General features: G+C 49.3%; 212 protein-coding genes, 1 tRNA gene and 7 pseudogenes (2 of these 220 running past the window's edge). 105 read left to right on the top strand and 115 right to left on the bottom strand.

The annotated features are described in order from the left end of the window. Window positions 1-869, bottom strand: partial view of an oxidoreductase gene (locus BN2373_RS03855; RefSeq protein ID WP_053943501.1) — the beginning only. 1195 nt of this gene lie to the left of the window's left edge; the window shows 869 of its 2064 coding nt (coding positions 1-869); it begins with the start codon at window positions 867-869; the stop codon falls past the left edge of the window. Window positions 870-1070: 201 nt separating this feature from the next. On the opposite strand from BN2373_RS03855, the gene BN2373_RS03850 reads away from it, so the two are divergent. Further along, window positions 1071-3488, top strand: coding sequence for a beta-glucosidase family protein (locus BN2373_RS03850; protein WP_053942831.1), 2418 nt, complete (start codon window positions 1071-1073; stop codon window positions 3486-3488). Between the two features lie 601 nt (window positions 3489-4089). Here BN2373_RS03850 and BN2373_RS03845 read toward each other — a convergent pair. After that, complete coding sequence (locus tag BN2373_RS03845; protein WP_053942830.1) at window positions 4090-4431, bottom strand: hypothetical protein; 342 nt, start codon at window positions 4429-4431, stop codon at window positions 4090-4092. Between the two features lie 217 nt (window positions 4432-4648). Between BN2373_RS03845 and BN2373_RS03840 the strand changes: the two genes are divergently transcribed. After that, window positions 4649-6034 carry a sodium-dependent transporter gene (locus BN2373_RS03840; RefSeq protein ID WP_053942829.1) on the top strand — a complete coding sequence of 462 codons (1386 nt, stop codon included), beginning with the start codon at window positions 4649-4651 and terminating at the stop codon, window positions 6032-6034. A gap of 90 nt (window positions 6035-6124) precedes the next feature. Here the strand turns inward: BN2373_RS03840 and BN2373_RS03835 are convergent, their stop codons facing one another. The 9 genes from BN2373_RS03835 to BN2373_RS03795 all read right to left on the bottom strand — a co-directional run bounded on the left by BN2373_RS03835 (window position 6125) and on the right by BN2373_RS03795 (window position 20486). Next, window positions 6125-8068 (bottom strand): NAD(P)/FAD-dependent oxidoreductase, encoded by a 1944-nt coding sequence (locus BN2373_RS03835; protein ID WP_053942828.1) that lies wholly within the window; start codon window positions 8066-8068, stop codon window positions 6125-6127. A gap of 74 nt (window positions 8069-8142) precedes the next feature. Then, the gene (locus BN2373_RS03830; protein ID WP_053942827.1) at window positions 8143-9000 is read right to left on the bottom strand and encodes an SDR family NAD(P)-dependent oxidoreductase; all 858 of its coding nucleotides are present in this window, start codon (window positions 8998-9000) and stop codon (window positions 8143-8145) included. Between the two features lie 282 nt (window positions 9001-9282). Then, window positions 9283-10410 (bottom strand): aspartate-alanine antiporter-like transporter, encoded by a 1128-nt coding sequence (locus tag BN2373_RS03825; RefSeq protein WP_053942826.1) that lies wholly within the window; start codon window positions 10408-10410, stop codon window positions 9283-9285. A gap of 172 nt (window positions 10411-10582) precedes the next feature. After that, window positions 10583-10996, bottom strand: coding sequence for a DUF2871 domain-containing protein (locus tag BN2373_RS03820; protein WP_053942825.1), 414 nt, complete (start codon window positions 10994-10996; stop codon window positions 10583-10585). An 84-nt stretch (window positions 10997-11080) separates the two neighbouring features. Continuing rightward, the gene (locus tag BN2373_RS03815; RefSeq protein ID WP_238379621.1) at window positions 11081-11659 is read right to left on the bottom strand and encodes a TetR/AcrR family transcriptional regulator; all 579 of its coding nucleotides are present in this window, start codon (window positions 11657-11659) and stop codon (window positions 11081-11083) included. A 401-nt stretch (window positions 11660-12060) separates the two neighbouring features. Beyond that, window positions 12061-12915, bottom strand: a complete 855-nt coding sequence (locus BN2373_RS03810) for an IS3 family transposase (protein ID WP_053942824.1) — start codon at window positions 12913-12915, stop codon at window positions 12061-12063. 11 nt (window positions 12916-12926) lie between these two features. Then, window positions 12927-13253, bottom strand: coding sequence for a transposase (locus tag BN2373_RS03805; protein ID WP_162200046.1), 327 nt, complete (start codon window positions 13251-13253; stop codon window positions 12927-12929). A gap of 527 nt (window positions 13254-13780) precedes the next feature. Further along, window positions 13781-14746 carry a 3-hydroxyacyl-CoA dehydrogenase gene (locus BN2373_RS03800; RefSeq protein WP_053943499.1) on the bottom strand — a complete coding sequence of 322 codons (966 nt, stop codon included), beginning with the start codon at window positions 14744-14746 and terminating at the stop codon, window positions 13781-13783. A gap of 13 nt (window positions 14747-14759) precedes the next feature. Beyond that, window positions 14760-20486 carry a SpaA isopeptide-forming pilin-related protein gene (locus tag BN2373_RS03795; protein WP_053942822.1) on the bottom strand — a complete coding sequence of 1909 codons (5727 nt, stop codon included), beginning with the start codon at window positions 20484-20486 and terminating at the stop codon, window positions 14760-14762. A gap of 342 nt (window positions 20487-20828) precedes the next feature. On the opposite strand from BN2373_RS03795, the gene BN2373_RS03790 reads away from it, so the two are divergent. From BN2373_RS03790 to BN2373_RS03770, 5 genes are all read left to right on the top strand, one after another. Beyond that, window positions 20829-21419 carry a TetR/AcrR family transcriptional regulator gene (locus BN2373_RS03790; RefSeq protein ID WP_053942821.1) on the top strand — a complete coding sequence of 197 codons (591 nt, stop codon included), beginning with the start codon at window positions 20829-20831 and terminating at the stop codon, window positions 21417-21419. After that, window positions 21419-23473 (top strand): efflux RND transporter permease subunit, encoded by a 2055-nt coding sequence (locus tag BN2373_RS03785; RefSeq protein WP_053943498.1) that lies wholly within the window; start codon window positions 21419-21421, stop codon window positions 23471-23473. Before BN2373_RS03790 ends, BN2373_RS03785 begins: the two co-directional genes overlap by 1 nt. A 10-nt stretch (window positions 23474-23483) precedes the next feature. Further along, the gene (locus BN2373_RS03780) at window positions 23484-25907 is read left to right on the top strand and encodes a phage tail tape measure protein (protein WP_053942820.1); all 2424 of its coding nucleotides are present in this window, start codon (window positions 23484-23486) and stop codon (window positions 25905-25907) included. A 94-nt stretch (window positions 25908-26001) separates the two neighbouring features. Continuing rightward, window positions 26002-26268 (top strand): type II toxin-antitoxin system RelB/DinJ family antitoxin, encoded by a 267-nt coding sequence (locus BN2373_RS03775; protein WP_053942819.1) that lies wholly within the window; start codon window positions 26002-26004, stop codon window positions 26266-26268. Next, entirely contained in the window at window positions 26261-26530 is a 270-nt protein-coding gene (locus BN2373_RS03770) for a Txe/YoeB family addiction module toxin (protein WP_053942818.1), read from the top strand. Before BN2373_RS03775 ends, BN2373_RS03770 begins: the two co-directional genes overlap by 8 nt. Before the next feature lie 51 nt (window positions 26531-26581). On the opposite strand, the gene BN2373_RS03765 is transcribed toward BN2373_RS03770, so the two are convergent. Together BN2373_RS03765 and BN2373_RS03760 are read right to left on the bottom strand one after the other, a co-directional pair. Continuing rightward, window positions 26582-26863 carry a type II toxin-antitoxin system YafQ family toxin gene (locus BN2373_RS03765; RefSeq protein WP_053942817.1) on the bottom strand — a complete coding sequence of 94 codons (282 nt, stop codon included), beginning with the start codon at window positions 26861-26863 and terminating at the stop codon, window positions 26582-26584. Further along, window positions 26860-27135 (bottom strand): type II toxin-antitoxin system RelB/DinJ family antitoxin, encoded by a 276-nt coding sequence (locus tag BN2373_RS03760; RefSeq protein WP_053942816.1) that lies wholly within the window; start codon window positions 27133-27135, stop codon window positions 26860-26862. The genes BN2373_RS03765 and BN2373_RS03760 overlap by 4 nt, the downstream gene beginning before the upstream one ends. A gap of 381 nt (window positions 27136-27516) precedes the next feature. Between BN2373_RS03760 and BN2373_RS03755 the strand changes: the two genes are divergently transcribed. Further along, a complete protein-coding gene (locus tag BN2373_RS03755) occupies window positions 27517-28110 on the top strand; it encodes a hypothetical protein (RefSeq protein WP_053942815.1) in 594 nt (197 codons plus the stop codon). On the opposite strand, the gene BN2373_RS03750 is transcribed toward BN2373_RS03755, so the two are convergent. Together BN2373_RS03750 and BN2373_RS03745 are read right to left on the bottom strand one after the other, a co-directional pair. Continuing rightward, a complete protein-coding gene (locus BN2373_RS03750; protein WP_053942814.1) occupies window positions 28082-29254 on the bottom strand; it encodes a HAMP domain-containing sensor histidine kinase in 1173 nt (390 codons plus the stop codon). The two genes, BN2373_RS03755 and BN2373_RS03750, sit on opposite strands and share 29 nt — an antisense overlap. Continuing rightward, on the bottom strand, window positions 29244-29927 hold the full coding sequence (locus BN2373_RS03745; protein ID WP_053942813.1) for a response regulator transcription factor: 684 nt from the start codon (window positions 29925-29927) through the stop codon (window positions 29244-29246). The genes BN2373_RS03750 and BN2373_RS03745 overlap by 11 nt, the downstream gene beginning before the upstream one ends. 224 nt (window positions 29928-30151) lie before the next feature. Between BN2373_RS03745 and BN2373_RS03740 the strand changes: the two genes are divergently transcribed. The 4 genes from BN2373_RS03740 to BN2373_RS03725 all read left to right on the top strand — a co-directional run bounded on the left by BN2373_RS03740 (window position 30152) and on the right by BN2373_RS03725 (window position 32647). Further along, a complete protein-coding gene (locus tag BN2373_RS03740; protein ID WP_053943497.1) occupies window positions 30152-30262 on the top strand; it encodes a CD1871A family CXXC motif-containing protein in 111 nt (36 codons plus the stop codon). Beyond that, window positions 30246-31169: a 4Fe-4S binding protein gene (locus BN2373_RS03735; RefSeq protein ID WP_053942812.1), complete on the top strand. Its 924-nt coding sequence runs from the start codon at window positions 30246-30248 to the stop codon at window positions 31167-31169. The genes BN2373_RS03740 and BN2373_RS03735 overlap by 17 nt, the downstream gene beginning before the upstream one ends. Further along, complete coding sequence (locus tag BN2373_RS03730) at window positions 31166-32128, top strand: TlpA family protein disulfide reductase (protein ID WP_053942811.1); 963 nt, start codon at window positions 31166-31168, stop codon at window positions 32126-32128. Before BN2373_RS03735 ends, BN2373_RS03730 begins: the two co-directional genes overlap by 4 nt. Before the next feature lie 234 nt (window positions 32129-32362). Then, a complete protein-coding gene (locus BN2373_RS03725) occupies window positions 32363-32647 on the top strand; it encodes a hypothetical protein (protein ID WP_053942810.1) in 285 nt (94 codons plus the stop codon). A gap of 34 nt (window positions 32648-32681) precedes the next feature. Here the strand turns inward: BN2373_RS03725 and BN2373_RS03720 are convergent, their stop codons facing one another. Both BN2373_RS03720 and BN2373_RS03715 read right to left on the bottom strand, forming a co-directional pair. Further along, window positions 32682-33143, bottom strand: a complete 462-nt coding sequence (locus tag BN2373_RS03720) for an ASCH domain-containing protein (RefSeq protein ID WP_053942809.1) — start codon at window positions 33141-33143, stop codon at window positions 32682-32684. Between the two features lie 10 nt (window positions 33144-33153). Beyond that, the gene (locus BN2373_RS03715; protein ID WP_053942808.1) at window positions 33154-33981 is read right to left on the bottom strand and encodes an ADP-ribosylglycohydrolase family protein; all 828 of its coding nucleotides are present in this window, start codon (window positions 33979-33981) and stop codon (window positions 33154-33156) included. A 604-nt stretch (window positions 33982-34585) separates the two neighbouring features. Here BN2373_RS03715 and BN2373_RS03710 point away from each other — a divergent pair. Next, window positions 34586-35758 carry a hypothetical protein gene (locus BN2373_RS03710; RefSeq protein WP_053942807.1) on the top strand — a complete coding sequence of 391 codons (1173 nt, stop codon included), beginning with the start codon at window positions 34586-34588 and terminating at the stop codon, window positions 35756-35758. Window positions 35759-35899: 141 nt separating this feature from the next. Here BN2373_RS03710 and BN2373_RS03705 read toward each other — a convergent pair whose 3' ends face one another. Both BN2373_RS03705 and BN2373_RS03700 read right to left on the bottom strand, forming a co-directional pair. Beyond that, window positions 35900-36346: a GNAT family N-acetyltransferase gene (locus tag BN2373_RS03705; RefSeq protein ID WP_053942806.1), complete on the bottom strand. Its 447-nt coding sequence runs from the start codon at window positions 36344-36346 to the stop codon at window positions 35900-35902. Between the two features lie 76 nt (window positions 36347-36422). Then, the gene (locus tag BN2373_RS03700) at window positions 36423-36941 is read right to left on the bottom strand and encodes a ClbS/DfsB family four-helix bundle protein (RefSeq protein ID WP_053942805.1); all 519 of its coding nucleotides are present in this window, start codon (window positions 36939-36941) and stop codon (window positions 36423-36425) included. Window positions 36942-37087: 146 nt separating this feature from the next. On the opposite strand from BN2373_RS03700, the gene BN2373_RS03695 reads away from it, so the two are divergent. After that, window positions 37088-38899, top strand: a complete 1812-nt coding sequence (locus tag BN2373_RS03695) for an InlB B-repeat-containing protein (RefSeq protein ID WP_053942804.1) — start codon at window positions 37088-37090, stop codon at window positions 38897-38899. 144 nt (window positions 38900-39043) lie between these two features. Here BN2373_RS03695 and BN2373_RS03690 read toward each other — a convergent pair. The 20 genes and pseudogenes from BN2373_RS03690 to BN2373_RS03600 all read right to left on the bottom strand — a co-directional run bounded on the left by BN2373_RS03690 (window position 39044) and on the right by BN2373_RS03600 (window position 56896). Next, window positions 39044-39380: pseudogene (locus tag BN2373_RS03690) on the bottom strand (type II toxin-antitoxin system RelE/ParE family toxin). Then, on the bottom strand, window positions 39377-39682 hold the full coding sequence (locus tag BN2373_RS03685) for a type II toxin-antitoxin system RelB/DinJ family antitoxin (RefSeq protein WP_053942803.1): 306 nt from the start codon (window positions 39680-39682) through the stop codon (window positions 39377-39379). Before BN2373_RS03685 ends, BN2373_RS03690 begins: the two are co-directional and overlap by 4 nt. Before the next feature lie 224 nt (window positions 39683-39906). Then, window positions 39907-40113: a DUF3784 domain-containing protein gene (locus BN2373_RS08115; RefSeq protein ID WP_476625120.1), complete on the bottom strand. Its 207-nt coding sequence runs from the start codon at window positions 40111-40113 to the stop codon at window positions 39907-39909. Next, window positions 40043-40225: a hypothetical protein gene (locus BN2373_RS07835; protein ID WP_156296235.1), complete on the bottom strand. Its 183-nt coding sequence runs from the start codon at window positions 40223-40225 to the stop codon at window positions 40043-40045. Before BN2373_RS07835 ends, BN2373_RS08115 begins: the two co-directional genes overlap by 71 nt. 89 nt (window positions 40226-40314) lie before the next feature. After that, on the bottom strand, window positions 40315-40989 hold the full coding sequence (locus BN2373_RS03675) for a DNA alkylation repair protein (RefSeq protein ID WP_053943496.1): 675 nt from the start codon (window positions 40987-40989) through the stop codon (window positions 40315-40317). Window positions 40990-41084: 95 nt separating this feature from the next. After that, the gene (locus tag BN2373_RS03670) at window positions 41085-41477 is read right to left on the bottom strand and encodes a cytidine deaminase family protein (protein WP_053942801.1); all 393 of its coding nucleotides are present in this window, start codon (window positions 41475-41477) and stop codon (window positions 41085-41087) included. 201 nt (window positions 41478-41678) lie between these two features. Further along, the gene (locus tag BN2373_RS03665) at window positions 41679-43805 is read right to left on the bottom strand and encodes a catalase (protein WP_082337991.1); all 2127 of its coding nucleotides are present in this window, start codon (window positions 43803-43805) and stop codon (window positions 41679-41681) included. Window positions 43806-43898: 93 nt separating this feature from the next. Further along, window positions 43899-44435 carry an LOG family protein gene (locus BN2373_RS03660; RefSeq protein WP_053942800.1) on the bottom strand — a complete coding sequence of 179 codons (537 nt, stop codon included), beginning with the start codon at window positions 44433-44435 and terminating at the stop codon, window positions 43899-43901. 448 nt (window positions 44436-44883) lie between these two features. Beyond that, complete coding sequence (locus BN2373_RS03655) at window positions 44884-45633, bottom strand: nucleoside phosphorylase (protein WP_053942799.1); 750 nt, start codon at window positions 45631-45633, stop codon at window positions 44884-44886. A gap of 270 nt (window positions 45634-45903) precedes the next feature. Then, window positions 45904-46188 (bottom strand): annotated as a pseudogene (locus tag BN2373_RS03650) (type II toxin-antitoxin system YafQ family toxin). Continuing rightward, on the bottom strand, window positions 46181-46459 hold the full coding sequence (locus tag BN2373_RS03645) for a type II toxin-antitoxin system RelB/DinJ family antitoxin (protein ID WP_053942798.1): 279 nt from the start codon (window positions 46457-46459) through the stop codon (window positions 46181-46183). Before BN2373_RS03645 ends, BN2373_RS03650 begins: the two are co-directional and overlap by 8 nt. A 298-nt stretch (window positions 46460-46757) precedes the next feature. Beyond that, window positions 46758-48392 (bottom strand): annotated as a pseudogene (locus BN2373_RS03640) (class I SAM-dependent DNA methyltransferase); the annotation flags it as partial. A gap of 262 nt (window positions 48393-48654) precedes the next feature. Next, window positions 48655-49146: a restriction endonuclease subunit S gene (locus BN2373_RS03635; protein ID WP_074017956.1), complete on the bottom strand. Its 492-nt coding sequence runs from the start codon at window positions 49144-49146 to the stop codon at window positions 48655-48657. Further along, a complete protein-coding gene (locus tag BN2373_RS08055; protein WP_074017955.1) occupies window positions 49136-50239 on the bottom strand; it encodes a restriction endonuclease subunit S in 1104 nt (367 codons plus the stop codon). Before BN2373_RS08055 ends, BN2373_RS03635 begins: the two co-directional genes overlap by 11 nt. Beyond that, window positions 50233-52134, bottom strand: a complete 1902-nt coding sequence (locus BN2373_RS03625; protein WP_022866313.1) for an HsdM family class I SAM-dependent methyltransferase — start codon at window positions 52132-52134, stop codon at window positions 50233-50235. Before BN2373_RS03625 ends, BN2373_RS08055 begins: the two co-directional genes overlap by 7 nt. A gap of 27 nt (window positions 52135-52161) precedes the next feature. Then, entirely contained in the window at window positions 52162-53679 is a 1518-nt protein-coding gene (locus BN2373_RS03620) for an RNA-binding domain-containing protein (protein WP_053942795.1), read from the bottom strand. Next, window positions 53676-53891: a helix-turn-helix domain-containing protein gene (locus BN2373_RS03615; protein ID WP_019133501.1), complete on the bottom strand. Its 216-nt coding sequence runs from the start codon at window positions 53889-53891 to the stop codon at window positions 53676-53678. Before BN2373_RS03615 ends, BN2373_RS03620 begins: the two co-directional genes overlap by 4 nt. After that, on the bottom strand, window positions 53888-55537 hold the full coding sequence (locus BN2373_RS03610; RefSeq protein ID WP_019133502.1) for a DUF2326 domain-containing protein: 1650 nt from the start codon (window positions 55535-55537) through the stop codon (window positions 53888-53890). Before BN2373_RS03610 ends, BN2373_RS03615 begins: the two co-directional genes overlap by 4 nt. Then, on the bottom strand, window positions 55522-55698 hold the full coding sequence (locus BN2373_RS08090; protein ID WP_396334976.1) for an ABC-three component system middle component 7: 177 nt from the start codon (window positions 55696-55698) through the stop codon (window positions 55522-55524). Before BN2373_RS08090 ends, BN2373_RS03610 begins: the two co-directional genes overlap by 16 nt. A 34-nt stretch (window positions 55699-55732) precedes the next feature. Next, window positions 55733-56896 carry an ABC-three component system protein gene (locus tag BN2373_RS03600; RefSeq protein WP_053942794.1) on the bottom strand — a complete coding sequence of 388 codons (1164 nt, stop codon included), beginning with the start codon at window positions 56894-56896 and terminating at the stop codon, window positions 55733-55735. 398 nt (window positions 56897-57294) lie between these two features. Between BN2373_RS03600 and BN2373_RS03595 the strand changes: the two genes are divergently transcribed. The 47 genes from BN2373_RS03595 (at window position 57295) to BN2373_RS03370 (ending at window position 95742) form a co-directional block, all read left to right on the top strand. Further along, on the top strand, window positions 57295-57825 hold the full coding sequence (locus tag BN2373_RS03595; RefSeq protein ID WP_019133505.1) for an RNA polymerase sigma factor: 531 nt from the start codon (window positions 57295-57297) through the stop codon (window positions 57823-57825). 87 nt (window positions 57826-57912) lie between these two features. Further along, window positions 57913-58092, top strand: a complete 180-nt coding sequence (locus BN2373_RS07880; RefSeq protein WP_135354787.1) for a hypothetical protein — start codon at window positions 57913-57915, stop codon at window positions 58090-58092. Then, complete coding sequence (locus BN2373_RS03590) at window positions 58040-58354, top strand: hypothetical protein (protein ID WP_019133506.1); 315 nt, start codon at window positions 58040-58042, stop codon at window positions 58352-58354. The genes BN2373_RS07880 and BN2373_RS03590 overlap by 53 nt, the downstream gene beginning before the upstream one ends. Continuing rightward, the gene (locus BN2373_RS03585; protein WP_053942793.1) at window positions 58344-59471 is read left to right on the top strand and encodes a DUF2800 domain-containing protein; all 1128 of its coding nucleotides are present in this window, start codon (window positions 58344-58346) and stop codon (window positions 59469-59471) included. Before BN2373_RS03590 ends, BN2373_RS03585 begins: the two co-directional genes overlap by 11 nt. Further along, the gene (locus BN2373_RS03580; protein ID WP_019133508.1) at window positions 59472-60035 is read left to right on the top strand and encodes a DUF2815 family protein; all 564 of its coding nucleotides are present in this window, start codon (window positions 59472-59474) and stop codon (window positions 60033-60035) included. Window positions 60036-60045: 10 nt separating this feature from the next. Beyond that, entirely contained in the window at window positions 60046-60186 is a 141-nt protein-coding gene (locus BN2373_RS07830; protein ID WP_022866308.1) for a hypothetical protein, read from the top strand. Window positions 60187-60254: 68 nt separating this feature from the next. Then, on the top strand, window positions 60255-62228 hold the full coding sequence (locus BN2373_RS03575; RefSeq protein WP_053942792.1) for a DNA polymerase: 1974 nt from the start codon (window positions 60255-60257) through the stop codon (window positions 62226-62228). Window positions 62229-62446: 218 nt separating this feature from the next. Beyond that, a complete protein-coding gene (locus BN2373_RS03570) occupies window positions 62447-63235 on the top strand; it encodes a phage antirepressor (RefSeq protein ID WP_053942791.1) in 789 nt (262 codons plus the stop codon). Continuing rightward, window positions 63235-63636, top strand: coding sequence for a DUF7768 domain-containing protein (locus tag BN2373_RS03565; protein ID WP_019133512.1), 402 nt, complete (start codon window positions 63235-63237; stop codon window positions 63634-63636). Before BN2373_RS03570 ends, BN2373_RS03565 begins: the two co-directional genes overlap by 1 nt. Next, window positions 63633-65837: a phage/plasmid primase, P4 family gene (locus BN2373_RS03560; protein ID WP_053942790.1), complete on the top strand. Its 2205-nt coding sequence runs from the start codon at window positions 63633-63635 to the stop codon at window positions 65835-65837. The genes BN2373_RS03565 and BN2373_RS03560 overlap by 4 nt, the downstream gene beginning before the upstream one ends. 262 nt (window positions 65838-66099) lie before the next feature. Next, window positions 66100-66387, top strand: coding sequence for a VRR-NUC domain-containing protein (locus BN2373_RS03555; protein WP_053943494.1), 288 nt, complete (start codon window positions 66100-66102; stop codon window positions 66385-66387). Further along, complete coding sequence (locus tag BN2373_RS03550) at window positions 66384-67754, top strand: DEAD/DEAH box helicase (protein WP_053942789.1); 1371 nt, start codon at window positions 66384-66386, stop codon at window positions 67752-67754. The genes BN2373_RS03555 and BN2373_RS03550 overlap by 4 nt, the downstream gene beginning before the upstream one ends. A 71-nt stretch (window positions 67755-67825) precedes the next feature. Beyond that, window positions 67826-68260: a helix-turn-helix domain-containing protein gene (locus BN2373_RS03545; protein WP_019133516.1), complete on the top strand. Its 435-nt coding sequence runs from the start codon at window positions 67826-67828 to the stop codon at window positions 68258-68260. 137 nt (window positions 68261-68397) lie between these two features. Continuing rightward, window positions 68398-68775 carry an HNH endonuclease gene (locus BN2373_RS03540; RefSeq protein WP_053942788.1) on the top strand — a complete coding sequence of 126 codons (378 nt, stop codon included), beginning with the start codon at window positions 68398-68400 and terminating at the stop codon, window positions 68773-68775. Between the two features lie 144 nt (window positions 68776-68919). Then, window positions 68920-69495 carry a hypothetical protein gene (locus BN2373_RS03535; RefSeq protein WP_019133518.1) on the top strand — a complete coding sequence of 192 codons (576 nt, stop codon included), beginning with the start codon at window positions 68920-68922 and terminating at the stop codon, window positions 69493-69495. 9 nt (window positions 69496-69504) lie between these two features. Then, window positions 69505-70287 carry an S-adenosylmethionine synthetase N-terminal domain-containing protein gene (locus BN2373_RS03530; protein WP_019133519.1) on the top strand — a complete coding sequence of 261 codons (783 nt, stop codon included), beginning with the start codon at window positions 69505-69507 and terminating at the stop codon, window positions 70285-70287. Beyond that, a complete protein-coding gene (locus tag BN2373_RS03525; protein ID WP_053942787.1) occupies window positions 70288-71550 on the top strand; it encodes a site-specific DNA-methyltransferase in 1263 nt (420 codons plus the stop codon). It begins immediately after the preceding gene. Next, window positions 71543-73042, top strand: a complete 1500-nt coding sequence (locus tag BN2373_RS03520; RefSeq protein WP_053942786.1) for a DNA cytosine methyltransferase — start codon at window positions 71543-71545, stop codon at window positions 73040-73042. Before BN2373_RS03525 ends, BN2373_RS03520 begins: the two co-directional genes overlap by 8 nt. A 70-nt stretch (window positions 73043-73112) precedes the next feature. Continuing rightward, window positions 73113-73757 carry a hypothetical protein gene (locus tag BN2373_RS03515; RefSeq protein WP_053942785.1) on the top strand — a complete coding sequence of 215 codons (645 nt, stop codon included), beginning with the start codon at window positions 73113-73115 and terminating at the stop codon, window positions 73755-73757. After that, window positions 73754-73990, top strand: coding sequence for a DUF4314 domain-containing protein (locus tag BN2373_RS03510; RefSeq protein ID WP_053942784.1), 237 nt, complete (start codon window positions 73754-73756; stop codon window positions 73988-73990). The genes BN2373_RS03515 and BN2373_RS03510 overlap by 4 nt, the downstream gene beginning before the upstream one ends. Then, window positions 73975-74148, top strand: a complete 174-nt coding sequence (locus tag BN2373_RS03505; protein ID WP_053942783.1) for a DUF5049 domain-containing protein — start codon at window positions 73975-73977, stop codon at window positions 74146-74148. Before BN2373_RS03510 ends, BN2373_RS03505 begins: the two co-directional genes overlap by 16 nt. A 108-nt stretch (window positions 74149-74256) precedes the next feature. Next, a complete protein-coding gene (locus BN2373_RS03500; protein WP_053942782.1) occupies window positions 74257-74619 on the top strand; it encodes a DUF7698 family protein in 363 nt (120 codons plus the stop codon). Continuing rightward, entirely contained in the window at window positions 74616-74819 is a 204-nt protein-coding gene (locus BN2373_RS03495; RefSeq protein WP_053942781.1) for a hypothetical protein, read from the top strand. The genes BN2373_RS03500 and BN2373_RS03495 overlap by 4 nt, the downstream gene beginning before the upstream one ends. 369 nt (window positions 74820-75188) lie before the next feature. Beyond that, on the top strand, window positions 75189-75368 hold the full coding sequence (locus BN2373_RS03485; RefSeq protein WP_053942779.1) for a DUF6900 domain-containing protein: 180 nt from the start codon (window positions 75189-75191) through the stop codon (window positions 75366-75368). Then, complete coding sequence (locus BN2373_RS03480; protein WP_021736284.1) at window positions 75368-75613, top strand: DUF7678 domain-containing protein; 246 nt, start codon at window positions 75368-75370, stop codon at window positions 75611-75613. Before BN2373_RS03485 ends, BN2373_RS03480 begins: the two co-directional genes overlap by 1 nt. 223 nt (window positions 75614-75836) lie before the next feature. Further along, on the top strand, window positions 75837-77438 hold the full coding sequence (locus BN2373_RS03475) for a terminase large subunit (protein ID WP_053943493.1): 1602 nt from the start codon (window positions 75837-75839) through the stop codon (window positions 77436-77438). A gap of 14 nt (window positions 77439-77452) precedes the next feature. Further along, window positions 77453-78763: a phage portal protein gene (locus tag BN2373_RS03470; RefSeq protein ID WP_053942778.1), complete on the top strand. Its 1311-nt coding sequence runs from the start codon at window positions 77453-77455 to the stop codon at window positions 78761-78763. Next, window positions 78699-79526: a head maturation protease, ClpP-related gene (locus tag BN2373_RS03465; protein ID WP_053942777.1), complete on the top strand. Its 828-nt coding sequence runs from the start codon at window positions 78699-78701 to the stop codon at window positions 79524-79526. Before BN2373_RS03470 ends, BN2373_RS03465 begins: the two co-directional genes overlap by 65 nt. A gap of 14 nt (window positions 79527-79540) precedes the next feature. After that, window positions 79541-80731 (top strand): phage major capsid protein, encoded by a 1191-nt coding sequence (locus BN2373_RS03460; protein WP_053942776.1) that lies wholly within the window; start codon window positions 79541-79543, stop codon window positions 80729-80731. Window positions 80732-80806: 75 nt separating this feature from the next. Next, window positions 80807-81070: a head-tail connector protein gene (locus tag BN2373_RS03455; RefSeq protein ID WP_053942775.1), complete on the top strand. Its 264-nt coding sequence runs from the start codon at window positions 80807-80809 to the stop codon at window positions 81068-81070. A 1-nt stretch (window position 81071) separates the two neighbouring features. Next, a complete protein-coding gene (locus BN2373_RS03450; protein WP_053942774.1) occupies window positions 81072-81404 on the top strand; it encodes a phage head closure protein in 333 nt (110 codons plus the stop codon). Next, window positions 81404-81787, top strand: coding sequence for an HK97 gp10 family phage protein (locus tag BN2373_RS03445; RefSeq protein ID WP_053942773.1), 384 nt, complete (start codon window positions 81404-81406; stop codon window positions 81785-81787). Before BN2373_RS03450 ends, BN2373_RS03445 begins: the two co-directional genes overlap by 1 nt. Further along, the gene (locus BN2373_RS03440; RefSeq protein WP_053942772.1) at window positions 81780-82097 is read left to right on the top strand and encodes a hypothetical protein; all 318 of its coding nucleotides are present in this window, start codon (window positions 81780-81782) and stop codon (window positions 82095-82097) included. Before BN2373_RS03445 ends, BN2373_RS03440 begins: the two co-directional genes overlap by 8 nt. Window positions 82098-82103: 6 nt before the next feature. Next, complete coding sequence (locus BN2373_RS03435; protein ID WP_053942771.1) at window positions 82104-82706, top strand: major tail protein; 603 nt, start codon at window positions 82104-82106, stop codon at window positions 82704-82706. Continuing rightward, entirely contained in the window at window positions 82706-83080 is a 375-nt protein-coding gene (locus tag BN2373_RS03430; RefSeq protein ID WP_053942770.1) for a hypothetical protein, read from the top strand. The genes BN2373_RS03435 and BN2373_RS03430 overlap by 1 nt, the downstream gene beginning before the upstream one ends. 213 nt (window positions 83081-83293) lie before the next feature. Beyond that, complete coding sequence (locus BN2373_RS03425; protein ID WP_053942769.1) at window positions 83294-86212, top strand: phage tail tape measure protein; 2919 nt, start codon at window positions 83294-83296, stop codon at window positions 86210-86212. After that, on the top strand, window positions 86209-86949 hold the full coding sequence (locus tag BN2373_RS03420; protein WP_053942768.1) for a hypothetical protein: 741 nt from the start codon (window positions 86209-86211) through the stop codon (window positions 86947-86949). The genes BN2373_RS03425 and BN2373_RS03420 overlap by 4 nt, the downstream gene beginning before the upstream one ends. Next, window positions 86949-88946 (top strand): phage tail spike protein, encoded by a 1998-nt coding sequence (locus BN2373_RS03415; protein WP_053942767.1) that lies wholly within the window; start codon window positions 86949-86951, stop codon window positions 88944-88946. The genes BN2373_RS03420 and BN2373_RS03415 overlap by 1 nt, the downstream gene beginning before the upstream one ends. A 17-nt stretch (window positions 88947-88963) precedes the next feature. After that, entirely contained in the window at window positions 88964-89197 is a 234-nt protein-coding gene (locus BN2373_RS03410) for a hypothetical protein (RefSeq protein WP_053942766.1), read from the top strand. Further along, window positions 89194-89433, top strand: coding sequence for a hypothetical protein (locus BN2373_RS03405; RefSeq protein ID WP_053942765.1), 240 nt, complete (start codon window positions 89194-89196; stop codon window positions 89431-89433). The genes BN2373_RS03410 and BN2373_RS03405 overlap by 4 nt, the downstream gene beginning before the upstream one ends. Next, window positions 89405-90181, top strand: a complete 777-nt coding sequence (locus BN2373_RS03400; protein WP_053942764.1) for a hypothetical protein — start codon at window positions 89405-89407, stop codon at window positions 90179-90181. Before BN2373_RS03405 ends, BN2373_RS03400 begins: the two co-directional genes overlap by 29 nt. Before the next feature lie 84 nt (window positions 90182-90265). Further along, window positions 90266-90679: a phage holin family protein gene (locus BN2373_RS03395; protein ID WP_053942763.1), complete on the top strand. Its 414-nt coding sequence runs from the start codon at window positions 90266-90268 to the stop codon at window positions 90677-90679. A gap of 2 nt (window positions 90680-90681) precedes the next feature. Then, complete coding sequence (locus tag BN2373_RS03390) at window positions 90682-91602, top strand: GH25 family lysozyme (RefSeq protein WP_053942762.1); 921 nt, start codon at window positions 90682-90684, stop codon at window positions 91600-91602. Between the two features lie 200 nt (window positions 91603-91802). Then, window positions 91803-92210, top strand: a complete 408-nt coding sequence (locus BN2373_RS03385) for a hypothetical protein (RefSeq protein ID WP_053942761.1) — start codon at window positions 91803-91805, stop codon at window positions 92208-92210. After that, a complete protein-coding gene (locus BN2373_RS03380; RefSeq protein WP_053942760.1) occupies window positions 92200-92382 on the top strand; it encodes an SHOCT domain-containing protein in 183 nt (60 codons plus the stop codon). The genes BN2373_RS03385 and BN2373_RS03380 overlap by 11 nt, the downstream gene beginning before the upstream one ends. A gap of 28 nt (window positions 92383-92410) precedes the next feature. After that, window positions 92411-94177: a recombinase family protein gene (locus BN2373_RS03375; protein WP_053942759.1), complete on the top strand. Its 1767-nt coding sequence runs from the start codon at window positions 92411-92413 to the stop codon at window positions 94175-94177. Continuing rightward, on the top strand, window positions 94162-95742 hold the full coding sequence (locus tag BN2373_RS03370; protein WP_053942758.1) for a recombinase family protein: 1581 nt from the start codon (window positions 94162-94164) through the stop codon (window positions 95740-95742). The genes BN2373_RS03375 and BN2373_RS03370 overlap by 16 nt, the downstream gene beginning before the upstream one ends. Before the next feature lie 6 nt (window positions 95743-95748). Here BN2373_RS03370 and BN2373_RS03365 read toward each other — a convergent pair whose 3' ends face one another. The 20 genes and pseudogenes from BN2373_RS03365 to BN2373_RS03275 form a co-directional block, all read right to left on the bottom strand. After that, window positions 95749-97197, bottom strand: a complete 1449-nt coding sequence (locus BN2373_RS03365) for an ABC transporter ATP-binding protein (RefSeq protein ID WP_053942757.1) — start codon at window positions 97195-97197, stop codon at window positions 95749-95751. After that, a complete protein-coding gene (locus BN2373_RS03360) occupies window positions 97185-97883 on the bottom strand; it encodes an energy-coupling factor transporter transmembrane component T family protein (RefSeq protein ID WP_053942756.1) in 699 nt (232 codons plus the stop codon). The genes BN2373_RS03365 and BN2373_RS03360 overlap by 13 nt, the downstream gene beginning before the upstream one ends. 1 nt (window position 97884) lies before the next feature. Further along, window positions 97885-98471: pseudogene (locus tag BN2373_RS03355) on the bottom strand (MptD family putative ECF transporter S component). A gap of 87 nt (window positions 98472-98558) precedes the next feature. After that, entirely contained in the window at window positions 98559-100295 is a 1737-nt protein-coding gene (locus BN2373_RS03350; RefSeq protein ID WP_053942755.1) for an ABC transporter ATP-binding protein, read from the bottom strand. Then, complete coding sequence (locus BN2373_RS03345) at window positions 100288-102006, bottom strand: ABC transporter ATP-binding protein (RefSeq protein ID WP_053942754.1); 1719 nt, start codon at window positions 102004-102006, stop codon at window positions 100288-100290. The genes BN2373_RS03350 and BN2373_RS03345 overlap by 8 nt, the downstream gene beginning before the upstream one ends. Before the next feature lie 73 nt (window positions 102007-102079). Continuing rightward, entirely contained in the window at window positions 102080-102673 is a 594-nt protein-coding gene (locus BN2373_RS03340; protein ID WP_082337990.1) for a TetR/AcrR family transcriptional regulator, read from the bottom strand. A 293-nt stretch (window positions 102674-102966) separates the two neighbouring features. Beyond that, window positions 102967-104115, bottom strand: a pseudogene (locus tag BN2373_RS03335) (type IIL restriction-modification enzyme MmeI); the annotation flags it as partial. 479 nt (window positions 104116-104594) lie between these two features. Further along, window positions 104595-104864, bottom strand: coding sequence for a type II toxin-antitoxin system Phd/YefM family antitoxin (locus tag BN2373_RS03330; RefSeq protein WP_053942753.1), 270 nt, complete (start codon window positions 104862-104864; stop codon window positions 104595-104597). A gap of 358 nt (window positions 104865-105222) precedes the next feature. Further along, complete coding sequence (locus BN2373_RS03325; RefSeq protein ID WP_053942752.1) at window positions 105223-106944, bottom strand: ABC transporter ATP-binding protein; 1722 nt, start codon at window positions 106942-106944, stop codon at window positions 105223-105225. Beyond that, window positions 106944-108683, bottom strand: coding sequence for an ABC transporter ATP-binding protein (locus BN2373_RS03320; protein ID WP_053942751.1), 1740 nt, complete (start codon window positions 108681-108683; stop codon window positions 106944-106946). Before BN2373_RS03320 ends, BN2373_RS03325 begins: the two co-directional genes overlap by 1 nt. Before the next feature lie 85 nt (window positions 108684-108768). Then, window positions 108769-109365, bottom strand: a complete 597-nt coding sequence (locus tag BN2373_RS03315; RefSeq protein WP_053942750.1) for a TetR/AcrR family transcriptional regulator — start codon at window positions 109363-109365, stop codon at window positions 108769-108771. A gap of 141 nt (window positions 109366-109506) precedes the next feature. Next, window positions 109507-110001 (bottom strand): hypothetical protein, encoded by a 495-nt coding sequence (locus BN2373_RS03310; RefSeq protein ID WP_053943491.1) that lies wholly within the window; start codon window positions 109999-110001, stop codon window positions 109507-109509. Between the two features lie 174 nt (window positions 110002-110175). Next, window positions 110176-110655 carry a hypothetical protein gene (locus BN2373_RS03305; RefSeq protein ID WP_053942749.1) on the bottom strand — a complete coding sequence of 160 codons (480 nt, stop codon included), beginning with the start codon at window positions 110653-110655 and terminating at the stop codon, window positions 110176-110178. A 25-nt stretch (window positions 110656-110680) separates the two neighbouring features. Beyond that, window positions 110681-111616, bottom strand: a complete 936-nt coding sequence (locus BN2373_RS03300; protein ID WP_053942748.1) for an alpha/beta hydrolase — start codon at window positions 111614-111616, stop codon at window positions 110681-110683. Between the two features lie 485 nt (window positions 111617-112101). After that, window positions 112102-112560: a GNAT family N-acetyltransferase gene (locus BN2373_RS03295; protein WP_053942747.1), complete on the bottom strand. Its 459-nt coding sequence runs from the start codon at window positions 112558-112560 to the stop codon at window positions 112102-112104. A 54-nt stretch (window positions 112561-112614) separates the two neighbouring features. Beyond that, window positions 112615-113319 (bottom strand): nucleotidyltransferase domain-containing protein, encoded by a 705-nt coding sequence (locus BN2373_RS03290; RefSeq protein WP_053942746.1) that lies wholly within the window; start codon window positions 113317-113319, stop codon window positions 112615-112617. A 73-nt stretch (window positions 113320-113392) separates the two neighbouring features. Beyond that, window positions 113393-113845 (bottom strand): annotated as a pseudogene (locus tag BN2373_RS07965) (DUF4143 domain-containing protein); the annotation flags it as partial. A 55-nt stretch (window positions 113846-113900) separates the two neighbouring features. Beyond that, complete coding sequence (locus tag BN2373_RS03285) at window positions 113901-114314, bottom strand: DUF5301 domain-containing protein (RefSeq protein ID WP_053943490.1); 414 nt, start codon at window positions 114312-114314, stop codon at window positions 113901-113903. 581 nt (window positions 114315-114895) lie between these two features. Then, window positions 114896-116350: a 23S rRNA (uracil(1939)-C(5))-methyltransferase RlmD gene (gene rlmD / locus BN2373_RS03280; protein ID WP_053942745.1), complete on the bottom strand. Its 1455-nt coding sequence runs from the start codon at window positions 116348-116350 to the stop codon at window positions 114896-114898. Next, window positions 116350-118728, bottom strand: a complete 2379-nt coding sequence (locus BN2373_RS03275; RefSeq protein WP_053942744.1) for an ATP-dependent DNA helicase — start codon at window positions 118726-118728, stop codon at window positions 116350-116352. The genes rlmD and BN2373_RS03275 overlap by 1 nt, the downstream gene beginning before the upstream one ends. A gap of 222 nt (window positions 118729-118950) precedes the next feature. Here BN2373_RS03275 and BN2373_RS03270 point away from each other — a divergent pair, with 222 nt between their 5' ends. Next, the gene (locus BN2373_RS03270) at window positions 118951-119688 is read left to right on the top strand and encodes a G5 domain-containing protein (RefSeq protein ID WP_053942743.1); all 738 of its coding nucleotides are present in this window, start codon (window positions 118951-118953) and stop codon (window positions 119686-119688) included. A gap of 66 nt (window positions 119689-119754) precedes the next feature. Here the strand turns inward: BN2373_RS03270 and BN2373_RS03265 are convergent. The 6 genes and pseudogenes from BN2373_RS03265 to BN2373_RS03240 form a co-directional block, all read right to left on the bottom strand. Continuing rightward, a pseudogene (locus BN2373_RS03265) lies at window positions 119755-120781 on the bottom strand (virulence RhuM family protein). Between the two features lie 69 nt (window positions 120782-120850). Further along, entirely contained in the window at window positions 120851-121324 is a 474-nt protein-coding gene (locus tag BN2373_RS03260) for a hypothetical protein (RefSeq protein ID WP_053942742.1), read from the bottom strand. A gap of 274 nt (window positions 121325-121598) precedes the next feature. Beyond that, complete coding sequence (trxA, locus tag BN2373_RS03255; protein ID WP_053942741.1) at window positions 121599-121910, bottom strand: thioredoxin; 312 nt, start codon at window positions 121908-121910, stop codon at window positions 121599-121601. 23 nt (window positions 121911-121933) lie between these two features. Continuing rightward, window positions 121934-122338, bottom strand: coding sequence for a DUF1622 domain-containing protein (locus tag BN2373_RS03250; RefSeq protein WP_053942740.1), 405 nt, complete (start codon window positions 122336-122338; stop codon window positions 121934-121936). Continuing rightward, entirely contained in the window at window positions 122335-123012 is a 678-nt protein-coding gene (locus BN2373_RS03245) for an HAD family hydrolase (protein ID WP_053942739.1), read from the bottom strand. Before BN2373_RS03245 ends, BN2373_RS03250 begins: the two co-directional genes overlap by 4 nt. Next, window positions 122990-123739 (bottom strand): TrmH family RNA methyltransferase, encoded by a 750-nt coding sequence (locus BN2373_RS03240; RefSeq protein WP_053942738.1) that lies wholly within the window; start codon window positions 123737-123739, stop codon window positions 122990-122992. The genes BN2373_RS03245 and BN2373_RS03240 overlap by 23 nt, the downstream gene beginning before the upstream one ends. Before the next feature lie 149 nt (window positions 123740-123888). On the opposite strand from BN2373_RS03240, the gene BN2373_RS03235 reads away from it, so the two are divergent. The 4 genes from BN2373_RS03235 (at window position 123889) to BN2373_RS03220 (ending at window position 127541) form a co-directional block, all read left to right on the top strand. Continuing rightward, window positions 123889-125367 (top strand): nicotinate phosphoribosyltransferase, encoded by a 1479-nt coding sequence (locus BN2373_RS03235; RefSeq protein WP_053942737.1) that lies wholly within the window; start codon window positions 123889-123891, stop codon window positions 125365-125367. A gap of 217 nt (window positions 125368-125584) precedes the next feature. Beyond that, the gene (locus BN2373_RS03230; protein WP_053942736.1) at window positions 125585-125989 is read left to right on the top strand and encodes a GntR family transcriptional regulator; all 405 of its coding nucleotides are present in this window, start codon (window positions 125585-125587) and stop codon (window positions 125987-125989) included. An 11-nt stretch (window positions 125990-126000) separates the two neighbouring features. Then, entirely contained in the window at window positions 126001-126693 is a 693-nt protein-coding gene (locus BN2373_RS03225; RefSeq protein WP_053942735.1) for an ABC transporter ATP-binding protein, read from the top strand. Then, window positions 126690-127541, top strand: a complete 852-nt coding sequence (locus BN2373_RS03220) for a hypothetical protein (RefSeq protein ID WP_053942734.1) — start codon at window positions 126690-126692, stop codon at window positions 127539-127541. The genes BN2373_RS03225 and BN2373_RS03220 overlap by 4 nt, the downstream gene beginning before the upstream one ends. A 223-nt stretch (window positions 127542-127764) precedes the next feature. On the opposite strand, the gene BN2373_RS03215 is transcribed toward BN2373_RS03220, so the two are convergent. Next, window positions 127765-129003 (bottom strand): IS256 family transposase, encoded by a 1239-nt coding sequence (locus BN2373_RS03215; protein ID WP_154826124.1) that lies wholly within the window; start codon window positions 129001-129003, stop codon window positions 127765-127767. 265 nt (window positions 129004-129268) lie between these two features. Here BN2373_RS03215 and BN2373_RS07825 point away from each other — a divergent pair, with 265 nt between their 5' ends. Both BN2373_RS07825 and BN2373_RS03210 read left to right on the top strand, forming a co-directional pair. After that, window positions 129269-130054, top strand: a complete 786-nt coding sequence (locus BN2373_RS07825) for a radical SAM protein (RefSeq protein WP_154826123.1) — start codon at window positions 129269-129271, stop codon at window positions 130052-130054. Beyond that, entirely contained in the window at window positions 130029-131501 is a 1473-nt protein-coding gene (locus BN2373_RS03210; protein WP_053942732.1) for an ABC transporter ATP-binding protein/permease, read from the top strand. Before BN2373_RS07825 ends, BN2373_RS03210 begins: the two co-directional genes overlap by 26 nt. Before the next feature lie 241 nt (window positions 131502-131742). Here the strand turns inward: BN2373_RS03210 and pta are convergent, their stop codons facing one another. The 14 genes from pta to rpmH all read right to left on the bottom strand — a co-directional run bounded on the left by pta (window position 131743) and on the right by rpmH (window position 144585). Continuing rightward, window positions 131743-132756: a phosphate acetyltransferase gene (pta, locus tag BN2373_RS03205; protein ID WP_053942731.1), complete on the bottom strand. Its 1014-nt coding sequence runs from the start codon at window positions 132754-132756 to the stop codon at window positions 131743-131745. Window positions 132757-132881: 125 nt separating this feature from the next. After that, a complete protein-coding gene (locus tag BN2373_RS03200; RefSeq protein ID WP_053942730.1) occupies window positions 132882-133952 on the bottom strand; it encodes a DUF4446 family protein in 1071 nt (356 codons plus the stop codon). After that, window positions 133949-134965, bottom strand: a complete 1017-nt coding sequence (locus BN2373_RS03195) for a ParB/RepB/Spo0J family partition protein (protein ID WP_053942729.1) — start codon at window positions 134963-134965, stop codon at window positions 133949-133951. Before BN2373_RS03195 ends, BN2373_RS03200 begins: the two co-directional genes overlap by 4 nt. A 73-nt stretch (window positions 134966-135038) precedes the next feature. After that, window positions 135039-135809 carry a ParA family protein gene (locus BN2373_RS03190; RefSeq protein WP_053942728.1) on the bottom strand — a complete coding sequence of 257 codons (771 nt, stop codon included), beginning with the start codon at window positions 135807-135809 and terminating at the stop codon, window positions 135039-135041. Then, the gene (locus BN2373_RS03185; RefSeq protein ID WP_053942727.1) at window positions 135793-137043 is read right to left on the bottom strand and encodes a nicotinamide-nucleotide amidohydrolase family protein; all 1251 of its coding nucleotides are present in this window, start codon (window positions 137041-137043) and stop codon (window positions 135793-135795) included. Before BN2373_RS03185 ends, BN2373_RS03190 begins: the two co-directional genes overlap by 17 nt. Window positions 137044-137185: 142 nt before the next feature. Continuing rightward, window positions 137186-137980: a beta/alpha barrel domain-containing protein gene (locus BN2373_RS03180; protein WP_238379619.1), complete on the bottom strand. Its 795-nt coding sequence runs from the start codon at window positions 137978-137980 to the stop codon at window positions 137186-137188. A gap of 24 nt (window positions 137981-138004) precedes the next feature. Then, window positions 138005-138715, bottom strand: coding sequence for a 16S rRNA (guanine(527)-N(7))-methyltransferase RsmG (gene rsmG, locus BN2373_RS03175; RefSeq protein WP_053942726.1), 711 nt, complete (start codon window positions 138713-138715; stop codon window positions 138005-138007). After that, window positions 138705-140636 (bottom strand): tRNA uridine-5-carboxymethylaminomethyl(34) synthesis enzyme MnmG, encoded by a 1932-nt coding sequence (gene mnmG, locus BN2373_RS03170; protein WP_053942725.1) that lies wholly within the window; start codon window positions 140634-140636, stop codon window positions 138705-138707. The genes rsmG and mnmG overlap by 11 nt, the downstream gene beginning before the upstream one ends. Before the next feature lie 6 nt (window positions 140637-140642). Then, window positions 140643-142076, bottom strand: a complete 1434-nt coding sequence (gene mnmE, locus BN2373_RS03165) for a tRNA uridine-5-carboxymethylaminomethyl(34) synthesis GTPase MnmE (RefSeq protein WP_238379618.1) — start codon at window positions 142074-142076, stop codon at window positions 140643-140645. 50 nt (window positions 142077-142126) lie between these two features. Continuing rightward, window positions 142127-143023, bottom strand: a complete 897-nt coding sequence (gene jag / locus BN2373_RS03160) for an RNA-binding cell elongation regulator Jag/EloR (protein WP_053942724.1) — start codon at window positions 143021-143023, stop codon at window positions 142127-142129. Between the two features lie 26 nt (window positions 143024-143049). Continuing rightward, window positions 143050-143772: a YidC/Oxa1 family membrane protein insertase gene (locus tag BN2373_RS03155; RefSeq protein WP_053942723.1), complete on the bottom strand. Its 723-nt coding sequence runs from the start codon at window positions 143770-143772 to the stop codon at window positions 143050-143052. A 25-nt stretch (window positions 143773-143797) separates the two neighbouring features. Beyond that, window positions 143798-144013 carry a membrane protein insertion efficiency factor YidD gene (yidD, locus tag BN2373_RS07650; protein ID WP_202904630.1) on the bottom strand — a complete coding sequence of 72 codons (216 nt, stop codon included), beginning with the start codon at window positions 144011-144013 and terminating at the stop codon, window positions 143798-143800. A gap of 45 nt (window positions 144014-144058) precedes the next feature. Beyond that, the gene (gene rnpA / locus BN2373_RS03150; RefSeq protein WP_053942722.1) at window positions 144059-144415 is read right to left on the bottom strand and encodes a ribonuclease P protein component; all 357 of its coding nucleotides are present in this window, start codon (window positions 144413-144415) and stop codon (window positions 144059-144061) included. 35 nt (window positions 144416-144450) lie between these two features. Next, window positions 144451-144585: a 50S ribosomal protein L34 gene (gene rpmH, locus BN2373_RS07645; RefSeq protein ID WP_074017952.1), complete on the bottom strand. Its 135-nt coding sequence runs from the start codon at window positions 144583-144585 to the stop codon at window positions 144451-144453. Window positions 144586-145103: 518 nt separating this feature from the next. Between rpmH and dnaA the strand changes: the two genes are divergently transcribed. The 10 genes from dnaA (at window position 145104) to BN2373_RS07745 (ending at window position 156468) form a co-directional block, all read left to right on the top strand. After that, complete coding sequence (gene dnaA, locus BN2373_RS03145; RefSeq protein ID WP_074018004.1) at window positions 145104-146561, top strand: chromosomal replication initiator protein DnaA; 1458 nt, start codon at window positions 145104-145106, stop codon at window positions 146559-146561. 244 nt (window positions 146562-146805) lie between these two features. Beyond that, window positions 146806-147915 carry a DNA polymerase III subunit beta gene (dnaN, locus tag BN2373_RS03140; protein WP_053942720.1) on the top strand — a complete coding sequence of 370 codons (1110 nt, stop codon included), beginning with the start codon at window positions 146806-146808 and terminating at the stop codon, window positions 147913-147915. Window positions 147916-147924: 9 nt separating this feature from the next. Next, a complete protein-coding gene (locus tag BN2373_RS03135) occupies window positions 147925-148158 on the top strand; it encodes an RNA-binding S4 domain-containing protein (RefSeq protein WP_053942719.1) in 234 nt (77 codons plus the stop codon). Between the two features lie 4 nt (window positions 148159-148162). Beyond that, entirely contained in the window at window positions 148163-149281 is a 1119-nt protein-coding gene (gene recF / locus BN2373_RS03130; protein ID WP_053942718.1) for a DNA replication/repair protein RecF, read from the top strand. 63 nt (window positions 149282-149344) lie between these two features. Then, window positions 149345-151258, top strand: a complete 1914-nt coding sequence (gene gyrB, locus BN2373_RS03125) for a DNA topoisomerase (ATP-hydrolyzing) subunit B (RefSeq protein ID WP_053942717.1) — start codon at window positions 149345-149347, stop codon at window positions 151256-151258. A 35-nt stretch (window positions 151259-151293) separates the two neighbouring features. After that, window positions 151294-153774 (top strand): DNA gyrase subunit A, encoded by a 2481-nt coding sequence (gyrA, locus tag BN2373_RS03120; protein WP_053943487.1) that lies wholly within the window; start codon window positions 151294-151296, stop codon window positions 153772-153774. A gap of 53 nt (window positions 153775-153827) precedes the next feature. After that, window positions 153828-154157, top strand: coding sequence for an STAS domain-containing protein (locus BN2373_RS03115; RefSeq protein WP_053942716.1), 330 nt, complete (start codon window positions 153828-153830; stop codon window positions 154155-154157). After that, entirely contained in the window at window positions 154144-154479 is a 336-nt protein-coding gene (locus BN2373_RS03110) for an ATP-binding protein (protein WP_053942715.1), read from the top strand. The genes BN2373_RS03115 and BN2373_RS03110 overlap by 14 nt, the downstream gene beginning before the upstream one ends. A gap of 10 nt (window positions 154480-154489) precedes the next feature. Then, window positions 154490-155272 carry a SigB/SigF/SigG family RNA polymerase sigma factor gene (locus BN2373_RS03105; protein ID WP_053942714.1) on the top strand — a complete coding sequence of 261 codons (783 nt, stop codon included), beginning with the start codon at window positions 154490-154492 and terminating at the stop codon, window positions 155270-155272. A gap of 11 nt (window positions 155273-155283) precedes the next feature. Then, a complete protein-coding gene (locus BN2373_RS07745; protein ID WP_053942713.1) occupies window positions 155284-156468 on the top strand; it encodes an NUDIX hydrolase N-terminal domain-containing protein in 1185 nt (394 codons plus the stop codon). Between the two features lie 88 nt (window positions 156469-156556). On the opposite strand, the gene BN2373_RS03095 is transcribed toward BN2373_RS07745, so the two are convergent. Next, window positions 156557-157966, bottom strand: coding sequence for a zinc ribbon domain-containing protein (locus BN2373_RS03095; RefSeq protein ID WP_053942712.1), 1410 nt, complete (start codon window positions 157964-157966; stop codon window positions 156557-156559). Between the two features lie 8 nt (window positions 157967-157974). Next, window positions 157975-158286: a hypothetical protein gene (locus tag BN2373_RS03090; RefSeq protein WP_053942711.1), complete on the bottom strand. Its 312-nt coding sequence runs from the start codon at window positions 158284-158286 to the stop codon at window positions 157975-157977. 201 nt (window positions 158287-158487) lie between these two features. On the opposite strand from BN2373_RS03090, the gene BN2373_RS03085 reads away from it, so the two are divergent. Continuing rightward, on the top strand, window positions 158488-160572 hold the full coding sequence (locus BN2373_RS03085; protein WP_053942710.1) for a hypothetical protein: 2085 nt from the start codon (window positions 158488-158490) through the stop codon (window positions 160570-160572). 119 nt (window positions 160573-160691) lie between these two features. Here the strand turns inward: BN2373_RS03085 and BN2373_RS03080 are convergent, their stop codons facing one another. Beyond that, entirely contained in the window at window positions 160692-163430 is a 2739-nt protein-coding gene (locus tag BN2373_RS03080; protein WP_053942709.1) for a cation-translocating P-type ATPase, read from the bottom strand. A gap of 243 nt (window positions 163431-163673) precedes the next feature. Continuing rightward, on the bottom strand, window positions 163674-164099 hold the full coding sequence (locus BN2373_RS03075; RefSeq protein ID WP_053942708.1) for a hypothetical protein: 426 nt from the start codon (window positions 164097-164099) through the stop codon (window positions 163674-163676). 339 nt (window positions 164100-164438) lie between these two features. Between BN2373_RS03075 and BN2373_RS03070 the strand changes: the two genes are divergently transcribed. The 8 genes from BN2373_RS03070 to BN2373_RS03035 all read left to right on the top strand — a co-directional run bounded on the left by BN2373_RS03070 (window position 164439) and on the right by BN2373_RS03035 (window position 173396). Beyond that, window positions 164439-165302: an MBL fold metallo-hydrolase gene (locus BN2373_RS03070; protein ID WP_053942707.1), complete on the top strand. Its 864-nt coding sequence runs from the start codon at window positions 164439-164441 to the stop codon at window positions 165300-165302. Beyond that, on the top strand, window positions 165302-166324 hold the full coding sequence (locus tag BN2373_RS03065; RefSeq protein WP_337999378.1) for a tRNA 2-thiocytidine biosynthesis TtcA family protein: 1023 nt from the start codon (window positions 165302-165304) through the stop codon (window positions 166322-166324). Before BN2373_RS03070 ends, BN2373_RS03065 begins: the two co-directional genes overlap by 1 nt. After that, a complete protein-coding gene (locus BN2373_RS03060) occupies window positions 166309-167208 on the top strand; it encodes an undecaprenyl-diphosphate phosphatase (protein WP_053942706.1) in 900 nt (299 codons plus the stop codon). Before BN2373_RS03065 ends, BN2373_RS03060 begins: the two co-directional genes overlap by 16 nt. Window positions 167209-167684: 476 nt before the next feature. After that, window positions 167685-169226 carry an ATP-binding cassette domain-containing protein gene (locus tag BN2373_RS03055; protein ID WP_053942705.1) on the top strand — a complete coding sequence of 514 codons (1542 nt, stop codon included), beginning with the start codon at window positions 167685-167687 and terminating at the stop codon, window positions 169224-169226. A gap of 216 nt (window positions 169227-169442) precedes the next feature. After that, the gene (locus BN2373_RS03050) at window positions 169443-170816 is read left to right on the top strand and encodes a hemolysin family protein (RefSeq protein WP_053942704.1); all 1374 of its coding nucleotides are present in this window, start codon (window positions 169443-169445) and stop codon (window positions 170814-170816) included. A gap of 56 nt (window positions 170817-170872) precedes the next feature. Then, complete coding sequence (locus BN2373_RS03045) at window positions 170873-172303, top strand: hypothetical protein (protein WP_053942703.1); 1431 nt, start codon at window positions 170873-170875, stop codon at window positions 172301-172303. Window positions 172304-172316: 13 nt separating this feature from the next. After that, complete coding sequence (locus BN2373_RS03040) at window positions 172317-173165, top strand: mechanosensitive ion channel family protein (RefSeq protein ID WP_053942702.1); 849 nt, start codon at window positions 172317-172319, stop codon at window positions 173163-173165. Window positions 173166-173168: 3 nt separating this feature from the next. Continuing rightward, window positions 173169-173396, top strand: a complete 228-nt coding sequence (locus BN2373_RS03035) for a DUF951 domain-containing protein (protein WP_053942701.1) — start codon at window positions 173169-173171, stop codon at window positions 173394-173396. 81 nt (window positions 173397-173477) lie between these two features. Here BN2373_RS03035 and BN2373_RS03030 read toward each other — a convergent pair whose 3' ends face one another. The 4 genes from BN2373_RS03030 to BN2373_RS03015 form a co-directional block, all read right to left on the bottom strand. Continuing rightward, window positions 173478-174410 (bottom strand): PIG-L deacetylase family protein, encoded by a 933-nt coding sequence (locus BN2373_RS03030; protein WP_053942700.1) that lies wholly within the window; start codon window positions 174408-174410, stop codon window positions 173478-173480. Next, entirely contained in the window at window positions 174382-175575 is a 1194-nt protein-coding gene (locus BN2373_RS03025; RefSeq protein ID WP_053942699.1) for a hypothetical protein, read from the bottom strand. Before BN2373_RS03025 ends, BN2373_RS03030 begins: the two co-directional genes overlap by 29 nt. Window positions 175576-175588: 13 nt before the next feature. Continuing rightward, window positions 175589-176509 carry a 1-phosphofructokinase family hexose kinase gene (locus BN2373_RS03020; RefSeq protein ID WP_053942698.1) on the bottom strand — a complete coding sequence of 307 codons (921 nt, stop codon included), beginning with the start codon at window positions 176507-176509 and terminating at the stop codon, window positions 175589-175591. A gap of 63 nt (window positions 176510-176572) precedes the next feature. Beyond that, entirely contained in the window at window positions 176573-177820 is a 1248-nt protein-coding gene (locus BN2373_RS03015) for a DNA polymerase Y family protein (protein WP_053942697.1), read from the bottom strand. 193 nt (window positions 177821-178013) lie between these two features. Here BN2373_RS03015 and BN2373_RS03010 point away from each other — a divergent pair, with 193 nt between their 5' ends. From BN2373_RS03010 to BN2373_RS03000, 3 genes are read left to right on the top strand one after another with little or no spacing between them, the layout of a single operon-like run. Then, window positions 178014-178385, top strand: a complete 372-nt coding sequence (locus tag BN2373_RS03010; RefSeq protein WP_053942696.1) for a helix-turn-helix domain-containing protein — start codon at window positions 178014-178016, stop codon at window positions 178383-178385. 5 nt (window positions 178386-178390) lie between these two features. Continuing rightward, window positions 178391-178903, top strand: a complete 513-nt coding sequence (locus tag BN2373_RS03005; RefSeq protein ID WP_053942695.1) for an ImmA/IrrE family metallo-endopeptidase — start codon at window positions 178391-178393, stop codon at window positions 178901-178903. A 46-nt stretch (window positions 178904-178949) separates the two neighbouring features. Next, window positions 178950-180377: a leucyl aminopeptidase gene (locus tag BN2373_RS03000; protein ID WP_053942694.1), complete on the top strand. Its 1428-nt coding sequence runs from the start codon at window positions 178950-178952 to the stop codon at window positions 180375-180377. An 81-nt stretch (window positions 180378-180458) separates the two neighbouring features. On the opposite strand, the gene BN2373_RS02995 is transcribed toward BN2373_RS03000, so the two are convergent. From BN2373_RS02995 to BN2373_RS02980, 4 genes are all read right to left on the bottom strand, one after another. Next, the gene (locus tag BN2373_RS02995) at window positions 180459-180734 is read right to left on the bottom strand and encodes a hypothetical protein (protein WP_053942693.1); all 276 of its coding nucleotides are present in this window, start codon (window positions 180732-180734) and stop codon (window positions 180459-180461) included. Between the two features lie 6 nt (window positions 180735-180740). Beyond that, window positions 180741-181226 (bottom strand): hypothetical protein, encoded by a 486-nt coding sequence (locus tag BN2373_RS02990; RefSeq protein WP_053942692.1) that lies wholly within the window; start codon window positions 181224-181226, stop codon window positions 180741-180743. 533 nt (window positions 181227-181759) lie between these two features. After that, complete coding sequence (locus BN2373_RS02985; protein WP_053942691.1) at window positions 181760-182566, bottom strand: NYN domain-containing protein; 807 nt, start codon at window positions 182564-182566, stop codon at window positions 181760-181762. After that, a complete protein-coding gene (locus BN2373_RS02980) occupies window positions 182559-183458 on the bottom strand; it encodes a DUF368 domain-containing protein (RefSeq protein ID WP_053942690.1) in 900 nt (299 codons plus the stop codon). Before BN2373_RS02980 ends, BN2373_RS02985 begins: the two co-directional genes overlap by 8 nt. Before the next feature lie 167 nt (window positions 183459-183625). Between BN2373_RS02980 and BN2373_RS02975 the strand changes: the two genes are divergently transcribed. The 5 genes from BN2373_RS02975 to BN2373_RS02955 all read left to right on the top strand — a co-directional run bounded on the left by BN2373_RS02975 (window position 183626) and on the right by BN2373_RS02955 (window position 187378). Then, window positions 183626-184243: a HutD/Ves family protein gene (locus tag BN2373_RS02975; protein ID WP_053942689.1), complete on the top strand. Its 618-nt coding sequence runs from the start codon at window positions 183626-183628 to the stop codon at window positions 184241-184243. 111 nt (window positions 184244-184354) lie between these two features. Next, the gene (locus BN2373_RS02970; RefSeq protein ID WP_074017951.1) at window positions 184355-185410 is read left to right on the top strand and encodes an ATP-binding protein; all 1056 of its coding nucleotides are present in this window, start codon (window positions 184355-184357) and stop codon (window positions 185408-185410) included. Between the two features lie 119 nt (window positions 185411-185529). Next, entirely contained in the window at window positions 185530-186294 is a 765-nt protein-coding gene (locus BN2373_RS02965; RefSeq protein ID WP_053942687.1) for a hypothetical protein, read from the top strand. Between the two features lie 20 nt (window positions 186295-186314). Continuing rightward, on the top strand, window positions 186315-186839 hold the full coding sequence (locus BN2373_RS02960; RefSeq protein ID WP_053942686.1) for a peptidylprolyl isomerase: 525 nt from the start codon (window positions 186315-186317) through the stop codon (window positions 186837-186839). A 236-nt stretch (window positions 186840-187075) separates the two neighbouring features. After that, window positions 187076-187378, top strand: coding sequence for a type II toxin-antitoxin system RelB/DinJ family antitoxin (locus BN2373_RS02955; protein ID WP_053942685.1), 303 nt, complete (start codon window positions 187076-187078; stop codon window positions 187376-187378). A gap of 462 nt (window positions 187379-187840) precedes the next feature. On the opposite strand, the gene BN2373_RS02950 is transcribed toward BN2373_RS02955, so the two are convergent. Next, window positions 187841-188146 carry a hypothetical protein gene (locus BN2373_RS02950; protein WP_053942684.1) on the bottom strand — a complete coding sequence of 102 codons (306 nt, stop codon included), beginning with the start codon at window positions 188144-188146 and terminating at the stop codon, window positions 187841-187843. Window positions 188147-188163: 17 nt separating this feature from the next. Next, on the bottom strand, window positions 188164-189702 hold the full coding sequence (gene hutH, locus BN2373_RS02945; protein ID WP_053942683.1) for a histidine ammonia-lyase: 1539 nt from the start codon (window positions 189700-189702) through the stop codon (window positions 188164-188166). Between the two features lie 317 nt (window positions 189703-190019). On the opposite strand from hutH, the gene BN2373_RS02940 reads away from it, so the two are divergent. The 3 genes from BN2373_RS02940 (at window position 190020) to BN2373_RS02930 (ending at window position 194551) form a co-directional block, all read left to right on the top strand. Continuing rightward, a complete protein-coding gene (locus tag BN2373_RS02940; RefSeq protein WP_053942682.1) occupies window positions 190020-192971 on the top strand; it encodes an ATP-binding protein in 2952 nt (983 codons plus the stop codon). A gap of 195 nt (window positions 192972-193166) precedes the next feature. Next, window positions 193167-193463, top strand: a complete 297-nt coding sequence (locus BN2373_RS02935) for a type II toxin-antitoxin system RelE/ParE family toxin (protein ID WP_053942681.1) — start codon at window positions 193167-193169, stop codon at window positions 193461-193463. 29 nt (window positions 193464-193492) lie between these two features. Further along, complete coding sequence (locus BN2373_RS02930; RefSeq protein ID WP_053943485.1) at window positions 193493-194551, top strand: HigA family addiction module antitoxin; 1059 nt, start codon at window positions 193493-193495, stop codon at window positions 194549-194551. Window positions 194552-194830: 279 nt separating this feature from the next. On the opposite strand, the gene BN2373_RS02925 is transcribed toward BN2373_RS02930, so the two are convergent. The 14 genes from BN2373_RS02925 to hutI all read right to left on the bottom strand — a co-directional run bounded on the left by BN2373_RS02925 (window position 194831) and on the right by hutI (window position 208406). Next, window positions 194831-195460 (bottom strand): cyclodeaminase/cyclohydrolase family protein, encoded by a 630-nt coding sequence (locus BN2373_RS02925; RefSeq protein WP_053942680.1) that lies wholly within the window; start codon window positions 195458-195460, stop codon window positions 194831-194833. Between the two features lie 8 nt (window positions 195461-195468). Continuing rightward, a complete protein-coding gene (gene ftcD, locus BN2373_RS02920) occupies window positions 195469-196362 on the bottom strand; it encodes a glutamate formimidoyltransferase (RefSeq protein WP_053942679.1) in 894 nt (297 codons plus the stop codon). A 178-nt stretch (window positions 196363-196540) separates the two neighbouring features. After that, window positions 196541-197149 (bottom strand): hypothetical protein, encoded by a 609-nt coding sequence (locus tag BN2373_RS02915; RefSeq protein WP_154826121.1) that lies wholly within the window; start codon window positions 197147-197149, stop codon window positions 196541-196543. A gap of 24 nt (window positions 197150-197173) precedes the next feature. Next, complete coding sequence (locus BN2373_RS02910; protein WP_053942677.1) at window positions 197174-198007, bottom strand: hypothetical protein; 834 nt, start codon at window positions 198005-198007, stop codon at window positions 197174-197176. Between the two features lie 211 nt (window positions 198008-198218). Beyond that, window positions 198219-198908 (bottom strand): ABC transporter ATP-binding protein, encoded by a 690-nt coding sequence (locus tag BN2373_RS02905; protein WP_053942676.1) that lies wholly within the window; start codon window positions 198906-198908, stop codon window positions 198219-198221. Window positions 198909-198925: 17 nt separating this feature from the next. Continuing rightward, window positions 198926-199465, bottom strand: coding sequence for a hypothetical protein (locus BN2373_RS02900; protein WP_154826120.1), 540 nt, complete (start codon window positions 199463-199465; stop codon window positions 198926-198928). After that, window positions 199423-200070, bottom strand: a complete 648-nt coding sequence (locus BN2373_RS02895; protein WP_154826119.1) for a hypothetical protein — start codon at window positions 200068-200070, stop codon at window positions 199423-199425. The genes BN2373_RS02900 and BN2373_RS02895 overlap by 43 nt, the downstream gene beginning before the upstream one ends. Continuing rightward, window positions 199997-201046: an ABC transporter permease gene (locus tag BN2373_RS02890; protein ID WP_154826118.1), complete on the bottom strand. Its 1050-nt coding sequence runs from the start codon at window positions 201044-201046 to the stop codon at window positions 199997-199999. The genes BN2373_RS02895 and BN2373_RS02890 overlap by 74 nt, the downstream gene beginning before the upstream one ends. Window positions 201047-201297: 251 nt before the next feature. After that, complete coding sequence (locus tag BN2373_RS02885; protein WP_053942672.1) at window positions 201298-201894, bottom strand: hypothetical protein; 597 nt, start codon at window positions 201892-201894, stop codon at window positions 201298-201300. Window positions 201895-201914: 20 nt separating this feature from the next. Further along, window positions 201915-202604 carry an ABC transporter ATP-binding protein gene (locus BN2373_RS02880; protein ID WP_053942671.1) on the bottom strand — a complete coding sequence of 230 codons (690 nt, stop codon included), beginning with the start codon at window positions 202602-202604 and terminating at the stop codon, window positions 201915-201917. A gap of 17 nt (window positions 202605-202621) precedes the next feature. Next, on the bottom strand, window positions 202622-205186 hold the full coding sequence (locus BN2373_RS02875; RefSeq protein WP_053942670.1) for an ABC transporter permease subunit: 2565 nt from the start codon (window positions 205184-205186) through the stop codon (window positions 202622-202624). A gap of 68 nt (window positions 205187-205254) precedes the next feature. Then, window positions 205255-205575: a hypothetical protein gene (locus BN2373_RS02870; protein ID WP_053942669.1), complete on the bottom strand. Its 321-nt coding sequence runs from the start codon at window positions 205573-205575 to the stop codon at window positions 205255-205257. Window positions 205576-205727: 152 nt separating this feature from the next. Next, complete coding sequence (glmL, locus tag BN2373_RS02865) at window positions 205728-207110, bottom strand: methylaspartate mutase accessory protein GlmL (protein WP_238379617.1); 1383 nt, start codon at window positions 207108-207110, stop codon at window positions 205728-205730. 15 nt (window positions 207111-207125) lie between these two features. Then, window positions 207126-208406, bottom strand: a complete 1281-nt coding sequence (gene hutI / locus BN2373_RS02860; RefSeq protein WP_053942667.1) for an imidazolonepropionase — start codon at window positions 208404-208406, stop codon at window positions 207126-207128. A gap of 238 nt (window positions 208407-208644) precedes the next feature. On the opposite strand from hutI, the gene BN2373_RS02855 reads away from it, so the two are divergent. The 4 genes from BN2373_RS02855 (at window position 208645) to BN2373_RS02840 (ending at window position 213334) form a co-directional block, all read left to right on the top strand. Continuing rightward, complete coding sequence (locus tag BN2373_RS02855) at window positions 208645-210669, top strand: urocanate hydratase (RefSeq protein ID WP_053942666.1); 2025 nt, start codon at window positions 208645-208647, stop codon at window positions 210667-210669. Between the two features lie 82 nt (window positions 210670-210751). After that, window positions 210752-211732, top strand: a complete 981-nt coding sequence (locus tag BN2373_RS02850) for a hydroxyacid dehydrogenase (protein ID WP_053942665.1) — start codon at window positions 210752-210754, stop codon at window positions 211730-211732. An 11-nt stretch (window positions 211733-211743) separates the two neighbouring features. Next, window positions 211744-213015, top strand: coding sequence for a Glu/Leu/Phe/Val family dehydrogenase (locus BN2373_RS02845; RefSeq protein ID WP_053942664.1), 1272 nt, complete (start codon window positions 211744-211746; stop codon window positions 213013-213015). Window positions 213016-213260: 245 nt separating this feature from the next. Further along, window positions 213261-213334 (top strand) — tRNA-Pro (locus BN2373_RS02840). A gap of 57 nt (window positions 213335-213391) precedes the next feature. Here BN2373_RS02840 and BN2373_RS07820 read toward each other — a convergent pair. Next, entirely contained in the window at window positions 213392-213883 is a 492-nt protein-coding gene (locus tag BN2373_RS07820) for a hypothetical protein (protein ID WP_154826117.1), read from the bottom strand. A gap of 39 nt (window positions 213884-213922) precedes the next feature. Between BN2373_RS07820 and BN2373_RS02835 the strand changes: the two genes are divergently transcribed. Both BN2373_RS02835 and BN2373_RS02830 read left to right on the top strand, forming a co-directional pair. Further along, window positions 213923-215266 carry an oxaloacetate decarboxylase subunit alpha gene (locus BN2373_RS02835; RefSeq protein ID WP_053942663.1) on the top strand — a complete coding sequence of 448 codons (1344 nt, stop codon included), beginning with the start codon at window positions 213923-213925 and terminating at the stop codon, window positions 215264-215266. Window positions 215267-215588: 322 nt separating this feature from the next. Then, window positions 215589-222701 carry an InlB B-repeat-containing protein gene (locus BN2373_RS02830; protein WP_053942662.1) on the top strand — a complete coding sequence of 2371 codons (7113 nt, stop codon included), beginning with the start codon at window positions 215589-215591 and terminating at the stop codon, window positions 222699-222701. 62 nt (window positions 222702-222763) lie between these two features. Here the strand turns inward: BN2373_RS02830 and BN2373_RS02825 are convergent, their stop codons facing one another. From BN2373_RS02825 to sdaAB, 5 genes are all read right to left on the bottom strand, one after another. Further along, window positions 222764-225286 carry an ABC transporter permease subunit gene (locus BN2373_RS02825; protein WP_053942661.1) on the bottom strand — a complete coding sequence of 841 codons (2523 nt, stop codon included), beginning with the start codon at window positions 225284-225286 and terminating at the stop codon, window positions 222764-222766. A gap of 276 nt (window positions 225287-225562) precedes the next feature. Further along, on the bottom strand, window positions 225563-226111 hold the full coding sequence (locus BN2373_RS02820; protein ID WP_053942660.1) for a biotin transporter BioY: 549 nt from the start codon (window positions 226109-226111) through the stop codon (window positions 225563-225565). Between the two features lie 31 nt (window positions 226112-226142). Next, window positions 226143-227132 carry a biotin--[acetyl-CoA-carboxylase] ligase gene (locus BN2373_RS02815; RefSeq protein ID WP_053942659.1) on the bottom strand — a complete coding sequence of 330 codons (990 nt, stop codon included), beginning with the start codon at window positions 227130-227132 and terminating at the stop codon, window positions 226143-226145. Between the two features lie 131 nt (window positions 227133-227263). Further along, window positions 227264-228181, bottom strand: a complete 918-nt coding sequence (sdaAA, locus tag BN2373_RS02810; RefSeq protein ID WP_053942658.1) for an L-serine ammonia-lyase, iron-sulfur-dependent, subunit alpha — start codon at window positions 228179-228181, stop codon at window positions 227264-227266. Between the two features lie 9 nt (window positions 228182-228190). Next, the gene (gene sdaAB, locus BN2373_RS02805) at window positions 228191-228859 is read right to left on the bottom strand and encodes an L-serine ammonia-lyase, iron-sulfur-dependent subunit beta (RefSeq protein ID WP_053942657.1); all 669 of its coding nucleotides are present in this window, start codon (window positions 228857-228859) and stop codon (window positions 228191-228193) included. Window positions 228860-229038: 179 nt separating this feature from the next. On the opposite strand from sdaAB, the gene BN2373_RS02800 reads away from it, so the two are divergent. Next, the gene (locus BN2373_RS02800; RefSeq protein ID WP_053942656.1) at window positions 229039-229914 is read left to right on the top strand and encodes a LysR family transcriptional regulator; all 876 of its coding nucleotides are present in this window, start codon (window positions 229039-229041) and stop codon (window positions 229912-229914) included. Between the two features lie 573 nt (window positions 229915-230487). Here BN2373_RS02800 and BN2373_RS02795 read toward each other — a convergent pair. Beyond that, a protein-coding gene (locus BN2373_RS02795) for an SPFH domain-containing protein (protein WP_053942655.1) crosses the window boundary here: on the bottom strand, window positions 230488-230686 show its 3' portion. It continues 1178 nt past the right edge of the window; only the last 199 of its 1377 coding nucleotides appear in the window; the start codon falls outside the window, past its right edge — the gene reads right to left on this strand; its stop codon occupies window positions 230488-230490.

Genomic DNA, 230686 nt, shown 5'->3' with positions numbered 1-230686 from the left:
AGCATGTCGTAGCCCGCCTCCTGGAGATGGCGGGCGGCCCAGCGGGATTCCTCCATGTCCCGGCCGGCTTCCTCCGCCTCTTCCCCGGGAAGGATCCCGGAGCGGAAGCCCTTGGTCTTGGACTGGACGGAATAGCGGAGGGAGACCGGGAAGTCCTCCCCGCAGACCCGCTTGATTTCCCGAACGATGTCCACGGCAAAGCGGTAGCGGTTCTCCCGACTTCCCCCGTATTCATCCGTCCGCTTATTGATGTATTTGAGGGCAAATTGGTCCAGGAGATAGCCCTCATGGACCGCATGGATCTCCACTCCGTCCACTCCGGCTTCCTTGAGGAGGAGGGCCGTCTTCCCGAAGGCCTCCACCATCTCTTGGATCTCCTCCACCCTCATGGCCCGGGAGGGGACCTTGTCCGACCAGCGGTTGGGCGAGGGCGAGGCGGATGCGGTGATCTTGTCCAGGTTCATGACCGGCTTGGACAGGACCCGGAGGATGGGGTTGGTGTAGAGGGTCTCCATCATGGGGGTGATGGTGAATGACCGGCCGAAGCCCGCCGTCAGCTGGACAAAGAGCTTGGCCCCCGTCTTGTGGAAGGCCGGCATCCACTCAGCCAGGTCCCGATACATCTTTTTGTTCTTATAGAGCCACTGGCCGAACATGGGGTTGTAGACAGCCTGGCAGCCCGGGAGGACCAGGCCCGCATTGTTGTCCGCCACCGTCTTGATAAAGCGGGCCCCGGTCTCATCGAAATGGTTCTTCTCCATCCAACCCAAGAGATTGGTTCCTCCCATGGAGGTCAGGACAATCCGGTTCTTGATCTCCAGCTTTCCGATCTTCCACGGGGTAAAAAGAGGGGCGAATTCCTGGTTCATCTGGGGATATTCCGGGGTCTGGTTCATAATCGCTTCCTTTCTATCTTCTGTCGCCCAAGCCCATCCTGCTTCTTTCTTCTATTTTAACCTAGAATTTTCTTTCCATCGAAAAATCGGATAGACTGAAAGGAGAAAATTGACGGGGCTCATGGCCCGCCGGCAGGGGTATGCACCGAAGGGGTTGGACGGAAGGAGTGGACGATGGCCAATCGGAGAATCAGAAGAGAAGACCTGACCCAAGAGGAGAAGATCCGCCTGGTGACCGGGATGGGGATGTGGCGGACCTGGGATGGCCAGGGAAAAATCCCCTCCCTCCTCATGACGGATGGACCCCATGGTGTCCGAAAAGAGATCGAAGGGACTCAATATGACGAAGCGGAGTCGGCCACCTGCTTTCCTACCGCCTCCTGCCTGGCCTCATCCTGGGATGCCGACCTGGTGGGCGACCTGGCCAGGGCCCTGGCGGAGGAGTCCATCCAAAAAGGGGTGGACATCCTCCTGGGCCCGGGCGTGACCATGAAGCGGACCCCCCTCTGTGGGCGGAATTTCGAGTATTTTTCGGAGGACCCCTATCTGACCGGGATCCTGGCCACCGCCTATGTACAGGAGCTCCAGGCCATGGGGGTGGGGGCCTCCCTCAAGCACTTTGCCGTCAACAACCAGGAATCCAACCGCCAAACGGCCAATGCCCAGGTGGATGAACGGGCCCTCCGGGAAATCTACCTCCGGGCCTTTGAAATGGTGGTCAAGGCGGCCCAGCCTGCCACCATCATGTCCTCCTACAACCGGCTCAATGGCCAATATGTCGGCGAATCCGCCTGGCTCCTGACCGACATCCTTCGGAAAGAATGGGGCTTCCGGGGCCTGGTCGTCTCGGACTGGTCAGCCATCATCCACCTGGATGAGGCCATCCGGGCGGGCCTGGACCTGGAGATGCCCGACTCCCTGGGCATCCACCGGGAGGACTTGGAGGAGGGCCTCATGTCGGGCCGGGTCCGGGAGGAGGACCTGGACCGGGCCGTGGACCGGATCCTGGACCTCATCAACTCCTCTCTGGAGAACCGGGACCGGTGGGCCGGTGGGCCCGGCAAGGAAGCCAAGTCCGAGGGAGCCGGCGGGGCCGCCGACCTGGCCGACCGCCACCACGACCTGGCCCGACGCATGGCCGGCCAATCCGCCGTCCTCCTGAAAAATGAGGGGGTCCTCCCCCTGGATCCCGCCCTCTCTCCCGAGATCACCGTCATCGGGGCCATGGCCCGGTCCCCCCGCTTCCAGGGGGGCGGGTCCAGCCAGGTCAATGCCCGCCTCCGGCAGGATATGGTGGAAGCCCTGGAGGAGGCCGGCTTCCGGGTGGACTATGCCCCGGGCTACCGGATGGACTCCCTGGAGGAAGACCGGGCCCTGGTGGATGAGGCCCTGGGCCGGATCCGTTCGGGCCGACCCGTCCTCTTTTTCGGGGGCCTGACCGACCTGGTCGAGGGCGAGGGCTTCGACCGGGCTGACCTCATGCTCCCGGCCAACCAAATCTCCCTCATGGACCGGATCCGGGAAAAGGCTGACCGGGTCATCTACCTCTCCTTTTCCGGGGCCCCCTATGAGGTCCCCTTTGCCGACCGGATGGATGCCATCCTCCAGGTCTACCTGGCTGGCCAGGCCTGCTCGGAGGCCGTGGCCGACCTGGTGACCGGCCGAGTCAATCCCTCGGGACGGCTGGCGGAAACATGGCCCCTCCGCTTGGAGGATGTGGCCTCCAGTCGCTACTTCGACCGGACCTCTAAGGACCTGGAGTACCGGGAAAGCCTCTTTGTCGGCTACCGTTATTTCGCCAGCTATGAGGTCCCCACCCTCTTCCCCTTCGGCCATGGCCTCTCCTACACCGACTTCGCCTACCGGGACTTCCGGGTCCTGGACCAGGGGCGGACGGTCCGGGTCCGGGTGGAAAACACGGGCCAACGGGCCGGCCGGGAGGTCCTCCAGGTCTATGTGGAGAACCCTGATCGGGGCCGGATCCAAGCCCGCCGGGAGCTCCGGGGCTTCTGCAAGGTCCACCTGGATCCCGGCCAATCCTGGGAGGTCGAGATCCCCCTGGATGACCGGGCTTATGCGGTCTATGAGCCGGGCCGGGGCTTTGTCCAAGTTGCCGGGACCTACCGGGTCCAGCTAGGCCGGTCGGTCGAGGATATTCTTATGGAAAAAGAGGTCCAAGTCGACGGCATTAGCCTTCCCGGCCATGACCGGGAGTCCTATCCCGACTTTTTCCAGGAGGGTCCCCTGGAGGTCAGCCAGGACACCTTCCGCCGCCTCTATGGCCGCCCCCTCTCCCACTTCGACCGCCAGGGAAAAGGCGACTACAGCCTGGCCTCCACCCTCAACGACATGGCCAAGACCTCCCGCATGGCCCGCCTAACCCGGGCCCTGGTCACCCGGGCCATCTACCGGATGTTCCCCAACCGCCGGCCGGAAGATCCCCAGGTCCAAATGATGATCCACGGCGCCACCACCGGCCCCATAGATGCCGTCGCCTGCCAAAGCGGGAGCCGGGCCATCTACCGTCTGATCTGCCTAACCGTCAACCTGGCCAACGGCCGCCTTTCCTTCGCCAAGCCCCGGCGGCGATAAGGCCCGGGCAAAGGAAGACTCGCACCTCACTGTTGGGCGAGCCGGGGGCTATGCCGCCCTGGCAAACGACGAATATGAGCCCCAGCCAGAGCGGGACAGGGGCGAGGATGCCCTGGCTTATGGCGAAATCGCGGCCCAGCCAGGGCGGGACAGGACGAGGATGCCCTGGCTCATGGCAAAATCGAGGCCCAGCCAGGGCGGGACAGGGGCGAGGATGCCCTGGCTAGCGGCGGATATGAGGCCTAGCCAGGGCGGGATAGGACGATGCTGCCCTGGCTAGTGGCGAAGTCGAGCCCCAGCCAGGGCGGAATAGGGGCGAGGATGCCCTGGCTCATAGCGAAATCGAGATCCAGCCAGGGCGGAATAGGGGCGAGGATACCCTGGCTCATGGCGAAATCGAAGCCCAGCCAGGGCAGGACAGGACGAGGATGCCCTGACTCATAGCGAAATCGAGGCCCAGCCAGGGCGAGCCAGGGACGATGCCGCCCTGGCTCATGACGGAATCGGGCCCCAGTCAGGGGAGGACAGTGGCAGAGCCGCCCTGGCTCATGACGGAATCGGGCGCCAGCCAGGGAAGGACAGGGCAAGGCCGCCTCATGCCTCAATCCCACCGGTTGTCTGCCATCAAGAGCCACTCCGCCGGCTTGGGCGGTGACTCCACTCCGCCCTTTTTATCGATTTCATCAGTTTGGGCGGTGGCCTCATACCGCCCTTTTCCTCGTTTTTTCCAGTTTGGGCGGTGACTCGCATACGGCCCTTTTCTTCGATTTTGCCATTTGGGGCGGAAATCCCATACCGCCCTTTTCCTTGATTTTTCCTTTTGGGGCGGAAAACCCACACCGCCCTTTTCCTCGATTTTGCCATTTGGGGCGGAAAACCCACACCGCCCTTTTCCTCGATTTTGCCATTTGGGGTGGAAATCCTCCCGGCCCTTGTGGCCCATGAGCCCCCTCATCTGGCGGATTCGGGAAATAAGGGGGCTGCCTCATGCCTCATGGCCTCATCGCCCCCCTCTCACAACACTTTCCCTCAAAAATAATGAAATAAAATAAAAAATACTGGAAATTAATTAGGAGAAGGAGTAGAATACTAGGTATTATCGTTAGGCTCGGGAGAACTTCCGGGCAGAGGAATTGGACTGTGAGAGAAATGAGGGCAAGATGAAAGAGAAGAGTAGTTTTACCGGTCAAGTGGGCTTTGTGTTTGCGGCGGCAGGTTCGGCTATCGGCGTAGGGAATCTATGGCGTTTTCCTTACCTGGCTGCGAAAGATGGCGGGGGAATTTTCCTCCTGATCTACCTCATTCTCGTCCTTACGGTAGGTTTTGTCCTGTTAACCTCGGACCTGGCTATCGGCCGGCGTACCGGAATGAGTGCCATCCATGCCTACCAAAGTATGCATAAAAATTGGAAGTTTTTGGGTGTCCTCACCTTCCTTGTTCCGGTCCTCATCATGACCTACTATGCAGTTATCGGAGGCTGGGTCCTCAAGTACATCCTCCTTTTTCTTCAGGGGGACATGGGCCAGGCCGCCCTTGATGATTGTTTTACCTCCTTTATTACCACCCCCTCCTCCCTGGTCTATGGCCTCATTTTTATGGCCATCACTGCCGCCATCGTCTTTGCCGGGGTGGAGAAGGGGATTGAGGGCGTTTCCAAGATGGTCATGCCCATCCTTTTAATCATGGTGGTGGGGATCGCCATTTTCTCCCTGACCCTGAGCTCCGTAGCGGAGGACGGGAGCGTCCGGACCGGGATGGAGGGGCTCATGGTCTACCTGACCCCGGACTTCACCGGCATGACCCTCTCCCGCTTCCTGCAAATTACCCTGGACGCCATGAGCCAGCTTTTCTTCTCCCTGAGCGTATCCATGGGGATCATGATCACCTACGGCTCCTATGTCAAGCCGGACGTGGACCTGGGCAAGTCCGTCTCCATGATTGAGGGCATGGACACCCTCGTCGCCCTCCTGGCCGGTGTCATGATCATCCCGGCCGTCTATGTCTTCCTGGGCATGGAAGGGATGTCCGCCGGTCCTGGCCTCATGTTCATCTCCCTGCCCAAGGTTTTCGCCCAGATGCAGCTGGCCGGTCGCCTGGTGGGCCTGGTCTTCTTCGTCCTGACCGCCTTCGCCGCCCTGACCTCCTGCATCTCCGTCCTGGAATCCATCGTGGCCAATGCGACGGAAATCCTCCACACCGACCGGAAGAAGACCATCCTGGTCCTCTCCGCTATCTACCTGGTCGCCACCGGGGTCATCGCCCTGGGCTACAGCAAGTTCTACGTCGAAGTTCCCCTGCCCAACGGATCCACGGGCCAGCTCCTGGATATCATGGACTACATCAGCAACAGCTTCATGATGCCCCTGATCGCCCTCCTCTCCTCCATCCTCATCGGCTGGGTGGTCAAGCCCAAGTGGATCCTGGAAGAAATGGAGCGCAGCGGACATCACTACTCCCGCAAGGGCCTTTATGTGATCATGGTCAAGTACTGCCTCCCCATCATCATGTTCATCCTCTTCCTCCAATCTACCGGCCTCATGGCCTAGGGCCCAGGATCCAATCGAAACACACAAGAAAAAACCCCGCTACAGATGGACCTGCAGCGGGGTTTTCTTTTGTCTGAAATTTAGGTATTCCTAGACCAGGGCCATGGCCGACTCATAGGCCTGGCCGGTTGCCTCCAGGATGGACCCGGCCTTGTTGATGTCTCCGCAGGCGAAGACCCGGTTGAAGTGCTTGTTATACTCATCCACCAAATCCGTCTGGCCCTTGACCCCGGTGGCATAGACGACCAGGTCGCAGTCCAGCTTGGTCTTGTCGCCGGTCTCCACGTCCTCGATCTCCGCCTGGCCGGCTTCCATGGCCACCAGCTTCTTGTTGACCAGAATGTCGACCTGGTTCTTGGTCAGGGCTTCCACCAATTTATACTTGACGGAAGGATAGACTGAATCGGCCACCTCCCCCTTCATCTCCACGACCTTGACCTGGTTGCCCAGTCCTTCTTCCGAGAGGAGCTCGGCCACTTCCAATCCGGTGACGCCGCCACCGATGACCAGGATCTTTTTCTTCTCCGGCTTGATTCCTTCCCGGAGGACCCGGTCCCAAACCAGGGTATCCATGGCCTCGGATCCCGGAATGGGGAAGACCATGGGCTGGCCGCCATGAGCCAGGAAGACCGCATAGGGCTCTTGGGCCTGGATCTCTTCCAGGGTCGCCTCATGGTTGAGGACGACCTCGATGTCCCGCTTCTCCACCTGGCGGATCAGGTAGTCCCGGTATTCTTTGATGAGGTCTTTGTGGTTGGCCATGGACGCCATGGTCAGCGCACCGCCCAGGGCCTCTCTCTTTTCATAGAGGGTGACCGCATACTTCCGGTCGGCCAGGGTGATGGCGGCTTCCATGCCGGCCGGGCCACCCCCGATGACCACGACCTTTCTTCCCTCGCCGCAGGGGTTGAGGTCTTGGTAGATGTTCTCCCGACCCAGGCGGGGGTTGATGGCACATTTGAGTCGGTGGAGGGCACCCACTTCCTTGAAGCAGTAGAGGCAGCCGATGCACTTGCGGATGTCCTCATCCCGTCCCTCAAAGGCCTTGTTGCCGAATTCGGCGTCGACCAGCTGGCCACGGGCAGAGGCGATGAAGTCGCAAACCCCCTCTTCCAGCATTTTCCCCGCCACGGCGGGCCGTTTGATGTTGTTGACGGCGATGACCGGAATGGAGACAGCCTGCTTGATGGTCTGGGCTAAATAGCCTTTCCATCCCTCGGGAATGGAGTAGGGTTCGATGATGGTCAGCCCGCTCTCATAGGTCCCGCAGCTGATGTTGAGGGAATCAACACCCAGTTTTTCCAGGGCCTTGGCAATTTCCACGACCTCGGGCAGGTGGTTTCCGTCTTCTACGAACTCATCGGCACTCAGGCGGACGCTGATGGGGAAGCCGGGGCAGACGGACTTGATCCCCAAGATGATTTCCGTGATAAAACGGAGGCGTTTCTCGAAGCTCCCGCCATATTCGTCGGTTCTTTTGTTGGTGTGGGGGCTGAGGAATTGGTTGAGCAGGTAGCCATGAGCCGCATGGAGTTCCACCCCATCCGCTCCGGCCATCTGGGCATACTTGGCAGAGGTGACGAACTTTTTGACCAGGCCCTTGCACTCTTCCGTCGTTAAAGCCCGGGGCATTTCCTGGGTCACCTGGCAGGGGATGGCGCTCGGCGCAACGACGTCCTGGCCATCCATCATGTAGGACTTGGTCTGACGGCCCGGATGGTGGAGCTGGACGAAAACCTTGGACCCATGCTTATGGACCGCTTCCACCAGGTTCTCCAAGGCGTAGACGTGGTGGAGTTTGGTCAGGGCCATCTGGTTGGGCATGCCCACCCCGTGTTCATCATCGACCCGGCAAATTTCCGTGATGATCAGCCCGCAGCCTCCGCGTGCCCGCTCCTCATAGTAGCGGATGATCTTCTCACCGGCATCGCCGTTGGCTTCAGCAAAGCCGGACCCCATGGCCGGAAGGACCAGGCGGTTCTTCAGGTGGGCCTTTCCGATTTTTCCGGGTTGAAAGAGCATTTGATTCTTCATATATCCTCCTCTAGAGTTTTCTTTTTTTGCCTATCTTTGGCTGCCGGCCTCCATGAGCCGATCGCCATGGCCAATTATTGGACGTCGCCGTAGTCGATGGGCCTTTCCATGTCGGCTTCGAATTCCCCTTGCTTGCGGATCAGGCCATCATATTGGTCGTGGGTCAAGATATAGAACTGTTCCTTGCCTAAAGCCTCGAAAACCTGGGGAATGACCTCATCCAAAGTCTTTCCGCCATCCAAAACCTGCTTATTGAAAGCGGAATAGGTCTTGTAGGTTTCGCTGTGGTACCAGGGCTCGTCTTCAATCTTGAAGCGGTCGGGCCGATGCTTGTCCGTCTCATACATCTTGGTCTGGACAAAGCCGGGGCAGAAGACGGCAATATCAATATCCGCCTCAATCTTCTTCAGCCACTTATAGACCGCCTCCGAAAGGGCTACGGCGGCGTGTTTGGTCGAGAAGTAAAGTGGGGCCGACTGGGAGGTGATGATGCCCGCAATTGAGCAAACATTGAGGATCTGGCCATGGGTCTTTTGGTCCAACATCTGGGGAAGGAACCGCTTCATCATATAGACATGGGCAAAGTAGTTGACCGAAGTGACCCAGTGGAGGTCCTTTTCGGTAAACTGGTTGATCTCGCCCAATGCGGATACCCCGGCGTTGTTCACCAGGATGTCGCAGCGCCCGTACTTGTCCATGGCCCCGTCAAAAATCCTGTCGCACTCCTCCGGCAGGCTGACGTCCGCCTGGAGAGCATGAGCCTCTCCGCCCTTTTCTCGGATCTCTTGGGCAACCTGGGCGACGTCCTCCCCTTCAATGTCGACCAAAAAGAGCTTGGCCCCCCTCTCCGCCATCCCCAGAGCCAAGGCTTTCCCAATGCCATTTCCCGCACCGGTAATGACAGCCACTTTCGATTGATAGTCGGTAATCATAGAATAACCTCCTTAAATAAGTCATGCTGAAACACGATAATACTATTGTCAAAATTTTATTGATCACTGTTCATTATAGGTTATAAAAATTATTTCTACTATTCATAAAATAATTTACCGAGTTGCCATCTTGGGCCGGCGGAGGTTTCCTCGCCCGGGGACGCCCCCCATGAGCCCCGCCCGCCCAAGTCCGCCCGGCTCCCCCTCCCCACTAAAAAAAAGCTGTATCCGGCAACCAATCGCTGGATACAGCTTCTCGTTACAAATATTCGCTAGTCGGTCTTAATGAACTCCGAAGAAGATCCAGATGATCTGGGGCATAAAGACCAGGAAGATGGTGGCGATGGGCTGGGTGGCGGCGTAGTAGGAAGATACGCGGTCATCCTGGGTAACTTCCAGAAGGGCACCCAGGGAAGGAGCCGAGGTCATGGACCCGGTGGTGGTTCCCAATGCACCGAAGAGAGGAAGCTTGAAAATATAGTAGGCCATGAGGAAACTCAGGACGGAGCTGAGGAAGGTGATCATGACGCCGGCAAAGAAGAGCTTGATGCCATATTGTCCGACGACTTCAACAAAGCCTGCACCGGCATTTGTCCCGGCACGCATAAGGAAGAAGGCCAGACCCAGGTCACGGATGAGCTGCATATTGGACTTCTTATAGGTGAAGTTGACGGGGCCAATGTGACCGAAGTGGCCCAGGATGATGCCGGCAATGATGGAACCGCCGCCTGCACCAAGAGAAACGACCACCTTGTCACCAACGGGAATCTTGAACCCGCCCAAGATCGTACCAAGGGCAATGGCCACGGCTACACCGAAGAGACCGTGGGGCTCAAAATTCATAAGCTCCCGGCTCAGGGTATCCGCAACATTTTTCGATTCGGGAACGGTCAGCTTCTCATTTTCCACGTCCCGGTCAGCTCCCATAAGCTTGGGAAGGATCTGGACCAAAAGGACCACGCCCAAAACACCGAAGGCATAAGCAATGCCATAGCCCACGCCCGGCAGAGGAGACTCGGTGAGAGAAGTGACGGACCCCAGCATAGCTGTTGAAGTGAGTGCACCGGTTCCCAGTCCCAGAGCCAACTCGATTGGAATATCAAAGAGCTTGTTCGCTAATACAATGCTCACTCCGCCGATAATGCAGGTGATGAGGGCGATGGCCAGGAATTTGACACCGTTTTTCTTAATGTTATTAACAAAGGTCGGGCCGGCCATCAGACCAATCGGGGCAAGGAACAAGACCAGGCCAATGGAGCCGAGGATGGGCGGAATTTCCGTCCCGAAGTGCCCGAAGAAGAGGGAGACAATCAAGATGGCGGAAGCACCGAACTTGACGCCCAGGATGTTCAGATGACCCAGGAAATACCCGATGGCCATAATAAGAAACATCGCAGTAATTGTACTCATAAGTCCTCCTATACTGTTCATAAAGTAAAAACAACCTGCAGCTGAAAGCAAATAAAATAAAAGGAATAATCATGTTTTCCGCTGACTTTTTTGACACTTCATAGTATAGCAAAAGACTCGATGTTCATCAATTGTTCCTGTCACTCTTCCTCACCGATCCCCGCGTTCTTTTTCATTCCTCCGCACACTTTTTCAGACTCATAAGGAGGAGAACCAGGCCAATTCCCACCATTGTATGCCCTATTCCTGCCACACCTGAAAGGGCCAGGTCCATGGACCAGGAAAGGTCCATTCCCAAAACCCGGATGATCCCCCGGACAAAAAGGGTCAGGGCCAGGATGGGAAGGCTCAGGTTGTATATCCTCATAAATATACGAAATTTCTTTTCTTCTTCCAGCCTCATGCTTTGGGAAAATAAGGCAATGAGGAGAAAAATGACCGTTCCCAAAAGGAAGAGGTGGGGGTGGACCTTGCCCAGAGCGGTCCTCCCTGCAAACCCATTCCATTTCGTGAACTCACGGTAGAATACCCCGCCTGCCATAGCGGCGATGGCATAGACAAAGGCTAAATTGAGATACTTTTTCATCGTGAAACCTCCTTTTTCTTGGATACTTTTTTCTCGAACATTGTTCGAATTGATCGAAAAGAAAAACTCCTCATCGATGAAGAGTTATTCCGGGAAATATAAGCTTCTTCGAATCATCTCAACCAAAGCTGAGGGGTCATCCTTCCTCTGAACCAAGAGGGCGATCATGGTGGTCAAGACCATGTCGATGAAGGCCTCCTCCGTGAAGTCCCCTGAAAATGCCCGGGGGCTCACCCCCTTGTCCCTCTCCAGTGCCAGGGCCATCCTCCCCTCAATGGACGCCAAATACTGCCTCATGATGGACGACCCCTTCTCCTGCCCCCTCTCCGAAAAGCTCAGGGAATGGATGGTGAAGAAATGAGGATAGCGGGCAATTCCCTCCGCAAGATGATCAAAAAATTGGGCGATATATGCGGGGAATGAAGGATCTGCAGGTGGGGCAAGGTCCGGACCCTCCCAGGAAAAAATATCATCCCAAACGCTCGCGATGGTGGCAAGAAGGAGATCATCCTTGGAGGGGAAGTAGTAGTAGATGGAGCCCAAGGCAAGATCGCAGGCCTTGCCCACGCTCCTCATATTGACCGCAGCCAGTCCCTTCTCCTCTACCAACTTTCGACTCGCTGCCAATATGCTCCGCCTGGATGTCCCCGGATTTTTCATCATAAGCCCCCCCTTTCATCTGGATTCGAACATTGTTCGAAATTATTCTAGTCGTGGGTGGGTTGTCAAGAAGGCCATCCCCAGGCCCACTTTCGCTTAGGCAAATCCTTCGGATTTGCAATGCGCTCAAGTTGGGCCTGGGGATGGCAACGGGGTGGGGGGCTGCTCTTGGAAAACTAAAAATCCGCCATCTCCCAAGGATGCCCAACCCTGTTAATATAGATAATTCTGATAAAATCAGGGATCAGAGCCCTGACAAATTGTTGGATCTGAAGTGTCCCCCAAATAGTAGAGTCTACATTCGTCTTTTCACCACCTTATTGGTAAAAGAACTCATGGGGTGTTCGGTATGCAAGATGAAGTGTCCCCCAAATAGTAGAGTCTACATTCGTCTTTTCACCACCTTATTGGTAAAAGAACTCATGGGGTGTTCGGTATGCAAGAGAAGCATGTCTTCTTCTCTTCGCATAAAAGTGCCATACATATTCAAAGACCAGCTGCTTGGCTTCAAGAATGGTTTTTGGTGTGTTGTACAACCACTCTGCCTTCATCTTCCCAAAAAAGCTTTCCATCGCCGCATTATCCCAACAATCTCCTTTCTTACTCATACTGCAGCGAACATGATTTTTCTTTAAGAGCTTCTGGTAGGCCTCCGAAGCATAGGTGGATCCCCGGTCGGAGTGAATTAGGCAATTCGGCTTTAGGTGGTGCCTGGCGAGCACATCTTCAAAACAGTCGATGACTAAGTTCTGGTCATTTCTTCTTCCCATGGCAAGTCCTACAGGCATTCTTCCATAGAGGTCTAAAATAACAGCGACATACAAGGTGCCTTGGTGAGTGGAAACATAGGTGGTGTCACTAATGAGCTTCTCTCCAGGTGCTTTTGCGGAAAAGTTTCTTTGTAAGAGATTGTCGGCCGGCTTTTTTGTTTTCGAAGAATCTGTTGTTACAACATATTTCCGCCTTACCCGAGAATGCCATCCCTTCTCTCGCATAATCTTCTCCACACGTTTGTGATTCACCGGCGACTTCCCCTCTTGCTGACGCTGGGCATTCAGTTCCGCCGTCACCTTGCGAATCCCATACACTGCCCGGCTTTCGCTATAGATCTTTTCGATCTCTTCGGTGATTTCAATGTTTTCAATGTCGCGTAGACTCCAGGATGCTTGGCGTCTCAGCCATTTGTAGTAGCCACTTTCAGAGACTTCTAATACCTTGGCCATTCTAACGATTGCATGTTCTTTTCGGAACCGGTACATCAATGCAAACTTTAGTCTCTTTGGATCTTGGTTAGAAAGGCCGCGGCTTTTTTTAAGATCTCTACCTCTTCTTTCAGTTCAGCAATTTCCTTATTTTTCTCTGTCTCTAACTTTTTGTAGGCTCTACTCTCCTTACTCTGAGAAGCATAAATTTGCTGAGCATTGGCACAAAGGGCCGTTTCTCCATACTTTAGGTAGAGGTCCATCCAGCGACAGACGGTTGAAGGCCGGATATTATATTTTTCTGCAACCAAAAATTCCTTCCCCTCCATCTCCGGCCTTAATGCTTCGTCAACAACTTTCTTTCGAAATGATTTCGTATATCTGCGTCTTGCCATGTCATCCTCCTCAGTCTCTTTCTTCATTGTAACTTGTTCTCTTCTGAGACTCTACTTTTAGGGGGACATGTCAATCTCAAAAATATCAGGGGTAAAAATGGCCCTGTTAATTAAACAAATCGCAAGAATATCAGGGTATAAAACCCTGACAATTTGCCGGATCAGATAAATAGCAGGGTCAAAAAAGGCCCTGCTATTTTGTAAAAATATAAAATTATCAGGGTCAGAAACCCTGACAATTTATTGGTTCTCAAATATAGCAGGGTCTAGAGTTCTGATAAATAGCTAAATCCTAGATTATCTGAGTTGGAGGTTTCCCCAGGAGTCGAATTCAGCATCTCCCCCACAAAAAGACCCCCGCTGTCCGCCAGGAGCGGATGCGGGGGTCGCCTTGCATAGTATCTTTTATGCCTCATCATCTTTTTTGCCCGGAAATAGAGTTTTCCAAGACAGGCTACTGAAAGAACAGCTAGGCCGGCATAGAGAACAATGTGCCGGGCTTCCCCCTTGCGGGGCCATGAGCCACTCTATTTCTTGTAGTCGTAGAATCCCTTGCCGGCGTTGACGCCGGTTTCTCCGCGGTCCATCTTCTCCTTGATCATGGTCAGGATCTTGTGGTTGAGGGAGTCCGGATCCTGGGCATCGGGCTTCATGGAGCCGATGTTGTAGACCGTCTCCAAGCCGACGATGTCCATGATCTGGAAGGGACCGGCGGGGGCGCCGGTGGCAATCCGCCAGGTCATATCGATGGTCTCGGGATCGGCAACGCCCTTCCCCCAAAGCTGCTGAGCAGCGTCCAGCAAGGGGACCAGGAGGGAATTCAGGACGTAGGCGGGCTGTTCCTTGTGGAGCTGGATGGGGACCATCTGGATCTCCTGGGCGAAGCGGACCACCGCCTCATAGGTCTCGGGGGACGTGCCCGGATGGCCCATGCACTCGGCGGTGTTGTGGGCCCAGATTTCATTAGCAAAATGCAGGGCCATGAACTTGTCCGGCCGGCCGGTATATTCGGCAAAGGTTGAGGGCAAGAGGGTGGAGGAGTTGGTGCAGAGGATGGTCTTATCCTCCATCTTGTCCTTAATCTTCGTATAGAGGTCAATCTTGGCCTGGGGATTCTCCGCCATGGCCTCGATGACGATGTCCGCATCGGCCAGGGCCTTATCAATGTCCAGTTCCAGGTGGATCTTCTCTTCAAAGTTCTTCTGGGCCATAGCCATGAGGTCATCAATTTCTTCGGCCGTGACCTTGTTCCAGTCCTTGATCAAAGCCCGAGGATAGAGGTAGGCACCCAGGGGGTTCCCGATCAGGGCCTTGGCTCTGGCCAGGGATTCGATCATCTGCTTGCTGTATTTCTCCAGGCGAGGCTTTGTCCGGCCGATGGTCCCCTCACTCCGCATCCAAAGGGTGGTGTCGTGGCCGGTATAGGCACTCATGAGGCCGATTTGTGCACCCAGGACACCGCCTCCCAAGATCACTACTTTCTGAAATTCCATGTTGACTCCTTTCTTAAGCCTTATTCCTACCGTTTTTTCTTCCGGCATGAAAACTCCTTATCGGTGAAGTCTCCTGCAAACTCAGTGCCAAAGCGATGAGCATGGTCCCCACAAAGGTGAAAAGAAGAGTGCCCGGTCCTGCAGTTGATGGCAAAACATAGAACTCCACCTCCGGAATGTTCGCAATGGTATGACCGGAAATTAATGTACCCGCCACTCCCATTGCTTTCACTTTTTCTATCTTACCCGTTTCTGGGGAAACAGAAAAACTGGCAACGGGATTCGTCGGTTCCTTGAAGCCACTGGGCGAAGTGATCTCATTGAGCTGGTATTGGCCCGAATCGAGCTTTTCCAGATGGATCTCCTGGCTTCTGCTTTCGCCTTCCCCCACTTCTCGGCTTGTAAAATCGACATAGCCCTCTACATCGATCCACTCCTCTCCATCCTTTCTCTGCAGGGTAAACCTGGCACCGGCCAGGGGTTTTCCGCTGCCGTTCACCTTATAAAAATTAACCTGGTTGGGTTCATTGGCCACTTTCAATAGTTCATGCTTCTGGTTGATAATGGTGTAGTAATGCGCGGGGCGAATCGAACCATCATTATCTTCCAGCTCCCGGTAGTCATAAAGATAGGACACGTCAAACCCGGGCAATGCCTCTTCTTTCACGCGGTAGACAATTTCACTGGCCTGTCCATCCACGATTTGGCTCGTCGGCAGGTCCTTGAAGGTCCCCTTCCAGCCAGTAGAACCATCAAGGGTAAGCTCACTTGCCTTCCCTTCCAAAAGGGCCTGCAGGTCTTCCGCGGAAAGTGCCGACCGGCTCCCATCCCCATTCACCCGGAAAGCTTCCAGATAAACCTGTACGGGAACCTGATCCTCTACCTTCGTTCCCGGCCCCCACTCCTTCGTCACCTCAATATCCGTCGTCACAATGACCGGGTCCAGTTGGGCACCGATATAGAAGGTTTGCTTCAAAGTGTTTTCATCTTGGATCAGATTGGTCTTGGTGTGGAACAGGGGGTCATGGTATTCCGTCGCCTGGTAATTGATGACTGCCCCATTGTTGTCGTAGTAGGGCAGGAGTTGGGCAAAGGTCATATCCTCATAAGGTGTCTTCATCCGCTGGGCCATGGCGATCCTGGTTTCCGGATCATCAGCATAGGATTGATCCGAATAAATCAAGACCTGGGATTCCTTACGTTGCCCCAGCCCAATCGGTTTCACCGGTTCCATCGGCGGATTCGGCCCTGATTCAGGAAAAGTCTGGAAACGAGCATTATCCTCTGGAGAATTCCCATACCAATGCTTAAATACCTGGGTCTCCCACCCGGGAATACGCAGCTGAGGAATGGGAAGGGGAGACGTCACCGATGTGAGCGTCCCATCGTCAGCCGTCGTATTGACCCGGAGACCGCTGGTCGCCGACTGGTTGATATTCTCAAAAGTGTTGAGCTTGGCTCCTGCAGCCTGGGCATTCGCTTTAACGTAATAGGAGAAGGTCAGGGGCTGGTCGGCGTTCAGACTAAAGTTGGACTTTGTCAGGGATCCGTTGGCGGAATCAAAGGTTACTCCTGCATCGGTCATGGTGGAATCGGATGGATTTCGCCAAAGAACATTGTCCGCCAGCTTGATGCGGAAATCCAGAGTTTCGTTGCCAAGCGACCCCGTCGTCATATTCCTGGCAATATCGGCCATGGCGGTATTGTAAGCTGTCTCCATAGGTTGATGATCCGCTTGATACCAATATTGGTCCTTATCTTTCCAATATTGTTTGGCTTTTTGTAAAAAATGAACACTGGCGGGATCTGGAAGACCGTAACTTGCATACTCGTCGGGCGAAATAAAGTCGCTATCATATTCGGAAGGATCCAACTCGACCAGCCAGTTGACCTGTGCGATCTCCCGGATCCGACCAAAGTTTCTTCGGGCGTCATTGGTCTCTTCGCTATCCCACCAGACAAGATAGGGTTTCGTCAAAATATCGGCCTTAAAGGTTGGCATTCCCTGCAAGTGGAAGAAGACTTTTTTCTGTGCCGGGGAATTTCTCAGGGTATCATAGGACAATTGCATGGCTTCCTTTAATCCTTTTCGGCCCCAGCCGCCGATAAAGTCCCATCTCGGTTCGGGAGCATTCGGATTATAGACCCCGCTGGCATTCAGCTGACCGTTCTTGGCAATGGCCTCATTGATGGGCAGGCTGGTGTAGGGATTGGTCATCCAATAGTTGACGGAGGATTTCGCTCCCCCCGCACCGATCAGCGTCACCTTGGCATCCGGGTAGGTTTTCTGGACTTCCTTGAGAAGGTCGGTAATCCGGCCCTTCTGTGCTCCCTGGCCGCTCCGATTGCCGCCAAAATAATAGTCCAGCCATTGATAGGCTGTGGGGACTGCCTCTAATGCCCCACCGTCCACACCTCCCCATTGGAGGCGGTCGATCTTGTTGCCGGAAAGTTGGCTGAAAGCCGATGAGTTGTCCATCAAAATGACCAGCTCCATAGTCTCCGGCATTTTCTCCACTTTTACATCGACTTTGTATTGCCCGGGGATATTTCCATCCGGCACCATAGTCTGGCTGATCTTGTAGTCCGCCTTCGTATCTCCGTCAACATCCACTTCCTGGACGTTCTCCGGCCAGGTCGTCCCATCGATTTCGAGCGGGTTTTTATATTGATACTTGCCATTCCCGGCGGCACGCAGGACGGGCGATGACCCTTGACGGCCGGGCTCCGCAGGAGCGTTCAAAAGGAGAGCCTTAGTTTCCGGAAGAAGACTCAAGGCCTGACCGGCCTCTTTCTCAAGAGCCCGGTCCCCGGTCGAACTTTCTACCCATCCCCCTTTATTCATCCCTTGTACGGGGGCGGATAGGGGGGATGCATCCTCTGTCACCACGGTGACAATCCGCTTGACCTGGGTTGACGCCAGCGTTTCTTCCTTAACCTCCACCGTCCAGGTCTTTTCCCCCAGGAGATAGCCCCCTGCCGGTTTGGATTCCTTCAATTGGTACTTTCCCATGGCCAGGCCGGCAAAAGTCAGATTTCCCTCGGCATCGGTTGTTTTCTTTATTACCGGCTTGGAAGGATCCGGAATCCATTCCCCATCATTTTCCATTAAGGGAGTAAGGGTAAATTCTACCCCTTCCAGGGGCAGGCGATCCGCTTCCTCGTCCGCATTATCCGTCTTATGGATGGAGAAACGCCCTTCATTTCGGCCGTTCACCAGCTTCCCGTCCTCGGGTTGGGGGTTCTGAATGACGCCATCTTCATCCACTGAAAAAGTGGCGATGGGCATGGGTTTCCCTTCACGGTCTTTGGGCACCTCATAGCCCTCCGGAGCCTTGGTTTCATATAAACGGTAGTCTCCGGGTCCAAGGCCGGAAGCGGACAGGCGGCCGTCTCGAAGGGACCGGAGGTCATTCAAGACAACCACTTCTCCTTCCTCCGTCACCCGGACAAGGGTGAATTCCGCCCCTTCCAAGGGAAGACCGGAGGCATTCACCTTAGTCCACTCGATCCTATTTTTGGCATTGGACACCTTCACCGAAGCGGTAAAAGTCACCCCGGTTGCCGTTCCTTCATGTTCATAGAACTTCATATAGGTTTGAGCGGCGGACCAATCATAATCGTAGTACTGGTAGCCATAGTACCGGCTCCAATAGCCGTTATAATAACCGTATAATTTGGCCACCATGCCCAGGTCATCCTTGGAGGCGGGGTCATATCCCGTTGTGACCTTGACAATGTAGGACTGACTTCCCCCGGCCAGCTTGTCCCCCAGGTCGATGGTGATCTTATTCGCATTGCCATCGATCACGGGGTTGAGATCCCCTACCTTTGTCAGATTATCCGGAATAAGCCCCCAGGAAGGAACCATGGCCTCCGAATTTGGACCACCTTCGTAAACGGTGACATCGGTCAGGGCATTGACCAATACGGACCCCTTTCCCGAAATCTCCAGCTTGGATTTCTTAAGCTGGTTGGTCAGAGGGTTGACATAAATATAGGTCGTCGCCGTTTTTTTGTCCGGATTATAAATGGAATACATGGTCCCGATATTGGAGCCGCCGGTTACCTGGGGATAGTAATAGGGGCGATAGAGAACCCGAAAATCGGATTCCGAGCTTGTCCTTCCCGCCAGGCCATAAGAAATTGTCAGATACGGCGGATCCTTTACCTCCTCGGGGACCTGAACCTTATCGATAAAGAGAACGGTGTGGAGTTTGATTTGGTTGGAGGTAAAGCTCTTGACCAGGTTCGTGAAGGTATAGGTGATGGTTCGGGTATCGGGATCGAACTTCCCTTCCGCAAGTTTCCCCCCATTGGCAAAAATATCCAACCCCTGGTCCTCTGAACGAACCAGGCCATAGGTGTCCACATTTTCGGAAAGCTGAATGGTAAAAAAGTCTCCCGGCACAATGGGTTCACCACTGGTCGGCACCTGAATCACCGCATCAACCGATAGGGATTCCGCCTGGTTTGGGTAAATTGTATTTACCCCCCCCTCAACATGTGGCGCGTTCCAAGCCACCGACTGCAAGCTCAGCCGCGATGTCACATCTTTCCCGCCCACATAGGGAACATCGGAATCCTTGCCCAGCATCACATGGATCACCTGCTTGTTGACGATGTATCCTTCGGGTGCGGAAATCTCCGTCAAGAGATACTCCCCATAAGCCAGCTTTGAAAAAACGGTCTCCCCATCACCATTTGTTGGCAAAGAGGTCCAATGACCGGGCGTATCGCTATCAACGGGACCCTGCAATTGAAAGGTAACGCCGGAAAGCGGATCGCCATTTTCACCGGTTTTTTCCACCGTCAGGTCCGCCTCCCCTTTGGGAAGATCCGCAATGAGAGGAAAGTGTAAAATCTGGCTTCCATCGGGAGAAAAGACCACTTCCTTTTTTCCCTCCCCATCCTCAGTCACTGTGATGGTGGTATAAACTTGGGTGGCATCCATGGAATAAGTGGCCTTGGCATGATCCGTGGAAGACTGCGGAGTCACTTTCAGCGTATAGGTTCCAGGATCCAAATCTTTCGCATCAAAAGGAGCATTATTCGCTGAATAGACTAATTTCCCTTCCTCGTCAGAAAGGAGATATTCCTGAATATTCGTCTCTCCCTCTTTATAGAGTCGGAAGGCAATCCCTTGGGCGGGATGGTCATGATTATCCCGTGCCGTAATCTGGGTCGATGATGTCGGAGAGGGCGGCAAGGTACTTTGGAGAACAAGATTTGTGCTACTTCCCTCATAAAAATAAACCTGTCCATTGTTGAGATAGAATCGAGCAAGAAGTACACCGGCATCCAGCGTATAGTTCTCGGTATCACCCATTTGGTCATAGACTTTAACATCGTGATATTGACCTTCCCGGAAGCCTACTTGTTCAATGGAGGAAATGGAATAGCTGGTTGAATCATAAAAATAAAGGACGCCATCGCTGGCTCTTCCAAAATAGGTTTTACCGGTGGATATGTTCGTGATGACAAAGTATATATTGTTGACCGGTCGCCCGTACTGGTCCTTGACGGAAAATGAGGTCCCGGTGTTTTGCTCGGCCATGACTGAGGTCTGACTTTCCCCCGGGTTTGCCAACATATATTTATTGGAAGGGAAAAAGCGACCGGTGGATTGGGCAAGAGATAAATTGGAGAAAAATGGAGAGAGAAAGGGCAAAACCATACATATGGCTAAAAAGATGGCCCAGCCTCGTTTTCGAATATGGTTTGACTTCCGTTGTTTCATGATGACCCCCTAAAGGATGTCTTATCTTCTCCAATGAGAAGACGGGATAAAAACGCACACTCCGCTTCCTGAAACCATAAAAGAAAAGGAAGGGGGTAGCGTTTTCTTTTCGATAAATTACAGAATAACCCACTATTAAATTCATTCTAAATTTTCTCGCTTTTATTGTCAATAAAAATTAGTTAACGAAAGTAAAATCTGGGTTCTTGAAGGACCTTTTCGAATTTTTCAAAAAAGTGTAAAAAAAGTTGAACATTGTTCATTCGTGTGCTATGATGTTTTCCGTCGGAAAAATGAACGATGTTCATTTTTCAAAATAATGTACAGAAAGGAAGTGACAAAATGATTGAGGAAATCAAAAAAGAGAAAGAGATCCGGATCAAGGAAGAAGCCCTTTCCTTATTCATTGAAAAAGGCTTTGAAAAGACTTCTATCCGCGACATTATGCGGAAGACGGATTATGGCCTGGGGACCTTCTATCTCTATTTCAAGAATAAAGAAGATTTAGTGGAAGATATTGTTCTGGACCGGATGACCGATTTAATCGCCAGGGCGGAGGCCCAATGCCAGGGGGACCGACTCTTCGACCGCTATATCTCTTTTCTTGATTACATCATTAATTATTTAGTTGCAAACCCCGCCGAGTTGGACCTCATCATCAGCCGGGTCAATTGGGCTCTCTATGTCAAAGTGGAGAACAATGACCGGTTCAAGGTTACGGAGTCCACACTCAAGTTCATCTTGAATAAATACGAATCCATGCTTCCTGATGAGTATTCAGAAGATGAACAGCTCTTTGTTTTATCCCTGACGATGAACATCGTCTTATCTACCTGCAAGTCCGCTCTCATGGAAAATGCGGTTTTAGACATTGATGAGATGAAAGCGGTGCTGTATGAGATGGTAGAGAGAATATTTAGGACTGGTGAATGATGAGAAAATATTCGGAATTTATAGCCAACCACGCCAAGCTCGTCCTCTTCTTCATGACGATCTTGCTGGTCTTTTCCTATTTTGGCTACAAACAAACAGGAATTAATTACGACATCCTGACCTACTTGCCCCAAGACCTCAATTCAACGGAGGGGCAGAAGATCCTGGATGAGGAGTTCAACAACGCTTCAACGGGCATGCTCATTGTGGAAGGGGATGACCGGGAGGCCGAGGCCCTCCGCGAAAAAATCCTGGAGATCGAGGGCGTGGAGGATGTCATCTCCAAGTCCTCCCTGGTCGGGCAGACGGTGCCGAAAGATATGCTGCCGGACAAGGTCAGAGATGCCCTCTATGCGGACGGATCCACCCTCATGGTGGTGAAGTTCAAGGACTCCGCCTCCTCCATGACGACCATGTCGGCCATCGACCAGATCCGCAAGTTGGATTCCGCCCCCAAGTACCTGAGCGGGATTTCTTCCCTGGTCAAGGACACCAAGGATGTCATCGACAAAGAAACGCCCATCTATGTCTTGCTGGCGGTGGTTCTGGCCATCATCGTTCTATCCCTGACCAATGAGTCGACCATCATCCCCTTTGTTTTCGTCCTGACCATCGGCTACGCCGTGGCCTACAACTTCGGGACCAACTTCTTCCTGGGCGAGATTTCCTACATCACCAAGGCCATCGCCGCCACCCTCCAGCTGGCGGTCACCATGGACTATTCCATCTTCCTCTACCGGAGATATGTGGAAGAAAAGAAGAAGCGGGAGACCACCCAGGAGGCCATGGCCCGGGCCATTGAAAACACCATCTCCTCCATCTTCGCCTCCTCCTTTACGACCTTTGCGGGCTTTATCGTTCTGGTCCTCATGGAACTGGGTCTGGGTAGAGACATCGGCCTGGTCATGAGCAAGGGAGTCCTGATCGGCCTCCTGACCACGGTCAGCGTCCTTCCGGCCATGCTTCTCGTGACGGACAAGTACGTTAGCAAATACAACCACCGGGTCCTCCTGCCCTCCTTTAATAAGCTGTCCGATTTCAGCGTCAAGCACGAAAAAGCCCTCTTCGTCCTCTTCCTCCTCCTCTTCATTCCGGCCATCTACGGGTCCGCCAACGCCGAGGTCTATTACAATCTGGACCGGTCTCTCCCCCAGAATCTGGACTCTATCGTTGCTCTAAATAAGATGAAGAAAGACTACAACATGGCCACCACCCACTTTATGGTGGTCAAGGAGGACCTGGCGGATTCCGCCCTCACGGCCATGGTGGATGAGGTTGAGGATGTCGACGGGGTCAACTCCGTCATCTCCACCAACTCGGTCCTGGGGGCGACCGTCCCCAATGCCTTTTTACCGCAAAAGCTCAAGGAAAATTTCAGCCAAAACGGCTACCAGATGATCATGGTCAACTCCGCCTACCAAACGGCGTCGGATGAGGTCAGGGACCAGATCCACGCCATCCGTGAGATCATGGACCGCTATGACCCGGAGGCCTACCTGACCGGAGAGGCCGTCCTCACCGATGACCTCACCCTGATCTCCAACTCGGACTTTACCCGGGTTTCCCTGGTCTCGATCGCCATGGTCTTCCTGATCCTGGCCTTGGTTTTCAAATCCATCGCCCTCCCCATCATCCTGATCGGGGCCATCGAGCTGGCCATCCAGATCAACATGGGTATCCCCTTTTACATGGGACAGACCATCCCCTTCGTTACCTCCATCATCATCGGGGTTATCCAGCTGGGATCAACCGTGGACTATTCCATTCTCATGACGGACCGTTTCCTCTATGAGTACAGAAAACAGGGTGATGTCAACCGGGCCTTGAGCCTGGCCACCCGGGAGACCTCCAAGTCCATCGTCACCTCGGCCCTGTCCTTCATGGCGGCCACGGTCGGCATCGGCATCTTCTCCAAGATGGAGATCGTCTCCACCATCTGTATGTTCCTTGCCCGGGGGGCCATCATCAGCATGCTGGTCATCCTCTTCATGCTCCCGGCCCTCCTGTCCACCCTCTTTCCCTTTATCAAAAAGACAACCAAATCATTACAATAAGGAGGTTTGTATGAATAAGAAAATCAAAAGAGTCCTTGCCTTTATGGTGGCTTTTTCCCTGGTGGCCAGCCAACCCATCTTTGCCGCTTCCGGCCTCATCGAGAAAAATGAAACCGTCTACGTCATCAAGGAAGACGGACAGGTCAAAGAACAGGTCGTCTCTGTCTGGCTCCATGGAGATAATAATATAGAAGGAAAGGACCCCACCGACCTCAAGGACATCAAGGACTTGAAGAGTGACCGGGAAATTGAGGTCAAGAACGGGGCCATCCACTGGAAGGAGGATAAGAAGGACCTCTACTACCAGGGAATATCGGATAAGGAAAGACCGGTTGATGTCCGTATTCTCTATGAGCTGGATGGAAAGAAGGTGGAAAACCGGGAATTGGAAGGCAAATCCGGCCACCTCAAGATCACCATCCAGGCGGAGAATAAGAACAAGACCCGGCAAACCATCGACGGAAAGGAGCGGGAGGTTTATGCCCCCTATCTTACCGTCGCTACCCTTTCCTTTAATGAAGAGATGGCCACCAATATCCAGGCAGAGGATTCCAAGGTGATCAAGGATGGGAAGAACCAGCTGGTGACCACGGTCCTGACCCCGGGTCTTTCTGCCAACTTCAAGGGCATCCTGAAAGAGGACCAGCTGGACCGGTTCAAGGACCAAGCGGTAATGGAGATGGAGGTGACGGACTATCAGCCGGTCGAAGCCTATGTGGTCACTTCCAACGAATTCTTCCAGGAGGAGGTCAAGCCGGAAGGGATTGATGAACTAAAGGATGGAATCTCCGCCCTGGAAGACGCCTCCGGTAAGCTGGCCGAGGCCTCCCAAAAGTTTGTCACGGCCCAGGATGAGCTCAACCAGGGGATTGGCGACTTGGGAGAGGGTGTCCACCAGCTCCACGCCGGGGCCCGGGAATTGGATGAGAAGACCGGACTCCTGGAGGAAAAGCTCATGCCCTCTCTGGGCCAGCTGGCTGCCCTGCCTGAACGGGTTGAACAAATGGCCCAGGGGGGGAACCAGCTCCTGGCCGGCCTGAAGCAGTATGCCGGTGGGGTCGATGAGATCTCCTCCCATATGGACGAGTTGGCCCAGGGCGCGGAGGCCCTCCGAGCCGGGGCCTCAACCCTGGATGACGGACTCGGCCAATTGAAGACGATGACTGAAAAATTCAAAGATGGCGGTCTTTCTGTTGCCGGCCTGGTGACCGGCCTCCATGACCTTTCTCAAGGAAGCCTTGCCCTCAGCGACAATCTGGGAAAGGCTGGGAAAGCAGCCGCCTCCTTTGCAAAAAATGAGGAGGTATTCAACGCCAACTTCCAGGCCATGAACACTGCCGTCCAAAATCTCCCCCTGGATGCCCTGTCCAAGATGGGCCAGGTCAATGTCAAAGACGATCTGGAATCCATGGGGCAGGAGGTCACCACCATCGGCGGATCCGCCCAGGACCTGGGGCCATCCATCGCCCGCCTGGTGGCCCTGGCAAACAGTTTGGAAGAAGCAGGAAATAGTCAAGCCGCTCAAGCCCTTTTGGCTGAGGCACAGACCTTAGAAGGGACTGCCGCCACCATCGGCAAGTCCGCTTCCCAACTGGGCCAGTCGGCACAGAATATCGGTTCTTCCCTCCAGTCCATGAAGGACCTTCAGGGCTCCCTCTCTGACTTGGAAAAAGTAGGAGCCATGAAAGACAATATGGGCAAATTGGCCACTGCTTCCCAACAGCTGGCTGACGGCTCCCAAGAACTGTCCTCCGGCCTGGGTGGTCTTGAAGCCGGTGCCCAAAAACTGGCCGGTGGCCTCCAGCAAGCGGAATCCACTCTGGCTGAAGAAATGAAGAAGATGAACCCGGATGTCGATCCCACCCATCCCGGGACCAACCAGTCCGGGGCCATGGCCTCCCCTCTGGTCAGTCTGGATACCGCCATCGGCCAGCTCAAGGATGGGGCCCACCGCCTGGCCGAAGGAAGCCAGGCCAATGTCCAGGGCGTCAACCGCCTGGCCTCCGCCCTCAGCGACCTGTCCTCCCACTCACAGTCCCTCACGGAAGGTGCTGAAAAACTCGTCGGCGGACTCAACGCCTTCGAGGAAAGAACCCACAGCCTAAACGGCCTCTCCCAACTCCAGGGTCAGGGCATATCCCCCCTCCGGGCCGGGATCTCCCGCCTCAATGATGGCCTGGGCCAGCTCGAAGACGGAACCACCCGTCTCCAAGACGGGAGCGGTCTCCTATCCGAGAATATGAAGACCTTCTCCGACAAACTCCTGGAATTCAAGGCCGACGGCATCGACAAACTCAGCCAAAAGATAGAAGACATCCCCGAAATCGCCGACATCCTCCAAGCCATGTCCGATCTCGCCAAGAAGGATGCCTCCTTCACCGGCCAAGGCTCCGGATTCCACGCCAAGTACCGGATCGTGGAGAAGGTAAAGTAGGGGGAGTGTTGGGCTGTGCTTTTGTATTACATTTGATTGCTTTCGTCTTTCTTTGGTGATATTATTTACTCATCAAAGAAAGGAGAGGATCAACATGGCGTTATCTACACTCACAGCCCGCGTCGATAAAGAAGATAAGATCCGTTTTGATGCCTTTTGTTCATCTGTCGGGCTCACCTCATCTTCTGCAATAAATATGTATGTAAAGGCCGTACTACGTGAAAACAGAATCCCCTTTGAAATCAAACAAGAGGACCCCTTCTATAATCCCAATAACCAAGCCTATGTGCTTAAATCTGTCCAGGAGTTAAAGGCAGGTAAGGGCACCGCTCACGAACTTATTGAAGATGACGATGAGTGAAATCATATGGTCCGATGATGCGTGGAAAGATTATCTTTATTGGCAGATGCAGGATAAGAAAACCCTCAAACGCATTAATCGATTAATCAAAGATATTGAACGTAATGGCCCATTAGAAGGAATTGGTCAGCCGGAGGCCTTGATTGGAAAACTTCAAGGTGAATTTAGCCGGAGAATTAATGAGAAAGACCGCCTTGTATATCATATTGAAGATGGTCGACTCTATATTGTCCACTGCCGAGGACACTATGATGATAAATAGCTCTCTAGAAAAAATAGCCCCGAAACTCCATCCTGAGTTTCGGGGCTTTTTTTAAAGAGCAAATAATTCAGCATGACTGCCTGTTCTAGTTAATGTGAGAACAAGATGTTTTTCACTAATTTTATAAATCAAAAGCCAATCCGGGCGAATATGACACTCTCTATGACCATGCCAATTTCCAGCTAATTGATGATCCTCATATTTCTCTGGTAATTTCTTCCCTTTGGAGAGTATGCGAATTACCTGATCCAGTTCTTCAATAGCCTGTCCTCTTTTCATCGCTTGTTTATAGTCTTTCTTAAAGCGTTTTGTCCAGGTTACTTTCAAATTCATTGTTTTAATTCCCTTAGGGCTTCTTCTACATCATCATAACCTGGAGCATTTTCATCTTCAGAGATCACATCCGCTTCAATGAGGGAAAGAAGAGTTTCCCGGTTGGGCCGGTCAACCTTAATTTCAAAGGGGAAACCACCTGTTCGTATTGCTTGTCTCAGAAAAACATTAATCGCTGTTGTTAAATTCATCCCAAGATTCTGAAATAAGATCTCACTTTCCTTTTTTACCTTTTTATCCATACGTACACTAAAATTCTGCGTGTTTGCCATGCTTTCCACCTCCTTTATATAAATAATACATCTTTTGCATTGCATTATCAATTCATTCAAATGTGAATAGTCAAGCCCACGTGCTGACAGTGAGTGAAACTATTCCGTCAGATGATGTTTGGGGGCTTTCAATGACCCTGACATCCTCAACATTCGCCCAAATCATCAGGGTTCTCGGCTCCCCGCTTCGGCCCCCAACTCCCTGCCCCCTTAACAAAAGAAACGCACATGAGATGTTTTTCCTATTTTTCGGGTCATTCATGAGACACATTCTATGGAAAAATAGGGTTGTCATCCGATCATGCCAAGAAGAGCAAAGGAGTGGCCTTGCAATACCTATCACCAGAAAAATAAAAGAAAATAAAAGATCTGAGGATCAAATTGCAGGCCATCCAGGTGGATCCGGTTCCCGGAAGCCTAGCTATTAAACGCAATGGAAATAAGCCGGAATATTACCACCAGGTGATCTTGGAAGGGAAGGCCCATCGCCAATATATTTCAGTAAACAATATAGATTTAGCCAGAAAATTGGCACAACAGGCCTACAATCGGTCTATGGCATGCCTCCTCCCATGGATGGAGAAGGAGCCTATGAATCTTCGGGAGATCGATCGGGCTGTGGATCTTCAGCTCCTCAAGCTTTGCCCGGAGCGGAGGACTCTGATTCATCCTATCCAGCCAAGCCTGGAGGAAAAACTGCATGAGTGGAAGAACATACCCTACCGGGGGCGACCATTCCTGTCGGATGACTCTTGCCTCTATACCAATAACAAGGAGCGGGTGCGATCGAAGACGGAAAAGATTCTTGCAGACCTCTTTCAAAAGGAGGGCATTACCTATAAATATGAATGCCCCCTCCTGCTGGAAGATGGGATCACCATCTATACGGACTTTACTTTTTATGATCCCTCTGCTGAAAAAGAAATCTATTGGGAACATCATGGCCTCATCGGTGAGGCAAATCCACCAGCATGACTGTGCCTGTGCTGTTGCTCTCTTCTACCTCAATCCTCCCTCCATGGAGGCGGCAGATTTCCTTAGCCAGGGCCAGGCCCAGGCCGACCCCCTTTTCCTTCTGACTCTCCGGCGAGGACAGGCGGTAGAAGGCCTGGAAGACATCCTTTTGATTTTCCTTAGGGATTCCATAGCCCCTGTCCTTGACCCGAATGATGGCTCGGCCGGCCGCCTTCTCCACCCCAATCTCCACCGATCCTTCCGGACGGCCATACTTGATGGCATTTTCCGTGAGGTTGTAGAAGAGGCGGAAGAGGAGGGTGTCCGACCCCAGCAATTCCAGGTCCGGACCATGGACCGACAGGCGGATCTCCTTCTTCTCCGCCAGAGGGGCCAGGTCCGTCATAACCTCATCCAGCAGGGGGATGAGGTCGATCTTCTCGTTGGTGGCGACATTCTGAAGGTTGGACATATCGAGAAGGGTCTTGAGGGTCCCCGCCAATCCCTCCACCTGATTCTTGAGAAAGGCCACCAGGTCCCGGGTCTCCGGATCCGGGTCCGGATGGTCCTCTTCAAAAACCTCCAGCCTCATCTGGAGGAGGGACAAGGGGGTCCGGAGCTCATGAGCCGCATTCCCGGTGAACTGCTTTTGGGCGGCAAAGGAGGCATGGAGGCGGTCCAACATATCATTGAAGGAATGGGCCATATCCTGAAATTCTTCCAGGGTGTCCGTTTCCAGGTGCATATCCTCCAGGTTGTTGATCTGGATTTTCTTGACCCGGTTGGAAAAATCCGCCAGGGGCTTGAGGGCCTGGCCACTCACAAAGTAGGCAATGACCCCGCTGACCAGGGTCACCGCTAGCGTAATATAGAGGTTGTTGGCGGTAAACCGGTCCCTGGCCTCATCAATAACGATGGTCACGGGGTCCTCCTTGCCCACTTGGCTGGGGTCAAAGGAAGCCTGGATTTCCGGGAGGGCGGAGACATCCGGGTCCTCCCCAACCGGGACCTGGTCCCTGATCTCTGCCCCCTTGATGGACTCCCCGATTTCATCGATCCGTCGGAGACCCGAATCGCCTAAAAGGACCATCATGACCAGACAGGTCATGGCGATGAGGAAGGAGGTCATGAGGGCGATCCGCCACTGGAGAGATTTAACCTTCATCATCGTCCACCTCGATCAGGTAGCCTTCGCCAATCCGATTTTTGATGGGGTCATAGCCGACCAGGGGCCGGAGCTTTTTCCGGAGGGCAGAGATGTGGACCCGGATGGCATTGCTGAAGCTGTCCACGGATGAGTCCCAGACATGGTCCATGAGCTCCTCCTGGCTGACCGGCCGTCCCTGGTGGATCAAAAGGTATTCCAAGATGCCCGCCTCCTTTTTGGTCAAAGCCACTTCCTTCCCATGGACCAGGGTGGTCCGGGCCTTGGTATCGAAGGCCAGGGGGCCTGCCTGGAGGCAGAGGTCGTTCTGGGTGAAGGGCCGGCGGAGGAGGCTCCTCACCCGGGCTTCCAGCTCCTCCAGGTGGAAGGGCTTGGATAAATAATCATTGGCCCCGGCATCCAGGCCATCCACCTTGTCCGAAATTTCGCTTCGGGCCGATAGGATGAGGACCGGGGTCTTCTGGTCATGAGCCCTCAGGTTTTTCAGGAGGCTCATCCCATCCATCCCGGGCAGGTTGAGGTCCAGGAGGACCAGGTCATAGGGTTCGACGGAGAGTTTTTCCCAGGCCTCTTCCCCGTCATAGCAAAGGTCCACGCTATAGCCATTCTTTCGCAGGCATTTGGCGATGGTGTCGCAAAGAAAGGTTTCATCTTCAACAAGTAGTAGTCTCATCACTTCCTCCTCATCCACAAGAATAGAAAAAGGAAGTGGAGAAAATATTTCCTTTTCCTTAACAGGATCTTTATATCCAAAATTGTATCATCTCTTTGAAAGATCTCCTCCCGATTCTTTCGGGATGGGTAACAAAAGGCGGAAGATCTTGCCGCCAATAGAATGTAGTGCTGAGGAAAGGAGCTGAAGTGGAAGAGAAAAAAATCGGGATCGTCAGAGTGGGCATGATCTTGGCCGCCTGCCTGATGGTCGTCATCGGGGCCATGCGAGGGGAAGTGCAGACCGTTCTCGCCAAGGCCATCAAATTATGCTTGGAGTGTGTGGGCATTGGCTAGCGTATTCAAGGAGCTGGGCCAATGGCTGACCAAATCCCGGTTCAAGGTCCAGGCCGCCGCCACCCTCCTGACCAACATCCACCTGCCCAATTTCTTTACCGGGAAACTCTACCAGGGCAATGGCAAGATGGTCTGCGTTCCGGGCCTCAACTGCTACTCCTGCCCGGCCGCATCGGGTGCCTGCCCGATCGGATCCTTCCAGGCCGTCGTGGGCTCTTCCAAATATAAGTTCTCCTATTACATAACCGGGATCCTCATCCTCTTAGGCGTTCTTTTGGGAAGATTCATCTGCGGCTTCTTATGCCCCTTCGGCTGGTTCCAGGAAATTCTGCACAAAATTCCGACCAAAAAGTTCTCGACCAAGAGGTTCAAACCCCTGACCTACCTCAAGTATGTCATCCTGGTCCTCATGGTCTTCCTCCTCCCCATTCTCGTGGTCAACGAGATCGGCCTTGGAGAACCCTTCTTCTGCAAGTACCTCTGCCCTCAGGGTGTTCTGGAAGGGGCCATCCCCCTTTCCATCGTCAACTCCGGTATCCGAGCAGCCTTGGGCAAGCTCTTCACCTGGAAGTTGGGGATCCTCCTGACCACCGTCGGCCTGTCCATCGTCTTCTTTCGTCCCTTCTGCAAGTGGCTCTGCCCCCTGGGCGCCTTCTACGCCCTCTTCAACCGGGTCTCCCTTCTCCAGATTGGGGTGAATGAAAGCAAGTGCATCTCCTGTGGCAAATGCGCCAAGGCCTGCAAGATGGACGTGGAGGTCCTGAAAACCCCCTGTCACGGGGAATGTATCCGTTGCGGAATGTGCATCAAAGCCTGTCCCACCCAAGCCCTGGCCTTCACCTACGGCCTAAAAGCCAAAGGCGGGGCACAACAAATGGAAATGAAAGAAAAGGAGAATATCATATGAGACTGAAAAAAATCACCATGACCATGGCCCTCATGGGCCTCATCGCCAGCCTGGCTGCCTGCGGGCCAAAAGAAAAGGCTCCCGTAGAATCCAGCAGTCAAGTCGCCGGAGAGAGCGTCGAAGCCGGCCAAGCCGGAATGCCCACCACACCCCCGGCAGAATCCGGAAAGTCCGGTGCTGAAGAGGAGATCAACAAGCTGAGCCAGGAGGAGAACGAGATCTTTGCCAAAAACAAGGATCTTTGGGACAAGGTCTTCCTCTCCGCCAACAAGGACTCCGGCATGATCACCGATGGCACCAACTACGGCGAATTCCTCAAAAAGACCATCGAATCCGCGAAAGACAAGTTTACGGCAGATGAGCTGAAAATCCTGAATGAAGGTGCAGACAAGATTGTAGAGATTGAAAAGAAAATCGAAGAATTGAAGAAGCAGGCACCGGCCCAGGCCAAGCCCCAAGACGGCCAAAGTACGGCTCCGGCTACCGCAGCCACCGGCGACAAGTTCCCCAGCTTCCAGGGCAAGGACCTGGATGGCAACGCCCTCGACAACAGCCTCTTCAGCAAAAACGCCGTCACCGTGATCAACTTCTGGTTCTCCACCTGCAACCCCTGCATCGGCGAGCTGGATGAGCTCGAAGCCCTCAACAAGGACCTCAAGGACAAGGGCGGCGAAGTCATCGGCATCAACTCCTTCACCTTGGATGACCAAAAGGAAGCCATTGAAGAAGCCAAGGAAATTCTGAAAAAGAAGGGCGCATCCTACCGGAACATCACTTTCCCCTCCAATAGCGAAGCGGGCAAGTACGTCCAAAACATCATGTCCTTCCCCACCACCATCGTCGTCGACCGCCAGGGCAACATGGTCGGTGACCCCATCATGGGTGCCGTCGCCGAAGGCAAGCAACACGAAGAGCTCATGAACCGCATCAACCAAATCCTGGAAAAGGATAAGAAATAAAGACGAATCAATCCCTCCTAACAAAGGGGCTGAGTCGGGACGCTGATTGCTTTCCGACCCAGCCCCTTTGTATTTTGTTGTGTGGGGGTGGGGGCCGCAGAGGTCGTGGGGGCTTAGGCTTGTCCGGAGAGTTGGCGGGTGCCTGAATGATGAGCGAGTACGGTCCAAGTCCGAAAAGATTTTAACCGACCTCTTTTTTTTTCAAAAAACATTTTCTATAAATATGAATGCCCCTTGCACCTGGCCAACAACATCGTCTTCTATCCCGACTTCACCTTCTTCCTGCCCCCGCAAAACCAGGAAATCTATTGGGAGCACTTTGGCCTCATGGATTCGCCCGACTACGCAATCAATACAATAAGAAAGATTCGTACCTATGAAGAAAATGGGATCTTCGCCGGGATCCGGCTCATTATGACCTTTGAGGGACTCCCCCTCACTTTGGACACCCAGCGGGCTGAAGCTCTGATCGACCGCTTCCAACTCCATCAATGCTTCAGGGAGGATGGGGCTGATTGATGGCCTAAAACGAACGCTAAGGGAAATAGTCCAGTCAGTTCTCTTCCAGTAAATCCGTATTTTCAATAAACCCGTTCTCCTTCCACCAGGAAAGAAGTTGATATGGCAATTCTTCAGATCTAAGATCGAGGTCGATCGGCTCCAGGTCGTCCAGATCGCAATTGACCTCGAAAAGATGAAGCTTTCCTTTGACTGGAAAAGGTTTAATGGGAATAATGCGACTAAAGACCCAGGAATAGCCCTCGAAAGTCTCATCTTCCTCTAACAAGGCATCCTCATGATCACTTTGAGCATTGTAGGTCCTAACTTCATCAAGTTCTGCAATCGCAATAGCATGACCATTCATTAAAGATGCTCTTTCTTGTTTGTTGATTGCCCTTGAAGCACAAATCAAAATCCATCCACGATAATCCGTTTTCCAACTACGAAGTTCAATCCACTTAAAGCCCAAAGCAATTAGAGTTGCGTAAAGGGGCTGAATGCTCAATGCTTTCATTTTTTCCTCCTTAATTCAAATCCTTCACATCTCCCGCCACAAACGCCCTGAATTCCTCCGGAATCTTTGCCAGGGCCTCTTCCGCCATCCGGCTCATGGCCAGCGCAACCCCGGTCTGTCGAGCATAGAAGGTCCAGGCCACCGACCCGGTGATGGCACCGATGGTGTCCGCATCGCCGCCAAGGGAGATGGCGTTTCGGATGGCATCCTCGAAATCTGCTGAATCAAAGAAGGCGGCCAGAGCCTGAGGAACTGTCCCCTGACAGGATGGATCAAAGGAATAGGTTGGCCGAATCGCCTCCACCGAAGGGATATCCGGATAAAAGTGCTCCTGGATGAATGCCCGGATCGCCTGCCTGGATTGCCCCTCTTTCGCCAGAAAAATTGCAGCTGCCACCGCCTCAGCCCCCTTTATGCCATCAGGATGGTTGTGGCTAACCACCGCACTTTGTTTGGCCCAGAAGATGGCCTCTTCCAGCGACTTTGCCCTCTCCCCACATGCGGAAACCCGCATGGCTGACCCATTTCCCCAGCTGTTATAGGGCTGGGGATGGTCGGCCTTCAACCATGAGGCAAAAGAAAGGCCATATTCACCCGTGGGGTTGGGATAGGCCCGTCCGATGGCCTGCATAGCCCTGGTAAATTGACTTTGCAAAGAATCCGAATCCTCTTCCTTTCCCCGCTCAATCGCCTCATCCAAGGCCATCCCCACAGCGATGGTCATGAGAGAGTCATCCGTATAATCGGAATCCGGGGAGAAAAGCGGAAAGTCCTTGGTTTTTATCGGTTGAAATTCAAAAGGGGAGCCGACAATATCACCAATAATGGCACCGATCATAATCATCTTCCTTTCTTATTTGCTATCGCCGTTTTTCTATTATCCACCGGTGCAATAGTGGTGGTTCGACCGGTTTCGCCAAGCCAACACTATCCGCAGCCGCCTTTCGCCCTCCGCAGGAGTGGTGGTTTGGTGTTTTTTCTCTAACCACCACTATTATAAGCTGCCTTTTTCCTCGCAAAGGAGTGGCGGTTTGGTCGTTTTCGCAGAACCAACACTATTATAAGCTGCCTTTTTCCTCGCAAAGGAGTGGTGGTTTGGTCGTTTTCGCAGAACCAACACTATCCGCAGTCACCTTTCGCTCTCCGCAGGAGTGGTGGTTTGGTCGTTTTCGCCGAATCACCACTATTGTTTCGCTGCCATAGGAGTGTTGGTTTGGCCATTTTCGCCGAATCACCACTATCGTTTCGCCGCCATAAGAGTGGTGGTTTGACGTTTTTTCGCTAACCAACACTATTATAAGCCGCCTTTCTCCCCTCCGCAGGAGTGGCGGTTTGGCCTTTTCGCCGAACCACCACCCCCTCCCCTGTCTAATCCTCCTATTTTCGGGTAAAGAATGAGTCGTACAGACGTCGTCGCATTGTGACCCCAATAGGAGACCGCTATGCCATTTGGACTATCGACTCAGGAATTTGATCACTTGCAATTTCTCCCCGTCCTGGAACGAATGTATCGGACAAATCGCGTCGATGAAATAAAAAACTATGCCAGCTTCTCACAAGTGGACCGCTTTCGCAAGGAGCTGGAGACTCTGGAGGCATTCGGCTTGCACAAGCAGCTGGATATTCGTCTGGATCAATCACAAGAAGAGAAAACTGCAGCAAGAAAGCTGTCCGACGGCAAAGTCGACACCATAATCTGCGTTTCCAAGGCAAAAATTCAAGAAACCTATCGAGATGGCCAAAATAAAAAATGCTACCGGCGAAAGATTCGACATGCCTTTATCGAAAGCACCGTCTTCCGAACCAATCAGGCCCTATCCTATGATGGCCATCATCCACCCCACTGCCTGAACTGCGGAGGACAAATGGAAGCGGAAAGTGAAAATTACTTTTGTCCCTATTGTCAAAGTCGCTATCAGGCAGAAGCCTACGAGTACAAGATGGCCCGTTTTTTCATCGAAGGTGCCTTTCATCATTTCCAATATGCCTTATTATTCTTGCTTCCAATCTTTGTCGTGGCTTTTTTTCAGACAAAAGGAATTATTGGCGAGCGTCAAATTGAAGGCTTTTCCTACGCCGGAGGACTCCTCCTTTCCTTTCTTCTGTGTTTTGCCCTGGTGAAAGGACTCCTTATCCTCTTTCGACATCAAGCCGTACTCCACAAGATAAAAAGCCATGATCCTCATTTTTCCGGGGAAATATTTACCATGCACCTCATTGATTTGCTTACCGTACACCCGGAAATACTGATTTCCACAAATGAAAGTAATAAGGGATCCTGTGGTGTAATTTGCCGCAATGTTCACCGCCTGCAGTTTCGCCGTTATGAGCGGAAAAATGATCAAGAAATCGTTGAATGTATTGGAAAAGTGGATGCCCTATACCTCAATGGAAATCCGGGCCGTGTTCATTTACGAGATAAGGAAACAAAAATAACTATACATTTGGCCAGAAGATACGGAACCCTGACCCCGGTCCACTATCTTCCTGATCAATTTACCTGCCCCAATTGCGGTAGCCACCAGATCAGTGGCCATGACGGTACCCAAGTATGTCAATTTTGCCGGACGGAGCTTCCCATGGATAACATCGACTGGGTTCTCTATCCGCTCTAGGCGAAAACTTCGTATTCAAAATTTATTCCGCCTTAAAGAATTAGGAGATGTACGGAATTCGGATTCTCCAACTAATCCCGATCCTCAAGATCCGGACACGGGAATGTCAAGAATTAAAAGTGCCGGCAAAAGCTATTGAATTTATACGATCCTCTTAAATAGACGGGCACTCCAGAAATCCATGCCCAACTCATCCAGATAAAAATGAAAAATGGCTCTCCAATTTTTTGTTGCTGTACTCAGAACAATGACATTGACGTCTTCTTTCAGCCTTTCTTCAACATAACGAAAGAGTTCTGCACCCAGACCCTGAGAACGTCGGCTAGGAATAACGTAGATTTCTTCCACCTCAAAGTAAGGCGTCCCGTCCTCCATGATGGATTTCATCCCTTTGGATGGATGAATATTTCCCAAAAGGTAACCGCAGACCCGCTTCTCCTCTACCGCCACAAAAATCCTGTTTCCAATAATGTCCTCTTTTTTATTCGGACGATAACCATAACAGCTCTCTTCCTCTGCCCAGTCTCGGGAAAGGTCGATCAAGTCTTGGATAAGCTGGTCTGTTATCTGTCTTTCTTCGATTATCATGAGTGTATATCCCCTACTATTTTCAGGCTTTTGTACCCCCCGAGAACCGCTCTTTCCGGATCGTCATCATTCCACTCTATAAAGCCGCCTTTTTCCATTTTCTAATTCTGGTTCGAAATGTACCAAAAGGGGCTACGGTATTTACATGAATAAACTTATACACTTCCCACACCGCCGTTTTAGTTGCTTCATCCGCCCATGTCCTCATATGGGGTTTGAACAATTCTTCCTCACTTAGGGAATCAATCATGGCATAAATGGCTCTAACATTTTCTTTTAGTTTTGCCTTCAGTTCTTCCAAGGAAAGGTGTGCATAGGTATCAGTAAACCACCGGTATAAGTCACTAAGTTGATTCCACTTAAATTGATCGGAGGGAGAATGCACTTTTCGTCCATTTTGCTCATCTTCTTCCCATTGAAGGAGCAAACTTGTCCATCCAACTTGATAGGCAAGGTTCTCTGCCGGCGTTCGATCAACCTCATCAACACGCCTATCTTTTAATTCCTCAGGGATACCATCAAATTCAGAAATATACTTTTCAAAAGCTTTCTCAATCTCTGCTTTTAACTCTTCCTTATTGCTATAGGTTCTCATATGGTCACCTCTTCGGTTTCATTACACCATGACAAGCTTGAATAAAGATGGATATATTGGGGCTTTCCCAAACTTTCCTGATATCTTCTATTATACAGTCTGTGATATACTATACGGACATAAAACAAGAGAGGAAAGGGATATTTATGAAAAAAAGAGTCATGAGAAATAAAATTGGGCATATTATTCTCTCCTTTTTATTTCTGTTTGCGGTGGTTTTTATGCCCCTCACTGTTCATGCGGAAGCAACCGATAATTGTACTGGTGACTGCCCCCATGAAGCCAAGATCGGCAATATGCACTACGATACGCTGGTGGATGCTGTGGATGCGGCAAAAGATGGGGATACCATCGAGCTACTGAAAAATGTCGTATTAAGCAAGCTCTCCGGCAACCGAACGGGTGACAGCTCTACTTCCGACACTGATGGAATCCTGCGATTCGACCAGGCGGGAACATACACCATTCTGGGAAATGGGCACACTATCTCCCGATCAGATGAGAAAACTTATGCCTTCAAAAACGTGATCTTCGCCAAGGATGGTGCGGTGGTCAATCTGGGAAAGAAAGGCGAACCGGAAAAGAGCCGCCTTATTATCGATGGCAAGGAACAGTACAGCACCAATGCCTTATTAATCGCACATGATAAAGGAACTATCAACATGTACGATGGCGTCACCGTCTGCAATTCGAGAATGCATGGCGGGACAGGTGCAGCCGGGATTGTGGTTTATGGTACCTTCAATATGTATGGTGGAAAGGTAGAAAATAACCAGTCTAAAATGATGGGTGGCGGGATCGGTCTTCCCCCTTGGCAGGCAGAAGCCACAGCCGTTCTTAATGTCTATGGTGGTACTTTCCGAAACAACTATGCGACCGGCGAATGGGGGAACGGCTTTGGTGGTGCCATTGCCAACTTCTATGGGAAAAGCGTCCATCTTGAAAATGCCGTCTTCGAGGAAAATAATGCACAATTTGGTGGTGCGATTTATTCCGGCACATCTCTGGAAATGAAAAACTGCACTTTTAAGAATAACAAAGCGGATAGCGCCGGCGGTGCACTTTATGCGACCGGTTCTATGGCCATAGAAGGAAGCATCTTTACTCAGAACCAGGCTAAAAGAGGAGGTGCTATTGGTCTCCTTGAATGTGACCTGGCAGTCGACGATCAATCGGTTATCTATGATAACCATGCGACCACAGCCGGGGACGATATGACAATTGATAATGATAAAGCCCACACGGTCAAGCTTCCCACCGGCAAAAGCATGACGGCCACCGGAAAGATGAAACCCTTCCGAGCGACGGGCTGGTTTGAGGATGGTCGCCAAGGAACACGCTACGACGCGAAAACTCATGCAGAAGAAGCAACCAAACTCGATTATCAACAGGAGCCCTGGCAGGCCGATCTTAAGGTCGTATATAAGAAAGCCTATACTATAACCTATGTGCTCAATGACGGTTCCTTTGTGGAAGGATATGAGGCTCCATCTTCCTATGAAGCGGGAGATACCACGCAACTTCCTACAGCAGATAAACTCGGTCGAAATGGTTATCGCTTCGAAGGCTGGTACGATAATCCGAACTTCGAAGGCGCTCCCATCACTGAGATTGGACCGGAGGTGAAAGGCGATTTAGTTTTCTATGCCAAATGGAGCAAGAATCCGACCCCAAATCCGGATCCTGATCCGAAACCGAATCCCGATCCGAAGCCGAATCCCGATCCAAAACCGAATCCTGAACCAAAGCCGAATCCCGATCCAAAGCCGGATTCAAAACCAATTCCGGTTCCCAAGCCGGAGAGTAAACCGAGCAAGAAGAAACAGCCGGAGAAAGCTAAGCCACCCAAAGCTCCAAAAACCGGAGATGAAACGACTCTTCTTCTCAGTGGAGCAACCGTATTCGCCTGTGGAGTAGGTGTCATCGTTCTTGAAAAGAAAAAGAAATGGGCTAAGTAATACAAATCCCCCTTTGCTGGATATAAGAGCAAAGGGGGATTTATTTATTGTGGAAATAATAGAGGTCTTCTGTCTATGAAGAACAAGGAATATTATTCATATAGATTGGAACGATTGTCTTTTAATTAAGAACTCCACTACTGATTAAGTATTTGAATTTATGATATTTTCGATATCACGGCCACCGTAGAATATTCGAACTACTGTGACTGACGACTGACCTCTCCTTGTCATCGACAAAATAATATATAATAAAGTTGTCCACTGTAAGCTGATGCATTCCCATCGAATGCCAAGGTTCCCATTCAATTAAGACATAACGAGCCGGCATAAAATCTAATGAACGAATTTCTCTTTTTATACGCCCCACCTGAGCTACAGCAGTTTCCGGTACAAGAAGTTCATTTGCAATGTATAAATAGATTTCACGCAAATCACTGAATGCATCTGCAGAATAGCTGACATCATAGCTATCCGTCATATGCCAAACTCCCTTGCGAATGCTGCTTCGACTTCATCTACAGAATATACTTTCCCCTCTTTAATGGAATCAAGACCTTTCTGGAGTTCCGTATCAAGCTCTTCTCTGGTCATTGCTCCAACAGCTAATGGCTTAGCAGGGGGAAGCCTTAACTCAAATGGCATACCCTTTTTCAATACAATCTGGCTATAAAGCATCTGAATTGCACTGGATGGAGAAATGCCAAGCTGAGAAAGAATGTTCTCTGCGTTATCCTTGAGATCAGTATCTATTCTTGCATAAACAGGAGATGTATTTGCCATAATATCGCCCCCTTTTTCTTTATTTTATTCATTTTTGCTTTCAATTGCAAGCATTTGCATAGAGTATATTATAAGAGAGCCTGAAATGTATACTTTTCCACTTTCTCCAACGTGATATAAGAGATTTTAAGGACGTTCATCTTTCTCGATTTCGCCATCTTCTCCATTACTTTTTCTATTTTATGTATGTTGATTCTCGAAATATCATTTATCATTCATCTATGCTAAGCAAATATGATGAGTATAATTCCAATTATTAAAATAAAAATACCAATTCCAAGATACACCTTCCCCACATGCTTAGCATAGCCCTCATTCTTGCGACCCATTTTGAAATCAGCCTCAAAACCGTTGATGAGATCATACTTTTCTCGAAAATAAATAAAATAGCCAAATAGAATGAATGCCAAGCCCAATAGCACAGATATCATCTTCAATATCAACATCATTTCCCTCCGATAACAAGGCAACATCATAATCTCTGCAAACTTCTACAAAGCCATGATTGAGAAAAAGTGAAACCGCCGGATTGTCGATGGCCATGTTGTCATATAAATTCCCTGGGCCATTCTTTTTGTTCTATCCTTACCAACATCTTAGCCTGCTGTTTTCTCTGTTTCAAATAATAATTATTATCGTTTTAGTGACTTCAGATACTCTTTTTCTTTCGGTGTCAACCGCCGGCTTTCCCGGGCTTTCTGTATCGTCTTATTATGAGTCCATACCTCTAAACGGTGATCTTCAATGGTTTTAATGGCCACATCCCATTGCTTTGCCAAGGCGGTTGCAAAGAACCAGGCAATCATCATTCGTACATAATACTCTTCACAATGAAGAGAAGCGGGGATTTCCAGATACTCAGGCTGAAAGTCTTCATCCAGAAAATGAGACATTAACATCTCAATCCCAAAACGGCAGGTATAGGTCTTTTCCGATGCGGACCATTCTTTGATTTTTTCCAAAAGTGCCACTTTATGCTTCTTGAAAATCTTCGGAGACAGAATATCGCAAACCGCCCAGTTATCGACATAGGGCAGAAAGCGATCGATGGCTTCAATACAGGCATCGTAGTCCTTCATTTCAGAGAGAAGGATTCCATGGAGAATATTTTCATCATAATATTTATGCGGCAAGTCGCTTAAGAAATTAGAGGCTTCCGGTTCCCTGGCAAGCTTTTTGGCTAGTTTTCTGATCTCTGGAAATCGAACCCCGATAAAGAGGTCCCTCGGAATATTCGGAACCAGCTTGGCCTGAAAATCTCCATAGGGGGCATCCTTTAAGGCAAATAATTCTTCTTTAATGTCCATACCGTATACTCCCATTGATCGAAAACTCTTTTCCCCATCAATAACATAGCAATCCTGCTCTATATTTTTTCCCTCAAATTCTTCCGTTTTTCCAATTATATCCACCATTCCGGCGTTAGCTCCCCAAGTTTGACAATTCTCTCGGCTTCGTAGTCAAGCATTACCTCCACTGCCTGATAACGTCCCGGCATCAGCTGCGTCATGAATTCCCGGCAGGCACCGCAGGGTGCACCAGTCTTTCCATCAGGCATGATGGCCAAGACTCTCTTGATTTCATTTTCGCCATTGGTAATCATATGAAACATCGCATTTCGCTCCGCACAAATACCTAAAGTACACGATGTATCCACACATACCCCGGTATAGATGGCTCCACTTGCCGATTCAATCGCTGCTGCCACGCCGCCGGCATATATCCGTTCAGATATTTCTCTTGGTTTTTGCACAGCTTTCGCTGCTTTGTATAAATCATGCCATATTTTTTCCATACGCTTCTCTCCGTTTGTTTTCATGGCTTAACGAAACTTTCATCTCATAGATACAGGTGGGTTACCCGACATATGATCGCCTTAGTGTCCGCCCTAACTGGTCATTATCATTCAGAAACTTAATTCAGTATGTCGATATCACCTCCTCCTATAGTCTAATAATAAAAAAGAGCTCGGAAAACCGAGCTCTTTTTTCTCCATCTATATCGAACCATCCCTATCCCAGAATCTGTGCTGAGCCAAGTTTTTAATAAAATCATCTATTTTTTTCATGTCCTTACTGACAATGACACCCGGAGCGTCTCCTTGCTCCTTGTCTACGATGCCTTCAGAATCCCCGATAATCCAAATCGGTTTGTAGTGCTTAAAACTTTCATCGACAAATTCACCAATGTTTTTATTGAAGTCTTTGGATGGTTTCTCCGGAACAACTACAATAAGAGCATCTTCTAAAACGGGATGAACGGTTTCATACCTATGAGCCACCTTTTGTCCATCCTTCGTATCTTGAAGGTTTCCCTGGATAATTTCAGCCTTGGCCTTAGCATCCTTAATCTTTTCTACTAGAGATTTAAAGTCAAAGTCGTCATCATTATCAGAATAAATTCCAACCTTCAAGGTATCGGTTTTAAAGATCGTATTCGCTTGAGCAAATTCCGGCATTCTTACCTTTTTCGCTTCCTTACTTGGCCTAATTCCAACAGGATCGAAGCCACGATCAGCATCCGGCTTATCAGCACCAACATTTTTAGCGATTTCTTCTGCCATCTTCTGATCAACATTGGCAAACATATCGACGACATTTTGCCTGATTTCTTCTCTTTCCACCTTAGATAATTCAAAAGAGAAGGCATTGATAATGTGCTCTTGTTCAACCTTACTTATGGACTGATAAAAGGCTGTAGCCTGACTAAAGTGATCTCTAAAGCTATCATCCCTCGCCCTGATCACTTCGCCATCGATCTTTTCCTGGTAGTGCTCATAGCCACCGTCCTTCGGACTTGCATAATATGGAGACTGGTCATCAATACTTGATTTATGGTAGGCTACAGGCCCCTTATTGATCATGTGTTGGTGCCAGCCATCTCTCTGATTATTATGAACTTCAGCTATCGGTCTATTGATAGGAATTTGTGCAAAGTTTGGCCCACCTAACCTTAAAAGTTGGGTATCGGTGTAGGAAAAAAGCCTGCCTTGTAAGAGCGGGTCATTCGAAAAGTCGATACCAGGAACAACATTTCCCGGGTTAAAGGCAACTTGCTCAGTCTCCGCAAAATAATTATCGACATTTCGATTAAAGATCATTTCCCCAATTTTAATCTTAGGAATATCTTCTTCAGGCCAAACCTTGGTAGGATCCAGGATGTCAAAGGGGAAGTCATATTCCTTTTCTTCCGGCAGGATTTGAACACAGAAATCCCAGACAGGATATGCGCCTTCATCAATCGCATCATACAAATCTTTTCTCTGGCTATCAGGATCATTTCCTGATACCTTCAAGGTCTCATCCCACACTCTGGAGTGGACACCCAGCTGTGGATTCCATTGGTATCGAACAAAACATGACTTTCCTTTCGCATTGATCCATCTAAAGGTATGGACAGCAAAACCATCCATCATTCGTAGGCTTAAAGGAATGGCCCGATCACTCATTTGCCACATGACCATGTGAGCGGACTCCTGGTTGCGGCTTACAAAGTCCCAAAAAGTATCGTGTGCTGACTGGGCTTGAGGCACTTCAGTATCAGGCTCCGGCTTAACGGCATGGACGAAGTCAGGGAACTTTATCGCATCTTGGATAAGAAATACAGGAATATTATTACCAACGATATCGTAGTTTCCTTCTTCTGTATAAAATTTTATAGCAAAACCACGCACATCACGGGGGGTATCTGTAGAACCTCTAAAGCCTGCTACAGTAGAAATCCTTGAAAATAAAGGAGTTTGCTTATTGTGACCAGAAAATAGGCTAGCTTTCGTATACTCACTCATATCCTTGGTCGATTTAAAAATGCCATGGGCACCGACACCACGAGCATGGACAATTCTTTCCGGAATCCTCTCATGGTCAAAGTGCATGATTTTTTCCCTAAAATGAAAATCTTCAAGAAGGCTTGGTCCTCTCCTGCCAGCCTTAAGGGTAAATTCATCTTCAGCCATCTTAAGGCCCTTGTTCGTCGTAAAAGCCTTATCCTTATTATCAACCCTGTTTTTCTCCAGATCTTTAACCTTGTCGTTATCCTTGACAGGATCAACCTTCTCAGACCCATTTGGAATTAAAGGTGCTTTAATAAAATCATGCTTGGTCTTCTCTTTTTTATCAGCCATCTTTACCTCCTAATATTTTCTTTCTAAGACAGGTAACGTATGTCTATAACTTATACCCAACCGCTTTCTATAAAGTTCGCTGCAAACGGGAATTTATGCCTGTTTCAAAATACGTTTGATCTCATCAAGATTCTTGGCAAAATAAATACCCTCCTGCCGATCTTCAGAGGACAGTCCTTTTTCAATCATATGGTTCAGAAGGGCTTTCAAATCATCATAGTAGCCATTCAGATTGTAGACAATGCATGGCTTATCCAGCTGTTTCAAAGACACCTTCGACATCACCTCTGCCATTTCCTCCAATGTTCCCGTGCCACCGGGGAAGGCAATAAAGGCTTCTCCCAAGGCAATCATGAGGTTTTTACGCTCCGTCATATCCTTGGTCACGATTAATTTCGTTAATCCCTCATGCTGCAATTCACTTTCAATAAAAAAAATCGGCTCAACACCGATCACTTCACCGCCAGCTTGCAAAACGCTGTCTGCGATCGCACCCATCAGTCCGGATTTGGAGCCACCATAGATGAGTGCATTTCCACTACTTCCAATCCATGCCCCCAATTCCTCAACGGCCTTTCGTAGGCCTGGGTCATTTCCTTCGTTTGCCCCAAGATAAACGGTAATGTTCATTCCAATTTTTCTCCTACTTACAGAAAGAGATTACTTCTTTTGTTCTATCACTCGATCAATAAACATTTCTAAAAATTCTCTGGAATTTCCCCTTTCCACAGCCATTGTTCTCATTCGAAAATTCAAATCCGGAAAGTTCCGTTAATGCTTTGCTGCAAGTCCATTCGTACATCCCGGCATCAGGCTTTTGTACATGCTGATAGAAGGAATATGAGGCACATTCCTATTGTGGCAAGAAAAAATAGACGACTTAAAAACTTCATTTGTTTCTCATTACAAATTTAAATGGAATCTCCATTTTATGATAAAGCCTGGTTCTTCTTTATTATCTTTCATACTTCCCAAAGTCGAATGAAATTTAAATTTGGAAAATATGAAAGGGAGGCGAAAATTCGCAGAGCTCGCAACATCAAAGTTAGGGCTATATCCAGTGCATATCTGGGGGGTGCTATATTTCCTTCAAAAATTTTAAAGCCAAATACAACTTTCCAAGATCATGGTTGGCAGTATGGAGTCCCTCTACTTCATAGGAACTCTCGCTTAAAACGTCTCCAGACTTCAGAAAGTGATAAAGTTCAAGCCCATAATAATCGCAGGCGGCTTGGACACCGGCAAGCTCCATTTCTACAGCTATACATCCCTCCGATTTTCTCTTCGCGACAAGCCCACGAGTCTCACGAATCATAACATCTGTCGTCCAGACCTTTCCTTTGACATATGGGGCCTTTTCCCGGATAAAAAAATCTTCAACCTTATCATGATTTTGAATATCCAGGTAATCCGAAGGAGGCGCATAATAATAGGATGCCCCTTCACCCCTATAGGCCTCTGTAGGGATAATGTACTTTCCAAAAGTCTTTTCCTTATCCAGGCTTCCACAAGATCCAAACATGATAAATTGATTGGCACCTGTTATCCAATTCACTTCTACACAATCTGTTGAGGCAAGGGCTGAACCCATCATCGTAAGGTAGAAGGCAAATTCTTGACCCTCAAAGTGACTTTTATAGACTGGCCTTGACCCTCTCACAGATTCTATATGACCAATTTCCTGACACTCAAAGTGGTCAAGCAAATATTCGAGTATCTTTTTCGAAAAAATGATCAAGCATTTTTCCGTCAAGTCTTTCTTTTCTCCGTAAAAGTCTTTTAGACTGATCACCGGGTCTGTGTCTTTATCAAAACTGTCTATGATCATTAGTATCTCCTTCTCATCAATACCAGGACTTCCGCCAATTGTTCAAGGCTTAGACTCATACTTGGAAACTGATCAGTGCATCTTGATTTTCCTCATTGTTTATCAATATGCTAACCCACCACCTTATGGTCTGTCGAGGTAAATGGACATGCCGACTTTAGTACATATGTTCTAGGCATCTTCATATCCATGTCATGAGTGCCATTCGAGGATCACCGCACTTATAGGAGATCATGGACATAACAAAAAGCCACCCCGCAAGGAGTGGCTTTAGAGATTGAAGAGATCGGCATGAGAACCTGTTCGAAAGAGCATAAGTGCAAGAGCCTCCTCTTCCACTTCCACACGATAAATCAGCAACCGGTCCGGCTTAATATGACATTCTCAAAATGCGGCATACTTGCCGGTTAAGGCGTGATCCTTGTTGCGCTCAGGAAGCACTTTTTCTTGAGCCAGCAAATCCACGACATCATTGAGCAGACGAAGATCAAATCCTCTTTTTTGGGCAAGCTTCAAATCTTTCTTGAAGCGGTTGGATAAGACGACTTTAAGCATTGAGTACCTCGTTTAGTGCATCCGAAAAAGAATCGTAACGCTTGTAGTTTTTAGGATTCGCTTTCATATCGTCGTACTCATCAAGTGCCGCAATGGTTTCATCGTTTGGCATATTGCGCTTAATGGCGAACGGAATCGCCTGCTCCCTGACCGATTGTTTTAGAAAAATGGTTACTGCCGTTGTGAGATCCATGCCGAGATCTTTAAATAAAGCTTGAGACTCTTTCTTAAGAACCGGATCAAGGTTGATATTTGTACTTACTTTAGCCATGTGTCAATCACCTGCCTTTCATGAATATGATAATAGAAAAAAGGCAAAAAACAATGGATATGTGCGTAATAGGCATATAACACGCTATTTTATATATCCTCTCCGATTCTCTGACCATCTTTGATTTTTAGTAAAAGTAGTGCTCTATTCTTCTTAGATATGCACTTCTTACATTCTCCAATCAAAACCACTTCGATCTCTTTCTGTAAAAGCCTTTTTTCTGTGAGTTCATGTATGCTAAATTATAGGCGTAATTTTATAGTTAGCCTTTCAGTTTCTTGAATAACATGGCTACTCGTTATTCATTTTCATTAATAGCCTCTTGATACAATTTCATAAGTTCAGCAACACACTCGGATTCCGTCATATTTCTCCAGTCAAACCCATATGCTTCCATTACTGCTTTATCATTTTCTTGATGGGCTTTTCTCAATTCTGGTGGCATGGTCAGTTCATTGTATAAATCTGCATAGGATGATTTTGGATACAAATTTCTTGCTTCAAGTATTTTATTTGCTGTTTTTTCAATCCTCTCCTTTTGTTTTTCATTTGAATTTGGCCAAGGGAAATTATTATATACAATATCTTTTGAATACCTATAATCACTTTTTAATCTGCCAGCTACAGCTCTCATCCATCCATTATGAACATTTGATGTAAGTACACCAAATTCATAAATTGTGGCCTCAGGAATAATCAAAGCTGCATCGCTTGCTACCACATCTCCAGGTAAAAATCCAATCGGTATATATTTTCTTCTTTCAGAGGAAACCCTTGGCAATAATAAATAATCGCCATTAGGCTGTCTTACTTCACCAAAAGAATATGGTATTTCAGCAAGCTTTTGTGTTGCTTTTCTCTTGCTAGATAATCTGTAATCGCGAACGGATTCGATCCTATCTTTAATAGGTTTAATCCTAATTCCTTTCATTGCATCTGTTGAATTCATCCACAAACAATACCTATCAATCTTGTTAATAAATTCTCTAGACCCCATAAATAATTTAATTAAATTTATAGAATTGGGATAATCTTTAATTAATTCATCTCTTTCTGATTTATCTAACAAAAGATTTCCTCCATCATTAGGCATACTACCAAAAACCATTTTAGGAACATTTGATATTGGATTTTTTCTTGATGAAATAAATACATTAGGTCCTTGCAGTAGATATGAATTAATGTTTTCAGATTTTTTTAGCATACTATCTGAAGAATATAAATGTTTTTCTTTTCTCTCAATTTGCGAAAACCCAATAATTACACAATGAACATGAGCCTTCGTAGTTGCTTCACTATCCCACACAAAAGATTGATGAGCAAAGTTAATATATATATTATGCTCTTCTGATAAAGGTTCCCATAAAATGGATACTTGTTCTCCTTGTGCTATGGAATTAGTTGAAACGAATGCACACTCAATATTGGTTTTATCGATAAAATCACAGGATTTCTTATACCATGCAGAAACGTAATCTAGGTTTCCAACTCCTCTCATTTTGCCAAAAATTAGATTCATATCCTTTTTTTGGTCAGCACTCATCAACCTCGCTCCTGAAAACGGAGGATTCCCCATAATATAATCTAGTTCATATTTAGAAATCACACTTTCCCAATCGATCCTTAAAGCATTGGCCTCCAGAATATTAGAGTAGGTTTTCAAAGGTAAAAAGTTCAAATTTACATTGACAATATCTTCTGTTTCTTTCATCATCTGGGATTCAGCAATCCACAAGGCAGTTCTAGCCACTGAAACAGCAAAGTCATTTATTTCTATACCATAAAACTGAGAAATGGATACTTTTATTGGGTTATGGGTTTTTCCCATAACGATTTGACTCCCTAACAATTCTTTTAAGATTTCATTTTCCAATTTTCTTAATGAAATATAAGTTTCAGTCAAAAAATTTCCACTTCCAGCAGCAGGATCTATTCCGACACTGTATTTGATACAATTTAACGCTGGTGCGTAAGTCATGTGTTTATCCTCGAAATCCCTTGATTTACAGGGATTTTCGCCTTTCTGCAGAACTTCCTCTGCTGCTTTTCGTGGCAGTTTTTGTATGATTTTAGAGTTTTTCTGTGCCTCATGTTGGTGTGCCTGTTTCCGATTTTCGTACCCCTGAGCGAGTAATCGTTAAAAGGTTTAGGAAATCGTTAAATTGTTTGAGGAATCGTTAAAAGGTTCAGATTGCTCATCGTTTCAGTGCATTCAAAATCTGCAAAGCCTCCTGTGCCCGCATATACTCTGACATAAATTGCCAGTCTGGATCACCGTCCAAGGAAACCGGGAGAAGTATTTGCTCTCTACGAATTCGTTCGTCATTAATTTCCCGATTAAAGCTGTATTTTTCTTGCAAACGAGAAACTAATGTTGCTAAAAATTGATAGCTATATTCATTCAATTTGCTATTTCCTAATGCTGTCACGTGATCACTTGCTACAAATTCAAATGGCTGATAAAAAGCTGTTCCTACAGATCCACTATTTGCTACTGTTAAGCAGTTCTGATACACACGCACTTTTTCATCGTTGCCGACGAAACCATCAACACCGTTGTTCTGAGCAGTAGAGGAAACGTAAGGCATCTTTCCTATTATATGATCGTCTTTCTTTAATCGCTTTCCGCGACCTATGTTTTTGAATATCTCTTCGTACCCGAAAGCCTTCCAATCTCTATCGGTCAGTACCCCCCCCCTGAATGTTTATGCACGATACCAGTTTTTCATACCGATTTTGCATAATTTCTGTAACATATGACAAGGAATCTGATTCAAGTTTTGCGATGGTCTGCTCCATGTAAGCATGGTTCAGCGCTCCGCTGTCCGTAAGAGGAAGCATGATGCGCTGTTCGGCAAGACGCGTGGAGTTTGCCGTATAGGAGTAGGAATACCTCTCGCGATTCGATTCAAAGCAGCGGGCAATAAATTTTAAAGCTCCGGCGGAAAGTGCTCGCTTCGGCGACAAGATGTTGACCTTTGTTCCCGTATAAAATGGTGTGGTCTGCACAAAGGGTTTTGCCGTCTCATTGCCGATGGTAATGACAGGTACTTTATCCCAAAGATAAGCCTCATCATGTCCTTCGGTAAATCCGTCAACACCGTTGTTCGTCTCTTTGCGCGTGACATAAGGAATGCGACCATTCTCTTTGTCAATTTTGTTGCCGTCCAGCGTCTTCCCAATAGTGATGTTAAAAAGATCGCCCAGTCTAACGCCTCCCCATGTGGTGTCAGGCATGGCGCCTAAAGCAAGCAAGTCATCCAGTAGTCGATCCTTGAAGTAGGGCAGGACTTTCTCCAGCATGCGTTTTTCCTGCTCCTTCATGTAGTCAGACATGAATTGCCAATCGGGTACACCATCGAGAGTGATGGGGAGAAGGATTTTTTGTCTTTTCATTCGTTCAGCATTGAATTTGTATCCGTATGCATATTTTGATTTTTGTTGCAAAATGCACTGCTTAAGAAAAAGAAGTGTATATTTGTCGTTCGAATCAGTTTTTTTGATACCAATACGCTTCACGTCATCAGAAAAAGTGGCTTTATAAGGATGATAAAAAGTTTCTACAACACTGCCGTTATAATTAACGCCAAGGATGTTCTGATCAGTGCTCTCGTTTTCATTAGATACAAACGCCGTAATTCCATTATTGGAATCAGACGCGCCAACAAACGGTATCTTGCCTGGTTTCATATCAGCTTTTGTGAGTCGCTTCCCAGACTTAATTGTAAGCTCATCTTCGATAAAAAAGTTCTTCCATTCTCTATCCTGCAAGCTCAGCATGTGCTCACCTCCTCGAAGAGGTAGCCTCTTCCGTGAGTGATCATGTCGAACTCGAAGGTCAGGTAATCTGCGATGGTTTTCTGAAAATCTTTCTCCGTCGGGATCTCGTCATTAAAGTAGTAGAAAGAGTGCAGCCATTCATCATCCGCTTCAATAGTGGTTTCCACCATGAACTTGGTCGGAGCTTCCCGTTTTCCCCGGAAGCAATCCAGCAGGCGCTGTTTTTTATCCTTGGCGGTCTCTGTCTCCACCAGTCCGACGTGTTTTCGTACCACGAAACCGTCATCTTCAAAATTAAAAAACTTCACCAACCGATCTTTGGGCTGTGGTTTATGAGCCGTAAAGACAGCAATACTGGGATTTACACCGACGCGGTAAAAGGTGTTTTTATTCAAGGTAATCACGGCTTCCAGCGTGTGATTTTTTAAGATGCGCCGCTTCGTCTTTTTATCTTCACCGTTTTTGCCAATCATGGTGGATTGCGGAACGATGACCGCCACCCGTCCGCCTTCGGCCATGCAATCTAAAAGGTGTTCCACAAAGGAGATCTCTCGCAACTTGGATGTGGCATCATTTTTCCCTTGCGAGTACGGCGGATTCATCATGCCGACGCTGGGCGCAATGGTTCGCTGGATTTCTTCTGCGGAGCGATTAAAGAAGTCGTCGCATTCCAAGTTTGATCTGCCGTCTCCACGTAAAATCATGTTAGTTGTAGCGATGGTGAACATGTCTTCACGCAACTCGATGCCGTGGATTTGCTTTTCCTTGATTTCGCTTCGCTGGTGTTCGTCCTTCGCGTTTTTGAGCATCCTGTGCATTCCAGCGATGAGGAAGCTGGACGTTCCCGTACAGGGATCGAATAGAGTGTCGGTCGGTTTCACATCCAGCAAGTCACAAAAGAGTTCGCAAATATGGCTCGGTGTGAGTACAACGCCGAGAGACTGCCCGTCACCGCCGGAGTAACTCATAAACTCAGAATAGAAGCGTCCGAGGATATCTTCTTTTACATTCGCACGCAGCGCTTGCAGGATATTTTTCTGTAGGTAAATGCCAAAGTACTTAAGCGGTGTCATACCCAAGTCATCGCGCTTTTTATTGAGTGACTGTCTGTTCTTGATAATGGTGAATTGATCCAGAATCATCTCACGTTTTACATCGGGTTTTACCCGGATACGTTTTAAGTGGTTTGAGAGAGCTTCCCAGACAATATCTCCATCCGTTTTGACCTCATCGCCGATCAGATCATCCAATTTGAAGCTGGGATCTTGCAATGCCAAAAGAAGCGCCGAGACTACCAGGGGCTTTTCGGTTTCGCCAAGCTGTGCATAGTCGCGCAGATATTCATGCAGCTCGGCAGCGAGTTTGACGATCTCTTCCAGTTCCAGTTCCTCATCGGCACGAATACCTTTCACCTGCTCGTTATAATAAGCGTCGATGTTTTGCTCATTGAAATTGATGAAAGTTTCAACTGGATCGAGAATCGAGATGGTTTTTCCATCACAAAAAACCGGCTGGATCAGGTGGTGAACCTCATCACCGGAAACCCCGACGGCAAAAATCTTCTTAAAAGGTGTATGTTTGGCAACGTGTTCGCCATAGTGAACTGCCCCATTGACAGCGTAATTTACCGTCGCATCCACCGAGCGATCCAAAGTACTCTGATCCTCATTCCATTTGATATGAAAATTGGTATCTCGTTTATCTTCGATAATCAGCACAAAGTCTTTCACTTGCGCAATAAACTCCGGGCTACCGAGTTTTCCCGTGCCACGTTTGGACGCTGTTTTTAACGCTTCATCAATATCTTTAATGCCGCTGATTTCTGCAGTCGCTTTGATCTCTGCTTCACGCAGAAGTTCAGCCACATAAATATCTGTGTTCTTTTCTCTTGGCATGGACTTTTATTTCCTCCTCTCGGGCACTTAGATGGATCTGTTTTCAGACTTTGCAAACAGTAATCCGTTAGCTGTTGTTGCATATCTCTGTTTGCTGCTGGTCGGCTTATCCGGAATGGTCAAGCGCAATAACCCGATATCTACCAGCGGTCGAATGATGTTTTTTCTAAAGTACTCTGCTGTTTTAATACCGCAGAATGTCTGCATTTCTTGCCGGCTGCGTGGCTCTTTGCAATAGTCCAGTAGTTTTTGGATTTCTTCTGTTGATAGTTTCACCTGAGAATAGACTTCCGTACTGACTTGCGTACCAACTTCCGTACTGACTTGCGTAGTTGATTTGTTGGAAGTCGGTCCCACACTTGCCGTCGCTGCCTCAGAAAGCGGAATGGCGATGGTAAAGACATCGCTTTCCGTGAAGGTAGGCTGCCCGCCGGAATAGAGCTTAGTGTATTTATAAGTATTGCGCATACCACTGCCCAATTCGTCGGCAAGCCCGATCTCGCGGAAGACTTTCGCAATCGGCGGGTTTTTAGCAAAAGGCTTAAACGTCTTCAGGTTGAGGTTGCCGTGGCCATGTGCCAGATTGGCGTTTTCCGTCGTGATCTTATCTGCCTCAATCACGAGCTTCGCCACATAGCCGCTGGAAAAATCTCGATGCATGAGGAGGTTGGAGACAATCTCACGTAAAATCTTATCTCTGGCGCTGATACGCTGAATTCCTTCCATGACAAAGAGATCGTTTAAGTGTTTCTGTCCAAAAGCAATGAGCCGGTCATAGCTTTCAATGAGGTTTGTAATCACGACATCGCGGTCATCGTAGCGATCGACATTAAAGACGCGAAAGATAGCGTCGGTCTTGTGCTGGGGGAGCACCGACATAATGCGGTTATCGCTGCCAAAGAGCAAAATTGCAGCAAGCGTCAGACCTTCTTGATTGGTATCCGGATCTTTCAAGATGAGTCCGCAGCTTCGAAGCATCTCTTCATCACTCATATCCAGCCATGCGTGATGCTCAGTATTAACACGAGTCATTCGTCTTGCTCGCTCCAAAAGATCCTTGCGCAAAGCAGTAATAGGAATCGCCGGATACACCTTGTTCACGAAATAAGTGTTTTGCTTTCTCGCATAAAGCTTAAAAACCAAATCAGCGTTGTCGGTGATATCGATATCGGAGTCGTTATTGCGGTCGTAAATACGCCCGGCACTGCGATAAACCGTCTTTCCAGAAGGAACGTAAATATAAAGGATCGTTTTGCCATCCTCTTCATACTCTTCCGGCGTGAGATAAAGCGGCGGAAACATTTTCGACTCATTGTTAATCGTCGTCACAAAATCTTTTTTGATTTGCATAATACGATCCGGCTCAACACCTGCGACTGTTCCATCGTCTTTTACTCCGAGAAAAATATGTCCGCCATCACGGTTGGAAAAAGCGCAGACGGTTTCGTAAACATCTTTTGTAATATCCGTTCTTGAGCGTTTAAACTCAACGCTGATGTTTTCTCCTGCGCGAATGAGTTTTTGTAATGTTTCAGGCAGTCTCACCGTTCATCCTCCTCTCGTATGGTCTCAAACAGGTCTTCCACCTTGCAGTCCAGTGCCTCAGCGATTTTCAGCAGCACATCCATGCGTACATGCTCGTTTTTCCCGAGTTTGGCTACCGAATTACTACTGATATCTGCGGCATCTCTTAACTGGACTTTGTTCATGTTCTTATCGATTAAAAGTTTCCACAGCTTGTTGTATATGATTTTCATCGATTTGCCTTTCTGCTCCATTTGTCTCCGAAGAGAGCCTGCTCATTGTTCTCAAGTTTGATGACCGTCTGTTTTGCAATGATGCTTTGTGCTTCTTCGGAGCAGTTCAACGTCTTATCGATAGCTATAAAGATTTGTTTCTCTTTTTCTTTGTTATAGATTTCAATCATCCGGCTCATGTCAGGACGTGGCATAGGATCAAAGAGGATGGAGTCATGCGCAATCGCCGGCAGCACTGTCGTATCTAAAACGGCGAGGTCATAGATCATCATCCCGCGATAATTTGTACTTGTGCCACTGTCCTTTGGCGTCTCAAAGTCATAGCTGTCAAACTTTGAGATTGTCAGATGTGGAGCATTGTACTGATCATCTGTTATGTAGTCATTGATTTCTTCCATCTTCCGGTTAATTGTGGCTTCAATTTCTTTAAGGACGAATTTCATTTGTTCTTGGTAGCGGTTATTTGCCTGTTTCTTCTCTTCTTGGAGTTTGTTCCGCTGATCAAAGGCATTATTTTCGTCCTGCAGTTTATTGATTCTTTGTTCCAATACACTGTAGGCTGTCAGGAATTCCTGAGTAAAAGTCATGGATGGCCGAATTTCAGACATTGCATTTCGAATGCTTTCTTCCTGTTCCTGCAAAGAGGCAAGTTCGACCGTAATCTTTTGTTTTGCACTTTCCAATTCCTCTTGAAGAATGCCTTGGATCTTGCTATGGAAAGACTCGATATCCATGAGCTTATTAAAATTTGCTTCCGGGAAGAACTCGGCAAGACTTTTCAGATCCGCTTCTGTCGGATAAATACCGCGCTGTAGATTTAGTTCAAGCAAATGCAGATCGTCTTGTTTGCCTTTGACGACGCGCCGGATATCGGTATATGCACGTTCTATTTCGTTGGCACGATTTGCTTCTTCCACTTCCGCCTCGTTGATGGGACGACTCCCTGAATTACAAAGCTCATCTCTTTTTTCTTCCAGTTCACGAATGGCTACGATGTTTTCTTGATACTTTCCCATTCCGTCTACGGCAGAGGGTATGAACTCATATTTTCTGGCTGCTTTGAATGCATCAATCTTATCTTCCACCAGATGAAGCTGTTCTTCAAAAGCCAGAATGGAAGAATACATGTTGTAGAGTGCCACCAAAACATGGATGGCATCTTTTTGTGATTCATTTCCACCGCGCATTTGAAGCGGTCTGAACTCATTGAGGTTGTTCTTGCCATAGATCCTAAAAAAGCGACTTACCGTATTTCTGAAGGAAAGACCGGGTAAATCCATGTCATATTTTTTCGCAAGCCAGTCCGTGAATTCTTTGATTTCCATCGAATCAATGGGGTCGTTATTCTCATCTACCTTGAAAACTCGCTTTGCGTCTGCTGTATTTCTGGCAAAGCGATAATCTTTACCGGCAAATGAAAAGACAAAGTAAATCGTGTGGTTGCCCAGCTCTCTCACCGGCTCGCTTTTAAGATAGGTATTCCCGCCAAAAACAAAGTCAATAATAAGGAGCATGGTGGATTTGCCGATGGATGCGGCTTTTCCGGGAATGCTTCCAAGCACCACGTTCAGTCCTTTATGAAAGATAACAGGTGGTCTTTGTCTTTTATTTTCTTTGAACAGTTCGCAGCTTATTTCTCGGAGCACAGAAAGATCCTCCCTTCGTCATCAAGCTCTACCTTTTGCATGGCATAAAGGCAGTCGAGAGCTTCGATGAGACGCACAGTGTCCTGATGCTTATGCGAAAGCTTTTGATAGATTTCGCGAGGAGATTTCGGATGATCCAGCATCCTCAAAATCTCAGGCATGAGTGGCAATGCACTCTCTTCGTATGAAAATAATTTATTTGGTAAGAGCATCGAATACCTCACAAGACTGTATAAAATACGAAATCAAGATGTAGCAATAGCGAACATCCTGTTTCGTAATGCTTTGCAGGCGTTCTGCCAACAACTGATAAATCAGCTCCGCCGGCAGATTCTTTTTCGCGAGCTTTTGGTAGGACACTTTGATTTGTGCCCTAAGTAGCTCGTCGCTGAAGACTTCCTGCTTGACCAGTTGTTTCATGTTCTTTTCTATGAAAAGGTAGTAACGCGTGACATTTCGCATTACCTCATCTAAAAGAAAATAATCCGCATCCTGATCTATCTTTTTTGTCACCGTAATGGCGTTATAGTTTAAATCCGCAAAATCGGAGACTTTGGCTCGACTAAGGTTTTCCAATACACGCCTGATGCCTTTTTCTATGTCCGTTCCGCGAAGCGTGGTGCGGGCATTATTTGTCTGGACCTGCAGCTGTTTTATCTTTTGCAGCTCTTTTTCGTCGGCTTGAGTATGTTTTAGACTGTAAGACTGAAAGCAGTCATGGCAAAGCGGAATCAGGTTTTCATAGCAGTTTTTATTGCCGGAAATATGAGCAACGCAGTAGTCATCTTTGCTTTGATGATTATCCGCCACTGTTTGAAGATGTTTGGAACAACCAGGCTTTGAGCAAGTGTGCTTGCAGTCTTCCAAGAGCGTGGCACCGTATTTTTTCTTTGCCCGCTCGGATGTCATATTAGCCTTTGCCATCTTGCGGTCATTTTCAAGCTCAGGATTAACGATAAATTCCAAAGACTCCTTGATGAGGTCAAAGATCACCTCTGCCACGTTAGCCCTTGTGACTTTTTTGTCAGTGAATGGCTGGACGTCCTCGGCTAAAGCATTGAGTAAGGACTCGTCCTCATCATATTCGTTGATATACGCCAAAGAGTTTACAAAATTATCTTTTGTCATCCTACCGAGCATGGCTTTGGCAAGTTTCTTTGAAATACCACGCTTATAAAACTTATATAGGGATGCATCTTTATACCGTGAGTCTGAAGATGGATCCTTTTTTGTGCTCCATTCTTCCTCTGGTATATCGCAAAACCTTTGAATTAAATCTCTCATAAAGTCCGGAACCTCAGCATCTTTCATGAGGTGCGGATGAATGGCATGCAAAAGTTCTGTGAACAGCATCTTCATCACCCCTCTTTCCGATTTTGTCCAAACTGTCCAACGTTGTCCAAGAGTGTCCAAATACGAGATGAACCATTTCGTATATTGAGTATGACCACTGAGAGACAAGCAAATTATACCAAAAATCTTCATATTAAACAACAGAATATTGGCATTTGCAAATCTCAATTTGGCAAATCTTGGATGCTTCCTTCTTGGAACATCCGAGTCCTGATGGGTGGCTGCATCGTCTGATCAACGGTGGCGCACGGTTCTCATCCGGCAAGTAAATATTTCTGACTTCGTTATGCGCAAGCGCAGTCACAACCCCGAGCGGAGATTTCCGCGGGGCTTGTGGTCTGTTTACTGCGCCCATTTTGCCTTGCCCTTCTCCGTCTCGGATTCGAGATGAAGGAGGTCTGTAAATGGCAGCTCAAAATGTATCAAAGATTTATATTCGCGGTCTCGGTCTGGTCGAGACAAGCCCTGAACACAAGAAAGACTACGAGAACGAATGCGCCCGTATCCGCATGAAGATGCAGTATCACGGCGAATGCCACGTCACCAAGGCAAACATCAACCGCTGCGATGGCATATGCGTCGGCTGTCCATTTCGTTCTGCCGGGAAGTTTGTCTCCATCCATGACACCGTACAAACAGACAGCGCGCTTACCTACGCCGATGTGCTTCCCGCATCGGAAGCTTATTCACCGGAAGGCGTCCTTGCGCGTAAAACATTGCGCGAAGAACTCAGCCGTATTTTCGCAGGTCTCACGGACGAGGAGCGCCAAATCATCCGTCTTGTTGTCGCCGGTCAATCCGAGCGCGACATGGCAGAAATCCTCGGCATCAAACGCACCACACTGAACTACCGAAAACGTCAGCTTTTTGCTCGGCTGAAAAGCCGGCATCCGGAGCTTCGTGACCTTCTTTTGGATCTCATCTCTTATTCCTAAACCTTAAACCTTCGTCCAACGTCCCTCCCTTTCTTCAGGGAGGGATAGAGGGGCAAAACGGCAGGCCCCGAAGGAAAGGAGGTAGCCATGAGACCACAAAGCAATGTGCCGGGTGTGACAAGAGAAGAACTCATCGAAGTGCTCTCTGCCATATCAATTATCACCAAAGACCTGACAAGAAAACTGATTCAGACAAAGAAAGGAGGCAATCCCTATGGGACAGATGAAAAAGATGAAAGCTGTTATAGACGACCTACATTCCTGTAGCGAACAACTAAGCGATATCGCTGCCGAGCTGGAAGCGATGTTCAGCACGGCACCGGAAGAAGTGGCGGTTCCTGCAGCAACGCCAAAGCCGGAGCTGAAGCTTGAAGACGTGCGGGCCGTCTTAGCGGACATCTCCCGTGCGGGTCACACCGCAGAAGTGCGCGCCCTGATCGAAAAGTACGGCGCGGACAGGCTCTCTAAAGTTGATCCGAAAAATTACGAAGCTCTGCTTCATGACGCGGAGGTGCTCCATGCCAAATAAACATGCGCTGCTTTCCGCATCGAGTGCCTATCGCTGGCTTGCCTGCCCGCCATCAGCTCTGCTTTCGGCAAAGTATGAGGACACGTCAAGCTCTTATGCACAAGAAGGCACCGCGGCGCACGCTCTTGCCGAGTACAAGGTGCTGAAAGCGTTAGGCAGGAAAGCCGATGATCCGACGGAGAATCTTGATTATTTTAACGAGGAAATGGATGAAGCGACCGATGCCTATGCTGGCTACGTGCTGGAGCAAGTCGCCGAAGCTAAAAAGGCAACGACTGATCCAATCGTTCTGGTGGAACAGCGTGTGGACTTTTCCACCTATGTACCGGATGGTTTTGGTACTGCCGATGCCCTCATCATCGCCGACGACAAGCTTTCCATCACAGATCTCAAATATGGACGGGGCGTGCTCGTTGAAGCCGATCATAATCCGCAGCTCATGTGCTATGCCCTCGGGGCCTATGAGATGTTTTCTGCGCTCTATGACATTGAGACCGTATCGATGACGATCTTTCAGCCACGGCGTGACAACGTATCCGTCTTTGAGATGAAAGCATCGGATCTGCTGGACTGGGCGGAGAACACACTCAAACCAAAGGCGGAACTTGCCGCCGAAGGTAAAGGCGACTTTACAGCCGGCGAACATTGCCGCTTCTGCAAGGCAAAGGCCGACTGCCGAGCCAGAGCGGAAGCCAATCTCGCGCTGGCAAGATATGACTTTGCCCTTCCGCCTACCTTAACCGATGCGGACATCGAAGCGATTTTGCCTCTTCTTGATGAACTTACAAGCTGGGCGGAAGACATCAAGGCCTATGCCCTGACACGTGCAGTGGCAGGAAAAGAGTGGCACGGATATAAGCTCGTCGCAGGAAGAAGCAACCGTAAATACGTAAACGAAGATGCCGTCGCAAAGAAGGTATCCGATGCAGGCTTTAGTCCTTATGAGGAAAAGCTCCTCGGCATCACCGCTATGACCAAGCTCTTAGGCAAAAACCGCTTTGAAGAGCTGCTCTCATCTCTTATCGAAAAGCCGCAAGGAAAACCAACCCTCGTGCCGGAGTCCGATAAACGTCCGGCCATGAATTCAGCAAAAGAAGATTTTAAGGAGGAAAATTAAATGTCAAAATTTACAAACCCGATGAAGGTTATCACAGGAAAAGACACTCGCTGGAGCTATGCCAATGTGTGGCAGCCAAAATCCATCAATGGAGGCACACCGAAGTACAGCGTTTCGCTCATTATCCCCAAGTCCGATACCATCACTTTAGGAAAAATCAAAGCTGCCATCGAAGCTGCCTACAAGGAAGGTGAAGCCAAGCTGAAAGGAAACGGCCGCTCGGTACCTGCGCTTGCGGCAATCAAAACGCCGCTTCGTGACGGAGATGCTGAACGTCCGGACGATGAAGCCTATGCAAACAGCTACTTTGTAAATGCGAACTCCACCACCAAGCCGGGCATCGTCGATGCCGACCGAAACGAAATCATCGACAGCTCAGAGGTCTACTCAGGCGTTTACGGCCGAGCATCTATCAATTTTTATGCGTTCAACTCCAACGGAAACCGCGGCATCGCCTGTGGTCTCAACAACCTGCAGAAAATCCGTGACGGCGAGCCGCTCGGCGGTCATGCTTCTGCTGCAGAGGATTTTGCAACCGATGATGACGATGACTTCTTGAGCTAAGAGGTGCGCCATGACAACTGTACTTGATTTCATGTGCCAGCTCATCTTATCGATGGCTGTCGGATTCACCTTCGGTGCCGCCTTTGCCAACGTGCTCATTGCAAGACTGGAAAAGCGCGAGAAGAAAAAAAACGACACCACAACCCGTTAAAAGCAAATGATGCGGAGAGGCAGACTGGAGATGCAGTCTGCCTTTCTGCCTATTTAGGAGGTGAAATTTTGAAAACACTTAGCATTGATATAGAGTCATTTTCGTCCGTTGAACTGGCCAAAGCAGGCGTATATAAGTACGCCGAAGCGCCTGATTTTAACATTCTGCTCTTCGGCTGCTCGATCGATGGCGGTGAAGTTCAGGTCATCGACCTTGCACAAGGCGAACAAATCCCCAACGTCATTCTGGATGCATTGACAGACGACACCGTTATTAAATGGGCATATAACGCGAATTTTGAGAGAGTTTGTTTATCTCGCTATCTATCAGATATGGGCATGAGCCTTGATCCCTTTCATGACCATCATCCGCTTTCAACAGAGATGGCAAGATTTCTTAATCCCGCCTCTTGGCGCTGTTCGATGGTCTGGGCAGCAACTTTGGGTCTTCCTCTATCACTGGAAGGTGTCGGTAGAGTACTCGGCCTTCAAAATCAAAAGATGAAAGAAGGTAAAGACCTCATTCGCTATTTCTGCATGCCGGACAGGCAAACCGGAAAACGACATCTTTCCTCTGATGCACCGGACAAGTGGAAAACCTTCAAGGCCTACAACAAGCGCGATGTCGAGGTGGAACTTTCCATAAAAGAGAGGCTCAAAAATTACCCAGTGCCGGATTTTCTCTGGGGCGAATACGCCATTGATCAGGAGATTAACGACCGCGGCGTGAAAGTCGATCTTACTTTAGCGAATGCAGCCGTTGAGATGGACAGGTGCTCAAAGGATGAGCTCATCACCAAGATGAAAGCCATCACCAACTTGGAGAATCCGAATTCGGTCGTTCAGATGAAAGACTGGCTTGCCCAAAACGGTATGCCCACGGAGTCGCTCGGCAAAAAGCAAGTCGCAGAACTGATTCAAACCGCACCGCCTAAGCTGCGGGATGCTCTTGTGCTTCGCAGTCAGCTTGCCAAATCCTCGGTTAAGAAATATCAGACGATGCAAAATGCCGCCTGTAAAGATGGCAGAGTTCGTGGCATGTTTCAGTTTTACGGGGCTAACCGCACAGGGCGCTGGGCAGGAAGACTCGTGCAAATGCAAAATCTCCCCAGAAACCACCTGCCCGACTTGGATGCGGCGCGTACTTTGGTAAAGTCCGGCGACTTTGAAGCCGTGAAACTCCTCTATGACGATGTGCCGGATACCTTATCCCAGCTGGTGCGCACCGCCTTTATCCCAAGGACAAATCATAAGTTCATCGTTTCTGACTATTCCGCCATTGAAGCGAGAGTCATCGCATGGTATGCCGGGCAAACCGACACGCTTGATGCTTTCCGCGAAGGCAAAGACCTCTACTGTGAGACGGCATCCCGCATGTTCGGAGTACCCGTCGTTAAACACGGTATCAATGGAGAACTCCGCCAAAAAGGGAAAATAGCAACACTGGCCTGTGGCTATGGCGGCTCGGTCGGAGCCTTAAAAGCGATGGGCGCGCTTGAGATGGGACTTTCCGAAGAAGAATTAAAACCCATCGTTGATGCGTGGAGATCTGCCAATCCGAACATCGTCAAATTCTGGTGGGACATGGATCGTGCCGTCCTTGAAGCTGTCCGCCATAAGAAAGTCACCAAGACACACGGTCTTACCTTTCGCTGCCGTTCCGGCATGCTCTTCATCATGCTGCCCTCCGGAAGAGCCTTAGCTTACGTAAAACCAAAGCTCGGTGAGAACCGCTTCGGATCTCCCTGCGTCACCTATGAGGGTGTCATCACCGGAAAGAAATGGGATCGCATTGACTCCTACGGTCCAAAGTTCGTGGAAAACATCGTGCAGGCAACTGCTCGTGACATCTTGGCCTATGCCATGCGGACACTCAGGCACTGCTCCATTGTCATGCACATCCACGACGAAGTGGTGATCGAAGCTGACAGGCGCATGTCGCTTGAGGCAGTCTGTGAACAGATGAGCCGCACGCCGCCGTGGGCTGAAGGCTTGCCGCTCAAAGCCGACGGCTACGAGTGCAAGTTTTACAAGAAAGACTGAGCCGAAGGCTTCGTTTCGGACTGCTCAAAATCGGACAGTCCTGATTTCTCTAAAATTTTTTCAAAGATCTCCGGCTGTTTTGCTTTCTCACGTCCAGAGAGAAGTAGAAGGAGCGGAGAAAAACTTTTCTAAAAGTTCGTCCAAATCGTCTCCGTTTCTTCAGGCAGTAATGAGGGCGGCAATGGTGCTCCCTCAACGAATGAAACGGAGGTTTTTATATGAACGAGTTACAGGTATTTCAAAACAACGAGTTCGGTGAAATCCGAACAACCACCATTGATGGTGTGCCCTATTTTGTCGGCAAAGATGTCGCTGAGATCTTAGATTACAGCAATCCGCAAAAGGCACTGCGTGACCATGTCGATGATGAGGACGCAAGGACTGAACGAATCGTTCACCCCTTAGGCGGGGAGCAAAACACAAAACTCATCAACGAGTCCGGTCTTTACTCTCTTATTCTTTCAAGCCACATGCCCAAGGCAAAAAAGTTCAAACGCTGGGTAACCGCCGAGGTTCTTCCCGCTATCAGAAAGCATGGTGTTTATGCCACCAAGGAACTGCTCAAAGATCCAGACATGCTCATCTCGGCTTTGCTTGAGCTTAAAGCAGAGCGTGAAAAGTCCAAAACACTGGAAGTAACCACAGCGATTCAGAAGCAGCAGATCGCAGAACTTCAGCCAAAGGCAAGCTACTGTGACATCGTCCTTCGGTGCAAGGATGCGGTCAACATATCGGTCATTGCCAAAGACTACGGCATGAGCGCCAAACGGATGAACAAGCTTCTCCACGAGCTGGGCGTGCAGTTTAAGCAGGGAAACATCTGGCTTCTTTACCAAGACTATGCGGACTGTGGTTACACGAAAACACAGACCTATCCCTACCTGGATTCAAAAAATGAGGAGCATACCTCGGTTCATACCAAGTGGACACAAAAAGGTCGTCTGTTCCTCTACGAACTTTTGAAAGATAACGGCATTTATCCGCAGATTGAACAGGAGGTGCGCTGATGGAAAACCTATATCAAAACGCAGAAGGCTACGCGGATCCTACCGCCTATGAAGCAATCTTTAAGACGCATCGCTATCCCTATATGCCCCTTGTCTATATCGCCTCTCCTTATGCTGGAGATGTTGAGAAAAACACCGAAGCCGCCAAGCGCTATGCCCGCTTTGCCGTTGATCAGGGCTTTATCCCGATCGTGCCTCATCTCATGTATCCGCAGTTTATGGATGAGAAAAGCGAACGTGAGCTGGCTCTTTTCTTCGGACAAATCCTGATCGACAAATGCACCGAGCTTTGGGCATTTGGAAAACCCTCTCTCGGCATGACCAAAGAGATCGGATATGCCAAATACCACAGGCGAAACGTTCGCTGTTTCACCGAGGACTTGAAGGAGGTTGAAGAATGAGAATCAGCTATTCGAATGTTCGCGGCAAGAAAACAAATACCAGCTATCCCTTTACTGCAGAGATCAATACGGCAGACGACCTGAAAAAGGTCGCTGCCTTTGATCATGTCTGTGCGATTTACAAGGACGGCTATAACCAGCGCAAGAAGTTTATCAAAGGTTACCGGAGCAATAAAACGTTTCAAGAATCCGACTGCCTGCCGCTGGACTGCGACAATGTTTCATCCGATCCATTAGCTTCAGATATTCCGCCTGCTGAGTGGAAGACTCCGAAAGACGTTCAAACAGCATATCCTGACGTGCGCTTTTTTGTGGTTTATTCCCGAAATAACATGAAGGAAAAGGACGGAAAAGCCGCGCGTCCCAAGTTTCACATCTACTTTCCTCTGAAAACTTCCATAAGCGATGCGAAGCTATATAACCGCCTTAAGAAAAAAGTGCGGGCAAGGTTTCCCGCCTTCGATGATGGTGCTCTCGATGCAGCACGTTTCTTCTTCGGTGTTGAGTATCCACAGGTTGAATATTTCGATGGTGCTTTTGACATTGATGAATTTATGAGCCGTGCCAATGCCAAGATCACAGAAGGCGCGCGAAACACTACCATGTCCCATTTTGCCGGGCTGGTGCTCAAGAAATATGGCACCGATGACAATAAAGCGCATGAAGCCTATCTTGAGGAAGCAAAAAAATGCACACCGCCCCTTTACGAAGAAGAGCTCGCCAGCATCTGGAACAGCGCAGTCGGTTTTTACAACAGCACCATCAAAGCGGATAAAAACTATATCTCGCCTGCCGAATACAACAGCATGGAATTCGAAGAAAGTCTCATCCCGTCTGACTTTACTGATGTCGGACAGGCAAAAGCCTTTCTCGAAGCGGCTACTGACAAGGTCATCTATGTCAAAGGTCTCGGTCTCTATTATTTCACGGGAAAGGTCTGGAAAGACGATGACCTCTTAGTGCAGAAAGCGCTGCAGGGATTTACCCATAAGCAGCTCTACCTTGCGTGGAAAATGGTGAACGAAGCGGAAAGCGAAGAGGCACAGGAAAAAGCGGAAGCCTTCTACAAGTTTGTCTTAAGCCGCAGGAAATCCTCCAACATCAAGGCAACCATCACCGAACTGAAACCGATGGTGCAAGTCGATGTGAAAAGGCTTGATCAAGACGGTTTTCTCTTAAATACACCAGACGGGACAGTGGATCTTCGCACAGGAAAACTGCGGACGCATGATCCGAAGGACTACTGCACCAAAATTTGTGCTGTATCACCAAATGACAAAGGTATGGACGAATGGCTCCGGTTCCTTCGTGACTTCACCTGCAAAGACAAGGCTCTCGAAGATTACCTGCAGCTGGAATCCGGTGTAGAGTGCATCGGAGAAGTCTTAAATGAGAATCTTGTGATCCAGTACGGTGAGGGCGGAAACGGTAAATCCACCTTCAATAACGCCAAGTTCTATGTTTTAGGAGACTACGCCGGTACCATCTCCGCCGAGCTGTTAACCGTAAAGCCGACCAAGAACAAAGGTGCGGAGCTTGCCGAGACACACAACAAGAGGCTTATTCTCGCAGCCGAGCTACCCGAAGGGAAAAGGCTCGACTCAGGCTCTTTGAAAAATCTCTCCAGCACAGATCCCATCCATGCTGAGAAAAAATTTGAAGCACCTTTTAACTTTATCCCGACGCATACGACGGTGCTTTATACCAACCATCTGCCCAAAGTCGGGACCATCGACAAAGGCACCTGGGACCGCCTGATCGTTATTCCTCTAAAGGCAAATTTCAGGGGTGCCAAGGGAGAAATTAAGAACTATGCCAAGGTGCTGTCCGAGCGATGCGGCGGGGCAATCCTCTCGTGGATGATTGCGGGAGCAAAGAAATACATTGATGCCGACTACAAACTTGTCCCACCAAAATGCGTCAAAGATGCCATGAATGCTTACCGTGAAGAAAACGACTGGATCAGCCATTTCTTAAGTGATTGCTGTGAGGAAGAAAAAACAGCTACCCAAAAAGCGGGTGAGCTTTATGAGAAGTACCGTGAGCACTGTGATGAGATCGGTGAATACAAAAGAAGCTCTGCTGATTTTAAGCGAGTTCTGATAGCACAAGGTTTTACTTGGCAAAAAACCGCTGAAGGCAACATATGGATAGGGCTTCATCTGAAACAAAACGGTGTTCTTAATGGAGGACGATTCTAAATTCAAAAACACGAGAAAACCCAGTTATATCAATAAGTTTCGTGGTTTTATGGAAGGCAATGGAAGCCATTTATATCTATCGCACAAATAAAAATCAACTCATCTATATGTAGTGATGATTTTGAAAAATATAGATATGTTACGTGGCCTCCATCGCCCTCCATACCCATCCCTGATGAAGCAGCAGGAAAAATCGCTCCTTGCCTTGAAATATCAGATTTATCGCCTGACGGCTTACGTGTTTAACGAAACGGAGAAAGTGATGGATGAAAAATCAATCGAACAAAAACTTGTCAAAGCCGCTAAATCCAAAGGTGGATTGTGTTTAAAACTTGTTTGTCCCGGCTTTGACGGCATGCCGGATCGGCTCGTGCTTCTACCTAACGGCCATATCGGTTTTGTCGAGGTAAAAGCTCCCGGCCAAAAGCCAAGACCGCTCCAGCTGATACGGCACAGACAACTAAGAGATTTAGGCTTTCTGGTTTTCGTCTTGGGCGACCAAGAGCTGATCGAAGAAATACTCACAAAGATTGGAGGTGATGCCACATGAAGTTCATAGCCCACGACTACCAGAAATACGCCACCCGCTATATCGAAGAGCACGATGTTTCTGCCATCCTTTTGGATATGGGCTTAGGCAAGACGGTCATCAGCCTTAGTGCCATTCTTGACCTTCTCTTTGACCGCTTTGAGGCTCACCGCATTTTAATCGTAGCCCCACTTCGAGTCGCAAGAGAAACGTGGCCATCCGAGATCAAGAAATGGGATCACCTCTCCATGCTGACTTATGCGGTCGCCGTCGGAACGCCAACAGAGAGAAAAGCCGCGCTTCTTCAGGGCGCAGACATCACCATCATCAACCGGGAGAACCTCTCCTGGCTCATTGAAGAATCCGGACTTCCTTTTTCCTTTGACACGGTTGTGGTCGATGAACTCTCTTCTTTCAAGAATCATAAGGCCAAACGCTTCAAGGCTCTCATGAAAGTTCGTCCCAAGATAAAACGCATCGTGGGACTTACAGGTACGCCTGCGGCAAACGGGCTCATGGATCTTTGGGCGGAGTTCAAGCTCCTCGATATGGGAAAACGGCTCGGACGCTTCATCTCTCACTACCGGGAGCGTTACTTTGTCCCGGACGCTCGAAACGGGCAGGTCATCTTTTCCTACAAGCCAAAGCCGGAAGCAGAGGCGGCCATCTATCGAGCAATATCAGATATCACCATTTCCATGAAGGCAAAAGACTTCCTGAAGATGCCCGAGCTTATCAGCGTCACGCACGAAGTCGAAATGACCGACTGTGAATACGCTGACTATGAGAAGCTGAAAAAGGAACTGGTGCTGTCAGTCAAAGAAGATGAAATCACGGCCGCCAATGCCGCCGTTCTCACCGGAAAGCTCACTCAGATGGCAAACGGTGCGATCTATGCCGATGATGGGAAAGTCGTTCATCTCCATGATCATAAGCTCGACGCTTTGGAAGACATGGTTGAAGCGGCAAACGGCAAGCCACTTCTTGTCGCCTATAACTTCAAGCACGACCTAACGCGTATCGAAGATAGGCTCAAGAAGCTCAAGGTGAACTACCGAAAGCTCGATAAGGCAGACTCCATCCAAGCATGGAATGAAGGCAAGGTCGCTGTCGGGCTGATTCACCCCGCATCAGCAGGACACGGGCTTAACCTTCAAGCCGGCGGCTCAACGCTTGTATGGTTTTCGCTTCCTTGGAGCTTGGAACAATACAGTCAAACCAACGCAAGGCTCTGGCGGCAAGGGCAAACATCTGCCACCGTAGTGGTTTCTCATATCGTATGTAAGAACACCATTGATGAACATATCCTCACGGTACTGAAAAACAAAGACAAAACGCAGGCAGCCTTAATTGATGCGGTCAAGGCAACCTTAGGACAACCCAAGTAAATCTAAGACAATCAGAGTCAACCTCCGTCAATCCGAGGGAAACCATCACTTGTTTTCACGGAGGAATAAAAATGCTGACACCAAAAGAATATCTGCGCCAAGCCTACCGCCTTGACCAGAGAATTAATGCAAACATTGAGGAAGTCAAAAATCTGCGGGAGATGTCCGAAAGCGTCTCAGGACTTCGCTACCGGGAGGATCCCATTCAAACCACTCGTTCGATCGAAGCGCCATTTATCCGCGTGCTGGAAAAAGCGTGGGAGATCGAAGAACGCATTGCTGATGAGCTGTCGATACTTTATGACCTTAAAGAACAGATCAAAGATGCGATTGCAACGGTGAAAAATATCGACGAGAGACTCGTGCTTCAGTACCGCTACATGGACGGTATGACATGGGAAGCAATCGGCGAAACACTGCATGCTGACCGCACAACAGTCTGGAGATGGCATGGACGTGCCCTGCAGCACTTTAAGATGCCAAAATGTCCGATTGAGCTGGAATAATGCACGTTTTACAACACTTTGCAACAACATGCCACGTGCCCTGACGTGGTAATATATAGTCAGGAAAAATATAAGACGAAAGCTCCAAAGGGAGAAATCCCCGAGGAGCTTTTTTCATGCCAAAAAGGAGGTGCGGATTGCCAAGAAAACCAAAAAAGCCGTGTTCTTATCCCGGCTGTCCGAATCTCACGGACGGCCGGTTCTGCGAAGAACACGAAAAGAAATATAACCGTGACTACGAAAAATATAACCGCGACAAAAACACCAAGAGAAAATACGGTCATGCTTGGAAAAGAATCCGGGACCGCTACATTGCGACGCATCCTTTATGTGAGGAATGCCTGAAAGAAGGACGTTACACCAAAGCAACAGAGGTGCATCACCGCACTCCACTCTCTTGGGGCGGAACGCACAAGGAAGACAACCTTGAAGCGCTTTGTCATGAGTGCCATTCGAGAATCACGGCACTTATGGGAGATCGCTGGCATAACAAAAAGCCGACGAAATACAAATAAAAAATTCTGTGACCCGGGGGCGGGTCGAATCTCTACAGGGCTTCCGGTCGGGAACGGTGCGGCAGGGTCGTGTAAAGAACTTTTAATTCAAACGCCCTATTAAACCCAAAGATGATTTTTACGAACCGAAAGGAGGAATACCTCGTGGCAAAAGACGGAACCAACCGAGGCGGAAGACGCATCAAAGCAGGTCATAAGCCGGATGCACTTGCCGACAAAATCAGCAAAGGACAAAAAGCGACACACATTGAGTTCCCGCGTGCGGAATATCCGATCGCAGAACTCTACGGCGAAGACATGACAGACGGTGTGGAACTTGAAGGAGCGGATATGCCTGAGCCATCTTCCTACCTTTCTGCTCAACAAAGGGACGGGGAGCCTTTAGGCGCTGACCTAATCTATAAAGAGACGTGGGAGTGGCTTCAGGCACGCGGCTGCGAAAAGCTCATTAACCGCCGTCTTCTTGAAAGTTACTCGACAGCCTTTGCCCGCTTTATCCAGTGCGAGCTTGCTATCAGCAAATACGGACTCTTAGGCAAACATCCAACGACCGGTGCTGCCATTGCCAGTCCGTTCGTGCAGCTCTCGCTCAACTTTCAGAAGCAGGCAAACCTTCTCTGGTATGAAATCTACGACATCGTCAAGCAAAACTGCACGGAAGCCTTCGACGGCGATCCTCAGGATGACCTGATGGAGCGTCTGCTCCGAGAAAAGAAATGAGGTGAAGAAATGTTTGAAAAAGTAAATCCTGCACATCCCGATAAAGTTGCAGACCGCATCGCGGGAGCCATTGTTGACCTTGCTTATGCAAGCGAGACAAACCCCAAGATTGCCGTCGAAGTCCTGATCGGTCACGGCATCTGCCATATCATTGCGGAAACAAGCACGCTGATCTCAAAGGCAGACCTTGAAAAAACTGTGCGTCGTCTTGCCGGAAATGTAGCTGTAGATATTAAGCTCGTCCCACAAGACATACATTTGGCCAAAAACCAATGCTGGAAGCTGCGCTGCGGAGATAACGGCATCTTCTTAGGACTTCCCATCACAGAAGAAGAAAATAAACTCTCCGAGATTGCCAAAAGTATCTATGCCATCTATCAGACGGACGGCAAATATATATTAGACGGCGAAAAACTCGTCATCTGCCAGTCTCATGTTGAAACGAAAAAGCTCCAAGCGGCCTATCCAAACGCCATCGTCAATCCTTTAGGCGACTGGACGGGCGGCACGGACGTGGATACCGGAGCGACCAACCGAAAACTCGGATCCGATATGGGAGCTGCTGTCACCGGCGGTGGTCTTCACGGAAAAGATCTCTCCAAAGCCGATGTGACCATCAATATCTACGCCCATCTTCTGGCACAGAAAAGCGGAAAACCGATTCATCTTTCCTGCGCCATCGGAGACGCGTTTGTTGACGGCAAGCCGTATGCCGAGATGGTAGAAATTGCCCGAGACTACATTCGCGCAGTCGGAGGCTTTGAGAAATTTGCGGAATGGGGGCTGATTTAGATGGATACGACAAAATTTGCTCAAGTTGAAATCGATAAGCTCATTCCCTATGCGAGAAATGCCAGAACACACTCACCGGAGCAGATCGCACAGCTTCGCGCCTCGCTTCGAGAGTTCGGATTTATCTCACCGGCTGTGATTGACAACAAGTTCAACATCTTAGTCGGACACGGACGTATCGCGGCAGCCCGTGAGGAAGGATATAAAACCGTCCCGTGCGTCTTTGCCGAAAACTTAACCGATGCACAAAAGCGCGCCTACATCTTGGCAGACAACCGCTTAGCCTTAAATGCTGGCTGGGATGAGGAAATGCTCTCTGTAGAATTATCTGATCTTGCAGGAGATGCCTTTGACCTCTCCCTTTTAGGTTTTGATGACGAGGAACTCTCTGCTTTGATGGACATTTCCGAAGATGAAATCACCGAAGATGACTTTGATGTAGACGCAGAGCTTCAAAAGCCTGCCATTACAAAACCCGGCGACATCTGGACGATCGGGAGGCACACCGTCATCTGCGGAGACTCAACCGATCCCAAGACATACAAGGCACTGCTCGGCGATACCAAGGTGAATCTCGTCTGCACGGACGCACCGTATTTTGTGAACCTCGAATCCGCGTCCGGAAAGATCAAAAACGATGATCTCACCGATAAAGAAGCTTACGACTTCCTCATGAAGGCTTTTACCTGTTTCAAAGAAGCAATGGCAAAAGACGCCTCGATCTATGAGTTTTATGCCACATCCAAATCTCGTATTTTTTACGATGCTTTTGATGATGCGGGCTTTAAGCTCGGAGCCGGCCTTATCTGGCGAAAAGAGCGGGCCCCTCTCATGCGTACCGATTGGAAGTTTAACTTTGAGCCGATCCTGTACGGCTGGCGAAAAGACGGAAAACACAAATGGTACGGTGACCAGAAGCAGAAAGCCTGCTTTGATTTTGACTCGGTGAAAAACTCCAAAACCGAAGGATTCGGGCATCCCTCTTCCAAGCCGGTGCCGCTGATCGCGCACCTCATCAAGCAGTCCACACAAACCAACGCTCTTGTTTTGGACGGCTTTTTAGGCAGCGCATCGACGCTCATCGCCTGCGAGGAGCTTGGCCGCATCTGCTATGGGATTGAGCTGGAACCGAAATACGTCGATGTGGCCTGTGCTCGTTATGCCGAGCTGAAAGGAACAACGGACGGCATCATCTGTCACAGAGACGGCAAAGACACCCCTTATGCCGACCTTCTGAAAGAACGGGAGGCAACTGATGAGTAACGTCTTAACGCTCGGCTCCCTCTTTTCCGGATCGGGAGGTTTTGAGCTTGCCGGACTTACCGTCGGGATGAAACCGCTCTGGGCATCGGAAGTCGAGCCTTTTGCCATACGGGTGACATCCAAACGACTGCCTTTCGTGGCTCACATGGGAGATGTGCGAAACCTTGACGGAGCAAATTTGCCACCGGTTGACATCATCACCTTCGGCAGTCCCTGTCAGGACTTATCCATCGCAGGAAAACGAAGCGGGATTGAAGGTTCCCGCTCGTCGCTTTTCTATGAGGCGATACGAATCATCAAAGAAATGAGGTGGAAAACCAATGGGAACTATCCAAAATACGCGCTCTGGGAAAATGTCCCGGGCGCTTTCTCCTCCCACAAAGGAGCGGACTTCGAAAAAGTCCTTGAAGCCTTCCTCTCCGTCAAAGGATATACGCTTGATACACCTCGACCTCAAAAGTGGCATGCCGCCGGAGAGATCGTGGCAGATTATTTTTCTCTCAGCTGGCGAGTACTTGATGCTCAGCACTTCGGAGTCCCCCAAAGACGCAAGAGAATCTTTCTTGTCGCAGATTTTGGAGACACATGTGCCGGAAAAATATTATTTGAGTCCGAGAGCGTGCTTGGGGATCTTGAGGCGTGCCAAGACGAAAGGAAAAGACCTGCCGGAAATCCTAAGAGAGGCGCTTATGAAACAGGCAGGCTTGTTCTAAACGATCAGGGAGGATCGCGCATGGACATCTCAGAAGATGTCACGGGAACCCTGCGTGCTCAGTCAAGCCATCCTCCGCTGATCTTTGAAAACCACGGACAGGACGCAAGATACACAGATCCCAATGATACGGCGCAGACCATCGTCTCCCGCTTCGGTACAGGTGGAAACAATCAGCCGCTTGTTGTTGATCTGCCGTGCGCCTATTCGCTTTGCTCCAAGAAGAACAAGGCGATGTTTTCGGACATCAAAGACAACAGCCAGATAACCGAGACCTCCCGCACGCTGGATACGAGAGGCTCCGATCCCGTCTGCAATCAAGGCGGCATGGCGGTTCTTTCCTACGGGCTTGACCGGGCTTCCTTTAATCAGGTGCAAAACGCCGCCTACGACTTTGCCGTGGAAAAAGAATGCCAGCCGACAATGGTTGCCAAAGGTCCGGGTGCCGTTGCCACCGAAAACGAGAGCGGCTATATCGTAAGAAGGCTCACTCCGACCGAGTGTGCCAAGCTTCAGGGCTTTCCGGACGGCTGGTGCGATGGTCTTGCAGAAGAAAATCCGAGCAAGGCTCAGTTTACCTTCTGGCGTGAGATTTTTGACCGCTACACCGATATGATGTCCATCCAGAGAAAAAGCGACAAGCAGATCAAAAAGTGGCTTAAAAATCCCTACTCGGACAGTGCCGCCTACAAGCTCTGGGGAAATGGCATCGCGCTTCCATGCGCCGTCTTCGTACTTGCCGCAATCAAAAAGAATAGTGGTATTTACCTGCAAAAATAACTTGCTATTCCTCCCGGTAAGAGTGATGTATAGACATACCAAGAAAACACCTGCAAAGGAGGATAAAGACATGGATTACCACTTCAATTTAACAGGCTCGGCAAGGCGGCCGCTGGTGAAAGCCTTGGAAGACTTCACAAAAGAGAAAGCCACCTGCACCAAAGCGCCGACCTTCTGCTACCACATTGGCGAGCACATCACACTGGACAATCATGGCGTGCTCAGCATCAATGATACGGAAAAAGAAAACAGCATCCTGCTGACTTTATCGGAACACGGCTTTGTGCCGGAGGAACAGGAAAACATGGCGGTGACGATCTCACTTCCAAGAAACAAATTCACCGATGAGGACCTCGAAAGGCTCTCCGAGCTTCTTTCGTCAAAAGAAAGCATCATCAAGCATGCACTTGGCATTGAAAGCGTCGCCTTTGAGGTGGATGAGGAAAAGATCAGCTTACCATGGTTTTCCGAGATGCCAAGTTCTGCAGAGCTCTCCGCCTATACCGCCTTCATCTCCCTTTTGGGCAAGGCGGCAAAGGAATCCAAGCGCATCACCGGCAAAGACCACGCAGTCGAAAACGAAAAATACTACTTTCGCTGTTTTCTTCTGCGCCTTGGGATGATCGGTGATTCCTACAAGGAAGCAAGGAAAATCTTGCTCAGCCGTCTTCAAGGCTCCTCCGCTTTCAAGTACCAGAAGGAGGCAGAAAAATGAAAATGCCAACGAAAGAAACGCTGGAACTGCTGCGGATTACTTTTCCTAAAGGCTGCCGTGTGGAGCTTCTTCACATGGACGACGTACAGGCACCGCCTGCAGGAACACGCGGTACCGTCACCAGAGTCGATGATACCGGCTCCATCCTTGTGGATTGGGATAACGGCTCCGGTCTAAACGTCATCTTCGGGATTGATGAAGTCAGGAGAATTCAGAAATGGACGAAAAAGTAAAAGAACAGATCCTTGCCATAAGGGACAGCGGTCTTACGAACATGTTTGACGTCAATACTGTGCAGCGGCTTGCCTTTGAGCGGGACTTCTACGAGCTTGTAAACTTCATCGAAGAAGATAAGAAAGCCTACATCCGTTTCATCTTGACGGGCGAATAACTCTTTCAAAAAATGCGCTTTTATATCGATAAATAACTTGCTATTTCTTCCAAACAGAGTGATATATGTACATGCAAGAAGCACAGAAAGCCAAAGGAGGAAAACAAGATGAAGTACGAAGTAAAGGCCATAGAAAACGCCAAAACAGGAATGAAATGGAGCGATGTCGGCTGCCATCCCACACTTGCTCAGGCCTACCTTTACAGCAAGGAAGCTGGAAATGAACTGCCAAACTTTGCCGATGTTATCTGGGAACACGATATTGAAGAAATCATCCGGGACTTAAAAAAGTTTGGAATTAAGGAGTTTACGATTTCCAGCACTTTTTCAAGCCTGATTGAAACCATTGCGAAATTCGAGGAACTCGGCTGCAAACTGGACGGCATTGTAAAAGTAAAAGAACGTTATACGCACTTCGGAAGCGATGAGCACGTCTTGATTCCAGCTTTCAAAATGGAGGTGACAAAATGACAAGCTTTGAAAAAGATAAAGCCGCCATTCAAGAAGATGCAGCAAATGCCTACGACAACCTAAAGGCACGCAAAGCAGAACTTCAGCGCATCGAGCGTGAAGGCAGAGCCTGCAAAAACGGATTCAGAAGACAGTGCTTCGAACAGGAATATGCACGGCGCGCTGCAGAATACCGCAAACTGGATGAGCTTTTAGGCTAAGGAGGCAAGCCATAACAAACAAAGAATCCAAAAGACAGAGCTTTTTAGAAGCCACCGCCAAGTTAAAGGAAAAGAAGCGCCTGCTCTACGAACGGGAGCCGGAACAGAAGCTCTACGACGAAGGAAAGATCGGCTACAGCGAATACCTGAAGCGATACAAAGAGCGAAAGCAAAAGGAACGTGAGCATTTCAAAGGCAACAAAGCCTATGAAGACTACGATAACGGCCTGATCACTTACGATGAATTTCTTCTCAGAAACACGGAAAAATAAGGTCAAATACCTCGATAAATGACTTGCTATTCCCTTCAAACAGAGTGATATATGTACATGCCAAAGGAACACAGGCAGGCAAAAGGAGGAAAAAGCCATGACAAAGAAGATTGAAAAAACACTACTGGAGATCGCAAAGAAAAACAACTGGGAAATCGAAGATCGAGGCGACCTTGAAACCAGGCATAACGACGGCGACGACTTCATCGAAGTTTCGGTCTGGGGACTCAAAGCCATGCTGGAAGAAGCCTACGCGGCAGGAAAGGCGGTATGCTAATGTGGAGCGAAGGAACGATCGGCATTCCCGATGCCAAGGACAAAACGAAATACACCGCCTGCCGCTACTGGGTCAAACACTTTGAGGAGCCAAGCCAATACGGCATCAACGAAGGAAGAATTTCAAAGCTCACAATCAGGATAAACGGGCAAGATGCCGCAAACTACGACAGAGGCTGGGACATCGAGCCGACCTGCAAGGAAGCCGAGACAGTGCTTGCCATTTTGCTTGAAAACTATAACTAAAAACGAACCTACCCGAGAAAAGAGCTGGCAAGGCTCTTTTGCTCGTAGAAATATATTGATGATGAGATCGCGGGAGCGGTCTTTTTTTATGCCGCGGAAAGGAGAACTTCTGAAATGAAAAAGTTTCTGATTGACCGAAATGAACTGCCGTATGACGCAATGGTTGCAGATGAAAGATGCCTTTGCCCCGTCGAGATTGATGAAGAAAGCGAAGCGGAAAATGATGAAGAGACTCAAAAACTACAAACCGACAAAGTTCATGGCAGAGACTTCTCACTATGACAGGAGAAAAGCCGACTATGCCGTCTCCTTTATCGAGTGCCTCTCGCACACCAAAGGGACCTGGGCGGGAAAGCCATTTGAGCTAATCGACTGGCAGGAACGCATCATAAGGGATCTCTTCGGCATCGTGAAGGAAAACGGCTACCGCCAGTTCAACACCGCTTACATCGAAATCCCCAAAAAGATGGGAAAATCCGAGCTTGCTGCAGCTGTAGCACTTCTTTTATGCTGCGGGGACGGTGAACAACGAGCCGAAGTTTACGGATGCGCCTCCGACCGTCAGCAGGCATCGATTGTTTTTAACGTGGCAGAAGATATGGTGAAGATGTCGCCGGCTCTTGCCAAGCGCGTGAAGATTTTAGCCTCACAAAAGCGGCTCATCTATAAGCCGACCAACAGCTTCTATCAGGTACTCTCCTCTGAGGCCTATACCAAGCACGGCTTAAACATTCACGGCGTGGTCTACGACGAGCTTCACGCCGCTCCGGACAGAAGGCTTTTTGATGTCATGACCAAAGGCTCGGGCGATGCCCGCATGCAGCCGCTCTACTTTCTGATTACCACGGCAGGAACCGATACCCACTCCATCTGCTATGAACAGCATCAAAAGGCGCTGGATATCCTGCGCGGCAAAAAGCATGATCCGAGCTTTTATCCGGTGATCTACGGTGCTAAAGAAAGCGATGACTGGTCGGATGTTGAGGTTTGGAAGAAAGCCAATCCCTCTCTTGGCATCACGGTGGGACTGGATAAGGTGAAAGCCGCCTTCCTGCAGGCTAAAGAAAACCCTGCGGAGGAAAACCTCTTCCGCCAGCTTCGCCTGAATCAGTGGGTAAAGCAGTCGATCCGCTGGATGCCGATGGACAAATGGGACGCCTGCGTCTTTGACGTGGATGAAAAGGCACTCGAAGGCAGAATCTGCTACGGAGGCCTTGACCTCTCATCCACCATCGACATCACCGCCTTTGTACTGGTCTTTCCGCCCCGTGATGAAGACGAGAAATACACTATCCTTCCGTACTTTTGGATTCCCGAAGAAAATGCGGAATTAAGAGTGCGCCGTGACCATGTGCCCTATGACATCTGGATTAAAGAAGGGACCATGCAGACTACGGAAGGAAACGTCATCCACTACGGCTTTATCGAAAAATTCATCGAGAATTTAGGCGAGCGCTTCAACATCCGGGAGATTGCTTTTGACCGCTGGGGAGCCGTTCAGATGGTGCAGAACTTAGAGAACATCGGCTTTACGGTCGTTCCTTTCGGTCAGGGCTTTGCTTCGATGTCGCCTCCCACCAAGGAACTGATGAACCTCGTGCTTTCCCATCGCATCGCACACGCTGGACATCCCGTGCTTCGCTGGATGATGGATAACATCTTCATCCGAACCGATCCTGCCGGAAACATCAAAATTGATAAAGCCAAATCCACCGAGAAAGTCGACGGTGCCGTTGCGCTTGTAATGGCACTTGACCGAGCGATCCGCATGGGGTGTGACACGAGCGAGTCGGTCTATGACAGCCGCGGCATTTTATTTTTGTAAAGGAGATTTTGCCTATGGGATTTTTACAGTCACTTTTTCATTCAAGAGATAAGCCGAAAGATCAAACCGCCGGCTCTGCCTTTCGCTTTTACTTTGGGCACACCACATCGGGGAAAGCGGTGACGGAGCGCTCTGCCATGCAGATTACTGCCGTCTATGCCTGTGTAAGAGTTTTAGCTGAGGCGGTCGCCGGTCTTCCGCTCCATCTCTTTCACCTCAGAGGAAATGCCGGCAAAGAGAAAGCAACGGACAGCCCCCTTTACTTTTTGCTGCACGATGAGCCGAATCCGGAGATGACCTCATTTATCTTCCGGGAAACCCTCATGTGCCATCTGCTCTTGTGGGGCAACGCCTATGCACAGATTATCCGAAACGGCAAAGGTGAAGTTGTCGCCTTATACCCGCTCATGGCCAACAAAATGACGGTTGACCGGGATGCAAATGGCACTCTTTACTACGAATATCAGGTCAGTAAAAGCGATGCTCCAACGCTTAAAAACGGACGGGTAAGGCTTTCTCCTTCTGAGGTACTCCATATTCCGGGCCTCGGCTTTGACGGTCTTGTAGGATACAGCCCGATTGCGATGGCGAAAAACGCTCTCGGCATGGCAATGGCCACCGAAGAATACGGTGCGGCATTCTTTAAAAATGGCGCAAACCCATCCGGCATCTTATCCATGCCCGGCGTGGTGAAAGACCCGGAAAAGATCCGCCAGTCTTGGGAGCAGGGCTTTGGCGGATCGCAGAACTCCAACAAGGTCGCCATTTTGGAAGAAGGCATGACCTACACGCCGATTTCCATATCACCGGAAGCCGCGCAGTTTCTTGAGACGCGGAAGTTTCAAATCGATGAGATTGCCCGCATCTTCCGCGTGCCGCCCCATATGATCGGAGATCTCGAACATGCGACCTTTTCCAATATCGAGCACCAATCTTTGGAGTTTATGACCTACACCCTGCGTCCGTGGCTCGTGCGCTTTGAGGAGTCCATGCAGCGTTCGCTTCTTTTGCCCGAACAAAAGAAAGACTATCTCATTCGCTTTAACGTGGACGGGATTTTGCGGGGCGATTATGAGAGCCGCATGCGAGGTTATGCCACCGGCATACAAAACGGCATCTTCTCGGTCAACGATGTGAGGCGCTTAGAAGATATGGATCTGCTCTCAAAAGAAGATGGCGGCGATTTGCATGTCTTAAACGGCAATGTCGTGAAGCTTGCCGATGCGGGATCGGCTTATACGAAAAACAAGGAGGATACCGATGAACCGACAGAAGAAATTTTGGAGATGGACGAAAAACAAAAGTCCCGATCCAAACGAAAATGAAACACGAACTTTATACCTGGACGGCGTGATTGCCGAGGAGAGCTGGTTTGACGATGAAGTCACACCGGCTCTTTTTAAATCCGAACTTGATGACGGCACAGGCAACATCACCGTCTGGATCAACTCACCGGGAGGCGACTGCTTTGCGGCCGCTCAGATCTATAACCTGCTTTTGAACTATCAAGGCAAGGTGACGGTCAATATTGACGGTCTTGCGGCATCCGCCGCATCAGTCATTGCGATGGCGGGAGATGAGATTCTCATGAGTCCTGTTTCCATGCTCATGATCCATAACCCATCCACCGTGGCCATCGGAGATACACAGGATATGCAGCGTGCCATCGGGATGTTATCCGAGGTCAAAGAATCCATCATCGGTGCCTACAAGCAAAAAAGCGGTCTTTCTCATGCAAAGCTCGCTTCACTCATGGATGAAGAGACCTGGATGAACGCGGAAAAGGCAGTAGAGCTGCACTTTGCCGACCGCATCACATCAAGGCAGGATCTCTATCCGCAAGGCGAGAACGAAGATCCTACAAATGGTGAAAGTGCCGTGCTAAACGGAAAAGAATCTGAAAGCCTCACGGAGACACCGATGCTCTTTTCACGCCGCAAGGTCGCAGCCGCCATCAACAAAAAGCTCTGTGACTATGCGGCGGCCTGTGAGGCAAAAACGCCTGCCCAAACGGCAGAACCGATTACCCACAGCTACAAAGTCAAGGACTTGGAAACACGCCTTGATCTTATCAAACACTTTATTTAAGGAGGAAACCTACCATGACGATTACTGAACTTTTGAACAAACGTGCCAAGACCTGGGAGGCCGCAAAGGCTTTTCTGGAATCCCATCGAGACAAAGACGGACTGCTTAGCGCTGAAGACGGAGCGGCTTACGACAAGATGGAAGCCGAGATCGCAGCCTATAGCACAGAAATTGAGCGCATGTGCCGTCAAAAGGACATCGAAGACAAGATGAGCAAGCCACTCGGTACGCCGCTTACGGCAAAACCGGCCATGCTTTCCACAGAGACGGAAGAAAAGCACGGACGTGCCTCCTCTTCCTATGCCAAGGATATGCTCGTTGCCCTGCGAACCGGCTTTAAGCGTATCTCGAACATCTTGGAAGAAGGTAAAGACGAAAATGGCGGCTATCTGGTACCTGAAGAATGGGACAGCCGCCTCATTGACAAGCTGACCGAAGAGAATATCTTCCGAAGCCTCGCCACGACCATCACCACGTCCGGCGAACACAAAATCAATATCGCGGCTACTAAGCCTGCCGCGGCATGGATCGAGGAAGGTCAGGCCTTAAGTTTCGGCGAGGCGACATTTGATCAGGTGGTGCTCGATGCCCATAAGCTTCATGTAGCGATTAAAGTCACTGAAGAGCTGCTCTACGACAATGCCTTCAATTTGGAAAGCTACATCATCGATCAGTTCGGCAAAGCGCTCGGCAATGCGGAAGAAGATGCCTTCTTAAACGGTGACGGCAAAAACAAGCCGCTCGGCATCTTTGCCGCAACCGGCGGAGGAGAGGTCTCCGTCACACTAACAGGCACGGCGCTTAAAACCGACGATATCCTGACGCTCATCTACTCTTTGAAGCGCCCATACCGCAAAAACGCCGCGTTTATCTTAAACGATGCGACACTTGCCGCCCTTCGAAAGCTCAAGGATAACAATCAGGCCTACATCTGGCAGCCAAGCTATCAGGCGGGAGAACCGGACCGTCTTTGCGGCTATCCGGTTAAGACCTCTGCCTTCTGCCCTGTTTTGGAGACGGGAAAAGCAGGCGTGGCTTTCGGAGATTTTTCCTATTACAACATCGGAGACCGCGGAACCAGAAGCTTTCAGGAACTTCGAGAGCTTTTTGCCGGAAACGGCATGGTGGGCTACGTTGCCAAAGAACGTGTGGACGGAAAACTGATCTTGCCCGAGGCCGTGCAGATTCTCAAAGCCGGTGCGTAAAAATAAACGTCTTAGCCATAAGGCGGCTCTCTTTATACGAGGGAGCCGCCTTTCCCTTACAGGAAAGGAGGAAGCATGCTGAGCCTTGAAGACGTGAAAAACTATCTCCGCGTGGATTTTAACGACGATGACGCACTCATCGAGTCGCTCATACCCTCTGCCACCGAGCTGGTCAAAAACGTGGCACGCACCGAAGACCTCTCTTCTTTTGAAAACGGGCGCATTGCCGTGCTTTTTACGGTGGCCTATCTCTACGAACACCGAGAAGAAGCCGATCACCATGCGCTCACCTTGACGCTTCGCGCTCTTCTTTTCGGAGAAAGGCAGGTGAGCTTCTGATATGGATATCGCTTTGCTCAATGTCACCGTCACCTTCCAAAAAAGAACCGTGGAAAGTGATGCCATCGGAAACCAAATCGAAACGTGGAAAGACGACTACACCTGTGCCGCCACCATCTCAGGAGAAGGCGGACGTGAGATCTTTATCGCAGCTTCTGAAGTGGATAAGGCGGACATGGCGGTGACGGTCAGGTGGTGTACGAAAGCGGCAGCGATGAACACGACAGACTTTCGCATCGTCTTTCAGGGCTGCGCCTACGACATCGAAAAAATTGACCACCTATCTTTCAGGAAGCGGGCGATCAAGTTTTTCTGCGTAAAGGAGAGAACCTGATGAGCCGAAAAATCAAAATCTCCGGCCTTGCCGATGCCGTGATGGAGGAACTCAACGCCTATGCCAAAACAACAACGGAAGGCATGAAGCAAGCCGTCACCAAAGCGGCAACGACCACCAAAAATGAAATCAAGGCGCATGCGCCAAAGAAGCACGGCGACTATCAAAAAAGCTGGACGCAAAAGAAAACCTCCGAGTCCTCCCATGCCCTGCAGGTGACGGTCTACTCTCGTAACCGCTACCAGCTGGCACACCTCTTGGAACACGGCCACGCCAAACGGAACGGCGGCAGGACGAGGGCAATTCCTCATATCGCGCCAGCCGAGACAATCGGTGAAGAGCAGCTTATGAAAGAGATTGAAAGGATGATCAAAGATGGATGAAATCATAGAAATATTGAAAGAGGTCGCGCTTCCCTTTGCTTACGACCATTTTGAAGAAGGCCAGGCACCTGATCCGCCCTTTATCTGCTACGTAACAGCGGAGTCGCATAACTTTGCGGCAGACGGTCAGGTGTATTTTCCCGTGAACCGATTTTATCTGGAGCTTTACACCGACAAAAAAGACCGTGCGCTCGAAAAAAGAATCGAAGACCTTCTTATCCGCCACGATCAGTTTTTCGACAAGGCCGAAGTCTATATCAACGCAGAAGACCTCTACGAGGTTTCCTATTCATTTGAGCTGAAAGGATGATGAAACATGGCAAATAAAAACAACAAAGTCAAATACAACATTAAAAACGTCTATGCCGCCAAGATGGAAGAAACCATCAAAGACGGTGTTTCGACCTTTACCTACGAAACCCCGAAGGCAATCCCCGGAGCGGTGTCTCTGTCACTCGATGCAGAAGGTGAATCCTCACCGTTCTATGCAGACGGCATCGTCTACTTCCGTACCGTCACGAACAACGGTTACTCCGGTGACCTTGAGATCGCGCTCATCCCGGAGTGGTTTCGCACCGAGATCCTGCAGGAGACGCTCGATTTCAAAGGCGTGCTGGTCGAAAACTCCAATACCGCAGAGTCAGTAAAGTTCGCTTTGCTTTTCGAGTTTGACGGCGACGTCAAGGCAATTCGACATGCCTTATATAACTGCACGGCATCTCGCCCTTCGATTGAGTCGGAAACGAAGGAAGACACGATAGAGCCTGGTACTGAGACGCTTTCCATGACGGCAGATCCGAGAGCCGACGGTCTTGTGAAAGCCAAGACCGGAGATGCGACCGACTCTGCCACCTATACCAACTGGTACAAGGCGGTCTACGTGCCGACTATGAGTGCTGAGAGCACGGGAGGCAAGTAATGATCGAGAAAACCATCACTGTTTCCGGAAAGCTTGTAAAGTTCAGATCGTCTGCCGCGATCCCGAGACTTTATCGCGCCAAGTTCGGTCGGGATATCTTCAAGGACTTAGCCAAGCTCGAGAAAAGCTATCAAGGCAAAAAGGACGAGGACGGCGGCTTTCCCATTGAAGACCTCGAGATCTTCGAAAACGTCGCCTATATCATGGCCCTTCACGCAGACAGCACGGTTCCGTCTTCCATTGAGGAGTGGCTGGACGGCTTTGAGATGTTTTCCATCTATCAGGTGCTGCCGGAAATTCTCGCTCTCTGGGGAGAAAACATCAAAACCGAGGTCACGCCAAAAAAAGGCAAGCGCGAAGCGAACGGGAAATGACCACGCCGCTTCTTTTGCTTCGCGCCTGCGAGATCGGCGTGCCCATACGGGACATGGATCTTATCTCCATAGGGCTGCTATTGGACATGTGGACGGAGAAAGCAAACGACTCGGCGACTTACAAGAGAGTCGCTACGCAGGAAGACTACGACAGGTTCTAAGGCATCTGATGCGTCAGGTGCCTTTCTTCATTTTTAGGAAAGGAGGACAGCTATGGCATCTCGCATTAAAGGCATCACCGTGGAAATCGGCGGAGATACCACAGGTCTCGACAAGGCCTTAAAGAACGTTCAATCGACAATTCGCACCACACAGTCCTCCCTTCGGGATGTGAATCGGCTCTTAAAGCTTGATCCGAAAAATACCGAGCTTCTCGCGCAAAAGCAGAAGATGCTAAAGGACGCGATTGTCGCAACCAAAGAGAAGCTCGACACCTTAAAGACTGCCTCGGAGCAGGCTAAGGCGCAGCTTGAGTCCGGCGACCTCGGGCAGGATAAATACGACGCGCTCCAGCGTGAGATCGCAGAAACCGAAGAAAAGCTCAAAGGACTCCAGCAGGAAGCGGTCAACACCAACGCAGTCTTTTCCAAGATGGATGCGGCAGGAGCCGCTTTCACCAAAGCGGGTGACGCTATCACGGGCGCGGGGCAAAAGATCATGCCGGTTTCTCTTGCCGTGGGAGGACTTGGCGCACTGGCGGTCAAGACCGCAGGTGATTTCGATGAAGCAATGTCGAAGGTCTCTGCAATATCCGGAGCTACCGGAGAGGACTTTCAGGCCCTGCGCGATAAAGCGCGTGAGATGGGCGAAAAGACGAAGTTCTCCGCCACCGACGCGGCTAACGCCATGAACTACATGGCGATGGCCGGCTGGAAATCGAAAGACATGATTTCCGGTATTGACGGCATCATGAACCTTGCCGCCGCATCCGGAGAAGATTTAGCCCTCACTTCCGATATCGTGACCGATGCCTTAACCGCCTTTGGGCTTTCCGCGAAAGACTCCGGACACTTTGCCGATATCCTCGCCGCGGCGTCGTCCAATGCGAACACCAACGTCTCCATGATGGGCGAAACCTTTAAATACTGCGCCCCGATTGCAGGAGCCTTGGGCTTTAGCGCTGAAGATACCGCAGAGGCCATCGGCCTTATGGCAAATTCCGGGATTAAATCCACACAGGCAGGCACCGCCCTTCGTACCGTCATGACCAACCTCAGCAAGGACTTCACCATTTCAGGAAAATCCATCGGTGAGGTCACAGTGGCCACGACCAATGCGGACGGTTCCATGCGCTCTCTTTCCGACATCTTGGGCGACTGCCGGGAGGCCTTCTCGGGACTTTCTGAGTCCGAAAAGGCACAGGCGGCAGAGTCATTAGTCGGAAAGCACGCCATGAGCGGCTTTCTCGCCCTCATGAACGCGGCCCCTGCCGATATCGAAAAGCTCTCGTCTGCTATTGATAACTGTGACGGCTCGGCAGAAAAGATGGCAGAAACCATGCAGGATAACCTGCCCGGACAGCTCACCATCTTAAAAAGTCAGCTGCAGGAACTTGCCATCTCCATCGGCGATGCCTTAATGCCTACGATCAGAAAACTCGTCACCTGGCTTCAAAATTTCGTCGACAAGTTAAACGGCATGGACGAAGGAACGCGTAACACCATCATCAAAATCGGCCTCTTTATCGCCGCCTTGGGACCTGCGCTTATTGTGATCGGCAAGCTGACCTCTTCGATCGGATCGCTTATCACGACCTTTTCAAGTGTAGGAAAAGCGGTCACCGGCTTTATGGTCAAGATGGGCGGCATGTCCGGTCTCATGAGCAAAATAGGAGCTGCCATCGGCGGCATCTCCGCTCCCGTGGTGGCAGTCGTTGCCATTATCGGCACACTGGTTGCCGCTTTTGTGCATCTTTGGAACACCTCAGAAGGTTTTAGGGATTCCATTATCGGCACGTGGAACACCATCAAGGAGGCTTTTTCAAACTTCGCATCCGGCATCACCGAACGCATCAACGCCTTAGGTTTTGACTTTCAGTCCTTCGGCGAGCTGGTATCTGCCATCTGGAACGGCTTCACCGAGCTTTTGGCGCCGGTGTTTGAGAACGCCTTTTCGGCGATTGCCGCGATTTTACAAGGAGCCCTCGACATCCTGACGGGCATCTTTGACATCTTCGCAGGGCTTTTCACAGGCAACTGGAGTCAGCTGTGGAACGGCATCAAGGAAGTCTTCTCCGGTATCTGGACAGCAATTTCGGGCATCTTTACGGCCGCGTGGGAGACGCTGGTCGGTGTCACCAACACCGTTTTAGGCTGGTTTGGCACGAACTGGAGCGAGGTTTGGACGGCGATCAAGACCTTCTTTGAGAACACCTGGAACGGGATCGTCTCCTTTTTCACCGGCATCTGGGAAGGAATCAAGTCTGTTGTCACGGGAGCCGTAAGTGCTGTGTCCAACACGGTCTCCTCGGTTTTCACGGCCATCAGCACCACGGCATCCAGTATCTGGAACGGCATCAAAAACATGATTTCCGGTGTGGTAGGTGGGATTAAGTCAACCGTCTCAAATGTGTTTAACGGCTTGAAGTCCACCGTGACAAACATCTTTAACGGAATCAAGAGCACGGCCACCTCCGTGTGGAACGGCATCAAGTCCGCTATCACCGCACCGATCGAAGCGGCCAAAAACACCATCAAAGGCATTATCGATAAGATCAAAGGCTTCTTCTCCAGCCTTCACATCGAGCTTCCGCATATCAAGCTGCCGCATTTTTCGATCTCCGGCGGCTTTTCCATCGTGCCGCCCAGAGTGCCGCACCTTTCCATTGACTGGTACAAGGAAGGCGGCATCATGACGAGACCGACGCTTTTCGGCATGAACGGAAGTGCCCTTATGGCGGGAGGCGAAGCGGGATCGGAGGCGATTTTGCCGCTCAAGTCTTTCTACGACAAGCTCGAAGGCATGCTTGCCGCCCGGGACACAACACTCATGGAAAAGTACCTCGCCATCATTGCCGGAAATTCGGAAAAAGACATCGTACTGGACTCCGGTACGCTGGTCGGAGCACTCACACCAAAACTGGATGGAGCCTTGGGAAGACGCGCCGCTTACGTAGGAAGGAGGATGAAATGAACCAAAACATAAGCTTTGGAGCCACTCTAAACGGCAAACACACATGGAAGAATTACGGGCTTGTCGTATCCAACACCGACGTGGTCGGTATGCCAAAGCCTAAAACACTCATCGTTGAGATTCCCGGATCATCCAAGCACCTCGATCTCACAGAGGCTCTGACGGGACGATGCGAATACGAAGGACGCACGCTCTCCTTTACGCTTGGCGGCATCGGAAAGATCGAAAGCTGGGCAGGAAGGCTCCGATCCTTCCTCAACGAAATACATGGAAAGCATGTCAAGGTCATCTTGGACTCCGAGCCGGAATACTATTTTGAAGGCCGAGCCGAAGTAAAAAACTTTGAGCGCACCCGCGCTTTGGGACAAATTGAACTGGAGATCGAATGCGATCCGTATAAATGGGATCTTGCCGCAAGCGATGAGGATTGGCTTTGGGATACGTTCAATTTTGAAAGCGGCATCATCCGGGACTATCGGGATGTGAGCGTAAGCTCTTATATCGACCTTCTTGTTCCCGGATCGCATGTTCCGATGGTGCCGACGTTTCATGTCAGAAACTACCAAGAAACCGAAGGCAGGAAAAACTACGTCTACTCCATCAAGCTGAGAAAGTCATGGACGCTTCATGCCGGCACAAATCGTTTCGCCGACCTTGTCATTCCTGAATCCGGCGACACGCTGCGCTTTTTTGGAACCTACACCGTCACCGTATCTGTGAGAGGAGGAAACCTTTAATGTACCAAGTGTTTTTAGATGAGCACGTGCTCTATATACCGGGCGATGATGAGGCTGTTCTTATTGATCCGGTGCTGGAGCTGGCGCTTGGAAAATCCGGCACATTTTCTGCCCGCGTACCGAAGATCAATCCGCTCTACGAAAAGCTCAAAGCGCTGGATTCCACCGTCCGTGTGGAGCGTGACGGTGTGGCACTCTTTTACGGCCGCATTTTATCGGTTGAGCGGGACTTTTACGGCACCAAGAGCATCACCTGCGAAGGAGAACTGGCCTATCTTTTGGACTCCGTGCAGGAGCCTTCTGAGTTTCATGACATCTCGCTCCGCGCTTTTCTTGAGACGCTTATTGCCAAGCACAACAATCAGATGGCAAAAGACGGCGCGCACAATAAGCGCTTCACGGTCGGACAGGTCACCGTTACCGACCCCAACGACTCGCTTTACCGCTACACCAACTGGGAGACTACCCTTGATGCCATCACCGACAAACTCGTCAAACGCTTGGGCGGCTTTCTTCGTGTGCGCCATGTGGGAGAGGTTCGCTATCTGGACTATCTTGCAGAATCCGATAACACCAACACACAGGTGATTGAGTTCGGAGAAAACCTCCTTGACTACACCGACACGCTTTTGGCAGAAGACATCGCTACCCGTGTGATTCCGCTTGGCAAAAGGCTTGAGACATCAAGCATTGCCGCGCTTGAGGAATATACCACCATTAAGAGCGTCAACGGTGGCAAGACTTATGTGGAGTCGGCTTCCGCCATTCAAAACTTCGGTATCGTCACCAAAACCGTGAGCTTCGAAAATATCTCTGTACCTGCCAACTTAAAGAAGAAGGCGGAAAAATATATTAAAGACAGCCAGTTTGCCGATGTCACCCTGGCGCTCACCGCTGTCGATCTGCATCTTGTGCATGCCGATATGGAAGCGATGAAGATCGGAGATCGTATTCGTGTCATCTCGCCTCCTCATGGCATGGACAGGTTCTTTCCGCTGACGGAGCTTACGATCGCTTTGGATCACCCTGAATCCTCTACGGTGGTACTTGGAACCGAAGTGAAGGCAGGTCTTTCTGAGCGAAGCATCAGCGAGAAAAAAGAACTGGTCGAGCGCATCGAGCGGCTTCCCACGCAGTCCGACACGCTTCGCCTTGCCAAGGATAACGCCACCGCGCTTATCACAGCAGCTACGACCGGACACGTCGTGACCCGCAAAAACGAGATTCTCATCATGGACACGGCGGACAAGAATACAGCCAAAAAGGTGTGGCGCTGGAACGTGAACGGTCTGGGCTATTCCAAGACCGGCTACAACGGCTATTACGGCACCGCCATCACAATGAACGGTGCGATTGTGGCCGATTACATCACGACCGGCACGCTAAATGCCGATCTGATTCGTGCCGGAACCTTAAAGGACAGAGCCGGGAACATCAGCTGGAACATGAGCACAGGTGCTTTAAGTGCCAAAAGGCTCTCGGTGGATTCTCCGAACTTTAAGCTCACGACTTATGGGCACCTCACCGCCAAAGGAGCCGATATTGACGGCAGTATCGTTGCTTCTTCCGGGGATACCAAAGTCCGTTTGGGCTATGGCAAGCTCTCCATCTACTACCAGAACAAAGAACTCGGTCTTGTCGGCGGAAACGGCTTTGCCGGCTCCAACACCATTGCAGGCCTCAACTTTGACCTCGAGCGAACCGGAGATTATATGACATGGGCGGCGCAACCTATGGGTGGTGGCAGTTATGAGATGGTCTGGACCTATGCCAGATCATCTTTCGGAAACTTCTCCGGCGGGATGTTAAATGCCGGATGTGACATCGACATGCACTATAACCGACTGAGAAATGTCAGCTGGCCTGACGGAGCCATCAACGGAGCCTTTCATTTTGTAAAGATCAATGCCATGAGCAGCGACGGTACGGTCGCCAGCTGGTCAAACGGATGTCGCATGCGGTTTAAAAATGGAATTTTGATTGAAGCAACATTTTAAACATGGAGGATACAGCAATGGACGAACATGAACTGATCGAACAAAAGTCAAACGAAAAAGAAGCAACAAAGCCGGATGATACGGTCTTTCCAATCAAAGACGATGAGTGGCAAAAAGCCATCGAGATCATCTTAGGCACCGACAAGCACGAAGAAATCTCAGATAAGGATGCCTCTGAGCTCATTGCGGCTGCCCGCAATTTCAGAAAGATCATCGACTTCTTCGTGAAGCTCTTCGGAGGCGCGCTATGAAAGAAAACGAACTGCCCCTCATCCTGCGCCTTGAAAAAGCGAGAAACGAACTGAGATACGCACTCAACCAAACTGCCGGAAAGTATGAGCTTCCCGGCTTTTTACTTGACCTCCTCATAGAAGCCTTGCTCTCAGAAGAAAAAGGTCAGCGCATAGCCCTTATGAGCGAGCAGATCAGCGCAGCGGACGGGAAGGAGGAAAAAGAACATGGCCAACGTGAAGACCTATCTCAGTAAAATTTTATCGGCCGTCTACGGCAAAGACGTGCGCGGAGCCATCCACGACTCGATTGCCGCCATCAACACGCAGGTGGAAACCACCACGGCGGCGGAAAGCGCGCGGATAGCTGCAGAAAAGACGCGCATCTCACAGGAAAACGCAAGAAAATCTGCAGAAATAACAAGAGCCGCGCAGGAAGAAACCCGCAAGCATAACGAGACAACGCGCACCGCTCAGGAAAGCACCCGTCAGACGACGTTTACGAAACTCAGGACGGACATCGACACCAAGCTTAAACAGCTGGATCAGGCTATCGCCGGCGCCGGAGCGGTCTTGATTGACCCTACGCTTACCAAGCAAGGTCAGGTCGCCGATGCCAAAGCGGTCAGTGACCAATTATCCAAGGTGAACCATCGCTTAACATCTGTAATTCCGGAGTTTCAGGCCTTTACGCTTACTGCACCTTCCGACAAAGTTGTGGTAAGCGATATGAGCAAAATTAAAAAATATGGCAAAATCTGTGTCTTATCTTTCAGCGTCACCGTAAAGGAAAATACCTCAACGGACGGATTGCAGCCGCTTTGCGTTTCACCTATCGCAGAAGATGAGTCCTCCATCGGCTTTGCTACGGCAATAGCTTATGGAGATGGCGCAGCAAACTATCCGGCTTTTATAATCGATAGCGTGGTTGGTGCTCTTATACCGGGACCTGTGGCCTATCCGCTGAACTTGCTCGGATCGATAACCTTTATCTCCAAAGCATAGATTCTATTTTTCTATCTGTTTGTTAGCCGCTTTCCAAGCGGCATTTTTTATGCCTCATAAAGGCAAGAAAGGAAGTGTGAACTCATGAAAGAATTCTGGAACACCTTGCAGCTTATCTTTGCTGCCATCGGAGGCTGGCTCGGCTATTACTTAGGAGGCTTTGACGGACTTCTCTATGCGCTGATCGCCTTTGTCATCTGCGATTACGTGACAGGCATGATGTGCGCCGTCTCCGACAAAAAGCTCTCAAGCGAAGTCGGCTTTAAAGGCATCGCCAAAAAGGTCGTGATCTTCATTCTGGTCGCCGTTGCCAACATCATTGACACCAACGTCATCACACAGGGCGCGATTCTTCGCACGGCCGTCATCTTCTTCTATCTCTCAAACGAAGGGCTGTCGCTTGTGGAAAACGCGACTCATCTGGGACTTCCTGTCCCGGACAAACTCAAGGCGGTCTTGGCACAGCTTCATGACCGCGCAGAAAAGGAGGAAAAATAACTATGACTATAAAAGGAATTGATGTATCAACCTGGCAGGGATCGATTGATTTTAACCGTGTAAAACAAAGCGGGATTAACTTTGTCATTATTCGTGCAGGCTACGGATCGGCACTATCTCAAAAGGACAAGTGGTTTGAGACGAACTACGCCCGCGCCAAAGCGGCAGGTCTTCACGTGGGAGCCTATTGGTACTCCTATGCGGGAAGCGCCGGAGAGGCACGCGAAGAAGCACGTGTCTGCAAACAGGTGCTCTCCGGCAAGCAGTTTGACTATCCCATCTACTTTGATTTGGAAGAAAAGTCACAGCTTGCCCGCGGACGGGCTTTTTGCGACTCGCTCATTCGAGCCTTTTGCAATGAGATGGAAGCTGGCGGCTATTTTGCCGGATTCTACACATCGCTCTCAGCAGCAGTGAACAACGTTTCCGCTGATGTGAGAAACCGCTACGCCTTCTGGGTGGCGCAGTGGAACAGTCGCTGCACCTATCAGGGACAGTACGGTCTTTGGCAGTATTCCTCGAGCGGCTCGGTGCCGGGCATTGCAGGAAGATGCGATATGGATCTTGCCTATGTGGACTATCCCTCCATCATCAGGAAAGGCGGCTTTAACGGCTATGGCAAAGGCACAAGCTCCGCCCCCGCAAGAAAGTCTGTCGATACGCTGGCCCATGAAGTCATCTCCGGTGCTTGGGGAAACGGAGATGACAGAGTAAATCGTCTTACCAAAACAGGATACGACTACGACGCGGTGCAGGCACGGGTAAACGAGCTTTTAGGCATAAAGCCGAAAAAGTCCATCGATGCGCTTGCCCGAGAGGTCATCCGCGGCGACTGGGGAAACGGTAAGGACCGTGTAAACCGCCTGACGAAGGCAGGATATGACTACAACGCCGTGCAAAAGAGAGTAAACGAACTGCTGTAAGCTGAATACATTGATATGCCCGCAAGGCAGTGAGGAGAGATCTTCACTCCCTTGCGGACTTTTTTATTTTGTCCGCCAACTTCTTCAAAAACCTCCAGTGGAACAGTAGAAGGCAAAAAAAAGATTCGTCCATAACGTCCTCGTCTCTTCAGGGAGTGTTAGAGGGACAGCAAGACCTGCCCTCTGTCTGGAGGGATGATATGACAAATGATGAAAAACAAAGCCTTTACAACATGAGACGAAACGGTGCAAGTTATGCCGTAATTGCTGCCACCTTAAATCTATCGAAAAGCACCGTGGCTTCCTTTTGCCAAAAAGAAGGTCTGAGAACAGGTTTCTCAAAAGCTTTAACAACACTACGTTACTGCAAGTATTGCGGAAAGCCACTGCCCGTCAAGGAAAAAGGAAAAGAGCAAAAATTCTGCTCAGAGCACTGCCGGATGAGCTGGTGGAAAGAGCATCCGGAAGAGCTGAATAAAAAGGCAATCTATATATTCACCTGCCCATGCTGCGGAAAAACTTTCACTTCCTATGGCAATGTGCACAGAAAGTATTGCAGTCATGCTTGCTATATCCAAGACCGATTCGGAGGCTCTCATGAAGACTGAAGCCTTCGCATCCGAGCTTGCCTATGAAGTATCCCGCTCCATCCTCTTTTCTTTGCTCAAGCAAAACATCATCGATAAAGAGGAATTCATTCGTCTCGACCACGCACTCCTAAAGCGATACCATCCCGGCTTAGGTGCGTTATTTACTTGCTATTTCAGCTCTTTAGAGTGATGTATAGACACGGAAAGGAGACGATTCTATGGCTAAAATCATAAAAATCGAAGCAAAGAAATCACCGCTGCCAAACCGCAAAAAAGTCGCCGCCTATGCCCGTGTCTCTATGGAAACACAAAGGCCGCACCACTCATTGGCGGCACAGATCAGTTTTTATTCTGATTTAATACAGAAGAACCCCGAGTGGGATTATGCCGGTGTCTATGCCGATGAAGGCATCAGCGGCACATCAGTGGAAAAACGTCCCGAGTTTATGCGCATGATGAAAGACTGTAAGGCCGGAAAAATAGACCTCATCTTAACGAAATCCATCTCCCGATTCGCGCGTAACACGGTCGACCTCCTAAAAGTCGTAAGACAGTTAAAAGACCTCAACATCGAGGTCCGATTTGAAAAGGAAAAAATCAACTCACTTTCGGATGACGGTGAGCTGATGCTCACGCTCCTTGCCTCTTTCGCACAGGAAGAAACCATCAGCATCTCTAACAACGTCAAATGGGCCATCCGAAAACGCATGTCTGAAGGAAACCCGAATATGCGAAATAACGTCTATGGCTACCGCTGGAAGGATGACACCCTGATTGTTGTTCCCGAAGAAGCAAGGATCGTGCGGCGCATCTTTCAAAACTTCCTTGATGGAAAATCCCGCCTTGAAACCGAGCGTGAATTTGCAGAGGAAGGCATTACAACCAGAAAGGGCAACCGCTGGACGGACTCCAATATTAAGGTTGTTCTGACCAATGTCACTTATACGGGAAATTTGCTCTGTCAAAAAGAGTTTGTCGAAGATCCCATTACCAAAAAGCGCAAGAAAAACCGCGGTGAGCTTCCTCAGTATTTCATCGCAAACACCCATGAAGCGATTATCGACAGGGAAACTTTCGACTATGTGCAAGAAGAGATGGCAAGAAGACGTGCTCTGGGACCTCGGGCAAACAAGAGCCTGAACATCTACTGCTTTACCGGAAAAATCAAATGTGAGCTGTGCGGGAAAAGCTATATGCGAAACGTCCGAAACAACCGTGCCAAGCACTCCAATCTTGGGGATAAAGTCTTCAGCTGGGTATGCGGCTCCAGCAAGAAAAAGTACAGTACATGCTCGGCAAAAGCCATCCCGGATCGAATCCTTAAAACTTGCTGTGCCAAAGTGCTCGGCCTTGAAGACTTTGATGATGCTGTTTTTAATGAGCAAATCGATAAAATTACAGTACCTAAGCAAGGTGTTCTCATCTTTCATTTCAAAGATGGCCATACGATCAGAGAAACTTGGAAAAATAATGCCCGAAAAGAATCGTGGGATGATGCGGCGCGCAAACGCGCCTCAGACTACCGGCGCACTCACGCCATGAAACGCTCAGACGTTACCTGCTTTTCCACTAAAATCCGATGCGAACATTGCGGATGCAATTTCCGCGCGCAAACACAAAACTGTTCAACATCTCCCAGCGGAAAACGCAGATACTGGCGATGTGCCGAACATAACGGCTGTGACACCAGAGGATTCAGAGACGACCTTTTGCGCTCACTTACCGCAGAGGTCTTAGGTCTTGATGCATTCGATGACGCTTTTTTTCTTTCGAAGATCGACCATATCAGCGTCCTTAGCCGAGAAGACCTTATCTTTCATTTTTATGATGGAAAGGAAATTGCTCGCAAGCTGATCCAACCTACGCACGAAGGACACAAGTGGACAGAGGAACAGCATGCGAAATTTAAAGCATCCATCAAAGAATGCTACGCGTCAGAGCGGCACAAACCGATACGAAAGGAGAAGCTATGGCCAAACAAGTAACCACGATACCCGCCAGCATCAAACCCTTCTCCAAAACACCGCTCACCACTTCACGCAAACGCCGCGTGGCAGCCTATGCCCGCGTCTCAACGGACTCCGATGAGCAGTTTACCAGCTACGAGGCACAGGTAGACTACTACACAAATTACATTAAAGCCAGAAATGACTGGCAATTTGCGGGTGTCTACACCGACGAAGGGATCACCGGTACCAATACCAAAAAGCGAGAGGGCTTCAAACGCATGGTCAAAGATGCCCTTGACGGAAAAATAGATCTTATCGTCACCAAATCGGTCTCGCGTTTTGCCAGAAATACCGTGGACAGCTTAACCACCATCCGAAAGCTTAAAGAGCACGGCACCGAGTGCTTCTTTGAAAAAGAGAATATATGGACCTTTGACTCCAAAGGCGAGCTTTTGATTACCATCATGTCAAGCCTTGCTCAGGAAGAATCCCGCTCGATATCCGAAAACTGCACGTGGGGTCAAAGAAAGCGCTTTGCCGATGGCAAAGTCACCGTCCCTTTCAAACGCTTCTTAGGCTATGACCGCGGAAAGGATGGAAACCTCGTCGTCAACCTCGAACAAGCAAAAATCGTCAAACGTATCTATGCGATGTATCTTCAAGGAAAAACCTGCCATCTCATCGCAAAAGCACTGAGTGAAGATGGCATCCCATCTCCCGCGGGAAAACCTCGCTGGAACCCAAGCAACATAAAATCCATCCTTACCAATGAAAAATATAAAGGCGACGCACTCTTGCAAAAGTCGTTCACCACAAACTTTCTCACCAAAGAGCACAAGATAAATGAAGGCGAAATCCCGCAGTACTATGTGACGGGAAACCATGAAGCCATCATTGAACCGGAGGTCTGGGAACTCGTACAACGCGAGATGGAAAGGCGCAAAAGTGAAAAAGGAAGGCACAGCGGTGTGAGACTATTCTCCGGCAAAATCTACTGCGGAGAATGCGGTACAAGGCTTGGTTCAAAAGTCTGGCATTCCACAGACAAATACAAGCAGGTCATTTGGCAATGCAACAAGCACTGCAAGAAAAACTCTCCCTGCAAAAACGGAATGCATCTCAGCGATGAAGAGCTAAAAGCTGCCGTCCTTTCTGCGACCAACAAGCTCATAGAGAATAAAGATGAGATTCTTAATAGCTTTCAAGAGATTTTCGGAGGCGTGTATGATACTCATACCTTGGAAGGCGAAAAAGCAAAGCTGGAAAGTGAGATGGATGTCTGTGCCAAGATGATCGAAGACCTTATCCGCCAAAATGCTGCCATCCCGCAAGACCAGAGCGAGTACCAAGCAAAGTACGAAGATCTGGAAGGCTTCTACAATGAAAAAAAGGTGGCCTTAGCGAAGGTCGAAGGAAAGCTCAAAAAGATGCAGGCGACCAAAGCCGATATCAAGTTCTGCCTGAAGCAGCTACAAAAACAAGACAGGCTTCTGCAAACATTCGACGAACAGAGCTTCTGTGCTCTTGTAGATCATATCACGGTATTCAGCAAAGAAGATATCCGCATAACCTTCAGAAATGGCAGCGAGATTTGCTCTTAGCCGCCGTTATTTCATCATCTGCTCAAAATAAGAAATGAGCTTATGATATTCTGCCGTCTGTAAATCAAGTTTCTCATATCCATCTTGTTTGATCAGAAGGACCGTCCGGCAGACTTTCAGTAATAGTTCGATGTCATGCGTAATAATAAGTGTCGGGCGACCTTTGGCAAGTTCAAAGATAAGCTCGGCGATTTTATCCATGTGCATGTAATCCAAACCGCTGGTCGGCTCATCCAAAATAAGAATTTGCTTTTCACTCAAAAAAGCATTGGCGAGAGCCAGCCTTTGCTTTTGCCCGCCGGATAAGTTTTGCGGATGCTCGCTACGTTTATTCCAAAGATCAATATGCTTAATGATCCAAGAAACCTCCGCCAAATAAGCATCGCTTATTTTTTTGCCGTTTGCGAGCGCGTCGTTTTCTACGGTATCAAAAAACAGCTGGTAGTCTACATCCTGCATCATGTAGTAGGCATTTTTCAGTCGTTCTCGCTGAGTTTTTCCCCATGAAATATCTTGCTTCTTGCCGGCAAGTCCGCAGAGAACACGACCTAAACTGCTTTTTCCGATACCATTTGTGCCGACAATCCCCATGATTTCATCGGAATGTAAGTCGAAGGATAAATTCGAGATGAGTTCTTTTTTGCCTACAGAGACATGAACATCCTTCGCAGAAAAAACACGCTCACCTGTCTTTGTCGTGTTGTGCGGAACAAGTGCGGAAAAATCTATCGCTCGAAGTCCCAAGTCTTTACAATCGGATGATTTTAGTTCGCCCGCATCAAATTCTTTGATAAAAGTTCCGTCTTTCATGACATAGAGCTTATCGTAGAGATCCTCCAAAAAATATAGTCGGTGTTCGGCGATGATGATGGTTCTACCCGACGCTTTGAGTAATTTCAGGATGCCTTGCAAATCTCGGATACCTTCTTGATCAAGGGAAGCTGAAGGCTCATCAAAGAAAATAATCTTTGTGTCATAAACTAAGGTAGAGGCAATAGCTACCCGCTGTTTTTCTCCGCCGGAAAGTTCATTCAAATTTTTATCCATTAAGTGAGCAATGCTCATGTACTCAAAAGCTTTCTTCACCCGTTTTCTCAGTTCCGCCTGCGGCATGCCGAGGTTCTCTCCGACAAGGGCGACCTCATCTTCTGCCTTGCGGGTAAAGAATTGATCGGATGGATTTTGAAATACGTTGCCGATGACCTTAGCCAAGGTACCCGTCTTAAAATCATGCAGATTTTGATCCAATAATGTGACTTTGCCATCCAGTGTGCCTTCATACTGATCCGGTATGAGTCCGTTCATCACTCTGGTAAGCGTTGTTTTTCCGCAGCCGGAATTACCGGTGAGTACGACCAGTTTTCCCGGTGCGATCGCAAAATGAATAGCATGCAAAGATGACTTTTCTGCTCCTTGATAGGTGAAGCGCTCAATATTGACTTTCATGATGTCCATAGTGCAACTCCCAAAAGCGCCACGCCGGCAAACAGGCTGATGCCATCTGCGAATTTAAAGCGCATATCATAATAACTGGTTTTTTCTCCTTCATACTCGATACCTTTGGCAATAATTGAAGAGACGAGAGTTTCGCTGACATGCAAACATTTATAGACCAAGGGAACAAAGTACAGCTCAAAAGTACGGACGGGATGCAAAAGTGAAGCATGAAAACCGCGGATTTTCATTCCGGCTTTAATTTCCTTAAGTCTAAGCAGTATTTCGTCAAGAAAGCGCAGCGCGGTAACAAGACCGACCGATAGACTTATGGGTAAATGCAACTGGTGCATAGCCGTAAAAATTTTAGTCGAACTTGTCATGACCAGTGCACGACCAATATTCATGATCGGAAACAACTGAAGAATTAAAATAGCAAGTCCTAAAAAAGCTCCTGTTGTAAAACCTGACGAGATATGAGCCAGAAGCACTGCCACACCAAATATACCTGCATAAAAAACGAGATTTTTTATGCAAGTTCGAGTGGAACGAGACAGCAAGATTAAAAAGCTTGCCGCACAGGTGATTCCATATAACCATGGATTGCGAGTAAAGACCAAGAAGGTAAACAGGATCGTTAAGGCAAATAGCGTAAGCGGATGAAGATATCCCTCTTGGTCTTTTCTGCGGGAAAATGATCGGCTCATCTTATTTGAGCTTGCTCTGCTGAGTGCTTTTCTCAAAGAACTTATTGTTGATGAATGCTCCGAAAAATCCGGCTAACAAGCACAGCACAACATTAACGGCAGCAGCTATCAAAATCACTTCATTTGTATAGGCGGCAACCATTTGTGCTGCTTGTTCTGGAGAAAAGGTAGATGACATGTATTTTACTAAACCTTCGACGCCTAAAATTTTTGTTAAAAGAATGCTGTGCATCGAATCGATAAACATGGCAACACTAAAAGCAATGGCGATGCGTTTGCTATTATCGTACTTTCCGATAATCAGCTCGCAGACAATCCCTGCAATCAGAGTAATCGGAATCATGATCCCATAACCTAAAATTGCATATACCAACACCCAAGCACAGCCCAAAAGAGAAGCGCTGTGCCACGCTTTTGTACTTTTCGAGCCGCAATCACAAAGGTCGGTCCGATCACAAAAGCGGCAAACCCGGCTGAAATGTAGAGAGCAGCCATGCCTAAAAGTCCCGTCAGCATACTGATTCCAAAGGCGACAACACAACCAATTACTGCCAATACGGCGATCTGTACAACATTTTTTAGTTTCATCATAAAATTCCTTTCTGAATATTTAATTTTCGACAACATCAGGCACAATCATTTTTTTGTCGAAGATGTTGTTGTTAGCTCCAAACTTTAATTTGCGAATCTCCAGCTTTCCGCCTTGCTTCTCGATTCGATAAGATCTCGATAAAGACCTCCTTGCAGCATCAATTCATCATGTGTACCGCACTGCTCAATCCCTGCTTTGTTCAGTACCAAAATCCGGTTTGCATTACGGATCGTCTTCAAGCGGTGCGCGATCATGATGACGGTTTTGTTTTGAGTAAGGGCTTCAATGGCTGCTTTCAGCTTGTCTTCGTTTTCCGGATCAACATTTGCAGTAGCTTCATCAAAGATGATAATCGGTGCATCTTTCAGCATTGCCCTGGCAATGGAAATGCGCTGTTTTTCTCCGCCGGAAAGACTTGTTCCACCTTCTCCGATCATGCTCTGATAGCCATCGGGCAAGGCGGAAATAAAGTCATGGCACTGAGCCTTTTTTGCCGCCGCAATCACATCATCGCGGGTGGCATTTGGGCATCCGAATTTAATGTTGTTTTCAATCGTATCGGCAAAAAGATAGACATCTTGGAAGACCATCGAAATATGATTCATGAGATTTTCGAGGGAGTAATCTTTTATGTTCTTTCCTCCAAGGCGAATCTCTCCTGAATTGACATCCCAAAAGCGAGAGATCAAATTGCAAAAAGTTGTTTTCCCTGAACCAGACGGCCCTACGATAGCCGTCATTGATCTTTCGGGGATATAGCAAGACACATTATTTAAGATTGGCTTTTCGCCATAGGCAAAGGAAACATTTTTAAATTCAATATCGTGTTGCTGAAGTGCATCATTGATATGACCTTCCGGCATATCTTGCATTTGATTGACGTAATCATAAGAATCCATCGCGTTGTCAATGGTTCTAAGCATGGCCATAGCACTACCAGAAGCCAATAAACTGTTAAAAATCACAAAACTGGCAACCAGCGTCATGATAGTATAGTCCAAAGCAAGCTCTCCCGAAAAGTAGCATGAAAGTGCTGTGGCAATCATAACCGAAATCGTGATCGCAATGATGATTTTCAGCAGTACCGTGTAAGGCGTAACGGCCTTTTCAAGGCTCAACGTCGATTTTTTTGTTTCTTCAAAACTTTGATCCAGCTTGTTGTTATTTTGTCCGCCCAAGTTATAGGACTTGATGATCTGCATACCTTGCAAGGTTGCCAGCACTTCTTTCGTGAGATCGTTTTGTACAACAGAAACTCGATCCGAACTCTTTTTAGATCTTTGCTGCATTAAAGCGGCCGCTGCCAAGAAAATCAAAGACCCAGCGATAGCAATGAGTGCAATTTTCCAATGCAGCATAAAAAGGGACAGGATAAATACCACGGTTACAAGCAGACCGCCGAATACCATAATAAAAAGTGTGGGCACCCAAGTTTCGAGACTGTCCAACTTTGTCGTCGCAATGGCCGTTAAATTTCCTAAGCTAAAATCATTGAAAAAGCCCATTGGCACTTTTTTGATTTTTTCTCCCATAGCGATACGTTTATTTGCGGCTGTAAAATAGCCGGCATGCGTTTGCTTAAGCATGGAATTTTTCTTAGAAATAATGATGCCCAGTAAGGAAAGCAATAAGAATGCGCTGCACATACCAATCGTCTGCCACGTAATTTCCTGCTTTATAATCGCCGCAATGACCAAATAGATGGCCATAAATTGAAAAACGTTAAAAATCGCGCCCAAAAAACTCCAGATCACCGAGGAGCGAATCATTCCTTGCTCACGCTCTGCAAATTTCCATAACTTCTTAAATGTATTAATCATTTTCTTCACCTCGCATGGCCGCACTCCACAATTCTTGGTAAACCGGAGAATCTTTTAATAGTTCATCGTGTGTTCCGTGATTTTCAACATATCCATCATGGACTACAAATATTTGATCCACATCTGCAATGGTTTTCAATCGATGGGCGATAATAATGAGCGTTTTGCCTTTTACCAATGTGGCGATGGCATCTTGCAAAATAGCTTCATTTTCTGGATCGATATAGGAAGTGGCTTCATCCAAAATGACAATCGGTGCATCTTTGAGCATGGCGCGTGCAATAGAGATGCGTTGGCGCTCACCGCCGGAGAGATGCCCGCCACCTTCTCCGGCAACCGTTTCATAGCCTTGTGAGAGCTTCATAATGAAATCGTGGCAGCCCGATTTTTTAGCGATTTCTATAATTTCCTCATCCGTTGCATTTTTTTTGCCGATGCGAATATTATCTTTGATGGAAATATCAAACAAATAATTGTCTTGAGATACATAAGAAATAGCATCCGAAAGCTGTTCTAAAGGCATATCCTTGAGAGCTATGCCACCAATTGTTATGGTGCCACTATCGGTATCCCAAAATCCGGCGAGGAGCTTTGCAACGGTCGATTTCCCTGAGCCAGAATACCCGACGAGTGCATTGACACTACCTTCATTGATGTGCAGATTGACATCCTTGATAACCTGTTTGTTGTCATCGTAAGAGAAATTCACGTGATCGAAAGTGATGTCATAGCGTGAAATGTTTTGTGTACCGGTTGCGTGGGATAACTCTTTTGAGTTGAGAACTTTTTCAATCTCACCGGCAATGGTTTTGATGCGACCCATATCGTCCTCATAAGACATCACCTGCATGATATTTGAGATTGTGCCAAACGATAAAATAATCAACATCAAAAGATGAGCGCCGCTTAGGCTACCTTGCATACAGAAGAAAAGGCCAAACGGAATGATGGTTAAAATACCCATCGGTGCAAGCGACATGCTCACCGCATAATCGTTGTTGTTCAAGCCCATCCACTTGCAGTAATAATCTGCTTTGGCATAAACATTATCGCTGTATTTTTTATAGGATGTATCGCCTTGATTAAAAGACTTAATGACCTCGATGCCGTTGATATATTCCACAATCGAGTTGTTCATGTCTTGACCAATTTTGACTGCTTTGGGAAACATTTTAGGCATGCGCTTCATCGGGCCGGCCATAAAAAACATGCCGATCACAAGAGGAACCAGTGCCAAGAGCGAAACGCGCCAATCGAGTACAAACATGTAAACAAGAAGTAAAACCGGGCCAACAATATTAGCGGTCATTTCAGGAATCAGGTGAGCCAGGGTTGTCTCCATGCTGTCAACTTGATTCACGATGACATCTTTTAGCTTTCCTGTGCTTAAATTCAAAATGTTTCCTAACGGCATTTTGAAAAGTTTGTCCATGATATCTCGCCTGATTTCACACAAAGCACCATAGGTCGCCGTATGAGAAATCGTGGTGGAAATACCCATAAAAACTTCTTTTGCGCACAGCAGCGCGAGAATACTGAGGACTCCTTTAGTATAAAAAGCAAAATCTGTATTCCCTGCAATGAGGGCAATGATCATTTTGCTCAAGAGCACATAGGTAAAAAGTCCTGCCAGTACACCCAAAACGGCAAAAAGAATCGAGAAAAAGTAGCCGGTCTTATTTTTGGCGATGTACTTTTTCAATAAGTTCATATCAAAAAACCTCCTTAGTAAATGAATGAAATGCTGAAATTGATGGAAGATTTTAGAGTCCGGAAACTTCCGCTTACTGAGAAGTCGAACGAGTAAAATAACCTTCAAGCATGGATACCAAGTGCTGTCTGTTCTTTAGAAAATTTTCACGCGTATCTAAAATTTCACAGGATAACAAGCTTGCATTGATGAGATTCGTTACAAATTCATAGTCATCATCAGTAAGCAATCCGCAGTCGTACCCATTCATAAAATGCTTAAAGTAAGTAATCGAATCCCTCTTGAGTTTTTCATATAATGCGTTAAGCTGTTCATTTTTCTTAATCTCACCAAGAAACATGACATAGATAGGCGTAAAAGGATTATTCGCCAACATTTTATCGACGACAACTTCAGCCAAGACATGTGGTGTGAGCCTGTTCCCCATATGTTGAACCGTGTTTGTTACCGTCGCTTCACGCATCCTGCTTCCTCTGTCCATAATGTCGTAGAGGATTTCTGCCGTATTTTTGTAGTAGTAGTATAATCCACCGGCTGATAAACCGGATTTTTCACGAACATCATCCATCGTCGTATTATTAAAGCCCTTAGAAGAAAAGAGTGCCATAGCAGCCTTTTGAATGTCTTCCTTACGCATTTCCGGATCTAATCGTTCTCTGACCATCATTTCCCTCTCCTTACCGAGATTATTCTCGGTAAGGAGCAAGTTATCATAGACTAACTTATTTGTCAAGAATTTTATGCGGTAATGGCAATTCGCCTAATGTTGCATAAAAAAGAACCCTGCCAGATAGAACAAGATTCTTGTAACGCGTAATGCTTCTTAGTTTAATTTTAGGATGAACATCGCTGTGAGCTTATTGATTTTCGTACCACATACTAAATTTTCGTACCCCTTAGTATTAGGTTCGTACCCTAAGCGGCTGTGCCGTTAAAATGTATCAAATATGTTGTTTTGTTCTCCAGGAACTTCAAAGAAGCCATCTTATTCTGCAAGTCTTCTAGTTTTCTGGTTTTTAAATTTAATGTTTTTATAGAAATAGCTTCCTTAAATTCCTCCCTCAAAGCATCCATAAATAAAGGATCGATAACCTTGTGTATGTTTTCGATAGAAGTATAGTGCATTCCACCAGAGCGTCTGGTTTCAGGATTTAAGGTTGATTCAAATAGACCACCAAATATAGTTGGACTAATCTTTGACCAATCAAAATTGGCAGCAGCTTTATTCAAAATAATATCAATGATTTTTTCATTAAACCTAGGAATTACATGATTTTCATTTTTAAATAGTTCTCCATTAACATATGGGAATGCCAATATTTCATCGGATAAATAGGGATCTCTTTCATATTCTTTCTGATCCAAAATCTCAAATAGCCTTATCAAGGCATCTCTAAAACCCTCAGGATTATCGCTATATTTATCTAGGTAATCATGGAACATATTATGTCTTCCAAATAATCCTGCATCCTCTGCATAGAGACAGAAAACTAAACGAACACATAAAACGTTTAAGTCCTTTAAAGTTTTTTCATCTTCAGGATCTTGATATTGTTTTAATAAAGCTTCATATAAGGATCCTACAAGTGCTCCAGCTTGAATAGATACTTCAACAGATTTTTTTATGTAATCATCTTTTTGATCAACTAAAAAATTAAGTCTATAGTAATCTTCTTCTAAATTTTTTAGATATACTATCTCAGGTTCTGACTGTGGTTTATTCATGTCAAAAATATGAAATTCCTTGAAATTACTTAAAACTATCCATCTTGGTCTATCATCATATGGTAATTCTATAGAATATCTTTTAGCTTGCTGGAAGGGAGACAATAAAGATCCATCAGACTGTTTTATCGGTTTTCCTAAGTCTTTATTTATTGATTTTTGTTCAATTAAAACATGGGTTGAAGGTATAATGCCATCGATAAAACTCGTATTATCTAGCATTACTTTATCCTCAAATCTGATATATTCAGCAGGTCTATCTACTCCATAAACTTCATTAAGTAGTGACATCCAAAATCTAGCGGAATCACCTTTTTCATAGCCTACTCCTTCCCACCTTTTTGCAAACTCTTTTGCCAGCTTTCTTTGTTCTCTATGTGTTATCACACTACACCCCTCTCATATACTTATATAAGTTAAGATTTTATTGTTTTTTACTAATTCCATATAAACCTACTTACGAATAACTCTATTGCTATCCGTACTGTTAACATGACCTACTTAATATCTACGAGTCTTTATTTAAGGGTATTTTACCGCAAATTTCTCAAATTCTAGCCTTATATAATCAAGTGCGAAAAATAAACATCTCTTTTTCAAGGTGTTTTTTGTTCTTTTAGTTCTTCTCTTTCAATATCAACACCACGCCGTCTCCGTCGGCGGCTTGCCAATTAGCCTGCGCGCCGTTTGACTTCGCGGGCCGCTTTGGAATGAGACTTACTATTGATGCTACTTACTATTGGTTTATCTATAAATGTTTTTTCCAGTCCTGCCGACCATAAAGAATGCGTCGCACTTCCATAGTTGTCCCCTGAACCACATATTGATTCAAATCTTCCTCAAAGAGCGGTAAGAAAGTAAGATTATAGTTCTTCATGATTTTGAATCCGCTGTTTGACTCTCGAAAACACTTCTTCCGCTGTAAACCTCTCAGAATGCTCCTTTGCATAGTCGTCGGCGTCATCCAGTTTAGCTTCAATATCTTCTGTTAGAGCGGTATATTGTTCCAAACTCATAACCACCATCGTGCCATAGCCATTTTTCGTGAGATAAATAGGTGTGCCATTCTGGACCGTCTTTTCAATTTCCTTGAAATTATTTCTTAAATCTGAAACGGGTCGAATCGTAATCATCACGTACCTCCTTTTGGCTTAATTTTATCATTATTTCGCCACTTTATCCATGTTTTCACCCGACAAAATGCAGGACGTGGGCGAATCACCACTACACTTTTCCCCGCCTCATTAGTGTTGACTTGGCTTTTACGTCGAACCACCACTACTTTAGGGAGCAAAAAAATAGTGTTGATTTACTGATTACTCAAAACCAACACTATTCTAAGCCCAAAAACCATAGTGGTGGTTTAACCTTTTTTCCAAACCAACACTATGTTGAGCCACCTAGCCTGCAGTCCGCAGCTCTCGCACTATCAAAGTTAGGGGTTCAACGTGGATTGAGAGTCCCGGATGGGTGTCTACAGATTGTTTCTTTCTAATAAACATACGCTTCCGTCAAACTCGACTTCTCAACCAAGTTCCGATAAAGCGCTGAGCTGGTCATCAGTTCCTCATGACGACCTATGCCATTCACCCGGCCTTCTTCAAAGACGACAATTTGATCCACATTTTCAATCGACTTCATCCGGTGGGAGATGATGACCACGGTCTTGTCTTTCATCAGGGCATTCAAGCTCTTTTGAATGGCCATCTCATTTTCCACATCAAGGGAAGCTGAAATTTCGTCCAGGAGGAGGATGGGGGCATCCTTTAAGAAGGCCCGGGCAATGGATAGTCTTTGCCTTTCCCCTCCTGAAAGCTTGCTGCCGTTCTCCCCGATCAGGGTTTGGTAGCCCTTGGGAAGTTTTAAGATAAAGTCTTCACAGTTGGCCTTCCTGGCCGCTTCCATGACTTCTTCATCACTGGCGCTTTTGCAGCCAATGCGGATATTTTCCATGACCGTTCCATTAAAGAGGGTTACATCTTGAAAAACCATGGAAATCTGTCGATAGAGACAGTCCGGAGCGATGTCTTTTAGGGAATGACCGCCAATGGTAATTTCGCCTTGGTCAACATCGTAAAGGCGGGAGAGGAGACGGATCATGGTGGTTTTGCCCGACCCTGAAGGTCCAATCAAGGCTGTGACTTCCCCCTGCTTGGCCGAGAAATTTACGCCATTTAAAACCGGATTTTTTCCATAAGCAAAGGAGAGGTCCTTCACTTCGATATCAAAGTTTTTCAGTTCCACTTCCCGTCCCCTTTGAACCGGTGTGTTTTTGAGTTCCTTGATACGATCGACCCGGACATCAATATGAAAGAGTTCAGCGATGTTCATGCTGACGCCGTCCATGGCGGAGGTCAAACGGGTTGCGGCGATCATATAGCCAATAGCATAAAGGGCCGTCATCTGGCCCTTGACCATAAAATAGGCCACGGTCAAGATTGTGCTGGCCAGGGCTAATTTGGCAATGGTCATAGCCGACATAACCGGAATGCCCTGACCCACTTCGGCTTGCATGTGCATTTTTTCGGCTGCCCGTATGGCCTGGTGAATTTGCCGTCTTTTTTCGCCCACCAGGTTGTAGGAGCGAATTTCTTGCTGCATTTCGATGGCATCCTGGATGATTTCCACATTTTTCCGGCTTTGATTATAGAACTTTTTCTCAAAGTTTTTTTGATAGCGTTTGGAAAGAAGGATGATGGCAAGGCTGACTGCCGTGGGGATAAGAATGGCCAGGCCAATCCAAAAATTGCTGATTAAAATCATGATGACCATGATGACCAAAAAGATCCCCGCTCCGATGGCTTGGGGTACAGCATGGGAAAAAGCATGCTCCATATCCAAGACATCCTGCATCATGGTCTGGGCCAGATCGGACAAGTCATGTTTGGCAAAATAGCTCAGGGGGAGTTCTTTCATGGTATCGGCAATGGCAATGCGCAGGTCCCGGGACTCAGCGTAGGTCGTATTGTAGGTGGCCCGATACTCAAAATCCAAGGCCAGATACATGAGGACCACAATGACGACCACGGCCAGGAGATATAAGGGCAGGTGGCTTAGCTTTCCATCGGTCAAAAGGTCCTGGGCAAAGGCAAAAAAGGCCATCATGGCTGTCATATAGGTGATGTTCACGCAAAAGGAAGCGAATGATGCCCGCATCATGCCCCTAGCCCCTTTTTCGGTTAGAGCAAAAGTTTCTTGTAATTTTCTTTTCATTAGGCTACCCTCCAGTCATTGGCTTGGGCATAGAGGCCCTGCAGATAGGCATAACGGCCATTTCTTTCCATTAAAGCCTGGTGGCTGCCCCGCTCGATAATCTTACCTTCATCTACGACCAGAATTTCATCCGCCTGGCGGATGGAAGAGAGCCGGTGGGCAATCATGATAACAGTTTTTCCCTTCATGAGGTTGCTGAAGGCCTGCTGGATTTCATATTCATTTTCCGGGTCGGCTGCTGCCGAAGCTTCATCTAGAATAATGATGGGGGCATTTTTCAGGATGGCCCGGGCGATGGCAATGCGCTGGATCTCACCGCCGGACAGGTGGACACCCTTGGAGCCGATCAGGGTCTTTTCGCGGTCAGGGAACTTGTCCAAAATCTCTTCGCAGCGAGCCAGCTTCAAGGCTTCCATGACTTCATCTCGAGAAGCTGCCGGATTGCCGATTTTGACATTGTCGTAGATCGTGGTCTTAAAGAGCTTGGCATTTTGAAAGACCATGGCCAACATCTGGGTTCGGGCCAATTCAGAATAATCTGACAGAGCTTTGCCACCAATGAGGATTTCCCCCTCCTGGACCGGATAGAAGCCGGAAATGAGCTTGGCCAAGGTGGACTTGCCCCCGCCGGAAGAGCCGACCAAGGCGTAGGTCTTTCCCCCATCCAGATGAAAGCTCAAGTCCCCTAAAACCTTGTCTTTTTCATAGGCAAAAGAGACGTGCTTGAAGTCGATGGCACAGTCCTTGGCTTGGTCAACGGAGCCAGAGGCCAGCTTGCCGGTCTGCATTTCCTTGATCAGGCTTTCGATCTTGTCGATGGAGGATGAGGCCAGGTAGGAATGCATGCCCACATACATAATCTTCATGAAGGCCACGAAGATGATGTTACAAAAGAGGACATAAAAGATGGCCTTGGTCAGGTAGAGTTCGGGATCTTCCCCCCGGGCCAGGAAAAAGAAGGCCAAGGGAATGAGCAAGAGGTAGACGGAGTTGAAAAAGGTTTGGAAGGTCACGTAGGGAAGCCGGCAGGACATACTGTAGGCCAGCACCTTGTCCGCATAGCTGGCGATGGAATCATAAAAGTTCTTCATGGACTTGACGTTGGCATTAAAAATCTTGACCACGCCCATATTGCGAACATATTCCACGGCATGAGCCCCCATAGCCTCCTGAGCCTGCATATATTCGCCCATAAAGGTGGATTCCCCCATCATCTTGCTGCCAATAAAGCCACCAACAACGATGGTCAAAACCATAAAGACGCAGAGCCGCCAGTCGATCATTCCGGCCAAAATGAGGCCAAAGCAGGGGACAAGGAAGGCGGCAGCCATATCCGGCAAGAGATGGGCCACGCTGGTGTGGGTTAAGGCTGTATTATCATCCAGCATCTTCCGGATTTTCCCGGATGGATACTTGTCAAAAAAGGCCGAGGGTGCCTCCAAAAGGGCATCCATGCCGGCTTTTTTCAAGTTAGCCTCCAGGCGGAAAGCGATCAGATGGGTGGCCATGCAACCGAAAAAGTAGATTAAGGCGTAGGCCATGGCACAAAGGCAAAGGATGGTGACCAAATGGACTAGCCCCTCCAGGCCGGATTCGACCAAAATCTTCTCTAAAAATAAGTAAATTGCCCGGTACTCGGCAATAAGGGCAAGAGAAGATCCGATAATAAGTAAGAAGGCTAGAGTGAGAATGCCTCCCATGCCGGGCACGTAGGGTTTCATTTTTTTGTAAACGGACATAGAAAACTCCTTTCTGGTTAAGCTCAAAGAAACAATCAAAAAACGGTTCGGTAGTTAACATTGACTAACATCGTGGCAAAAATTTTTAGGTCATCATCTTGCCCTCCCGCACATAATCAAAGGCAAGCTTCATCATAGCCACAAAAAGCGATCGATTTTTACGGAAAACTTCCCGAGCACCTAGTATTTCTGATCCCAACATAATAGAGTTCATGAAATGGAGAAAAAGATCGGAGTAGAAATATTCCATACTTTTTTGCGATTCCCTGCCAAAACTTTCTTCATACATGGCACGGTTATCCTGCTTCAGTTCCTGAAAAAGATCTCTCAGAGCCTGATTTCTCTGGGAGGCCTGAAGGAAGATCACATAAAGGCTCATAAGGTCGCTTTCATCCAAAACCTTATCTACCATCATATTGATCAAACTTTCGTTGTCCCATGCAGAGGCTTGACCGACCGCCTGCTTTATGATGTTAATGCGGTAGGCGATGCCTTCAATCATGAGGTCGTGGAGGATATCGGTGGTGGAAGTATAGTAGTGGTAGAAACCACCCTTGGAAAGGGAGGTTCCTGCAATGATATCTTCCATGGTGGTTTTTTCAAAACCTTTTTCTAGGAAGACAGACTTCGCCGCTTCCATAATTTCCTTTTTACGCTCCCTTTTTGATTTGACCACTCGCATCATTTCCTCCATCGACGGTTTCGTCGGTTACGTTAGCTAATACTAACTCTTTGTTTTTCTCTTGTCAACACTATTGAGACTCGAATGCTAAGCATAGGACAAGGGAGTGAGGAAGAGCGTCGCCAAGCTATAAATTTCTCGTTAAACCAGAACGGTAAGTAAATAAGCCAAAAGGAGACTCACGAAAAAGAAGATGATAACTCTTGCAATCTGACTTTTCGCATTAAACCCAAAATTATCATATCCCTTGGCACCAGCCGTCTCTGGGTACACTTTAGTGGGTAATTTTAACTTGGTAAGCATGAGGTAATCAAAAAAAATAATATCAAAAAGCTTATAGCCTTCAAATAGGATTAAAAATCTAAGAAAGGCTTGCTGAAAAGTTAGATGCAATTTTACTGTATCAACAATTGCCCAAACCAGAACGCCTGCAATAACTAGCAATCCAAGTATCATGATAAGTCCGCCGATGATATTGACCCAAATCGGTTTTTCTGGCAACATACTCATCATCACTTTGATGTCATCAGGTGCGCCGAAATGCTTCGAGCCAAATTTCGGTATAATAAGTATAAAATTCATCATCATAATTGATGCCAATAAGCAGACAATGAGTAACATAGCAAGTGTTTTTATCAATTTCGTTTACCTCCTCTCTCAAGGTATAAATCATTGCGGAAATGGAAGCAATTTTCTCTTTCATTATGTCAACTACGTTGGTGTGAATTTTCCTAATCTCGTTCTACTTGACAAGCAAGACTCGATGCAAATTCTTTCAGTAGCCCAAAAACACATTCCTAGGGTTATTTTTCAAAACAGAGCCAATAGATATCCATCAACCACCGCAACAAGGAAATACAAAACCAAGGCTCTAGAAAAAGCTTCAATGTGCTTTTTGGGATTTTGGTAGAGCTCCTTTTGGGGTATTTTTGATAACCTAATTCTCTTTGTATTTCTCCACCATAGTAAGTCAATAACGAAGAGGTCAAAAACATTTAACGTTTCACCTAAAATTAGCAAATGAATAAAGTTATGCATAAAGTTTGTCTGACGGGTGGTGATACCCAACAATAAAAATAAGATGGCAAATAGTAAAAAATTTGCAATCCACGCGGTAAATCTGCTTGTTTCCTTGTATTTTCCCTGATACTCTGCAATCTCTTTGATTTGCTTTTGAACCTCATCAGGATAGGACATGTAATTTCTTAAATTTTTCTCATCCGTGCCGGTAGCCAAGAAACAGAGGGCGAAAAATGCAGAGCATAAAATGACGATTTCAATGAAAAGCATGGATTTTCAAATCCCTTCTTCGTCTTTAGGTTAAGATTTCAATAATTTGATCTTGCGCCTCTCTTCCTTCTCTAAAAAACCTCGCCAAAGGATAGCAGTGGCACATTCCTTTACCTACAATGATTTCATAGGGGACATGGTATTTTTCCATTGCCTTTCTAAACTCTCCCGCAAAGGCATAAAGGCATTCATTTTCTCCAAAATAAAAGTAAATTTTCGGAAAGTTGGTAAAATCTCCCACCGTTCCGTCTAACATATATTCAGGTAAATCTTCGTCTCCCTTTGCTATTTCTCTTGCTGTTTTAATATATGTAGGGTCAATCATGATGTCTTTATGGTTGAGTTCATTTACTCTCTCCCATATTTCTTTATTCTCATCAAGATTGACATCGGGAATTCCTCCCGGTGAAATGGAAATGATTTTACCTGGCATTGTAAGGGGTCTACCTAAAGCATTATTGTGTAAAAAAATCCCGATGGATAGACAAGCGCCTGATGAAAATCCAAGTACGCTAATATTTTCCGCCTTATACGTTTCTGTCATTAACCTATAGGTTTCAAAAGATACTTCATAGGTTTTATCCACCTTAACATCTTCTGAGCAAAGTGGATAAAATAAAAACCAAACATCTTTCCCCGTCTTTTCCATGATTCTTTCCGCCAAGGGAAAATCCAATGGATTCGGCTGAGTGATCATTCCTCCGCCGAAGAGATAGAGGACTGCCCCCTTGGCCGGGGTTAGATTATTTTGATAAGAAAGAAGCCGATATCCCATCACGTCTCGATCAAAAAGATGATACTTCCTTCTCTTTGCCCTTCTCATTGCCTTGCCTAGGTCAAATACAACTTTGGCATTTTCTCCTTTTGCGTACTCCAGCATCTCCTCTTTATTCTTTAAAAATATCTTTTTGAAACCAAGCAGTCTTACTATTCCTGATGCAATTGTATAATTTAAACTCATTTTATTTTACTCCATTATGTAATCCGTTAATCCCAATTCGCCAAATCACTGTCTAGAAATGATCCTTATCACTTCGCTTCATTCCCTATCACCTGAAATGGCTTACGCCCCGCTCCTCCCTTAGGAATTATCGCATACGCATCCGCTTCTTTCGTTAGCTTATGCTAACATTATATTTCTGTTGATGTTCATTTTCAATAGTTAGAATTATTGCCACCTTTAGTACATATGTTTAAGGCCTCTTCATATCCATGTCGTGAGTGCCATTCGAGAATTACAACACTTATGGGCGAACATGGGTATAACAAAAAAGCCACCCCGCAAGGAGTGACTTTAGAGATTGAAGAGACGAAGATCAAGTCCCCTTTTTTGGGCAAGCCTCAAATCTTTCTCGAAGCGGTTGGATAGGATGACTTTAAGCATTGAGCACCTCGTTTAGTGCATCCTCAAAAAGCTAGATCTCTTATCGGATACACCTAAATCTTCTAATGTAAATGTTGTATAAAAAATGGAAGATCACAGAGCTTGGCAGATTGAAAACTATCGTAAAAGTCGTTTGCGTTTTTATTAGTAGCTCTTATTAAGCGAATTTCATCAATATTATGGCTAACGCAATCTTTAGTCATTTGATTAAACAACTCTTTTGCTATCCCTTTATTTCTATTCTCCGGTAATACATACACCCAATCGACATAGCATATTCTATAACCATCCTGAAAACATGAATAAAAATGATATTCTATTCTTCCGACCACTTTATCGTCATACATAGCTAATATTGAAGTGCTTCTTTTTACTAATTCATCATCCAACCTTTCATAAAGGTCTTCTTTATTTATATCAGAGGAACACATCAGTTCCGGTTCTAATGTACTAGCCAATAATAAATAATCAAAATACTTGCTAAAATTATCTTTGTTTAGTCTCTCAAAAGTATATTTCATCATTCATCTCCAAAAACTATCCCGTTAAGGCCTAACTATACTCCTTTATATTCTTTACCAATAGATAGTATATTCTCTTTGAATCTGATCAATAGATTTAATAATTCTAAAATAAAATTTTTCAAAATTACCTAACCTATTATCAACCGATTTAGAATAATATATTTCTCTTACAAGATCCCATACTTCAGGTGATTTAACTTTCAGATCTTCAAGAATATATTTTTTTGGCTTAATAAACCATTTCCGGTTATTATAAAGAAGTTCTAACCCTAAATATATGTAATCATTAATAAACATTTCTATTTCAATGTGTTTTCCCTGCTCATCTAAACCTTTTATAGCGTCTAAACTTGAGGCAAAATCAGTAGACATTAATAGCTTTTCTCTTTCAGTCAATGGAAGTGGCTCTTTCCAAGTATTTTGAACAATATCAGATTTCAAAAATTCTTTTATCCAAGATTCTTTATCAATTAAAACCTTGTAGCTTTTAGATGCAGGAGTAAATCTCGTTCTTTTCGATGTTTTAAATCGAAAATCCTCTTTACTTCTCCATATGGTTTGGACAGCTATATCCCCATAAAGCTTATTTGTAGTCTTATCTTCAGTCTCTTCACTTATTGCAATCAAATCAATATCACTTCTAGAGTGTTCCGTTCCTTTAGCTAATGATCCAAATAAGAGCAATCCTAGTATGTTTTCATTTGATTCATATTCTGAAATAACTTGATTTAAAACTTTTTTGAATTTATCTCGCATAGCTTCCCCCACAATAGCTCTTTATTTGCATAAGGCTATTAAGAAATTCTTCAAACAACGACTTTACAGCATCTATGGATGGGTCTGAAAAGTATCTAGTATCCGTTGTTCGTATGGATGTTTCCGACCTTAAATTTGGATTCCATGCCGGAGAATCTTCTATCACGAAAAATTTTTTTAAGCATCAAGGTAAGAATAAAGGGTTACCTGATCAAATGTATCTGATTGATTAGCTAACATATCTTTCCTAATCGTTTCAAGCGAACTCTGTGTACCTACATGTCTTGCATAGGATTTAAGTAATCTCTTAGCCTTTTCTCCATAAATTAGGTGCGATTCGCCACTCATCAATGAGTCTTGGAGTTTCTCCTTCAAGTAAAGTACTAGGAGAAAGTTCTGCCATTTGCTGATACTGTCTCGTCATATCAGGTTGGTCCATGGATATAAAACTTTTCGCCTTTTCTTTTGCTGTTGTGCTCTTACCACACCATTTAGGTCCTTCAATTAAGACTGCTCCGTTTTTAATTCAAGTATTTATCCAAATTTAATTCAAGTGATTAACTGGTTTTGGTTGAATATCATTATTTAATCAAGTTGCCACTGATTTTATCAAAGATATCTTCTCTTAATTTCCAAATACCTGAATATGGCTGTTCAACATAGCTAATATTTTTTTCTTTATATAAATACGCTATGCTTGGACTATCTTCTGCATTTTTGTGATGGAATTTAATGATGAGATAATCCTTAATATTTGTAGGTTGATCGTTAACACTTTCCCTCCCGGTATCATTGGTGTTTTCCTCAATATCTGCAATAATGCTCGATATTTCATCTTGACTCTCAATTTTCAAACGATCTTCTAAAGTGTTTTTCATCATTTCAATTTCTTTTACTTCTTCGGCTTTTGGTAGATTTATTTTTTTATTACTACCACATGCAGTTAATGACAAAATAGTTATTAAAAACAATGCTATTCCAAGATATTTTTTCACCGTTTTCATCTCCACTTTCGATTTATTCTAATACTCCCTCAGTACAATTCTACACTTTATTAATCTGTGCAATTATGTTGGAGCCTTTAAAATCGAGTTTTTCTAAAATATTCTCCTTGTTTTATGCATAAATCGCTTTGCTTTCGACACCGATCAAGCCAAGCTCATCCATCTCAATTTCCACATTTGATTTTTATCATAACAAGTTTGAATAAAAGTGCCACCGCCTCCGCCGTCGACAGCTTGCCGCCTAACCGACCCTCCATAGCTCTTGTCCCATCAAAATTGGGGCCTTGTCCGGCGCATATCGTGTTGGTTTGGCGTTTTTTGGCGAATCAACACTATGCTTTTCCCACCTCAATAGTGTTGGTTTAGTGTTTTTTGACGAATCACCACTACCTTTGGGAGTAGTTTAGAGCAAAAAATAGTGTTGGTTTGCTGATTTCTCAAAACCAACACTACCCTAGGCTCGAAAACAATAGTGGTGGTTTGGCCGTTTTCCCCAAACCAACACTACTTCTCGCCCAAAACAAGAGTGGTGGTTTGCTCCTTTTCCCCAAACCACCACTACATCGGGCCCCTCAGCCTGCGCTCCGCGGATCTCGCACCATCAAACATACCGTCTCCGCGTGCTTGGTCCTCGGAAACTGGTCAAAAGCCTGGCCCTTGACCAGGCGGTAACCTCCCTGAATGAAGAGCTGAAGGTCCCGGACCTGGGTCCGGGGGTTGCAGGAGATGTAAACGATCTTGTCTGGTCCGGCGGCGACCATCTTTTCCAGGGCCTTGGGGTGGATTCCCTCCCGAGGCGGGTCGATCATAATCAGGTCCGGTCGGTCTTCGGACTGGGCCAGGCGGTCCAGTTCGTCCAAGACGTCCCCGGCCAGGAACTTGGCGTTGGCCAGGCCATTGGCTTGGGCGGTCTCCCGGGCCTTATCCACGGCCTCTTCCACGATCTCCACCCCGATGGCCCGCTGGGCCCGCTTGGCCATGAGCTGGGTCAGGGTCCCGGTCCCGGAGTAGAGGTCATAGACGGTCTTGCCCGTCAAGTCGCCGGCGAATTCCATGGCCTTGGCATAGAGGTTCTCCGCCGAAAAGACATTGGGCTGGAAGAAGGAGAAGGGGCCGATGTGGAAGGTCAGGCCCATGAGGCTTTCCTGGAGTTCCTCCTGGCCATAGAGGAGGGTGACCTTCTCCGGGATGACGGCATCCGCCACGGCGTCATTTTGGGTGTGGAAGACGGAAACCAGGTCAAAGGTCAGAGGGAGGCGGGTCAGGCGGTCTACATAGTCCCGGAGGAGGTCGGGACTGATGGAGGGGTCGGACGTGGTGACCAGGTTGACCATGATCTGGCCGGTGTGCATAGCGGTCCGGAGGACCAGGTGGCGGAGGGCTCCCTGGCGGGCGGATTTGTGGTAATAGGAAATCCCCTTTTCCCGGAAGAAGGCCTGGCTGGCCCGGCGGATGGTGTTCATATCCTCCGGAACGATTTTGCAGAAGGGGGTGGGGACAATCTCATAAAAATGGCCCGGCCGGTGGAGACCCAGGGTCAGGGGGCCCTCCTTGACCTCATCCCCAAAGCTGTATTCCATTTTGTTCCGGTACCCCTCATAGAGGGGGGACCGGTAGATGGGGATGTCCAGGTCCAGGCCGGCCTCCTGGAAGAGGCGGCGGATCTGGCCCCCCTTGAGCATGAGCTCCGTCTCATAGGACAGGGTCTGGTAGACACAACCCCCGCATCGGTCGAAGTGGGGGCAGCGGGCAGGGGTCTCCAGGGGGGACCGGCGGAGGAGGTCCAGGAGGAGGACTTCCTTGGCCTCCCCCCGGGCCCGCTTGCCCTTAGCCCGGTAGACCTGGCCCGGGATCCCGCCCTTGGCCACGATGGGTCGGCCCTGGGGCCTCTTGTCATAATAGGAGTCCATCTCCAGGAGGCGGTCCGCCTCATTTTCTTCGATGGACTCCAGCTTAAAGCCCCGGGCCCGGTTGGGGTAGTCCACTCGGTCGATCACTACATCCATGTCGTCTTTTTTGCGCGCCATTATTGATCCTTCCTCTCCTCATTCATATAGTCTTCCACCCTCGAGAAATACCGCATTCCCTTCCAGTGCCTGGGGTAGAGGGCCCGGTAGCGGGCCTGGGCAAAGCGGTCGTCCACCAGGAGAACCCGGCCCCGGTCGGTTTCCGTCCGGATGAGGCGTCCGGCCGCCTGGAGGACCCGGTTCATCCCGGGAAAGGTATAGGCGTAGTCGAAGCCGGAAAGGCCATCCCCGTTAAAGTAGTCCATGATCACATCCTGTTCAAAAGAAAGGCCGGGGAGACCCACCGATACCACAGCCACCCGGGTTAGGGCCAGGCCTGGCAGGTCGATCCCCTCGGCAAAAAGCCCGCCCAGGACAAAGAAGCCCGCCAGGCCCTCTTCCTCCATATAGCGGGCCAGAACCCCCTCCTGGTCCTTGTGACCGGCTTCAGGGTCCTGGACCAGGACCTCCTCACCAAAGCGGTCCCGGTAGACCCGAGCCACCTGGTTCAAGTAGGCATAGGAGGGAAAGAAGACCATGGCATTGCCCCCGGCCTCTTCCCCCTCCAAGAAGTGGTGGAGGAGGACGGTCAGGTCCTCCATGGTCCGGTCCCGGTCCTTGTAGCGGGTGGACAGAGAGACCTGGGCCAGGTCCAGGTGGTCGGGCGGGAAGGGGGAGTCCAGGTGAAGGACCCGGGGGGACTCTCCCCCGCCCAAAAGCCGGGCATAGAAGGCCATGGGAGACAAGGTGGCCGAGAAGAAGATGGCGGCCTTGACCCTCCGGATCGTAGCCTGGAGGAGGTCGGTCGGGTCGATGCAGCGGATCTTCCAATAAAGGTCCCCCTGGCGGAGGGTCAGGAGGTTGAGGAAGCCCTCCATCCGGCAGTCGTCAATCTTGGTGTAGGCAGTGATGTCAAAGTAGGCCTGGCGGACCTCCTCATAGTCCGGATCATCCCCCTCTTTGGCCAAATAGGGGTCCATGGCCTGGGCCAGGCCCTTGAGGGCCAGGTAGAAGTCCTCCGGGTTCTCCTCCGTGGCCACCTGGTCCGGCTGGCCCAAGGCCTGGTGGAAGTCCTCCATGACTCGGCCGGCCCGGTCGGCCTTGCGGGCGATGGCCCGGTCGACTGCCTTGCTTTTCTTGTCCTCGCTTTCCTTGGCCTTGTCCCGGAAGAGGGCAGCCAGGCGGTGGAGGGCCTCCCGGGAGATTTCCGCCGAATACATATCCCGCCCCCGGTCGACCAGATTGTGGGCCTCATCCACCAGAACCACCGTGGTGGGGTCCTCGCTGTCGAAGGCCCGGCGGAGGTAGACCCGGGGGTCAAAGAAATAGTTGTAGTCGCAGAGGACCAGGTCCGCGAAGTCCGTCATGTCCAGCTGGAATTCGTGGGGACAGACCCGGTGCTTCTCTGCATATTCCGTAATGGTGGCCCGGTCCATCCCATCCTCCGCTTGAAAGAGGTCCAGGATGGCCGCATTGACCCGGTCGAAGTGGCCCTTGGCATAGGGGCAGTGGTTGGGGTCGCAGACCAGCTTGTCGTTGAGGCAGATCTTGGACTTGGCCGTCAGGGTCACCTGCTTAATACAGAGGCCCTGGTCCCGCATCCTATCCATGGCCCGGGCGGGCTCCCTTTGGGTGGTGGTCCGGGCGGTCAGGTAAAAAATCTTCTTGACCCCCAGGCGAGGCATGGCCAGGAGGGCCGGATAGAGGGCGGAGATGGTCTTCCCGATCCCCGTGGGGGCCTCCACAAAAAGAGCCCCGCCCTCTTCGATGGTCTGGTAGACCCCCACCGCCATGGTCCGCTGGCCGGGACGGAAGTCCTCATAGGGGAAGGGAAAACCGGCCAGGGACCCGTCCCTCTTTTTCTTCCAGGCCACCAGGAGGCGGGAGAATTCCAGGTAGCGGCCCAGGAGGTCCAGGTAGAAGGCCTCCAGTTCCTCCCTCTGGAAGGTCTTGGTGAAGGTCCGGTAGAGGAGGTCCTCATCCAAATTGACATAGGTCAGCCGGACTTCGATGGAGGCCCGGTCCCGCTGCTTGCAGTAGAAGTGGGCATAGCACTTGGCCTGGGCCCAGTGTAGGGGGTTGGCCTCCCCGTCCAGGCTGTCCAGGGGCCGGGTCGTCGACTTGATCTCATCGATGAGGACCTGATCTTTTCCCTCCTCATCTTTCCCCTCGAAGACCCCGTCCGCCCGGCCGTCGACATCGAATTCGATCCCCTCCAGGGTCGTCCGGTCCCGGAAGATGACTTCCTTAGAATAGCCCTTCCCATATTGGTCCTGGATCCTCCGGTGGGCCCGGATCCCTTCCTGCATCCTCTGGTTGGACCGGTAGCGGCCATCAATATCTCCCGACCGCATGACATATTCAATTAAGGTCCGTACGCCCATGCGGATCCGGTCCATGGCCCGCCCCCTTTCCCTGCTTTATCAATGCTTTTATTATACCGAATGCAGGGGGAATTATTTTGGGGGAAAACCTCTTCTTCCTCCGGTCTCAAAATTTCTTGACATCCTTTGGGTTATAATGAAACAAAAGAAGATAAAAAGACACGAGATGATACCCTTTGAAAGCCTTTTATGCCCATCGATCCTTTATTACCTTTGCTATAGATTTCGGAGTCCCCAATGAAACGACGTACTTCCTTTGTAATTCTCTGCCTGGGTGGCCTCCTTCTTACTTCCTGCAGCCCGGGAAAAAAATACGACTTAGTTGAACCTCCTCAAGACCTTCTCCAAACCCTTCGCAAGGAGGTCCGTGAGGAAAAAATAATCGAGGATGAAGAATACCCCATCCATGCGGTCGCCGATGCTCATCTTGAACCCGGTGAAATGAAAATTATTCAAATGGGCCAACGCGGCCAGTCGGAAGTCCTCTTCCGGATCACCAGCCAGGACGGAAAGGACCTCTTCCGGGAGGCCTTGTCCGAGAAGGTGATCCGCCGGGCCCAGCCCGCCATTGTCCACTTTGGCCCACGGGACCTGGAAAAATATCCCGATGGTTCCACCCGGACCATCGGCTATTCCCAACCCAAAAGCGAAGTGGAATTGGAGCTCGTCCTGACGAAAGCCGGCCTGTTCGAGCCCGGTGAAGAAACCGCCGCCAACACGCCTCCACCGGCCCCGGCCCGGCCCGCCAGCCCCAGCCCCAAGCCCGCCAAGCCGCCCCAAGAAAGCAGCCAGCCGACCCCATCGGCATCTTCCTCCCATCCGGAGGAAAGTGGGGAGACTCCCTCATCCGGCCCGGGTAAGCCGACCACCAAGCCGGAAAAGCCGCCCGAGGAATCCCAGCCCAAAGAATCGAGCGAGGAAGAATCCACCCCACTTATGGAAATTGAAGAAGAAAGCGATATAGAAGTAGAGTGAAAAAAAGAGCTCGGAATTTGGAGAACTATCCAAGCTCGGGCTCTTTTTCTAAGAATTGAGGTATTGCTACTTCTTTGTATGCTCTTCCAATTCCAGTATGTATTTATCAAAATCTGACATAAATAATCGATCCTGAATAATTCGGTACTTTTCAAATTCAGTTTCGGCTTTTGCCTTGGAAATCTTCGCTGTGATTTTACCTGCATTCTGAAGGACATCTCTGTCATCGGCCATTAGAAATAAATCCAGTCTCTTCGACCAATCTTCCATCGTCATTGGAATATGGCGTTCAGCACGATCCTCCGCCAAATCCAGATAAGCAGATACAATTCGCTCCAGTGAATGCATCTCTTGCTCACTTAGGTAATTTTTTGCCACGCTAACATCACTTTTTACAATCTTTCCTTTCGGCCCTGCCGCCCATGTGGTTAATCCCATATGAGGCTTATCTGCATTTGCACGCTCGTAAATCAACTCTGCTGCTGTATGGCCGTGCACTGCATAATGCATTTTATTCTGTACCTTAGCAAAGAATAGCTTCGTTGTTTTCGCGGACCGATCATAGTCAAGGGATGTAGCATCAAATATCAGTTATCTTCTGATAAAACCTACGCTCAGATAGGCGGATTTCGCGAATCTGCTCAAGCAAGCGGTCGAAATACTCTACAGTAAGCACAGACCCACCGTTTTTCAAACGTTCATCGTCCATAACCCAGCCCTTAATGGTGTAATCTTTTACAATACCATTGGCCCACTTGCGAAACTGTACTGCACGTTCATTATTCACTTTAAATCCAACGGCAATAATCATTTGAAGATTATAGTGTTTTATATCACGAGCCACCTGACGAGATCCTTCCGTTTGAACTATCCGGAAATCCCGGATAGTTGAATTCTCATCAAGTTCAGAATCAAAATAGATCTTTTTAATATGCTCATTAATAGTACGAACATCCACATCATACAAAGCGGCCATCATCCTCTGTGTTAGCCAAATATTTTCATCCTCATAACGCATCTCAATGCTGTCCCGTTGATCCCCAACAGAGGCAATATAAGTTAAATATTCCGCTGTACTGGAACGAATGGTAATTTCATCTTTTTTTTTGTTTCAACGTAACCTCCTCCTTTTTAGTGTTTTTTCGAACTTAGATTTTTTCTGTCATTTTGTCCTCCTCTTACTCAAGTAAACCAATATTATTCCCAACATGATGACAACGCATGAAATATAAGGATGATCACATAGTGAGCCTTCAAAAAACGAAATCCCGCCAGTCGTTAAATCGACCTCATAGCAATAGATGTGGAAGGGGGATTCCACCACACTCATAAACTCACCCCACTTTTTATTCGTTACGTTACGATCAGAGATCGAATACATTTTTGTGATAGGATTTTGTGACAGCTCATAGATGATGGCTTTTTGTTCATCATTTCCTGAACAATAGACGATAGCTAGGTCATCCTTCTCCGCCACGCTGGAGACTTTCCGCCCATCTACCCTTTCGATTTCTTCAAGTATTCCGGGCAGGCTTTTCCTGGAAATCCTGAATCCGCCCTCAATGAGGAGGACGAATCCGAGAAGAATGACACCGATCCCGACCATAAAAAGAAGTTTTCTGCCGTTTTTACTCATTTTCCCTCCTTATATGTAAACGTTTTCTTAAACCCAAATCAACCCTAGCTTGAAAGCAGATCATGTCGATTTCCCAAATTTCCCCAAACCAACACTATCCTACACCCAAAATAATACCCAAACCAACACTATTCTACGCTCAAAATAATAGTGGTGGTTTCCCGATTTCCGCCAAACCAACACGATTTTTTCGGCAAACAGAGGCCCTTGTCGGCTGAAAGGCCCCCCCGTCCGCAGAAAGACGCCCCTGCCGGCAGAAAGGGCCTCTTCCCGGCTAATTATCCAGGTAGTCCAGCTTTTCCTTGATGGTGGATTTGGGCGTCAAGCCAACGAACTCATCCACCTTTTCCCCGTCCTTGAAGAGGATCATGGTGGGGATGGAGAAAACGCCATATTCCATGGCTAATTCCTTCTCCTGGTCCACATCGACCGAGAAGATTTGGTATCCTTCCTCCGACAGCTCTTCCAGGCTGGGGGCCATCATCTTGCAAGGCCCGCACCATGTGGCAAAAAAGTCGACCAGGACGACACCGGATCCGGCCTTAATTTGATTCTTGAAGTCTTGGGCAGTTAATGGTTGAGTCATTCCTTCCTCCTATCATTCTTCTTCTATTTTACGGTGATATTGACCGATTCTTCCGTATTTTCTTTGTTCTCCCCCGGTTTCTTCCCCTTTTTCTCCCGACGCTTATCCACGGATTTTTCCAGGTGGTGGGTGAGGAAGGTCCGGACCAGGACCAGGATGACCAGGGTGATGAGGTCGTAGATTTGGGCATCCCGGGTGACGAGGACGGTCTTGAGAATCTCCGCCACCATCAGGGTCTCCAAGGTGGTGATCATGCCAGCCGGGAGGGTCTCGGACTCATTGAAGCGGGTGAAGTCCATCTTGAAAACCACCAGGAGCTCATAGAGGGCGTGGAGGATGGTGAAGATGGCGATGGCCAGGGCAATCAACTCGATGATGAGGGCCGTCCAATCCCCCGCCAGATAAAAGAATTCGTGAACAGCCTTCATGAGAGGGCCCCCTTTCCTGTTTTCAGGTATTCGGTCAAGGCCGACACGCTGTCCACCTTGGGGAAATCAAAGGCGGCCAAGTCCTCTCTCTCCCGGTAGCCGTAGGTCACCAGGACGGTATCCAGGCCGGCATTTTCCCCCAATATCCCGTCCACCTCACTATCCCCGATATAAAGGGTGTCCTCCCGCTTGAAGCCCGCCTCTTCAATCATTTGAAGGAGGCCGGTCGGGTCCGGTTTCCGGGGAAGGTCCTCACGGAAGCCGGAGACGGCATCGAAGAGGCCCCTGGGGAAGAAGTGGTCCATGACCCGGCGGACGATGGGGTCCGGCTTGTTGCTGTAGACGCCCAGCTTCCGGCCCTTGTCCTTGAGCCAAATAGCCAGGTCCATGATCCCCGGATAGGGGGCAGACCCTTCGATGGGGTGGTCATAATAATTTTGATTGTACTCATCCAAAATTCGCTTCCGGTCCTCCTTGCCCAGGTCCTTCCCCCCGGCCAGGTTGAGCCCGTGGTCGATGAGGTAAGCCGAAGAGTTGCCAACAAGATCTTGAACCGTTTCCACGGAGAGGCTATCCAAACCATTGGCTTGGAAGGTCCGATTAACTTCGTGGGTGATGGATGCGATGGTATCCATCAGGGTCCCATCCAAATCAAAGACGATAAAGGGGTGCATATTTCCTCCTTTGTTGACATTCATAAAGACCGATGGCACAGGCCGTCGTCAGGTTGAGGGAATCCACCTGGTCGGACTGGGGGATGAAGACGGTCTGCCCCAGGGCAAGGTCCTTGGGGTCCAGGCCCGACCCCTCGTTGCCGAAGACCAGGGACCATGGCCCACGGATGTCCAAATCCGGCAGGGCCTGGGCGGTGGGGTCCAGGTAAAAAAGATAGAGGGTTCGGCTTCCTCCGCTAAAAGCCCGGGCATAGTCTTCCAGAGAGTCGTAGTGGCTGTGGCGGATCTTGAAGAGGGCCCCCATGGAGGCCCGGACCGCCTTGGGCTGGTAGATGTCGCAGGTCTCCCCGATGGTAACCAGGTCTTCCAAACCCATCCCCACCATGGTCCGGGTGATGTTGCCCAGGTTGCCCAAGTCGGAGACCCGGTCTAGGACCAGGTGGTTAGCCATCCGCCCCTCCTCGCCCAAGCCGGGCAGGTCGGTCCGGAAGATACCCACGACAAAGGTATTGCCTTTGGTGGCCAACCGGCGGATGGCCTTGTCTCCGATCCGGTAGGCCAGTCCCTTCGCCTCCAGGGTCCGGACCAACTTATCCAGGTCCCTAAAGGAAGGGGAAATGAGGACCTCTTCCACCAGGTCAGGCCGGCTTTCCACCAGCTCCAGGGTGGGGAAGGGTCCCAGGGTATAGGAATAACCCTCATTTTTCTTATATCGCTTCCACTGCATAGTTCCCCTCCCCCGGCCCCAGCCGGATTCTTTCTCTTTTGACGCATTCATTCCTTATTTTACCATAGAGGAATTCCCCATTTTCCACAATTTCTCGCCCAATCCGCTATAATGAAGAGAAGACTTTTTTCTGAACCAAGGAGGTTCAAATGTTTACGCGTTCCGATGAAAACTTGACCATGCTTTTTGACTTCTATGAGATGACCATGTCCCACGGCTACTTTGAACACGGGATGAAGGACCTCATCGGCTACTTCGATATGTACTACCGGTCCAACCCGGATAACGGCGGCTTTGCCATTGCCTGCGGCCTGGACTCGGTGATTGACTACCTCAATGACCTCCACTTCGACCCGGAAGACATCGACTTCCTCCGGTCCAAGGGGATCTTCAAGGAAGACTTTTTAACCTGGCTCAAGGATTTCCGCTTCCACGGCGATGTCTGGGCCGTTCCGGAAGGCTCCGTGGTCTTCCCCAACGAGCCATTAATCACCGTCCGGGCCCCCATCATCGAGGCCTCCCTGGTCGAAACCATGCTCCTCCTCTCCATGAACCACCAGTCCTGCATCGCTTCCAAGGCCTCCCGGATCGTCCGGGCTGCCCGTGGCCGGGCCATCATGGAATTCGGCTCCCGCCGGGCCCAGGGACCGGATGCCGCTAACCTAGGAGCCCGGGCCGCCTACATCGCCGGCTGCGTGGGGACGGCTGATACCTTATCCGACCAGCGTTGGGGAGTCCCCGCCCTCGGGACCATGGCCCACTCCTGGGTCATGATGTTCCCCAGCGAGCTGGATGCCTTCAAGGCCTATGCCGAAAGCTATCCCGACAACTGCCTCCTTCTGGTTGATACCTATGACACCCTGGCTTCGGGCGTCCCCAATGCCATCCGGACCTTTGATGAAGTTCTTACCCCCATGGGCAAGCGGCCGGCCGGCATCCGCCTGGACAGCGGAGACATCGCCTACCTCTCCAAGCAGGCTCGCCGGATGTTGGATGAGGCCGGCTACCCCGACGCCAAAATCGTCGCCTCCAACGCCCTGGATGAGTACCGAATTTCCGACATCCTCCAACAGGAAGCCCGCCTGGACTCCTTCGGTGTCGGCGAAAACCTCATCACCGCCAAATCCGACCCCGTCTTCGGCGGCGTTTACAAGTTAGTCGCTGTGGAAAAAGATGGGGAGATTTTCCCCAAGATCAAGATCTCCGAAAACGTGGAGAAGATCACCATCCCCGGATTCAAGCACTTCTGCCGCTTTTACAATAAGGACCACAAGGCCCTGGCCGACCTCATCCTCCTCAAGGATGAGCCCCTGCCCGACGGTTCCCCCTATGAGATCTTCCATCCCACCTACACCTGGAAGCGGATGGTCCTAAAAGAGTACGAGGTCCGGCCCATGCACAAGGAAATCTTCCGCAAGGGCAAGCTGGTCTATGACCGGCCCAGCCTCCCGGAAATCCGGGACTACTGCCAAAAGGAACTCGATTCCCTTTGGGATGAATACCTCCGCTTTGATAACCCCCATATCTACAAGGTCGACCTCTCCCGGGAAATCTGGGACATGAAACACCAACTCCTGACGGAAGTCAAAGCCAATGCCATTTCCGTGATGAGTAATCAAATGGAATAGGCGCCTGAATTCTGTTTTACTCCTCAATAAAGACCGGGAAATAGACCGAAACGGAAAAAAGTCTTGACCCCGGTCTTTTCTTATCTTATACTTCTTGTATCATCTATGTAATACATTGTTAGATAAGGCAGGGACGGGGAAATATAGCCAATCCATCCTCTGTCATCATCTTCGGCCGTTTTTCCGGCGGCCATGCCCGTGCAAGAAAGGAGTGTCTATGGCTGATCGCTTATCCTCCTCGGGCCCGATCTATATCCAGCTCCTGGACCACTTTCTCATTGCCATCGTTCAGGGAACCTGGCCACCCGGCGAAAAGATCCCCTCTGTTCGCCAATTGGCCCTGCAATTTGAGGTGAACCCCAATACTGTTCAAAAATCCCTCAGTCAACTGGAAGACTTGGGGCTTGCTCAATCCCAGCGTACCGCCGGTCGTTTTGTCACCACCGATGAAGAACGGATTGAAGAAGTCCGAAAGAAATTGGCCCTGAGGGAAGTCAAGACCTTTGCCCAAACCATGGTTCAACTTGGGGTCAGCCCTGACCGAGCCTGTCAGCTAACCCGTGACAATTGGCCCGGCGAAGACCAAGTCGATCCCCGCCTTCGCCTGCAAGAGAAAGAATAAGGAGATTCACCATGGCCATTATCGAAATTAACCACGTCGTCAAGTCCTACGGCTCTTGTCAAGTGCTTAAAGGCCTTGACCTGAGCCTGGAAAAGGGAAAAATTATTGGTCTCATGGGACCCAACGGTTCCGGCAAAACCAGCCTCCTGAAAATTTTAGGAGGCTATGACTCCTACTATGAAGGAGATGTCCGCATTGACGGACAAACGCCCGGCCCTCATTCTCGCTCTCTGGTCTCCTACCTCCCCGATCGCCCATCCATCCCCCTCCATTGGACACCCTCCCAAGCCATCTCCACCTATAAAGCCTTCTTCAAAGACTTCAACGAGGAAAAAGCCTACGGGATGCTGGAAGGTCTGGACATGGATCCGAGCCAAAAACTGGGCAAAATGTCCAAGGGCATGCAGGAGAAGATCGCCATTGTCATGGCTATGGCCCGGGATGCTCAAATCTATCTTTTGGATGAGCCCATATCCGGGGTCGACCCGGCCGCTCGTAAGGTCATCCTCCGGGTCATGATCGAAAACTATTCCCCCGACGCCCTCATGATCCTTTCCACCCACCAGATCACCGACATCGAACCCCTGATCGATGACGTCATCTTCCTCAAGCGGGGAGAAATCGTCCTCCATGGACCGGCGGATATGATCCGGGCCCAGGAAAATAAGTCCATCAAGCAAATTTTTGAGGAGGTTTTCCAATGATCGGCAAACTTTATCAACAAATGTGCAAGGAAACCCTCAAGCCCATCGGGATTGCCCTGGGACTGGCCTGGGCCTTCCTTGCCCTCTTCCTGATTTCCAGCTTTTTCAGCAGCCAGGGCGAGTGGATCTCTGTTACCTTCATCATCCAATTCTTTGTCCTTTTTGCCGCCCACCTGGCCATCTACTTCATCACCATTGTCCAGGACTATAAAAACATGGAGGGGACCCGGTCCTACTTCTACCGGTCCATCCCGGCAAGCGGGCGGGAATTCACTGCTGCCCGGACCTTCTACTACCTGACCTTCTCCCTCCTCACCATGGTCTCCGCCGGACTCCAGCTTCTCCTTTCCGTCTTTCGATCCCTCCAGCTTTTTACAGCAGAGCCGGTAAGACCCTCCATGGATGAAATGCTGGACTTCATCGGCCAGATGGTCAAACCTATCTTCTTCTCCCCGGCCACCCCTATCTTCATCCTTTCCCTGATCACCGGCCTCCTCTGCTCCGCCGCCGTCCTCTCCTTCTCCGTCACCGTGGGGTCGGCATGGGTCTTCCGGAAGCTGGGCGCAGGCGGCCCCGTTGTGGTCATGATCATCACGCAATTTGCCCAAACCCTGGCCAGCTTCGCCTTCGGCTTTATCCTCCATATTCCAACAGGTGATTCTTTCGAAGCGAGATTGGATAGCCTACCGGCCACAGCCAGCTCGGAAGAAGTCCTTCAGATCATCAATGACGAGTTCTACCAAATGCTCTCTTCCCAGATCCCCCTTATCCTACTCAGCCTGGCCTTCACCTTCCTCTTCTGGGCCCTGACGGTCTACACTACGGACCGAAAAATTGATATTCACTAATCTTTAAAGGTCCTGAAGAAACGGTCCAACCATCTGAAGGGACCAAGATTGCCGGACAGGCAATTTATACCTTTCTATTACATGGGATGCCTTTTTATATTTTGCAGAAGGCATCCCTTTTCTTAGCAATTATGCTTTTGATAAATAACTCTTCTATCCATTTTCACTGATTATCGGTAGTGTCAAATATCTTGTGTAAACTCTCAAACTTGTAAAATACTCTCTATAGCTTAAGAGACAAGTTCAAGAGATTCTTCATCCCCATAGGGGATGAAATTTTCTGCTTGAGTTCCTTGTCTCCAGTTTCTGATCCGTAAATTTCTTCAAAAAGTTCAGTTATCTGAAATTGGGCGAGCTTGAAGCCCTTGTGAATCCTTTGTCCGAATTTTGCGTTATATTCGCCAACATAGCAATAGCTTGCCTTTTCCAAAGCATCCTCGCTGGGGAATTGCTCTTTTACTTTTGTTCTCCGCTTTAACTGCTTGTTAAAGTTCTCAGACACATTATTGGTGTAGAGGCTTGGACGTATGGTTTCCGGGAAATCGAGGAAGCTAAAGATATTATCTTTCGCCTGATAGCCGGCTGTCACCTTAGGGTATTTGCTTTGCCATTTTTCCGCAAAATCGGAAAGCTTTGCCTCGGCTTCTAATTTGTCCTTGGCCTTGTAAACAAGCTTGAGATCCCTTAGCACTTCATCCTTATCTCTCGGCTTTATTTTGTTTGAGGTATTTCTGAGAAGGTGAGTCCAGCAACTCTGGTGGCGTGCTTTCAGAAAACTATCGATTAAAGCCGAACTTAAGCCGGTTAGCTCATCAGACACAAAGAGTAGGACTTCTTCCAGACCTCTTTGCTTTAGATTTTCTAACATTTCTCGGTAGTTGACAGCGGCTTCTGTTGGGTAAACTTCAAACGATAATACTTCCTTGTAGCCTAATTCGTCTATCCCTATAATGACGTGCAGGGCTTCTTTGGCCACCGTATCTCGTCTAACGTTAATAAAAGTGGCATCACGGAAGAGAGCCGTGTATCTGCGTTTTACCGGCCTTTGCTTGTATAAGGCGATCTCCTCTTCAACGATCTGTGACATGTTGGAAATAGTTTGGGCTGAGTAATAGTGACCATACATTTTCTCAATGAGATCGCTAATCTTTCGTGTGCTAATTCCCTTTCTGTAAAGGAGGATAATGCTTTGCTCAAGGTTATCCTGACTTTCCAGGTACGTATTAATTGTTCTCTGCTCAAATAACCCCAACCGATCTCGCGGGATTTGTAGCTTCAATTCGCCGATTTCAGTTTTCAAAGTGCGTTCGCAAAATCCGTTTCTTCTATTACCCTTATGGTAACCTGCAGGATCCCAAGGCTCGTAGCCCAAGAAGGCGGTTCGCTCTGTCTGCATGAGCATATTTAGTGCTATTTCAACTTGTGATCTAAATAATTCCTTGAGGCTGTCTCCATTTGCCATCTTAATATACAAGTAACTTATTATTTAATCGGATGAAATATCTGGATAACTAAGAATTAGTATTACTTTCTAGACGATTGACAAAACTAAAGAAAAAGATAGAATTTAAATCGTAGTAGAGTTTAGTATTAATAAGAATGATTTAGGACGGTGAATATCATGGATAAGAAACCAATAAAAGTGAAAGTAATAGTCACTGAAGCTGTCCCTACAATTAAGGACAAGTGTCCAAAGAGAGCTTAATAGATGCTAAGCTAACACTTGAATGAGACATCTTTTCTTATTTTTACGTTTTAATTTTAATGTACAATTATCGATTGATGGTTTTTCTCAAATACACAATCAAATCCGAATTGGAAAAAAAAGGGTAGAAACATATGCCATAATTCTAAAAAATTTGAAAAAACTTATTTATAAAAAGATAAAGGTGAGCTTACGTGTTAATCTTATGAATCAAAATATTGGTTATTTGAATCAGTTTATTGATGAGATAAGTAGCATAATAGAGAGGAAAAGTAGATGTAAACTTCTTATTTATTGCGATGTTGTCGATGTTGAAACTGATCATCCATCTTTTCTGGGGGAACCGATATCGACAATGTCACTTTTATATTTATATTATCGTTTGTCACAACTCGGATTTAATATTCCTAGCCACTATTCAATAGGAGGTGATTGTATAATAAGGGATATCGGTTCTGTTGTTGTTAATCCAAATGGAGATTTAATAAAATGCTATTCTTTTTCCGGAAAAGAAATGACAAAGATTGGTAATCTAAACTCTAAATATTACCCATATGCTTATTTGGCACCAATTTGCAGAAAAAAAACATGCGAATTTTACACATATTGTAAAGGTGGGTGCTGTTATGTATCATATATCGAAACAGGCATCTTGAATGTTTCTTGCAAAAAAGAAAGGCTATCTTTGCTCAATAAATGTCTTTTTCTACTTTCTCTATACAGGTCAAACAGTTTAGAGAATTCTAGTAAAGAATGGATCGATTTTTTTAAGGAGTTGACTCATGTTTCAATTGTTTCGCTACAGTGATAAAAAGGAGAACTCCTTTTATATTATTGTTTATCTGTGTCATATTGCTATTTGGTCCATCGCTCCCCTTATCTCATCAGAAATAATAATGCGAGTAGAACAAAGGGATGTTAAAAATTTTTTCTCCTTCCTTGGCATCGATTTCATATTGTTTATTTTGACTCAACTGGTTAATTATTTCGAAGATATTTCATCCGGTAGAGCTATGCTTGCGACAAAAAAAAATGTGTTTTTTTTGTTAGATCAAAAGTTGAAGAATATGGACCCCAAGAGAGCGAAATTGAAAGAGGCAACTCTCAACCAATTTTTAGGAGAAAGTTTCGAGACAGCGAGTCCCTTCTTTTTTGAATATCCCATTAAAATCATTTTAAATATTTTGCAAATTTTAGTGATTGTAGCTATTTCTTACTCGATTTCACCATATATGATTTGTATTTTTCTTTTCATCATTCCATTTTGTGTTTTCTTGTCGATTCGTTATGGTGAACCTTTGTCAAATTATTCGCAACTTGTATTAGAGAATGGTAAAGACATTAAAGATTATTTTATAGATGATTTACACCTAAATTCTGTTGAGAGGTTCTCAACACAAAAACAGCTTCCACCTTTTATAAATATTTTCGACTCCTTTGCTGTAAATACAAACAAAAAGATACACTATGAAAGCAAGGTACTCAATTTCATGATGTATGCGCCGCTGAATGCCGTGATCACGCTTTCGTTTGCTCTTTCAACCTTTCTTGTCATCAAAGGTAAAATGAAGATAGGTGATGTATTCGCCATCAACCTCTTCGTCAGCCGTTTTTGGACGCCGGTGGAATCTCTCTTCCAAATTCGAAGCGATTTGCTAGCTGCAAAAGCAAGTATCAACCAGATTAATGAGATACTAAATCTTCCTACCATGTCCATTTCTGAAGAAAAAATCAAGTCACTTGATCTAATGGATATGCAAGCTCTAGATACAAATAATAAACCTTTACACACTCCTTTACATGCATCTCTACGCCGTGGGAATATCTATTTATTGATGGGAGAAAATGGCGTCGGCAAAACGACGTTGATGGAATGTATCCTTAATCTCTGCTCAAGATATCATGGTACCATTCGGATCAACGGAAAAGATCTTTCAGAAAATCCAGAACATTTCTTTCAAGATATGTGCTATGTTCCGGCTACGGCATATATCAGCACATTGGGAAAACTGAACAAGTTTTCTTATGGATCCATGGGACAGAAAAAAAAAGCGCAGTTAACTTTTCTCCTACAAGAAAAAAAATCCCTATACCTTATTGATGAACCGACCAATTATTTGGATGAGGCAAGCCAATGTGAGGTACGTGCTTGGTTAAAGTCCTTGAGAAGCAATAACAAAATTATACTAATTGCTACACACGATCGTGCTTTTTTAAAGGAGGATTATCAAGTACTTGCCTTAAAAAAACAGTAAATATTCTCAATAGAAGCTATTCATTTTATAGGTGGATTGGTCAATGATAGGCGTTCGTTTTTAGATTTTTACTTGTGGATAGATTATTTCATAAACATGATATTTTTTCAAAAAATACCCCCTAAAGTAGGAATTACGGTCCAACTTTAGGGGATCATTTTTGAATCTGGATGAGGGTATTTTCTACTTGATCAAATCGCCTGATTTTTTATGGATTCGTTTTGAATCCGAGATAGGATAATTAAGCCTCTCTGGCTTTATAGGCCTGGAAGGCGGTAATGATGCCCATCTGGTAGGCATCGTCAACATTGCAACCACGGGAAAGGTCGTTGACCGGCTTGGCCATCCCTTGGAGGATGGGGCCCAGGGCCGTGTAGCCGCCCAGACGCTCAGCGATCTTGTAGGAGATGTTCCCGGCCTGGAGGTCAGGGAAGATGAAAACTGTAGCATGTCCGGCCACCGGAGAACCGGGGGCCTTCCGCTTGCCGACTACTTCATCAATCGCCGCATCAAACTGAAGTTCACCATCGACGTCCAGCTCAGGATAGCGTTCTTTGGCGATCTTCGTGGCCTCTTCCATCTTCTCCTGCTCCGGAGAAGATGCCGATCCCTTGGTGGAGAAGGAAAGGAGGGCAACCTTGGGGTCGATGCCGAATTGGGTGGCCGTCCGGGCCGTCTCATTGGCAATATCCGCAATCTCGCTGGCACTGGGGTTGAAGTTGACGGCGGAGTCCGCAAAGAGGTAGCGGTGGGTATCTTCAGGGGAGATCATGACGAAGCAGCCGGAGACCATCTTGGACTGGGGGCCCATCTTGATGATCTGGAGGCCGGGCAGGATGGTCGCAGCGGTCGTGCCCACAGCACCAGAAACCAGTCCATCAGCCAGACCCATATAGACCAGCATGGTTCCGAAGTAGTTCCGGTCCTTGAGTTTCTCCCGGGCACCGGCCTCATCCACCTTCCCCTTCCGACGTTCGATGAATTTCTGGATCATCTCTTCTTTCTTCTCAAAGGTCTCGGGGTCGATGATTTCAATCCCTTCAATATCCAAGGCTTCCGACTTGGCTAAGGCCTTGATCTCTTCCGGATTCCCGATCAGAATCGGAACGATAATTCCGTCCCTCTTGTGACGGCGGGCTGCACGCAGGATTCGCTCATCATTCCCCTCCGGGTAAACGATCCGGATGTCTGACCCCTTGATTTCTTCAACAAACTCTTCGATCAGTCCCAAGCTTCTGTTTTCAACGATTCCCATGTTTCCTCCTTATGGTTTTTTATGACTTCACCCTTGGCTCACTTATCCGAGCCCAAGGGACTCGTTGACTCTGTATTTTTACCCAGGTCCCCCATCAACAATCTTTTTCTCCTATTTCAGAAGATTTACCGGGCCAGGGCCTGGGCCAGGGCTTCCTCTTCTTCCGGAGAGAGGCTTTGTAGGCATTCCCCGTTCTTAATGACCTTGGCAAAACTGTTGGAAGCCTGACGGGCGTAGATGGAGGTCAGAACAAAGCCGTTCCGGTGTTCATCCAACATGACCAGGGAAAAAGAATGTTCCCCAACCAAGTCGTCAAAGGCATTGTAGCGGACCAAACCCATCTTCTGGTAGGCCGTATAAAGCTGGTCCTTGAGGAGGCCGATTTCCCGCCTCAGGTTTTCCTTGCCTTCCTCTTCCATAGTATCAAGTCGCTTGGTTGTCTTTTCTTCCATATCCCTCCATCGTTGGTCATTTTTTTCCTCCATTTGGGCCATGGATTGCGAGAGACGTTGGTCCAGACCCTGCATGGACTCGGAGGTTTGGGTGTGGTAGGTTTTAATTTGCTGGTTGGTAAAAAGAGAGAGTTCATCCACCTGGTGCTTCCGGTCTTCTTCCTCGGCCTGGAGAAGAGCCTGAAAACGGCTATCCGCCTCCTGGAAGGTCTTCACCATGGTGTCGTGGTTAACATAAATATCTTCTTCATTCTTTTTGATCTGGCTTCCAAAGGTAGCCGACATGGCCTGAACCTGGTTGACCAGGTCCTGGTAGCGGGTTTCCACATCCGCCTTTGCTTCCTTTTCCACCTTATCCATCTGGGCAAAGACCACTTCATCCAGCCGTTTCATGTTGGATAACATCTGTGAAGTAGTGGTATCCATCTGGCTGGTCAACTGACGAGCCAATCCCTGGTACTTTTCATTGATGACTGCCGACTGGTCGGTATCCGTCTTCTGCACCCAGGATTCCATCCGCCCTAACCTCCCCATGGTGGCGGTATTATTGGTCTTGAATTCATCCAATTCTGTTCCGAACTGGGTGATGAGCTCTTCTAAATTGAGATCTCCCCGCCCTCGAAGGAGGTAGTCATAGCGGCGGCGGAGGCGGTTGAGCTTCTTGTTGGTATTGGAGGCGGTAAAATAGGAAAAAATAGCCGCCAGGACGGAAATAACCGTCAATATAATGAGAATGGTATTCATTGATCCCCCCCTTGGAGGATGGACATGGTCAGCTGGTCAAGATCTTCATCCGAATAGCAGGATACTTGAAGGTCCCATCCCTTCCTACGCTTGATAATTTGTACCTGCCTGCCCAGGGTCTGGCTGAGCCGGTCTTCCAGGTCAATCAAATAAATATTCTTATTTTTCTTCTGCTGCTTCCGCTTTTCTTCCTTATTGACATTGGTCTTCCCTTCCATAAAGAGATGGCGGAGGCGTTCCCGTTTTTTCAGGTCCTTCTCCCCCAGGAGGGTTCTCGCCTGAGATGATGTGAGTCGACCTTCCTGCAAAGCCGCAAGGGAGGCATCATCCAGCTGGAGGAGGCGGGTGGTGTTGGCCACATAAGCTCGGGATTTTCCCAGAGCATCTGCCAGCTTCTGCTGGGTCAAGGTATACGTTTCCATTAAAGTCCGATAGGCTTGGGCTTCCTCCAAGGGGTTGAGGTCTTCTCGCTGGACATTTTCCACAACCGACAGGAGGGCCGCTTCTTCCACATTTTCCTCCCGAATAAGGACGGGGACCTCTTTGAGGCCGGCCAACTTGGCTGCCCGGAAGCGGCGCTCACCGGCTACAATTTCATAGGGTGCCCGGCCGGGGGCTGTATGTTTAGCCACCAGAAGAGGTTGAAGAATTCCATACTTCTTTATTGAATCAGCCAATTCCTCCAAGGCCTCCTGATCAAAAGCCTTCCGGGGCTGATCAGGATTAGCCTCAATTTCCTCCAGAGGGAGGAGGTGTCCGAAAGTCTTTATGCCGGCCGGACTTGTCCTATCCCCTTTTTCCTCTCTTTTGGACCCGGTTTTCGACATCGAGGGCTTCTCTTCTTTTTCCCCCTTTTTGGTCTTGTCCTTGACCGCCTTCGTTTGGGCCGACTTCCTCTCCTGAACTTTCTTTTTCTCTGCAGGAGGTTTCGGATCATTCTGCTTATCTTCTTCTAAAGAAAGGCCCGGTATCAGGGCTCCTAATCCCCTGCCCAGTCCACCTTTTTTTACCATGGTTCCTCCTATCTTTATCCATTTCATGTCATTATTATTCTATTTCTTCACTAACTTTATCATTGCCTTTAGGCTAATTTCTTTTCTTCACTTCCTTTGCCAGGGCAATATAGGCTCTCGCCCCCTTGGAGGCTTTATCATAGGTGATGACCGATTCCCCGTAAGAAGGTGCTTCCGCTACCCGGATATTCCGGGGAATATGAGTCTTGTAAACCTTGTCTCCGAAGAACTTCTCCACCTCATCGATCACATCCTGAGATAAATTGGTTCGGGTATCCACCATTTGAAGCACAACACCTTCAATGGTTAAGTCTGGATTAACCTGATTCTTGACCATATCAATCGTAGAGACCAACTGACTTACGCCTTCCAAGGCATAGTATTCGGACTGGATAGGAATGAGGACGGAATCAGAAGCCGACAAGGCATTCATCGAAAGCATGCCCAGGGAGGGGGGACAATCGATAAGAATAAAATCATACTTATCTCTGACTTTATCCAGAGCTTCTTTAAGGCGATCGTGAGGATGGTCGATGGATATGGCCTCGATCTCAAATCCTGTCAAAGCCGGGGTAGAAGGAAGGATATCCAGACGTTTATCTTTGATTGTCCGTATCGCTTCCTCCAGGTCCGCCTGACCGGTGAGGACCTTATAAATATCCAATTCGACCTGACTCTTATCAATCCCCAAACCTGAGCTGGCATTGCCCTGGGGGTCCAAATCGACGACCAAGACTTTCTTCTTAAAAAGGCCCGTATAGGCCAGAGCGGCAGCCAGGTTAATCACCGTGGTGGTTTTTCCCACTCCACCTTTTTGGTTGTAGACACTAATGACCTTCCCCATGAATTCCCTCTTTCACCATCAGCAAAGCATGGTCGATCACGCAGTTCGTTGCTCGTTGTCTAATCCGATTGCGAGGGCTGTCCCAGTGATATTCATAGATATGAGTCCGCCCTTTGTAGGCCAGGCCAAGGTAGATCTGACCGGCACGGTCACCGCCGGGGCCGGCAAATCCGGTCGTTGCTATGGCTAAATCGCAGGATGTTCTTGCTTGAAGCCCGATCAGCATCGCCCGACAGACCTCCTCCGAGACCGCCGTCTTTTCTTTGATCAGCTGAGGATTAACCCCCAAAATCTCGGTTTTCGCTTCATCACTATAAACGACAAAGGCTTCCTTTATCACGGAAGATGCACCCGGTGCATTGATGATTCGGGAAGCCACCATTCCACCGGTAAAAGACTCCGCAGTGGATACGGTAATCCTCTCCTGAATGAGAAAATCAACCAAGCTTTCTTCTCGACTTTTCTCTAACGGACCCAAAACAAGATGACCTAATCGCTCTTGCAATTGTTTTTCACCCTGGTTTAATATTGCCTCAGCCTTTTCCCGATCAGGTTCCTTGGTCGTTAAACGCACCAATACGCCGTCCTCCTTAACATAGGTGGCAAAGGTCGGTTCAATAGAATGATCTGTTAAATCCTTAATGGACTGAAAAACCTTCCACTCACCCAGAAGTGCAATCTTTACCTCTCGAGATCTTGTTGTCGCATGCGAAAAAGCTTGAAGAAGACCAATCAAGTCTTTCTCCATCACGCCTTTGAGTTCTTTAGGCGGACCGGGCAAAACAACCAGGTACTTCTCTTGGCCTTGATCATCAAAAGGCATCCAGGCTCCCGGAGAAAGACCTACGGGATTGCGAAGAACCTGAGCATTTTCCGGGAAGGTATAAATATCCCTGGCCGCAGCAAAAAAAATGGGATCATTGGCATAATGCTGAGCATGTCTTTCCCTGGTTATAGGATCTTCTACCCTGGGACCGCCAACATAATCCATGGCTACTCGTTTGGTAATATCGTCGGATGTCGATCCTAAACCACCGGATAAAATGATAATATCGGATCGTGAAGCGGCTTGTTCGATTTCTGTCAGCAATCGACCCTCATTGTCTCCGACAACCGAAGTGTGGTAAATATCAAAACCGAGTTCGGCACAAACCTGCGATAGATATTGAACATCTGTATTCAAAATATCGCCAAGAAGCAACTCTGTTCCTACTGAAATCAATTCAACAATCATATTATTCTCCTTAATGTTTCATATGAAACATTATAAACCAATTATATCAGATCAAGTGGTTCAGAAACTTTCAAATTGTTTCATATGAAACAAAAATCCCGTGTTCGCAAAAGAGCGAGCACGGGAAATCAAATCGTGATGATTATTTATTTTCTTCAGCTTTCTTCTGGCGGTACTCCTGCATAATCACCGCGAAAATGTCGGCAGAAGAGGGCGGTGTATAGGAGATGGCATTGGCACCGGCATCAATGGTGGAAAGAATATGCTCCTCGCTATGACCACCGGTCGCAATGATAGGAAAGTTCTCTCCAATATCTTTTCGTATCTGCTTGACCAGGTTAGCGGTATCTTTACCTGCGGATACGTTGAGAATTTTCGCACCGGCTTGCACTTTTTCTTTATAGGGGTCATTCGGTGAGATGACCGTAGCGACGACCGGAATGTCCACATATTTGGAGATCTCATGAATGTCCTGACTGGTCATGGGTGCGTTCACAACGACACCATAAGCCCCCATCAATTCTGCTTGAAAGCCCAAGAGTAAGGACCGTTTTCCATTTGTTGTCCCTCCACCGATGCCCAGGAAAACCGGAACCGAAGCCGCTTGGAGAACAGCCTGCATTATGGTGATCTCCGGTGTAAAAGGATAAACCGCCAAAATCGCACCCGCATCATTATTTCGGATAATAGCGATGTCGGTAGAGAAGATCAGAGACTTAATCCTCTTTTTCATGACCATAATCCCGGATGCCCGGTAGATCACTTCAGGTACCATGACATAGCGGTGACGTAGACGACTGGAGACGGCAGGGATACATTTCTTATTCTTCACATTCTGTTGGTACTGTTCATCAAAGAGATTGTCTCTTTCCTTCTCGTAATTCTCAACAATCCCTTCCAGATTGTTTTCCATATCGACAAAATGATGCTGGTCCATCGCTGCTCCTTTCTATATTTCCACTTATAGTGGATTTTTTCTGGGCTTTCCCTGACCTCGGGGATACTTTTCAGGAGTTTCCTTCACTTTTTGGATAAGGACAAGGGTTCTTTGGTAATTGTCTTCTGTCCAAAGAAAGCGGTCCACTCTTTCCAGATGGCCGCCAAGGGTCTTGATTGCCCGGTCAGACTGAATCACTTCCTCCTGACCGCCGGGGCCCTTCATGGCAATGAATTGACCGTTTATTTTTACCCCCGGGAGACAGTATTCAAGCAAGGTGGGCAGAGGAGCTACTGCCCGGGAAACGACCAGGTCATAAGATTCTCTTTCTTTAGGGTCCCGGAGCAAATCTTCCGCACGGGCATGGATACAACGGATACCCTCCAGACCCAGACGGTCGATGACTTCCCGGAGAAAGTCAACCCGCTTTTTCAGGGAATCGACCAGGGTCATTTCCAGACCGGGTTCGTAGATCTTCATGGGAATGCCGGGAAATCCTCCTCCGCTTCCCATATCCATGACCCGGGCTTGAGAAGGGGTCTTGATTTGGCGAAAGATAGACAAGGAGTCAATGAAATGCTTATTATCAATCTCTCGGTCTTCTGTAATGGCAGTAATGTCAATTTTCGCATTCCACTCTTTAATAAGTGCTCGATAAACCTCAAAGAGGTCCATCTGGTGGGGAGAAAGGGTCAAGCCTGCTTTTTCCAGGCGGTCAGCAAAACTAGCATCCACGGTCCTCCCTCCTTTCCGACTCCTTCTTTCTTTCCCGTCTCTCCTGTTCCAGGTAGACCAGGAGGACATTGATGTCTGCCGGGGAAACCCCGGAAATACGCGAGGCCTGTCCTACCGATTCAGGTTGGACCCGGTTGAGCTTCTGGGCGGCTTCCTTCTTCAACCCATGGATCTTCCCGTAATCTTCAATGGATAGGCGGCGAGACTCCATTTTCTTGAACTTTTCAATCTGAATATTTTGCTTTTGAATATAGCCCTCATATTTGATCCGATTCTCCACCTCCATACGAACTTCCTTGGGAAGATCAGGACGGTTAGAATCCAATAGTGCTAATTTTTCATAGCTTAATTCTGGCCGACGGAGGAGGTCAGCCAGGCTAGCTCCGGTTTTCAGGGGAGAGGAATCCACTCCTTCAAGGAAGGCATTAACTTCTTCCTTTGGGGTCACCATGACCGCGGAGAGACGGGCGACCTCTTCATCAATGGCCCTAGCTTTTTTCTCTGCCAGGAGGTATCTTTCCCGAGAAGCCAGGCCAATCTCATAGCCCAGCTTGGTCAAGCGGAGGTCGGCATTGTCCTGACGGAGGGAGAGGCGGTATTCACAGCGGGAGGTCATCATCCGGTAGGGGTCATTCGTTCCCTTGGTGACCAGGGCGTCGATGAGGACCCCGATATAGGCCTGGGACCGGTCCAAGACGAAGGGGGAGAGCCCATCGATTTTCCGGGCAGCATTAATTCCGGCCATCAGTCCCTGGCAGGCGGCCTCTTCATAGCCGGAGGACCCGTTGATCTGTCCGGCAAAAAAGAGGCCGGAGATGGTTCGAAGCTCCAAAGACCGGGTCAGGATCCGGGCATCGATGCAATCGTATTCAATCCCATAAGCCGACCGCATGACCTCGGCCTTTTCCAGGCCGGGAAGGGTTCGGAGGGCTTCCATTTGTACCTCCTCCGGCATGGTGGAAGACATCCCGTCTACATAGATCTCCAGAGTGGAGGCGGATTCGGGCTCCAAGAAAATCTGGTGGGCCTCATGGTCGGGGAAGCGGACCATCTTGTCTTCGATGGAGGGGCAGTAGCGAGGACCTACCCCTCTTTTTCCCCCCGAATACATGGTGGACCGGGTGATATTGGCTTCAATCAGGGCCTTGGTCTCCGCCGTGGTCCGGGTAAGATAGCAGGGCCACTGGTTGGCAGCATCATAGGTCTTATCCTGGTTGAGGAAGGAGAAAGGGACAATCTCCTGGTCCCCCTCCTGAATGATCATCTGAGAAAAGTCCACTGTCCGCCGGTTGATCCGGGGTGGTGTCCCTGTCTTGAAGCGACGGAGTTCAATCCCGTGGGACCGAAGGTCCTCCGAAAGGTGGAGGGCCGGTTTGGTATTGTGGGGGCCTGAAGAATAGGTCAGGGGGCCCATGAGGATGGTCCCGTTGAGAAAGGTCCCCGTGCAGAGGATGACGGTGGGGGCGGTGAAGATGGCCCCCTGGACCGTAGTCAGGCCGTGAACTTTTCCTTCTTCCACCAGGATCCGGTCGACTTCGGCCTCCACCAGCTGGATATTCTCCTCTTCCTCCAGTCTTCTTTTCATGACCTCTTGGTAGCGCTTTTTATCCGCCTGAACCCGGAGAGAATGGATGGCCGGGCCTTTCGAGGTATTGAGCATCCGGGATTGGAGGAAGGTTTCATCAATAACCAGGGCCATTTCCCCGCCTAAAGCGTCAATTTCCCGGACCAGGTGGCCCTTGCCGGTTCCCCCGATATTGGGGTTACAGGGCATATCCGCCACGCTATCCAGGGATATGGAAAAGAGTGCCACTTTTTTGCCCAAGCGGGCGGCAGCAAAGGCCGCTTCGATGCCGGCATGGCCGGCACCCACCACAGCCACATCCACATCGGAACGGTGGTAGCCTTGAATATTTTCCATCTTGACCTACTTTCCCACGCAAAAATCTTGAAAGATTTTGTTAAGAACATCTTCTTCAATGGACTCCCCGGTGATGGCGGCCAAATCCTGGTAGGCATCCTGGAGGTCCACATCCAGGGCATCCAGGCTGACCCCGATTTCGAGTCCCCTTAGGGCGGAGGATAGAGAATCCCTGGATTTTTCCAGAAGGTCGATCTGGCGAATGTTGGAAAGGAAGTCCGCACCCTCCCGGCCGTCCTCTCCTTCAAAAAAGAGGTCGGATAAGGCAGTCTCCAATTCCGCTACTCCCTGACCGGTCATGGCGGAAATAGCCAGGACCGGGCCGGAAGATCCTTCCCCTTTGATCAGGTCCTGGGCGTCCGAGGAAAGAGCCAGATCCACCTTATTGACCAGGATGAGGTGGAGGCGGGATCCTATCTTCTCCAGGATCTCCCTATCTTCTTTTTGAAGGGCTTGAGATCCATCGACAATCACCAGGACTAAATCCGCTTCTTCCATAAGAGCCAGGGACCGGTCCACGCCCATGGATTCGACCAGGTCATCCGTTTCCCTGATCCCGGCCGTATCAATCAGGCGGAGTCGGAGGCCCTCTACCTGGAAAGATTCCTCGATAGCATCCCGGGTCGTTCCCGGAATATCCGTGACGATGGCCCGGTCATCCTCCAAAAGAGCATTTAAGAGGGAGGACTTGCCCACATTGGGCCGACCCACGATGACCGTCTTAATTCCTTCCCGGATTAGCCGTCCTGTTTCGGCCCCGGAAAGGGCCTGATTCATCCGGTTGATAAGAGCCCGGGCTTCTTCTTCCATGGGCTCCCTGGGGAGGTCTTCCATGGCATCTTCCATAAAGTTGATGGCATACTCCACATGGGCAAGGAGGTGGAGAAGGTCCTCTTTCAGACCGTTGATCTTCTTAGAGACTCCTCCGGTTAACTGGTGGACAGCGGATTCCTGGGCAAGCCCGGTCTTCGCTCGGATGATGTCCTCCACAGCTTCGGCCTGGGCTAAATCAATCCGCCCATTGAGGAAGGCTCGACGGGTAAATTCTCCGGGCTCAGCCATTCTTGCCCCCATTCGGAGGAAAAGAGAGAGAACCTTCTGGACGGAAACCCTGCCTCCATGACAGTTAACTTCAACAATATCTTCCGCCGTATAGGTATGGGGAGCTTTCATGTAGACGCAGAGAACCTCGTCAAGGACACTTCCCCCGTCCACAATGTGGCCATAGCGGAGTTTCCTTTGGTCCGAGGGTGAAAATGCCCTGCCGGAATAGGCCTGAAAGGCCCGGTCCGCTAACGAAAAAGCCTCAGGGCCGGATAGGCGAACAATCCCGATGCCGGCAGGAGCCTGAGCTGTAGAGATGGCAACAATAGTGTCGGCATCCACGGTGCCCATGGGCCGGTTGTCTCCGCTCTTTTCATATCCGGATGGGTTGATCATGGTCTTTCCTTTCCATAAAAAAAAGGCACTCCGGAAGGAGTGCCTTGTCCTTACTCATCGATTCGGATGACGACCTTCCGGTAGGGATCTCGGCCTTCGGAAGCTGTGGTCACTCCTTCTACATCCTGAAGGGCAGTGTGAACCAACCGACGTTCATAGGCATTCATGGCTTCCATCCGGTAAGGGCGTCCGGTCTTGAGGACCTTATCCGCATTCCTCTGGGCCATCTTTTGAATAGAGGTCTTACGGCGTGACCGGTAGCCACCCACATCCACATAAACCTGGTGGTGGATCTTGCTTAAGCGGTTGACAGCGATGGACTGAATGTACTGGATCGCATTTAAGGTCTCCGCCCGGCGTCCGATGACAATCCCCGTATCCGTCTCTGAAATATTCACAATCTCCAAAAGGATAGCATCGCCCTCCTTACTCACCTTGACTTCACCGTCAATGTGCATGAGGGAGAGAAGGGTTTCCATCCATTCCTTGCAGTAGGCTAAGGGATCTTCTACCTCATCGGGGAAAAGATGGCTAAAATCCGCCCCTTCCCGGTTAACATAGGCATCCCAATCCCCATAGAGCTCTTCCTTGGAGTATTCTTCCCAAGGCTCTTCCGGCTCATCTTGATCCTCTTCCTCAGGGGAATCAAGGATTTCTTGAGCGTCCTCCTCATCAAACGAGGAAAAATCTTCTTCCTCATTTTCAAGGGACGAAGGGCTTGTGGTGGGGTCTTCTTCCCGGATTTTTTCTTCTTTAAGAAGGTCATCGAAGTGGTCTTCTTTGAGGGAAACCCGAACAACGGCATCCTGAGCCCCGAAACCTAAGAACCCTGCCTTAGCTTCTTTTAAGACATCGATGGTCACTTCTTCGCGACCAACCTGTAAGGAATCAAGAGCCTGCTGAACCGCTTTTTCTACCGAATCTGCTGTCTTAATTACTGTGGTCATTGCTTTCCTTTCCTATCTATTGCCCATTACTCTTGTGCCTTGGAAGATCTTGCGGAGAGAACCGCTCCTGAGATCAGGCGGAAAATCACTTCCAAAATATTTCCGAAAGCCCAATAAAGAATCAGACCGGCTGACCAGGAAATGGACATGAAGTAAAAGATCAGAGGCATGAATTTCAACATGGCCGCAGAACCGCCCGCCGGGCTATCCTTCTGCATCTTCATGGCAGGGTTGAGGAAGGTGGAAGCGTAGGTCGTGATCATATTGATCAGAGGCAGACCAAACCACTGGAGGGGGTCTGCTTGGGAGAGGTCCTGAATCCAGAAGAAGTTTTTCTGGATATGGTTGAACTGGTCAGGATTATCAAAGATATACTTGCCCGGTTCGCGGAGTACAGCGAAGAGGGCCACGATGAGGACCAGTTGGATGACCATGGGCAGACAAGATGAACAGCCTGCGGCAGAAAGATTATTCTCTTTATAAAACTCCATGGTCTTCTGCTGGAGGATCCGCTCGTCATAGCCGTACTTTTCCTTGAGCTTCTCCAGCTGGGGTTGGAAGTCCTTCATTTTAGCTGAATTTTTGGTGGACTGGTAGGTCAGGGGGATGGTAATCAACTTACTCACCACAGCCATTAGAAGGATGGATATGGCGAAGAAAGAAATCATCTCCGGCTCGGCCCCTTTACCTTGCAGCGTTTCATAGAAGAAACGCATGATCGAGCCGAAAATATTCGAAATTGAACTCAATCTATTGCCCTCTCTTTTCGCATTCCTAGGGTCTTAAGGGGTCATATCCTCCCTTAGACCAGGGATTACATCGTAAAATCCGCCACAGGCTAAGAACCAGGGCGGTGGAGAAACGGTAGTGTTGGAAAGCCTGTAAACTGTAGGTTGAACAAGTAGGGTGATAGCGACATTTTCCTCTCCCCAAGAGGGGGGAAAGATAAGACTGATAAAGAAGAATCAGTCCTTCTGCAAGCTTGTTCACGAAAAAGGTCCTTCCTTGCTTCTGATGGTTTTCTTCCATGGAAAACTATTGCTTTTTGGGAGACCAGAAAGAAAGGCAGTGGAAGAGGGATTTTTCCAACCACTGATAGTTCTGCTCCTTGGCCTTAAGGCGGGGGAGGATGACAAAATCAAAGCCTCGGGGAAAGGATTCCCTATTTTGCCGGATAATTTCCTTAATCTGGCGTTTCATCCGATTACGGTCGTGGGCTTTGCCGAACTTTTTCGACAGGCTGATTCCAAAGCGAGTTGATCCCCCGGAATTCTTACAACCGACAATTTGAAAATCCCGATTGAATGCCGATTTCCCCTTCCGATAAACACGGTTGAAATCTTCATTCTTCCGAAGTCTTACCTCTTGCGGCCATGTTTGTTTTCCATCCATCAAACCGCCTCCATCCTTTCAATAGTGAGAGGAACTTAGGCGGATAGGCGTGCCCGACCTCTGCGTCTTCTGCTCCTCAATACGCGACGTCCGGCTTTAGAAGCCATTCTCTTGCGGAATCCGTGGTCTTTTTTTCTCTTCATTTTGTTTGGCTGGTAAGTACGTTTCATATCTTTCTCCCTTCTCGTGTCTTGAAAATAGTATGAATTAGCCCTCAACAGTCAGCCCTGGTGTGAATTAGAGTAGAAACAGGCATCATAGAGAGCATCTTAAATATTATATGGAGGAGAGAAAAGACTGTCAAGGAGAAATTGGACTTATCCACCGACCTTTTATCCACAAATGATCGCGTAAATTAGGGATTTATGGTAAAATATGGAGGTATGGGTTATGAAAATCCACCGACTTTATTCACATATTGTCCACAGAATGTGGATAATTATTTTCCTTGTCCACATTAATATGGGATAATCTTCTTAATAACCAAGGAGAAAGACTGTAATTGTCGACTTTATTCAGTGGAAAAGAGGATTGTGGACAGTGGGAATGAATAAATGTGGAAAAGTGGAAAAAGAATGTGAATTGCTTTTTTATGCCCTTTTCAGCGTGGAAAAGTCCAAAATTGACCCAAATTTACGAAAATAAAAAAGACAGAAACGAAGTAAGTGGACAGAAACAAAGGATCGCCATGACCGACTTAGCTATGATCTGGGATGAAGTGATCAACATGCTTGACCTCCAGCTCAACACCATACAACTTAAAAATTGGATTAAACCCCTTCGGCCTATCCAACTCAAAGATGATGTCCTCCTTTTGGATACGGCAAGCTCTTTTATTGGGACTATGGTAAAGAAAAACTACCAATCCTCTATTGAGCATTGTTTATCTTATATTTGTGAGCGGCCCATCTCCATCCAACTGATCGACCCTTCTTCTAATGATTATGACCAGTGGAGGACCCTTCCTCCTTCCGATGAGGAGAACTTCATCTTCCCAAAAAAAGATGACGATCTCGATGAAGACTTCCGACAAGAGCTTTCTCCTCACCGACAAGAAAGAGTTCTACCAAAAAAGAAAGAAAAAAAGGAGAATAACGGCTACTCCTCCCTCAATCCCAAATATACCATGGAGGCCTTTGTCCGGGGAAATTCCAACGATTTTGCCTATGCGACCGCTAAGGCGGTCATTGCCAATCCCGGAACCACTTATAATCCCCTATTCATTTACGGCCTATCCGGTTTGGGAAAAACCCACCTCATGCAGGCAATCGCCCATGAAATCCTTCGGCAGGATCCCAATAAGAAGGTTCTCTATATCACCAGTGAAAATTTCATGAATGAAATGATCGCTGTTATCGAAAATGGAACCAATGCCGAAAAAGAAAATTTTCGGCGGAAATATCGGTCCATTGACGTCCTTCTCATCGATGATATCCAGTTCATTGCCGGGAAAAAAGCCACTATGGAAGAAGTCTTTCATACTTTCAATGACCTCAAGGAAGCCAACAAGCAAATTGTTCTTTCAGCGGATAAGCCCCCAAAACAGTTGAAAAATCTGGAGGAGCGTTTGGTCACCCGTTTCGAGGGAGGCATGACTGCTGACATCCAACAGCCCGATTTTGAGACACGGGTGGCCATTTTAAATAATAAAATGAAAGGGGAGTCCATCCACCTCCCCCAATACGTGGTTGAATTCATTGCCCAAAATGTGACTGCGAATATTCGAGAACTGGAAGGGGCCCTCCTCCGGGTAATTGCCTACTTTCATTTCCGTAACAAGACTATTGATGAAAATGACCGCGATAATAACATGGCTACTGCCCGGGAAGCCCTTAAGTTAGAACGGGAAAGGGATATTGAAATCACCTTGGAAGATATTATCAAAGCTGTGACTGAATATTACAATTTAGAAGCCAATGATCTGACTTCCAAATCCCGGATTCAAACAATCGCCCAACCCCGTCAGGTAGCAATGTATCTCGGTCGAACCTTGACCAACCTTTCCCTGGTGGCGATCGGTCGCTCCTTTCTTAGGGACCACACCACGGTCATGCATGCCGTTGATAAGATTGCCGACCTGGTGAAAAAGGATCCGGAAATTCGGGAGGACGTAGAAAATTTAGAGGATCAATTGAAACACCGCTAGGACCTTATGAAAGTTTTAGCACTTCCTGTGGACACTTTAGGATTCTTTGGGAAAAGAAGGAAGAGATATACACATTTTCATCCCAAGGGAAAATCCGGGAAATTGAAGACTTTTCTTCCCTTATCCCCTCTATCCACAGGCCCTACTGCTATTACTACTAACTTATTACTAGAATAACTAAGCGAGCCACCCCTCACCGTATCGAGTTTGTACTGATTACGCCGAGGATTTGAAAGGAGAAACCATGAAAATTCAAGTTATGCCTCAAGATATGGTCCAGGAAATCGGAACCTGCCAACGTGCGATCTCCAATCGGACCACCATGCATATATTGGAATGCATCCGTTTCCAAGCTAAGGGGTCCGGAGTTATTTTAACGGCAACGGATTTGGAACTTTCCATTGAAACGAGAATTTCCTGCCAGGTTATGGAAGAAGGAACAGTGGTCATTCCGGCCAATATGATTGGAAACATCTTCCGCAAGCTCCCTAATGATCCGGCCATTGTCGAAGAAAAAGGAGGAATAGTCACCATCGACTGCGGTCAGGTCCACTTCGAGATTCAGGTTCCCAATGCCAGTGAATTCCCGGCCTTGCCGGATGTGGAAGAAGAGAGTAAGACCATTGTCGATAACGATGCTCTTATTCAGGCTGTTCGAGAAACAGAATTTGCCACCTCTCTCGATGAGTCCAAAATTGCCCTGACAGGAATCTTCTTTGAACGAAAAAATGACCGTATCCGTCTGGTTACATTAGATGGCTACCGGATGGCCGTTCGGGAAATTCTCCTTCCTCCGGAGGCAGAAGCCTTTGAAAAATCAGCTATCGTTCCTAAAAGAGCCTTTAATGAACTCGCCCGGATCATCCGGGAGGGAGGAACAACAACCATGGCCCTGTCCACAGGATACATTTATTTTTCATCGGGTTCCATTAAAATGTACTCCCGTCTCATTGATAAAAACTACATCCAGTATGAGGAAATTATTTCCAGGGAATTCAAATCCAAGGTTATCCTTTCTCGTCATGCCTTCCAGGGGGCTTTGGAGAGGGCAACCATACTAGCCAAGGAAGAGCGGGCCAACCTCATAAAGCTTCTTTTTGAAGAGGGAAATCTCAATATCCAGTCCAATTCGGAAATTGGATCCGTGCACGAAAAAGTGGCCTGCCAACTTGAAGGAGGAGAAATCACCATCGCCTTTAATGCCAAATACCTTCTGGACGGAATCAAAGCCTTAAACTGTGAGGAGGTCAGCCTCTATTTGAATGGTCCCCTCAATCCCATGGTCATCCATCCTGCCCAGGATGAGGATTCTTACCTTTACCTTGTCCTTCCGGTCCGGATTGCTTCAGAGTAAGGGGATTTTATGGAAGATCTTTGGATCCACCAGGCCCCTATCCGTTTGGACCAGGTTTTGAAATTGGCCAATTGGGTCATGTCGGGAGCGGAAGCGAAAATGGTTATTCAAGAGGGATTGGTTTTGGTGAATGGGGAAACCTGTATTCAGCGTGGAAAAAAAATTCATGTTGGAGACCGAATTGATTTTGACAACCAGAGCCTTCTTGTCAGAAAGTCTCCTGCAGATAAGGGTGAGAATTAGGACGATGATTCTTAAAAATATCCGACTGATTAATTATCGAAACATCGCCTTCCAGGATATTCATCTCCACCCCCATTGGAATCTCTTTTATGGGGCCAATGCTCAGGGAAAGACGAATATTTTGGAGTCCATCTTTTTAACAGCCCGAGGCCGATCTTTTCGAAATGCACCTGATCGGGATTTGGTTCGTTTTGGAGAGCGGTCTGCCTATGTTCTTTCGGATGTGGAAAGAAAAGGAAGGGATAAAAGGGTCGAAGTTAAAATTTCCCGGGTGGAGAGGAAGCGGATCCGGGTCAATGAAGTGGAAATGGAAAATACCAAAGAGTTGGCCGCACAGTTTGAAGTGGTTCTTTTTGCTCCGGAAAACCTGATTATCGTTAAAGGAAGTCCGGGAGAAAGAAGAGCCTTCCTGGATGACCTCTTGCGGGCGGTTGATCCAACATATGGGGTCTTAGTCCGAACTTATGATAAAGTTTTATCCCAGCGAAATTCTCTTTTGAAAAGTCACGGGGATTCCTGGTTTGACCGACAGCTTTCCACTTATGATGACCAGCTTGCCCAGGCCGGAAGTCAAATCCTCTGGAAGCGGAAGAAAATGGTGGAAGAAATCAGGACTCTGGCACCGGATTTTCAAGCGGCCTTATCCAGCCGGCGGGAAAATTTGGAGCTAACCTACCAGTCTGAACTTTTAGATGGGGAGGATCCGAACAAAGTGCCAACCGGCCCTGAGGAAATCCGAAATAAGATGAAAGACCTTCTTTTTGAGCGAAGGGAAGAGGACCGGTCTTTGGGCCACACCAGTTTGGGCCCTCATAAGGATGACTTGGTTCTTACGCTTAACGGCTTATATTCCCGGAGCTTTGCCTCCCAGGGACAGGCTCGGACGATTACCCTTACCCTCAAGTTGAGTGAATTAAAGATTATTGAAAAATATAAGGACCTCCACCCCCTCCTTCTTCTGGACGATGTTTTTTCGGAATTGGACGGGAAGCGGTCGGCCTTTCTCCTGGAGACTATCGGACCCTATCAAACTATTCTGACTTCTAACCATTTGGTAGAAGGTGGACGAGAGGGGATGGCTTTTCAGGTAGAAAAAGGCCGGGTCCATGCGAATAATAAATAAGCGTTATAATCAGTGTTGGTGGATTTTTACCCAATAGGGATTCTAGTGAGGAAATGAGGAAGTATGGTAAATAAGAAAAACGAGTATGGTGAATCCAATATCCGGGTTCTGGAAGGTTTGGAGGCGGTCCGTGTTCGGCCGGGAATGTATATCGGGTCGACGGATGAAAGAGGTCTCCACCACCTGGTTTATGAGGTAGTAGACAACTCGGTTGATGAAGCCTTGGCGGGACGCTGCGATCATATCACGATCCGTTTAGAAAAAGACGGAGCTTGTACCGTTACCGATAATGGATCCGGTATTCCTGTGGAAATCCACCACCAAACCAAGAAATCGACCCTGGAAACCGTCATGACCGTTCTCCATGCCGGAGGAAAATTTGATTCTTCAGCCTATAAGTTTTCGGGAGGTCTTCATGGCGTGGGCGTTTCTGTAGTTAATGCCCTTTCCAAGCGACTGGATGCCTGGGTCTACCGGGATGGGAAGGAATACCACCAAGCCTATGAATATGGAAAAGCCGTCACTAAGTTGGAGACGGTGGGCAAGTCCAAGAAGACCGGAACAAAAATCACTTTTTATCCGGACGGATCCATCTTTGAAAGTTTGGATTTCCATCGGGAAACGCTGGAAAAACGGTTCAGGGAGATGGCCTTTCTTAATGCCGATGTGACTTTCCACCTGATTGATGACCGGGATGATACGGACGAGACCTTCCGCTACAAGGGAGGGATTGCTGAATTTGTTTCCTTCCTCAACCGGAATAAAGACCCACTTCACAAGGAAATTCTCCACTTCACCGGTGACCAGGATGACATTTTTGTTGATATTGCCCTTCAATACACGGACGGCTATTCAGAAAATGTTCTTCCTTTTGCCAATAATATCCTGACTCCCGAGGGGGGAACCCACCTGACCGGTTTCCGGTCTGCCCTGACAAAAACCTTGAATGATTACGGTCGGGAAAAGGGTCTGATTAAAGAAAAAGATGATAACCTCTCCGGTGACGATGCTCGCGAGGGATTGACGGCCGTTTGTTGTGTTAAGCTATCCAACCCCCAGTTCGAGGGACAGACCAAGTCCAAGTTGGGTAATTCGGAAGTCCGGGGGGCTGTCGATGCCTTTTTGACCAGTCAACTTTCCGCCTTCCTGGAGGAAAATCCTACTCCGGCCCGGGCCATCATCAAAAAGGCTCTGGACTCCCAAAAAGCCAGAAATGCCGCCCGAAAGGCCAGGGATCTGACCCGAAAGCGGTCCATCTTAGACAACACCACCCTTCCGGGGAAATTGGCCGATTGCCAGTCCACTGACATCAGTGAAAATGAAATCTTCCTGGTCGAGGGAGATTCGGCGGGCGGTTCTGCCAAGACCGGTCGAGACAACACCATTCAAGCCATCCTTCCTTTGCGGGGGAAAATTTTGAATGTGGAAAAAGCTTCCTTAAACCACATCCTCTCCTACCAGGAGATTCAGTCCATGATTACGGCCTTTGGGACGGGCATCGGGGATCAATTTGATATTTCCAAGCTTCGTTACGGAAAAATCATCATCATGACCGATGCGGACGTGGACGGGGCTCATATCAGGACCTTACTATTAACTTTCTTCTACCGCTATCTCCGTCCCCTTATTGATGAGGGACATGTATTCGTTGCCCAACCTCCTCTTTTCCGAATCACTCAAGGGAAGAAGGAAAGGTACGTTTATGATGAGAAAGAGTTGGAAAAAGTCTTGGATAATATCGGGGATGGCAACTACAAGATCAACCGGTATAAGGGTCTCGGTGAAATGAATGATGACCAGCTTTGGGATACCACCATGAATCCCGAAAGCCGGGTCCTTCTCCAGGTCAAGGCGGATCAGGAATCCACGTCCGTGGACGATACCTTCTCTCTCTTAATGGGGAATAAGGTGGAACCCCGCCGGGAATTCATTATGGAAAATGCCAAGCTGGCAGAAAACATCGATACGATAGGTTAGGTGGGTGAACGATGACAGATGATAAAAATCAAGAAATGAATAAACGTCTGGAAACGGACCAAAGGGTTAAGGATGCCTTTGCAGCAGACGAGAATATCTATCCGACTGACCTGGAAGAGGAGATGAAGTCTTCTTATTTGGATTATTCCATGTCGGTCATTGTCGGTCGAGCTTTACCGGATGTCCGGGATGGACTGAAACCGGTCCACCGGCGGATCCTCTATGGAATGAACCTTCTGGGTCTGACCCCGGATAAGCCCTACCGGAAATCCGCCCGTCTGGTCGGAGATGTGATGGGACGTTTCCATCCCCATGGCGACTCGGCTATCTATGATGCTGTGGTTCGCCTGGCTCAGGATTTCAGCATCCGCTACCCCTTGGCCGATGGTCAGGGAAACTACGGGTCGGTTGATGGCGATGGGGCCGCTGCCATGCGGTATACCGAAGTGAGGATGACTAAACTCGCACAGGAAATGCTCCGTGACATCAATAAAAATACGGTGGATTTTCAGCCTAACTTCGACGAAGAAGAAGAGGAGCCGGTAGTCCTTCCCTCCCGTTTCCCCAACCTCCTGGTCAACGGATCAGCCGGAATTGCCGTCGGTATGGCTACCAACATGGCCCCCCACAATCTGGGGGAGACCATTGACGCCTGCATTGCTTACATGAATAACCCTGACATCGAGCTCAAGGAACTCATGAAGTATTTGCCTGGTCCCGACTTTCCCACCGGTGCATCCATCATGGGAAAAAAAGCCATTCGCCGGGCTTATTCCACCGGTCGGGGTAAATTGACCCTCCGGGCTGTTGCCAAGATAGAATCCATAAAGAATAAAAACCGGATTTTAGTAACGGAAATTCCCTACCAGGTCAATAAAGCAAAGCTAATTGCAAAAATTGCCGAATTGGTCCGGGAAAAACGAATCGAGGGCATTTCCGACATTCGGGATGATACCAACCGGACAGGAATGAGGATTGTCATCGACCTCAAACGGGATGCTATCCCCAAGGTGGTTCTCAACAACCTCTACAAATACACCCAGATGGAGGTCACTTTCGGGATTATCAACCTGGCTTTGGTGGATGGCCAGCCCAGAGTGTTGAACCTCAAGGAACTCATCGACTATTACATCCTCCACCAGAAGGATGTGGTCACTCGGCGGACCCAATTCGATTTGGATAAGGCGGAGAAAAGGGCCCATATCATCGAAGGGCTACGGATTGCCATCGATAACATCGATGAAATTATCAAGATTATCCGGTCCTCCTACGATAACCAGGAGATCAAGGCCATCTTCCTGAAACGTTTCGGTTTGGATGATGTCCAATCTCAAGCCATCCTGGATATGCAGCTCAAGCGTCTATCCGGCTTGGAGCGGGAAAAGCTGGATGAGGAATACCAGGACCTCCTCAAGCAAATTGCCCGCTTTAAGGAAATTCTGGGTTCGGAAAGAGTTCTTTATTCCGTCATCGAAGAAGAACTTAAAGATATTAAAGAGCGTTTTGGAGATAAAAGGCGAACCCAAATTCTTCCGGAAGCGGATGAAATCAATATTGAAGACCTGATCAAGGAAGAGGATATGGTCATTTCCATGACCGACCGGGGCTATATTAAGCGGACGCCGGCGGACCGGTATAAAGTTCAAAACCGAGGGGGCAAGGGCATCCGCGGAATGACAACCAGGGAGGGGGACTATGTGAAAAATCTCTACGTGGTTTCCACCCACGATGTTCTCCTTTTCTTCACCAACTTGGGCAAGGTCTATTCCTTAAATGCCTATGAAGTGCCGGAAGGTTCCCGAATCGCCCAGGGTTCCGCTATCGTCAACCTCCTCCAGTTGGAGCCGGGGGAGTTTGTGGAATCCCTCTTCCCCATTAGCGATGAGCCTTGCGAAGATACCCACTTCCTCTTTGTAACTGCCAAGGGGACGATAAAAAAATGCGATGTGGAGAACTTCCGCAGCGTCCGGTCGTCCGGCCTCCGGGCCATCACCCTGGCGGAAGGGGATGAACTTAGAGTCGTCCGAATCGGTAAGGGAGATGATGAGGCGATGATGGTGACGAAGAAGGGGATGGCAATCAGGTTCAGCCTCAAGAGCATTCGTCCCATCGGTCGGACAGGTATGGGCGTTAAGGGAATCAACCTCAATTCCGGCGATGAAGTGATCGATATGGACCTTGTGGGAGAGAATGACTACCTCCTGACCGCAACCCGCGGAGGGTATGGAAAGAAGACCCTGATTGACCACTACACCCTGCAAAATCGGGGTGGGAAAGGGCTGAAGACCTATAAAATTACTAAAAAAACCGGAGACCTCGTTTGCGGTATCTTGGTTCAAAAGGACGATGAGATGCTCCTGATGAGTCAGTCTTCCGATCTGATTCGCTTGAACGTGGCGGATGTGACGACCCAGACCCGGGCCACTCAGGGAGTTAAGCTCAAGACGGTCAGGAATGAGGAAGATGAGATTGCTGCTGTCGCTAAATACATTGAATCCATGGAGGAAGAGGACTAAGTCTTCCATGGGTAACATACCAGGGACAGCCTGGAATATTGAAAGGAGTTACCATGGCTTTTTCCATTCATATCGATAAGGGCCCTCAGGATGAACACCGGGTTGCCTTAAAGGGAGATTTGGATATCAATGCTTCCCCTCGCCTGAAAAGCGAGCTATCTCTAGCCTATGAGGATAGGCCTGCTGATGTGTTCGTGGACCTGGAAGCCTTGGATTATCTGGATTCCACCGGTCTTGGGGCCTTGATTTCCATTCTGAAAAGGGCACGGATGGATGACCATAAAGTGGCTATTCTCAACGCCAAACCTTCCATTGAAAAGCTCTTTTATATTACGGAGTTGGATCAAGAATTTGTGATGGGGGGTCAAGATGGAGACTGTTAGTCTGGTCATCCCTTCTGACCCTAAGTACGTCACGACTCTTCGCTTGGTGACAGCCTCCATTGCCCGAAAGATGGGTTTTGATATTGAAGCTGTGGACGACCTTCGGGTTTGCGTAAGCGAAGCGGTCAACTACCTTTTCCCTTTTAATGACCAAATTCAGGTCAAGTTTTCAGAAGAAGAGGACCGAATTGTCATCACCATCATCGCCAAGGCACCTTTTGATGATTCCAAGGAGGGCCGCCTCCACCGGATGATTATGGAGAGCCTCTTGGATGGGGTGGAGGACAGGGAGGATGGCCTTGTCCTGAGCAAAGGACTTTAAAGGAGTCCCTATGGCCAAGAAGAAAAAAGAAAAAGAAATGAAAAAAAATAAGGTCAGGGAGGAATTTGAAGAGCTGGCACGGACGGGAGATATTGACCTTCGCAATAAGCTCATCACCGACCACCTTTATATTGCGGAAATTTTGGCCAAGAAGTATGTCAACCGGGGGATCGAATATGACGACCTCTACCAGGTGGCCTGTATGGGTCTTGTTTTTGCGATTGACCGCTATGATGTGTCCAAGGGGTATGAATTTTCTTCCTTTGCCACGCCGACCATTGTGGGTGAGATTAAACGTTATTTTCGGGACAAGGGCTGGGTCATCCGGGTTCCCCGACGGATCCAGGAGCTGTCCAAAAAGGTCAACCTGGTTCGGTCTTCTTTAGCCCAGGAGCTCCAGCGTCAACCGACTGTTGACGATATTGCCGACCGGTTGGGGGTTTCAGTGGAAGATGTTTTGGAGACCATGGAAGCCTCTAAGGTTTACACCCCCCAATCCTTGGATATGACCTTTGATAATTCCGGAGATGACCGGGAAATCAACCTGGGCGATATGATCGGGGTGGAAGATGAAGCCTACGATGATGTGGATTTTAATGATGTTGTGGACCGGCTGACGGAATCGCTCAATGACCTGGAAAAGAAGATCTTCTATTATCGCTATTATGACAAGCGGACCCAAATTTCCATCGCAGAGGAACTCAATGTTTCTCAAATGACCATATCCCGTTTAGAAAAGAAAATCATCAGCAAATTCCGGACCACCCTTAATGTGAAACCGGAAGAAAAATAAAGGAGCCGATCATGGCGGACCAATATATAGAAAGGGAGTGGATTGATCTTTTTGATGCGGACGAGCAATACGTGGGACGTTTTCAACGGGGGGACCGGTATCCGGAGGGAAGTCACAACTACATCGTCTGCGTTTTTACCCTAAATTCCAAGGGGGAGATCCTCCTGACCCGTCGGGCCATGAACAAATCCTGGCCGGGCTTTTGGGAAAATACGGCGGGGGCATGTCTTTCGGGGGAGGATCCCAGGGAGAGTGCCCGAAGGGAATTGGAAGAGGAAACCGGCATCCTTGTTGACCCGGATGACCTGGTCTTTTTAGGAAAGCTTCCCTCCATTAATGGCCAACACCTTCTCCATGCTTTCTTCCTCCACCGGGACCTCCCGATTGAAGAGGTTCGTTTGCAGAGGGGGGAGACCATGGATGCCAAGTGGGTACCCATGGATCTTTCACTCGTCTATGATGAGAGTCTGGCGGAGCCGGTTCGCTACCGCCTTCTCTACTACTGGCACCAGCTCATTTCCTATGCCCATCCTCAAGAAGGGGTTGAGCCCTGGTTGACCTGGGCCAAGACCCTCCAGTTTTATGCCCAGCAGGGTCTGGAATATACGAGAGATCCTTTTGACAAGGAGCGATTCGAAGGGATCCGTCAGATTGCTTCCCAAATGATGGCGGAGAAGACGGGGCTGACGACAGAAAAAGTTTTGGGCCTTTTTGCCGGCGACAAGGGTTACCAAACGCCTAAGGTGGAAGTCCGGGCGGCTGTTTTTCGGGAGGACCGGGTTCTGCTGGTTTTGGAGGGTCGGAACGAAGAGTGGTCCCTTCCCGGGGGGTGGTGCGATGCGGGTATCAGCCTGGGTAAAAATGCCGAGAAGGAGTGCATGGAAGAGGCGGGCATTGCCGTCACCGCCCAACGCCTGGTCACTGTCCAGAACCGGTCGGAGAATGACTACAAGGAAGTCATCCCCTATGAGGTCTACAAGTGCTATGTCAACTGCCAAACCGATTGGGTAGGGGAGGTTAATGACGAGGGGATTGAGGTCGTCACCGATTTCAAGGCCAATCCGGAAACCAAGGCAGCCGCCTTCTTTCCCATTGACCGTCTTCCTCTTCTTTCTTCCGGTCGGGTCAACGAGAAGTCAATCCGTCTCTGCTATGAGGCCTATCGGTCTTCGCAGTGGGAAACTTATTTCGACTGATTTCATTAAAAAAGCGGTCTCTACCGGTTTTTTGCCGGTGGAGACCGCTTTTTTGTTTGGCGTTTTCTGCTTTTTCTGTTGCTATGGCCTAGTCCCAGGGAAGGGCAGCGTTAAATTGGGATTGGACCCATTTTCCGTCCACAAAACGAAAGGCCATCTTCATGGTGTATTCATCCGAGGAGAAGGCCCCGGTCAGCTTTTCCCATAGGCTGGTCCGATCCAGGGTCCTGGTGCAGGATGCTTTAAGGAGGACTTCATAGGACTTTGGGAAGGCGGTAACGCGGACCTTGTTCACGTTAAAGTTTGAATACCGCTTGAGGTCATTCTTCAGGGCCTCATATTTCCTTTCCGCCTCTTGTTGGACCGAATCATTGCGGAGGAAGAGGGGAGAAATGGCGGAAAAGTCTTTGTTCCGAGCGGCGGAAAGAAGGATGGTCTTGAAATTATCCATAGCCTGGCGGTTCATGGCCCGGATGGCTTCCTGAGTGAGGGGGAGGTCCGTCATGGAGAGGGTCTTGTGGAGGTCATCAATGGGAATGATTTTTTTTGTCAGGAGAACTCCCTTGCCGGTGATTTCCAGGAGGTGGTCTCCACGAAGGATGCCGGGAATGCGGTAACTATCCCAGCCGTCAGGGTCAGGTTCCTTATCCAGAAAATTTTGGCTGACAATTTTCCCATCGATCGTAAGTTGGGCGGAAGGGGGAAGTTTGACCACAAATTCATCCAGAGCATAGGTCTCGGGACGGACCTTCCAATTATCGAAGAAGAGGAAGGACCTGGTATTCTTTTTCTCCAAGGTCAGGGGGAACTTATAGACTTCTTTAGACCCCTCCAACATGTATTCGATGGTGAGGTCCTTTTTTAAGTTTCCCTTGTTGCCTTTAAGGGTGTCCATGATGAAGCCTTCATCAATGACGGAATAGGAGGAGACTTTGTCCAGCTGGTAGTATTTTTGGAGGATGGCCAGGGACTGTTCATTGATTTGGAGGGATTCCTCTTCCCGGTCAAGGAGGCGGAGGGCTTCTTTTGGAGAGTTGTTGGCCAGGGCGACAAAAAAGTGTTCGCTGGTGGCCTGGGGAGTGAAGCGGGGGCTGAGGATTCGTCGACCGAAAAATAAGATGATGAGAAAGGCGACCAAAGCGACAAGCAGGATGGTCTGGTAGGCCGAAAACTCTCTTTTTCGGCGGGCGGTCTTTTCGGATTGGAAAAACTCCTTGTAGTAGTCCGCCTCCCCATAGGAGCGGGCTTTTTCCATGTACTGGTCCGGATCCAGGTCTGTCTTCCTCTCCTGCTTAACCGGAGGGCTAGGCTTTTTATTCTTCTCTTCTTTCGGGATCCGGGCGGTTTTTTGGAACTCTTTCTTAGGCACCAAGGGAGTGAGGGGTTGGGTAAAGTCCGGATCCTGGTCAGGAGTTTCCTTTTTTTGCATGGGTGCACCGCAGGTCCGACAGATTTTTTCCTCTTCAGGATTCCAGGATCCGCATTTTGGACAGAACATGGCTCCTCCTATTCTTGCCCGGCTTCTTGGCCAGCCGTTTTGCCATCAATAATGACCGAAAACCCGGGCCCATCCATGTCAAGATTTTCTGCTTGAGAAGACTCTTCCTTGCCGGCCATGTCTCCTGTCGAGGTCACTTCCTCAGGAAGGGATGCCGGTTGTGAGTTAAGGGCAGGGATTTGTGTGACCCGGTGGATAATCCCTATGGAAATCAGAAGGATAACCAGGCCCAGGGCAATCAGAGCCAGGGTAATTTTTTTCGTCTTATCTAAAATTCGTTCGTACATGGTTTCCCTTTCCGGGACCATCAGTCCGCTCATTATATTGAGCCTCTTGGGCTCTTTCCGGTTTCTGCTAGCTTTTCAGGGTAAATAAAAAAGTGTTTGATCTTTCTTTCTTTTAGTATAGTGGATTCAGAGGGAAGTTTCTTCTTTTCATCCTCAAAATCCCTTGATAAAATTTGGATATAAATGAAGAAAGTATTGTGCGATTTACCTGTTTAGGTCGTTGAAGGAGTAGATATGGCAAGAGATACCCTACCGGGCAAAGGGAAAAACAACCCCAGAATCTCCGATTTGGCCGGAGCCGATTTGACATCAAATTCGGATCCGGACCGGGATTATACGCTTGAGCTGGATTGGAAGCTGGATGAGGATGGGGTGAAAATTTATCAACCGGGCAAGAGAAAGCGGGAATGGGAGGAAACTTCTATTGATGAGGAGGTTTTACCCCAGGAGGAATATGGAGTTGATCCTGATGAAGGGGATTTCGTCCGGGAAGAGTATGGTGATTATACCTATGAAGAGGATTTTGACCAGGCCTACCCCCAAGTGGATGAGGATGAATACGAGGAAGACCTTTCAGATGTCGAGGATTTTTCTCGGGAAGGGGCAAATAAAAAGAAGATCGGGGCTATGGTCGGCTTAGCCGCTCTCGTCATCTTGCTCTTCTTCTTTTTCAAATGGAAGGGGGGAAAGCCCAAGACCTTAGTCAGGGAGAAGACCTCCTCGGAAGAGCAAGCCATGGAGGATTCCCGGGAGGAGGAGAAGGAGGACCAGCCACAGGTGGTTTGGGTATCTGAAGAGGAAGGAGAAACGTCCAAGGAGGCTTCCTATGAAGCCGGAAGTCTCAGGGAACCCAACCCGCCCAAGACGGTTATGGGGACTCGTGAATTGGCCATTCATTACCCGGACCAGTCGATTGAAAATGGTCAGGGAGACCCGGGTCCTTCGGACGAAGGAGGAAATACCGGTGGGCAGGCACAGGCCGATCCTAACACAAAGATGACCAAGGGGAACCGCCTTTTGGCCGGGACTTCTCAGGAGAGTCGTGTCAGCTCCAACCTTCCCTTGGATCCTGTCCGGTCGGCAGAACTTCCCTTTTCACTGGACTTTTCTGCGGATCCCGCACTTTCCCGACAGGTCTTTGTCCGGACCGGTAAAGACGGTTATGACCTCTACAGCCGTCACGAGGCAAGTTTTCAGGGATTGGATCCGGTGGACTTATTGGCTCAGGTTCAGGCGGAAGGTGACGATGAGAGCCTTTCTTATCCATCGAAATTAACGGTTCGATTGGTCAGTCAGGAAGAAGCCCAGGCGATTGCCTCTGATCCGGATTTGGAATCCCTGGTGGAGACCTTCAATGAGGCGAATTCGGACCGCCGTCTGGTCCTCTACCGGAAGGCCAGGGAAGGGAAAGCCATGGATAAGCTCTTCTCCGCCATGGATATGCCACCCCTATCCTTAGACCGGGTGGAAAAGCTCATCACGAAGGGTACAGAGCCGAAAAAAACGGAAGGGCCTTTGGAGGCCATGAGTCCGGAAGAAGAGTGGGAGAAGCTGACGGATAAGCTTCTCGCCGATGCTTTCCGGGTGGAATGGGAATACAATCTTCCTTTATTTGCTGCAGGTCCCTTTGATCGTCTGGGTTTAGCGGATTGGCGGGCAGATAAGCCGACGACCGAACCGGACTATGAGGCCGGTCTGGTTGATTTGGACAGGGATGGCCACCCGGAGTATCTTATCCACGCCTCTATGCGGGGGGAGGTTCGGGAGAATATCCAGGGCTATTGGGCAATTCTCACGCCGTCCAAAGCCGGTCTCCTGGTTCAGGCGGCCTATCCCTATGGGAATGGGGATATGATCTACAAGAAGGATGGTCTGGTCCTGACCTCCCAGTCTCGGGGAGCGGATACCCTTACCTTCTCCCTTTTCCGGACGGCCTATCCCAAGTCATCCGGAAAAGTTCAAACGATGACCTTTTATCAACCGGATGGTTTAGGAAAGACCCTGACCTATGAGGATCTGAAAACAGACTATAACGGGGCTTACCTTGTTCCCTATCAGGGGCAGATCTATCTGGCCAACCAAAAGGACTATGATGACATGATGAACCTGGCGGAAAATGCGATTCAGGGCGGGGTTCAGCTGGCTCTTTCAGGTGGTCCGAGTGAGGATGCCACCATTATCGATGTCAATAAGTATCTTCAGAGGAATTTTCAGGAACTTCCTCTGTCTTCGACGGCTTGGTCGAAGGCGGTTCCTCTTTCAAGCTTTGAAGGGCGGAATGAGCCTATTCGCTATGAAGATTTGGCTTCAGAAGGATAAGATACTGAAAATTTAATCCAGACAAAAAAAGACGGCAGCGGAAGGAAAATCTTCCGCTGCCGTCTTTTTTTTGTTTTTTGTATCCTCCGTTCTCTCTGCCGGAATTAGCGGATTCCGCTTTATTTCCGGCTAATGCCCTCGTAGACTTCGGTGGCGGCGAAGGGGATGATGGAGAGAACCAGGGTGGGGACCCATTCCTTGAGGGTCATGAAGGAAACGTCGAAGAGGGTTCGGAGCTGGGGGATGTAGAGGACGATGAGGAGGAGGCCGACACCGACGAGAATGGCGTAGATCATGGACTTGTTGGAGAACCATCCGATTTTGGACATGGTGTAGGTGTCGGACCGGGCGGCCATGGCCCGGAAGAGCTCAGCCAGGATCAAGGTGGAGAAGCACATGGTCCGGCCTTCCGCCAGCTTTTCAGCCCCGGTCAGGCCCTGTCCAAAGTAGTAGTAGCCGATAGCGAAGGAGGCCAGAGTAGCAACGGCAATGGCGACGGCCTGGACGATGATGGACCGCTTCATCTTGCTGTCGATGATGGCTTCCTTGGGGTCTCTCGGTGGGATATTCATGATGTCGGGTTCACCGGGTTCCATTCCCAGGGCAAGGGCCGGGAGGGAGTCAGTGACCAGGTTGAGCCAGAGGAGCATGATGGGTGAGAGGGGGGTGGGGAATTGGTGGCCGCTATTGGAGAAGATGAGGGCGATGTCGATAATCATGGCCACGGCGATGACGATGACTTCACCGACGTTGCAGGAGAGGAGGAAGGAGATGAACTTCTTGATATTAGAGTAGATAGTCCGGCCTTCCTCAACGGCATTGACGATGGTGGCGAAGTTGTCGTCGGTCAGGATGACGTTGGCTGTGTTCTTGGCTACATCGGTTCCCGTGATCCCCATGGCGATCCCGATGTCGGCCCGCTTGATGGCGGGGGCGTCGTTGACTCCGTCCCCGGTCATGGCGGTGATTTCGCCGTTGGCCTTAAGGGCTTCGACAATCTGTACCTTATTTTCCGGGGAGACCCGGGCGAAGATCCGGGTGGTCTTGACGATCTCCTGGACTTCTTTGGGGGTCTTATCGTTGAGCTCCCGGCCCATCATGGCCTGGGATCGGTCTTGGCAGATGCCCAGGTCCTTGCCAATGGCGTAGGCGGTTTCCAGGTAGTCCCCGGTGATCATGATGGTGGTGATGCCGGCCGACTTGGTCTGGGCGATAGCCGCCTTGACTTCGGGCCGCGGGGGGTCGATCATCCCGGTTAAGCCCACGAAGACCATGTCTTTTTCGACTTTATCCGAGGTCTGGTCTTCCTTGGCGGGCAGGCCATCCCAAGTCCGGTAGGCGTAGCCCAGGCAGCGGAGGGCCTGGGAAGCGAAATCGGTATTCATGGCCAGGGCCTTCTCTTTCAGGTCGGGCGTAAATTCCCGGACCTCGCCATTGAGGAGGACCCGGTTGGATTTTTCGATGATGATGTCGGGGGCGCCTTTGGTGAAGGAGGCGACCTTCCCCTCGAAGAAGCCTTCGTTGAAGGTGGTCATCATCTTCCGGTCGGAGTCGAAGGGGATTTCTGCGACCCGGGGGATCCGGTCCGCCAGGCCCTTGACGTCCACATGGGCCTTGGCGGCCATGGTCAGGAGGGCTCCCTCCGTCGGGTCGCCCAGGCAGTCGTAGTTGCCCTCATGTTCGGTGATCTCTGCGTCGTTAGCGGATGCGGCGATGGTGACCATGGTACGGAGAACGTCGTGTTCTTTGGCATCCAGGCTCCGGCCCTCTCTGGTGATCTCCCCTTCGGGGGCGTAGCCGGTTCCGGACACTTCCAGGATCTCATCGTCGGTGAAGATCTTGGTGACGGTCATTTCGTTTTGGGTCAAGGTTCCGGTCTTATCCGAGCAGATGACGGTGGTGGTGCCCAAAGTTTCCACGGAGAGGAGTTTCTTGACGATGGCATTGCGTTCGGCCATCCGATTCATTCCGATGGAGAGGACGATGGTGACGACGGCGGTCATCCCTTCAGGGATAGCCGCAACCGCCAGGGAGATGGCGGTCATGATGATGTCGGTGATTTCATTGCCGGCGATGAAGCCCAGGATGCCGACAAAGATGGCCACGCCGATGATGAGCTTGCCCAGCTGGCCGGAGAGGACGTTGAGCTTGCGTTGGAGGGGGGTGGCCTCTTCTTCGAAGGATTCGATGGTCGAGGCGATCTTCCCGATCTCCGTCTCATGGCCCGTATCGGTGACGATGCCCTTGCCATGGCCATAGGTCACGATGGTGGAGGAGTAGGCGTAGTTAGCCCGGTCCCCAATGCCCACCTCATCGGTATAAGACGTAGTAGCGTCCTTCTCCGCGGCGACGGATTCTCCGGTGAATGAGGACTCATCGATCTGGAGGTTGGAGGATTCAAAGAGGCGGAGGTCAGCCGGAACGATGTCCCCGGTTTCCAGGAGGACCACATCGCCCGGGACCAGGTCCTCGGACTTGACCTCCATGGACCGGCCCTCTCTCACCACCTTGGCATTGGGGGAGGACATCTCCTGGAGGGCGGCCACCGAATCCTCCGCCTTGCCTTCCTGGTAGATGGAAAGGGCGGCGTTGAGGATGACGATGGCAATGATCATGATGGCTTCGACCATATCCCCGGTGAACATGGAGAAGACGGAAGCCACGATCAGGATGATGACCAAAGGATCCTTAAATTGGTCGATCAGCTTTTCAATAAAGGGCTTCTTCTTGGACTCCGACAGCTTGTTGGGGCCATATTTCTCCAGGCGGGCCTGGGCCTCTGTTGCAGAGAGACCCTGGGCGGCCTGTGTCGACAAGGCCTTCTCCACCTCCTGGACGGATTGTTGATACCAGTTCATAAAACCTCCTTCGAATAAGGGCAAGGCGATCGATCAGGATAAGCTATCCTCGATCGCAAAATGAGGGCAGAAAAATTGCATAGCTAGATTATAACACGGCCTCTTTTATACCCCAAAGGGGACGGTTCTATTATCAATAGGGAAAGAGAAAACCCCCTTTACCATCATTTCCGGTAAAGGGGCATTGATTACGTTTGTGAATGAGATTTTTCTTGGCGATCAAGATAAGAGGTGTTTTACTCACTACTCCAGTGGGGTTAAATAAACGGTCTCATACCCTTCCCCCTCATATTTTTGAATCAGATCCGGTAAATATTTTTTTTGGATATCACTGGCTGTGGCAAAAGGTAATAGATCCTTTTCTGTCTCTTTTCCTAAGAGAGGAGGGTCTTGTGTGGGATCTTCCACCCTGACGAGGCCATTTGGGCCAAGAAAAACAGAGAGATAGACTTCTGTGAGGTATTGATCGGATTCTTTTTTTACCAGAATAAGGGAGAATCCTTCTTTTTCTTGTTTAACGAGGTAAGCTTGAGAGCCGGAGGCTTTTTCCTTGATCGCCTCTTGAACCTTTGGATTCTCTAAGTTGCCATCTAATTTGTTTTCTCCGGGGTTACGACAAGATGTAATGGCCAACAAAAGAACAAGTAGGAGTAAAGTTGTTTTTTTCATCATCAACTCCTTTTCTTAATACGCACATTTCATTACTTGCAACAAACCTTTTCCTAAATAGATCATATCCTATTAATTCTAAATTGTAAATATTAAGTGGGGCTGTATTTCTCCCTAGTCTCGAAAAATTAGTCAAATAGAGAGGATCAGCACTTGTGGATCCTCCTCATTTGGCGAGACCGGAGGAAAGGGGGCTCGCCTTGGCCCCCCGGAATGCAGCTTTTGGCGAAAAAGGGGGCTCACCTTGCTCCCCAGCACTCCACGTCCACCCCACCCCTCATCTTGTCATCTCCCCCTTTCTTTAGTATTCTAATTAATTGTGATAGAAAGGAAGCGCTTATGAAAGTCCAGTCCATTTCATCGGGTTCCTCCGGCAACTGCGTCTATGTGGAGAGCGACCAGGCCTGCTTTTTGGTCGATGCGGGGAAGTCGGGACGACAAATCCAGGAGATCCTCATGGCAGCAGGCATCGACCCCAGGCGGTTGGATGGGATCTTTGTGACCCATGAGCATGCGGACCACATCCAGGGGGTGGGGGTCTTGAGCCGGCGCTTCCGGATCCCGGTCTTTGCCAATGAGAATACCTGGGGGGCCATGGCCAAGCGCCTGGGCCGGATTGCCCCCAACCACCGGATCGTCTTCAGGAACGACCAGGCCTTCGAGTGGAAGGGGCTGGAGGTCCGGGCTATCCCCATCCACCATGATGCGGTGGACCCGGTGGGCTACACCTTCACCAGCCAGGAAGAGAAGGCCACGATCCTGACGGACACGGGCTTCCTGGATGACCGGATCATGGACCGGATTGCGGACTCCAATATCTTCTACCTGGAGGCCAACCATGATGTGGCCATGCTTTTGAATGGCCCCTATCCCGAGCCCCTGAAGGAAAGGGTCCTGTCCAACCGGGGCCACCTCTCCAACCGCCAGGCAGGCCAGGCCTTGGCCAGCCTCCTTCGGGGGGAGGATGAGGTGGTCCTCTTGGCCCACTTATCCGAAGAAAATAATACGCCGGAGATTTCTCTGGCGACGGTCCGGGCTGTCCTCATGGAGGAGGGCATCGACCCCGACCGGGGGATGACCATCAAGGTGGCTCCCCGGCATGCGGCATCGAGGATCTACACCTGCCGCTATGATCAAGAAAGTTGTCCGGATGCCGGCAATATGAGCCCGGGTCCATTGGTAGAGAAAGAAAGGAGGGGGTGATGGAAGAGAGTCGCAGGGAAACCGGCCAGGACATCCTCCGCCGGAATTTCAGACCGGAGGACCTGGCCCAAGCCAACACCATCCCTGTGGGGGATGCCAAGACCATTGGGGTCCAGGTCCGGGAGGGGGAGAGCCATGAGGAAGCCGTCGCCCGGGCCTACCCCCGGGCCTATGAGTACTTCGGCCGGGACCTCCTCCCCATGAAAGAGATCGAACACAAGATCCAGACCACCTACCGGATCGACACCGTGGCCAAGTTCACCAAGGCCCTCAAGGAATATGACATGCTGGTGCCGGGGGATAAGGTGGGGGTGGCCATCTCGGGAGGCAAGGATTCCCTCCTCCTGGCCAAGCTTTTTCAAATCCTCTCCCGCTATTCCCGGATTCCCTTTGAAGTGGAATTTTTAGCCATGGACCCGGGCTATGCCCCCATCAACCGGGAGCTTTTGGAATTCAACCTGGCCTGGCTGGGGATCCCGGCTACCATCTACCGGTCGGACGTCTTCGCCGTCACGGACAGCGAGGAGCCCAAGGCCCCTTGCTATCTTTGCGCTAGGATGCGGCGGGGCTTCCTTTACGCCAAGGCCCAGGAGATGGGCTGTAACAAGCTGGCCCTAGGCCACCACTACAATGACGTCATCGAAACCACCCTCCTCAACGTCCTCTTCTCCGGCAACTTCAAGGTTATGATGCCCAAGATCGTTGCCCGGAACTTCGAGAACATGGACCTCCTCCGGCCCATGACCCTGATCAAAGAGGAGGCCATCATCCGCTGGCGGGATGCAGTGGGACTCAAGGCCCTGGACTGTGCCTGTACCGTAACCCAGAAATCCGAAGGCTCCCGGCGGAAATTCGTCAAGGGCCTGATCCAAGAACTCAAGAAGGAGAACCCCATGGTGGAAGAGTCCATCTTTCGCTCCGGTCAGAACGTGGCGGTTGACGCCATCCTGGGCTATGTCAACCATGGGGTCCACCACAGCTTTTTAGACCATTATGGAGATCAAACATGGGAACCCTTTTAGACATTCTTAAAGTAGCCATCTTGTCCCTGGTGGAGGGGGTCACGGAATTCCTCCCCATCTCATCGACCGGCCACCTCATCCTCGTCAACGACTTTGTCAAGCTCTCCCCGGAGGCCTTCGCTAATGCCTTCACCGTCATCATCCAGCTGGGGGCCATCCTCTCGGTGGTCGTCCTCTACTTCGACCGTCTCAACCCCTGGTCCAAAAACAAGCCCCACCCCCAAAAGCCCCGCCGCTATGAGGACTTCAACGTCCAGACCAAGGTCCACTACCAGCTGACTCAAGCCGCCGACCCCAAGACCCTCCGCCTTTGGGGCAAGGTCCTGGTCGCCTGCATTCCTGCCGGTGTTCTGGGTTTCCTCTTTGATGACATGATCGATGCCAAGCTCATGAACATGCCCGTCGTGACCGCCACCCTCTTCCTCTATGGGGTCCTCATCCTGGCCATCGAAAGATGGAACGCCGGCCGTGGCCCCTCCGCCTACGAAGAGGTCAGCGACCTCCCCCTCCGGACCGCCTTCCTCATCGGCTGCTTCCAATGCCTGGCCATGGTCCCCGGCACTTCCCGGTCCGCCGCCACCATCCTGGGGGCCATGATCCTGGGCTCATCTCGGGTCGCCGCCGCCGAATTTTCCTTCTTCCTGGCCATCCCCACCATGCTGGGGGCCACCTTCCTCAAGGTCGTCAAAAACCTGGGCGGCTTCACCCTTTACCAGTGGATCCTCATCCTCCTGGGCCTGGTCCTCTCCTTTGTCGTAGCCTATGTTGTGATCAAGAAATTTATGGACTACATCAAACGCAAGGATTTCGCCATCTTCGGCTACTACCGGATCGGCCTGGCCGCCCTATTGATGGTCTATATGGTGGTGAAGAGCCTCTTATAAGGCAGGCTCATTTATAGTAATCCCCTCAGTTTGGCACTAGGGGGATTTTTACCGGAAAATCCGGAGAATTGTTGATTGCCTCCGGCTCATAAAAAAACGAGAGCTAGCCGGAGCAAAAACCCTGATAATCCAGAAAATCAGGAGAATGGCAGGGATCCAGAGCCCTGACAATTCGTAGATTCTAAAAAATATCAGGGTCAACAAAACCCTGATTTATGAGCAGGTCGCAAGAATATCAGGGGTAAAAGCCCTGTCAAATTAGAGAATCTTAAAAATAGCAGGGCAAAAAAACACCCTGATAATATTGTAGATTCAGAAAATATCAGGGATCTGGAGCCCTGATAATCCGCTAAATCAATAGAAAGTCAGGGTCAAAAAGCCCTTAGGAATCATACAAGTCATGAGTTCTGGTCCCTACCCGGGGCGATGCTTAGAATTCCGCCATCACCCATGCAAATATTATAGAGGGAAATAAAATGATTTTTAAGAGATTTTTCAGGCTAAATATACTAATAATTATAAAAATTTTATTTTTTACATTTGTTAGTATATCTTTCATATCCTTAATACCAGTATTTACAAAAATGATAATCGATAATTATAATGAATTATCAAAAAATAAGATAATCATATACTCTCTTGGTTATGCGTTATCTATTATTTTATATTTATTTTTCGAACTATTAAAGAAAATAAACATGAATAGACTTCAAAAAGAATATGGTCTTTATGTTAAACATAATATATTTAAATCCTTAACTTTGATGGATCATAGTAATATCAATTCGAAAAAAAAGGGGGATTACATAACAAGTTTAACAAAAGATATTGATGCTGTGTATGAAAATTATATTTTATGTAGCGTTCAATTACTAATTAGCTTAGTTACAGCAGTTATCTATTTAATATTTATGATAAATATGAATTTATTTTTATCTGGAGTTATTATCTTTGCTTCTTTTGTTGGATTTTTTATTCCTAGGATTACTGGTGATAAAATATCTATAAAAAGGAGAAATTTCAGTGATAAAACTGGAGAGTTTATTGAATCGGCTTCAGATTTGTTAGGAGCTAGCGAATTATTTAATGATGAAACAAGTAAAACATTCTTGGAAATATTTGATAAGTATAATAAAGATTTTGAGAATGTACAATTGGACTTGGCCAACTATATATCATATACAAATATATTGTCTGGATTATCGCTTTACTTTATTAATATAGTGACGTTTGTATCTGGGATTATTTTTATTTCACTAGGTTATATATCTATGTCTTCATTTGTTGCTATCATAGCATACATAGAACTAATAGTTATTCCCATAAGAGATTTAATATATCAAGTTATAACTATAAAATCTTCTAGGAAATTAATTGAAAAATTTGAATTTTATTTTAATGACAATGTTAATAGTCGTAACCTTATAAATCAGTTTGAGTCATTGAGAATTAAGAATTTGAATTATACTAAAGATAAGTTTAGCTTGACAAATATTAATATGACATTTAACAAGTCAAACAAATATGCTATCATCGGCGATAATGGATCAGGAAAATCAACTCTAGCAAAGTTAATGGCTATGGAAATAAAACCAAAAGAGCAAGAGGTTTTCATTAATGGCGTTGATATATTGAATTTGGATATAAGAAATCTAATATTTTATTCATCTTCTGCAATTGTATTTAAAGGTAGCGTTTTCGATAATATAGCTATTTCTAACAAGAAAAATGTGGTCAATAAAGACTGCAATGAGATAATAGATGATTTTAGTGATAGACATATAGATTATTTTGGTAGTAATTTAAGTTATGGACAAAAGGCTAAAATTACATTAGCTAGAGCTTTAAATTCTGATAGAGAGATACTTATATTGGATGAAATTTTCGCAAATGTAGATGAAAAGAGTGAATTAGAATTGACAAAAAAACTTATTGAGAGTGAAAAAACAATAATTCTAATAACTCATAACAGGGATAATGAGTATTTGAAACTGTTCGATGAAGTTATCCAAATGTAAATTCTTAAGCTAAGTATAAGAAGCATTGCTTTAATTGTATCTCTAAAGCACCGCTCGCCCCCAAGGGAAATTTTTCTCCTCACCGGTCCAATATGATAAAATGAATGTAACTGTTCTGCTCTAGCGAGTGCGCCCGGGGACGACGACCAAAAAGCTGGATAGGTCGCATTCGAACCGGTTGAAGCCTCCCTAGACAGAAGAACTCAAGGAGAACATATGGACCCTGCGCAAACAGACCCTGGAGCCCGAAGTATTATTAGTCAATTGGTGATCATGCTCATCCTTATCGTTATTAATGCCTTTTTCGCGGCGTCGGAAATGGCCCTGGTCAGTGTGGATGACCATCGGATGGGTGAGCGTGCAGAAAATGGAGACCGGAAAGCCAAGCGGATTCTCAAACTCATGGAAGATCCCTCCCGTTTTCTGTCGACCATCCAAATCTGCATCACCTTAGCGGGCTTCTTTAACTCGGCGGCAGCTGCAACGGGGCTTGCCCAATATCTGGGAATCTGGTTCGCCAGGTTAAATCTTCCCTCGCCTTATCAAGTAGCGACGGTCCTTTTGACCATATTTCTCTCCTTCCTGACCATTGTCTTTGGAGAACTCATCCCCAAGCGACTGGCCCTTCAGAGCCCGGACGCTTTTTCCTTATCCGCTGTCAATATCCTTTGGTGGGCTGCAAAAATCCTCCGCCCCTTTGTCTCCCTCCTCTCCAATATCACCAATGGCATTCTTCGCCTCATGGGGATTGAGATTTCGGCCTCGGAAGAGCAGGTTACCATGTCGGACATCAAGTCCATCATCAATGTCGGCCAATCCCAGGGCATTATCAACCACATCGAAGAGGAGATGATCAACTCCATCATCACCTTTGATGACAAGATGGCGGAAGAGATCATGACCCCCCGGACAGAGGTCTTCTGCATTGACATCAACGACCCCATCTCCGAGTTTCTGGATGAGCTCCTTTCTGTACGCTATTCCCGGATTCCCGTTTATGACGATGAGATTGACAACATCATCGGTGTCCTTTACATCAAGGACTTCCTTCAAGCCGCCTACAAGTCCGGCTTCGATGGCATTGACCTCCGGACCATCATCCGTCCGGCCTACTTTGTTCCTGAGCGAAAGAACATCAACGAGCTCTTCGGTGAGATGCGGGAGGACAACTTCCATTTTGCCGTTCTCATTGATGAGTACGGGGGCTTCTCCGGCATCGTGACTATGGAGGACCTCCTGGAAGAAATTGTCGGCGACATCGACGATGAGTACGATGCCGATGAGCCGGAGATTGAGAGGGTCTCGGATAATATTTGGTATGCCAAAGGGACGCTCTCCATCAAAGAACTCAACACCAACCTGGGTAGCCAGGTCGACGAGACGAATGAGGACTATGATACCCTTGGTGGACTCCTCTACTTCCTCATGGGACGGATCCCGGAAGATACAGAGCAGCCCTATGTCTACTACCAGGGAATCCACTTTATGATTGAACGAATCGAAAACAAACGCTTTGCCCGAGTCCGGATTGAGTATGACCCCGAAGAGCAGGAAGAGGATTCGGAGAAGGAAGAGAAGGAGCGTTTTTAACCCAAAGACCTGCCACCTGATCGGGGCAGGTTTTTTCTATGAAAGAGGGAGGGGCCATGGACCCTTTGGACAAAACATTCCCGGATGACCGGGGACCGGATCCGGAGAAGAAAGAGCAGGATCCGGGCCGGAAGGTTCTTGCTGAAGACAGCCGGGACATTGCCGGTCCGGTTGATAATACCTCAGACGAAGAGGAGACTGCTGGTTCGGTCGACATTACCCCAGACGAAGAGGAGATAACCAATTTAGCCGATACCCCACGGGAGGAAGTCGAAGAAGAAATCTTCCCCTGGCGGGCCTACGAAGACGAAGGCACGGCGATCCGGATGGAGGTGCCAACAAAAAGTCCGGAAGAAGAGGCAGGGAAGAAGACGGATCTTTTTTTCCAAATTAAAGTATTTTTCCGAGATAAGGGGAAGTGGATTTTGGGAGCCATGGCCCTCCTTCTCCTTGTCTTTGTGCTTAGCTTTCTCTATCGAAGTCGGCAGGTATTGACCCAGCCAATTCATGTGGAGGAATCCTGGAAAAGAAAGATGCTGAAAGGGGAAACCCTTTATTACCTGGACGGGACGGACCTGGTTGCCCGCGAAGGTGGCCGGGAGCGTTTCCGGGTAGGCCTGGGAAAGAAAGTGACCGACCTGGACTATGGCCACATGATCTATGCCCTTGCAGATGGAAAGATTAAGGTCTTCGACATGGGTTCCGGTGACCTGGTTGGTGAAAAAGAGGAGGAAAAAGCCCTCTGGCTCCAACCTCTAATGGACGGAGGGTTGGCCCTTGCCCTGCCCGACAGGATCCTCCTTCTTGACCGGAATCTGGAAGTCCGGGAGGTCCAGGAGGCCCGGGCCATCCCCTATGCTTTTTATCACACATCCATGGGAACAGCCCGATTGGATGGTGGGCCCATCCAAAAAGACCTGGTTGTCCAGGGACAAGTCGAGTGGGATGTGGGGATTGCTCCCTATCCACCCGAAGACCGGAGTCTGTCTTTCCTGGCCATTCACGAGGAGGGGCGGTCCGACATCCTCTTGCCCTCGCGTCGCCCCCTTCTCGACATCAAAGAAGGGCCCAAGGGATGCTGGCTGGTTCTCTCCGATGACCGCCTCCTGGTCATCCGGGAAGGGGCCATGGTCCGCTCCATTCCCTTCACCCAAGTCCGTGACTGGGCCATGGGCGACCGACTGGCTGTTCTGGATGGAGCAAAGATTCGTCTTCTGGATCTTGAGACCTGGGAGGTTAAAGACCTCCCCCTTGATTTCATTCCTCGACATCTGGCCAGTTACCAAGGAGAAATCTATATTTTTGGAGAAGGAAAGCTAGCTCGTCTGGGCACAGATTTGAGTGAAGGCAAGTTGGCCTTGAAAAAGGGAATTTCCCAACCCATCATTCAAAACCTGGACGGATCACCGGCCGCTGTGACGGATAAAGGCCTGGTTCATGTGAACCGGGTTGACTTGACCCAAGAAGAAAAGACGCCGAAGAAGTAAGAGAGGAGAACCCATGAAACTTGAAAACCTGATTCTCTGGATGGAGGAAAGTCTTCACCTCCCCCGTATTTTGGGCACCCTCCTTGTCTCCGGAGTCCTCATCCTTCTGGCCAGGATGATCCGCGAGATCCTTTGGCGACTTCTTTCCCAGGTTTTTTCCAAGAAATCAACATGGAGGGGGACGAATGAGCGGGATCGGACCATCCTATCCATTGCACGGTCTGCCCTGACCTTCCTCCTTTACTTTTTTACCGCCATGATCATCCTGGACCTTTTCGGCATCAATACCGCTTCAGTCTTGACTGCAGCCGGAATTGGAGGTATCGCCTTAGCCTTCGGTGCCCAGCGGATCATCGCTGACCTCTTTTCCGGCCTTTTCATCCTGGTCGATGGCGACCTCAATGTCGGTGACTGGGTGGAATTTGCCGGAAAGGAAGGTGAGGTGGTGGAGATCGGCCTCCGACGGACCAAGATCGTCCAATATACCGGGGTCCTCATCATCGTCCCGAATTCCGAAATTAAGACGGTCATCAACTACAGAACAACCCGGAACCGGGTCCGCTGTGACGTCACCATCGCCATTCCTATCGGGCTTTCTCCGGATAATGCCCGGGCCATCCTCCAATCGGCCGTCCTGGACCTCCACCGTGACCAGGGAGAATTCTTCCTGGAAGAACCGACCTATATGGGGATCGACCAGGTCGATGCCTTTGCCTATCTTTACCGGATAGGCCTGGTCTCCGATTATGATCATCGCTTTGCTGCCCAAAGAAAAGTCCGCGAAGTCTGCCTCAAGGCTCTCCAGGACAACTATCCTGACCTTCTTTCCCGGCCATCCATTCCCTTGAAGGAAGGAGAGTGAGCCATGATCAACTACCAAGTGGGTAATGTTGTCGCCCTGAAAAAAGGCCATCCCTGCGGAACAAATGCCTGGATCATCCATCGGATAGGAACCGAAATCAAGCTGGAGTGTGCCGGGTGCGGCCGGGAAGTTTGGATGGACCGACCCACCTTCCACAAGAGCTTGCGGAAGATTCAAAATAAGGAGGGAAAATTCGTCTCCATCCTCCACTACACAGGGGAGGATGAATAAAAAAGGATAATCTTACTCAAGAGATGCTTCTTTTGATGCAAGGCGTTTTGTCAAACTCACTGCATTAGAGAAGCTCTTTTTTTATTCTTCCAAACTTTGGAGAATTCCCGTATATTTCTCCTGCCTTTCTCTTTCACCATCCACCATCTTGTGGAAGGAGTGGTGGGCAGAGAAACGGAAGGGATAGTCTCGGATAATTTGGTCAAAGTCCAAGGCTTGGGCCAGGTGGAGGAAGTCCTCTCTGGTCATGATCCGGTAGAATTCTCCGGCTTCCTCGGTGTGGAGGTAGGTCCTTGCTAACTCCTGGGCCAGGCATTCATAGAAATCGAATTCGATGAAGATTTGGGAAGAAAAAACGGAAGAGAGTTTTCGAAGTTTTTTCTTATCTTCTTCGTCAATCAGAAGATAGCGGTTGATCCAGGCATAGGGGAGGAAGTTAGACCCCTGGTAGAGGAGAATATGGGGTGGGGCTCCTTCTCTATCTCCCAAGTCTTTAAGGGCCTGGGCAAGGCCGAAGCAGGTAGCCTCATGGTCGACATGGGCATCCAAAAAATTCACCGAGCAAACCAGGTCATAATCCCTGGCGACGAGGACCTCCTTGATCCGGTCAAGGAAGTAGTCCCAGTTGGCTCTGAGGTGGGAAGTCTTTTGGGCATTAGGGATGTCGATCGCCTTGATCACATGAAGGTTTAATTCTTCCGCAATGACCTTGAGTTCTTCAAAGCGAACCTCATCTCCCTGTCCATTCCGGTTGTCTGTCGTGTAGAGGAGGTCAATCTCCGCCTTTCCCTTGAGGTCAAGGAAAAATTGGCCCAGACCAAGAATTTCATCGTCGATATGGGGAACGAGGACCAGAATTTTTTTTCCAAAAAGGGAGGGCGGATCCAAGGCTTGTGCCTGGAAGGGGCGTCCCTGGTGGATTTGGCGGATTTTTCTTTTATTGTAGCTACGAATGGGACCCTTGAGAAGGCGGGCGAGAAGGCCCTTAACCCCGGCGGAAAAGCTTTTTGACAATGTAGTTCACCTTCTCCCTGTTGATATATTTTCTGGGTTCCGGATCGTCAGCATCTTTTACTGCATAGACCACGTTTCCCTGAAGTGTCTTTTTGTATTGACGATAGCTAAGTGCATAGTCCGGATGTCTTTTTTTATTGGAATACAGTGCACGAATCATGTCGTCATGGTCCTTGATCCAGAGGACCTCTCTTTGGATTTTCTTCGGAATGAAGTCGATGGATTCCCCCATGAAGTCCAGGTAGGCGGCCTGGAGGACATTGACCCCTGTTGCCTCCAGGGCGGAAATATCCAGATAAGTTCTGGGATTGGAGTCCAGGAAGTAGTATTTTCCGTCCCGGGGGTCATACTTAAATTCCATTCCATGGAGCCCATCAAAAGCTAAAGCTCGGTCAATTTTCTGTCCTACCGGGTAAACGCCGGGAATATCTTCATATAGGCCGGCTGTTGTGGTTCCTGCATTGGGGGGATATTGGCGGATTTTCCGGGAAGCCACTTCTCGAATGGTTTCTCCATTCTTGATATAGGCAAAGTAGTAGATGAGGTTTTGTTCGCTGCCCGGAATAAATTCCTGAGCGACCAGGGTCCTCCGGTCCAGTCCGGCTTCTTCCAGCCGGTTGACGTAGTTTTTCACCTCTGTTTCCTTGTAGAGGATGGTAGCCTTATCAAAACGGTCAGAGAAATGGATGGAAACCACCGGCTTAACCAGAAGAGGGAATTTCAGGTCATGGATGTCCAGTAAATCCTTTCCTCCTTTAACCCGGCGTGACCTGGGGTAGTCCACCCCGATTTTATCGAAAAGGGGATAGAGTCCGGTCTTATCCAGGCAGGCTTGGATGATTTCCGCATTGTTATTGACGATGTGGAAGTTGGGCAAGGAGCCCAGCTGAGCGACCCGGAGAGCGTAGTCGTCCGAGGTAGCCAAGAGGTAGCCTTTCTTGCCGATCGAGGCCAGGTAGGCCCCGGCCTTTTCCAGACCCTCCACCAGGTCATCCTGAATGAAGGTTTTGACCGCATATTTGGAGTGGCAGGCCATACCGTCTTCTTCCGCTACGATAATTCCGCCGAGACCCAGAGACCGAAAGGCGCGGATTGTCCCCAGGGAGTTCATATTGGACCCCAGGATGACCGGTATATATTCATAAGGGCAATGAGCGAGCTTCATGAGCGTATCCTTTTTAGTTTAGGGGTAGAACATTCACCCGACCCATCTCTTCCCGGATGTCATCCAAGCTGGGGAGAGACCGGAAATAGTAGGTGGCATTGCAGACAGCCTGGGCAGCTTTGAAGGCCTCCTTGGGGTCATTAATTCGCATATAGTCTCCAATAAAGCCCGCCGCCAGGGCCATATCCGTGTGCGTGGAGGAAAGTACTTTTTTACTGGGTCCATTCGCTTCATAGGTTTTTCGCTCAGAGGTAATGAGGAAGGAGCCCGAGAGTTTTTGATTGATAATGACGTTTTGGGCACCCATGTCAATGCAGGTTAGTCCGGCCCGGAGAATATCCTGCTTGGTCCGGAGGTCTTCTTCCAGCATCTCGGAGAGTTCTTTGACGGTTGGAGTGATCAAGAGGGGTTTCTTCGATAGGACTTCAGGGAGGTATTCGGAGTCAATGATGGGGAGGAAGTTTGCCCCATTGACCACAGCGATGTCAATCATCCGGTCATAGAGGTCGGCAGAAACATTTTTGGGTAAGGATCCGGCCAGGACGATGTAGTCCCCTTCCCGAATCCGGGAGAGGTAGAACATGAGGTCGTTAATTTCCCGGACGGTTACAATGGTTGACCGACCTAATACCCGGGTTTCCACATCGTTGTCAAAGATGGACACATCAATCCGGGTATTATCAGCAATATGGACAAACTGGTTGGCAATTCCTGCATTGTCGAGTTCTTCTTCGATAAATTCACCCGTGTGGCCACCGACAAAACCGGTAGCGGTAGAGGGAATATCCAAAATATTCAAAATCTGAGAAACGGTAATGGCCCGTCCGCCCGCTCGGAAGCTGTCATTTTTTGCCAAATGGGTTCGACCCGGCTTCAGCTCATCTAAGATAGAAATTAAATCCAAAGAGGGGTTGAGGGTAATGGTATAAATCACGGTTCCTCCTCCTTCCAATAGGTGTCAAAAGATAAAAAAGTATACACCCTATCCTACCACGATTTACCGGGTGCAAGCGACAAACTTGTTGGTGGGCATGTCCGCCCGGTCCCGGTCCAGGTCAGCGTAGTCATAGCCATAGAGGGCGGCGAAGTCGATGGACTTGGGGCCGAAGCGGGATCGGATAGCAAAGAGGGCCTGACTCAGGTCCTCCTTTTTTTCATGGGGGGGATAGTCCGGGAAAAAAGCTCTTTGGGTGGCCTTGGGTCGTGGGAGGAGGCGGGAGGCTCGGAGGGTCATGGCTCGGACCCGGTGCTTCCAGAACCAGAAGCCGTCGAAGATGTCTATGGCCCGGTCGGCCAGGTCCTGGGCATTTTGGGTGGGATAGGGGAGGGGGAGGTCGTCGCTCATTTGGAAGAGGTTATTGTCCCGGACGGAGAGGGTGAGGCGGGTGGCGGAGAGGCCGGCGGAAAGGAGCTTGCCCTCCACTTCCTTGGCCAGGCGGCGGAGGGAGAGGGCCACCTCATCGCGGTTGACCAGGTCCCTTCGGAAGGTGGTTCCGCAGCCCAGAGACTTGATGGGAGGGCGAAAATCATAGGGAGCTACGGGGCTCCTGTCCCGGCCATTGGCTGCCAGCCAGAGCCGGTAGCCGTTGATGCCCAGGAGCTTACGGATGAACGCAGGATCCGATAGGGCCAGGTTGCCGATGGTGTGGATACCGAAGCGGGCCAGCTTTCTTGTCGTTTGGGGGCCGCAGAAGAGGAGGTCGGAGACCGGCAAGGGCCAGGCGATTTCCTTATAATTGGTCCGGTCAATCCGGGTTTGAGCATCCGGCTTTTTATAGTCGGAGCCCAGCTTGGCGAAGAATTTGTTGTCGGAGATTCCTACGGAGATGGTCACGCCCAGGTCGGTCCGGAACCGCTGGCGGAGGGTCCGGGCGATGGTTTCCCCATCTCCGAAGATGCGGTCGGTCCCGGTCACATCCAGCCAGCACTCGTCCATCCCGTAGGCTTCTACCCGGTTGGTGTAGTCCAGGTAGATGTGGTGGGCCATCTTAGAATAAGCGAGATAGAGGGTGAAGTCGGCAGGGACCAGGAGGAGGCCCGGACACTTTTGTTGGGCTTCCCAGATGGCCTCTCCGGTTTTAACCCCTTGGACCTTGGCTTCCTGGGACTTGGCCAGAATGATCCCGTTTCGGGCTTCTACTGATCCGCATACAGCCATGGCCTTGCCTCGTAGGGCAGGATTGCGGGCTTGTTCAATAGAAGCGTAGCAAGCGTTCATGTCGGCGTGGAGGATGGTGGGTCGCAAGATTGGGCCTCCTTTCTCACAAATAAGAAGATTAACTTCCTATTTGTGAGAAAGTATAGGAAGAAAAAGCTCGTTTGTCAAGAGAAAACAGAAGATATTTTTCATAAATTATTGAAAAAAGAAAAGTTTTTCTTCCGTTTTCGTGTATAATGGAAGGAGCAATAAAGGGTGACTGAGAAATGTAGGGGGAGATATGAAGTTTGCAGATAAGGTAAGGGACTTGCGGAAGAAGGCGGGCTGGACCCAGAAGGACCTGGCCGACCGACTGGGGGTGACGGTTCGGACGGTGGGCTCCTATGAGACGGGCCAGTCCTACCCCAAGAGTCGACAGATTTATGATAAGATGGCCAAGATTTTCTCGGTGGATCGGAACTATCTTCTTATGGAGGAGGTTGAAGAAGACGGGGGAGGAAGTGCGGCTCCGGACTTGGGGATGGCGGAAGCTCAGGACCTGGTCCGGCGGGCCTCAGCTATGTTTGCCGGTGGAAGTTTGACGGAAGAGGATAAGGATGCGGTCATGCGAGCCCTCCAGGATGCCTATTGGGAGGGACGAAAAGAGGGATAGGATAGATGGAGATTGAAAGACGGGTTTGTGCCCTGAAAGAGGAATTTCAAACGGATAATCCGGAGGACCTGGCCCGGGGGTTAGGGATCTCCATCTACGACCGGTCTGACTTCAGCCAGCTTTTGGGGATGTTTGCCGTGGTCGATAGGAGACCCTGCATCTTCCTCAATGCCAATATGGGGGAGAGAGACCGGCGGATTGTCCTGGCCCACGAGCTGGGCCACGCCGTCCTCCACCAATCGGAGGAGGGGATCCTTGACATGGTCCAATTCACCCTCTTTTCCACAACTTCCCGGTCGGAATATGAGGCCAATGTCTTTGCCGCCCATCTCCTTATGGATGATGGGGAGGTCCGGGACCACCTGAAGGAGGGGGTCGATGTCGTCAGCCTGGCCCAAACCCTCCAGGTGGACATTAATCTTCTTCTTATTAAGTTGCATGAAATGGACAAAAAGGGGATGGGAATGGACCTGCCGGACCTTCCCCCTTCGGACTTTTTGAAATATGGTCACCAATAGGGCTGGACATGGTCCGGTCCTGTAGGAGAAAAGAAAAGAGGAAACTATGATCGATATTCAATTATATGGAGAGGGTGGAGCTAAGGTGTCTTTCCTCCGCCCGGGAGACAAGGCGGAAGGAGGCCTTGGTGCCTACCTGGATAAGCTGGGTTTTGAGGGGAAGAAGGGGGAGATGGTCTACCTCCCCTCTCCGGAGGGGGCCGGCCAGGTTGCCCTGGGGTTAGGGGAGAAGGACCTGACCCTGGAAGACCTTCGGGAGATCTTCTTTGACCTGGGCAAGTTGGTCCGGGAGAAGAAGGAGGAGGTGGTGGAACTGGCTATGCCTGACCTGGGCCTCTGTCACCGGAAGACCCTGATGGCGGTCTATGAGGGCCTTCGTCAAGGGGACTACCGCTTCTCCAAGAAAACGGACAGGAAGGACGATGAGGTCCAATTGGTCATCAACTACATCCCTGCCGGGGGAAAGGAAGAGAAGCTTAGGGACGGTTTGGCCCGGATTAGGGATATGATGGATGGAGTTTTCTTTGCCCGGGACCTGGTCAATGAGCGGGCCAATGTCATTTATCCCGAAAGCCTGGCCAACCTGGCCAGGGAAAAGCTGGAGTCGGTGGGGGTCAAGGTGACGGTCTATGAGGAAGAGGCCATCCGGGATCTGGGGATGGAGGCCTACCTGGCAGTTGCCCGCGGGGCAGCCAACCGCCCCCGCCTCATCGTCATGGAGCTGGCCAATAGCGATGGCCCCAAGACAGCCCTGGTGGGCAAGGGCCTGACTTATGACAGTGGGGGCTATTGCGTGAAGACGCCCGGTGGCATGGCCACCATGCACTCGGATATGGGTGGGGCCGGCTCGGTCATCGGGACCATGTACGCCCTGGGCAAGTCCAAGGCCAAGTGCAATGTGGTGGGCCTGGTCGCGGCCTGCGAGAATATGATCTCCGGGACCGCATACAAGACAGGGGACATCATCGGCTCCATGAAGGGCTTGACCATTGAGGTGGTCAATACGGATGCCGAGGGTCGGCTGACCCTGGCGGACGCGGTCCACTACGCCTCGACCAACCTGGGTGCAGACCGGGTCATCGACCTGGCCACCCTGACCGGGGCCGTCCTCAGCGCCCTTGGCGAGGAGTACACCGGGGCCGTGACCAATGCACCGGACTTTTATGAGGAATTCCAGGAGGCCGCTGATCTGGCCGGGGAGAAGGTCTGGACCTTCCCCTATGACGACCTCTTCAAGAAGCTCAATGACTCCGACGTCGCTGACATCAAGAATTCGGCAGGTCGGGAAGCCGGGTCCGTCACCGCCGGCCTCTTTGTCGGAGCCTTTGTCAAGGAAGACCTCCCCTGGATCCACCTGGACATCGCCGGTACCGCCTACCGGTCCAAGGCCCGGAGCTACCTGCCCGCCATGGCTACCGGCATCCACGTCAAGACCCTCTACCATCTTCTGAACCCCCTGGTTTCCTGCGAATAAAGGGATCATCAAGAAGACCCCCTCAGCCTTCGCTTCATAGCGGGACTTGAGGGGGTCTTTTATAGAAAGGGATATCGATTTTTATATTTTTTTCCGGAGAAGATAGCTGACGATAATAAAAAGGAGACAAAGGGTGGCCATTGAAGAATCAGAATATGCCGAATTCACCGCTATTTGTTTGAAGAGGACCATATTTCCTTGCCATCGGGCAACAGCTTGGATGACTCCCTCAATCAGGTTAGTTAAAAAGAGAACTAGGGCAAAGCATCCACCTATCTTAAAGAGATGGTAAGAAAGATTGAGTTTGGTGTAGGGGCGCTTGATTTCTTCATATATTGAAAGAAGTTCTTTTTTCATGATGCCCTACCTTTGCCGTACAGAGCCTGTTTTATCGAGAAGAACACTGCCGTCTTCTCCAATATATAGGGTACGGTAGATGAGCCACCGATTCACCACGTGAGACTTTCCGGTAATGCCGGAGGTGGCAATCTGCTTCTTTTCGCCTTTCCAGACTTTTAGTGTTCCTGCTTGCTTATGAGTAGGGTTCATGGAATTATATAGTTTAACACCTAAGGATAATGGAAAGGTATATTTATTACTTGCAAATATCGTTTCTATCACTTCAGCAAAGTAATCCCTGTCATAAGCTTGCTTTTGGGTAAAATGCTTTACTCTTAATAAAACTAGAGGAGTTGTTTCATAATGATAAGTAAAAGGATTATTTCTAAACGGAACGGCACTTGATACTGGGGTAGAAGTCGATGAAATGATCTCTGAGCGAGAGGAAGCTGCGACACCTGGCATTGTGATAATGAGCAAAAGGGCCAATAGAATAGAAATTTTTTTCATACTTAACCTCCAATTATTTTGCACAGAATCATATTCTCCAAGGCGATTTGGCAAAATAAAATGCCTGTTACCTCCTTTCTATTCATTCACCTCTTATAATTAATTGTAATACTAATTATCAAAAAAACAAGATAAGGTTTTTCAATGAATAAAACAATCTATGATTATTTTGGTAATAACTAATACCTGAAAAACACAGATAGAAAGGTAAGTATAATTATACCGGCCCAACCGGCGAAATTGGTAGTAAGAGGGGTACTGCCATACCGTCCCAAATAGCGAATTCATCAGGAAGAGGGGTATTGTCATACCGTTCCAAATAGCGAAATCATCAGGAAGAGGGGTATCCTCGTACCGTTCCAAATGGCGAAATTCATCAGAAAGAGGGGTATTGTCGTACCGCTCCAATCGGAAAAATCACCAGGAAGAGGGGTGTTGCCGTACCGCCCCAAATGGCAAAATCACCAGGAAGAGGGGTATTTTCCGCCCTGGGCGGACCGGCCTCATGACCCTACCGTCGCCTCATGAGCCACCTACTTCAACTTGACGAAGAGTTGGTTGGCGCCGTCCTTGGAGTTTTTTCGGGTTTCCAATTTGACGTTTTTCACCGTGGGGATGAAGGAGGCGAGTTTGGTGTAGCCGTAGTTTCGGACGTCGAAGTCGGGATGGCGTTTGACCAACTGGTTGCCCAGGTTGGCCAGGGAGATCATGCCTTCTTCATCGGAGTTTTCCTGGATGATGTTGTTGATGGACCGCTTGATGATGGAGATGGAGGTCCCGGCCTTGGACTTGGAGGACTTGCTGTGGGGCCGGTTGTTGGATGAGGGGGACTTCCGGCTGCTGGAGGGTTTGGCGGTGGCCGGCTCTTCTTCTCGCTCCTCTTCCTCCTTGCCCTCACGGCTGGAGTCATAGAGGACGTCCAGGTATTTGAAAGAGTTGCAGGCGGCGATGAAGGCGGAGGGGGTTTTGGATTCTCCCATGCCGATGACGTGCATGCCGGATTCCCGGAGGCGGGAGGCCAGGCGGGTGAAGTCGGAGTCCGAGGAGACCAGGACAAAGCCGTCCACCGACATGGTGTAGAGGATGTCCATAGCGTCGATAATGAGGGCTGAATCCGAGGCGTTCTTGCCGGAGGTGTAGGTGTATTGCTGGATGGGGGTGATGGAGGCATCCAGAAGGGTGGACTTCCAACCGGAGTTTTCATTGGAGGTCCAGTCCCCATAGATCCGTCGGTAGGTGGTTAGCCCGTAATTGGAGACCTCATCAAAGATAATCTGGATGTACTTGGGGGAGACATTTTCTGCGTCGATCAGGACAGCATAGCGAGCTTCATCATTCATACGACACTTCCTCTTCTAGTTTGGAGAAACGGTAGGAGATGAGGATCCCGGCCGCCAACATAACCGCTCCGAAAGCCAGGGCCGGGAGAAAGGTCAGGCTGGCCTGGGCCAGGCCTTCTGCCGTGTACGCGGGGAGGATGATGGCGGGGAAGATCCCCAGGGTGGATCCGACGACCATGCCGAGGACGGAATGGAAAATCTTGGAGTAGTTATGGTCAAAGAGGTAGGTGGCGACCTTGGACAGGGCGAGGATACAGAGGATGATACCCAGGGAGAAGGGGAGGATCATGGACCAGTCCAGGCCGACCAGGGATCCGGCCATTTTGTCATAGAGGCCGAAGTAGATCAGGAAGTTGGAGGGGGACATGCCGGGGACAATAAAGCCCAAGGCAACCACGGCACCCGAGAAAAACCAGACCAGGGGAGAGGGTTGGATCTTGGGGAAATTCCGTCCCAGGAACATGAGGGCAAAGATAATCATGGCCCAGATCACTATGAGGACCAGGTCGGTTGAGTCCCGTCCCTCCTTGCCGGCTTGCTTATATAAGGAAGGGAAGGTCCCGATGACGAAGCCGATGAAGAGGCAGACGAATTGGGCCGCATATTGGCCGAAGGCCTTCTCCACGAAGATGGAGAAGAGGAAGATGCCGGCCAGGCCGCCGATGCCGATAGGGATGAAGAAGCGGACATTGGCCAGGAAGTGGTTCCGGATATTGGAAAGGAAGCGGATGGCGGGTTGGTAGACCCCGAAGATAACGGAGAGGACCCCGCCGGATAGGCCGGGGAGGATGCCCCCGATGCCGATTAAAATGCCCTTGACCAGGCGGATGACCCAGTTCTGCAGCCCGGGACCCGCATTGGGGGCTTGAATGAGATTCTTTGAAGATTCCATATGTAGATATACCTCCTATGGTAAGCGGTTTTATTTTACCATAACCGTCGAGCTTGGGGATATTATGGGATTTTCGAGAAAGATCCTTGGGCTCATCGGACCTAACTTGGTAAAATAAGTCGTAAGAAAGATCTGCCTATCGAAAGCAAATGACATGAGGAGGAACCATGAGGATCATTCCACCGGACGCATTCCGTCGATCGACCTGGTCGGGCGGCGAGACCACTGAGCTGACCATCTTCCCGGAAGGGGAGAACTTCAAGGACCGGACCTTCCTTTTCCGGATCTCATCTGCCAGCTTCACCGGGACGGAGTCCGTCTTCTCGGACTTTACCGGCTACCAGCGCTACATCCTTCCCCTGGCCGGCAGCCTCTGGCTGGCCCACGCTGACCCCCAGGGCCAGCCCCTCTACCGGCGGGACCTTGTTCCCTATGAGGTAGACTACTTTTCCGGCGCATGGACCACCCAATCCGGCAACAGCCTGGACTGCCGGGACTTCAACCTCATCGTCCGGGAAGACCTCCCCACCCAGCTGGCTGTCCTCCGTCCGGGGGAGGCCTATGTTCCCAAACGCCGGGGCCTCCTCTTTGCCTACTCTCCGGCTGACGCTCGCATCCGCCTGGGCAGCGGGGATCCCCAGGACCTCCCCGCCGGCCATCTGGCCCTGGTGGAGGAAGAGGATGCCCTCTTTCTATTGGAAGTAGTGTCCGCCGAAAGCCCCCTTGTGGTGGGGGAGGTGGGGGTTGGTGAAAAAGCTCAGAAAATCCTGCTGGTTGAAAAGTAGAAATTCTGCTGGATGAAGATTGAAAATCCTGCTGGTTGAAAAGTAGAAATTCTGCTGGATGAAGATTGAAAATCCTGCTGGTTGAAAAATAGAAATTCTGCTGGGTGAAGCTTGAAAATCCTGCTGGATGAATGGCAGGAGGTGCCAAGCCTATGGGATGCTGTCCGCTATGAGGTGGATCGGAGGGGTGAGTTGGGGCAATTTATCCTGACAGGATCATCTACGCCCACCCAGAAGGGAATTCTCCATAGTGGGGCGGGGAGAATTGGGTCCATTCGTATGCGACCCATGTCACTCTATGAATCCGGAGAGTCCAGCGGAGTCGTTTCACTCCAGGCGATCTGCCGGAAGGATTTCACAAACCATCTTGTTGAAGAAAGTAAAATAGAGGACCTCGCCCATTTTATTATTCGAGGAGGGTGGCCGGGTTCTTTGTCAGTAACAAGGGAGGACGCCTATCAGGTCCCAAGAGAATATCTTCATCAGGTCATTAACCATGATATTTACCGTTTGGAAGGGGTTAACCGTGATACAAACAAAATGGAAGCCCTTCTGCGATCTTTGGCGAGAAATGAATCGACCACAGCTAGCATTCAAACATTGATTCGGGATATTAGCTTCCATGATGGAAATCCTATTAATAGAGAGACGGTGAGCAATTATTTAGCCCTTTTTGACCGTCTTTTCTTGATCGAAGACCAGAAAGCTTTCTCATCCAATATTCGCTCCTCTGTTCCTATTAAGCAACAAGCCAAGCGACATTTCGTTGATCCTTCTCTTCCGGCGGCCTTACTAGGTGTCACCGAAGAAGCGTTGATTCAGGACCTTAACACCTTCGGTTTCCTTTTCGAATCCTTATGTGAACGGGACCTCCTCATTTATGCGGAATCTTTTGGAGGGAAGCTATCACACTACCAGGATTATAAGGGGAATGAGATAGATGCGGTTATTTCCTTTGATGATGGTGACTGGGCTGCTTTTGAAATCAAGTTGGGTGCCGGACAGATTGACAAGGCGGCAAAGCATCTTTTGGCGATCAAGAAACAATTTGCCGAGGATGGGTTAAAAGGACCGGAAGTCCTTTGCGTCCTATGTGGCTTAAGCCATGCTGTTTATCAGAGGGAAGATGGGGTGTATGTGGTTCCCATCACTGCCCTGAGAGAATAAGGGATGGCTTTTTCTTTATCTCGGCCTAATGATATAATTTTTATGGAAAGAAAACGCATTCACCATCATCCATTGTCCGAATCGATGTACTCAGCCCATTAGGGAGAAAGGAAGATCTCATGAAGCGCATCCTCTCATTTTTCCTCGTTTGCGTCTTGGCTTTGACGGCCTGCTCCGGCACGACCCAGGCACAGACCCAGGACCAGGTAGTAGCGGAGGTGGTCTCCACCATCAAGCAGGCAGATAGCCAGCCCGTCGGAATGAAGATGAAGGGCGAGATGGATCTGGGCCTAGCTCAATCGACCATGGACCTGACCGCCGATAAGGAGGCCAACACCCACATGAAGATGTCGGTGACCATGGCCATGCTGGGAATGACGAATGCCCAGGATGTGGAGTTCTATGTTTCCGGTGGTCATGGCTATGTCAAGCAGGAAGGAGGCGGCTGGCAGGAAACAGAGGGCCTATCCAAAGAAACCCTGATGAAAAATACCATGCTGCCGGGAAAGGACCAGGTCAAGGAGCTGGAAGGCCAGCTGAAGAAGGCGAAAATGACGGAAAAGGACGGAGCCTATGTTTTTGATATGGAATTGGACTTCAACGAATTTGCTAAGTCCACCGGGGCTCAGGGCCAAGAGGTTCTTCCGGAGGTCGAAAATACCACACTTCCTGTCAAAATGACCATGAAGTTTGACCAGAAGACCTACCGCCTCATCGGCCTTTCTTTTGATGGAACGGAAGCCATGAAAGAACAGATCACGGACTCCATGGAAGGGATGGGCATGAGCCCGGATGATTACAAGATGGTCGGAAACTTCGACATCGAATACCAGGATGATAACTTTCAATTGGCGGCGCCGGACGGAGTCCCGGCAGCCCGGTAAATTGAAGAAAAGGAGACAATATGACAAAGAAAAATCCCATTGTGACGATTGAAATGGAATCAGGGCGGACCATCCGGGCCGAGCTTTATCCGGACCTGGCCCCCAATACGGTCCGGAACTTCCTGGCCCTGGTGGCGGACGGCTTCTACGACGGAACTATCTTCCACCGGGTCATCCCCGGATTCATGATCCAGGGAGGCGACCCTGAGGGCACCGGCATGGGCGGCCCGGGCTACTCCATCCAAGGCGAATTTGCTTCCAACGGCATCCCCAACGACCTTAAACATGACCGGGGCGTCTTGTCCATGGCCCGGTCCATGATGCCCGACTCGGCCGGCTCTCAGTTTTTCATTATGCACGCTCCGGCACCCCATCTCGATGGCGACTATGCCGCATTCGGCAAGGTCATCGAGGGCCTGGATGTCGTTGATGAAATTGCCCAGACCCCGACCGGCTTCCAGGATCGCCCCCTCGAGGACCAGGTCATGAAGAAGGTGACCGCAGAAACCTTTGGGGAAAGCTACGATCCTCCGGAAAAGATGTAAAAACAAAGCAGCCCCCAGGCCTCTCGCCCCCAGGCCCACTTTCGCTTAGGCAAATCCTTCGGATTTGCAATGCGCTCAAGCTGGACCTGGGGGCTTTTATGGTGGGGGTGGTCGGAATTGCGAGGGGAGGAACTTGAAGAAAACAGGCGAACAGTTGGATAAAAGCTATCAAATCATAGGTTTATAGCTAGCAAATATCGCTCTATCGTGGTAAAGTTTTTACAGGAGGTGGTAATATGGCAAAAACAGCAAGCGTTTTTTCTCGTGTCGAGCCAGAGGTAAAAGATGAGGCGGAGAGGGTTTTGAACAAGCTTGGAATTCCTATGTCCAATGCGATTGATATGTTCTTACGACAGGTAGCTTTTCAGAAGAAGATGCCATTTGAGCTTTCATTACCAAAAGAGGATGACCTCCTTTTTGATCACTTAACTAGGGATGAGCTTAATCAAGAGATTCAAAAGGGAATTGAGGATCTTAATCAGGGTCGCATAAACACTTCAAAAGAGGTAAGAAAAAAATGGTTAAGAAGCTTGGGATGAATCGATGACTTTAGAGGTCCCAGAGCATTCGATTCTTTCCATGTGCCAATTACCTCATTTTTTATCGCCTTAACAAGGACAGAGTTGAAGTAATACGAGTGATTTATAAAAAACGCGATATGAGCCAGCAAATGGAATAATCATAGGATTAGGAAACTACAAAAGCAGCCCCCAGGCCCACTTTCGCTTAGGCAAATCCTTCGGATTTGCAATGCGCTCAAGCTGGACCTGGGGGCTTTTGGGTTTTTGGGGTGGTGGGCCAAAGGGAGCTGGGGAGCCGGCCCCCTCATTTGGCGAATTCCGGGAACAAGGGGGCCAAGTGGAGCCTCCTCATTTGGTGAAATCGGAGGAAAGGGGGGCCATGGTGAGCCTCCTCATTTGGTGAAATCGGAGGAAAGGGGGGCCATGGTGAGCCTCCTCATTTGGTGAAATCGGGAGAAAGGGAGGCCAAGCGGAGCCTCCTTATCCGGCGGAATGCGGGAACAAGGGGGCCAAGCGGAGCCTCCTCATTCGGCGAAATCCGGGAACAAGGGGGCCAAGCGGAGCCTCCTCATTCGGCAAAATTTGGGGAAAGGGGGCCAAGTGGAGCCTCCTCATTTGGCGAAATTTAGGGAAAAGGAGGGCCGCCATGGGCTCCCGCTGGCAACCATGAGCCCCGGCCACATGAGCCCCCGCAAAAAAGCCCCCGGTCGCCAAGAGGCGGTCAGGGGCTTTTGTTTTCTTCAATTCTTGCGTGGCATCAGCACCGGCGGTGCATCCGCCTCGCATGAGCGAGCTTCCTTCAATTACATCTCAATTTCAACGACTTTTTCCACAGCCTCGAGGAGGTCGTCATTGACCAGGAGGTCAGTCATCTTTTCCAGCTCGTCATACATCTGGATGTCTTTGTCGTGGGCGATGAAGTCGAGTTTGGACCGGACGAGGTCATAGGCGGCTTGGGTGCCCTTGCCCAGCTTTCCATCGGTCATTTCCTTGCGGAAGTCGATGGCCTGGACGGCAGCCATGATCTCGGTGGCGACGACACGGCGGGAGTTTTTGATGATCTCGCGGGCCTTGCGGGCAGCGATGGTTCCCATGGAGACGAAGTCTTCCTGGTTCTCGCAGGAGGTGATGGAGTCAACAGAGGCGGGGGGAGCCAGGACCTTGTTCTCGGAAACGAGAGCGGCACAGGCGTATTGGGTAATCATGAAGCCGGAGTTGAGACCGGGGTGTTTGACCAGGAAGGAGGGGAAGTCGGAGAGCTGGGCGTTGACCAGACGCTCAACCCGGCGTTCGGAGACGTTGCCGAGCTCAGCAGCACCGATGCCCAGGAAGTCGAAGGGCTGGGCCATGGGTTCGCCGTGGAAGTTTCCACCGGAGATGACTTCATCCTCGGAGATGATGATGGGGTTGTCAGTGGCCGCATTGACTTCGATGGCGACCTTGTCAGCAACATAGTTGATGGTATCCTTGGAAGCACCATGGATCTGGGGCATGCAGCGAAGGGTGTAGGCATCCTGGACACGAATCTCGGCCGTGTGGGTCATGAAGGTAGAGCCCTCGGTCAGGGTCCGGATGTTCTTGGCCGTGGTCAGGTTGCCGGCATGGGGGCGGATGGTGTGGAGCTTTTCATAGAAGGCATCGATAATGCCGCGGTGAGCTTCCAGGGAAAGGGCACCGGCAATATCAGCCAATTTAGCCAGCTTGATGGCGTCATAGGTAGCAAGAGCACCGATGGCGGTGAGGACGGTGGTTCCGTTGATGAGAGCCAGTCCCTCCTTGGCTTCCAGGTGGATAACCTTAACGCCGGCCTTGTCCATAGCCTCCTGGCCGGACATGAGTTCGCCCTTATAGAAAGCACGACCCAGGCCAAGCATGGGCAGGACCATGTGGGAGAGGGGGGCCAGGTCGCCGGATGCACCGATGGATCCTTTTTCAGGAACATGGGGGATGACACCCTTGTTCAGCATATCGAGGAGGGTCTGAACGGTTTCCAGACGGATACCTGAAACGCCCTTGACCAGGGAATTGATCCGGATCAGCATAAGAGCACGAACTTCTTCTTCACTCAGAGGATCGCCGTAGCCGGAGGAATGGGTCCGGATGAGGTTTTCCTGAAGCTGGGAGCAATCATCCTTGTCAATATGAACTTTGGCCAGGGAGCCGAAGCCGGTGGTAACACCGTAGACAACCCGTTCTTCTTCAACGATTTTGTCCACGATTTTCCGGGATTCTTTCACCTTTTCAATGTTTTCCGGGGCGATTTCTACCGGTGCCTTTTCACGAGCAACCGCAACCACCTCTTCCAGAGTCAGGTCTTCTCCATTCAAAATCACTTTTTCCATAAATATCCTCCTTATTGAGTCCTGCGACTCCAATTATCGCTTAGGTAGACAGCTTTCACTTCATCTATTCTAAAACGTTTTCGTCCAAAAACGGTCTATAGACCGGAAATTCCTGTAGAAAATCAGGAAGAAGTCTCAACAAATGGCCAAATTAGGCCAAAACAGTCGATCGTCAAAAATCTTTTCTTTTTTTGACGAAAATCTCCTCCTGTGACAAAATAGGGGAAAGAAGTCTTTAGCCTCATCTCCCCCTGTCCCGTGCCTTTGACCGGGCCAAGGTAGTGGAGAAGAGGTAAGCCCTTGAAAGGAGAAGGTCCATGGCCCGACTGGAAATCACCCTTTTCGGCATGCCCAAGGTTCAACTGGATGGGAAAGAAGTCTACTTTCCCTACGCGAAAATCAATGCAATGCTCTACTATTTAGCCGTCAAGCCGGTGGTGGGACGGGATGAAATCGCCGGACTTCTTTGGCCGGAGGAAGACGAACGCATCGCCAAAAAGAACCTTCGTAATGCCATCTACCAGGCGAAAAAAAGCCTGGGGGCGGAATTCATTGATTCACCCAAAAAATCCCTCCTTTGCCTGGATTGGAACCAGGACATTTTCTGTGATGCCCTCAAATTTGCGGACAACCCCGTGGACAACCTGACCCTCTATGGGGGCGATTTTTTAGATGGCTTCTACATTAAAGATAGCGAAGAATATGAGTTTTGGACCATGAAAATGCGGGCTTTCTATCAGGAAAAATATATCGCCAACGCCTATCGGGTCCTGTCCGAAGCCATTGACAAGGGCCATTTTGACCGGGTGGAAAAGCCTCTCCATACCCTGGTGGAGATGGATGAATTTGATGAACGCAATGTTCGTCTTCTGATGACCTTTTATGCGAAAACGGGACGGAGGGGGAAGGTTATCGAAGCTTATTATAACGTTAAGAAACTCCTCCGGGATGAATTGGGCATCAGCCCGGACAATGATACCCGAGCCCTCTATGAGGAGGCTGTTGCCCAGGTTCACCTGCCCCAAGAAGAAAAGGAGGAATTCTTCTATGGACGCTTCCCGGAGCTTGCTCAAGTTGGCGGGGCCATCCAAGCCCTGGCCAAGGGGCGGGGGAAGGGGCGATCTATCCTCTTGGAAGGGGAGGCAGGCGTCGGCAAGACGGCCCTCATCCGCCGGGCCATGGAGGACCTCCCCCAAGGGGTTCAGACGATGGAAGTCGTTGCCTACCAGGCAGAAACGCATTTTTCCCTACGCCCCATGGAGGTTTTTTTAGGACGTCTCGAAGATCTTCTTTCCAGCCAGGGGGAGGAAAAGACCACGGCCTGGAAGAATTTAATCCAGGATGCCCGATTGGAAAACTCGTCAGGCGACCTTTCCCGAACCATCCTCCTTGCCCTGGATCAAATCACCCAGAAGTCTCCTCTCCTGGTTGTCTTCGATGATCTTCACTGGATGGACGACCTCTCCGTCCAGGTCCTGACAGCCACCATCCTCCGGGCCAATCCACGAGTCCTCTTTCTCCTTCTTTCCCGGCCCGCCTTTCGTCAGGACCTGCTGGATATGACTTCCAGCCTGGTTAATGCGGGAAAGTTGACCCCCATCACGCTCAAACGATTTAACCGGAAAGAGTCCGAGGAATTCGTTCGACAAGCGATGGGGAAGAAGGTGGACAACAAGGTCATGGACCGGATTTATTGGGAAACGGAAGGGTCACCTTTCTTTTTAACGGAGTATCTCCAGGTCATGAACTCTCCGGATAAAGACCCTTTCATGACGCCCAAGATCAAGGACGCCATTCGTGCCCGTTTTGCCTTTCTTTCCCCTCAAGAAAGAAAGCTTATCGACCTGGTTTCTTATTTTTATGACGAAGCCCCCCTGTCCATCCTTTCCCAGCTGACGGGTTTATCCGACCTGGATTTGATTGGGATGTTGGAAGGATTAAAAAGAACCAACCTTTTGGTGGAAAAGGTCCACCAGGAAGATGTCGGTATTGCCTTCACCCATATCAAGCTTCGGGAGTACATCTACCAGGACCAATCTCCATCTAAACGCCAGGCCATCCATCAGCGAATCGGACAGATCCTGGAGGAAGGGATTGAAAAAGGGGGAACGGGCTACACCTATTCCAAGTTGGTGTACCACTTCCGCGGGGCAAAAGATCCTTTCAAGAGTTTAGAGTATGAGTTGGAGACTCTGAACTACTATCTGAATTTTTCTCATGAACTTTTTCCGGTTCTCACTAACCAGAGAGAGGATGACCGAGAGGGAGTCTATATTCCCAGGGATCGGGCCAAGTCCTCCTTTGACCACCTGGAAACCCAGTTCTCCAACCTCCATGGCCCGGATGAAAAAGAAGTCCACCGCCTTCTCATGATTTTCTACTATATTAAAGGACGTTATCTCATCCACGATGGCCTCTATGAGGAGGGAATCAAAGACATTCGGCGGGTCATTGACCTGGCTAAGGAGTTGGGGGACCAAGTCTCTGTTCTGGAATCCTACAAACAGGTCATTTTCTACCACATCCAGACCAATCAAGCCCAAGGAATGGACAAATATATTAAGGAAGGCTTGGATTTGGCTCGATCCCTCAAAGATAAGGAGGAAGAGGGAATCCTCCTCCGCCTCCAGGGACTTTATTTTATGATGGTCGGAGATAATGCCCAAGCCCGATCCTATCTGGAGGACTCCATTCATCTTTTCCAAGACCGAGATTTCCTGGAAAGCCGTTATGCGGTTAACATTGCCGCCGCCCACAACTACCTGGGCGAAATCCTCTTTCAGGAGGGCAAATATCAGGAGGCCTTGGTCGAATACGACCGGGCCATCAGCTTGTCTGAAGAGAAGAAGGCCTCATCCGCCATGTCCGTCTTCTACATCAACAAGGGCAAGGCCCTCTATGCCTTAGGTCAGGTGGACCTGGCCGGTGAGGAATTTGCCATGGCCTACCAGCTCTATGGTCTCTTTGACTCCTTCTGGAAGCGGCCGGTCCTTGAAGCCTACCTGGGCCTCTGTTATTTCGATACCGGGGATATGGAGGCTGCCGCCAAATTCCTCAGCCGGGCCGGCGAAAACCGGGCCTCCCTTAAGGACCCCCGGGCGGACGGGACTGTGGCCTTTGCCTGGGTACACATCCTGGAAACCACCGGCTCCTCCCCCCTCGACCCCGCCCTGGCCGCCATCCAAAGCCAGGACCTCCCCACCTACCGAGCCCGGGCCATGGCCGGCTTGGACCCTAACCGAGATGCTTTCGAGAGAGGAAGGTTGTAGGGGTGGGGTGGCATACTCGTGTCATGCGGCAGTCCTGTGTCATTGCACAGCAAGCGAAATCGTTGTTTTATGAGGAAAGTTGGGACAATAAAAGACAAAAATTTACCTCATGGGTAAATTATGAAATTGACGAAATCACCTCTTCATGTTATATTAAATTTACCTTATAGGTAAACTTTGAAAAGGGGTGACGGTTTGGTAATCACGTATAAATACAAAAAGATTGAAAAGATTTGTACGGATGCCAAATTAGCGGAAAAAACTTATGGTACAAACATGGCCCGAAAGATCCATCAGCGTATCGATGAAATCACAGCAGCTGATTCCGTTGAGATGATGATAGAGTATCGAATTGGACGATGCCATCCTTTAACACAAAATAGGAAGGGTCAGTATGCAGTAGATTTGGTACATCCCTATCGATTAGTTTTTGAAAAGATTAATGAAAAAATTCAAATTGCCCATATCTTGGAGATTGTTGATTACCACTGAATGAAGAGTCCGGAAAAGGAGGTGGCATGATGGTGAGAAGTCATACTTATATTGCAACGCCTCCCGGGGCGACAATAAAGGAACAATTGAATGATAGAGGAATGAGCCAGAAAGAGTTTGCCGCCAGGATGGACATGTCGGAGAAACATATCAGCAGGTTGATTAATGGCGAAGTGCAGTTAACACCGGAAACTGCGGTGAGATTGGAAATGGTGCTGGGCATTCCGGCTCGGTTTTGGAATAATCTGGAAGCTATTTTCAGGGAGAAGGTGATAAAAGCGGAAGCTGAAAATAGCATGGATGAGGATGCTGAACTAGCGAAGAAATTCCCTTACAAAGAAATGGCAGATAAGGGATGGGTCCCGGCGACAAAAAATATTTATGAAAAAGTATTTTATCTCAGAAAGTTCTTTGAGGTTATCAGACTTTCGCTCATTGGCAAAGATCAGATTACAAGAATAGCCTGTAGAAGGCTGAAGATCACCCAGAAAAGCGATCTAGCACTGATGGCATGGACTCAAGAGGTAAAGATCAAAGCGCGCCAGATCCCAACAGATCCAATTACCATCAAAGGTTTGAAGACTGCAGTGCCAGAGATTCGGAAGATGAGCTTGCTTGCACCGGAGGACTTTTGCCCACAATTGAAAGAATGTCTTGCAGACTGCGGAATTGCACTCGTTTTTCTTCCTCATTTGAAAGGATCCTTTTTGCAAGGAGCTTCCTTTATTGATGGAAATAAAATTGTTGTAGGCCTGACGGCGAGAGGGAAGGATGCTGATCGTTTCTGGTTCAGCCTTTTCCATGAGCTTGGACATATCATTCTTGGACATACTGGCCTGGCTAACGGTACATCGGAAGAGGATGAAAAAGCAGCAGATCAATGGGCTAGTAATGTCCTAATTAATGAAGAAGCTTTCGAAGCTTTCAAGAGTCAAGGGGATTATTCTGCCCAAAGCGTTAAGCATTTTGCCGAGGACCAGGGAATCGCTCCTGGGATTGTAGTTGGAAGAATGCAGCAGGAGCGGATGATAAAGCATAGCATGTTGAACTCATTAAAAGATAAGTACCTCATCGCCTATACATCTTGAAGCTAAAGCGTGGCGGAGCCATATGGAGCCCCCTCATTTAGGTGAATCGAGTGAAATGGGGATTCGCCAGTCCCCCTAGTTCACCAAAATCTCGATTCTAGGGGGACCATGCGGAAGCCCCGCCGTCCCACCTCGATGAGCTCCGCCAAAAAAGCCCTGCCCCTATCGGCACATTTCCGATAGAGGCAGGGCTCTTGTTTTTCCCGGCTTTCCCGGCTTTCTGAGATCCCTCGGGCTTCCCCGGGCTCCCGGGCCACCCGGCTCCGGGCTTCCCATCGCCTAGGCGATGGCTTCTTCTACCGCCTGGATGATGGGGCGGGTATCTTCCTCGACCTTGGCCAGGATGGTGGCCATGGAGGATTTTTTCTCTTCAACGTAAGCCTGATCTTTGATGGAACCCAGGTTGATCTTGACGTTATAGAAGGCGCCGACCACGGCCATGCGGAGGTTGTGGACGCCGAGGCCCAGGTCGGTGATGGCGTTGGTATTCCCCTTTTCCAGGAGGATGGGGGCATATTTGGTAAGTTCGGCGGCCTTGGTCCCTACGCCATAGGGGACGTTGGCGGCGTTTTTGTATTCAGACTGGATTTTTTCCCGGCGGGCCTGTTTCTCTTTGTCGGTGCCCTTGGGCATGCGGAAGGCGGCCATGACGCCGTTGAAGGAGTTGGCATCATTGTCCACTTCTTCCAGGAAGTGGTCCTGGAGGGCGTGGAGTTCGCGGGCCATGGTCTCCATCTCCTCTTTGACGTCGGTGTATTTGGGGGACTGGGCGGTGAGCTCAGCCACCATGGCGAAGAGGGCGGCGGATTGGGCAGCGGCCAGGGCGGCCACGGACCCGCCACCGGGGGCGGGGGAATTGGAGCCCAGTTCCTGGACGAAATCGGTCAGGGTCAGTTGACGCAGTTCCATGGTCCCTCCTATTCTTCGATCAGGAGGGTTTCGATGACCTGGTCGGCACGGAGGTCATGGCATTGGAGGTAGTAGGAAGCGGTGTCGACCAGGGCCTGGAGGGGGACCATGCCGATGAGTTCGGTTTCGCCCACGGTCACGCCATAGCGCTTGGCTTCATACTTGATCATCTCCAGGGCCTGGTAGATGGCGGACTTCCGGTAGTCAACCAGGTTCATGGAGACCTGGACCATCCCCTTATCTTCCAAGGAGAGGCCGATTCCCTTGACCTTGGCCAAGCCGCCGCCGATGTGGCGAACCTTGCGGGCGATAGCATCGGCAATCTCGAACTTATCCGTATTGAGGTTGACGTTAAAGGCGACCAGGTGGAAGCGGGCACCTACAGCGGTGCAGCCGGATTTGGCATTCATCTCATGGGGGCCATAGTCCGGCTCCCAGCCGTCTTCCTTGATCTTTTCAAAGAAGCCCTCATATTGTCCCTTCCGGACCTTGGCCAGGTTCTTGCGGGACTTGGATGTCGCTGCATCCTCATAGAGGTAGACCGGGATGCCCAGGTCGCCGATAGCCTTGCCCACCTTGTTGGCGTAGTCCACGCATTCTTCGGTGGTGGTTTCGGTGATGGGGATAAAGGGAACGACGTCGACCGCACCCATCCGGGGATGGCCCCCCTCATGCTTGGTCATGTCGATGACCTCCTGGGCCACCTTGACCGATTCGATCACGCAGTCGATGACCGCATCCGGGTCCCCGATGACCTCGACGACCGTCCGGTTGTGGTCCTTGTCGGGCTGGTAGTCCACCAGTTTGACATTTTCCTTGGCCCGGAAGCACTCGACAATCTTGTCCACTTTTTCCAGATCCCGACCCTCGGAATAGTTCGGGATGCACATGACACGCTTCATGGTTCCTCCTTATAAGGTATAGTTTGGGCCCTGGGCCCATTTCTCATTCTCATTCATCCTCACTCTAGCAGGGGGCAATCTACCCACCGTCTAAAAGCGGGTTGGTCAGCCATTTTTTGCAAAAAAATGCCCCCGAAACCGGAAGGCCGAGGGCATTTTGGTCCGTTTATCGACGGGTTTACTTCTTATCCGACGTCAAGGACAAATTGATAAACCAAGGGGCTTGGTCCTCGCCGGTTCCACTGAGAGCGAGCCTGCTGCCGTCCTTGAGCGTGTAGACGACCACATAAAGTCCGGATCCTCCCTTCTCATGGGGAAGGTGGTCAAAGTCCGACCAGGTGACATGGTCCCCGCCGACCTGGCCTAGATAGCGAATGACATCCTCCTTGGTTTGGATGGACTTGGGCTCGATTTTTCCCTCCTTTTCCTGTGGCTGGATGGAGGCCTTTTCCAGGTTGAGGGAAATATCCCGGGGAGGCTGGTCCATGGAATCTCCACTGAAATGCAGTGTACAACCGTCTTTTAACTGGTAGGTGATCAAGGGATGATTATTATAGCCCTCGGCGTTTTCCTTTTCATGGGGAAGGTGGTCAAAGTTCGACCAATTGATATTTTTTCCGCTCTTATGATCATAATATTGGAGGAATTGGGCGGCCGTGGTCACATCCTGACCCTTGATGGGGTCCTGCCGGAAAAAGTGAAAGTAGGCGACAACGGCAATGAGGATCAGGATACCCACAAGAGTACGACGTCTATTCTTGTTGTTCATGGTAATCACAGCTTTCATTGTTCATAAGGAGAGAAGGGTCTATTATCGTTTAATTAAGTAAAATCCGTAGAAATTATCGTAATTGTCTGATCCATAATTTTGATTTGCTTTCCTAGGGTTGATAATTGTTTTGCCAGACGCATCAACTCTTGTTATGGCAGTAGATCCTCTTTTATGGCTCCAATATCCATCAGAGTCCTGACGATACCAATGATAATCATGTTTCCCAATTACTAACGCAACCTTATATTCATTTTTTCCTGGTTTCTGATTCTCTGAAGCAGGACGAATCCCATTTACACTTGATAAATAGGGGACATCACGTTTTGCGGCTTCTATTATTGCATTTCCAGTTAATGATGTATATTTTTTTCCAGAAGCGTATCCTGGTTGTTGAGTGGCAAGATTTTGGCCTGATATATAGTTTAGAGCGTAAGTGTAGCAATTTGCCCGATTATTGTATTTATTCCAGTATCCAGGATTATATTTCAATTCATAACCTGAGAGGGGTAATATTTTATTTCCCGGATCTTGTGGATTAACGCCGAATACACGGAAAGGGGAGTTAATTAAGTTATCTGTTTCATCGGGCAAAAATAAGCTGGGGTAAAGTGAATCAAGGTTTGTACTATTTTTTTCATAAGAATAGCCATTTAACTCAAGTGGTCTATAGTTAATGTATTTTTGCTCCTCAGCGGATAATGAATCAAACCAACGAAGCCAATCTTTAGTTTCAGCACTGATCTGGTTAGAGTTTAGAATAAGAGGAATATCATTATGCGTAATCTGATTATCCTTGGCTAATACGTTAGGACCGATAAATACTAATATCATAGTTAAAACGAAGGTGAAAACGATATGTATTATTTTTTTCATAATAGTCCTTCTTTCAGATTTTGCTTTGATAATTGGAATAGGTTATCCTTCTGATAATTAATCAAGTAGGTCTTGGCGATTAAATGCTGATGAAATAGATTAATTCCTCCTTTCCAAAGATAAAAGCCACTTAAGAAGAAAGTAAAAAACGTTTTCTTTATTAAATATTATACCACAATATTATTAGTATCATTATTATTTTACCTTTTTCTTAGGCCATGGCTTCGGGGAACATTTCCATATACCGGGATTCAGACCCGCTTCCATCGATGATCTCTTCAATAATTTTTCCGTCCTTTAGCCAGAGGATGTCCTGGGTCATCTTATCCACTTCACTCAGGGTGTGGCTGGAGATGAGGATGGTGGTTCCCGCTTCAACCAGGTCTTTGAGGAGGCGGCGGACTTTGACAATGGCTGCCGGATCCAGACCGTTAAGGGGCTCATCCAGGATCATGAGTTTGGGCTTATTGAGCATAGCCAGGGCTAAGAGGAGGTGCTGTTTCATACCCAGGGAATAGTCGCCGACCTTTTTATTCATATAGCTTTCAATATCCAGAGCATCTACTACTTCTTTCACCCGATCCGGATCCAGTTTTTGAGCCTTTTGAATAAAAAAGAGGTGGTCGTAGCCGGTCAGGTAGTCGTAGAGGACACGGTTGTCCTTGAGAAAGGAGCAGGAATAGAAGATCTTGGGGTCCGTGTTCTTTAACCCGACCACCTCAATCGTTCCTGAGCTTGGGGAGATAATGTTGGAGATGCAATTAAAGAGGGTGGACTTCCCGGCTCCGTTGGGTCCAACCAAGGCATAGATGCCGGGTTGATCCAGGGTCAGGGTAATGCCTTTGAGGACCTCATGTTTTCCATAGGACTTCTTTAGATCCTTAATTTGTAAAATGGCCATGATTAACTCCGATCTTTTCATTCATTATCTTTATGTTGAACCAATACGTGTCCAACCAGGCCAAAGACCAACCCCCAAACCAAAAGGACGACCATCACCAGGGGAGGACTGGCCAGGGGGAGATCCCGCAGGACAGAAAGACTATTGTCAGCCACCAGGGAAACTTCCAGGTAGGGGAAGGGGGTCAGGGCCCGAAGGCTTGCTGGAAGGAAGCGGCACAGGACATAACCGGCCAATAGGAGAGCCGTGGTGGCGAAGATGAGGTTGTTTTTTTTCCGGATAAAGAGGGAGAGGAAGGTGGCCAGGGCAGAGATGAAGAAACTGACCAAAAAGAGGGTGACCATAGTTCGCCCTACAAAACCGGCAACGCTAATAAAGCGGTAGCCCCCATTTTCATAGAAGGCTACGGGATAGTTATAACTTCCAAAGCCTTCACAGACCCCGCCCAGAAGGATCTGAAAACCGAAGAAGACGGTGATGACAAAAACGGAGATCAGGACATGGGCAAGGATTTTCATCCAGTGGATGGTTTTTCGCCGGTAACCGGACGTGTACATGAGTTCGATTTGCCGCCCCCCCCCTCCCGGTCTGTCGTATAACCGGTCATGACCATAAGGAGGAGTAAAGTCAGACAAAGAAGGCCGGAATGCTCGCTGATTAACAACTCATAGGGGAAGAAAAATCCATCCGCCTCGTTCTTTGAGGTTTGAAGGACATATTCATCCCGAACTTTTGGACTCTCGAAGTGGTCGTAGGGGGAAATTGAGATGACATATTCGCCAACAAGAGGTTTTGCCCCTCTTTTCCCGGCTTCACGGTAGATGTCCTGGGTAAAGGCAAGGCTGGTGCCGGGGTAGTTCATCTTTCGAAACATGTGACGATACCAATCCACCTCTTTCTGGGCCTGCCGGCTAAGAGCGTCATAATAGGCTGCACTATCATTATTTTTATAGCTATCACTAAGGGATTGATATAGCTTCAATTTCTCCGCATGCTCTCGGTAGATGGTCTCATAGCTTTCCAAGAGGTCTTGGTAATAAGTTTTTATTTCCTCCGTCCAATCTTTGACCGGAATATAGCCCTCTTTTTCATTGCCATAGAGGTGGTTCATGGTGTCCGGGTCTTGTATGTAGTCCAGCTCCTTTTTTTGCGTCCTCAGCATCCTCCCGATATATACGAAGAAAGCCCTCGTCTCCCAATTGGTTTTGGCGAACATCACGAGCTAGCTTTAAGCGGGGAATGAATGCAATGACCAAGACCACAAGGCTTCCGATGAAAAAGGTTCGGAATCCCTGGCTATCGACAATCTTCAGGGTCTCCATCTTCAAAAGGGACATAGACCGTTTCCGCCCGGTCTTCCTTCCCTCAACAACTTCTACCTTGGGCAGGCAGGAGAGGGCAAAAAGCAGGAGGGAGTAGCCGATGAAGACCAAAGAAAAGAGGGGAGAGGAGGGAGGAAAGAGCTCCAGGTGAACCATTCCCCCGGGGGAGGTCCACATCCATTCCTCCCCCAACAAACGCAGGACGACCTTTCCGGCAAAGAGGGGGTTGGCACTGTTTTGGAAAAGCGGAAGATTTTGGGTCAAGACAAAGAGTCCGGCAAATAAGGTCAGGGAAAGAGCCAGGGCCTTTTGGCTGTGAAAACGGGTGGAGAAGAAAAGGGAGAGCATGGACCAAAACAGGGCAATGGAGAGAAAACTGACCAGGGAAAGAACGAGGACCTCCCAGCCGTAGTAAAAAAGGGGAGAGGAGGAAAGATCGGATAAGTTGCCCGGGTCCATGATCCGGTAGAGGGCTTGTCCACCTGCTAGGGGCAGACCAAGGAAGGAGAGGATGAGGAAGGAAAAAAGGCCCAGAAAAAGGAGGTAGAGGACCAGGTCGAAGACAATAACCAGGGCTTTTGCCAGGATGACCTTAGCCTTTGCCAGAGGCTGGGTGTAGAGAAAATGAATCGTCTCGTTCTCTCTTTCCTCGGCATAGAAATTGGCGTAGAGAAGGACAAAAAAGAGAAAGACGGGAAGACCCAGCAAGACCGGTGAGCGATGGATAAAGGCTTCGACCATATTCTCGCCTAGGGGATGAACGTTGGTGTAGGGGTCATCTTCATCGAGGCGGAGGAGTTCCTGATTCTTGAACACTTGCCACTTTAAGTTTTGCCTTTGCTCGCCGAAATGATCTGTAGCAAATTCCCGCAAGATGTCGGGATGCACATGACACGCTTCACGGTTCCTCCTTATACGCTATGGTTTGGGCCCTGGGCCCATTTCTCATTCTCATTCATCCTCACTCTAGCAGGGGGCAATCTACCCACCGTCTAAAAGGGACGTGGACCGCAATTTTTGTAAAAAAAAGCCCCCGAAGCCGAAAGGCTGGGGGCACTTTGCTACTTTTATTGGTTTTCCACCGGGCTCAGGTGTAAATCAATATATTGTGGAGGATCCTCCGGGCCAAATCCACCCAGGATGACACCGGTCCCATCCTTCAAGGAGTAGTAAAGAATATACAATCCGGACCCAATCTCCTCATGAGGTAAGTGGTCGAAGTCTGCCCAAGTCACCTTGTCCACCCCCACCTGGCTCACATAGCGGAGGACATCCTCCTTGGTTTGTATCTCCTTTGCCTGGATTTTGGTCTCATTTTTATCAGGCAGATCGGGGGTCTTCACAAGGCTGAGTTTCACCGTATCCGGCGCCTGATCCATGGATGGCCCATCCAAATAAATGCCATTTCCATCCTTTAGCCGGTATTCAACGCTCCAGCCATTCGGGTCGCCTTCGACAGGCTTGGTGGTCTCATGGGGTAAGTGGTCAAAGTCCGACCAGTTGATATTTTTCCCGCCTTTTTGATTGAAATACTGGAGGAACTGGGCGGCAGTGGTCACATCCTGGCTCTGGATCGGGGCCTGCCGGAAAAAGTGAAAGTAGGCGACAATGGCGATGAGGATCAGGATGCCTACAAGAGTACGACGTCTATTTTTGTCTTTCATAGCAATTACTCCTTTTTTTCTTAGGCCATGGCCTCGGGGAACATCTCCATGTACCGGGATTCAGACCCGCTTCCATCGATGATCTCTTCGATAATTTTTCCGTCCTTTAGCCAGAGGATGTCCTGGGTCATCTTATCCACTTCACTCAGGGTGTGGCTGGAGATGAGGATGGTGGTTCCCGCTTCAACCAGGTCTTTGAGGAGGCGGCGGACTTTGACAATGGCTGCCGGATCCAGACCGTTAAGGGGCTCATCCAGGATCATGAGTTTGGGCTTATTGAGCATAGCCAGGGCTAAGAGGAGGTGCTGTTTCATACCCAGGGAATAGTCGCCGACCTTTTTATTCATATAGCTTTCAATATCCAGAGCATCTACTACTTCTTTCACCCGATCCGGATCCAGTTTTTGGGCCTTTTGAATAAAAAAGAGGTGGTCGTAGCCGGTCAGGTAGTCGTAAAGGACACGGTTGTCTTTGAGAAAGGAGCAGGAATAGAAGATCTTGAGGTCTGTATTCTTTAACCCGACGACTTCGATGGTTCCTGGGCTTGGAGAGATAATGTTGGAGATACAATTAAAGAGGGTGGATTTTCCGGCTCCGTTGGGTCCAACCAAGGCATAGATGCCGGGTTGATCCAGGGTCATGGTAATGCCTTTGAGGACCTCTTGTTTTCCATAGGACTTCTTTAGATCCTTAATTTGTAAAATGGCCATGATTAACTCCGATCTTTTCATTCATTATCTTTGTGTTGAACAAATACGTGTCCAACCAAGCCAAAGACCAACCCCCAAACTAAAAAAACGACCATCACCAGAGGAGGACTGGCCAGGGGGAGATCCCGCAGGACAGAAAGACTATTGTCAGCCACCAGGGAAACTTCCAGGTAGGGGAAGGGGGTCAGGGCCCGAAGGCTTGCTGGAAGGAAGCGGCACAGGACATAACCGGCCAATAGGAGAGCCGTGGTGGCGAAGATGAGGTTGTTTTTTTTCCGGATAAAGAGGGAGAGGAAGGTGGCCAGGGCAGAGATGAAGAAACTGACCAAAAAGAGGGTGACCATAGTTCGCCCTACAAAACCGGCAACGCTAATAAAGCGGTAGCCCCCATTTTCATAGAAGGCTACGGGATAGTTATAACTTCCAAAGCCTTCACAGACCCCGCCCAGAAGGATCTGAAAACCGAAGAAGACGGTGATGACAAAAACGGAGATCAGGACATGGGCAAGGATTTTCATCCAGTGGATGGTTTTTCGCCGGTAACCGGACGTGTACATGAGTTCGATTTGCCGCCCCCCCTCCCGGTCTGTCGTATAGCCGGTCATAACCATAAGGAGGACTAAAGCCAGACAAAGAAGGCCGGAATGCTCGTTGATTAACAACTCATAGGGGAAGAAAAACCCGTCCGCCTCGTTCTTTGAGGTTCGCAGGACATATTCATCCCGAACTTTTGGACTCTCGAAGTGGTCGTAGGGGGAAATTGAGATGACATATTCGCCAACAAGCGGTTTTGCCCCTCTTTTCCCGGCTTCACGGTAGATGTCCTGGGTAAAGCTAAGGCTGGTGCCGGGGTAGTTCATCTTTCGAAACATGTGATCATACCAATCCACCTCTTTCTGAGCCCGCCGGCTAAGAGCGTCATAATAGGCTGCACTGTCATTATTTTTATAGCTATCACTAAGGGATTGATATAGCTTCAATTTCTCTTCCTGCTCCCGGTAGGTGGTCTCATAGCTTTCTAAGAGGGTTTGGTAATAGGTTTTTATTTCCTCGGTCCAATCCTTGACCGGGATATAGCCCTCTTTTTCATTGCCATAGAGGTGGTTCATGGTGTCCGGATCTTGTATGTAGTCCAGCTCTTTTTTTGCGTCCTCAGCCTCCTCTTGGTACACACGAAGAAAGCCCTCGTCCCCCAATTGGTTTTGGCGAACGTCACGAGCCAGCTTTAAGCGGGGAATAAATAAAATGACCAAGACCACAAGGCTGCCGATGAAAAAAGTTCGGAATCCCTGGCTATCGACAATCTTCAGGGTCTCCATCTTTATAAGAGACATGGACCGTTTCCGCCCCGCCTTCCTTCCCTCAACAACCTCCACCTTGGGCAGGCAGGAGAGGGCAAAAAGCAGGAGGGAATAGCCGATGAAAACCAAAGAAAAGAGGGGAGAGGAAGGAGGAAAGAGTTCTACCTGAACCATTCCTCCGGGGGATGTCCACACCCATTCCTCCCCCAGTAAACGCAGGACGACATTTCCGGCAAAGAGGGGGTTGGCACTGTTTTGGAAAAGCGGAAGGTGTTGGGTCAAGACAAAGAGCCCGGCAAATAAGGTCAGGGAAAGAGCCAAAGCCTTTTGGCTGTGAAAACGGGTGGAGAAGAAAAGGGAGAGCATGGACCAAAACAGGGCGATGGAGAGAAAACTGAGCAAGGAAAGAAGGAGGACCTCCCAGCCGTAATAGAAAAGGGGAGGAGAAGAAAGATCAGATAAGCTGGCCGGGTCCATGATCCGGTAGAGGGCCTGTCCACCTGCCGGGGGCAGACCCAGGAAGGAGAGGATGAGGAAGGAGAAAAACCCCAGAAAAAGGAGGTAGAGGGCCAGGTCGAAGAGAATGACCAGGGCCTTTGCCAGGATGACCCTGGCCTTTGCCAGAGGCTGGGTGTAGAGAAAATGAATGGTCTGGTTTTCTCTTTCCTCGGCATAGAAATTGGCGTAGAGAAGGACAAAAAAGAGAAAGACGGGAAGACCCAACAAGACCGGAGAGCGGTGGATAAAGGCTTCGACCATATTCTCGCCTAGGGGATGAACGTTGGTGTAGGGGTCATCTTCATCGAGGCGGAGGAGTTCCTGATTCTTGAACACTTGCCACTTTAAGTTTTGCCTTTGCTCGCCGAAATGATCGGATGCAAATTCCCGGAAGATGTCGGAGTGGGTCCGGATAAATTCCTGGTTAAATTCTGCAGAATGAAGGTCATACTTCAAATTTTTCCGCCGACCTTCTCGATATTCGGGAGAATTGGGCGACAATTTTTCCAGCTTGTCGATATTCACATAGGGAGTGTTCGATTGGATGGAATCAATTGCTTTCTTTTCATTATATTCTGTGATGATGTCTTGAATTTTCTTATTGCTGGAATCAGGAAAATAACTATAAATAGAGGACTCATCGGCCTCAAAGCGATGTTCAACAAGCCCTGTAAGGTAGTTGGGTTGGAGAAGATAGGCATAAATACAGAGGAGGAGGGAAAAAAGGAGAATGATCCAGGGCTTTTTTTGCCGAAAATGCTTCTTAATTTCGAAAGTAAACATGATTTCTCCTTAATAGTGAAAGAGGCTTCCATGATGGGAAGCCTCGCAGTGATTCTTGATTTCCTGAATTATATCTGTCCGGGAGATAGAGGAATCAGACCATGATAGGTGACAGTAACTCTATTGCTGGAGGTTGGAACGACTTTTACTTTTGGAATATATCCCTCATAGGTGAATCCATAATTCCCCGACCGATGAACAAAAATTGTTTCATCAATTCTTTGATTTCTTAAATAATTTCTATCTTCAGAAACAGACATCCAAGGATCGACAACGATGCAGGGTTTCACATCTTCCTCATGTACAGGTTTCGCTTGTGCTGGTGGAATAAACACACAGGCAAGGAAGAGGACAACAAAAACAGAAATAATCCAATACCGTTTTTTCATAGCTTGCTCCTTTCAAGCACATAAAAGAAAACGTTTATCTAATTGTCATTTTATTACGATGTCACCAAGATGTCAATGTATATTTGTTAATAATATTTGAGGTTACTCTAAAGGTCTGCACCATCACCATCCTTTCCATCAACAGCAAAGCCTCACCTTACCCCCAAATCCTCCTTCATCAGCCGGAGGGCCAGGTCGGAGTCCTCTTGGGCCAGGAGACCCATGGCGTAGAGGGAGTAGGTCCGGTCGATGTAGACCCGGGGGGAGGCAGGGTAGAGGAGGGGACGTTGTTCGGGGTCGGGGTCCATGCCCAGGACCCGGTCGGGTTGGGGGGAGTGGACCAGGACCCCGCCGGTCCCGATGATGGTGGAGAAGTGGGTCAGGTCCTTGCCGCTCAGGTAATAGATGGACCGGCCGGTGAACTCCCGGCGGAGGGTTCCCACATGCCGGCTCAGGGCCTTGAGGTAGGCCGCCCGGGCCATGGCCTGGTCGATGGCCACCTCCTCGGGGCTATCCGGGATGAGCCGGGTGTTGGCAGTCCGCCTTTGGCAGGCGGAGGCGTAGTCGGCGGGATAGAGGGCTTCCAGGGCCTCGTGGCCGACGTTCTCCAGGAGGCTTTGGGCCGAATACCGCATGCCCAGGTCGCCTTCGACCGTCCGCTTGTCCAGGGGTTCCTGGAGACCTTCCTCCCGGAGCTCATAGGTCTTGTCCCCAATCCGGAGGCGGGGCTCCCGGGGATGGCCCAAGCCCACGGAGTGGATGTCCGTGGTGGCGCCCCCGATGTCAACCAGGAGGAGGTCGCCCAGGCCGGCCTGGCTCCCGGTTCCCAGAGAAAGGAGGCGGGCCGCCTGGAGAACAGCATCCGGGGTGGGCATGATGACCTTGCCCAGGCGGTCTTCCAGGACATCCAGGCCCTTGGACCGGGTGATCCGGCTCATGAAGATGGACCGGATGACTCGGCGGGCGGGGTCAGCGTTCAAGACATTGACCTGGGGCATGAGGTTTTCTGTGGGAAAGACCTCGAAGCCGGTCCCTTCCAAGATGTCCACCACCTGGTCACGGACGGCCCGGTTGCCGGCCACGACGACCGGAGGCCGCCGGGTCAGTCCGGTCAGCTTTTGGGCATGGTCCAGGATGGTCAGTCGGTTGCCCTGGTCGGTTCCTCCGGCAAGGAGGAGGATGTCGGGGGACAGCCGGTCCATCTCCGCGATGTCTGCCTCATCCAAGCGGAGGGCGTAGGTTTTGAGGATCCTGGCTCCGGCCCCCAGAGCAGCCCGGGTGGCGGCTTCGGCGGTCAGCTTCCGACCCAGGCCGATGGCCACCATCTTGAGCCCGCCGGCGGCGGAGGAGCAGAGGAGGGCCTTGTTCCATGAGGGCTTAGTCCCGGAGGCCTCTTCCAAGCCCTCCAGGACCCGGTCCACCCCTAGAGTCACGGACCGGTCCACGGTTGTGGTGGACTGGGCCCGGGCCAGGATCCGGCCGACCCGGCCATCCACCAGGGTCCCCTTGGTGAAGGTGGACCCGATGTCAATCAAAAGGTAGTTCATGGTTTAGCGAGCGGCGGCAGGATCGACCATCTGCCGGTCCTTAACCACGAGCTTTCCTTCTTTATAGACTTCGGAAACGTGGTTGGTCCCGAAGTGGTAGAGGGCGAAGTCCAGGTTGGGGACCTTCATGACGGTAAGGTCGGCCTTCTTGCCGGTGTGGAGGGAGCCGACCGTCTCTGCCCGGCGGACCGAGTAGGCGGCGTTGATGGTGACGGCATTATAGACTTCCACCGGGGTCATCCGGAGGTAGAGGCAGCCCAGCTGCATGGCGAATTGGAGGTTGGCCATGGGGCAGGAGCCGGGGTTGCAGTCGGTGGTCACGGTGATGGCCATGCCGGCATCCAGCATCTTCCGGGCCGGGGCGTAGGTGTCCTGGATCAGGGAGAAGGTGGTTCCGGGGAGGAGGTTGCCGATGACGCCGGCCTCCGCCATCTTATGGATGTCCTCATCTGTCACCATCATGAGGTGTTCGGCGGAGGTGGCCCCCACCTCAGCAGCGACGGCGGACCCGCCGATGGACTCGATCTCATCTGCATGGATCCGGGTGGCGAAGCCCAGGTCCTTGGCAGCCAGGAGGAGGCGTTTGGACTGGGCGGCTGTGTAGACCCCCTTCTCGCAGAAGACGTCCACGAACTCCGCCAGCTTCTCCGCCTTGACATCGGGGAGCATGGCGATGATATTATCGATGAGTTCATCTTCCCTTCCCTTATATTCAGGGGGGATGACATGGGCGGCCATGAAGGTGGAGACCAGGTCGGCGGGCAGGGTCTCATTGAGCTTCCTGACCACCTCCATCTGCCGCTTTTCCGTCTCCCAATTCAGGCCATAGCCCGACTTGGCCTCGATGGTGGTCACCCCGTGGATCATCATGGTTTCCACCAGGTCCCGGGTCTTGTCATAGAGCTGGTCGAAGGAGGATTCCCGGGTGGCCTTCAGGGTGGACAGGATCCCCCCGCCTTCCTCCAGGATTTCCAGGTAGGACATCCCGTTGAGCTTTTTGGAGAATTCATGTTCCCGGGAGCCGCCGTAGACCAGGTGGGTGTGGCAGTCGATCAGGCCGGGGAGGGCGATGTGGCCGGACCGGTCCAGGACCTCGGTTTCCGGACCAACCAGGTCGGCGGGGACTTGTCCGCAACCGGTGGCCAGGATCTTCCCGTCCTTGAAGGCAATATAGGCATCGTCTAGGATGTCAGCTTGGTTCATCTCCTGACCACGAAGGGGGTGGCCGGGATCATGGGGGGCAAATACTTGGTTGAAGTGGGTGAGAATGCGGTCAGCGTACATGGATCCTCCTTTGTGCCGGCTCATGGGCCGGCAGGGGTTCAAAAGAAGCGAAAGGGTCGACCTCCGCTTGAGAGAAGATTTTTATCGTCTACCTATTATATTCCCTCACGATCCAATTACAGTCAAAAAAACCCTTTCCAAATTGACCATAAAAAGACGGAAGCCGACTATTCTTAACTTGTTAAGGAAAAGATTCTGCCTTTTTGTCGGTTTTTGTTGCAAAAGTAAGGAGGAAAAGATGTTAGATAACAAGGAAATCGCCGGGGCCATGCGGATCCAGCTGGACTTCGACGAACTGCCGGAGATGCCGGCCTTCAAGGAAGGCATCCGCCGGGCACCGGACCGGGGCTTCCGGCTCAACCAGGCCCAAACGGAAGTTGCCTTGAAGAATGCCCTTCGCTACATTCCGGAAAGGTTCCATGAGGAACTTATCCCTGAATTTTTGGAAGAGCTGAAAACCCGTGGCCGGATTTATGGCTACCGCTTCCGTCCGGAAGGGCGGATCTATGGCAAGCCCATCGATGAATACAAGGGGAAATGCACCGAAGGCAAGGCCATCCAGGTTATGATCGACAACAACCTGGACTTCGATGTCGCTCTTTATCCCTATGAACTGGTCACCTACGGAGAGACCGGGTCTGTTTGCCACGACTGGATGCAGTACCGTTTGATTAAAAAGTACCTGGAGAACCTGACCGATGAGACCACCCTGGTCATGGCTTCGGGCCATCCCGTGGGTCTCTTCAAGTCACGGAAGAATTCTCCTCGTGTGGTCATCTCCAACGGCATCCTCATCGGTGAATACGACAACCATGAGGACTGGGAGATTGCTGAAGAGATGGGCGTGACCAACTACGGACAGATGACCGCCGGCGGCTGGATGTACATCGGGCCCCAGGGCATTGTCCACGGAACCTTCAACACCATCCTCAACGCTGGCCGCCTGAAGCTGGGCCTGGGCCATGAGGATGACCTGTCCGGCAAACTCTTTGTCACCTCCGGCTTGGGCGGGATGTCCGGTGCCCAGGGAAAGGCAGCGGAGATTGCCCATGCGGTAGCCATTGTTGCTGAAGTCGACATCTCCCGGATTGAGACACGTCTGGAGCAGGGCTGGATTTCCAAGCTGGCCGAGACCCCCGAAGAGGCTTGCAAAATGGCCAAGGAGTCCCTGGATAAGAAGGAAGCCATGTCCATTGCCTACCATGGCAACATTGTCGACCTCCTCGAATACATCTATGACCATGACATCCACATTGACCTCCTCTCCGACCAGACCTCCTGCCACAATGCCCATGACGGCGGCTACTGCCCGGTGGGCCTGACCTTTGAAGAGCGGACCAAGATGCTGGCTGAAGATCCCAAGACCTTCCGTGAGTTGGTGGACAAGACCCTCCACAGACACTTCAACATCATCAAAAAGCTGACCGAGCGTGGAACCTACTTCTTTGACTACGGGAACTCCTTCATGAAGGCGGTTTACGATGCCGGTGTCAAGGAAATCTCCCGGAACGGTGTCGACGACAAAGACGGCTTTATCTGGCCCTCCTATGTCGAAGACATCATGGGACCCCTCCTCTTCGACTATGGCTATGGCCCCTTCCGTTGGGTCTGCCTGTCCGGCAAGCATGAGGACCTGATTGCCACGGACCATGCGGCGATGGAGGCCATTGATCCTACTCGCCGCTACCAGGACCGGGACAACTACAACTGGATCCGGGATGCGGAAGCAAACCAGCTGGTCGTCGGAACCCAGGCTCGTATCCTTTATCAGGATGAAGTGGGCCGTGTCAACATCGCCCTGGCCTTCAACAAGCTGGTCCGGGAAGGGAAGATCGGCCCTGTCATGATCGGCCGTGACCACCATGACGTCTCCGGTACGGATTCTCCCTTCCGCGAGACCTCCAATATCCGTGACGGTTCCAACGTCTGTGCCGATATGGCCATCCAGTGCTACGCCGGGAATGCGGCTCGCGGAATGACCTATGTGGCCCTCCACAACGGTGGCGGAGTGGGAATCGGCAAGTCCCTCAACGGTGGCTTCGGCCTGGTCCTCGATGGATCGGAAAAAGTGGACGAGATCATCCGCCTCTCCCTCTCTTGGGACGTTATGGGCGGGGTGGCCCGTCGGTCCTGGGCTCGGAATGAGCACGCTTTGGAAGTGGCGGCCGAGTGGAATAAAAACCATGAGGATGGCCATATTACCCTTCCATTTATCGCCAATGATGATAAAGTAAAAGAGGCGGTCAAGAAACTTTTTGACTAAGGAATAAGCAGGTGGAGAAGGCCGGTCCCGGCCTTCTTCGGCTTGTTATCGATGGCAAAGGAAAAAGGACAGGAGGACATTCGTGTCAAAAAAGAAAGTGCTATTTACGGTCGAGTTGGACCAATCCGGAAGAGACTTGCTGGATCAGAATGATATTGAAATCATCGTCTCGCCCGACCAGAAGGAAGAAACCTTCATCAAGATTCTCAAGGAAGAGAAGATTGATGCCATCATCACCCGGGTGGATCCCATCACCCCGGCTATGATGGATGCTTCCCCCAACCTCAAGGTTGTCGCCAAGCACGGCGTCGGCCTGGACAACATCGATGTGGACTATGCGACCAAAAAGGGCATCCAGGTTACCTGGGCTCCGGGCGGCAATGCCAACTCTGTAGCCGAACACACCCTCATGCTCCTCTTCATGGTGGCTCGCCGGGTCCGCCACGTTGACCAGGAACTCCGCAGCGGAAACTACAACGTCCGCTACACCCTCAAGAACACCTACGAGCTGGGCGGACATACCCTGGGCCTCATCGGCTGTGGCCGGATCGGCCAGATGCTGGCGGAAAAAGCCGCTTGCCTGGGCATGAAGGTCATCGGCTATGACCCCTACCAGAAGCAGGAAAATATGAAGGCCCCCATCACCCTGGAGGATAGCAAGGAAGAGGTCCTGAAAGAGGCGGACTTCATTTCCCTCCACCTTCCCGGAACGCCGGAGACCCATCGTTCCTTCGGCATGGCGGATTTCAAGGCCATGAAGAAGACCGCTTCCCTGGTTAACTGTGCCAGAGGCGAAGTCGTCAACACCGAAGACCTCATCGAAGCCATCAAGGCCGGCGAAATCGTCGGTGCTGCCCTGGATGTCTTTGAGCAGGAACCCTTGCCCATGGATTCCCCGCTCTATGATATGGAAGAAGTCATCCTGACCCCCCATACGGCAGCGACCACCCGTGAGGCGGTCTACAACTGCTGCACCATGGCCGCCACCGGCGTCATTGAAGTATTAAAGGGAGAGCCTGTCTCCTATCCCGTAAACCATTTGGATAATTTGGAATATCGTTAAGGAGGATATCCATGGCCAAAGAAAACCTGAACCCTTTTGAATCTGCCCAAGCCAAGATCAAGAAAGCCTGCGAAACCCTGGGCTACAGCGACGACGTCTACCAGATCCTGTCCCAGCCCCAGCAAGTCATTGAAGTCAACATCCCTGTCCAGATGGACGACGGGACCACCAAGGTCTTCAAGGGCTACCGGTCCCAGCACAACAATGCCATCGGCCCCTACAAGGGTGGAATCCGCTTCCACCAGAACGTCAATATTGACGAAGTCAAGGCCCTCTCCATTTGGATGACCTTCAAGTGTGGCGTCATGAACGTCCCCTTCGGCGGCGGCAAGGGCGGTGTCATCGTTGACCCCAAGACCCTGTCCGACAATGAGCTCGAGCAGCTCTGCCGTGGCTATGTGGACAAACTCTACCGGAACCTGGGCGAATACTATGACATCCCCGCTCCCGACGTCGGCACTAACACCAAAGTCATGTCCTGGATGCAGGATGAGTACTGCAAGATCAACCAGGGCAATGCCAACTTCGGCGTATTCACCGGCAAGGACCCCAAATGGGGCGGCTCCCTGGGACGTGGTGCAGCCACCGGCTACGGCATCTACCTGATCGCCAAATTTGCTGCTGAGAAGATCGGCATCGAGATGAAGGGCGCCAAGGTTTCCGTCCAAGGCTTCGGCAATGCCGGAAAATTCACCGTCAAGAATATGTGCAAGGGCGGTGCCAAGGTCGTGGCCATCTCCGAATGGACCCGTGAAAAAGGCACCTATGCCATCTACAATGAAAACGGCTTCGACTTCGACGAACTGGAAGCCTACATGGAAAAGAATGGCAACCTCATCAACTTCCCCGGCTCCAAGGAGCTCAATGAAGAGGAATTCTTCACCCTGGATGTGGACATCTTCGCTCCCTGTGCTCTGGAAAATGCCATCACCGAAGAAGTGGCCCACAAGCTCCAGTGCAAGCTGGTCGCCGAAGCCGCCAACGGCCCCACCACCCCCGCCGGTGAGAAAGTCCTCATGGACCGTGGTATCGTCATTACTCCGGATATCCTGACCAACGCCGGTGGCGTCACCGTCTCCTACTTCGAGTGGGTACAGAACCTGGCCGGCCGCTACTGGACCGAAGAAGAAGTTGTTCAGCGTCAGGACGCGGCTACCGAAGTTGCCTTTAATGACATCTGGGATCTCGCTCAAGAGCACAAGTGCTCCATGCGTGATGCCGCTTACCTCGTTTCCATTAAGCGGATCTACGAAGCCATGAAATTCCGCGGCTGGGTAAAATAGCCTGAAGAGCAGTCACAGATAAGCGGTCATAGAGAAGCCCCTTGGCCCTGTGCCGGGGGAAATAAGAAAGAAAGCCCCTCGGCCTGATGCCGAGGGGCTTTTTTGTGGGGGGCGAGGGTTGGCAGAGCCGGGCTGGGTGGTGTATCTTGCCTGGAAAGTATCAAGCACTTCGTTTCTTATAAGGTAACAAATTCCGGTGAAAGCCTTGAAAGATCTAGGATTTTTTGTTAGAATAATTGAGATACCGGGGTGTGGCGCAGTTCGGTAGCGCACTTGTCTGGGGGACAAGGGGCCGGAGGTTCAAATCCTCTCACTCCGATCAATAAAGAAACGGCTTGAAAGCAATGGTTTCAGGCCGTTTTTCTTTTGCTTTAGGTTATCCACATTTTGGATTTTGCCCCCAATTTTGCCCCCAATTTTTTTCTAGATTATTTTGGCCATCTGGACTTTTTTTTCTATCATAGTGTTGGTTTGAAGAAATCGCCACAACCACCACTACTAAGGAGACAAAAATGTAGTGTTGATTTGCAAAAAATCGCCCAACCACCACTACTGAGGCGGAGAAACTATAGTGTTGATTTGCGGAAATCGCCACAACCACCACTACTGAGGCGGAGAAATCGTAGTGTTGATTTGTAAAAATCGCTACAACCACCACTACTGAGGCGGAGAAACTATAGTGTTGATTGACAGAAAATCGCCAAACCACCACTACTGAGGTGGAGAAATCATAGTGTTGATTGGCAGAAAACCACCAAACCACCACTAGGCGAGAGCGGGCAGAGGACAATATTCCCTCATCGGATAGAAAGAAAGCGTTTTTTAGGATAGAATAGGAGAAGAAAGAAAAGGGGTTGAACAGGGACAAGGGCGGATTTCCTGCCCGGGACCTAGAAAGGATAATCACTTGAGTAAATCAATTAAAGTGGTGGACACGATCCTGCGGGATGCATCGCAGAGTTTGATTGCGACAAGACTGACCACCAAGGAAATGGAAGGGGCTCTGGATTTAATTGACTCGGCCGGATATTATGCCGTGGAGTGCTGGGGTGGAGCGACCTTCGACACCTGCATGCGTTATCTGAATGAGGATCCTTGGGAAAGGCTTCGGACTTTCCGCAAGGGGCTGAAGAATACCAAGACCCAGATGCTCCTCCGCGGACAGAACGTCTTGGGCTACAAGAACTATCCGGACGATTTCGTGGAGCTCTTTGTCGCCAAGTCAATTGAAAACGGGATTGACATTATCCGGATCTTCGATGCCCTGAATGATCCGAGAAATCTGGAGACCGCCATGAAGGCGACCAAGAAGTACGGGGGCCATGCCCAGGCGGCGATTTGCTATACGACGGGTCCGGTCTTCACCCTGGATTATTTCACCAAACTCACCAAAGAGATGGAAGAGCTGGGTGCGGACTCCATATGCATTAAGGATATGGCGGGCCTGTTGACCCCGGACCGGTCCTTCAAGTTGATTCAGGCCATGAAGAAGGTTACCGACCTTCCCATTGAGGTCCATAGCCATACTACCGCCGGAACAGCTTCGATGAGTCTTCTCAAGGGAGTGGAAGCCGGGGTTGACATCATTGACACTGCCCTGTCTCCCTTAGGCGGCGGGACATCCCACCCGGCCACCGAGACCATGCACATCACCTTGAGTGAGATGGGCTACGATACCGGCCTTGATCTGGAAGTTCTTCAAAAACTGGCGGAGTACTTCGGACCCATCCGGGACAAGTATGTCAAAGACGGCGTTCTCAACATTAAAATGTTGGAAGTGGAGCCCAAGGCCCTGGTCTATCAGGTTCCCGGCGGCATGCTCTCCAACCTGCTTTCCCAGCTCATCCAACAGGGACGGCCGGAACTCTATGAGCCGGTCTTGAAAGAAGTCCCCAACGTCCGGGCAGACCTCGGTTATCCACCCCTGGTGACCCCCATGTCCCAGATGGTCGGGACCCAGGCCACCATGAATGTCCTCATGGGCGAGCGTTACAAGCTGGTCCCTAAAGAAGTCAAGGACTATGTCAAAGGGCTCTATGGCCAGCCTCCCGCACCTATCTCCGATGAGATCCGGACCAAGATGATCGGCAATGCCGCGGTCATGACTGACCGGCCGGCCGACCACTTGGATCCCATTCTTCCCAAGCTGCGTGAAGAGACTGCAGGCTTGGCGAGAACGGAAGAAGATGTTCTCTCCTATGGATCCTTCCCCGAAGTGGCCAAGGATTTCCTCCAGAAAAAGTACGCCTAACTTCTGAAACAATCAGCAGACAAGAAGAGGGCGGAGTCCAACACCGGGATTCCGCCCTCTATTTTTCTCTATACTTTCTTTTCTTAAACCAACCTTCCTTTAATCAATAATACATGGGTCTAATTAGAGAAGGATAGTTGCTCAATAGAGATTGAAAATAAGCGATATGCCCATTATAATAATGAATATGAATACACTAGGATATGATTTTTTTAGTGAGGAATCGATTGAAATAAAAAATGGTCAATCCTGGAAGAATAGACGATTTCATAAAAATTATGGTCGTGAATAACCAGATCAATGGAAGTAGAGGAGGAAGAGGATGAAACGTTTTTTCATGCGAAGTCTTAGCTTCTTGTTAGGCATAGCCATGCTTCTTACGGCGATGCCGATCCAGTCTTCGGCATCACCGGCATATCCCGAGGAAATGCAAAATAGCTTACTTCGCCAGGCGAATGGGAATAGCTTCGATTATGATGCGATCCCGGAGGAGAAAATCAAATTTATTAACCAGAAGTCGGTCTCTGATCCGGCAGACCTGGGCGATGATCCGGCAACAAAGGAAGAGGCAAATGAACAGATAAAAAATGCCCAGATGCCGAATACCTACCACATCAAAGTTCAATATATGGCGGTTAAAGATGGGGAAGAAGTGCCCATCTTTCAACCCTATGAAGCAACCGTGGGGGATGAGGAATATCGGTATACCGACAACCGGGGAACTGAACAACCGGTAATGTCTGATGCGGAGAAAAGTCAGATTAATAAGACGGTGAATCTTCCGGATATTGATGGTTACACCCGTCCCACCCCCAAAGTCCAATTGAATTACGATTACATTAAACAGAAGGCAATTGAGGGGACAAAGAGCGGAACGGAGTATATGGCCCTCCACCCGTATCGCTATCAGGCAAAGGAAGGGCAAATACGTGTTAAGCATGTTTTCCAGGGGCTATACGATAAAAATCAATATGGACCAAAAGATGGAGAAGATCAGCTGATCTATACGACAGTTAATGGTCTTGTTGGATCAGACGTGATTGTCCAGCCTCTTCGCGAGGAGGAGAGAATTGGTTACACTCCGGAGAAAACAGTGATCCATACGAGAATTCCGGAGAATAAAGAAGATGCGGTTATTGAATATCGTTACAACCGTGACGCCTTCAATATCCGATTTGATATGGACGGCGGATCGGCGGTTCCTTCGCAGAGACTCTACTATGGACAGACCATCCCCAATCTGGATCTGAAACCTGAAAAAATTGGGGCAACTTTCGATGGTTGGAAGGCGAACGTCGACTTGTACTACAAGACGGATGACGGCGTAAAAACGCTGGCCAAAGGGACAACATTCCATATGGATCAATTTCCTGATGGGATTAAAGAAGCCATGCCAGCCCAGAATATTACCTTTACTGCACTCTGGAAACAGAATCCAAAAGCCAATTATACGATTCAATTCTGGACACAGAAGGCTGAATCGGATGCTTATGATTTCATTGCAGCCAAAGTGGTCACCGATGCGGAAACCGGGTCAAGACCTGATCTTTCCACCATGATGCCCGATGGCATTAAATTCCCTGAAATCGAGAAGTCCCTGACCGACCAAGGGAAAGAAAAGGAACTCAACAAGTATTACGTTCGCAACACGGAGAAGATCCTGGAAGCCAATAGCGAAAAGATCCAAAACGAGGACGGCACATCCGCAAATTTGGTCAAGAAAGTTCAGCCTGACGGTAGTACCACATATAATATTTATTATAATCGTCAGACATACACGATGCTATTTGAAAAATTCGGTATAGACCATCCGGAATATGGCTATCCGGCTAAAGAAGCAAAGATGGTGCTTCCTGATGGAACAAAATATGATTCTACTAAGGAAGTGAACAAGCCATACAATTTCAAAGCGAAGTTCGGCGAGAGAATGACAAAATGGCCTAACGATATGTGGCTCATAGGGGAAGGTGGAATCGACTTTGACCCAAATCGTAGTTTTATAGGCTGGCAGTTAAATTCAGAAAACAATAATAATGAAGACCAAAGTCTATATCTTGATACACCGCCGTATTGGCTAACATCAAAGGATTTTATAGATAGAGATTATGGTGCACTAGATCCAGATGTAACGCGTGCAACTCACTCAACTTCAACTGGAGAATTGCTACCTGAGAGAACTATTTCTCTTGGACCTTCTTCAAGTGAACAATATCAATTCGCTATCTATTATATGGAATATTTGTTTGAGGGCATCGATGGTGCACTCCACTATAATCCTGATATGTCATATACCAAGATTGATACATCAGGTTCATACGAATATCCTGCTCCGGGCATTGTAGGTTTTAAGCCTAGGTATGTTGGGATTAATCCTTTTAACGACGCTAAGGAGCGTCCTGCTAAGAAAAAAGGTCATACGGAAGACCTATCAAAGCTTACTTTTGATGAGCTTGGCAAGGAATTAGATAAAACTGAAGAAAATAGAAAAAATAATGAGAAGTCATTCTTTGAACCTATAGCTGAGAAGGGAATTAACGGAGTCCCTTTCAAAGATATTCCTAGATACCGCTTTGCATTTACCTATGAACGTGAGAAATACAAGCTGTTTCTTGACACGAATCCGTCAGATATAAATGAACATTCTGATTTTGCTGGCAAGAAGCTTGCAAGTGGTAAGGATGCGACTGTAACTGATGTATATTATGATATGCCTCTCAGAAAACTAAATCTTGACGAGGAATATAAGCTTACTGAGGCGGATAGACCTGCCAATGTGCCGGATGACTTCGTTTTCAAGGGATGGGCGATGGACCCTCAGGGTAGCAAGCTGATTAAAGATACAGTGAAGAAATCTGAAGAGCTTGAGGCTAAAATCGGTGATAAGTATGAAGAATTAGCTAAGAATTCTAAGGACAAGGATAAGAAATTCAAGATACAGAATGAAATAAAAGAATTAAAGGCTAAGCTTGCCGATGCTGATGCTAATATGCCTAATTATGATATAGTTCTTTATGCGAAATGGGGCGAACCTGATGTCGATTGGAACCTCACTTTTGATGCCAATGGAGGAAGGTTCTCAAATCTTCTTCCCCAAGATATTGCGACCCATAAAGAGGGAGAAAAAATCCAAACCTCGAGCGGAACCGTTCCTTATGTTTTGCCGGTAAAAGAATCCGGAGATGAGAAGGAGCAGAAATTCCACGTCCGAAATGGTATGACGGTTCAGGCACCGACTCCTCCGATAAGAAAGGGTTACGATTTTCTGGGCTGGGAGATCGTTCGTTACAAGGCCGATGGATCGATCGACACCTCCTATAAGGATAAGTACGGCGTGGAGGAATTGTACGCCTTTGGCAATGGCGTGGTCAGCGATGTCTATTTGAAGGCAATTTGGGTCAAAAATGACATGGTTGACATCCTCGCGGAACACTACTTCCTGGATGAGGACTTTCATCCCGTGAAGGAACCAATCAGGGTGACCATCCCAAACAATCGCGTAGGGGAATATACAACCACAACCGGGAAATATCAGGGGAATGAATATCTCCTGATCCCGAGAAGTGAATGGGACAAGCTGGAAGAAGAATCCGGCGAATATAAACAATATGTAGAAGAAACGGAACGAAAGAACACCTATTTCCAAAGTTTGCGTGTGGCAGCAGATAAGATTGATAACCACGGCAAGCTCGAGGATAACCCTGAGGCCAAGAAGAATTATTTCCGCTTCTTCTATAGAGAGTTTACCAAGAGACACTATACGGTCAACTATCTCAGCACAAAGAATACAGCGGTAGAGTCTTTGCCGGCAATAGGGGGAAAACCGGATGACAGTTACACGATTATTCCTTCAGAAGAGGTAACAAAGGGAAATAACGATTATGATGCGGTAAACTTCCGTGAGATCCCGGGATGGAAGCTCATCAGCACACCCCAGAGACAGCTCTTTTTCGATGTTGACAGTGAAGGGAAAATGACCGGCATTAACGGGGTGGCTTCCAGTGAAGTGAATTTCTACTATCAGGATGTTCGTGTTATTAAAAGGAAGACACCGGATTCTGCTGTGCCGGATGGTTACCATCGTGTCATATTCAAAGCGGGCCGGGATGGTTCCTTCGGCAAGGATGCCGAGGGTAATCCAATCAAAGAAGTCTTCTACGACGTGATTGATGGATTGGAATTCCGGAACATTCCCGTTCCTCAAGAGCAGGATGCCCAGGGAAGTCTTCTGCCTCCGGTGATCACACCGGATCCGAATTGCGAATTTGTCGGTTGGCAGGAGAGTCCCTTGCTCGATGCCAACACCGTTATCCGGAAGGACTATACCTTTACGGCTAAGTTCAAACCCTTGAAGGACGTCATCGAAATTACTACGGGAGATGAAGACCTTCCCGACTACTTTGTTGATGTCTATCTTGATACAACGGATAAGGCGGATGCGTCCATTACGGATAATCAGTTTACCGGTGAGAGCAAAAAGCACTTTAAGGTCAATCCCGAGAAAATTGTGGAAATTCCTGCTGCTGATCCGCGAGGTGGCGGGGTAAAGGACAAAGACGGAAATCCGCTAAAGGATTCAAAGGGCAAGGAGGCAAAGTGGCAATTTAAGTCCTGGCAGGTAAAGGAAGATGCTACCAAGGCTTGGAATAAGGGGGAAACGATCAAGGATCAATTCACCAAGAAAGTGACGACGATTGTTGCCCAATATAACCTGAAGTGGTCGGACATGGAGCCTGTTCCGGAAACTGAGATAGAGGGAATGTGGGTATTTGAATCTCTGAAGAAGGATGACGGGACCTGGGTGAATAACTTCATGCCCCAAAAAGCTCAGTTTGACCGGGCTTTGGAAAAAGTAACCGGTCTTCCGGATTATCAGAGTTATCGAATCATTACCAGCGAAGAGGACGTTTATGACCTGGTTAAGGAAGAAGGCGGACCGGTGGGCGACAGCCGGCCAAGAACCGTTGAAATCCAAGCAGAGGTCACCTTTAAGAACGGAACAAAGAAAGTCGTCAACATTCCGGTCAAGGTATTTAAGAATATCTATCGTGCCTTGAATGATGAGGATAAGCCGAACGTTGTGAAAAATAATCCGGAGCTTTCCGATTACGTCAAGGTGACTGTGAATCCTACGGATAAGGCGGTGGATAAGCAGCGGAGAGTTTACTATGTCAATCCGCTTGCCCAGGTCCTTATCCCGGAAAAGGATCCAAAGCCAATCGGAAATTACACTTTTGAGGGTTGGTATTATAAGGATCCGGCTCAAGCCAGTGAAAAAAATCCCCAAGGAAGAGTGGAGGTGGATCTGGCAGAACGCATGACCATTCCTCAGGAAAGAGAGATCATCGCCGCTTATTCAACACCGACACAGCCCATCCTGCCCTTGGAGCCGACGGCAAGGAAAATCATCAAGAATATTGGGGATAGCTTGACTGTGGATGACTATGAAGAAGTGATCACACCGCCCAAGGATGAAAATGGCAAGGATTTGCGGAAAATCCTGACCATTAAAATTGTCAAGCCCAAGGCAGAGAGAGTGACGACGGAAAAAGAGGGCGATTTCAAAGAAGCCATTGAAGTCTTCTATGAAGATGGGTCAAGTACCATTATTGATGTTGACGTGAAGGTGGTTCCTGATTATGTTCCGCAAACAGGAGATGATAAACCGGAAGTGCCGGAGAACTTTGTGAAAGTCACCTGTGATCCGACGGATAAGGCGGTGGATTCGACACCTCATATCTATTGGGTCAATCCGGAGAAAAAAGTTACTTTACCGGAAGGGGATCCAAAGGGGAAAGATGTCCTAAAAGCAGATGGCACAAAAGATTTTACCTGGCTATTTACGAAGTGGGACAAATCGCTGACCGGTATCTTCAAAGAAGACACGACGATTACAGCGGAATATCAGAAGGATTATGGCGGCCTGACTCCCATTGTTCCGATTTCTGAACCGCCGGTGGTGGATCTTGTCCCCTATGGCGAAGACAAGATCACCGGAAATGGCATTCCCGGTTCCAAGATCACGGTGACCGATGAAGATGGCAATCCCCTGAAGGGAAATGATGGAAATCCCATTGAAGTTCCTGTCGATGAGACCGGGAAATTTACCATCCCGACAAACCGGTTGCCGGAAGGGAAAACGCCGAAAGATGTCTATCTGACCCAAACAGAGAAGGAAAAAATACCTTCTTATCCGGTACCGGTAGTGGAACAAGGTCCGAAGTACATTGTTTCAGAGGATCCGGACCATCCGGGTGAAGTGCCGGAAGGCTATGTCCGCCTCATCTTTGATGCGACGGAAGACGGTACAGTGGAAGGACATCGGAAGAAAGTGATCGATGTTCGGAAGGATGTTTCTTATAAAGACGCTGATTTGCGGAAGGAATTCCCTCAAACGGCGATATATGAAGATGGAACGATGAAGTTTGATCGTTGGAGTCCGCTTGTTCCTGAGACAGGCATGGTGGAGCCGGAGATATTCATTGCTCAATATACGGAAAATCCCAAGGTGATCACACAAGATCCTGAGAATCCGGACCCTGTTCCGGAGGGTTATGTCCGTCTTATCTTTGATGCAACCATGGACGGCACAGTGGATGGTTATACCAGGAAGATTTTGGATGTGAGACAGGATGTCACCTATGCAGATCCGGATCTCCAGGAACTCCTGCCCACGATGGCGGTATATAAAGATGCGACAAAACGCTTTGACGCCTGGGATTCCCCTGTACCGACGGAAGGACCGGTAACGGAGAAAACTTATACGGCCCTCTATGTGGATAATCCTAAAGTGATTATTTCAGAGGATCCGGACCATCCGGGTGAAGTGCCGGAAGGCTATGTCCGCCTCATCTTTGATGCGACGGAAGACGGTACAGTGGAAGGACATCGGAAGAAGATCATTGATGTCCGTAATGATGTCACCTATGAGGACCCGGATTTGCGGGCAGTATTGCCGGAGACGGCAAGGTATAAAGATGGCACCAAGCTCTTTGATAAGTGGTCGCCAATGGTGCCGAAAACCGGTCTTGTGAAGGATCAAACTTTCGAAGCACAATATAAAGCTAAGCCGGTGGTTCCGAAACCGGATCCTGAACCCGGAACTGATCCGGACAAGCCAAACCCGGACAAGCCAAACCCGGACAAACCGAACCCGGGAACCAATCCGGACAAACCGAACCCGGATCCAAAACCGGGGACGGACACAAAGCCGGGTACGGACCCCGGAAGTAAGCCCGGAACCAAACCTGAGCAAGGGAAGAAAGATCCTGCGACTTCGAATTCCCCTGCCAACAAAGGCGGAAAAACGAATCAAAGCAAGGCACCACATACCGGTGATCTTTTCATCCTACCCTATGCACTAGTGGGACTTGCTTCGTTAGCTCTCTTTGGAACCCTCTTTATTAAGGGCAAGAAAAAGAGATCACAAGAGAAGTAGCCGGTAGAAGAAAAAGCGACTTGGTTTATAAACCAAGTCGCTTTTTTGTGGTTTGATGTTCTTTACCATTGTTCTTTTATTGAAGCCATCTTTCCACCACAGAAAGTGAGGAGGCAGGCCCAGAAGATGAGGACAGTAAGACTAAGGGGATAGCTGGCTCCGGGTATCCTATTTTTTATCATGACGGCATTATTGGCAACTTGACCGGCGAAGAAATAGGTGAAAGGATTCAGTAGGCGGAAGAAGGGATAGGAGAAGAATGTTGAGCTTAAAATCCCCCCTAATGTGATTGCCCCTGTCCAAGCGACAAGAGCAATTTTACTTTTTGTAAAGAGAGAAAGAAGGGAAGATAGAGCAGAGAGGAAGAAGCCTTGGCACACAATAGCCAGGAGGGTCAAAGCAAGATAGGTAGTGATAGAAATCGTTGTTATTGAATTCATCGCATTGCCTTGATCCCTGGAAGCCGTTGCTATATTTTCGTAGAGGCTTTGATAGTAGATAATTGGCTGGTTTGGATCCCCTAAGCCTTCCGTGATGGTACCAAGCAAGAGGATAAAGATGGATAGGAGCAGATAAACGGCGATAATGATGGTCTCCTGAGCCAATACTTTGATGAGATGGTAGTGAAAGCGACTGAAAGGTTGGGTGTAAATGAGGCAGAGTTGTTGCCCATTTTCTTTTTCTAAGACATATCCCCCTAGGACCATAAAGATAATTAAGCCCAAAAAGAGAATGTCCAAGCGTTGGTATTGGATCATACGAAGGAATGTATAAAGACCGGAATTGGATAAGTACTGTCCTTTTTCTTCCATCTCTCGAGCAATGAGAGGTGAAGTATATGATTCATAGGCAGAGGAATAGAAGCTTGGACGAAAGAAGGGGGTAATCTGATTTTTGACGGATTCCTGGTCAAGTTTTTGACTTTCCAAGCGGTCAAAGATAGTGGGGAGGTCTCTCTTATAAATCCAGGGATTTTGTCCGGTTCGGTCAAAGGTCTCTAGAGAGATCTCAGATTGGGTCTTGTAAAAGAGAAAGCTATCTTTTTCTTTGTAGCTATGGACTAGATTTTCCTGCCTTTCCAATTGAATCAGGGCTTCTTTCAGCATTTCTTCTGCAGTTTCTCGGTCTCCTCCGGACTCATGAAACTGTTTTTTATATAAATCTACTTCCTCTCTTCGCTGTTTTAGGAGGCCATCTTCCCGAGTATAAAAACGGATTTTTTCTTCGATACCACCGACCTGTGAAAAATGGAGGAAGAGAACGAAGATGAGAGCACCCAGAAAATAAATCAGAGTACTCCGATTTTGCGTGATTTTTCGGATTTCAAAACGAAAAATACTATATGATCGAAAATGCTTTCTTTTTTCGTAGGAGTGGAATTGGACGTTAAAATAATAGAGAATGATCGTAGAAGTAAAGATAAACAAAGCCGCAAGAAGAAATAATAATAGATAGGTTGGCGAAGTGTAGGAGATGTTATTTAATTTCAATTCGCTGGTTATGGAGATAGCAGTGCGAGCTTTTCCGGTAAGGGTGCGTACATGGTCCATGGCATAGATGGGGTTCCAGGAGCCTTGGAGAAAGGACTGGTTTTCGGTGAAAACATAACCAAGACCGAAGAAAACAAGAAGGCTTGCTAAAGAAGATTCTTTGTCTTGTGAAATCGTGCTGATAAGAAGGATGATTGTGGAAAAAAGTAAGCTTAAGGTGAAAAAAGAGAGGAGAATCAGAGGAAGAAGAACAGAAGCTTTCATATAGCGAATACCAGGCCCGGCATGGTAGATGCGGAAAATTTCCCGAAATCCATCGATGTGGATGCCTTGGACTAAGCAAATTAAGAGGAAAAAAAAGAAAAAAGCGACCACATAGATTCCGCAGATCAATAACATGAGGAGCAGCTTGGTACCAAGAATTCTTCTTCGGCTTTTGGGCTGTAATTGAAGAAGATAAAGTGTTCCTTTATCTCGCTCTTGACAAACCGTTCCGCAAAAAGCCAGAATCAGAAAGCCAAAAAAAATGGGGCCGAAGATGATTTGACTATTATAAATAATCCGTCGAATGTAGTTGGTGGAGAGGATTTCTTCTTCTCCATGTGTAAATAAAATTCCATGATTATGATAATACTCGGATTCAGCAATCCCGTAATCAAATGTTTTCTGTTCGGCCTGACTGTAAAAATGGAAGCCATATTTTTTTACTAAATTCTTATAATCCTGATTCCTTTTATAGTCCAGTTCTTGTAAAAGTGGAGCTACTTCATACTTTTCCGGAAAAGTCTTATTTTCAACATGAGCAAGAAAGCTTTGCAGTTTTGACTTATTATGACGAGCTGTTTTTTCATCCGATGCGTGAAGATCCTCATAGAAATTTGCACGGATTTCATCATCGAGCCGGTAGGCTTGGTTGAAGATCATTTCGTTAAAAATAACGCCTGGACTTGCTAAGTCATAAGAAGGATAGGTCTCATCTAAAGCGAAGCTATTATTAGACCGGAAATTAACATAAAGAGCCATAACTAAAGCAAGGAGAACCGTGGCCAATACAACTCGAGCTTTCATCAATTTCTTAAGCTCAAATTGAAGCATGGATAGGGTCCTCCTTATAGGGCAACGATTTCCTACCATTCATTATATTTTGTTTCTGTAAAAAATGCAAATTGAGGCTTTGTTATCCAGTGCCGGCATCGTCCACACTATCCGGCTTGACGAAAGAAGATGTGGAAGAAAAAGTGAAGGAATATGAAGAAGAGGGATTTGCCGTGTTCAAGTGATTAGGTAAAAGAAAAAGAGGGAAGACCGGGTGATTTCGGTCTTCCCTCTTTTTTGTTAATTGGATAGGGTGAAAATAATGGCTCAGGGGTCCTAATGGCGAGATTTCTGGACGGCAGGAAGGAGGGCCATGGACAGAAGGTAGGCCAGGACAACTTTGGCCATGTCTCCCGGAATGAAAAGGAGGAAGCCGGCTTTCATTAGGTCCATAAAGGACTTGCTCAGGCCATTAACCCCGTTCAGGATATAGGCCATGTAGGGGAGGCCGACCAGGTAAGGGAGGATGGCCGAGATAAAGAGAGCAACCAGGAGGCTCTTTTTATCCGAGAGGCGGCCGCCCTTTAGGGTGTTGAAGTAGTAGGAGCCGGCAAAAGCGGCGAAGATAAATCCGATGACGAAGCCGAAGGAGGGGCTGATTAGGAGGGACCCGCCCTGGGTGATGAACTTGAGGAGGAGGTGGACAAGCATGGCCAGGCCGGCAGTCTTGGGAAGAAGGAGGATAGCGGCAACTTCGACAAAGAGAGTCTGGAGGGTGATGGGGACGGGCCCGATCGGAATGACCAGGAGGGAGCCCAGGTAGGTCAGGGCACCGAACATGGCCGCCAGGGCGATCTCCCGGGCTCCCAAAGATGATGGTTTCATGAAAAGCTCCTTTCTTGAGCGAATGAAAAAATTATTTGAGGATTTGGACTTCTCCGAAGCGGAGGGTCTTTTCTTGCCCATGGGAAGTGGTCACCACCAGGCCGCCCAGGTCATCGATGGCAAGTGCCTTTCCCTTCATGACGGTGGGGGAGGAAGTTCCCATTTCTTCAAAGGCGATGGTTTTGCCCAAGGTCGAGCAGGCTTTACGGTAGAGATCCAGGCCTAGGTCGGGATGGATCTGGAAGTCCAGATAATTGTGGAGGATTCGGGCAAGAAGGAGGTTGTAGTCGAAATCCCCAGGAGGGGAATCGAAGAGGGCACCTGCCCGGTCCCGGATGTCCTCGGGGAAGCCGCCTTTCGGGGTGAAGAGGTTGGTTCCGATCCCGCAGACGATGGTGTCGATCCGGCCGCTTTCCAGGCCGGCCCGGCCTTCGGTCAGAATGCCGGAGATTTTCTTCCCCCTTTTCTCCACATCGTTGACCCATTTGATGGTGGTTGGGATTTGGTAGAGGTCCTGAACTGCTTTGTGGAGGGCAACGGCAGCGAAGATGGTGATGAGGCCGAAATTCTTCTGGTTCTCATGGTTCCGCCAGGCGAAAGAGAAGTAGAGTCCGCCGGGCGGGGAGAAGAAGGATCGGCCCAGGCGACCCCGGCCATTGGATTGGGCCTTAGAGGCGACGATCACGCATTCAGCCCGGGTCTCATCCAGGAGGTTTTTGGCATCCAGGTTGGTGGAGGCGGTGTCCTCCAGGATCCGGATGCCCCCCTCATCGTAGGGTGGGGGGAGGAGGAGTCGGAGGGCCTCCGGGTGGAGGGCCTTGGGCAGGGCTTCCAGGGAGTAGCCTCCGGAGGATGAGGGGATAGCGAAGCCCTCTTCCTCCATGCCTTTGACCATCTTCCAGACCGCCTGTCGGGAGATGTCCATGGCCCGGCCCAGGTCAGACCCGGAGAGGAGCCGCTCATCCTCTTTGGCTTCCTGTAGAAGGGTTAGGAGTTGGAATTTTTTTGTCGGATCAGTCATAAGTCCTCCTTGGTAGAAACTGGGATTATTGTAAAGTATGGGAGGGAGGTGTGTCAACTAAATAATAAAAATGGTTGACAACAAAAAAGACCACGCCGGAATTCCGGCGTGGTCATTATTATGGGGAGAGTTTAGTCGAGCGATTCTTCGGCTTCCTCATGTTTAATCTTGCCGAAGACCTTGTCGCGGAGGGCCCGTCCGGTCGCGGTTTGGGCCAGTCCGCCGCCGGCGGTTTCCTTGAGGGAGGCGGGGAGGGTATCGCCGATCTTTTTCATGGCGGCGATGACTTCATCGACAGGAATATAGAGGTCAACGCCCGCCATAGCCATGGTAGCGGCGGATAGGGCGATGGCGATGGAGCCGGCATTCCGTTTGACGCAGGGGATTTCGACCAGGCCGGCTACGGGGTCGCAGACCAGGCCCAGCTGGTTGATCAGGGCCATCCCACAGGCATCTGCCGATTGAGCGGGGGTTCCGCCCAGGACTTCCACCATGGCAGCGGCGGCCATGCCGGAAGCGGATCCGCACTCGGCCTGGCAGCCGCCCTCAGCACCGGCAATGGAGGCGGTTCGGGCAATGACGATGCCGAAGCCTGCAGCGACAAAGAGGGCACGGACCAGTTTGTCCCGGTCAACGCCGTCATCTTCCAACATGGTGACCAGGCAGCCGGGGAGGATGCCACAGGATCCGGCCGTTGGCGTAGCGACGATTTGTCCCATGGCGGCATTGCAGTTGGAGACGGAGACTCCTCTTGCGAGTGCTTTGGTGAAGAAGGAGCCGGCGAAGCCGCCGTCATGTTCGCGGGCATAGGCCATGATCTTTTCCGATTCGCCCCCGGTCAGGCCGGAGGTGGAGGGGAGGTTGTCCTCTTCGTGGAAGTGGGTGCCATCAATCATGACCTGGAAGTAGTCATCCATGATTTGGAGAAGGTCCTCCTGGCTCTTGCCCATTTCCTGGGCCTGGTATTCGAGGATAAGGTCGGAGAGCTTGATCTTTCTTTCCTGGGCTTCATCTACCATTTCTTGAATGGAATAAAATTCTTTTACCATATTTACCTCCTATATCGCCGGGAAAACAACCGTGTTGACCACTTCATCCACTTGCTCAATATCTTCTTTGAGACTATCGGGGCAGGGATTATCAAATTCCATGGTCATGAGGGCTAATCCGCCTTTTTCCTGGCGGCCCAGGGTGAAGTTGCAGATGTTGAGCTGGCTGTATTTTTCCGAAATCATGGAGGTGACGTCGGCGATAACGCCGGGAACGTCATTGTGGAGGACCATGACGGTAGTCCGCTCGCCGGTCAGGTTGACCTGCATGCCGTTAACGGCTTCGACGCGGATGTTTCCGCCGCCGATGGAAGCCCCCATCAGGGAGCCCTTTTCTCCATTTTCCAACTCATAGGTGATCCGGGCAGTGTTGGGATGGGAGTCCGGGATATGGGTAGGAACGAAGGTGAAGTCAATTCCCCGATCGCGAGCAATGTGGAGGGCATCGCGGATTTCGATGGAATCCGTTTGATAACCCATGAGCCCGGCGATGATGGCCTTGTCGGTGCCATGCCCCTGGTAGGTGTGGGCGAAGGATCCGGACAGTTCGATGGTGACCTTTTTCAAGGGGGTGCCATGGGTCATAAGGTAGACGATCCTTCCAATCCGGCAAGCTCCTGCCGTATGGGAAGAAGAGGGCCCGATCATGACGGGGCCGATAATTGAAAATACGTTCATAGGACCTCTATTCCTTTCTTTTTTGACGACCTTCTTTATTAAATCATCCTCTTTTATCTATAAGTATAGGAAAACGTAACCTATTTGTAAATTGCAAGCTTTTTATGGAACTGATAAAATAGTTTTATCATCTATACTTTTTGGTCTTTCAATGAGCAAAGTGATCAAGGGGGGATATTATGAAACTGGCATACTTAAAAACGTTTATCAGAGTGGCGGACCGAGGATCTTTTTCTCAAGCGGCTCGAGAGCTGCGTTACACCCAATCAGCCATTACCATCCAGATCCAGCAGTTGGAGGAGGAGTTCCATACCCAGCTTTTCGACCGGATCGGTAAAGGCGTCCGGCTGACGGCTCATGGCCAGCTATTGTATAACCATGCCCAATCCATCATGGCGGCCTGCCGTCAGGCGGAGTATGACATGGAACACGCACCTATCCGGGATCCCATCCACCTGGGAACCATCCACTCCCTCTGCAATTCTTTTGTCCAGGATGTTCTCATGACCTTTTATCGGGCCCATCCTGACCAGTCGGTTCGGATTACCACCGGATCTCCCTGGCAGATTGAGCGGATGCTCAATAGCAATGAATTGGATCTGGCTTATCTTTTTGATCGGCCACTGTATGATGTCAATTGGATCAAACCGGTGGATGAGGAAGAGGATCTATGCTTTATCGCTCATCGGGATAATCCTCTTGCGGAAAAAGATCGGATCAAACTAGAAGATCTTATGGAAGAAAATTTCCTTTTGACGGAGAAAAATGACAATTACCGCTTTGCCTTTGAGCAGGAATTGGCTAAACGAGGATTGGAGATCCAAGCCCGTTTAGAGGTGCCTAACACGGACATCATCCTCCGGCTGATTGAGGAAAATTGCGGGATTTCTTTCCTGCCCAAGTACTCCCTCCGCCACCACAAGGCCGATGGCACCCTGAAGATTCTCCCCGTGGAGGACTTCCACCTGTCCATGAACCGCCAGCTGATCTACCACAAGAAAAAATGGCTGAGCCAGCCTATGAAGGACATGATCCGCTTCTTCCAAGAACATTAAAATTAGAGAGCGGGGAGGTGGGTGGAGGCCCTGGGTGGGCCGGGAGGGGTTACCCTGGCCCATGGCGGAAACGGGGAGCCGCCAGGGCAGGGCTTACCGCCGGCTAGCGGCGGGATCGGGCCCGGCCAGGGCGGTCCCTGATAATTGGGCAAAACTCACGACTATCAGGGTCTGGAGCCCTGATGATTTGTAGAAATACTAGAATATCAGGGTTGTGAACCCTGATATTTCGAAAAATCTGGAAAAAAGCAGGGTAGAAAATTGCCCTGTTAGATGAGCGAATTGCAAAATTATCAGGGTCTGGAACCCTGATAATCTTACGAATCATAAAAATAGCAGGGCGAAAAGAGGCCCTGTTAATTTGTCAGATAGCAAATTTGTCAGGGCCTGAAACCCTGACAAATTATTTAATCCAAAGGCTATCAGGGTCTGACCGGGAACAAGGATCTGTCAAGTCTCCTCATAGCTATCTCCCGAAAGATGTGTGCCCCAAAAAAGAGGCTGTGTCAGAAGATTGGCTCATTCTGACACAGCCCCATCCTTATTTCCTGGGTAGAGGGATTCACTTTGCTATTATTTCTCTTCCTGAGAGGTTTCTTCCGAGGGGGTAGTCAGCTTGTGGCCGCAATTGGAGCAGAACTTGGCAGTGGGATCCTCCAAAACCTGTCCGCAGTTGGGGCAGTGGGCGGCGACCGCTTCCGGCTTCTTTCTTCCACAATTTGAACAGAATTTTCCGCTATTCTCATGGTTACATTCCGGGCAAATCCAGCGA

The sequence above is a fragment of the Kallipyga gabonensis genome (genome assembly GCF_001286805.1).
Lineage (GTDB): Bacteria > Bacillota > Clostridia > Tissierellales > Peptoniphilaceae > Kallipyga > Kallipyga gabonensis.
The sequence above is the reverse complement of the archived record's forward strand: the minus strand, read 5'-3'. Positions and strand labels throughout refer to the sequence as shown.

Coding starts and splice junctions, on each gene's coding strand:
- mnmG (WP_053942725.1), bottom strand. CDS start 140,636: ATGGAAAATATTCAAGGCTACCACCGTTCCGATGTGGATGTGGCTGTG.
- BN2373_RS03025 (WP_053942699.1), bottom strand. CDS start 175,575: ATGAAGCTCGCTCATTGCCCTTATGAATATATACCGGTCATCCTGGGG.
- BN2373_RS03230 (WP_053942736.1), top strand. CDS start 125,585: ATGGCTGATCGCTTATCCTCCTCGGGCCCGATCTATATCCAGCTCCTG.
- BN2373_RS03240 (WP_053942738.1), bottom strand. CDS start 123,739: ATGCAGTGGAAGCGATATAAGAAAAATGAGGGTTATTCCTATACCCTG.
- BN2373_RS03655 (WP_053942799.1), bottom strand. CDS start 45,633: ATGATCATAGACAGTTTTGATAAAGACACAGACCCGGTGATCAGTCTA.
- BN2373_RS02800 (WP_053942656.1), top strand. CDS start 229,039: ATGAAACTGGCATACTTAAAAACGTTTATCAGAGTGGCGGACCGAGGA.
- BN2373_RS03760 (WP_053942816.1), bottom strand. CDS start 27,135: ATGGCAAACACGCAGAATTTTAGTGTACGTATGGATAAAAAGGTAAAA.
- BN2373_RS03245 (WP_053942739.1), bottom strand. CDS start 123,012: ATGCACCCCTTTATCGTCTTTGATTTGGATGGGACCCTGATGGATACC.
- BN2373_RS03080 (WP_053942709.1), bottom strand. CDS start 163,430: ATGAACTGGTATCAACAATCCGTCCAGGAGGTGGAGAAGGCCTTGTCG.
- BN2373_RS03595 (WP_019133505.1), top strand. CDS start 57,295: ATGGCAGCTCAAAATGTATCAAAGATTTATATTCGCGGTCTCGGTCTG.
- BN2373_RS03695 (WP_053942804.1), top strand. CDS start 37,088: ATGAAAAAAAGAGTCATGAGAAATAAAATTGGGCATATTATTCTCTCC.
- ftcD (WP_053942679.1), bottom strand. CDS start 196,362: ATGAAGCGTGTCATGTGCATCCCGAACTATTCCGAGGGTCGGGATCTG.
- BN2373_RS03590 (WP_019133506.1), top strand. CDS start 58,040: ATGGGACAGATGAAAAAGATGAAAGCTGTTATAGACGACCTACATTCC.
- BN2373_RS07745 (WP_053942713.1), top strand. CDS start 155,284: ATGGCGGACCAATATATAGAAAGGGAGTGGATTGATCTTTTTGATGCG.
- BN2373_RS03065 (WP_337999378.1), top strand. CDS start 165,302: ATGGAAGAGAGTCGCAGGGAAACCGGCCAGGACATCCTCCGCCGGAAT.
- BN2373_RS03815 (WP_238379621.1), bottom strand. CDS start 11,659: ATGATGAAAAATCCGGGGACATCCAGGCGGAGCATATTGGCAGCGAGT.
- BN2373_RS03180 (WP_238379619.1), bottom strand. CDS start 137,980: ATGGACCAGCATCATTTTGTCGATATGGAAAACAATCTGGAAGGGATT.
- BN2373_RS03820 (WP_053942825.1), bottom strand. CDS start 10,996: ATGAAAAAGTATCTCAATTTAGCCTTTGTCTATGCCATCGCCGCTATG.
- BN2373_RS03625 (WP_022866313.1), bottom strand. CDS start 52,134: ATGCCAAGAGAAAAGAACACAGATATTTATGTGGCTGAACTTCTGCGT.
- BN2373_RS03455 (WP_053942775.1), top strand. CDS start 80,807: ATGCTGAGCCTTGAAGACGTGAAAAACTATCTCCGCGTGGATTTTAAC.
- BN2373_RS03085 (WP_053942710.1), top strand. CDS start 158,488: ATGGCAAGAGATACCCTACCGGGCAAAGGGAAAAACAACCCCAGAATC.
- BN2373_RS03295 (WP_053942747.1), bottom strand. CDS start 112,560: ATGAAATATACTTTTGAGAGACTAAACAAAGATAATTTTAGCAAGTAT.
- BN2373_RS03665 (WP_082337991.1), bottom strand. CDS start 43,805: ATGGCTGATAAAAAAGAGAAGACCAAGCATGATTTTATTAAAGCACCT.
- BN2373_RS03350 (WP_053942755.1), bottom strand. CDS start 100,295: ATGATTAATACATTTAAGAAGTTATGGAAATTTGCAGAGCGTGAGCAA.
- BN2373_RS03410 (WP_053942766.1), top strand. CDS start 88,964: ATGGACGAACATGAACTGATCGAACAAAAGTCAAACGAAAAAGAAGCA.
- BN2373_RS03835 (WP_053942828.1), bottom strand. CDS start 8,068: ATGAAGAATCAAATGCTCTTTCAACCCGGAAAAATCGGAAAGGCCCAC.
- BN2373_RS03810 (WP_053942824.1), bottom strand. CDS start 12,915: ATGTACCGGTTCCGAAAAGAACATGCAATCGTTAGAATGGCCAAGGTA.
- BN2373_RS03700 (WP_053942805.1), bottom strand. CDS start 36,941: ATGAGAACCTATAGCAATAAGGAAGAGTTAAAAGCAGAGATTGAGAAA.
- BN2373_RS02870 (WP_053942669.1), bottom strand. CDS start 205,575: ATGAAAAAACGGTATTGGATTATTTCTGTTTTTGTTGTCCTCTTCCTT.
- BN2373_RS03460 (WP_053942776.1), top strand. CDS start 79,541: ATGACGATTACTGAACTTTTGAACAAACGTGCCAAGACCTGGGAGGCC.
- BN2373_RS03510 (WP_053942784.1), top strand. CDS start 73,754: ATGAAAATGCCAACGAAAGAAACGCTGGAACTGCTGCGGATTACTTTT.
- BN2373_RS03570 (WP_053942791.1), top strand. CDS start 62,447: ATGAACGAGTTACAGGTATTTCAAAACAACGAGTTCGGTGAAATCCGA.
- BN2373_RS03195 (WP_053942729.1), bottom strand. CDS start 134,965: ATGGTAAAAAAAGGTGGACTGGGCAGGGGATTAGGAGCCCTGATACCG.
- BN2373_RS07825 (WP_154826123.1), top strand. CDS start 129,269: ATGAGACATCTTTTCTTATTTTTACGTTTTAATTTTAATGTACAATTA.
- BN2373_RS03090 (WP_053942711.1), bottom strand. CDS start 158,286: ATGAGCGGACTGATGGTCCCGGAAAGGGAAACCATGTACGAACGAATT.
- BN2373_RS03790 (WP_053942821.1), top strand. CDS start 20,829: ATGATTGAGGAAATCAAAAAAGAGAAAGAGATCCGGATCAAGGAAGAA.
- BN2373_RS03040 (WP_053942702.1), top strand. CDS start 172,317: ATGAAACTTGAAAACCTGATTCTCTGGATGGAGGAAAGTCTTCACCTC.
- BN2373_RS02975 (WP_053942689.1), top strand. CDS start 183,626: ATGAGGATCATTCCACCGGACGCATTCCGTCGATCGACCTGGTCGGGC.
- hutH (WP_053942683.1), bottom strand. CDS start 189,702: ATGGAAAAAGTGATTTTGAATGGAGAAGACCTGACTCTGGAAGAGGTG.
- BN2373_RS03480 (WP_021736284.1), top strand. CDS start 75,368: ATGTGGAGCGAAGGAACGATCGGCATTCCCGATGCCAAGGACAAAACG.
- BN2373_RS03795 (WP_053942822.1), bottom strand. CDS start 20,486: ATGAAACAACGGAAGTCAAACCATATTCGAAAACGAGGCTGGGCCATC.
- BN2373_RS02980 (WP_053942690.1), bottom strand. CDS start 183,458: ATGGAATCTTCAAAGAATCTCATTCAAGCCCCCAATGCGGGTCCCGGG.
- BN2373_RS02960 (WP_053942686.1), top strand. CDS start 186,315: ATGACAAAGAAAAATCCCATTGTGACGATTGAAATGGAATCAGGGCGG.
- BN2373_RS03785 (WP_053943498.1), top strand. CDS start 21,419: ATGAGAAAATATTCGGAATTTATAGCCAACCACGCCAAGCTCGTCCTC.
- BN2373_RS02815 (WP_053942659.1), bottom strand. CDS start 227,132: ATGACTGATCCGACAAAAAAATTCCAACTCCTAACCCTTCTACAGGAA.
- BN2373_RS08115 (WP_476625120.1), bottom strand. CDS start 40,113: ATGATATCTGTGCTATTGGGCTTGGCATTCATTCTATTTGGCTATTTT.
- BN2373_RS03765 (WP_053942817.1), bottom strand. CDS start 26,863: ATGAATTTGAAAGTAACCTGGACAAAACGCTTTAAGAAAGACTATAAA.
- BN2373_RS02820 (WP_053942660.1), bottom strand. CDS start 226,111: ATGAAACCATCATCTTTGGGAGCCCGGGAGATCGCCCTGGCGGCCATG.
- BN2373_RS03780 (WP_053942820.1), top strand. CDS start 23,484: ATGAATAAGAAAATCAAAAGAGTCCTTGCCTTTATGGTGGCTTTTTCC.
- BN2373_RS03500 (WP_053942782.1), top strand. CDS start 74,257: ATGAAGTACGAAGTAAAGGCCATAGAAAACGCCAAAACAGGAATGAAA.
- BN2373_RS03580 (WP_019133508.1), top strand. CDS start 59,472: ATGTCAAAATTTACAAACCCGATGAAGGTTATCACAGGAAAAGACACT.
- BN2373_RS03400 (WP_053942764.1), top strand. CDS start 89,405: ATGGCCAACGTGAAGACCTATCTCAGTAAAATTTTATCGGCCGTCTAC.
- BN2373_RS03095 (WP_053942712.1), bottom strand. CDS start 157,966: ATGTTCTGTCCAAAATGCGGATCCTGGAATCCTGAAGAGGAAAAAATC.
- BN2373_RS02900 (WP_154826120.1), bottom strand. CDS start 199,465: ATGTACACGTCCGGTTACCGGCGAAAAACCATCCACTGGATGAAAATC.
- BN2373_RS03290 (WP_053942746.1), bottom strand. CDS start 113,319: ATGCGAGATAAATTCAAAAAAGTTTTAAATCAAGTTATTTCAGAATAT.
- trxA (WP_053942741.1), bottom strand. CDS start 121,910: ATGACTCAACCATTAACTGCCCAAGACTTCAAGAATCAAATTAAGGCC.
- BN2373_RS03395 (WP_053942763.1), top strand. CDS start 90,266: ATGAAAGAATTCTGGAACACCTTGCAGCTTATCTTTGCTGCCATCGGA.
- BN2373_RS03430 (WP_053942770.1), top strand. CDS start 82,706: ATGATCGAGAAAACCATCACTGTTTCCGGAAAGCTTGTAAAGTTCAGA.
- BN2373_RS03405 (WP_053942765.1), top strand. CDS start 89,194: ATGAAAGAAAACGAACTGCCCCTCATCCTGCGCCTTGAAAAAGCGAGA.
- BN2373_RS02930 (WP_053943485.1), top strand. CDS start 193,493: ATGGTGAGAAGTCATACTTATATTGCAACGCCTCCCGGGGCGACAATA.
- BN2373_RS03325 (WP_053942752.1), bottom strand. CDS start 106,944: ATGAAAAGAAAATTACAAGAAACTTTTGCTCTAACCGAAAAAGGGGCT.
- BN2373_RS02955 (WP_053942685.1), top strand. CDS start 187,076: ATGGCAAAAACAGCAAGCGTTTTTTCTCGTGTCGAGCCAGAGGTAAAA.
- BN2373_RS03385 (WP_053942761.1), top strand. CDS start 91,803: ATGACAAATGATGAAAAACAAAGCCTTTACAACATGAGACGAAACGGT.
- BN2373_RS03365 (WP_053942757.1), bottom strand. CDS start 97,197: ATGGACATCATGAAAGTCAATATTGAGCGCTTCACCTATCAAGGAGCA.
- BN2373_RS03340 (WP_082337990.1), bottom strand. CDS start 102,673: ATGATGGTCAGAGAACGATTAGATCCGGAAATGCGTAAGGAAGACATT.
- BN2373_RS03545 (WP_019133516.1), top strand. CDS start 67,826: ATGCTGACACCAAAAGAATATCTGCGCCAAGCCTACCGCCTTGACCAG.
- BN2373_RS02915 (WP_154826121.1), bottom strand. CDS start 197,149: ATGAAAGCTGTGATTACCATGAACAACAAGAATAGACGTCGTACTCTT.
- BN2373_RS07830 (WP_022866308.1), top strand. CDS start 60,046: ATGACAACTGTACTTGATTTCATGTGCCAGCTCATCTTATCGATGGCT.
- hutI (WP_053942667.1), bottom strand. CDS start 208,406: ATGTACGCTGACCGCATTCTCACCCACTTCAACCAAGTATTTGCCCCC.
- BN2373_RS03720 (WP_053942809.1), bottom strand. CDS start 33,143: ATGAAAGCATTGAGCATTCAGCCCCTTTACGCAACTCTAATTGCTTTG.
- BN2373_RS03600 (WP_053942794.1), bottom strand. CDS start 56,896: ATGAAGATGCTGTTCACAGAACTTTTGCATGCCATTCATCCGCACCTC.
- BN2373_RS07880 (WP_135354787.1), top strand. CDS start 57,913: ATGAGACCACAAAGCAATGTGCCGGGTGTGACAAGAGAAGAACTCATC.
- BN2373_RS02845 (WP_053942664.1), top strand. CDS start 211,744: ATGGCCAAAGAAAACCTGAACCCTTTTGAATCTGCCCAAGCCAAGATC.
- BN2373_RS03485 (WP_053942779.1), top strand. CDS start 75,189: ATGACAAAGAAGATTGAAAAAACACTACTGGAGATCGCAAAGAAAAAC.
- BN2373_RS03770 (WP_053942818.1), top strand. CDS start 26,261: ATGAGTGAAATCATATGGTCCGATGATGCGTGGAAAGATTATCTTTAT.
- BN2373_RS08055 (WP_074017955.1), bottom strand. CDS start 50,239: ATGCTGAGCTTGCAGGATAGAGAATGGAAGAACTTTTTTATCGAAGAT.
- BN2373_RS03675 (WP_053943496.1), bottom strand. CDS start 40,989: ATGGACATTAAAGAAGAATTATTTGCCTTAAAGGATGCCCCCTATGGA.
- BN2373_RS03475 (WP_053943493.1), top strand. CDS start 75,837: ATGAAGAGACTCAAAAACTACAAACCGACAAAGTTCATGGCAGAGACT.
- BN2373_RS03825 (WP_053942826.1), bottom strand. CDS start 10,410: ATGAGTACAATTACTGCGATGTTTCTTATTATGGCCATCGGGTATTTC.
- BN2373_RS03190 (WP_053942728.1), bottom strand. CDS start 135,809: ATGGGGAAGGTCATTAGTGTCTACAACCAAAAAGGTGGAGTGGGAAAA.
- BN2373_RS03840 (WP_053942829.1), top strand. CDS start 4,649: ATGAAAGAGAAGAGTAGTTTTACCGGTCAAGTGGGCTTTGTGTTTGCG.
- BN2373_RS03370 (WP_053942758.1), top strand. CDS start 94,162: ATGGCCAAACAAGTAACCACGATACCCGCCAGCATCAAACCCTTCTCC.
- BN2373_RS03615 (WP_019133501.1), bottom strand. CDS start 53,891: ATGAAAATCATATACAACAAGCTGTGGAAACTTTTAATCGATAAGAAC.
- BN2373_RS03105 (WP_053942714.1), top strand. CDS start 154,490: ATGGCCAAGAAGAAAAAAGAAAAAGAAATGAAAAAAAATAAGGTCAGG.
- BN2373_RS03845 (WP_053942830.1), bottom strand. CDS start 4,431: ATGGGCCACAAGGGCCGGGAGGATTTCCACCCCAAATGGCAAAATCGA.
- BN2373_RS03305 (WP_053942749.1), bottom strand. CDS start 110,655: ATGCTTTTCATTGAAATCGTCATTTTATGCTCTGCATTTTTCGCCCTC.
- BN2373_RS03200 (WP_053942730.1), bottom strand. CDS start 133,952: ATGAATACCATTCTCATTATATTGACGGTTATTTCCGTCCTGGCGGCT.
- BN2373_RS03110 (WP_053942715.1), top strand. CDS start 154,144: ATGGAGACTGTTAGTCTGGTCATCCCTTCTGACCCTAAGTACGTCACG.
- BN2373_RS03710 (WP_053942807.1), top strand. CDS start 34,586: ATGCCATTTGGACTATCGACTCAGGAATTTGATCACTTGCAATTTCTC.
- BN2373_RS03435 (WP_053942771.1), top strand. CDS start 82,104: ATGGCAAATAAAAACAACAAAGTCAAATACAACATTAAAAACGTCTAT.
- BN2373_RS02825 (WP_053942661.1), bottom strand. CDS start 225,286: ATGCTTCAATTTGAGCTTAAGAAATTGATGAAAGCTCGAGTTGTATTG.
- BN2373_RS03525 (WP_053942787.1), top strand. CDS start 70,288: ATGGATACGACAAAATTTGCTCAAGTTGAAATCGATAAGCTCATTCCC.
- BN2373_RS03670 (WP_053942801.1), bottom strand. CDS start 41,477: ATGGAAAAAATATGGCATGATTTATACAAAGCAGCGAAAGCTGTGCAA.
- BN2373_RS03360 (WP_053942756.1), bottom strand. CDS start 97,883: ATGAGCCGATCATTTTCCCGCAGAAAAGACCAAGAGGGATATCTTCAT.
- BN2373_RS03380 (WP_053942760.1), top strand. CDS start 92,200: ATGAAGACTGAAGCCTTCGCATCCGAGCTTGCCTATGAAGTATCCCGC.
- sdaAA (WP_053942658.1), bottom strand. CDS start 228,181: ATGGTAAAAGAATTTTATTCCATTCAAGAAATGGTAGATGAAGCCCAG.
- BN2373_RS03560 (WP_053942790.1), top strand. CDS start 63,633: ATGAGAATCAGCTATTCGAATGTTCGCGGCAAGAAAACAAATACCAGC.
- BN2373_RS03055 (WP_053942705.1), top strand. CDS start 167,685: ATGATTTTTAAGAGATTTTTCAGGCTAAATATACTAATAATTATAAAA.
- BN2373_RS02905 (WP_053942676.1), bottom strand. CDS start 198,908: ATGGCCATTTTACAAATTAAGGATCTAAAGAAGTCCTATGGAAAACAT.
- BN2373_RS03740 (WP_053943497.1), top strand. CDS start 30,152: ATGATCTTGGCCGCCTGCCTGATGGTCGTCATCGGGGCCATGCGAGGG.
- BN2373_RS02965 (WP_053942687.1), top strand. CDS start 185,530: ATGAAGCGCATCCTCTCATTTTTCCTCGTTTGCGTCTTGGCTTTGACG.
- mnmE (WP_238379618.1), bottom strand. CDS start 142,076: ATGATCAACCCATCCGGATATGAAAAGAGCGGAGACAACCGGCCCATG.
- BN2373_RS02880 (WP_053942671.1), bottom strand. CDS start 202,604: ATGGCCATTTTACAAATTAAGGATCTAAAGAAGTCCTATGGAAAACAA.
- BN2373_RS03115 (WP_053942716.1), top strand. CDS start 153,828: ATGGCTTTTTCCATTCATATCGATAAGGGCCCTCAGGATGAACACCGG.
- BN2373_RS03070 (WP_053942707.1), top strand. CDS start 164,439: ATGAAAGTCCAGTCCATTTCATCGGGTTCCTCCGGCAACTGCGTCTAT.
- BN2373_RS03440 (WP_053942772.1), top strand. CDS start 81,780: ATGGATGAAATCATAGAAATATTGAAAGAGGTCGCGCTTCCCTTTGCT.
- BN2373_RS03715 (WP_053942808.1), bottom strand. CDS start 33,981: ATGATCGGTGCCATTATTGGTGATATTGTCGGCTCCCCTTTTGAATTT.
- BN2373_RS03235 (WP_053942737.1), top strand. CDS start 123,889: ATGTTTACGCGTTCCGATGAAAACTTGACCATGCTTTTTGACTTCTAT.
- BN2373_RS02985 (WP_053942691.1), bottom strand. CDS start 182,566: ATGAATGATGAAGCTCGCTATGCTGTCCTGATCGACGCAGAAAATGTC.
- BN2373_RS03465 (WP_053942777.1), top strand. CDS start 78,699: ATGAACCGACAGAAGAAATTTTGGAGATGGACGAAAAACAAAAGTCCC.
- BN2373_RS03260 (WP_053942742.1), bottom strand. CDS start 121,324: ATGAGTAAAAACGGCAGAAAACTTCTTTTTATGGTCGGGATCGGTGTC.
- BN2373_RS03000 (WP_053942694.1), top strand. CDS start 178,950: ATGATCGATATTCAATTATATGGAGAGGGTGGAGCTAAGGTGTCTTTC.
- BN2373_RS03375 (WP_053942759.1), top strand. CDS start 92,411: ATGGCTAAAATCATAAAAATCGAAGCAAAGAAATCACCGCTGCCAAAC.
- BN2373_RS02855 (WP_053942666.1), top strand. CDS start 208,645: ATGTTAGATAACAAGGAAATCGCCGGGGCCATGCGGATCCAGCTGGAC.
- BN2373_RS03515 (WP_053942785.1), top strand. CDS start 73,113: ATGGATTACCACTTCAATTTAACAGGCTCGGCAAGGCGGCCGCTGGTG.
- BN2373_RS07835 (WP_156296235.1), bottom strand. CDS start 40,225: ATGGCCATCGACAATCCGGCGGTTTCACTTTTTCTCAATCATGGCTTT.
- BN2373_RS03555 (WP_053943494.1), top strand. CDS start 66,100: ATGGATGAAAAATCAATCGAACAAAAACTTGTCAAAGCCGCTAAATCC.
- rpmH (WP_074017952.1), bottom strand. CDS start 144,585: ATGAAACGTACTTACCAGCCAAACAAAATGAAGAGAAAAAAAGACCAC.
- BN2373_RS03215 (WP_154826124.1), bottom strand. CDS start 129,003: ATGGCAAATGGAGACAGCCTCAAGGAATTATTTAGATCACAAGTTGAA.
- BN2373_RS03210 (WP_053942732.1), top strand. CDS start 130,029: ATGTTTCAATTGTTTCGCTACAGTGATAAAAAGGAGAACTCCTTTTAT.
- BN2373_RS03320 (WP_053942751.1), bottom strand. CDS start 108,683: ATGTCCGTTTACAAAAAAATGAAACCCTACGTGCCCGGCATGGGAGGC.
- BN2373_RS03250 (WP_053942740.1), bottom strand. CDS start 122,338: ATGAAGGCTGTTCACGAATTCTTTTATCTGGCGGGGGATTGGACGGCC.
- BN2373_RS03045 (WP_053942703.1), top strand. CDS start 170,873: ATGGACCCTTTGGACAAAACATTCCCGGATGACCGGGGACCGGATCCG.
- BN2373_RS03800 (WP_053943499.1), bottom strand. CDS start 14,746: ATGGAATTTCAGAAAGTAGTGATCTTGGGAGGCGGTGTCCTGGGTGCA.
- BN2373_RS03685 (WP_053942803.1), bottom strand. CDS start 39,682: ATGGCAAATACATCTCCTGTTTATGCAAGAATAGATACTGATCTCAAG.
- pta (WP_053942731.1), bottom strand. CDS start 132,756: ATGGGAATCGTTGAAAACAGAAGCTTGGGACTGATCGAAGAGTTTGTT.
- BN2373_RS03315 (WP_053942750.1), bottom strand. CDS start 109,365: ATGCGAGTGGTCAAATCAAAAAGGGAGCGTAAAAAGGAAATTATGGAA.
- BN2373_RS08090 (WP_396334976.1), bottom strand. CDS start 55,698: ATGCCTGAGATTTTGAGGATGCTGGATCATCCGAAATCTCCTCGCGAA.
- BN2373_RS02910 (WP_053942677.1), bottom strand. CDS start 198,007: ATGAAAAAAATAATACATATCGTTTTCACCTTCGTTTTAACTATGATA.
- BN2373_RS03220 (WP_053942734.1), top strand. CDS start 126,690: ATGATCGGCAAACTTTATCAACAAATGTGCAAGGAAACCCTCAAGCCC.
- jag (WP_053942724.1), bottom strand. CDS start 143,023: ATGACCACAGTAATTAAGACAGCAGATTCGGTAGAAAAAGCGGTTCAG.
- BN2373_RS03730 (WP_053942811.1), top strand. CDS start 31,166: ATGAGACTGAAAAAAATCACCATGACCATGGCCCTCATGGGCCTCATC.
- BN2373_RS03390 (WP_053942762.1), top strand. CDS start 90,682: ATGACTATAAAAGGAATTGATGTATCAACCTGGCAGGGATCGATTGAT.
- dnaA (WP_074018004.1), top strand. CDS start 145,104: ATGACCGACTTAGCTATGATCTGGGATGAAGTGATCAACATGCTTGAC.
- dnaN (WP_053942720.1), top strand. CDS start 146,806: ATGAAAATTCAAGTTATGCCTCAAGATATGGTCCAGGAAATCGGAACC.
- BN2373_RS03830 (WP_053942827.1), bottom strand. CDS start 9,000: ATGATTACCGACTATCAATCGAAAGTGGCTGTCATTACCGGTGCGGGA.
- BN2373_RS03420 (WP_053942768.1), top strand. CDS start 86,209: ATGAACCAAAACATAAGCTTTGGAGCCACTCTAAACGGCAAACACACA.
- BN2373_RS03035 (WP_053942701.1), top strand. CDS start 173,169: ATGATCAACTACCAAGTGGGTAATGTTGTCGCCCTGAAAAAAGGCCAT.
- BN2373_RS03750 (WP_053942814.1), bottom strand. CDS start 29,254: ATGAAGGTTAAATCTCTCCAGTGGCGGATCGCCCTCATGACCTCCTTC.
- BN2373_RS03775 (WP_053942819.1), top strand. CDS start 26,002: ATGGCGTTATCTACACTCACAGCCCGCGTCGATAAAGAAGATAAGATC.
- recF (WP_053942718.1), top strand. CDS start 148,163: ATGATTCTTAAAAATATCCGACTGATTAATTATCGAAACATCGCCTTC.
- BN2373_RS02925 (WP_053942680.1), bottom strand. CDS start 195,460: ATGGAACTGCGTCAACTGACCCTGACCGATTTCGTCCAGGAACTGGGC.
- BN2373_RS03050 (WP_053942704.1), top strand. CDS start 169,443: ATGGACCCTGCGCAAACAGACCCTGGAGCCCGAAGTATTATTAGTCAA.
- sdaAB (WP_053942657.1), bottom strand. CDS start 228,859: ATGAACGTATTTTCAATTATCGGCCCCGTCATGATCGGGCCCTCTTCT.
- BN2373_RS03705 (WP_053942806.1), bottom strand. CDS start 36,346: ATGATAATCGAAGAAAGACAGATAACAGACCAGCTTATCCAAGACTTG.
- BN2373_RS02875 (WP_053942670.1), bottom strand. CDS start 205,186: ATGTTTACTTTCGAAATTAAGAAGCATTTTCGGCAAAAAAAGCCCTGG.
- BN2373_RS03550 (WP_053942789.1), top strand. CDS start 66,384: ATGAAGTTCATAGCCCACGACTACCAGAAATACGCCACCCGCTATATC.
- BN2373_RS03520 (WP_053942786.1), top strand. CDS start 71,543: ATGAGTAACGTCTTAACGCTCGGCTCCCTCTTTTCCGGATCGGGAGGT.
- BN2373_RS02995 (WP_053942693.1), bottom strand. CDS start 180,734: ATGAAAAAAGAACTTCTTTCAATATATGAAGAAATCAAGCGCCCCTAC.
- BN2373_RS03495 (WP_053942781.1), top strand. CDS start 74,616: ATGACAAGCTTTGAAAAAGATAAAGCCGCCATTCAAGAAGATGCAGCA.
- BN2373_RS03270 (WP_053942743.1), top strand. CDS start 118,951: ATGAAACGACGTACTTCCTTTGTAATTCTCTGCCTGGGTGGCCTCCTT.
- BN2373_RS03470 (WP_053942778.1), top strand. CDS start 77,453: ATGGGATTTTTACAGTCACTTTTTCATTCAAGAGATAAGCCGAAAGAT.
- BN2373_RS03185 (WP_053942727.1), bottom strand. CDS start 137,043: ATGATTGTTGAATTGATTTCAGTAGGAACAGAGTTGCTTCTTGGCGAT.
- BN2373_RS03645 (WP_053942798.1), bottom strand. CDS start 46,459: ATGGCTAAAGTAAGTACAAATATCAACCTTGATCCGGTTCTTAAGAAA.
- BN2373_RS03275 (WP_053942744.1), bottom strand. CDS start 118,728: ATGGACCGGATCCGCATGGGCGTACGGACCTTAATTGAATATGTCATG.
- BN2373_RS03745 (WP_053942813.1), bottom strand. CDS start 29,927: ATGAGACTACTACTTGTTGAAGATGAAACCTTTCTTTGCGACACCATC.
- BN2373_RS03415 (WP_053942767.1), top strand. CDS start 86,949: ATGTACCAAGTGTTTTTAGATGAGCACGTGCTCTATATACCGGGCGAT.
- BN2373_RS02940 (WP_053942682.1), top strand. CDS start 190,020: ATGGCCCGACTGGAAATCACCCTTTTCGGCATGCCCAAGGTTCAACTG.
- BN2373_RS03005 (WP_053942695.1), top strand. CDS start 178,391: ATGGAGATTGAAAGACGGGTTTGTGCCCTGAAAGAGGAATTTCAAACG.
- BN2373_RS03425 (WP_053942769.1), top strand. CDS start 83,294: ATGGCATCTCGCATTAAAGGCATCACCGTGGAAATCGGCGGAGATACC.
- gyrB (WP_053942717.1), top strand. CDS start 149,345: ATGGTAAATAAGAAAAACGAGTATGGTGAATCCAATATCCGGGTTCTG.
- BN2373_RS02895 (WP_154826119.1), bottom strand. CDS start 200,070: ATGCTGAGGACGCAAAAAAAGGAGCTGGACTACATACAAGACCCGGAC.
- BN2373_RS03850 (WP_053942831.1), top strand. CDS start 1,071: ATGGCCAATCGGAGAATCAGAAGAGAAGACCTGACCCAAGAGGAGAAG.
- gyrA (WP_053943487.1), top strand. CDS start 151,294: ATGAATAAACGTCTGGAAACGGACCAAAGGGTTAAGGATGCCTTTGCA.
- BN2373_RS03660 (WP_053942800.1), bottom strand. CDS start 44,435: ATGAACATTACCGTTTATCTTGGGGCAAACGAAGGAAATGACCCAGGC.
- BN2373_RS03225 (WP_053942735.1), top strand. CDS start 126,001: ATGGCCATTATCGAAATTAACCACGTCGTCAAGTCCTACGGCTCTTGT.
- BN2373_RS03010 (WP_053942696.1), top strand. CDS start 178,014: ATGAAGTTTGCAGATAAGGTAAGGGACTTGCGGAAGAAGGCGGGCTGG.
- BN2373_RS02885 (WP_053942672.1), bottom strand. CDS start 201,894: ATGAAAGACAAAAATAGACGTCGTACTCTTGTAGGCATCCTGATCCTC.
- BN2373_RS03060 (WP_053942706.1), top strand. CDS start 166,309: ATGGGAACCCTTTTAGACATTCTTAAAGTAGCCATCTTGTCCCTGGTG.
- BN2373_RS02830 (WP_053942662.1), top strand. CDS start 215,589: ATGAAACGTTTTTTCATGCGAAGTCTTAGCTTCTTGTTAGGCATAGCC.
- BN2373_RS03345 (WP_053942754.1), bottom strand. CDS start 102,006: ATGAACTTATTGAAAAAGTACATCGCCAAAAATAAGACCGGCTACTTT.
- BN2373_RS03805 (WP_162200046.1), bottom strand. CDS start 13,253: ATGGCAAGACGCAGATATACGAAATCATTTCGAAAGAAAGTTGTTGAC.
- BN2373_RS03505 (WP_053942783.1), top strand. CDS start 73,975: ATGGACGAAAAAGTAAAAGAACAGATCCTTGCCATAAGGGACAGCGGT.
- BN2373_RS03075 (WP_053942708.1), bottom strand. CDS start 164,099: ATGAAAAAAACAACTTTACTCCTACTTGTTCTTTTGTTGGCCATTACA.
- BN2373_RS02950 (WP_053942684.1), bottom strand. CDS start 188,146: ATGCGAGGCGGATGCACCGCCGGTGCTGATGCCACGCAAGAATTGAAG.
- rlmD (WP_053942745.1), bottom strand. CDS start 116,350: ATGGCGCGCAAAAAAGACGACATGGATGTAGTGATCGACCGAGTGGAC.
- BN2373_RS03585 (WP_053942793.1), top strand. CDS start 58,344: ATGCCAAATAAACATGCGCTGCTTTCCGCATCGAGTGCCTATCGCTGG.
- rnpA (WP_053942722.1), bottom strand. CDS start 144,415: ATGGATGGAAAACAAACATGGCCGCAAGAGGTAAGACTTCGGAAGAAT.
- BN2373_RS03450 (WP_053942774.1), top strand. CDS start 81,072: ATGGATATCGCTTTGCTCAATGTCACCGTCACCTTCCAAAAAAGAACC.
- BN2373_RS03445 (WP_053942773.1), top strand. CDS start 81,404: ATGAGCCGAAAAATCAAAATCTCCGGCCTTGCCGATGCCGTGATGGAG.
- BN2373_RS03330 (WP_053942753.1), bottom strand. CDS start 104,864: ATGATTACGATTCGACCCGTTTCAGATTTAAGAAATAATTTCAAGGAA.
- BN2373_RS03135 (WP_053942719.1), top strand. CDS start 147,925: ATGGAAGATCTTTGGATCCACCAGGCCCCTATCCGTTTGGACCAGGTT.
- BN2373_RS03565 (WP_019133512.1), top strand. CDS start 63,235: ATGGAAAACCTATATCAAAACGCAGAAGGCTACGCGGATCCTACCGCC.
- BN2373_RS03300 (WP_053942748.1), bottom strand. CDS start 111,616: ATGAGTTTAAATTATACAATTGCATCAGGAATAGTAAGACTGCTTGGT.
- BN2373_RS02990 (WP_053942692.1), bottom strand. CDS start 181,226: ATGAAAAAAATTTCTATTCTATTGGCCCTTTTGCTCATTATCACAATG.
- BN2373_RS03530 (WP_019133519.1), top strand. CDS start 69,505: ATGTTTGAAAAAGTAAATCCTGCACATCCCGATAAAGTTGCAGACCGC.